Origin of the sequence: Streptomyces phaeofaciens, assembly GCF_014648915.1 — a bacterium.
Classification (GTDB): Bacteria; Actinomycetota; Actinomycetes; order Streptomycetales; family Streptomycetaceae; genus Streptomyces; species Streptomyces phaeofaciens.
Genome location: NZ_BMSA01000018.1, coordinates 1 through 225,765, shown reverse-complemented (window position 1 = coordinate 225,765; position 225,765 = coordinate 1). Strand labels below are relative to the sequence as shown.

At 70.5% G+C, this 225,765-nt stretch carries 199 protein-coding genes and 9 pseudogenes; 115 read left to right on the top strand and 93 right to left on the bottom strand.

Features of this window, described 5'->3' with window-relative positions; all coding sequences use genetic code 11:
- Positions 1-157: 157 nt before the first annotated feature.
- Positions 158-505: a hypothetical protein gene (locus IE275_RS28225; protein WP_189714239.1), complete on the top strand. Its 348-nt coding sequence runs from the start codon at positions 158-160 to the stop codon at positions 503-505.
- A 412-nt stretch (positions 506-917) separates the two neighbouring features.
- Here the strand turns inward: IE275_RS28225 and IE275_RS28220 are convergent, their stop codons facing one another.
- Positions 918-1,280, bottom strand: a complete 363-nt coding sequence (locus tag IE275_RS28220) for a hypothetical protein (RefSeq protein WP_189714238.1) — start codon at positions 1,278-1,280, stop codon at positions 918-920.
- A 737-nt stretch (positions 1,281-2,017) separates the two neighbouring features.
- Positions 2,018-2,689 (bottom strand): NAD(P)-dependent oxidoreductase, encoded by a 672-nt coding sequence (locus IE275_RS28215; protein ID WP_189714237.1) that lies wholly within the window; start codon positions 2,687-2,689, stop codon positions 2,018-2,020.
- Positions 2,690-2,831: 142 nt separating this feature from the next.
- Between IE275_RS28215 and IE275_RS28210 the strand changes: the two genes are divergently transcribed.
- Positions 2,832-3,341: a MarR family winged helix-turn-helix transcriptional regulator gene (locus IE275_RS28210; protein WP_189714236.1), complete on the top strand. Its 510-nt coding sequence runs from the start codon at positions 2,832-2,834 to the stop codon at positions 3,339-3,341.
- 458 nt (positions 3,342-3,799) lie between these two features.
- Here IE275_RS28210 and IE275_RS28205 read toward each other — a convergent pair.
- From IE275_RS28205 to IE275_RS28170, 8 genes and pseudogenes are all read right to left on the bottom strand, one after another.
- Positions 3,800-4,017 (bottom strand): annotated as a pseudogene (locus IE275_RS28205) (LexA family protein); the annotation flags it as partial.
- A gap of 92 nt (positions 4,018-4,109) precedes the next feature.
- A complete protein-coding gene (locus IE275_RS28200; RefSeq protein ID WP_189714235.1) occupies positions 4,110-4,610 on the bottom strand; it encodes a hypothetical protein in 501 nt (166 codons plus the stop codon).
- Positions 4,607-5,056 (bottom strand): hypothetical protein, encoded by a 450-nt coding sequence (locus IE275_RS28195; protein ID WP_189714234.1) that lies wholly within the window; start codon positions 5,054-5,056, stop codon positions 4,607-4,609. The genes IE275_RS28200 and IE275_RS28195 overlap by 4 nt, the downstream gene beginning before the upstream one ends.
- A 540-nt stretch (positions 5,057-5,596) precedes the next feature.
- Positions 5,597-5,917: a trypsin-like peptidase domain-containing protein gene (locus IE275_RS46180; protein WP_229870647.1), complete on the bottom strand. Its 321-nt coding sequence runs from the start codon at positions 5,915-5,917 to the stop codon at positions 5,597-5,599.
- A gap of 334 nt (positions 5,918-6,251) precedes the next feature.
- Positions 6,252-8,105, bottom strand: coding sequence for a peroxidase family protein (locus tag IE275_RS28185; RefSeq protein WP_189714233.1), 1,854 nt, complete (start codon positions 8,103-8,105; stop codon positions 6,252-6,254).
- Positions 8,102-8,236: a GMC oxidoreductase gene (locus tag IE275_RS28180; protein WP_229870646.1), complete on the bottom strand. Its 135-nt coding sequence runs from the start codon at positions 8,234-8,236 to the stop codon at positions 8,102-8,104. The genes IE275_RS28185 and IE275_RS28180 overlap by 4 nt, the downstream gene beginning before the upstream one ends.
- 164 nt (positions 8,237-8,400) lie before the next feature.
- Positions 8,401-9,084: a peptidoglycan DD-metalloendopeptidase family protein gene (locus IE275_RS28175; RefSeq protein ID WP_189714231.1), complete on the bottom strand. Its 684-nt coding sequence runs from the start codon at positions 9,082-9,084 to the stop codon at positions 8,401-8,403.
- Between the two features lie 27 nt (positions 9,085-9,111).
- Positions 9,112-10,425, bottom strand: a complete 1,314-nt coding sequence (locus IE275_RS28170; RefSeq protein ID WP_189714230.1) for a peptidoglycan-binding protein — start codon at positions 10,423-10,425, stop codon at positions 9,112-9,114.
- A 982-nt stretch (positions 10,426-11,407) separates the two neighbouring features.
- Between IE275_RS28170 and IE275_RS28165 the strand changes: the two genes are divergently transcribed.
- From IE275_RS28165 to IE275_RS28140, 6 genes are all read left to right on the top strand, one after another.
- Positions 11,408-11,779 (top strand): hypothetical protein, encoded by a 372-nt coding sequence (locus tag IE275_RS28165; RefSeq protein WP_189714229.1) that lies wholly within the window; start codon positions 11,408-11,410, stop codon positions 11,777-11,779.
- A gap of 113 nt (positions 11,780-11,892) precedes the next feature.
- Positions 11,893-15,606, top strand: a complete 3,714-nt coding sequence (locus IE275_RS28160; protein ID WP_189714228.1) for a WD40 repeat domain-containing protein — start codon at positions 11,893-11,895, stop codon at positions 15,604-15,606.
- Between the two features lie 1,141 nt (positions 15,607-16,747).
- Complete coding sequence (locus IE275_RS28155; RefSeq protein ID WP_189714227.1) at positions 16,748-17,332, top strand: hypothetical protein; 585 nt, start codon at positions 16,748-16,750, stop codon at positions 17,330-17,332.
- 729 nt (positions 17,333-18,061) lie between these two features.
- A complete protein-coding gene (locus IE275_RS28150) occupies positions 18,062-18,940 on the top strand; it encodes a CPBP family intramembrane glutamic endopeptidase (RefSeq protein ID WP_189714226.1) in 879 nt (292 codons plus the stop codon).
- A gap of 25 nt (positions 18,941-18,965) precedes the next feature.
- Positions 18,966-20,198: a sensor histidine kinase gene (locus IE275_RS28145; protein WP_189714225.1), complete on the top strand. Its 1,233-nt coding sequence runs from the start codon at positions 18,966-18,968 to the stop codon at positions 20,196-20,198.
- 4 nt (positions 20,199-20,202) lie between these two features.
- Complete coding sequence (locus IE275_RS28140; protein WP_189714224.1) at positions 20,203-20,898, top strand: response regulator; 696 nt, start codon at positions 20,203-20,205, stop codon at positions 20,896-20,898.
- 158 nt (positions 20,899-21,056) lie between these two features.
- On the opposite strand, the gene IE275_RS28135 is transcribed toward IE275_RS28140, so the two are convergent.
- Complete coding sequence (locus IE275_RS28135; RefSeq protein ID WP_189714223.1) at positions 21,057-22,052, bottom strand: GlxA family transcriptional regulator; 996 nt, start codon at positions 22,050-22,052, stop codon at positions 21,057-21,059.
- A 70-nt stretch (positions 22,053-22,122) separates the two neighbouring features.
- Here IE275_RS28135 and IE275_RS28130 point away from each other — a divergent pair, with 70 nt between their 5' ends.
- The 5 genes and pseudogenes from IE275_RS28130 (at position 22,123) to IE275_RS28110 (ending at position 27,259) form a co-directional block, all read left to right on the top strand.
- Positions 22,123-23,076, top strand: coding sequence for an NADP-dependent oxidoreductase (locus tag IE275_RS28130; RefSeq protein WP_229870645.1), 954 nt, complete (start codon positions 22,123-22,125; stop codon positions 23,074-23,076).
- A 283-nt stretch (positions 23,077-23,359) separates the two neighbouring features.
- Positions 23,360-24,214, top strand: coding sequence for an alpha/beta fold hydrolase (locus tag IE275_RS28125; RefSeq protein ID WP_189714222.1), 855 nt, complete (start codon positions 23,360-23,362; stop codon positions 24,212-24,214).
- Between the two features lie 335 nt (positions 24,215-24,549).
- A pseudogene (locus IE275_RS28120) lies at positions 24,550-25,127 on the top strand (IS607 family transposase).
- Entirely contained in the window at positions 25,124-26,581 is a 1,458-nt protein-coding gene (gene tnpB, locus IE275_RS28115) for an IS607 family element RNA-guided endonuclease TnpB (protein WP_189714221.1), read from the top strand. The pseudogene IE275_RS28120 and the gene tnpB overlap by 4 nt, the downstream one beginning before the upstream one ends.
- Before the next feature lie 120 nt (positions 26,582-26,701).
- Positions 26,702-27,259 carry an NADP-dependent oxidoreductase gene (locus tag IE275_RS28110; protein WP_308435703.1) on the top strand — a complete coding sequence of 186 codons (558 nt, stop codon included), beginning with the start codon at positions 26,702-26,704 and terminating at the stop codon, positions 27,257-27,259.
- Between the two features lie 203 nt (positions 27,260-27,462).
- Here IE275_RS28110 and IE275_RS28105 read toward each other — a convergent pair whose 3' ends face one another.
- The 3 genes and pseudogenes from IE275_RS28105 to IE275_RS28100 form a co-directional block, all read right to left on the bottom strand.
- Positions 27,463-27,828, bottom strand: a complete 366-nt coding sequence (locus IE275_RS28105) for a hypothetical protein (RefSeq protein WP_189714220.1) — start codon at positions 27,826-27,828, stop codon at positions 27,463-27,465.
- A gap of 465 nt (positions 27,829-28,293) precedes the next feature.
- Positions 28,294-28,398 (bottom strand): annotated as a pseudogene (locus IE275_RS47115) (Mobile element protein); the annotation flags it as partial.
- Entirely contained in the window at positions 28,385-28,801 is a 417-nt protein-coding gene (locus IE275_RS28100; RefSeq protein WP_189714219.1) for a winged helix-turn-helix transcriptional regulator, read from the bottom strand. The pseudogene IE275_RS47115 and the gene IE275_RS28100, both read right to left, overlap by 14 nt.
- A gap of 77 nt (positions 28,802-28,878) precedes the next feature.
- Between IE275_RS28100 and IE275_RS28095 the strand changes: the two genes are divergently transcribed.
- The 4 genes from IE275_RS28095 to IE275_RS28080 all read left to right on the top strand — a co-directional run bounded on the left by IE275_RS28095 (position 28,879) and on the right by IE275_RS28080 (position 33,174).
- Positions 28,879-29,289: a RidA family protein gene (locus IE275_RS28095; RefSeq protein ID WP_189714218.1), complete on the top strand. Its 411-nt coding sequence runs from the start codon at positions 28,879-28,881 to the stop codon at positions 29,287-29,289.
- Positions 29,290-29,780: 491 nt separating this feature from the next.
- Positions 29,781-30,245 carry an SRPBCC family protein gene (locus tag IE275_RS28090; protein WP_189714217.1) on the top strand — a complete coding sequence of 155 codons (465 nt, stop codon included), beginning with the start codon at positions 29,781-29,783 and terminating at the stop codon, positions 30,243-30,245.
- Positions 30,238-31,830, top strand: coding sequence for a phytoene desaturase family protein (locus tag IE275_RS28085; RefSeq protein ID WP_189714216.1), 1,593 nt, complete (start codon positions 30,238-30,240; stop codon positions 31,828-31,830). The genes IE275_RS28090 and IE275_RS28085 overlap by 8 nt, the downstream gene beginning before the upstream one ends.
- A gap of 492 nt (positions 31,831-32,322) precedes the next feature.
- Positions 32,323-33,174 (top strand): NAD(P)H-binding protein, encoded by an 852-nt coding sequence (locus tag IE275_RS28080; RefSeq protein WP_189714215.1) that lies wholly within the window; start codon positions 32,323-32,325, stop codon positions 33,172-33,174.
- Positions 33,175-33,404: 230 nt separating this feature from the next.
- On the opposite strand, the pseudogene IE275_RS47275 reads toward IE275_RS28080, so the two are convergent.
- Positions 33,405-33,503 (bottom strand): annotated as a pseudogene (locus IE275_RS47275) (IS5/IS1182 family transposase); the annotation flags it as partial.
- Between the two features lie 182 nt (positions 33,504-33,685).
- Here IE275_RS47275 and IE275_RS28075 point away from each other — a divergent pair.
- The 3 genes from IE275_RS28075 (at position 33,686) to IE275_RS28065 (ending at position 36,203) form a co-directional block, all read left to right on the top strand.
- Positions 33,686-34,225, top strand: a complete 540-nt coding sequence (locus IE275_RS28075; RefSeq protein WP_189714214.1) for an ArsR/SmtB family transcription factor — start codon at positions 33,686-33,688, stop codon at positions 34,223-34,225.
- Positions 34,222-35,508 (top strand): MFS transporter, encoded by a 1,287-nt coding sequence (locus IE275_RS28070; protein ID WP_189714213.1) that lies wholly within the window; start codon positions 34,222-34,224, stop codon positions 35,506-35,508. Before IE275_RS28075 ends, IE275_RS28070 begins: the two co-directional genes overlap by 4 nt.
- 242 nt (positions 35,509-35,750) lie before the next feature.
- A complete protein-coding gene (locus tag IE275_RS28065; RefSeq protein WP_189714212.1) occupies positions 35,751-36,203 on the top strand; it encodes a hypothetical protein in 453 nt (150 codons plus the stop codon).
- Positions 36,204-36,520: 317 nt separating this feature from the next.
- On the opposite strand, the gene IE275_RS28060 is transcribed toward IE275_RS28065, so the two are convergent.
- Entirely contained in the window at positions 36,521-37,351 is an 831-nt protein-coding gene (locus IE275_RS28060; RefSeq protein ID WP_189714211.1) for a class I SAM-dependent methyltransferase, read from the bottom strand.
- Positions 37,352-37,423: 72 nt separating this feature from the next.
- Here IE275_RS28060 and IE275_RS28055 point away from each other — a divergent pair, with 72 nt between their 5' ends.
- Complete coding sequence (locus IE275_RS28055) at positions 37,424-38,053, top strand: TetR/AcrR family transcriptional regulator (protein WP_189714253.1); 630 nt, start codon at positions 37,424-37,426, stop codon at positions 38,051-38,053.
- Between the two features lie 278 nt (positions 38,054-38,331).
- Here IE275_RS28055 and IE275_RS28050 read toward each other — a convergent pair whose 3' ends face one another.
- Both IE275_RS28050 and IE275_RS28045 read right to left on the bottom strand, forming a co-directional pair.
- Entirely contained in the window at positions 38,332-41,145 is a 2,814-nt protein-coding gene (locus IE275_RS28050; protein WP_189714210.1) for a tetratricopeptide repeat protein, read from the bottom strand.
- 56 nt (positions 41,146-41,201) lie between these two features.
- Positions 41,202-41,654: a chromosome partitioning protein gene (locus tag IE275_RS28045; protein WP_189714209.1), complete on the bottom strand. Its 453-nt coding sequence runs from the start codon at positions 41,652-41,654 to the stop codon at positions 41,202-41,204.
- A 194-nt stretch (positions 41,655-41,848) separates the two neighbouring features.
- On the opposite strand from IE275_RS28045, the gene IE275_RS28040 reads away from it, so the two are divergent.
- On the top strand, positions 41,849-42,493 hold the full coding sequence (locus IE275_RS28040) for a cupin domain-containing protein (protein ID WP_229870644.1): 645 nt from the start codon (positions 41,849-41,851) through the stop codon (positions 42,491-42,493).
- A gap of 235 nt (positions 42,494-42,728) precedes the next feature.
- On the opposite strand, the gene IE275_RS28035 is transcribed toward IE275_RS28040, so the two are convergent.
- Entirely contained in the window at positions 42,729-43,337 is a 609-nt protein-coding gene (locus IE275_RS28035) for a cyclase (RefSeq protein ID WP_229870643.1), read from the bottom strand.
- A 352-nt stretch (positions 43,338-43,689) separates the two neighbouring features.
- On the opposite strand from IE275_RS28035, the gene IE275_RS28030 reads away from it, so the two are divergent.
- Entirely contained in the window at positions 43,690-44,163 is a 474-nt protein-coding gene (locus IE275_RS28030) for a GNAT family N-acetyltransferase (protein WP_189714206.1), read from the top strand.
- Positions 44,164-44,426: 263 nt separating this feature from the next.
- Here the strand turns inward: IE275_RS28030 and IE275_RS28025 are convergent, their stop codons facing one another.
- The 4 genes from IE275_RS28025 to IE275_RS28010 all read right to left on the bottom strand — a co-directional run bounded on the left by IE275_RS28025 (position 44,427) and on the right by IE275_RS28010 (position 49,311).
- Positions 44,427-46,928 carry an NACHT domain-containing protein gene (locus IE275_RS28025; protein ID WP_189714205.1) on the bottom strand — a complete coding sequence of 834 codons (2,502 nt, stop codon included), beginning with the start codon at positions 46,926-46,928 and terminating at the stop codon, positions 44,427-44,429.
- Complete coding sequence (locus tag IE275_RS28020; RefSeq protein ID WP_189714204.1) at positions 46,925-47,281, bottom strand: trypco2 family protein; 357 nt, start codon at positions 47,279-47,281, stop codon at positions 46,925-46,927. The genes IE275_RS28025 and IE275_RS28020 overlap by 4 nt, the downstream gene beginning before the upstream one ends.
- A 387-nt stretch (positions 47,282-47,668) precedes the next feature.
- Positions 47,669-48,610, bottom strand: coding sequence for a pyridoxamine 5'-phosphate oxidase family protein (locus tag IE275_RS28015; protein WP_189714203.1), 942 nt, complete (start codon positions 48,608-48,610; stop codon positions 47,669-47,671).
- Positions 48,607-49,311, bottom strand: a complete 705-nt coding sequence (locus IE275_RS28010) for a hemerythrin domain-containing protein (protein ID WP_229870642.1) — start codon at positions 49,309-49,311, stop codon at positions 48,607-48,609. The genes IE275_RS28015 and IE275_RS28010 overlap by 4 nt, the downstream gene beginning before the upstream one ends.
- Before the next feature lie 208 nt (positions 49,312-49,519).
- On the opposite strand from IE275_RS28010, the gene IE275_RS28005 reads away from it, so the two are divergent.
- Complete coding sequence (locus IE275_RS28005; RefSeq protein ID WP_189714251.1) at positions 49,520-53,101, top strand: ATP-binding protein; 3,582 nt, start codon at positions 49,520-49,522, stop codon at positions 53,099-53,101.
- Between the two features lie 69 nt (positions 53,102-53,170).
- Here the strand turns inward: IE275_RS28005 and IE275_RS28000 are convergent, their stop codons facing one another.
- Complete coding sequence (locus tag IE275_RS28000; protein ID WP_189714202.1) at positions 53,171-53,950, bottom strand: hypothetical protein; 780 nt, start codon at positions 53,948-53,950, stop codon at positions 53,171-53,173.
- Between the two features lie 313 nt (positions 53,951-54,263).
- On the opposite strand from IE275_RS28000, the gene IE275_RS27995 reads away from it, so the two are divergent.
- Together IE275_RS27995 and thpR are read left to right on the top strand one after the other, a co-directional pair.
- A complete protein-coding gene (locus tag IE275_RS27995; RefSeq protein ID WP_229870640.1) occupies positions 54,264-54,941 on the top strand; it encodes an alpha/beta fold hydrolase in 678 nt (225 codons plus the stop codon).
- Between the two features lie 563 nt (positions 54,942-55,504).
- Positions 55,505-56,089: an RNA 2',3'-cyclic phosphodiesterase gene (thpR, locus tag IE275_RS27985; protein WP_229870638.1), complete on the top strand. Its 585-nt coding sequence runs from the start codon at positions 55,505-55,507 to the stop codon at positions 56,087-56,089.
- A gap of 115 nt (positions 56,090-56,204) precedes the next feature.
- Here thpR and IE275_RS47270 read toward each other — a convergent pair whose 3' ends face one another.
- Positions 56,205-56,411, bottom strand: a complete 207-nt coding sequence (locus tag IE275_RS47270; RefSeq protein ID WP_189714200.1) for a DUF2180 family protein — start codon at positions 56,409-56,411, stop codon at positions 56,205-56,207.
- 578 nt (positions 56,412-56,989) lie between these two features.
- On the opposite strand from IE275_RS47270, the gene IE275_RS27975 reads away from it, so the two are divergent.
- From IE275_RS27975 to IE275_RS27960, 4 genes are all read left to right on the top strand, one after another.
- A complete protein-coding gene (locus IE275_RS27975) occupies positions 56,990-57,442 on the top strand; it encodes a hypothetical protein (protein WP_189714199.1) in 453 nt (150 codons plus the stop codon).
- Between the two features lie 333 nt (positions 57,443-57,775).
- Entirely contained in the window at positions 57,776-58,114 is a 339-nt protein-coding gene (locus IE275_RS27970) for a thioredoxin family protein (RefSeq protein ID WP_189714198.1), read from the top strand.
- 461 nt (positions 58,115-58,575) lie between these two features.
- A complete protein-coding gene (locus IE275_RS27965) occupies positions 58,576-58,923 on the top strand; it encodes a hypothetical protein (RefSeq protein ID WP_308435701.1) in 348 nt (115 codons plus the stop codon).
- Between the two features lie 692 nt (positions 58,924-59,615).
- Complete coding sequence (locus IE275_RS27960; protein ID WP_229870635.1) at positions 59,616-60,386, top strand: methyltransferase domain-containing protein; 771 nt, start codon at positions 59,616-59,618, stop codon at positions 60,384-60,386.
- Between the two features lie 126 nt (positions 60,387-60,512).
- Here the strand turns inward: IE275_RS27960 and IE275_RS47265 are convergent.
- The 8 genes and pseudogenes from IE275_RS47265 to IE275_RS27925 form a co-directional block, all read right to left on the bottom strand.
- Positions 60,513-60,703, bottom strand: a pseudogene (locus IE275_RS47265) (hypothetical protein); the annotation flags it as partial.
- 29 nt (positions 60,704-60,732) lie between these two features.
- A complete protein-coding gene (locus IE275_RS27955; protein WP_229870633.1) occupies positions 60,733-62,166 on the bottom strand; it encodes an aminobutyraldehyde dehydrogenase in 1,434 nt (477 codons plus the stop codon).
- The gene (locus IE275_RS27950; RefSeq protein WP_189714195.1) at positions 62,159-63,478 is read right to left on the bottom strand and encodes a flavin monoamine oxidase family protein; all 1,320 of its coding nucleotides are present in this window, start codon (positions 63,476-63,478) and stop codon (positions 62,159-62,161) included. Before IE275_RS27950 ends, IE275_RS27955 begins: the two co-directional genes overlap by 8 nt.
- Positions 63,479-63,507: 29 nt before the next feature.
- Positions 63,508-64,578: an ABC transporter ATP-binding protein gene (locus IE275_RS27945; RefSeq protein ID WP_189714194.1), complete on the bottom strand. Its 1,071-nt coding sequence runs from the start codon at positions 64,576-64,578 to the stop codon at positions 63,508-63,510.
- Between the two features lie 2 nt (positions 64,579-64,580).
- Positions 64,581-65,468, bottom strand: coding sequence for an ABC transporter permease (locus tag IE275_RS27940; protein WP_229870632.1), 888 nt, complete (start codon positions 65,466-65,468; stop codon positions 64,581-64,583).
- The gene (locus IE275_RS27935; protein ID WP_189714193.1) at positions 65,465-66,364 is read right to left on the bottom strand and encodes an ABC transporter permease; all 900 of its coding nucleotides are present in this window, start codon (positions 66,362-66,364) and stop codon (positions 65,465-65,467) included. Before IE275_RS27935 ends, IE275_RS27940 begins: the two co-directional genes overlap by 4 nt.
- 3 nt (positions 66,365-66,367) lie before the next feature.
- On the bottom strand, positions 66,368-67,492 hold the full coding sequence (locus IE275_RS27930; RefSeq protein WP_189714192.1) for a polyamine ABC transporter substrate-binding protein: 1,125 nt from the start codon (positions 67,490-67,492) through the stop codon (positions 66,368-66,370).
- A 293-nt stretch (positions 67,493-67,785) separates the two neighbouring features.
- On the bottom strand, positions 67,786-68,961 hold the full coding sequence (locus tag IE275_RS27925) for an aromatic ring-hydroxylating oxygenase subunit alpha (RefSeq protein ID WP_189714191.1): 1,176 nt from the start codon (positions 68,959-68,961) through the stop codon (positions 67,786-67,788).
- A gap of 410 nt (positions 68,962-69,371) precedes the next feature.
- Between IE275_RS27925 and IE275_RS27920 the strand changes: the two genes are divergently transcribed.
- The 8 genes from IE275_RS27920 (at position 69,372) to IE275_RS27885 (ending at position 77,474) form a co-directional block, all read left to right on the top strand.
- A complete protein-coding gene (locus IE275_RS27920) occupies positions 69,372-69,779 on the top strand; it encodes a hypothetical protein (RefSeq protein ID WP_189714190.1) in 408 nt (135 codons plus the stop codon).
- Positions 69,776-71,023: an NADH-ubiquinone oxidoreductase-F iron-sulfur binding region domain-containing protein gene (locus IE275_RS27915; RefSeq protein WP_189714189.1), complete on the top strand. Its 1,248-nt coding sequence runs from the start codon at positions 69,776-69,778 to the stop codon at positions 71,021-71,023. The genes IE275_RS27920 and IE275_RS27915 overlap by 4 nt, the downstream gene beginning before the upstream one ends.
- A gap of 44 nt (positions 71,024-71,067) precedes the next feature.
- Positions 71,068-71,259: a ferredoxin gene (locus tag IE275_RS27910; RefSeq protein ID WP_189714188.1), complete on the top strand. Its 192-nt coding sequence runs from the start codon at positions 71,068-71,070 to the stop codon at positions 71,257-71,259.
- A gap of 1 nt (position 71,260) precedes the next feature.
- Positions 71,261-73,315, top strand: a complete 2,055-nt coding sequence (locus IE275_RS27905; RefSeq protein WP_189714187.1) for an acetate--CoA ligase family protein — start codon at positions 71,261-71,263, stop codon at positions 73,313-73,315.
- A 95-nt stretch (positions 73,316-73,410) separates the two neighbouring features.
- Positions 73,411-74,583: an acyl-CoA dehydrogenase family protein gene (locus IE275_RS27900; protein ID WP_189714186.1), complete on the top strand. Its 1,173-nt coding sequence runs from the start codon at positions 73,411-73,413 to the stop codon at positions 74,581-74,583.
- A gap of 55 nt (positions 74,584-74,638) precedes the next feature.
- The gene (locus IE275_RS27895) at positions 74,639-75,814 is read left to right on the top strand and encodes an acyl-CoA dehydrogenase family protein (RefSeq protein WP_189714185.1); all 1,176 of its coding nucleotides are present in this window, start codon (positions 74,639-74,641) and stop codon (positions 75,812-75,814) included.
- 98 nt (positions 75,815-75,912) lie between these two features.
- Positions 75,913-76,815 carry a 3-hydroxybutyryl-CoA dehydrogenase gene (locus IE275_RS27890; RefSeq protein WP_189714184.1) on the top strand — a complete coding sequence of 301 codons (903 nt, stop codon included), beginning with the start codon at positions 75,913-75,915 and terminating at the stop codon, positions 76,813-76,815.
- Between the two features lie 47 nt (positions 76,816-76,862).
- Positions 76,863-77,474, top strand: coding sequence for a TetR/AcrR family transcriptional regulator (locus IE275_RS27885; RefSeq protein WP_189714183.1), 612 nt, complete (start codon positions 76,863-76,865; stop codon positions 77,472-77,474).
- Between the two features lie 61 nt (positions 77,475-77,535).
- On the opposite strand, the gene IE275_RS27880 is transcribed toward IE275_RS27885, so the two are convergent.
- From IE275_RS27880 to IE275_RS27855, 6 genes are all read right to left on the bottom strand, one after another.
- Positions 77,536-79,998 (bottom strand): hypothetical protein, encoded by a 2,463-nt coding sequence (locus IE275_RS27880; RefSeq protein WP_189714182.1) that lies wholly within the window; start codon positions 79,996-79,998, stop codon positions 77,536-77,538.
- A gap of 1 nt (position 79,999) precedes the next feature.
- The gene (locus IE275_RS27875) at positions 80,000-80,623 is read right to left on the bottom strand and encodes a hypothetical protein (RefSeq protein WP_189714181.1); all 624 of its coding nucleotides are present in this window, start codon (positions 80,621-80,623) and stop codon (positions 80,000-80,002) included.
- Positions 80,620-80,970: a hypothetical protein gene (locus IE275_RS27870; RefSeq protein ID WP_189714180.1), complete on the bottom strand. Its 351-nt coding sequence runs from the start codon at positions 80,968-80,970 to the stop codon at positions 80,620-80,622. The genes IE275_RS27875 and IE275_RS27870 overlap by 4 nt, the downstream gene beginning before the upstream one ends.
- A 16-nt stretch (positions 80,971-80,986) precedes the next feature.
- Entirely contained in the window at positions 80,987-82,237 is a 1,251-nt protein-coding gene (locus IE275_RS27865) for a CHAT domain-containing protein (RefSeq protein WP_189714179.1), read from the bottom strand.
- A 308-nt stretch (positions 82,238-82,545) separates the two neighbouring features.
- On the bottom strand, positions 82,546-83,805 hold the full coding sequence (locus IE275_RS27860) for a peptidoglycan-binding domain-containing protein (protein ID WP_189714178.1): 1,260 nt from the start codon (positions 83,803-83,805) through the stop codon (positions 82,546-82,548).
- 485 nt (positions 83,806-84,290) lie between these two features.
- Positions 84,291-85,211: a LysR substrate-binding domain-containing protein gene (locus IE275_RS27855; RefSeq protein ID WP_189714177.1), complete on the bottom strand. Its 921-nt coding sequence runs from the start codon at positions 85,209-85,211 to the stop codon at positions 84,291-84,293.
- A 177-nt stretch (positions 85,212-85,388) separates the two neighbouring features.
- Between IE275_RS27855 and IE275_RS27850 the strand changes: the two genes are divergently transcribed.
- On the top strand, positions 85,389-86,477 hold the full coding sequence (locus IE275_RS27850) for a diaminopropionate ammonia-lyase (protein ID WP_189714248.1): 1,089 nt from the start codon (positions 85,389-85,391) through the stop codon (positions 86,475-86,477).
- The gene (locus IE275_RS27845) at positions 86,471-87,091 is read left to right on the top strand and encodes a LysE family translocator (protein ID WP_189714176.1); all 621 of its coding nucleotides are present in this window, start codon (positions 86,471-86,473) and stop codon (positions 87,089-87,091) included. Before IE275_RS27850 ends, IE275_RS27845 begins: the two co-directional genes overlap by 7 nt.
- A 63-nt stretch (positions 87,092-87,154) precedes the next feature.
- On the opposite strand, the pseudogene IE275_RS46175 reads toward IE275_RS27845, so the two are convergent.
- Positions 87,155-87,312: pseudogene (locus IE275_RS46175) on the bottom strand (MerR family DNA-binding transcriptional regulator); the annotation flags it as partial.
- A 117-nt stretch (positions 87,313-87,429) separates the two neighbouring features.
- On the opposite strand from IE275_RS46175, the gene IE275_RS27840 reads away from it, so the two are divergent.
- Positions 87,430-87,981 (top strand): cysteine hydrolase family protein, encoded by a 552-nt coding sequence (locus IE275_RS27840; protein ID WP_189714175.1) that lies wholly within the window; start codon positions 87,430-87,432, stop codon positions 87,979-87,981.
- On the top strand, positions 87,978-88,937 hold the full coding sequence (locus tag IE275_RS27835) for a GlxA family transcriptional regulator (protein WP_189714174.1): 960 nt from the start codon (positions 87,978-87,980) through the stop codon (positions 88,935-88,937). The genes IE275_RS27840 and IE275_RS27835 overlap by 4 nt, the downstream gene beginning before the upstream one ends.
- A 164-nt stretch (positions 88,938-89,101) precedes the next feature.
- On the opposite strand, the gene IE275_RS27830 is transcribed toward IE275_RS27835, so the two are convergent.
- Both IE275_RS27830 and IE275_RS27825 read right to left on the bottom strand, forming a co-directional pair.
- The gene (locus IE275_RS27830; protein WP_229870630.1) at positions 89,102-91,363 is read right to left on the bottom strand and encodes an ATP-binding protein; all 2,262 of its coding nucleotides are present in this window, start codon (positions 91,361-91,363) and stop codon (positions 89,102-89,104) included.
- Positions 91,364-91,679: 316 nt separating this feature from the next.
- Positions 91,680-92,477, bottom strand: a complete 798-nt coding sequence (locus IE275_RS27825) for an intradiol ring-cleavage dioxygenase (protein ID WP_189714172.1) — start codon at positions 92,475-92,477, stop codon at positions 91,680-91,682.
- A 264-nt stretch (positions 92,478-92,741) separates the two neighbouring features.
- Here IE275_RS27825 and IE275_RS27820 point away from each other — a divergent pair, with 264 nt between their 5' ends.
- Positions 92,742-94,160, top strand: coding sequence for an MFS transporter (locus tag IE275_RS27820; RefSeq protein ID WP_189714171.1), 1,419 nt, complete (start codon positions 92,742-92,744; stop codon positions 94,158-94,160).
- Positions 94,161-94,247: 87 nt separating this feature from the next.
- Here the strand turns inward: IE275_RS27820 and IE275_RS27815 are convergent, their stop codons facing one another.
- Positions 94,248-97,055 carry a glycoside hydrolase family 2 protein gene (locus IE275_RS27815; protein ID WP_373299295.1) on the bottom strand — a complete coding sequence of 936 codons (2,808 nt, stop codon included), beginning with the start codon at positions 97,053-97,055 and terminating at the stop codon, positions 94,248-94,250.
- 361 nt (positions 97,056-97,416) lie between these two features.
- Between IE275_RS27815 and IE275_RS27810 the strand changes: the two genes are divergently transcribed.
- Positions 97,417-98,529 (top strand): PP2C family protein-serine/threonine phosphatase, encoded by a 1,113-nt coding sequence (locus IE275_RS27810; RefSeq protein WP_189714169.1) that lies wholly within the window; start codon positions 97,417-97,419, stop codon positions 98,527-98,529.
- A 15-nt stretch (positions 98,530-98,544) separates the two neighbouring features.
- On the opposite strand, the pseudogene IE275_RS46170 reads toward IE275_RS27810, so the two are convergent.
- From IE275_RS46170 to IE275_RS27795, 4 genes and pseudogenes are all read right to left on the bottom strand, one after another.
- Positions 98,545-98,742, bottom strand: a pseudogene (locus tag IE275_RS46170) (IS5/IS1182 family transposase); the annotation flags it as partial.
- A gap of 138 nt (positions 98,743-98,880) precedes the next feature.
- The gene (locus IE275_RS27805) at positions 98,881-99,174 is read right to left on the bottom strand and encodes a DUF1330 domain-containing protein (RefSeq protein WP_189714168.1); all 294 of its coding nucleotides are present in this window, start codon (positions 99,172-99,174) and stop codon (positions 98,881-98,883) included.
- Positions 99,175-99,207: 33 nt separating this feature from the next.
- A complete protein-coding gene (locus tag IE275_RS27800; RefSeq protein WP_189714167.1) occupies positions 99,208-100,641 on the bottom strand; it encodes an MFS transporter in 1,434 nt (477 codons plus the stop codon).
- Positions 100,638-101,000 carry a MarR family winged helix-turn-helix transcriptional regulator gene (locus IE275_RS27795; RefSeq protein WP_189714247.1) on the bottom strand — a complete coding sequence of 121 codons (363 nt, stop codon included), beginning with the start codon at positions 100,998-101,000 and terminating at the stop codon, positions 100,638-100,640. The genes IE275_RS27800 and IE275_RS27795 overlap by 4 nt, the downstream gene beginning before the upstream one ends.
- A gap of 129 nt (positions 101,001-101,129) precedes the next feature.
- Between IE275_RS27795 and IE275_RS27790 the strand changes: the two genes are divergently transcribed.
- Together IE275_RS27790 and merB are read left to right on the top strand one after the other, a co-directional pair.
- Positions 101,130-101,384, top strand: a complete 255-nt coding sequence (locus tag IE275_RS27790) for a hypothetical protein (protein WP_189714166.1) — start codon at positions 101,130-101,132, stop codon at positions 101,382-101,384.
- Positions 101,385-101,714: 330 nt separating this feature from the next.
- A complete protein-coding gene (gene merB, locus IE275_RS27785) occupies positions 101,715-101,996 on the top strand; it encodes an organomercurial lyase (protein WP_229870627.1) in 282 nt (93 codons plus the stop codon).
- Positions 101,997-102,379: 383 nt separating this feature from the next.
- On the opposite strand, the gene IE275_RS27775 is transcribed toward merB, so the two are convergent.
- Positions 102,380-103,303, bottom strand: a complete 924-nt coding sequence (locus tag IE275_RS27775) for a LysR family transcriptional regulator (protein ID WP_189714165.1) — start codon at positions 103,301-103,303, stop codon at positions 102,380-102,382.
- Positions 103,304-103,433: 130 nt separating this feature from the next.
- Here IE275_RS27775 and IE275_RS27770 point away from each other — a divergent pair, with 130 nt between their 5' ends.
- Together IE275_RS27770 and IE275_RS27765 are read left to right on the top strand one after the other, a co-directional pair.
- Positions 103,434-104,267, top strand: coding sequence for an inositol monophosphatase family protein (locus IE275_RS27770; RefSeq protein ID WP_189714164.1), 834 nt, complete (start codon positions 103,434-103,436; stop codon positions 104,265-104,267).
- Positions 104,268-104,307: 40 nt separating this feature from the next.
- Positions 104,308-104,904, top strand: coding sequence for an NADPH-dependent F420 reductase (locus IE275_RS27765; protein ID WP_189714163.1), 597 nt, complete (start codon positions 104,308-104,310; stop codon positions 104,902-104,904).
- 134 nt (positions 104,905-105,038) lie between these two features.
- Here the strand turns inward: IE275_RS27765 and IE275_RS27760 are convergent, their stop codons facing one another.
- From IE275_RS27760 to IE275_RS46165, 3 genes and pseudogenes are all read right to left on the bottom strand, one after another.
- A complete protein-coding gene (locus IE275_RS27760) occupies positions 105,039-105,728 on the bottom strand; it encodes a type 1 glutamine amidotransferase domain-containing protein (RefSeq protein ID WP_189714162.1) in 690 nt (229 codons plus the stop codon).
- A gap of 92 nt (positions 105,729-105,820) precedes the next feature.
- Positions 105,821-106,417, bottom strand: a complete 597-nt coding sequence (locus IE275_RS27755) for a TetR/AcrR family transcriptional regulator (RefSeq protein ID WP_189714161.1) — start codon at positions 106,415-106,417, stop codon at positions 105,821-105,823.
- Between the two features lie 60 nt (positions 106,418-106,477).
- A pseudogene (locus IE275_RS46165) lies at positions 106,478-106,775 on the bottom strand (transcriptional regulator); the annotation flags it as partial.
- Between the two features lie 239 nt (positions 106,776-107,014).
- On the opposite strand from IE275_RS46165, the gene IE275_RS27750 reads away from it, so the two are divergent.
- The 8 genes from IE275_RS27750 to IE275_RS27715 all read left to right on the top strand — a co-directional run bounded on the left by IE275_RS27750 (position 107,015) and on the right by IE275_RS27715 (position 115,297).
- Entirely contained in the window at positions 107,015-107,608 is a 594-nt protein-coding gene (locus tag IE275_RS27750) for an RNA polymerase sigma factor (protein ID WP_189714160.1), read from the top strand.
- Positions 107,605-107,985: a hypothetical protein gene (locus IE275_RS27745; protein WP_189714159.1), complete on the top strand. Its 381-nt coding sequence runs from the start codon at positions 107,605-107,607 to the stop codon at positions 107,983-107,985. Before IE275_RS27750 ends, IE275_RS27745 begins: the two co-directional genes overlap by 4 nt.
- A gap of 19 nt (positions 107,986-108,004) precedes the next feature.
- On the top strand, positions 108,005-108,142 hold the full coding sequence (locus tag IE275_RS27740) for a hypothetical protein (RefSeq protein WP_189714158.1): 138 nt from the start codon (positions 108,005-108,007) through the stop codon (positions 108,140-108,142).
- Positions 108,143-108,671: 529 nt separating this feature from the next.
- Complete coding sequence (locus tag IE275_RS27735) at positions 108,672-110,366, top strand: right-handed parallel beta-helix repeat-containing protein (RefSeq protein WP_189714157.1); 1,695 nt, start codon at positions 108,672-108,674, stop codon at positions 110,364-110,366.
- 308 nt (positions 110,367-110,674) lie between these two features.
- Positions 110,675-111,160 carry a VOC family protein gene (locus IE275_RS27730; protein ID WP_189714156.1) on the top strand — a complete coding sequence of 162 codons (486 nt, stop codon included), beginning with the start codon at positions 110,675-110,677 and terminating at the stop codon, positions 111,158-111,160.
- Between the two features lie 162 nt (positions 111,161-111,322).
- Positions 111,323-112,795: an amino acid adenylation domain-containing protein gene (locus IE275_RS27725; RefSeq protein ID WP_189714155.1), complete on the top strand. Its 1,473-nt coding sequence runs from the start codon at positions 111,323-111,325 to the stop codon at positions 112,793-112,795.
- 600 nt (positions 112,796-113,395) lie between these two features.
- Positions 113,396-113,884: a hypothetical protein gene (locus tag IE275_RS27720; RefSeq protein ID WP_189714154.1), complete on the top strand. Its 489-nt coding sequence runs from the start codon at positions 113,396-113,398 to the stop codon at positions 113,882-113,884.
- 330 nt (positions 113,885-114,214) lie between these two features.
- Positions 114,215-115,297, top strand: a complete 1,083-nt coding sequence (locus tag IE275_RS27715) for an amidohydrolase family protein (protein ID WP_189714153.1) — start codon at positions 114,215-114,217, stop codon at positions 115,295-115,297.
- Between the two features lie 123 nt (positions 115,298-115,420).
- Here the strand turns inward: IE275_RS27715 and IE275_RS27710 are convergent, their stop codons facing one another.
- The 6 genes from IE275_RS27710 to IE275_RS27685 all read right to left on the bottom strand — a co-directional run bounded on the left by IE275_RS27710 (position 115,421) and on the right by IE275_RS27685 (position 118,935).
- A complete protein-coding gene (locus IE275_RS27710) occupies positions 115,421-116,188 on the bottom strand; it encodes a polysaccharide deacetylase family protein (protein WP_189714152.1) in 768 nt (255 codons plus the stop codon).
- Between the two features lie 31 nt (positions 116,189-116,219).
- Positions 116,220-117,311 (bottom strand): acyltransferase family protein, encoded by a 1,092-nt coding sequence (locus tag IE275_RS27705; protein ID WP_229870626.1) that lies wholly within the window; start codon positions 117,309-117,311, stop codon positions 116,220-116,222.
- Between the two features lie 85 nt (positions 117,312-117,396).
- Complete coding sequence (locus tag IE275_RS27700) at positions 117,397-118,200, bottom strand: class I SAM-dependent methyltransferase (RefSeq protein ID WP_189714150.1); 804 nt, start codon at positions 118,198-118,200, stop codon at positions 117,397-117,399.
- 125 nt (positions 118,201-118,325) lie between these two features.
- Positions 118,326-118,526: a hypothetical protein gene (locus tag IE275_RS27695; protein WP_189714149.1), complete on the bottom strand. Its 201-nt coding sequence runs from the start codon at positions 118,524-118,526 to the stop codon at positions 118,326-118,328.
- Positions 118,481-118,678, bottom strand: coding sequence for a P-loop NTPase family protein (locus IE275_RS27690; RefSeq protein ID WP_189714148.1), 198 nt, complete (start codon positions 118,676-118,678; stop codon positions 118,481-118,483). The genes IE275_RS27695 and IE275_RS27690 overlap by 46 nt, the downstream gene beginning before the upstream one ends.
- Positions 118,675-118,935, bottom strand: a complete 261-nt coding sequence (locus tag IE275_RS27685; protein ID WP_189714147.1) for a hypothetical protein — start codon at positions 118,933-118,935, stop codon at positions 118,675-118,677. Before IE275_RS27685 ends, IE275_RS27690 begins: the two co-directional genes overlap by 4 nt.
- 551 nt (positions 118,936-119,486) lie before the next feature.
- On the opposite strand from IE275_RS27685, the gene IE275_RS27680 reads away from it, so the two are divergent.
- The 14 genes from IE275_RS27680 to IE275_RS27615 all read left to right on the top strand — a co-directional run bounded on the left by IE275_RS27680 (position 119,487) and on the right by IE275_RS27615 (position 134,513).
- On the top strand, positions 119,487-119,906 hold the full coding sequence (locus IE275_RS27680) for a hypothetical protein (RefSeq protein ID WP_189714146.1): 420 nt from the start codon (positions 119,487-119,489) through the stop codon (positions 119,904-119,906).
- 93 nt (positions 119,907-119,999) lie between these two features.
- A complete protein-coding gene (locus IE275_RS27675; protein ID WP_189714145.1) occupies positions 120,000-120,434 on the top strand; it encodes a hypothetical protein in 435 nt (144 codons plus the stop codon).
- Between the two features lie 228 nt (positions 120,435-120,662).
- Positions 120,663-121,160: a hypothetical protein gene (locus IE275_RS27670; protein WP_189714144.1), complete on the top strand. Its 498-nt coding sequence runs from the start codon at positions 120,663-120,665 to the stop codon at positions 121,158-121,160.
- Between the two features lie 545 nt (positions 121,161-121,705).
- The gene (locus tag IE275_RS27665) at positions 121,706-122,176 is read left to right on the top strand and encodes a hypothetical protein (RefSeq protein WP_189714143.1); all 471 of its coding nucleotides are present in this window, start codon (positions 121,706-121,708) and stop codon (positions 122,174-122,176) included.
- Positions 122,177-122,395: 219 nt separating this feature from the next.
- Complete coding sequence (locus tag IE275_RS27660) at positions 122,396-123,805, top strand: cellulase family glycosylhydrolase (RefSeq protein ID WP_189714142.1); 1,410 nt, start codon at positions 122,396-122,398, stop codon at positions 123,803-123,805.
- Positions 123,806-124,183: 378 nt separating this feature from the next.
- Entirely contained in the window at positions 124,184-125,404 is a 1,221-nt protein-coding gene (locus IE275_RS27655) for a metallophosphoesterase (protein ID WP_189714141.1), read from the top strand.
- Between the two features lie 159 nt (positions 125,405-125,563).
- Entirely contained in the window at positions 125,564-126,541 is a 978-nt protein-coding gene (locus IE275_RS27650) for an NADPH:quinone reductase (protein ID WP_189714140.1), read from the top strand.
- A 154-nt stretch (positions 126,542-126,695) separates the two neighbouring features.
- Positions 126,696-129,158 (top strand): MMPL family transporter, encoded by a 2,463-nt coding sequence (locus IE275_RS27645; RefSeq protein WP_189714139.1) that lies wholly within the window; start codon positions 126,696-126,698, stop codon positions 129,156-129,158.
- Positions 129,159-129,302: 144 nt separating this feature from the next.
- The gene (locus IE275_RS27640) at positions 129,303-130,610 is read left to right on the top strand and encodes a sensor histidine kinase (protein WP_229870624.1); all 1,308 of its coding nucleotides are present in this window, start codon (positions 129,303-129,305) and stop codon (positions 130,608-130,610) included.
- Positions 130,607-131,263: a response regulator gene (locus tag IE275_RS27635; protein WP_189714138.1), complete on the top strand. Its 657-nt coding sequence runs from the start codon at positions 130,607-130,609 to the stop codon at positions 131,261-131,263. Before IE275_RS27640 ends, IE275_RS27635 begins: the two co-directional genes overlap by 4 nt.
- A gap of 578 nt (positions 131,264-131,841) precedes the next feature.
- Positions 131,842-132,258 carry a hypothetical protein gene (locus IE275_RS27630; protein ID WP_189714137.1) on the top strand — a complete coding sequence of 139 codons (417 nt, stop codon included), beginning with the start codon at positions 131,842-131,844 and terminating at the stop codon, positions 132,256-132,258.
- A gap of 318 nt (positions 132,259-132,576) precedes the next feature.
- Positions 132,577-133,257 carry a M23 family metallopeptidase gene (locus IE275_RS47110; protein WP_189714136.1) on the top strand — a complete coding sequence of 227 codons (681 nt, stop codon included), beginning with the start codon at positions 132,577-132,579 and terminating at the stop codon, positions 133,255-133,257.
- A gap of 20 nt (positions 133,258-133,277) precedes the next feature.
- A complete protein-coding gene (locus IE275_RS27620) occupies positions 133,278-133,970 on the top strand; it encodes a hypothetical protein (RefSeq protein ID WP_189714135.1) in 693 nt (230 codons plus the stop codon).
- A 33-nt stretch (positions 133,971-134,003) separates the two neighbouring features.
- On the top strand, positions 134,004-134,513 hold the full coding sequence (locus IE275_RS27615; RefSeq protein WP_189714134.1) for an LGFP repeat-containing protein: 510 nt from the start codon (positions 134,004-134,006) through the stop codon (positions 134,511-134,513).
- Positions 134,514-134,606: 93 nt separating this feature from the next.
- Here IE275_RS27615 and IE275_RS27610 read toward each other — a convergent pair whose 3' ends face one another.
- The 4 genes from IE275_RS27610 to IE275_RS27595 all read right to left on the bottom strand — a co-directional run bounded on the left by IE275_RS27610 (position 134,607) and on the right by IE275_RS27595 (position 141,997).
- Positions 134,607-135,497 carry an RICIN domain-containing protein gene (locus tag IE275_RS27610; protein ID WP_189714133.1) on the bottom strand — a complete coding sequence of 297 codons (891 nt, stop codon included), beginning with the start codon at positions 135,495-135,497 and terminating at the stop codon, positions 134,607-134,609.
- A gap of 116 nt (positions 135,498-135,613) precedes the next feature.
- A complete protein-coding gene (locus IE275_RS27605; RefSeq protein WP_189714132.1) occupies positions 135,614-137,881 on the bottom strand; it encodes a hypothetical protein in 2,268 nt (755 codons plus the stop codon).
- 31 nt (positions 137,882-137,912) lie between these two features.
- Positions 137,913-140,237 (bottom strand): hypothetical protein, encoded by a 2,325-nt coding sequence (locus IE275_RS27600; RefSeq protein WP_189714131.1) that lies wholly within the window; start codon positions 140,235-140,237, stop codon positions 137,913-137,915.
- 20 nt (positions 140,238-140,257) lie between these two features.
- Positions 140,258-141,997 (bottom strand): hypothetical protein, encoded by a 1,740-nt coding sequence (locus IE275_RS27595; RefSeq protein WP_189714130.1) that lies wholly within the window; start codon positions 141,995-141,997, stop codon positions 140,258-140,260.
- A 463-nt stretch (positions 141,998-142,460) separates the two neighbouring features.
- On the opposite strand from IE275_RS27595, the gene IE275_RS27590 reads away from it, so the two are divergent.
- From IE275_RS27590 to IE275_RS27565, 6 genes are all read left to right on the top strand, one after another.
- Complete coding sequence (locus IE275_RS27590; RefSeq protein ID WP_189714129.1) at positions 142,461-143,450, top strand: hypothetical protein; 990 nt, start codon at positions 142,461-142,463, stop codon at positions 143,448-143,450.
- Positions 143,451-143,492: 42 nt separating this feature from the next.
- Positions 143,493-145,646 (top strand): hypothetical protein, encoded by a 2,154-nt coding sequence (locus IE275_RS27585; protein ID WP_189714128.1) that lies wholly within the window; start codon positions 143,493-143,495, stop codon positions 145,644-145,646.
- A 9-nt stretch (positions 145,647-145,655) separates the two neighbouring features.
- Complete coding sequence (locus IE275_RS27580) at positions 145,656-147,902, top strand: hypothetical protein (protein ID WP_189714127.1); 2,247 nt, start codon at positions 145,656-145,658, stop codon at positions 147,900-147,902.
- 24 nt (positions 147,903-147,926) lie between these two features.
- On the top strand, positions 147,927-150,320 hold the full coding sequence (locus IE275_RS27575) for a hypothetical protein (protein ID WP_189714126.1): 2,394 nt from the start codon (positions 147,927-147,929) through the stop codon (positions 150,318-150,320).
- Positions 150,321-150,368: 48 nt separating this feature from the next.
- Positions 150,369-151,280, top strand: coding sequence for a hypothetical protein (locus IE275_RS27570; protein WP_189714125.1), 912 nt, complete (start codon positions 150,369-150,371; stop codon positions 151,278-151,280).
- 244 nt (positions 151,281-151,524) lie between these two features.
- Positions 151,525-152,064: a hypothetical protein gene (locus IE275_RS27565; protein WP_189714124.1), complete on the top strand. Its 540-nt coding sequence runs from the start codon at positions 151,525-151,527 to the stop codon at positions 152,062-152,064.
- 541 nt (positions 152,065-152,605) lie between these two features.
- Here IE275_RS27565 and IE275_RS27560 read toward each other — a convergent pair.
- From IE275_RS27560 to IE275_RS27550, 3 genes are all read right to left on the bottom strand, one after another.
- A complete protein-coding gene (locus IE275_RS27560) occupies positions 152,606-153,457 on the bottom strand; it encodes an aldo/keto reductase (protein ID WP_189714123.1) in 852 nt (283 codons plus the stop codon).
- A 38-nt stretch (positions 153,458-153,495) separates the two neighbouring features.
- A complete protein-coding gene (locus IE275_RS27555; protein WP_189714122.1) occupies positions 153,496-154,524 on the bottom strand; it encodes a zinc-binding dehydrogenase in 1,029 nt (342 codons plus the stop codon).
- Between the two features lie 61 nt (positions 154,525-154,585).
- Entirely contained in the window at positions 154,586-155,563 is a 978-nt protein-coding gene (locus IE275_RS27550; RefSeq protein ID WP_189714121.1) for an aldo/keto reductase, read from the bottom strand.
- Between the two features lie 226 nt (positions 155,564-155,789).
- Here IE275_RS27550 and IE275_RS27545 point away from each other — a divergent pair, with 226 nt between their 5' ends.
- A complete protein-coding gene (locus IE275_RS27545) occupies positions 155,790-156,686 on the top strand; it encodes a helix-turn-helix transcriptional regulator (protein ID WP_189714120.1) in 897 nt (298 codons plus the stop codon).
- A 166-nt stretch (positions 156,687-156,852) separates the two neighbouring features.
- On the top strand, positions 156,853-157,533 hold the full coding sequence (locus tag IE275_RS27540) for a class I SAM-dependent methyltransferase (RefSeq protein WP_189714119.1): 681 nt from the start codon (positions 156,853-156,855) through the stop codon (positions 157,531-157,533).
- A gap of 371 nt (positions 157,534-157,904) precedes the next feature.
- On the opposite strand, the gene IE275_RS27535 is transcribed toward IE275_RS27540, so the two are convergent.
- Entirely contained in the window at positions 157,905-158,351 is a 447-nt protein-coding gene (locus tag IE275_RS27535; RefSeq protein WP_189714118.1) for a hypothetical protein, read from the bottom strand.
- A 29-nt stretch (positions 158,352-158,380) separates the two neighbouring features.
- Positions 158,381-158,545 carry a hypothetical protein gene (locus IE275_RS27530; protein ID WP_189714256.1) on the bottom strand — a complete coding sequence of 55 codons (165 nt, stop codon included), beginning with the start codon at positions 158,543-158,545 and terminating at the stop codon, positions 158,381-158,383.
- Between the two features lie 140 nt (positions 158,546-158,685).
- On the opposite strand from IE275_RS27530, the gene IE275_RS46140 reads away from it, so the two are divergent.
- A complete protein-coding gene (locus IE275_RS46140) occupies positions 158,686-159,357 on the top strand; it encodes a type 2 periplasmic-binding domain-containing protein (protein WP_229870623.1) in 672 nt (223 codons plus the stop codon).
- Between the two features lie 191 nt (positions 159,358-159,548).
- Here IE275_RS46140 and IE275_RS27520 read toward each other — a convergent pair whose 3' ends face one another.
- Positions 159,549-160,049, bottom strand: a complete 501-nt coding sequence (locus IE275_RS27520; RefSeq protein ID WP_189714117.1) for an SRPBCC family protein — start codon at positions 160,047-160,049, stop codon at positions 159,549-159,551.
- A gap of 142 nt (positions 160,050-160,191) precedes the next feature.
- On the opposite strand from IE275_RS27520, the gene IE275_RS27515 reads away from it, so the two are divergent.
- Positions 160,192-161,094: a helix-turn-helix domain-containing protein gene (locus IE275_RS27515; RefSeq protein ID WP_189714116.1), complete on the top strand. Its 903-nt coding sequence runs from the start codon at positions 160,192-160,194 to the stop codon at positions 161,092-161,094.
- A gap of 174 nt (positions 161,095-161,268) precedes the next feature.
- Positions 161,269-162,240: an SMP-30/gluconolactonase/LRE family protein gene (locus IE275_RS27510; protein WP_189714115.1), complete on the top strand. Its 972-nt coding sequence runs from the start codon at positions 161,269-161,271 to the stop codon at positions 162,238-162,240.
- A 130-nt stretch (positions 162,241-162,370) separates the two neighbouring features.
- Here the strand turns inward: IE275_RS27510 and IE275_RS27505 are convergent, their stop codons facing one another.
- Positions 162,371-163,360: an aldo/keto reductase gene (locus IE275_RS27505; RefSeq protein ID WP_189714114.1), complete on the bottom strand. Its 990-nt coding sequence runs from the start codon at positions 163,358-163,360 to the stop codon at positions 162,371-162,373.
- Between the two features lie 359 nt (positions 163,361-163,719).
- Here IE275_RS27505 and IE275_RS27500 point away from each other — a divergent pair, with 359 nt between their 5' ends.
- The 4 genes from IE275_RS27500 to IE275_RS27485 are packed head-to-tail and all read left to right on the top strand — an operon-like array spanning position 163,720 to position 167,555.
- Positions 163,720-164,187, top strand: a complete 468-nt coding sequence (locus tag IE275_RS27500; RefSeq protein ID WP_189714113.1) for a hypothetical protein — start codon at positions 163,720-163,722, stop codon at positions 164,185-164,187.
- Positions 164,184-165,110: a hypothetical protein gene (locus IE275_RS27495; protein WP_189714112.1), complete on the top strand. Its 927-nt coding sequence runs from the start codon at positions 164,184-164,186 to the stop codon at positions 165,108-165,110. Before IE275_RS27500 ends, IE275_RS27495 begins: the two co-directional genes overlap by 4 nt.
- A gap of 50 nt (positions 165,111-165,160) precedes the next feature.
- Complete coding sequence (locus IE275_RS27490; RefSeq protein WP_189714111.1) at positions 165,161-166,513, top strand: hypothetical protein; 1,353 nt, start codon at positions 165,161-165,163, stop codon at positions 166,511-166,513.
- Between the two features lie 46 nt (positions 166,514-166,559).
- Positions 166,560-167,555 carry an RCC1 domain-containing protein gene (locus IE275_RS27485; protein ID WP_189714110.1) on the top strand — a complete coding sequence of 332 codons (996 nt, stop codon included), beginning with the start codon at positions 166,560-166,562 and terminating at the stop codon, positions 167,553-167,555.
- 343 nt (positions 167,556-167,898) lie between these two features.
- On the opposite strand, the gene IE275_RS27480 is transcribed toward IE275_RS27485, so the two are convergent.
- The gene (locus IE275_RS27480) at positions 167,899-168,681 is read right to left on the bottom strand and encodes a TIGR03084 family metal-binding protein (protein WP_229870617.1); all 783 of its coding nucleotides are present in this window, start codon (positions 168,679-168,681) and stop codon (positions 167,899-167,901) included.
- 159 nt (positions 168,682-168,840) lie between these two features.
- Here IE275_RS27480 and IE275_RS27475 point away from each other — a divergent pair, with 159 nt between their 5' ends.
- On the top strand, positions 168,841-169,425 hold the full coding sequence (locus IE275_RS27475; RefSeq protein WP_189714109.1) for an RNA polymerase sigma factor: 585 nt from the start codon (positions 168,841-168,843) through the stop codon (positions 169,423-169,425).
- A complete protein-coding gene (locus tag IE275_RS27470) occupies positions 169,422-170,015 on the top strand; it encodes a hypothetical protein (RefSeq protein WP_189714108.1) in 594 nt (197 codons plus the stop codon). Before IE275_RS27475 ends, IE275_RS27470 begins: the two co-directional genes overlap by 4 nt.
- A 172-nt stretch (positions 170,016-170,187) precedes the next feature.
- Here IE275_RS27470 and IE275_RS27465 read toward each other — a convergent pair whose 3' ends face one another.
- Positions 170,188-170,694, bottom strand: coding sequence for a cupin domain-containing protein (locus tag IE275_RS27465; RefSeq protein WP_189714107.1), 507 nt, complete (start codon positions 170,692-170,694; stop codon positions 170,188-170,190).
- Positions 170,695-170,832: 138 nt separating this feature from the next.
- Between IE275_RS27465 and IE275_RS27460 the strand changes: the two genes are divergently transcribed.
- From IE275_RS27460 to IE275_RS27405, 12 genes are all read left to right on the top strand, one after another.
- The gene (locus IE275_RS27460) at positions 170,833-171,264 is read left to right on the top strand and encodes an RrF2 family transcriptional regulator (protein WP_189714106.1); all 432 of its coding nucleotides are present in this window, start codon (positions 170,833-170,835) and stop codon (positions 171,262-171,264) included.
- Positions 171,261-172,178, top strand: coding sequence for a DsbA family oxidoreductase (locus IE275_RS27455; RefSeq protein WP_189714105.1), 918 nt, complete (start codon positions 171,261-171,263; stop codon positions 172,176-172,178). The genes IE275_RS27460 and IE275_RS27455 overlap by 4 nt, the downstream gene beginning before the upstream one ends.
- A gap of 504 nt (positions 172,179-172,682) precedes the next feature.
- Positions 172,683-174,254 carry an ABC transporter substrate-binding protein gene (locus tag IE275_RS27450; RefSeq protein ID WP_189714104.1) on the top strand — a complete coding sequence of 524 codons (1,572 nt, stop codon included), beginning with the start codon at positions 172,683-172,685 and terminating at the stop codon, positions 174,252-174,254.
- A 52-nt stretch (positions 174,255-174,306) separates the two neighbouring features.
- Positions 174,307-175,335, top strand: coding sequence for an ABC transporter permease (locus IE275_RS27445; RefSeq protein ID WP_189714103.1), 1,029 nt, complete (start codon positions 174,307-174,309; stop codon positions 175,333-175,335).
- A gap of 3 nt (positions 175,336-175,338) precedes the next feature.
- Entirely contained in the window at positions 175,339-176,229 is an 891-nt protein-coding gene (locus tag IE275_RS27440) for an ABC transporter permease (protein ID WP_189714102.1), read from the top strand.
- A gap of 194 nt (positions 176,230-176,423) precedes the next feature.
- Complete coding sequence (locus IE275_RS27435) at positions 176,424-177,230, top strand: ABC transporter ATP-binding protein (protein WP_189714243.1); 807 nt, start codon at positions 176,424-176,426, stop codon at positions 177,228-177,230.
- The gene (locus tag IE275_RS27430; protein WP_189714101.1) at positions 177,227-178,081 is read left to right on the top strand and encodes an ABC transporter ATP-binding protein; all 855 of its coding nucleotides are present in this window, start codon (positions 177,227-177,229) and stop codon (positions 178,079-178,081) included. Before IE275_RS27435 ends, IE275_RS27430 begins: the two co-directional genes overlap by 4 nt.
- A gap of 67 nt (positions 178,082-178,148) precedes the next feature.
- Positions 178,149-179,489 carry an LLM class flavin-dependent oxidoreductase gene (locus tag IE275_RS27425; RefSeq protein ID WP_189714100.1) on the top strand — a complete coding sequence of 447 codons (1,341 nt, stop codon included), beginning with the start codon at positions 178,149-178,151 and terminating at the stop codon, positions 179,487-179,489.
- Positions 179,490-179,499: 10 nt separating this feature from the next.
- Complete coding sequence (locus tag IE275_RS27420; RefSeq protein WP_189714099.1) at positions 179,500-181,266, top strand: FAD-dependent oxidoreductase; 1,767 nt, start codon at positions 179,500-179,502, stop codon at positions 181,264-181,266.
- A gap of 1 nt (position 181,267) precedes the next feature.
- A complete protein-coding gene (locus IE275_RS27415; RefSeq protein ID WP_189714098.1) occupies positions 181,268-182,038 on the top strand; it encodes an alpha/beta hydrolase in 771 nt (256 codons plus the stop codon).
- An 87-nt stretch (positions 182,039-182,125) separates the two neighbouring features.
- The gene (gene ssuE, locus IE275_RS27410; protein ID WP_189714097.1) at positions 182,126-182,689 is read left to right on the top strand and encodes an NADPH-dependent FMN reductase; all 564 of its coding nucleotides are present in this window, start codon (positions 182,126-182,128) and stop codon (positions 182,687-182,689) included.
- Positions 182,690-182,826: 137 nt separating this feature from the next.
- A complete protein-coding gene (locus tag IE275_RS27405) occupies positions 182,827-184,260 on the top strand; it encodes an MFS transporter (protein ID WP_189714096.1) in 1,434 nt (477 codons plus the stop codon).
- Positions 184,261-184,350: 90 nt separating this feature from the next.
- Here IE275_RS27405 and IE275_RS27400 read toward each other — a convergent pair whose 3' ends face one another.
- Positions 184,351-185,241, bottom strand: a complete 891-nt coding sequence (locus IE275_RS27400) for an NADP-dependent oxidoreductase (RefSeq protein WP_189714095.1) — start codon at positions 185,239-185,241, stop codon at positions 184,351-184,353.
- Positions 185,242-185,363: 122 nt separating this feature from the next.
- Between IE275_RS27400 and IE275_RS27395 the strand changes: the two genes are divergently transcribed.
- Positions 185,364-185,777 (top strand): winged helix-turn-helix transcriptional regulator, encoded by a 414-nt coding sequence (locus IE275_RS27395; protein WP_189714094.1) that lies wholly within the window; start codon positions 185,364-185,366, stop codon positions 185,775-185,777.
- Here IE275_RS27395 and IE275_RS27390 read toward each other — a convergent pair.
- From IE275_RS27390 to IE275_RS27370, 5 genes are all read right to left on the bottom strand, one after another.
- Positions 185,750-186,247 (bottom strand): MarR family winged helix-turn-helix transcriptional regulator, encoded by a 498-nt coding sequence (locus tag IE275_RS27390; protein ID WP_189714093.1) that lies wholly within the window; start codon positions 186,245-186,247, stop codon positions 185,750-185,752. The two genes, IE275_RS27395 and IE275_RS27390, sit on opposite strands and share 28 nt — an antisense overlap.
- Positions 186,248-186,313: 66 nt before the next feature.
- On the bottom strand, positions 186,314-186,709 hold the full coding sequence (locus tag IE275_RS27385; RefSeq protein WP_189714092.1) for a hypothetical protein: 396 nt from the start codon (positions 186,707-186,709) through the stop codon (positions 186,314-186,316).
- 247 nt (positions 186,710-186,956) lie between these two features.
- Complete coding sequence (locus IE275_RS27380; protein ID WP_229870615.1) at positions 186,957-188,564, bottom strand: phospholipase D-like domain-containing protein; 1,608 nt, start codon at positions 188,562-188,564, stop codon at positions 186,957-186,959.
- Between the two features lie 385 nt (positions 188,565-188,949).
- Entirely contained in the window at positions 188,950-190,470 is a 1,521-nt protein-coding gene (gene glpK, locus IE275_RS27375) for a glycerol kinase GlpK (RefSeq protein ID WP_189714091.1), read from the bottom strand.
- A 46-nt stretch (positions 190,471-190,516) separates the two neighbouring features.
- Positions 190,517-191,284, bottom strand: a complete 768-nt coding sequence (locus tag IE275_RS27370; RefSeq protein WP_189714090.1) for an IclR family transcriptional regulator — start codon at positions 191,282-191,284, stop codon at positions 190,517-190,519.
- Positions 191,285-191,455: 171 nt separating this feature from the next.
- On the opposite strand from IE275_RS27370, the gene IE275_RS27365 reads away from it, so the two are divergent.
- Positions 191,456-191,902: an ATP-binding protein gene (locus tag IE275_RS27365; protein ID WP_189714089.1), complete on the top strand. Its 447-nt coding sequence runs from the start codon at positions 191,456-191,458 to the stop codon at positions 191,900-191,902.
- A gap of 64 nt (positions 191,903-191,966) precedes the next feature.
- Here the strand turns inward: IE275_RS27365 and IE275_RS27360 are convergent, their stop codons facing one another.
- The gene (locus IE275_RS27360; RefSeq protein WP_189714088.1) at positions 191,967-192,860 is read right to left on the bottom strand and encodes an aminoglycoside phosphotransferase family protein; all 894 of its coding nucleotides are present in this window, start codon (positions 192,858-192,860) and stop codon (positions 191,967-191,969) included.
- A 239-nt stretch (positions 192,861-193,099) separates the two neighbouring features.
- Here IE275_RS27360 and IE275_RS27355 point away from each other — a divergent pair, with 239 nt between their 5' ends.
- Together IE275_RS27355 and IE275_RS27350 are read left to right on the top strand one after the other, a co-directional pair.
- Complete coding sequence (locus IE275_RS27355) at positions 193,100-193,942, top strand: NAD(P)H-binding protein (RefSeq protein ID WP_189714087.1); 843 nt, start codon at positions 193,100-193,102, stop codon at positions 193,940-193,942.
- A gap of 162 nt (positions 193,943-194,104) precedes the next feature.
- Positions 194,105-194,380, top strand: a complete 276-nt coding sequence (locus IE275_RS27350; RefSeq protein WP_189714086.1) for a hypothetical protein — start codon at positions 194,105-194,107, stop codon at positions 194,378-194,380.
- 100 nt (positions 194,381-194,480) lie between these two features.
- Here IE275_RS27350 and IE275_RS27345 read toward each other — a convergent pair whose 3' ends face one another.
- Together IE275_RS27345 and IE275_RS27340 are read right to left on the bottom strand one after the other, a co-directional pair.
- Positions 194,481-195,311, bottom strand: a complete 831-nt coding sequence (locus IE275_RS27345) for an endonuclease/exonuclease/phosphatase family protein (protein ID WP_189714085.1) — start codon at positions 195,309-195,311, stop codon at positions 194,481-194,483.
- A gap of 106 nt (positions 195,312-195,417) precedes the next feature.
- Complete coding sequence (locus tag IE275_RS27340) at positions 195,418-196,926, bottom strand: DUF4246 domain-containing protein (RefSeq protein ID WP_189714084.1); 1,509 nt, start codon at positions 196,924-196,926, stop codon at positions 195,418-195,420.
- Between the two features lie 514 nt (positions 196,927-197,440).
- Between IE275_RS27340 and IE275_RS27335 the strand changes: the two genes are divergently transcribed.
- The 3 genes from IE275_RS27335 to IE275_RS27325 all read left to right on the top strand — a co-directional run bounded on the left by IE275_RS27335 (position 197,441) and on the right by IE275_RS27325 (position 199,812).
- Positions 197,441-197,941, top strand: a complete 501-nt coding sequence (locus IE275_RS27335) for a winged helix-turn-helix domain-containing protein (protein ID WP_189714083.1) — start codon at positions 197,441-197,443, stop codon at positions 197,939-197,941.
- 12 nt (positions 197,942-197,953) lie between these two features.
- Positions 197,954-199,183 (top strand): acyl-CoA dehydrogenase family protein, encoded by a 1,230-nt coding sequence (locus IE275_RS27330; protein ID WP_189714082.1) that lies wholly within the window; start codon positions 197,954-197,956, stop codon positions 199,181-199,183.
- 170 nt (positions 199,184-199,353) lie between these two features.
- On the top strand, positions 199,354-199,812 hold the full coding sequence (locus tag IE275_RS27325) for an RrF2 family transcriptional regulator (RefSeq protein WP_189714081.1): 459 nt from the start codon (positions 199,354-199,356) through the stop codon (positions 199,810-199,812).
- 100 nt (positions 199,813-199,912) lie between these two features.
- On the opposite strand, the gene IE275_RS27320 is transcribed toward IE275_RS27325, so the two are convergent.
- The 7 genes from IE275_RS27320 to IE275_RS27290 form a co-directional block, all read right to left on the bottom strand.
- The gene (locus tag IE275_RS27320) at positions 199,913-202,537 is read right to left on the bottom strand and encodes a DUF6185 family protein (RefSeq protein ID WP_229870649.1); all 2,625 of its coding nucleotides are present in this window, start codon (positions 202,535-202,537) and stop codon (positions 199,913-199,915) included.
- Positions 202,538-202,759: 222 nt separating this feature from the next.
- The gene (locus tag IE275_RS27315) at positions 202,760-203,062 is read right to left on the bottom strand and encodes an antibiotic biosynthesis monooxygenase (protein ID WP_189714079.1); all 303 of its coding nucleotides are present in this window, start codon (positions 203,060-203,062) and stop codon (positions 202,760-202,762) included.
- Positions 203,063-203,313: 251 nt separating this feature from the next.
- Positions 203,314-204,345, bottom strand: a complete 1,032-nt coding sequence (locus IE275_RS27310) for an aminotransferase class I/II-fold pyridoxal phosphate-dependent enzyme (RefSeq protein WP_189714078.1) — start codon at positions 204,343-204,345, stop codon at positions 203,314-203,316.
- A complete protein-coding gene (locus IE275_RS27305) occupies positions 204,342-205,682 on the bottom strand; it encodes a radical SAM family protein (RefSeq protein ID WP_229870613.1) in 1,341 nt (446 codons plus the stop codon). Before IE275_RS27305 ends, IE275_RS27310 begins: the two co-directional genes overlap by 4 nt.
- A 183-nt stretch (positions 205,683-205,865) precedes the next feature.
- Positions 205,866-206,603: a hypothetical protein gene (locus tag IE275_RS27300; RefSeq protein WP_189714076.1), complete on the bottom strand. Its 738-nt coding sequence runs from the start codon at positions 206,601-206,603 to the stop codon at positions 205,866-205,868.
- Positions 206,593-206,973 carry a hypothetical protein gene (locus IE275_RS27295; RefSeq protein WP_189714075.1) on the bottom strand — a complete coding sequence of 127 codons (381 nt, stop codon included), beginning with the start codon at positions 206,971-206,973 and terminating at the stop codon, positions 206,593-206,595. Before IE275_RS27295 ends, IE275_RS27300 begins: the two co-directional genes overlap by 11 nt.
- 102 nt (positions 206,974-207,075) lie before the next feature.
- A complete protein-coding gene (locus IE275_RS27290; RefSeq protein WP_189714074.1) occupies positions 207,076-209,736 on the bottom strand; it encodes a serine/threonine-protein kinase in 2,661 nt (886 codons plus the stop codon).
- A 469-nt stretch (positions 209,737-210,205) separates the two neighbouring features.
- Between IE275_RS27290 and IE275_RS27285 the strand changes: the two genes are divergently transcribed.
- On the top strand, positions 210,206-211,591 hold the full coding sequence (locus IE275_RS27285; protein WP_189714073.1) for a DUF5685 family protein: 1,386 nt from the start codon (positions 210,206-210,208) through the stop codon (positions 211,589-211,591).
- A 380-nt stretch (positions 211,592-211,971) separates the two neighbouring features.
- Here the strand turns inward: IE275_RS27285 and IE275_RS27280 are convergent, their stop codons facing one another.
- Complete coding sequence (locus IE275_RS27280; RefSeq protein ID WP_189714072.1) at positions 211,972-212,784, bottom strand: universal stress protein; 813 nt, start codon at positions 212,782-212,784, stop codon at positions 211,972-211,974.
- 291 nt (positions 212,785-213,075) lie between these two features.
- Here IE275_RS27280 and IE275_RS27275 point away from each other — a divergent pair, with 291 nt between their 5' ends.
- Positions 213,076-214,638 (top strand): serine/threonine-protein kinase, encoded by a 1,563-nt coding sequence (locus IE275_RS27275; protein WP_189714071.1) that lies wholly within the window; start codon positions 213,076-213,078, stop codon positions 214,636-214,638.
- Positions 214,639-214,828: 190 nt separating this feature from the next.
- Here the strand turns inward: IE275_RS27275 and IE275_RS27270 are convergent, their stop codons facing one another.
- A complete protein-coding gene (locus IE275_RS27270) occupies positions 214,829-216,418 on the bottom strand; it encodes a hypothetical protein (RefSeq protein ID WP_189714070.1) in 1,590 nt (529 codons plus the stop codon).
- 225 nt (positions 216,419-216,643) lie between these two features.
- Entirely contained in the window at positions 216,644-216,994 is a 351-nt protein-coding gene (locus IE275_RS27265) for a VOC family protein (RefSeq protein WP_189714069.1), read from the bottom strand.
- Between the two features lie 243 nt (positions 216,995-217,237).
- Here IE275_RS27265 and IE275_RS27260 point away from each other — a divergent pair, with 243 nt between their 5' ends.
- The gene (locus IE275_RS27260) at positions 217,238-217,762 is read left to right on the top strand and encodes a GNAT family N-acetyltransferase (protein WP_189714068.1); all 525 of its coding nucleotides are present in this window, start codon (positions 217,238-217,240) and stop codon (positions 217,760-217,762) included.
- Between the two features lie 191 nt (positions 217,763-217,953).
- Here the strand turns inward: IE275_RS27260 and IE275_RS27255 are convergent, their stop codons facing one another.
- Entirely contained in the window at positions 217,954-218,616 is a 663-nt protein-coding gene (locus IE275_RS27255; protein WP_189714067.1) for an MSMEG_1061 family FMN-dependent PPOX-type flavoprotein, read from the bottom strand.
- Between the two features lie 133 nt (positions 218,617-218,749).
- On the opposite strand from IE275_RS27255, the gene IE275_RS27250 reads away from it, so the two are divergent.
- The 3 genes and pseudogenes from IE275_RS27250 to IE275_RS27240 all read left to right on the top strand — a co-directional run.
- Positions 218,750-219,394, top strand: coding sequence for a hypothetical protein (locus IE275_RS27250; RefSeq protein ID WP_189714066.1), 645 nt, complete (start codon positions 218,750-218,752; stop codon positions 219,392-219,394).
- An 89-nt stretch (positions 219,395-219,483) separates the two neighbouring features.
- Positions 219,484-219,948 (top strand): hypothetical protein, encoded by a 465-nt coding sequence (locus IE275_RS27245; protein ID WP_229870612.1) that lies wholly within the window; start codon positions 219,484-219,486, stop codon positions 219,946-219,948.
- Positions 219,949-220,021: 73 nt separating this feature from the next.
- Positions 220,022-220,869 (top strand): annotated as a pseudogene (locus IE275_RS27240) (transposase); the annotation flags it as partial.
- A 117-nt stretch (positions 220,870-220,986) separates the two neighbouring features.
- Here the strand turns inward: IE275_RS27240 and IE275_RS27235 are convergent.
- The 3 genes from IE275_RS27235 to IE275_RS27225 all read right to left on the bottom strand — a co-directional run bounded on the left by IE275_RS27235 (position 220,987) and on the right by IE275_RS27225 (position 223,416).
- Positions 220,987-221,565 carry a suppressor of fused domain protein gene (locus IE275_RS27235; RefSeq protein ID WP_189714240.1) on the bottom strand — a complete coding sequence of 193 codons (579 nt, stop codon included), beginning with the start codon at positions 221,563-221,565 and terminating at the stop codon, positions 220,987-220,989.
- A 171-nt stretch (positions 221,566-221,736) separates the two neighbouring features.
- Positions 221,737-222,741, bottom strand: coding sequence for a MerR family transcriptional regulator (locus IE275_RS27230; RefSeq protein ID WP_189714065.1), 1,005 nt, complete (start codon positions 222,739-222,741; stop codon positions 221,737-221,739).
- Between the two features lie 3 nt (positions 222,742-222,744).
- Positions 222,745-223,416, bottom strand: a complete 672-nt coding sequence (locus tag IE275_RS27225) for a HEAT repeat domain-containing protein (protein ID WP_189714064.1) — start codon at positions 223,414-223,416, stop codon at positions 222,745-222,747.
- Positions 223,417-223,621: 205 nt separating this feature from the next.
- Between IE275_RS27225 and IE275_RS27220 the strand changes: the two genes are divergently transcribed.
- The 3 genes from IE275_RS27220 (at position 223,622) to IE275_RS27210 (ending at position 225,720) form a co-directional block, all read left to right on the top strand.
- Complete coding sequence (locus IE275_RS27220) at positions 223,622-224,431, top strand: hypothetical protein (protein ID WP_189714063.1); 810 nt, start codon at positions 223,622-223,624, stop codon at positions 224,429-224,431.
- A 150-nt stretch (positions 224,432-224,581) separates the two neighbouring features.
- A complete protein-coding gene (locus tag IE275_RS27215; protein WP_189714062.1) occupies positions 224,582-225,040 on the top strand; it encodes a GNAT family N-acetyltransferase in 459 nt (152 codons plus the stop codon).
- A 41-nt stretch (positions 225,041-225,081) separates the two neighbouring features.
- Positions 225,082-225,720 (top strand): hypothetical protein, encoded by a 639-nt coding sequence (locus IE275_RS27210; protein ID WP_189714061.1) that lies wholly within the window; start codon positions 225,082-225,084, stop codon positions 225,718-225,720.
- Positions 225,721-225,765 lie beyond the last annotated feature (45 nt).

Genomic DNA, 225,765 nt, shown 5'->3' with positions numbered 1-225,765 from the left:
TGCCGCGGATCCGCAGTGAATCCCCGGCCTTCGACCTGCACCACCCCGAGATCGCGCAAGCCGAGTACGAGGCCCAGCTCGGCGGACTGGGCCCAAGGGAAGTGCCGGGATCCGAAAGCGGCCGGCCTTGACACCGTCCAGCCGTCGAGGAGCCCCGATGGACCGGCAGGAGGCCGCATTCGCCAACGAGGTCGAGGGCTACCTGCTGCTGCAAGCAGAGCGCGAGCGGGCACAGCACGAGGCCGCCGCGCTCTGCGCGCGCTTGCCCTGGCTCACGAGCGGTCAGGCGGAAGACCTCACCCGTCACTACACCGAGCAACGCCTCGGCCTCACCCGGCAGGCGTTCCAGGCCACCGCCGAACGGGCCAAGCGTCTGCGCGACGAGTACGAGGCCCGCTACGCCGCGTTGCGTCGCATTCTCCTCAGACGACACGCGGCCTGCGCCTGCCTGCTGTTGGCGTGCTCGGCAGTGGCCGGTACGGGAAGTGCTCTGCTGGCCCGCTGATCAGGCAGGGGCATGAGGCCCGGTTTGTACGGGGCAGGGCGCGATCCTCGGCCTAGAGCACCTAACACAAAGCCTGGTCGTAGCCATATCCCCTTCCCCATGGCTCGTTGAACGAGTCATGTTGAACGAGTCATGGGGAAGGGGAACGGTCCTCCGTGGATGGTGCCGGATGACCTGTGGGGGCGGATCGAGCCGTTGCGACCAGGCGGGCGTCCGCAGACCGCCGCCAGGACGCTTGCCGCGCCCGGACGCAGGCTGGTCAAGGCCCCCGGGGTCACATCTCGTCGGGGAGCATCAAGGCCATGATGGGCTCGCCCGAATCGCCGGGCTCTGTCATGGCTATGTGCCGGTCAACCCCAGTGGACCCCTGACGAACACGTGGCGCCGGACGCACGTCCGACGAGACGCCCCGTCAAGCCGTTGCGTTCGCGCAGATGGTGTAGAACTCGCCACTCACCGGTCCACCTGTGGCGGCCACACCCATCCGCCAGCCCGTCCCGTCGGCAGTGGGGCCGGTCTGCGTCACGCTGAGGAAATTCGGGTTACCACTGGTCACGATGTAGCCGCCGCTCAACACGCGCTTCCCTGCAGGGCAGGACATGACCGCGGTAGTGAAGGTGCCGGGCTCGAAGAAGGTGAAGCTGCCTTGACTGACGACCTCGTAGCCCGTGATCCCGCCTGCGGGTGGTGGGGTCGTCGTAGCGGCCTGCTCGCACGTCGCCCGCTGGTTGATCTGGTTGTTGTTGCCGTTGACGTTGTTCTGCAGCCCACACACCAGCGGTGACAGAAGGCCAGACAGCGGGCCGTCCCCCGCGCCTCGGCACTGCCGACGCCTGCTCCTGCCAGAGCAAGCGCCCCGGCCAATGCGACGGCGAATCGCACCATCTTCCGCATGCTGATCTCCTAGATTCGGTGCCGCTCACAGCAGAGCTTGAAAGGAACCCGGAAGTCCCTCATCACCACTCACCGAACCGACATGCTCGATCGGCCGATCGGCCGACAAGAAAATGAACCGGCCGAGAATCACGAGGCACTGGCGGCAGGAAGCAGGGACAACAGCTGACGGATGTGAACCGCGTGGACGGCCGCGCCCAGAGCAACGGCGTTCGCCAGGGGCCCCGATCGCGAACCTGTGCAGAGGGGGGCCGTCGGCGCTGCCCTGGTCGGCGGCCTGCCGGAGGAAGCGCTCCCCTCTTCCCCGTACCCGGCCTCTCCCACATCACGGCCAAGTGGTGCAGGGCGTCCGTGCTGCCGTGGTCGGCGGCACGATGGAGGAGGTGGTGGCCCCATTGCAGGCGGCGGAGGTTCCCGGCTGCCCGGGCGAGGTTGTTCAGGTCGTCGGGGTGCCTTCGCTGCGGACACCGCCCTACCGAAGGGCCTGAGTGCGGAAACCGCCGACCTAGTGGGATACCTGCACAATTCGCACGGCATCACGTCGGCTGCCGAGTGTGTGTCGTGGACAGATTCGGATCTCCTGAACCGATCCCGCCCACGCTCTGCCGCAGTCCGATCTCAAGCCGCCGGGTGCCCCTGCGGCTTCCACCCCTTCTCCGTCGTGACCAACACCCGCTGCCCGGCGAGGGCGCGGTCGCCGGCGATCTCGACAAGGGCGCGCGCCACGTTCGCGAAGGGGAGGGTGGGCAGGCCGGGAACCTTGGCGACCTGATCGAGGCGCTTGATTGCGACGGCGGGGACGGCGGGGGCCTCCTTGAGGTTGACCGGGTGGACGATCGTCCAGTTCAGGCCGCTCGCGGGCAGGCTCTGTTCCGAGAGCTCCTTGTCCTTGAAGATCGCGGCGACGACCGTCTTGTAGACCAGCCGCCCGAGGAACGACGCCTTCGCGGCCGTGTCCCCGACACCGAACGCGGAGACGAGGACGAACCGCTCGACACCGGCGTCCTGCGCGGCGGCGGTGATGACCGGCAGGGTGCGCTGCATCAGGTCGATGGGCTTCTTCGCGCGCAGGGCGACCCCGATGGCCGAGATCACAGCGTCGCTGCCGGCGAAGGCCTTGGCCAGTGCGGCAGGGTCATCGAGGGAGCCCTGCACGACGGTCAGCCCGGCCCGCCGCTGTACCGCGTCGGGGTTGCGGACGTAGGCGACGACCTCGTGCCCTTGGGACAGCGCCTCCTTCACGACGTGTGAGCCGATGTTGCCGGTGGCACCCAGTACGACGATCTTCATGATTCTTCTCCTCCTCCGGGGTCCGCGCAGACCCACTCGGGACTATTTACTTCGAATTCGAAGCGTCGGGGGAAAGTGCTTCGAATTCGAAGCGCATACTTGACGGTAGCATACTTCGAACTCGAAGCAAGGACGGTGGACCATGGAGCCGACCCCCCGACACATCGCGGCCTACTTCGCCCTCATGGAGGCCGGAGCCCTGCTGCAACAACTGGTCGAGAAGCAGCTGCGCGACGAGGGCAACCTCAGCTACATCCAGTTCCGCGTGCTGGCACAGCTCGCCGAGGCTCCCGACCAGAGCGTGCGCATGACCGATCTCGCCGACGGCGTCGTCTACAGCCGCAGCGGACTCACCTACCAGGCCGACCGCTTGGAGCAGAACGGCCTGATCGTCCGCACCCCGTCGCCCGACGACGAGCGCTCGGTGACCGTGACGATCACCGAGGCCGGCCGGGAGGCCCTGGCACACGTACTCCCTGGCCACATCGACCTCGTCGCGCGAGAGCTCTTCGGCCCGTTGAGCGAGGAGGACGTCACGGCGATGGCGGACGTGCTCACCCGAGTCCGCGACAACCTGCGCAACGCCCCACGCCGCCGGGCACCCCGCCGACGGCCCGCTGCGGGAGGAGATGACGGGCGGCCGTCCCGTTGACTGGCCTGCCTACGTCACCCGCGTCGGCGGGCCGCTGGCATCCGCACTCGCCCATGCCCATGAGAAGAAGATCGAGCACCGAGATCTGAAGCCGGGCAGTCTTCTGCCGATGTACGGCTGCGGATGTACGCAGATCTGCGGCAGGTCCTCGAGGAGACCTCTTCGCCGGAGCCGTCGGCCACGTAGAGGGGCGCGCTTTGCCGCCACGGGGGAGTGACGAACCGGGCCTGCGTCCAAGGTGCCGCACCCGTCCCCCGGTGCACGCAACCTGGAGGTGAAGCCGCCGCAGAAGAAGGCGACTTCGTCCGAATGGAGCGGTGTCAGGTGCGGGCCCGCAGCAGCGCGCGGACGGCGGTCGCGTAGGCGCGGGATCGGTCCCAGACGGCGAAGTGGTCGGTGTGCAGCTGGCCGAACTCTTCGTCCCGGCCGGGCTGGACAGGCTGGGATGTTCCGAGGAGGCGCAGGACGCCGACGACCTTGCCGAGAATCTGCGCCTGGTCGCCGGGGATCGGCTGATAGGCGGAGTTGCGAGGCACCGGCCACACCTGACCGTCCTGTCGGCGCAGGACCTTGATGGTGGCCTCGTCGTCCAGGGCGCGGCGACGATGGCACCGCGAGCGGCGCTGTCCTGGCGTCGTACGGTCACGGCGTCGCCGTCGCAGATCGCCGCATCGATCGTCCGGGCCACCGGACTCTGATACCGGACGACGTCCGCCGGCCGCGAGTCCCGAGCACGTCCGGTGCTTCGGCGGTGAGGCGCCTGGTTCGTCAGAACTCGGAGCTTGTGACGGCCATCCACAGCTCCATGTTGGATTGGATCAGCCGGCCCGGCCGCTGTGTGCCGGTGTCCGGGACGACCGCCCGGACCACGGGCTGCTCGCCCTTCTCGACGGTCACTTTCGTGCCGTCGAAGGTCGGCGCGTCGTCGGCCACGACGGAGCGCAACTTTGCCGCGGCACGGTCGGCGGTTGCCTCGTCCTTGGCCACGAGGCACAGGATCTCGGTGTTCTTGGCGGTGGTGGCGACCCGCTGGCCGAGGGCGGACAGGTGTACCGGTTTGGCGGGGGTGAGGGGAAGGAAGTCGGCGCGGTAGACGTCACCCAGACACTCGGCAACGCGCTGGTATTCCTTCTTGTCGGCCAGTGAGGTGCCGTTCTTCGGGCGGACGGCCGCCAGGGAGGTGTCGCCCTTGGCGTTGTAGGAGATCTCCCTGTAAGCCAGGACCGGCTGGGCGACCGTCCGGGTCGGGCAGCCACTGGCGGCCCTCACGCACACACCAAGGCCGACCAGTCCGATGGTGTCGGGTCGCCTAGCGCACGGACTCGGAAACACTGCAGTTCACGGGGCGGCAGGGGCCAGTCATAAAATTCCCTGTTCGGTCCCACTCGACGAGTTTGATCGGGCGTGGCGATGTTCTGGATCTCGTAGCCCTTTTCGTCGGCACTCGTGTCACCCCAGGTTATGTGAACCTGACGCAGGCCGCTCAGTCGATCGACCTGTCTGGTAGCGGTCACAGTCGTGGGTTCCGTGGGCGCTCCGAAGTCGTGAGTCACGGAAAAATTCGCATGGGCGCTGTCGTCGCTGGTCTCCTGGTTTTCCGCCGTGAGGAGATACCGCACTTCTCCGCCGTTGTCGATCCGTCGGGGAGCGGGAGTGGCTACATCTTCGAGATCGGTGCGATCGCACTCCTCCCACTCGTACAGGGAGAGCTTCACAGTGGAGGTAACCTGTTCACCTCTGAGTCGCAGCCGGATGCTCAAATCGCCCCTGGTCTCATGGTCAGCACATACCGAGATCAACCACGAGGTTCCAGGTCTAGCGTGCGTAAGTTCGAACGTCCTGTCGAGATTACGGGTCTTGGTTTCCCCGGATGCAAAAAGTCCGGCCTCGTCATGGACTCGCAGAAATCCCTTGACGGTAACGCGGTGGAGCGTGGCCGCCTCGGCCGGCTCCACCAACCCAATGAAGGCAGTGGGGGTCAAGAGAGCCGCAGCCACCAAACAACGCCCAAGCCTCATCGCACACCTCTCCCTTGAAGTCACAGTTGGGCTCGATGCGGACTGGAGGGGGTGGAGTGCCGCCCAGTGGGGGCTACTTCCACTCCAAACAGAATCCCACTGGCGCGATTCCGGCGCATCTCCGGCAGTTGAGCGGTCCGAAGGGCGCGTCGGCCCTCCAGCATGCTGGTCAACGCGTCTGCGCGCTGGGGAGATCGGTCGGATCGGTGGAAGAGGCGAGCCAGATTGGAAGGCACGTCATGGCCGAACCTGAGGCAGGCGCTGAGCCGGTTCCAGCCGAACGTCTCCCCCGCAGCCCGCAGCCCGCAGGTCCGGGCCGGGGGCGACGCGCACCAGGGCGAAGTCGAGGCGTTGGTCCGCCGCGAAAAACCCGTCCGGGTCGAGCTCCAACCGCGCCGGCAACTGGGGTCTGTTGTCGACGGTGACCTGGGCGTCGAAGGCCACGAAGCTCTGCCGGGCGGCCTCTGCGTCGGGGAGCACGTGATGGTTGGTCAGCAGCAGGTTCGGCGACGCCAGGAAGCCGGTGCCGACATGCGGCTCACGGCCGTTCTCCCGCACCGAGATCCGGGCGACCGTACGGGTCGCCCTGGTCCGCGCGGCAGAAAGCTCCAGGCGTGCAGGTCCCTGGACACCCCGAGGGTGCGTTCATTCGCGGCGGTCGCCTCCAGCGGTTCCGCCCGGACCGCCTCCCCCACCATGGAGGCGGGAACCGCCTGACGGTCCAGCAGCCGGGCCGCACTCCGCGAGTGCCTCCTCCGAGTCCGGGAAGGCGACCCCGGCGTCCTGCTGCCGCTCAACGGTCCGCCGCTCGTCGCCGGTCCTGCCGTACCGTGCCGCTGCCTCCGCGACCTGGCGATCCCATTCGTCGTGGGACCTGTCCGTGGCCGCCATGTCAAGTCATCGTCCTTCCGGCTGTGTTCCACGGCACGAAGGCGTTCGTCAGCCCCGCCAGAGCCGTACGCAGCTCCGGGTGGTGGCGCAGCAGCACCGTGATCATGGAGTTGTCGTCGATCCAGGCCATACCGGCCTTGGAGTACACCTCGGGGGTGTAGTACTCGGTGAAGAAGCGGTCGCTGTTCAGCCGCCGCGAGGCCATCAGGATGAAGATGCGGAACGCCGTGTCGCTGAAGGCGAATCCGGCCGGCAGTTTCTCCGCGTACAGCCCGACCATGAGGTCGACCTTCTCGATGTCGCCGTCGTAGAGCCACTGGATCTGCTCGGCCCACTCCCGGTTCTCGGTCAGTTCCAGGAAGTCCGCGGCGGGCCTGAGGCGCAGCAGTCGGCGGAACTCGTTGTAGCGGGGGACGCCCAGCTCCCGGCAGCGGAGGATGTCGGTGGCTGCGAGGTCCTGCAGCTGTCCGTCGGGGCGCTCGAACTCCTGAAGGAACTTGGGGAAGTTGTGCAGGGTGACCAGTCCGGGGTGGAGTGTGCCGAAGCTGTAGAGCAGGTCGGGCATTCCGGTGGTCTCCAGGACCTTCAGCGCCCCGGGGCCCGAGATGTCGCGGAGAGTGCAGTGGCGCAGGCTCGCGTCGTCGGCGGCGGAGCGCAGATGCCACTCGTCGCGGATGAGCGGGTGCATGCGGTAGACAGCCACGAACTCCTCGGTGAGGGAGTACGGGACGCCGTAGTGGTCCGTTTCGGCGCCGGGGATGCCGCTGACGACCTCGCTGTCGCTGATCCGGCCGAAGAGGTTGTGGACACGCTCGCCCGCGACGCCCCACCAGTTGGCGCGCAGTGCCTTGACGGTGGTGGGGTGGCTGATCACGGCCGGTGTCCACTCCACGGTGTGGATCTTGGCGAGGAGCGCGGCATTGACGAGCCGGGCCCGCTGGAAGAGCTCCTCGTCGTTCCAGGACGGGTACGCGCCGTGCAGGTGGTCGCAGATCGCATTGTGCTCACGGGCGAACAGGTCGTGCATCATGGCCAGGCCCAGCCAGAAGCCGGGGATGTGCGAAGGGTCCCGGGAGGGATCCGAGGGGATCGGGGACTGCTCGTCATCCCACAGATGCAGCTTGCCCAGCTCACCGGTGCGCATCAGACGCTGCGCTGTCTCGTTCGTCCCGTAGATCTGCGAGGCGTCCCACCAGTGGGAGGACACGTTGACGCGGGTGTCGGGCGTTCCGGGGGGTGCCTGCGGGTCGCGGGTCGGGTCGCCCGGTGTCCGCATGATCCGCATGGGGTGTTCCGGCCATGGGTCGTCGTCCATGAGGGGTACTTCCCAGGGCCGTTCCGTGGGACTGGTCCCGTGGCTGAACCAGTCTCGGACCATGAACTGAAGCCAGGCGGCGACCAGGGAGTTGACCGATTCGGCGGGGGTGAGCTCGTCGCGGCTGAGCAGGGCGCGGCTGACCTCGCGCGGGCTGGGCGCGGACAGTACGTCCTCGGGTGTGGCCGGGGCGATCCGGTCCAGCGGGATGTTCCGGCCGAAGCGGGTGCCCGCCATGCCCATACGCGGCTCGTCGAGGTCGTTGTGGCTGCCGTCGGGGGTCCGGTTGACCTTGTGGGTCTCGGAGGGGGGCGCGGGATCGGGTAGGTTGACCGAGGGCAGCCGGCCGGTGTCGTGGAGATTCTTCTGCCGCAATGTGACGCGCAGTCCGAGGAACGTCAGCAGGCCCGGTATGACGGGCAGTCTGTCCCAACCGAGGCGCCGGTCCACGTATTCGGCGCCGGCGGTGACGACCCGCCAGGGCAGTGACGTGCGGTGTCCGTCCGCAGAACGTCGAGCGGTGCGTCGCTGCTTGCTCATCGCAATTCTCCTTGCGCGGTTGCGAGGGTCACGTCGCTCGCCTTCTCGCTGATCACGTAGATGGGGGTGGCGATGAAGATTCCGGGCATGCGGGGGAAGACCGAGGCATCGACGATGCGCAGGCGGTCCACTCCGCGCTCCAGGCTCGACGGCACCGGACACGTACCGGCTGACGGCGCAGAAGATCCTCACACCGCCACGGCCCGAGGAGCGCCGAAACTGAGGGGACGCCGCCCGAACAGCGGGCGGCCCTCGGCGGCATGTGAATCGCCGGTGACCGTTTCCCGTGGGCTGTTCACCACGATGGCTTGCGGCACTGGGCGTAGACGAACGGGCCCGCCGGGTGGTCCTCGAAGTGGAGGTGTGGGCCGGTGACGTTGCCGGTACTGCTGGTCCTGCCTACTTTGCCGACCTTCTGGCCCGCTTTGACCGACTGGCCCGGGTGGACGCCTCGCTGCGAGAGGTGGCAGTAGACGTAGACCCGGCCGTTGTCGGCTTGAAGACCGATCCAGTTGCCGTACGCGCCCCCATTGCCGTTCGACCACTGGATCGTACCGTTGCGGACGGCGACCACAGTGGTCCCCTCCAGCGCGGCATAATCGTCCCCGGTGTGGTAGCCGGCGATGTAGCGCGGGTTCTTGATCCCGAAGCGGTAGGTGACGTGGTGCTCGGGTACCGGGGAAGTCGCCCGACCACCCGAAGGGCCAGGTGGCTGGTGGCCGTTGAGGCTGACCCTGAAGTCGAAGCGGTCGCCGAGCTTCTTGAGCGATACCTCTCCCGGGATTCCGTCCGCCTGTGCGCCTGAGAAGCCGAGGTGACGCTGCCATTTGGCATACGCATCCTGGGTGAGTCTGCCGAAGACTCCGGGACCCGAGCTGAAGTCGAGCCCCACGGCTGCCGCCAGGGCCTTTTGGACGACCAGAACGCTGTCGTTGTGTGCACCGGGTTTGACCTGAGACAGGATTACGACCTTGGACATGAGGAACATTCCTTCGGCGGCTGGTAATCAGTACCCGCGGGGTCGGCGGGTGGGGTCGAACTGACGGACACGGCCTGCAAGATTCGATCCGTCGAGATAGACGCCGTAGCGGACCATCACGTAATGCATGGCGGCGCAGATGTTGGCGACGCCGTCGTAGATCTCGTTCGAGGTACCAGGGTGGTGGTACGCAGCGAACGTCGGCGGGATCACCTGGAGGACGCCACGCGAGCAGTTGAGCGGGTGGCCGTCGCTCTGCGTGGGGCCGTTGGCGTTGCTGTCCCAGGCGTTGACCGCGTTGAAGTTGTAGGACGACTCACGCTTGGCCGCAACGAGGATGCCCGGCACCCAGTGGGTCTGCGGCACGCCGAGGATTCGACATGCCTCCTTGGCAGCGGCCGTGGTGCTGCCATCCGTTACATGACCGAAGGCCACAGCCTTGAGCGGGATTGCGGTGTAGCCCTTGACACTCCGTGCCTCCGAAGCCTCTGCGTCATCGTCCGGCTGATGCCGGCCGTCGAAGAAGTCCAGCCCGCGGACGACGAAGCTCTGCCGACGGCCCAGTTCGGTGAGCGAGTAGCGGCCGAACACCCCGTCCGCATCGGCGCCGGTCAGGCCCAGCTTGCGTTGGAACGCCGCGACTGCCGCCTTCGTACGCGGTCCGAACGTCCCAGGCGCGGCGGCGTAGTCGAGCCCGACCTCCTTTGCCAGGGCGCCCTGGACGGTCCGCACCGAAGTATTGCGCGCCCCGAACACCACGTCTGAGGCGGCCACCGCGCTCTCCTCAGCAGGCAGTGCTGTCCCGGGCCAGAGCCAGGATTCCATGGCTGTGCCGCCCCGGTGGTCGTCCGGGTCAGCCGTGGGAGGACAGCTGTCCTCGAACCTGGGCGCGAAGTAGCCGACGACCTTGGAGCTCCTGCGCTCGGTCCGGTGTGAGTAGACACCGTTTCCCTGACCGGCATCCACCGCATCCGCGGCCACGGTGTTGCCGCCTTTGGTGTGGACGTGTGTCGCGTCGAAGCCGACCACGAGTTCGGTGTGTCTGCCTTCGGAGAGGTTGGCCCACGCCCCGATCGAGGGGTACTCGGACCATTGACCGCGAACGCGCGCCCATTCGCTGAAGGCGGTGACGTTGTTGGTCTTGGGCACGAGGTGCTCAAGACTCACGTCCGCGTACATGTCCCAGTCGAACATGACGCACCACGGCTGCCCGTCTTCGCCGAATTGCCTTCCGAACTGGGTCCGGTTGTTGTAGCCGGTCCCGGGCAGATTTGTCTCATAGATGCCCTCAGGGACACTCTGGACATGATCGACGAGTTTTCGCCACTGAGACACTGCCATCGTCGTCCCACCTTCCGAAATCAGCAGCCAGCATCAGCGATGCCCGGCGGCTGTAAAAGTTTCGAGAGAATGTGGGTACTCATGAGTCCTTAATCCAGCACAGCATCCGAAACCCTTGATCACCACTCGGGCGATGGCCCTGCTGTGCATGTTCGCTATAGGTCGGCTTGACGCTTTCCAGGTCCCCAATGACGCCCCGCTCGCGCCCCCGCGAGCGCCTGCGCCTGCAGTGCGAAACGACGCCGAAGACCACATCCGGAGGCCGAGCACGGCCGGGCCAGCGGCGCGCCCCGCCTTCACCTCGGCAGCCCGCACCCGGCAACGCACTGCGTGCGGACACAGGAAAACTCCTGTGGCAGGGTCGGTCGACTTCGCTGCTTTAGGCACCCACTCTGTCACGAACCTCAAAGATCACAGCCCAAGATCGAGCACTATTGGGCAGGCTCACACGCCCGCCCCGATCCGGGATCCAACAGAATGAGGCGTGATCACGCACGCCAAATCCCCTCGACCCCAAATCCACTACCCCTTGCTGTCGCTTCACCCAGATCCGATGCCGACCGAAGAGGCAGACCATGATTCTCAATTCAATAATTCCATGGCTCGAATGTGGCAACCCAAACAATGCCAGGTTCTGGTGGGAGTGGTGGAATCCCAGCACGTGCAGGAACTCGTGGCGCACCGCGCCCTCTCACTGGACGGGCCTGTTCACCGCGTACTCCCACTCCGCTTCGCCGGGGAGCCGGAACGGCAGCGTCCCGAGCAGGCCGTCTTCGAGCCGGGCCGTGCTCGTATCCGAGTCGGTGTCGGGCCTGACAGTGACGCACACGGCCCCACTTCCGGAACAGCTCACGTCTTTCACGCTTCAACGAAATGGCCCTGAAAATGCCCGACTTGATACATTGGTAGCACACAGGACATAGCGGGGTTGATGACGATGGACGCGATCGTATCGTCGGCAGCCACTGCCTTGGTGGGCGCTATGACCACCGAAACGTGGCAACAGGCTCGGACAGCCCTCGTCGCCTGGTGGCGTCGGATCCGCCCGCAGCAGGCGAGCCGGGTGGACGCGGCACTGGTGGAATGCCGAAACCGCGTACAGACGGCCCGCCGAGCCGGGGACGAGAACGCGGAATCGCAGCTCGTCGCAGCCTGGCGGTCCCGTCTGAACGCACTTCTGCGAGACGATCCCTCGCTGGTGGACGAACTGCGGCGGCTGATCGACGAGGAGATCACCCCTCTCCTGCGCCACGGGGACGGCTCCCGCACCGGATCTCACGAGTTCCGCGCCGAGGCATCCGGACACGGCCGGGTGTTCCAGGCCGGGCATGACCAGCACATCCACGAGTCATGAGTCCCGCCGACAGACTGCCCCCGCGCGGAGAAGAAGTTCTGTTGGAGGCGCACGCATCGGAACGAGCCAGGATCTACCAGGCGCGGCGCGATCTATACATGTCAGAACGGGACATGCATCTGCACTACGAGGACGGTGTGCGCACGGCCCGCCGTGTGCACACCGCAGCAGTCTCTGAGCAATGCCCTTATCCAGGCCTCTCAGCATTCAGCGCCGAACAAGCGCAGTGGTTCTTCGGCAGGGACGCGCTGGTAGCCAAACTGCTCGTCCGGCTGGACGCCTGCCTTGCGGTGGGCGGGGCACTGGTTGTCGTCGCGCCCTCCGGAGCCGGGAAGTCCTCGGTGCTCAGCGCTGGGCTCCTGGCCGAGATCGCTCGAGGCGCCCTGCCGGGCTCGGCCTGCTGGCCTCGCAAATGGCTGACCCCGACCGCGCATCCGATGGCGGCCCTCGGTACCTGCCTGGCAGAGGTGACATCCTGGAGTCAAGGGGCGCCCGGCGACGGTTCGGACGCTCCTGTGTGGCGGCCGGACGTGCTGCGCCGAGCGCTCGCGGCGGACGGTGCCGAAGCCGGCCGGGAACGGCGCTTGGTACTGGTCGTGGACCAGTTGGAGGAACTGTTCACGCTGTGCACCGACCAGCGGGAGCGGCGGGACTTCCTGGACGCCGCCGTGAGCCTGGCGGACATGAGCCCTGACGGCGAACCACCCGTCAGCCTTGTCATTTTTGGCCTGCGCTCGGACTTCTACACCCAGTGCGCCGCCCACCCAGCACTACTGCACGCGGTGGAACGCAACCAAGTGATCGTCGGGCCGCTGTCCCGAACCGGAGTGCGGGAGGCAATCCTCCATCCCGCCCGTGCAGTCGGGCTGGACGTCGAACCGGGTCTGGTCCCGGTCCTGCTGCGCGACCTCGGCGTGCAGGAACAGAGCAAGGATCTCGAGGGAACGGACGACGCCTACGAAATCGGTCGGCTGCCGCTGCTCGCCCACGCGCTGCGGGCCACTTGGCTGCGCCGGGCAGGCCACGTCCTCACCGTGGACGGGTACGAATCGACCGGCGGCATCGCGCACAGCTTGACGACGGAAGCAGACCGCTGCTTCGACCGGCTGGCCCCCCAGGCACAGCAGACGGCGCAGTCGGTATTCCTGCGGCTGGTGAAATTCGGTGACGCCACCCAGGACACACGCCGCCCGGCCCGATATACCGAGTTGCTGGGCCACGGCGGGCACGCCGACGAAGCGGCCGAGGTGATCGAAACGTTCACCCGGGGGCGGCTTCTGACCCGGGAGCAGGACACCGTCACCATCACCCACGAGGTGCTGCTGCGTGCCTGGCCACAACTGCGGGAGTGGATCGAGGCCCACCGTGCCCGGTATATGGCCCGCCAGCGGCTGGACGAAGCAGCCGACGCCTGGCAGGAAGCCGATCGCGACCCCGGGCTGCTGTATCGCGGCCACAGACTTGACGAAGCCCGCGCGCTGGCCGACGACCGGGGCACCGGCGAACTCGGCCCGGTCGTCTCGGCGTTTCTGACCGCATCGGTACGTCAGCGCCACCGTGCGCGCCGAATCCGCCAGGGTGTCGTCGCTGGCCTGACCGTGCTTGCCGTGCTTGCCGCGCTCTCGGCTGCCATTGCCTTCCAGCAACGTGACACGGCGCAGCACGAACGCAACATCGCGATCCTCGGCCAAATCAGGGCTGAAGCCGACCAAGTGCGCGCGACCGACGCATCGCTGGCCGCCCAGCTGGATCTGGTTGCACACCGGATGTCAGCAGCCGCGTCGACAGAAACCCACCTGCTCAGCGCCCAGAACGTGCCGCTGGCCACCGTGCTGACCGGCCACACGGACCGGGTGAACGCCGTTGACTTCAGCCCCGACGGACGGGTGCTGGCCAGCGCTGGCGACGACGGCACGATCCGACTTTGGAACACCGCCCCTGCGGACCACCCGGCCCCACTGGGTCCCGCACTGCGCGGTCCCGAGGGCTCGGTACGGGCCCTCGCCTTCAGCCCCGACGGACACCTTCTGGCCGGCACCGGCGAGGACGGCACCGTACGTCTCTGGGACGTCCGCGATCCCAGTCACCCGGACCGCTCGGGCGTCGCCTCCGCCGACGGTTCCGGCGCTGTCAAAGCGCTCGCCTTCAGTCCGGACGGACACACCCTGGCCATCGCGGGACAGGACGGCCTGGTCCGTCTGTGGAACACCACCGACCCCGGGCACCTCCGCCCCCTCGTCAAGCCGTTCCGCGGCTCTGCGGGCGAGGTGAACGGCGTGGCCTTCAGCCCGGACGGCAAGCTGCTGGCGTCCGGCGGAAGCGACGCAACAGTGCGGCTGTGGAAGGTGGCAGACCGACGACAACCATCGGCCACCGGCCGGACGGCCGACATCTCCTTCAAGGCCGGCCTCCCGGGCTCCGCCCAGGCGGTCTCCTTCAGCCCGGACGGCCGCACCCTCGCCGCCGCCGGAAGCGATCAGACCGCCCATCTATGGGATGTCACGAACCCCTCCAAGCCGACCGCGCTGTACAGCCCGCGCAGCAACAACGTCGTCAACACCGTGGCCTTCTCCCGCAGTGGCAACCTCATGGCCTACGGCGGAGACGACAACATCATCTGGCTCGAGAACGTGACGTCTCCGGACGACTCCTGGAATCTCACGCCGGCGTTGAGCGGCCACACCGGGCACGTACTGGGTCTGGCCCTCGACCCGACAGGCACCATGCTCGCCAGTGCGAGCGCCGACCACACCGTCCGCCTGTGGACGATCCCACGCACGATCCTCACCGGACACACCAGCTACGTCAACACCGTGGACGTCAGCCCCGATGGAGACCTGCTCGCCTCGGGCTCCGAGGACAACACCGTCCGTCTCTGGGACGTCACGGACCCGCTCGCCCCCAGACCGGTCAGCGCATCCATCCGAGGCAGCGCACGGTACGTCAACTGGGTCGCCTTCAGTCCCAGCGGCAAGAACCTGGCCGTCGCGGCCGGACCCGACATCAGGCTCTGGGACGTCACAGAACCAGCCAGGCCCAAGCCGCTGAGCGAGCCGCTCCACAATCCTCGGGCAAACTTCCTTTCCGTCGAGTTCACCCCGGACGGGCGCACCCTGGCAGGTGCCAACGGCGACGGCACGGTCGGGCTGTGGGACGTCTCCGATCCCGTACACCCCACGTCCCTCGGGCCACCCTTGGACACCCAGGCAGGCGAGATCGACCGTCTGGCGATCAGCCCGGACGGCCGCACACTTGCCACCGCGGCGCAGAACGGCACTCTCCGCCTGTGGAACATCGCCATGCCCACCCGCCCGGCAGCCCTGGGTACGCCCTTGCGTGCCAGTGCGGACCCGCTCCAGACAGTCGTCCTCAGCCCGGACGGCCGTACCCTCGCGGCCTCCGGCAACGACGGCACCATCCGCCTGTGGAATGTCACCGACCCCACGCACCCCAGACAGGTGGGTCCGGCGCTCACCGGCCACAAGGACACCGTCTACACCCTGGCCTTCAGTCCAGACGGACACACTCTGGTCAGCGGCAGTTTCGACGGCGCGATCCGGCTATGGGACATCGACGAGCAGGGCCTCGCGCGGGCCCACGGACTGCCGGTGACGGGCGTCGTCGACTACGTGAACGCGGTGACGTTCTCACCGAACGGGCGCTTCCTCTTCATCGGCGACGGTGAGAAGACCGTACGCATCCTGCCGCTGTCCACCCAAGCCTCCGTCGACTATGTGTGCCGAGCCACCGGGAACCTGCTGACACCGGCCCTGTGGCACAAGTACATCCCGCAACTCGATTACGAGCCGCCCTGCGCCGAGAAGTGACACAGCGGACCGGCGAACCGCCGCCTCGTCTTCGTGGTTGGGTGATCTCTTGTCCCACCTCGAGGTCTGCGTCGATGTCCTGTTGGATCGCCGGGTCGTACCGCGGTTCGAGGAAGACGTTTTGCCAGGTCGGTCGAGGTGCCAGCGGTTGCCGACAGGTTCGCCCGGGAGTGGTGGGGCGTGTGCCCGGGGCCTGTTGGGGCCGAGGGGCTGGCTGGGCGGGTGACACTGCGTCTCCTCGTCGTGGCATCGCCAGTGGGCCGCAGACGGCATCGGCGGTCAGAGGGGATGGCGGTGCCCCGGCTCACAAGCCGGGACACCGCTTGCACGTGTGCGGTGAGCCGCCGTCGCGGGCCTCGCGCATGCGGATGGCCGAGGGTGACGGCTGCTCTGTGCTGCCGTGGCGTACTCGGCCAGGACTTGTCCGGCCGATCATGTCGGGCTGCTGCCGGTTCCGTCCTGCGGGAGCAGCCGGAAAGCCGGGCCAACCACACGGCACTGGCCCGGCTTTCTTCCGCTACGTTGTCGAGCGCACGATCGCCAGGCCTGAACGTCCTTCTCACGATCGAGACGGACCGTCTCCCGGCCGGCACAGTGACACCAGGCGTTCGCAACCTTGCCGTTCAGCCGCCGTCACGGGCGCGGGTGCGAGGCGGTGAATCACGCGCGGGGCACGGTGTTCCGCCCGGCGAGCAGCCCCGGGCGGCTGGTCCTGATGAAGTTCTTCGAAAATGGCTCTGGCCGCGATTGCGTAAATGATCTTGTGTCGACTTGGAGTGCATCGTGCCGCCCGGCCGGAGTACAAGCGCGGCTGGCCCGTGTTTCGCAGACTCGGCAGGATTCGAACCGGCGCGCCCCGACAAGCGGCCGGGAGCTCTGGCCAACTGAGCTTACGAGCCAACCACCCCGCTCGAGGCTGCCGCCCTGGCCAGCCAAAGCCAACTGCGATCCGGGCAGAGCCATTTTCAAAGAGCTTCAACAGCCCGGGGCTGACGGCGTGCGCTGCGGCTGCTCCGGTGATGTGCTGGAGCGTGTCCCGTGTCGCTCGCCGTTCTCCTGCTGCGGGATGGGAATCGGGCTGGTTCTCGGTCACTGTGGACGCACTCGGTTGAGGGGAAGCCCTGCAGGGGGAGGACGGCCGATGCCGCAGCCCGGTCTGTTCGAGCTGGAAACTGTCGTGGTGGCGCAGCCGAAGCGTTCCCGGTGGCGCAGATACGGGGGACCTGTGCTGACCCTGTCCACCGTGGAAGGAGAGCGGCTCGCCCATGTCACGCACATCGACGACTCACACTGGCTGATCACGAAAACGTCCGGCGAGTTCATCGCCGGCATCACCAAGCGGTCCCGCTTCGGGCCGTTCGGAGCGGTGCGGTTCCACTTCACCGGCACAGGAAACGAGCAGGTCGGCACCGCCGCTGCCCAAGGACTCGTCAAAACCCGGCAGCTGAGCCTGCAGACCGGGCAGAAACGCCCCCTGCTCCTGATCCGCCGGGGCGGCCTGTCCAGCGAATGGCACCTTGCGCGGACCGATCCGCAACGCGGCCCGGAACGGGAGATTCTCGCCCGGGTCACGGTGAGCACCATCGACGCCTGGCTCGGGTTGCAGCAGTACGCCCTCGACATGGCCCCCCGCCTGGAAGCCTGCGAACGGCGGGCCGTCGTCGCCTCGGTCGTCTGTCTGCACCTGCTCCGCCGGCCTCCGGCCGGCAACGCCACGCCCGCGTGACGGGCACCCCGGCCCTGCGAACGGCTCGACCTGAACAAAGCCACCCGGACCGCGGCGGCGCCGCTTGAGGCGGAGGCTTCGCGAAGAAGACCGCCCCCGTGCGCGTGCCGGCTCCAGGCTGCCGCCCGGGGGGTGCCCAGCAGGCCGGGCGCTGTCCGTCGGGGCGATGGAGGTCCGGCGGGGGGGGCGGGCAGAACGCAGGCTGCAGCCAAAGATGCGGACGGCAGGCCAAGTCAGGGCGGGGTACTGGTCCTTGGGCTACAGGCCGGAGCGTGGAAGCGCCCGTCCCGGCCGAGAAGGCGACGAGGCGGGCAGAATTCGGACGGCGCGGCCGGAACGGGAGTCAGGCGTGGTGGGCGGAAACGGTGACGTAGAGGGGGTCGAGCAGCTCGTTCTCGTACCCGATGACGAGGGCATCGCGCGGGTAGCTCGGAACAGGGGCTGTACCTGCCAATCGGCAGGTACAAGCCCGATGAAATGCCTTTCGTCGTACCTCAGTTGCACCAGCGTCATGCGGGATGCGCTACCGGATCCGCTCCATGGCGCGGAACGGTCCGCCAGATCGACCACGCCCTCGGTACCTGCCTCGGACGGGCGGGCGGGAGTCGCACATCCCCCTTGAGAGCTACAGGGATTGTCCATGTGGGGGTGACTCCCGGACGTCGGCGGATCCCTAGCGTGGCGGTCAGGTCGCCACCGGTGCGACCACCACCACAGGAGGAGACCACGATGGGCACGACATCCACGGCACCGCACGGCGCAGGATCCGGCCCGGGCGACGAGGGCGACGGCCGGGGCGGCCGTTTCGGCCGGATCGTTCGCTCTCCACTCGGCTGGATGCTGACGGGCATGGTCGGTGTCGGTCTCGTCTCGGGCCTGACCGCGACGGGCCCCGGTCCGGTGCCGGCGCTGGGAGCGGCTGCCGCGGTGGCCGTGTACTGGGCGGTCATGCGCTTCGTCGCACGACGCCCCACGCCGGAGATCGCCCGGCGTGGGGCCGGCCGGGAGGTATTGCTCGGCGGCGGGATCGGTCTGGGCTTCATCCTCGTCTCCGCACTCCTGATCACGGCTCTCGGGGGCTACTCGTTCTCCTGGGCGGGCAACGGCTTCGTGTCGGTCGTGTGGTCCGCGGTCATGGTGCAGATCGGTGCCGCGGTCACCGAGGAGCTGCTGTTCCGCGGTCTCGCCCTACAGGCTCTGGAGCAGTTGTGGGGCAGCCGGGCCGCCGTCGCGATCACCGGGCTGTTCTTCGGCGTCGCCCACCTGGGGGCTCCGGAAGCCAGTGGGTGGAGCGCGGTGGCGATCGCTCTCGAGGCGGGCGCCATGCTCGGTGCCGCGTTCCTGTGGCGGCGTAATATCTGGTTCGTCGCGGGTCTGCACTTCGCCTGGAACACTGTCGAGCAGCTGCTCGGCATCCCGGTCTCCGGACACACCCCCGAAGGTCTGTATACCGTCGACGTCCATGGTTCCGCCCTGCTGACCGGTGGCGGCTTCGGCTTGGAGACGTCGATCGTGCCCGTCGTCATCAGCGTACTGATCACTGTCTCGATGGCCGTCCTCGCCCACCGGAGCGGCGGTCTGCGGCCCCGGCGGCGGGCCGGGCACTGAGACAGGCAGACTGGAGGAAACGGAAGTGAAGTCCCGTCAGGCGCCCTGGCGTCCCCCGCTGCTCCGGGCACCACGTGACTGGTGGAGCGAGCGGGATGCCTCCGTCAAGGACGGCGTCCTTGCTCTGGTGCTCACCCTGCTGGCATTCGTGCCGACCCTGGCGAACATCGGAGGGCAGATCGGCGATCTGCCCGAACGGCCCGCGAACGCGCTGAGCGTCGGGCTGACCCTGGCTCAGACCCTGCCGCTGGCGGCCCGCCGCCGGTGGCCCGCCGCCTGTCTGGCCGTCGTGGCAGGCGCGTTCGCCGTGCACCAGGCTTTGGGCTTCGCGACGACGTTCGCGAGTGTGGGGCTGTATCTCGCCCTGTACTCCGCCGGGGCGAATCAGGTCGGCCTGCGCCGCGCCGTGACCGTCGCCGCGAGTGCGGCCTACGCCGTACTGGCCGTCGTCCTGCATCACCTCGGCTCACCGCAGGAGATCCCGGAATATCTCGCGTTCTATCTGACTCTGGCCGCGATCTGGCTGGTGGGGAGTGCCGTGCGGGTGCGGCGTGCGGAAGAGGTGGAGCGGCGGCGGCTGGCCGCCGAGGTGGCCACGGCCGCCGAGCGGGCACGGATCGCCCGCGAACTGCACGACGTGGTCACACACCACGTGACGGCCATGGTGGTCCAGTCCGACGCGGCGCAGTTCCTGCTCACGTCCTCGCCGGAACGGGCCGGGGAGGGACTGACGGCCGTCAGCGACACCGGCCGTCGGGCCCTGACGGAGCTGCGGTACCTGCTCGGCGTGCTGGAGGCGACCGGTGAGTCCGCGGTCGCCGATCCGGCGCGTGCGACCCGGGCTCCGACCCTGGGCCGGGTGGTGGACCTGGTCGAACAGGCCCGCAGGTCGGGCCGGCCGGTCGAGTTCAGTGAGCAGGGCGAGCGGCGGGCACGGTCCGTGGACGAGGAGCTGGCCGCGTACCGCGTGGTGCAGGAGGCGCTCACCAACGCGATGAAGCACGCGTCCGGGCAGATGACACACGTCCTGGTCCACCACCGCGAGGAGCACGTCGAGATCAAGGTGACGACCGACGCACCCGCCGCCTCCCCGGTGACCCTACCGGTCACGCAAAGGCGTGGCCCGGCGGGCGGACGAGGCCTGGCAGGGCTGCGTGCACGGGTGTCGATGCTCGATGGTGAACTGGACGCCGGCCCCCGGCCCGAGGGCGGGTTCGAGGTCCGCGCAACGATTCCGTCCAAGCCCGTTCAGGAGTGACCCCGTGAGCGATGCGCCGCAACCCATCCGTGTTCTCGTCTGCGACGACCAGGCACTGGTGCGGACCGGCTACGTCACCATCTTCTCCGCGCAGCCCGACATCGAGGTCGTCGGGGAGGCCGAGAACGGGCACGAGGCGGTGGAAGCCGCACGCCGGCTGCGGCCCGACGTGGTGGTGATGGACATCCGGATGCCCCTGCTCGACGGCATCCAGGCGACCCGGCAACTGGCCGGTCCCGATGCCGGGGTCCCGCCGAAGGTGCTGGTCGTCACCACGTTCAACGTCGATGCCTACGTCTACGACGCGCTGCGGGCCGGAGCCAGCGGCTTCCTCCTCAAGGACGCGCCTCCCGCGGAGCTGGTGAACGGGATTCGGACGGTCGCCCGGGGCGAGGCTCTGCTGGCGCCCGCCGTCACCCGCCACCTCATAGGTCACTTCGCCGAACACCTGCGGCCGGCCGGCACCTCCCGGTCGGCAGCCAGGGAAGAAGTCGTGCGCGCGCTGGCCCCCCGCGAGCTGGACGTGCTCCGGCAGATCGCCGAGGGGCTCTCGAACGCGGAGATCGCCGCGGCGCTGTTCATCACCCCCGAGACGGTCAAGACCTACGTTTCGCGGATCCTGGCCAAACTCGGCCTGCGCGACCGGGTCCAGGCGGTCGTCCTCGCCTACCGGGTCGGGCTGACGTCAGCGGCCGACTGACCGGACCGACCCTGCTGGGCCGGGCCCGGGACAGGCCTCAGTGGGTCGAAGCCGGGCGCCATACGGGCCGCGCCCTCACGATCAATGCGCTGAGCTGCTCCAATGTCGGCAAAGTTCACCGCCGAACATGGCGCCGTCGCGAGCGAGGCCCGCCCGGATCACGCCACGTCGTCGAGGCCTCCCTGCCCCTGGAAGGTGCGCCGGTAGGCAAGCGGTGAGACGCCGAGTTCGGTGTTGAGGTGATGGCGCAGGGAGGCGGAGGTGGCGAAGCCGACGTCGGCGGCGATCTGATCGACCGACAGGTCGCTGGATTCGAGCAAGTGGCGGGCGCGGTCGAGGCGTTGCTTGATGAGCCACTGCCGCGGGGGCAGTCCGGCTTCATCGCGGAAGCGGCGGGCGAAGGTGCGTGTGCTCATGTGCGCGTGAGCGGCGAGTCGGGGCAGGGTGAGCGGCTCGTCGAGGTGTTCCAGGGCCCACTGGCGGGTGGCGGCCGTGGAGGAGGCGGGGTCCTCGGGGACGGGGCGCTCGATGTATTGGGCCTGGCCGCCGTCGCGATAGGGCGGGACGACGCAGCGGCGAGCGGCGCGATTGGCGAGTTCGATGCCGTGGTCGCGGCGGATGAGGTGCAGGCACAGGTCGATGCCGGAGGCGGCGCCGGCGGAGGTGAGGATGTCGCCGTCGTCGACGAACAGGACGCCTTCGTCGAGGCGGATGTGCGGGTACCAGCTGCGGAAGAGCGGTGCGCATTCCCAGTGCGTGGTGGCGGGCCGCCGGTCGAGGAGTCCGGCCGCGGCGAGGACGAAGCCGCCGGTGCAGATGGACGCGATGCGGGTGCCGGGCCGGATGCGGGCCAGGGCTGCGGCGACGCCGTCGGGCAGGTCGCGGGTGAGGCGGTACGGGTCGACGGGGGCGATGATCACCGTGTCCGCGGCCTCCAGCGCCTCGGGGCCCTGGTGCGGGGCGACGGTGAAACCCGCGTTCGTCTCGACGGGACGGCCGTCCACGGAGGCGACCACGACCTCGTAGTGCGCGTCGGCGGCGCCCATGATCCGGGCCGGGATGCCCAGCTCGAAGGGGTACGCGCCGTCCAGGGCAAGGACGGCGACCCGGTGCGGCACGCTCTCGGCGGTTCGAGGCGACTGGGTGGAGAACATGGCACGATTCTAGCGTCTATTGGCTTTTGGGCCATGGTCGAGCGTGCCTGCCCCGCGGATGCTGGGACACATGCACAACACCACGCACACCACCGCGACCATGCAGGCCATCAGCCAGGACGAGCTCGGCGGCCCCGATGTCCTCAAGCCCGTCACCGTTCCCCGCCCCGCACCCGGCATGGGCGAGATCCTCGTCCGCGTGCGCGCCGCGAGCGTCAACCCCGTCGACGCCATGAACAGGCAGTCCGGCGTCTTCGTCGGCGAGCCGCCGTTCGTGCTCGGCTGGGACGTGTCCGGCACGGTCGAGGCCGTCGGCCCCGGCGTCACCGTCCACCGGGTCGGCGACGAGGTCTTCGGCATGCTGCCCTTCCCGCACGGTCACGGCGCCTACGCCCAGTACACGGTCGGCCCGGCCCGCGGCTTCCTGCCCAAGCCCGAGCGCCTGACCCACATCCAGGCGGCCGCGCTGCCGATGGCCGGCCTGACTGCCTGGCAGGCTCTGGTCGAGACGGCCGGGATCGGCGAGGGCAGCCGCGTCCTGATCAATGGCGCGCCCGGCGGGGTCGGGCACGTCGCGATCCAGATCGCCAAGTCGCGTGGCGCACATGTCATCGCCGTCGCGGACGGTACGCAGGACGCCTTCGTGCGCTCGCTGGGCGCCGACGAGGTCATCGACTACACCACCACCGACATCACCGAGGCCACCGTTGACCTGGATGCGGTCCTGGAGACCATCGGCGGCGACTACCCGGCGAAGGCCGTGACGCTCCTCAAGCCCGGCGGCACCCTCGTCTCCACCCTCCCGCCGACCCTCGCGCCCGCCGCCGCGGCAGCCCACGAACGTGGGGTGCGGCTCGCGGGGATCTTCGTCGAGGCCGACCGGCACGGCCTGCGCGCCGTCGCCGACCTGGCCGCCACCGGCCACCTCACCCCGACCGTCGCGGCCACCTTCCCCCTGGAGCAGGCCGCCGCCGCCCACGCCGAGCGGCCCGCCTACGGCAAGACCGTCCTCACGATCGCCTGACACGGGTCCCCGCCCGCCCCTGGGCCACCCACTGCGCGCTCGCGGTCACGCACCCCAGAAAGCCGCTGAGGGCTGCGCCCAGTTGTGGGCAGCGGGGCCTTTCCGGCCTGGTCGGCGGCATCCGGTACGGCGCCCAGGCCCCGCTCGGCCCGCCCCGTCCACGGCCCCCTGCCCCGCAGGCCGGCGCGCCCCCACGCCCTCGTACGGGAGGGGGCAAGCACCCGCACGCGCGCTTCCCCTTCCCTCGCCTCCACCCCTCACCCTCCTGAAAGGCGCATGCCACATGTCTGCGCACAGCCAGATCACCACCCCGAACCTGCATGTCGAGGCCGCCAACGGCGTCACCTACCGCTACCGCCGCTTCGGCACGCCCAACAAGAGCAACCTGCCGTTGGTCCTGCTCGTGCACTACCGCGCCAACCTCGACAACTGGGACCCGCACTTCGTCGACGCCCTCGCCGCCGAGCGTGAGGTCGTCCTCGTCGACAACGCGGGCGTCTCCGGTTCCACCGGTAGCACCCCGAACTCGGTGCAGGAGATGGCCCGCGACGTCCTCGCGTTCGTCGACGCCCTGCGTCTGCGCCGCTACGACCTGCTCGGCTTCTCCCTCGGCGGCTTCATCGCCCAGGAGATCGCCCTGTACCGGCCGTGGCAGGTACGCAGGCTCGTCCTGGCCGGCACCGGCCCACAAGGCGGCGTCGACATGCACCTGTTCATCCCCAAGGTCCTGGACATCGCGCTGGCCGACGACCCGACGCCCGAGGCACTCCTCACCCTGTTCTTCGAGCAGTCCGCCACCAGCCGAGCCGCCGGTGTCGAGTTCATCGAGCGGCTGGGCCTGCGCACCGCCGAACGCGACGAGTACGCGGATCTCACCACCCGCGACGCCCAACTGACCGCGATCTCCACCTGGGGCATCCCCGACGAGACCCGGCTCAAGCGCTTGGCAGGCATCCGGATCCCGACCCTGGTGGCCAACGGCGACAACGACATCATGGTCCCGACCAGGAACAGCTACCTGCTGGCCGAGCACATCCCCAACGCCGCCCTGAGCATCTACCCGGACTCCGGCCACGGCTTCCTCTTCCAGTACCCGGTCGAGTTCGCCACCGAGGTCAACACCTTCCTCGGTTCCTGACCACCCGCCCGCACCCTGCGGCGACAGAAGCCTTCAATCGCCCTCTACTCACCGAAAACCCTGAACAGGCCAGAGCGCCTCGTCCGTGTTCGGACGCGAAACGGAGACCACGATGAGGGCCTTCACGATCGACCGCTACAAGGAGCAGGACGGCGGGCACTTCGCCGAAGTGCCGGACCCCGAGGTGGGGGCCGGCCGAGGACATCCTGATCCGGGTGAGTGCGGCGAGCGTCAACCCGATCGACCTCAAGATTGCAGAGGGGGGTGAAAGCTGCTAGAGATTTCCTAGTCTTTCATAGTCATTTCTAGTCGGATGCCTCACATATCTTGGTTCTGTGAGGCTTTCGGAGTGGGCGCATCAGCAGGGCGTGAGCTACCAGACCGCCTGGCGGTGGGTGAAGGACGGGAAGATGCCCGTCCCTGTTTGCCAGGCGCCGTCCGGGACGTGGCTGGTCGACGAGGTCGCCGTCCAGCCGTCCAGACGTGTGGTGGCGTACTGCCGCGTGTCGTCCGCCGACCAGAAGACCGACCTTGAGCGGCAGGTGGCCCGGGTGGTGGCCGGTGCGAACGGGCTGGGCCTGGCTGTTGCCGAGGTTGTCACCGAGGTCGGCTCGGGGCTGGGCAGCGCCGCAAGCTGCATCGGCTGCTGTGCGACCCGCAGGCGGCTGTGACCGTGGTCGAGCACCGGGACCGGCTGGCGCGGTTCGGTGTCGAGCACCTGGAGGCCGTCCTGTCGGCGTCCAGGCGGCGCCTGGTCGTCCTCGACCCCGCCGAGACTGCCGACGACCTGGTGCGGGACATCACCGAGGTGCTGACGTCGATGTGTGCGCGCTTGTACGGGCGGCGGGCGGCGAAGAACCGGGCCGCCCGTGCGGTGGCCGTGGCGACCGGCAAAGACGAGGCCGGCAGGTGAAGAAGTTCCACCCGCAGCCCGGGTTCGTGGTGCAGGCGTACCGCTTCGCGCTGGACCCGAATGCCTCCCAGGAGGCCGCGCTGCGCTCGCACTGCGGTGCCGCCAGGGCCGCGTACAACTGGGCTGTCGGGTGGGTGACCGCCTCGTGGTGGCAGCGCAAGGCCGAGGAGTCCTACGGTGTCCCGCAGGACGCACTGACGCAGTGGCGGCCGTGGTCGCTGCCGTCGCTGCGGAAGGCGTTCAACGCCGCCAAGCACACCGACCCCCGGTTCGCCGCCTGGTGGGAGGAGAACTCCAAGGAGGCGTACTCCACCGGCCTGGCGAACGCGGCGGCCGCCTTCGACAACTACGCCAGGTCGAAGAACGGCAAGCGGCGCGGCAAGCGGATGGGTGCGCCGCGGTTCAAGTCGAAGCGGAAGGCACGCCTTGCCTGCCGGTTCACCACCGGCACGATCCGCGTCGACACCGACGGCCGGCACGTCACGCTGCCCCGCCTGGGCACGCTGCGCACCCACGAGCCCACTGGCAAGCTCCTGGCCCGCGTGCAGGCCGGGACCGCCCGGATCCTGTCTGCGACCGTGCGGCACGAACGCGGCCGCTGGTTCGTCGCCTTCCAGGCCGAGGTGAAGCAGGACATCCGGCGCGTGGCACGCCCCGGCGTGGCGGTCGGGATCGACCTCGGGATCAAGGCCCTCGCGGTCCTGGCCGACAGCACCGGCGAGATCCGCACCGTCGACAACCCCCGGCACTACGAACGGGCACGCAAGCAGCTGCGCCGCGCGTCCCGCGTCGTGTCCCGCCGCCGGGGCCCCGACCGGCGGACCGGACAGAAGCCGTCCCGCCGGTGGGAGAAGGCCAACGCCCAGCGGAACAAGGTGCACCACCGGGTGGCGAACCTCCGCGAGGACGCACTGCACAAACTCACCACCGCCGTGGCCGCCGAGTACGGCACGATCGTGGTCGAAGACCTCAACGTCGCCGGGATGCTCCGCAACCGGCGCCTCGCCCGCCGCATCGCCGACGCCGGATTCGGGGAGATCCGCCGCCGGCTCGCCTACAAGGCCCAGCGCAACGCCACCCGCCTCGTGGCCGCCGACCGCTGGTTCCCCTCCTCCAAGACCTGTTCCGGGTGCGGCGTGGTGAAAGCCAAGCTGCCGCTGCACGTCCGGACCTACGCATGCGACGCCTGCCACCTGGTCATCGACCGGGACGACAATGCCGCACTCAACCTCGCCGCGCTCGCGGCAGCCGCAGTACCTGGTACCGGAGTGGCCGCAGACCAGGACGCCGCCCCGGCGGTGTCGAAGCCTCGTGGAGCCGACCGCAAGACCCGCACCACCCGCCCCCGCCGCAAGGCGGAGGCGGGGCGGGCAGGTGGCGCAACCCTGCCGCACCAGCGGCAGACAGAAACGAGAGACCGTCCTCAAGCCGAGCCCCTGACGCTCTGGCGATGAGACGGACCTTCCGGGCCGAAATGCCCGGAATGCTGAGACCTGACTACGGTCTCAGCAACGGCATTCAAAGCGATCCTGCCGTACAAGTTCCCGCTCATCCTGGGCAACGACCTCGCCGGGGTGGTGGAAGAGGTCGGCCGCGTCGGCAGCATCGCCGTCCAGCTGGCCAAGCATCTCGGCGCGCACGTCGCCACGACCGTGAGCACCGCGAAGGTCGACCTCGTCCGGGAGTTGGGCGCGGACGAGATCGTCGACTACCGCACCCAGGACTTCGAGACGGTCCTGCACGACTACGACGTCGTCCTGGACACCCTTGGCGGCGCATCACTGGCCAAGTCCCTGCGCGTGGTCAGGCCCGGCGGAAGAGTCATCAGCATCGCGGGCCCGCCCACCCCGGATTTCGCCCGCGAACTCGGTGCCCACGCGCTCGTGCGCATGGCGATGGGCGCGCTCAGTCTCAGGACTCGCCGCCGGGCCAAGTCCCGCGGTGTCCGTTACGAGTTCCTGTTCATGAAGGCCGACGGCGACCAGCTGCGGGAACTCACCACGCTCATCGACGCCGGAAAGCTCTGCCCGGTCATCGACCACGTCTTCCCGTTCGGCGAGACGCGCGAGGCGCTGGACTACGTCGCCAAGGGCCGCGCGAAGGCCGGGAAAGTCGTCATCTCGATGGTCTGACCGGGATCGGTGGCCGAGGGCACGTGCCGCTGATCTTGTTGCACCGCCGACGGCATCGGGCCAGTGCGGGAGGGCGTGCGCGATGCCGTAGTCGTGGGCGGAGCGGTCGGGACGCTCGACGAGCCCTCGTAAGCGCAGCACTCACGAGGGCTTCCACCATGCGCGGTCAGCCGCTGACTCGAGTGCCCGCACCCGCGGTCGAGCTACTCGCCATTGGCCTCCTCCGTGGGGAAGCCAGACACCGACGCCAGGAACCGCGCTGACGTGAAGTAGGGATTGTTCGCGCCGCCGAGCACCTCGACGAGGATCGCTTCCCCGTCGCACTCCATGACCCGGTACTGGTCACCTGCCCGGAGCGCGAGGCCCTTGCCGTCCTCTCCGTGGGACACGACGTCGAAGACCTGGCCCTTCGCCGAGCACGGGGCGTTCCGCTTCCTGGCCGCAGCCTTGGCCTTCCTGAATACGTCCTTCCCGCCGGCTTCAACACCCCGGCCGATGACCCACCCGCTCACGGCAGTGACAACGGCCAGCGCCACGGGGCCGCCCACCTTCTTGGCCAGCATCGTCATCGTCTGGTATCCCCCCCAGATTGCCCACCCATGCCTCCTCGTCGGCCGCGCCTCGGGGTCAATCCTATGGAGGGTGGCCATCGGCAGGCGGGCCAGGCTCCGACTGCTGCGCAACCGGGAGGACCTCACCGAGAAGCAGTCACGAAGAGGCGGAACGCGCTGATGGACGCCAGCCAGATCGGCATGACGCTGCTGACCGCGTGGATCGCGAAGGAGCGGCTGCGGGACCGGCTCGCCCCTCGCCCGCACCGGAGCCGACCGCGAACGCGTCGGCCACCTGCACCGGAAGTCCCTCACCTGGGGCGCGGACTCCGAGGCCCCCGAGGTCCTCCAGCTCGCGGTGGCGGCACCCGCACGCACAGGAACCATGACGACTTCAGAGGTCGTGGCGGCGTCTGGCCTTTTGGTCAACTCGGGGAATGCAACCGGGCCTTCGGACGGAGGCGGAGCCGTCGAGCGCACCGGGTTGAGCGGCCCGAACTCGTCCATGAAGAAGAGGATTTCGGGCTCGCCGTTCTCCGGTATGACCTCGCCGACGGCGATCGCGTAGAGATGCTCAACGCGGGCCTTCGTCCACCGCCTGTTGAAGGATCTGGTCGGCGCGGGCCTCGTCTTCTTCCCGCGTGTCGAATGCTTCGCGTGCGCGTTCGATGGCGGGCATGTTCTGTGCGGCCCACACCAGCAGCACGTCGACGGGGTGCCGCAGAGTCTTGCCGAGGGGGGTGATCCGATATCGGACCGCCACGGGGCGGGTGGAGGCGACCTCGCGCTCGATCACGCCGTTGCGTTCGAGGCGTCGCAGCGTCGTTGTCAGCGACTTCTGCGTGACCTGGGGAATGGCCCGGCGTAGCTCGTTGAAGCGGCACGGACGCTCGCAGAGCTCGTTGAGGACGCTGAGCGACCACTTGTCGAGGACCTGGTCGAGCAGTTCTCGGTGGGGGGCCGCGATGCGGAGTTCGTCGTCGGTATCCATGGCGAAACCTGGTATCGTTGAAGTGTCCTTCTTCCACTAGGTAGCTTACGGATACCTACTTCGGAGGAGAGAAAAACATGACTGTTCAGCACTTCACTCCGGAAGGCATGCTGCAGCCGGTCCCGTACCATCACGTCGCCGTGGGCACCGGGACGACGCACGTCCACGTCAGCGGCCAGGTCGCGCGCCAGGCCGACGGGACCCCGGTAGCGCCCGGTGATCTGGCCGGCCAGGTCGCCCAGGCGCTGCGCAACACCGCCGTCGGGCTGGAGGGCGCGGGGGCGTCGTTCGCGGACGTGCTGCGCCTGACCTTCTACGTGACCCGGTGGAACCCGGAGAAGATCGGCGACTTGATGGCCGGCGTAGAGGCCGTAGCCGAGGAGATCGGCCTCCGGCTTCCCATGCCTCCGGCCTCCCTCATCGGCGTCGAGTACCTCTTCGAACCGGATGTCCTCGTCGAGGTCGAGGCGACCGCGCTCCTGGACTGATCCCTTCGAGAGGGGCTCTCCGGCCGCCCCGGCACAACCGCGTGAAGAGGGCTTCGGCGGCCGCCCGCCGAAGGGGCCTTGGGGTCAGGTCCTCTTGGAGAAGGTACTAGGCACCGCTCCCCGGCCGTCTCCCGGCCGCAGGCGATGTGGCTTCGGCCGATGGCGTACGCCGGGTTCCTCGGCAGGATCGGCGACGACGGCGCCTTCGGTCAGCCGCCGCCCATGGCGTCGTCGAGCGGGCCGTTCTGCGGCTGCCGCGGTCCGGCGCCGGGTGACACCGGGCGGCGGTCCGCCGCACGAGCGATAGTGGAAGCCTGGGCACCGGCAGCAGCGTACGGATCGCCGTGGTGGAGGTGCCGGCGGACCGACCGGGGCCCCTGGCGTCCCAGCCGGTGTGCCCGGTCCGGTGCTCGAGAGGTGCGGCCGGGAGCGAGATGGCGCACAGTGCGTCCGCGCCCTCAGTCACCGACCGACTCGGAGGAGGACTCCTCATGGCCGTCCGTCATCAGCTGATCCGGCGCCCCCCGTCCGCGGTGTGGGCCGTACTCGCGGATCCGACGCGGTACGGCGAGTGGGTGGTGGGGCCGTCGCAGTCCGAACCCCTCGACGGGACCTGGCCCGAGGTCGGATCACAGATCCGGTACACCGTACGGCTGGGCCCCTGGGCCGCCGACGGGACCACGACCGTTCGCCACCAGGAGGTGGGCCGGGAGCTGGAGTTGGAGGCCGCGTTCAACCCTCTCGGCACCGCCAGGATCTTTCTCCAGCTGCGCCCGTGGGGCGAGGAGACGCTCGTGGTCTGCGACGAGCACCCCCTGCGCGGCCTTGGCGGAACTCTGCACAACCCTTTCAGCGAGGCAGCGCTCCAGCTCAGGCACCGGGGCATGCTGGCCCGCCTGGCCAGGGTCGTCGCGCAGAGCCCCGCGCCGTACCGCACCGGGACCAGCCATGCCTGACGCGGTGGTGATCGGAGCCGGCCCCAACGGGCTCGTCGCAGCGAACCTGCTGGTCGACGCGGGATGGAGCGTGGAAGTACTGGAAGCCCAGGACGAGCCCGGAGGCGCCGTGCGCAGCGACCACGGCGTCCACCCGGACTACATCTCTGACCTTTTCAGCGCCTTCTACCCCCTCGCGGCCGCCTCCCCCGTCCTCGCCCGCCTCGACCTCGCCTCGGAGGGCCTGCGCTGGAGCCACGCCCCACGGGTACTGGCCCACCCCCTGTTGGACGGCCGGTGCGCCGTCCTCGAACGCCGGGTGCGGGACACCTCCGCGGGACTGGCAGAATTCGCGGCCTCCGACGCCGATGCCTGGCACCGTATGTACGAAACCTGGAGCGGCATCGGGCCGGATCTGGTGCGGGCCCTGTTCACCCCCTTCCCGCCAGTGCGGGCCGGGCTCAGCCTGGCCCGCAAGCTCCGCGCTGCCGGCGGGCTCAGGCTCGCCCGGAAGCTGGCCCTGCCCGTGCGGCGCCTGGGTGAGGAAGAGTTCGCCGGAGAGGGCGGCCGGCTTCTGCTTGCAGGCAACGCCCTGCACGCCGACCTCGCTCCGGAGGCCGCGGGCAGTGGCGGTTTCGGCTGGCTGATGTCGATGCTCGGCCAGAGCCACGGGTTCCCCGTGCCCGTCGGCGGCTCCGGCGCGCTCACCGCAGCGCTCGTGAACCGCCTACACCACCGCGGGGGCGTCCTGCGCTGCGGTGAACGTGTCACATCCGTCGTCGTGCGCGGCGGCGTCGCAGTCGGCGTCAGGACTACCGGCGGGGAACCAGTCGACGCCGAGCGCGCCGTACTGGCCGACACCTCAGCCCCGGCCCTCTACCGTGACCTCGTCGGCGAGGAACACCTGCCCTCCCGTCTCGTTCGGGACCTGGAGCGCTTCCAGTGGGACTTCGCGACCTTCAAGGTCGACTGGGCGCTGAGGGGCCCGGTCCCGTGGACCGCACAAGGAGCGGTCGGGGCAGGCACGGTCCATCTGGCCGACGGCGTCGACGGCCTGACACGGTTCACCGCTCAGATCGCCACTGGCCGTGTTCCCGACGAACCCTTCTGCCTCTTCGGCCAGATGACCACGGCGGACCCCAGCCGCTCGCCCGCAGGCACGGAGTCCGCATGGGCCTACACACACCTCCCGCAACGCATCACCGACGACGCCGGGGGACCCGACCACATCACCGGCCGCTGGGACTCCCGGGAGCAGGAGGCCATGGCCGCGCGCCTGGAAGCGCAGGTGGAACGCTTCGCACCCGGTTTCCGCACACTGATCGCAGCCCGCCGCATCCTGGCTCCCCCGTCCCTCCAGGCCATGGACGAGAACCTCCACAACGGCGCCATCAACAACGGCACCACCGCCCTGCATCAACAGGCGATCTTCCGCCCCACCCCGGGCACCGGCCGGCCGGAGACCCCCGTCAAAAGGCTCTACCTGGCCTCCGCCGCCGCCCACCCCGGGGGCGGCGTCCATGGCGCGCCGGGTGCGAACGCTGCCCGGGCCGCCCTGCGCGCCCACGGCCTCCACACCCTTCTCCACCGCGCCCAGCGCATGTGAACGTCATACGGGCCACGTGACACCACGCACGAGTGACGTCAGACTGGCGCACACGCGCCTGCCGCCGTGTCGACAACACGGCCTCCTGGGAGTCGATGACGGCCATGAACGGCGTCACCGGTTCCGCGCGGTATGTGCCCTGAGCAGCTACGTCATGGAGAACGGCGACGAAGCGACCTGGCCCCTCCCGGCGACAGGCAACGCCACGGAGATCGAGGCCGTACTGCGCCGCCACCTGGCCGCGGCCGGAGCCGAGTGACCAGCGAGACCCGCCGATCATGCCGCTTCGCGTCTCTCGAGCGCTCGCGCCGTCGGCGTACTCCTCGTGCGACTGACGGTCTCGCTGAAGCTGGGCCGGTCTCGGTCCATCCCAGCCCTGTAACGTGTGTCTCAGTCAACCTCGGCCATCTGCTGTTCCGTCTCGTTCGTTCTGAGCCGCTGCCGCGCTTGACTGCGTACGGTCGTACGACTGGTGACAAGGCGATGGGGGCAATGATGCGCATCGCGGTGACGGGGGCGGCGGGCAGCCTGGGCGGGCGGGTGGTGCAGTTGCTCGGGGACCGGGCCGACGTGGACGTCGTAGCGATGACCAGGAGAAAGCTGCCTGCCGAGGCGTTTCCGCCGCAGGTGGAGGTCGCCGTGGCCAACTACGCCGATCCGCCCGCTCTGCGTGCGGCGCTGAAGGGCGTGGATACTCTGGTCCTCGTCTCCAGTGACGGGCCCGATGCACAGGTCCTGCTGCACCATCGCAACGTTGTCGCCGCCGCGACAGCTGAGGGCGTCGGCCATGTCGCGGCGCTGAGCAGCGTCGACGCCGACGTGGCGTCCCCGTTCTGCTATGCCGTGGTCAACCGGCTCACCGAGGATCTGCTTCTGTCGTCCGGCGTCCCGTGCTCGTTCGCCAGGGCTTCGCTGTACGTCGAGTTCTTCCAAGCCTGGCTCATCGAAGCGCGCACGACCGGGCTGCTGAGGCTCCCGGCAGCGGATGGCCGGATCTCCCTGGTGGCGCGCGACGACGTGGCCCGTTCACTCGCCGCACTCGCGGTGGGTGAGCCGACGGGCCGTCACCATGACATCACGGGACCCGAGTCGGTGGACCTGGCGGGCATCGCGTCGATCACCACGGAGGCGTGGGGAACGCCTGTCGCCTACGTGGACATCCCAGATGCCGTCTACTGTGCCGAGACGGCGGCGAGCGGCCTGGATCCCTGGTGGCTCTACGCCTTTTCGTCCATGTTCGCCTCGGTGCGCGAGCAACGCTGGGATCGAGTCCGCGACGACTACGCCCAGTTGACCGGCCACTCCCCTGTTGCTCTGCGTGACGCCCTGTCGGCACACGGGTGAGAGCCGGACACCACCGGGCGGGCAACGACGACGCTCAGCGGGGCCGCCTCGAGCACTCGGTCACAGGCCAGTTCCTGACACCCGCGGCTCTGCCTGCCGTACCCGGCGCACGCGGATTCCAGCAGGCGCCACCAGCAGGTCACCGTCGACCGGCGCCTCGGCAGGATGCGCTCTCTCGCCTTCATGTCCGCACGTGAACCGGATGTCGCTCACTCGGCAACAACGGAGAGGCCTCGCCCTCTCGTTTTCGTGACACCGGGCAACTGTTTCATCCGCAGCCCGGTGGACGTCTCCACCCACAACGGATCAGCCCTCAACACCCCACGCATACAAGGGAATGCTCAGATCACGGCCTTGCACAACACGCTTCGGGCCAGGAGTTGTCGATCTTGGCGTGGTGCAGGTCGAGGCGCGCGGGTTCGGAGGCGCGGGTGGCCATCCATCAGCCGATTTCGGAAGCCTGAGCAAAATCCCCTTGCCTAATGGTCAAGAAGTGTTGACCATTAGTCCTATGCCTACCGATGATCTGCCTGAGACGTTCCACGTCACCACTGACGAGCAGCTACGCGCCGTCTCCAGCCTCACGCGTCACCGGATCATGGCCGTGCTCCGCTTCGAGCCCGCGACGATCACGCAGATCGCCGAGCGGGTGGGCCTGGCGAAGGGGAGTTCCAGCTACCACGTACGGCTGTTGGAGCGGGCCGGTCTGGTGAAGGTGGTACGGACGCGGAAGGTCCGGGGGGTCACCGAGCGGTACTACGCGATGGCCGCGCGGGCGATCGTGCTGCCGGATCCGGGTGAGGGAGGGCCGGATGTGCTGATGCGGCACGCGGTGGCGGATCTGGAGGCGTCGCCGGTGGGGGGCGAGCGGCATGTACGGATGGCGCATCTGCGGCTCACCGAGGAGCAGTTCGCGCAGCTGGGGGCACGGCTGCAGGCACTGGCGGACGAGTACCGCGAGCTGTCCGATCCGTCGCTGCCGGACGCGTCACTCGTGTTCGCGCTGTTCCACCCGGCACCGCGCGAGCAGGCCGAGGGGGACGCCAAGTGACCTCGGAAGCCAGGAAGTTGCCGGCCGGGTTCGGACGGTTGTGGACAGCGCAGACGGTGTCCTCGCTCGGCGACGGGGTGACGCATGCCGCGCTGCCGCTGCTCGCGTTGACGTTGACGCGGGATCCGATGGCGCTCGCTGTCGTCACTGCGGCCGGAACGCTGCCATGGCTGCTCTTCGGGGTGCTCGGCGGTGCGCTGGTGGACCGCTGGGACCGCCGGCGCACGATGTGGGTCGCGGACGCGGCGCGTGCGGTGCTGCTCGCGATACCGGCGGCAGCGGCCGCGCTCGACGTGCTGAGCATTGCCCTGCTCGCGGCCGTCGCCTTCCTGCTCGGCCTCGGCGGGCTCTTCTTCGACACGGCCGCCACGGCCTATCTGCCGGATCTGCTCGGCCGCGAGCCGGCACTCCTGGAGCGCGCCAACTCCCGCCTGCGCGGCGCCCAGACCGCCGCGTCCGGCTTCGCGGGACCGCCCGCCGGCAGTGCCCTGCTCACGCTCGGGCGGGCGGTTCCGCTGCTCGCCGACGCGGTGTCGTTCGCACTCTCCGCGCTGCTCGTACGGTCGCTGCCCGCCGTGCCCCAACCCGCGACCGAGGCCCGTGAGTCGCTGCTGCGACAGGCGCGGGCCGGCGCCGCCTACGTCTTCCGGGACCGACTGCTGCTCGGGCTCGCACTGCGGCCGGCGGTCGGAAACATCGCCTTCCTCGCCGTGGAGACCGTACTCGCCCTCTTCGCGCACGAGCGTCTCGGCATCGACACCTACGGCTTCGGCCTGCTCCTGACGGCGGAGGCCACCGGAGGTCTGCTCGGCGCGGGCATCGCCTCCCTCCTCGGCCGACGCCTCGGCACCGGCACCGCGCTGACCTGCACGGCCGCAGTCGAGGGACTCGCCATTCTGGGCCTTGCCGCCGCACCGAACCCGTACGCCGCCGGCCTCGCCCTCGCCGTCTGCGGAGCGGGCATGGGCGCCACGATGGTGCTCGGCCCCTCCCTCCGGCAGGCGATCGTCCCGGCCCACCTGATGGGCCGGGTCGCCTCCACCTCCCGCATGCTCGCCATGTGCGCCGCCCCGTTCGGCGCCTTCCTCGGCGGCTGGCTGGCCACCACCTACGACGTACGCACGCCGCTCTACACCGCCGCCGGCCTCCTCCTCACCATGACCGCCGTCACGGCGACCATGACCAGCAACCGCCGGGTCGACGCGGCTCTACGTGCCACCACCCCGGCCGATGATCAAGATCACCCGGAATCGCGGGATCCTGTTCAGGAGGGTGCCGTTTAGTGCTGGACTCTTTCAGAACGTAGGCACAGCGGCGTCGCGATCGTCGGGCCGGTGGTGACGGTCTGCCCCATGTCCAGGGTCGGGCGCGGGTGTCGGGCTGGGCTGTTGCCGGGTGCGCGGCTTGTTCGATCTCGGGTGGTCCGGCGAAGGACTGACCGGCGAGGTGTAACCGGTCGGGATGGATGTCATCTGGTCGCAACGCTGTCACCGGCACTTGTGCGGCGGGCTGCCATCATGCCGAAGTGGCCTACGACATCATCTTCTTCCTTGCTCCCGACGACGAGACTGCCGCTGCGACGCGCCTGCGCGGACCAGGTCGGGCCTTTGAGTCTGTGACCTGCCGTTTCATCGAGCCCGACAGTGCAATCGCCGAGTGGGACATGTACTTCGAGAGGCCCTCGGCCGAGGTCCCGCCGGTTGAGCAGCTCCTTGGGTGGTCGTGGCCGGAGTGGGTCACCGCCCCGTTGAACGATGGCGTTGAGGTGTTCGCACTACCGCAGCGGTTGACCCTCGCGTTGGCCAACGCCGGCTCCACCGAGCTGAAGGAGCTTGCACATCGCTGGACCACGAGGCTCAGAGCCGCTGACGGGGACGACATGACCGACGACGATCTCCTGGCCGTCCTGCAGGGAGTTGCCCGTCTCGCGGCGTCGGCGGTGAGCACCGGTGGCGGCCTCTACAGCTGGAGCTACTGACCGTCCGATGGAACCCCTTGGAGTGGGGACTTCGCCGTCGGCTCGGAAGGCAACCGGGCGCCATCGTGCGCCAGGCGGGAGGCGTGGCGCAGCGGGCTCCGACGAACGCGCAGCGGCTGCTTCTGGCCATGCCGGATGCGGAGCCGGCCGAGATGCGCGTCGCGGCGACCGCGGTCGGCGCCGTTGCTGCTGATGGCACCGGCCCAGGGTAAGGAGCCGGAAACCCTCCCTGCCCGCAACCTCTTCCCTGCCTTGCCGGGGACGTTGCCGTGCCGGCCATCGTGCTCGCGCCCGGCGACACCCCATGCGTGCGGCGGTCAGGCTGTACGGGAGCGGGTCGAGGTGATCACGACGGATGTGTAGGGCATGACGGCGTGGCCGCCGAGCTCGTCGATCGCCGTACCAGCGCTGTCCAGGACCTCCGCCATTTTGTCTGCGGGGAGCTGGGTGAGGCCGCCGAAGGTGGGAAGTTGGTCCAGCCACTCCTCTCGGGAGTAGGTGCGCTCCCAGGCGAAGCGCCACTGTTCAGGCTCGCTGAAGCTGCCGGTCTGCCGGATCCCGTCGGCGATTCTCGCGAACAGGGGCTGGTATGCGTCCACGGCCGATCCCTTCAGCAGGCCGGGGTTGAACGGGGAATCGGGGGCGACCCGTTGGAGAGCTTCGGCGAGGGCGTCGATCACCTCGGCCGGGAGCTGGGGCACGTGGTGGAAGGGAGCGAGTCGGCCGCCGGGCCGGAGCGCCTGGGCCGCCTTGGCCGCGCCGGCCACGGGGTCCACCCAGTGCCAGGCGGTGCCGGCGATGACCGCATCGAACTGCCGCCCGGCCTGCTGCCAGTCCTCGAACCTGGCGACCTCGACCTCGACACGGCTGCGCCGCGCGAAGGCGGCCATCCTCTCGTCGGGCTCGACACCGAGCACCGTGCATCCGGCCGCCTGGAACTGCCGGGCCTCGATGCCGGTCCCGGCTCCCACGTCGAGGACGTGCCGACCGGGGCTTGCCGCGACGATCCTGTCCACCAGGGCCTTGGGATACGGCGGTCGGGCGCGGTCATAGCGTGCGGGATCCACGCCGAACGACTCGGCCGTCCGCCGGTGGCGGTGGGGCTCAGGGCCGGGCGTGTCAGGCTGTCCCTGCGATAAAATGGGCATGCGCCCACGCTAATGGGCGGACGCCCACTTGTTAAGGCGGGCGGCACGGAAAGGAAGACAATGCCGTCAGGGGTGCACATCCACAACGTGCGCGGCCAGTTGTTCGAAGCCGCCGAGCGCGTCCTGCTTCGGGACGGGCCCGACGCGTTGACCAGCCGGGCGGTCACGGAGGAGGCGAACTGTGCCAAAGGTGTGCTGCACCGGCACTTCACCGACTTCGACGCCTTCCTGGCGGAGCTGGTCCTCGACCGCGTCCGCGGCATCGAGGACCGAACCACGACGCTGCGCGCGGCAGCCGGCACAGGAACCGTGGTGGACAACCTCGCCGACGCACTACAGGACCTGTTCGGAACGGTCACGGTGGCAATCGTCGCGCTCATCACCTTCCGCGACGGCCTCCGCGCCCGGCTGCGCGAGGTCGGTCTGACCGGCATCCCCCTGGCCGTGCAAGGCACCGCCATGGTCGCCGCATACCTCACCGCCGAGCGGGAGTTGGGACGCCTGGCCGGTGACGCGGACATCGACACGCTCGCGCCCGCCCTCGTCGGGGCCGGACACCTGCTGTTCGCCGACCGGGCAAGCGCCCCACCGCAGACCGCCGCAATCCGCAAGATGGTGGCCACCGTCACGGCCGGCGCCTTGCGGCGCTCAACTTCGCTGTCACAGGACACGGGTGACTCGACTGGATCACGACAGGACTAGACTCAAACGTGTGAACGAAACACCGTCAGGGCTGGAGCTTCTGCCGCTCGCGCGCCCTGTGGTCGTGCATCGGACGACTGCCTCGCTCATACAGCTGGACTGGTGGATCGAGGAGCTCCGAGAGCGGCATCGCCGCCTCGGCAAGGAGAACGCGCCGCCGAGGCCGTAGCCTCCCAGGGCGGCGTGAAGCCGGCACTGGTTCGGCTCCCAAGCGGGAAGCCGAACCAGTGTTGCGAGCGGCTGGTCATGCCAATGTCGCATACCCCAGCCGGACCACGTCAGCTGCCAAATTCGCGCCACCGAGCGAGCTCACGTCGGACCTCAAGGGTGGCTCGGTGCTCCGGCCCCAGCACCCGCTCCCGCACCGGCAACAGCTCCGCGAACGCGGCCGCAGCACCGGCCGCATCCCCCGCCCTACCTTGCCAGTAGGCCAGCTCGTGCCGGGTGATGAGGGTGTGAGGGTGTTCCGGTCCCAGCACCCGCTCCCGCACCGGCAACAGCTCCGCCAACGCGGCCGCAGCACCGGCCGCGTCCCCCGCCCTACCTTGCCAGTAGGCCAGCTCGTGCCGGGTGATGAGGGTGTGAGGGTGTTCCAGTCCCAGCACCCGCTCCCGCACCGGCAACAGCTCCGCCAACGCGCCCGCAGCGCCGGCCGCAGCGTCGGCTGCGTCCCCCGCTTCCCCCCGCCAGCAGGCCAGGTTATGCCGGGCGGTGAGGGTGTCAGGGTGCTCCGGCTGCAGCACTCGCTGGTATACAGCCAGCAGCTCTGCAAAGGCGGCCGCGGCACCGGCCGCGTCCCCCGCTTCACCCCGCCACCGCGCCAGGTTGCTTCGGGTGATGAGGGTGTGGGGGTGCTCGGGCCCCAGCACCCGCTCCCGCACCGGCAACAGCTCCGCCATGGCGACCACGGCCCCGGCCGCGTCACCCGCCTCCCCCCGCCAGTAGGCCAGGTTATGCCGGGCGATGAGGTACTCAGGGTGCTCAGGACCCAGCACCCGCTCGTACACAACCGTCAGCTCCGCGAAGGCGACCACGGCGCCACCCACGTCCCCCGCCTTGCCCCGCCAGTAGGCCAGTTCGTGCCGGGCGGTGAGGGCGTCAGGGTGCTCAGGACCCAGCACCCGCTGATACACAACCAGCAGCTCCGCGAAGGCGACCACGGCCCCGGCCGCGTCCCCCGCCTCACCCCGCCACCGCGCCAACTCATGCCGGGTGGCGAGGGTGTCAGGGTGCTCAAACCCCAGCACCCGCTCCCGCACCGGCAACAGCTCCGCCATGGCGACCACGGCCCCGGCCGCATCCCCCGCCTCACCCCGCCACCGCGCCAACTCATGCCGGGTGATGAGGGCGTCAGGGTGCTCAAACCCCAGCACCCGCTCCCGCACCGGCAACAGCTCCGCCATGGCGACCACGGCCCCGGCCGCATCCCCCGCCTCACCCCGCCACCGCGCCAACTCATGCCGGGTGGCGAGGGCGTCAGGGTGCTCAAACCCCAGCACCCGCTCCCGCACCGGCAACAGCTCCGCCAACGCGGCCGCAGCACCAGCCACGGCCCCTGCCGCGTCCCCCGCAGCCCCCCGCCACCGCGCGAGCTCGTGGCGAGCGGCGAGGGAGTGAGGGTGCTCAGGACCCAGGTGCTGGGTAGTGGCGGCACTGAGGCGATGAAAGTAGTCGAGAGCGGCAATGAGCTGGCCGCTCCCGCCAAGGCTGTTGCCTGCCCGGTACACGACCGGGTGGGCGTCAGGCTGGTACAACGCGTCTCTGGCACAGTCGGCCAGGACGGCGGTGTTGGCGCGCAGGGCCTGGGCCAGGTCGGTGTCGCGTTCCACATCGGGCCAGACGGCAGCAAGGGCGTCGGCGGCGGAGCGGGCGAGTCGCTGGTACTGGTCGGGGGTGAAGGTATCCCGGACAGCGCGCTGGATCAGCTGGTGAACGCGGACCGCCTGGTGGGGGGTGCCGGGGGTGTGATCGATCAGGCTGAGCCGCTGCAGCGCCCCCAGGGCGAGGACCACTCGTTCTGGTGTGACCCGCCCGGCATGGGGGCCGGTGGTCGCGGCGTGGTGGGCGGTGAGGTAGGTGAGAGCGGGCGGGCTGGTCAGGACGGCAGTGGGGATGCCATTGGGGTCCAGGAATGCCGCGAGGTTGAGCACGGGCCGGGCCAGGCCGGGCGGGCGCAAGGTGTCGGCGTGGTCGATGGACAGGCTCCAGGCGGCGGCCACGCTGTGGAGCTGGTCATCGGGCAGATGGTCGGGGGCGGCTTCGCCCAGCGAGTGGGTGCGGTCGGCGAGCAGGGCCCGGTAGTCCTGGCAGCCGGCGCCGGTGTCGATGAGATAGGCGACGGCCTGGGACAGTGCCAGCGGCAGGTGTCCGAGGTCGTCGGCGAGGGCGCCACGTTCCTCGTCGGGTTCGGTGCGGCCGTGCCCGGACAGGGCATCGGCAAGGTAGGTCAGGGCCTGGTCTTTGGTGAACAAGCCAACCTCGATCAGACGCCGACCGCCTGCGATCAGGGCGGCGTCCTTGCGGCGGGTGGTAGCCACGGTACGGCCGCACGGGCTGGCGGGCGGCCACCATCCGCGAAGGTCGCCCGGGTCGGCAACGTCATCCAGCACCACCAGCCACCGGCACCGCTGCTCTTGCGGCTTGGGCTCCAGCCACGCCAGGAACCCGCGTGCCGCCACCTCAGGATCCGCCAGATCCGCGCCCAGCAGTTCAACAGCGGCCTGAGCGTAGCCGCTCACGACAGCCGTGCGGCTGCCTGCGGTGACCCACACCAGCACGTCCAGTTCGCCGGCCTGCCAGGCGTTACGGGCGTACTGGGCGGCGAGCTGGGTCTTGCCGACTCCGCCCATCCCAGCCAGCACCCCGCCGGCCGGCGTCCGCTGCGCGGACTCGACGACTGCGGTCCCGCCGCCGGCCAACATGTGGGCCAGCCGACTGGTCTCGGTGCGGTCCTGGAACCATTCCGCGCGCGGCGGGATCGCCCCGACCTGGTGTGGCCAGCCGACGGGCTGGCGCGGCGCGGCATGGATGTGCCGGTGGTACTGATCGATGCTCCCGGCAGCGAAGCCGCCTTGTGCGGCGGTGACGGTCATGCCGGGCGCGGGGTGCAGGCCAGGCTGTGGACTGGTGGCAGTGGTGCCAGGTGCGGTCAGCCCTTCTCCGCTCCCGGCTGCTGAGGGTTTGCCGGGATCCCGACGGTGACCGGTCCGTCGATCCGTACCGCCGCCACCGAGCCGCCAGCGGCGTGGATCTCCGCGTCCCCGCCGATGGCGATACCGTCACCACCTGCCGATGCCCCACCCGCCGCCCGAGCGGCGGCCTGCACGGCTTCCACCGCAACCATCAGCGCCTTCGCGAACTCCTCGTCCTTCTTGGCCGCATTGTTGATGGTCAGCGCCAGCCACTGCCGGGTGTCGACGGCCAGCTCGTCCTGGCCGTCGCGGGCCTCCTCGGCCGCCTGCTGCAGCGCCGGATCATCCGCACCGAGCCTGTCGCTGACCAGCGTGTGGAGGCGGTCGATCCCCGTGTCCAACGCCTGGTCGACCTGGCGGTCCGCCGCAGTCCCGAGCTTGCGCACAGCCCACGCGAACAGGTACCCCACTGCGATCTCTACGCCCGGAAACACCGCGCCCCCTCAAACCGATCGAACGACAGACCTCTGACCGTACCGAGCGCCGGACGTTTTCCGTCGACATCTACAGATGATGACAAAACCGTTACCTCTGTCCGGAATTGGCCGGTGCGAGTAGTCGAGGGAGACCCACGTCAGGGCTACCACAGAGACGAAGTGAAGGCTTGTGGGTTCGACTCCCCCGTTGGGGCGTCGAACCCACAAGCCCGCTGCGAGGCCCCGCCCCGGCTTCAGCGCAGTGCAATCCACCAGATCTGCTGGAGGACACCTTCGGGTCCGGCGCCGCCACCGGCGCCCACCACCACGGCGACCAGGAGACCGTCCTGTACGTCATCAGCGGCACCGCCCGCTACCGCTGGAGCGACAAGCTGGAGAACGTCGCGGAGGCCGGCCCCGGCAAGTTCGTATTCATCCCCGCACAGGTCGTCCACCAGGAGATCAATGCCTCCTCGGAGTCCGAGGCGGCCCGGGCCGTCGTGCGCTCCGGCGTCGACCCGTCGTCGTCGACCTGCCCACTCGACGAGTACGCCGAACCCGCGGTACTGCTGGGCGTGCCCGGCCGCGTTCGGCGGCAGCGTGGGGCCGCGAGCAGCCGCCGGGTGATCGCCACCGCCTCCCGCGCGGACGGCACCACGCTTTGGCCTGTCCCGCTGCCGCCTGGCGCGGCGCCGTCGTCCCTCTCCCCCGCGCGGCTCGGCTCCATCACCGGGGAGAGCCGCCGACCGGATACCGGCCGGAATGCCGACGGCGGCTCATCGTGCTGGGCTGCGGGGTGGAAGGTGCCTGGTCGAAGTGATGGGGCATCTTGACCGTGTCCGGTGTCTGGCCGTAGAAGATGATGTCGTTGCTGGTGCACCACAGGTCGCCGGTGCCGGGCGCCCAGTTCCAGGTCAGGCCGGTGCCCCACCCGCAGACCGACAGCACGAGCTTGCGGCCGGTGGCGGCGCCGGCGGCCTCGTGGGCGGCGCCGTGGCTCGTTCCACGGCATGTCAGGGCTGACGCCGGGCCCGTGGTGTCACCTTCGTGCCCTGCCGAACCGCCGGGTCAGCTGATGGTCGTGGAGGTCAGCACCGGGTTCGGGGAGGGGAAGCAGGATGTCGGCACGCTGACGGTGGTGAAGAGGATCGGGACGCTGGCGGTGAACGTCAGGCCGGGACTGCTGTAGCTGGTGCCCGAAAGCCGTGTCTCGATGACACCGCCGGAGGCTGCGGCCGTCAGGTTCAGGGTCAGCGTCGGCAGGGTGAACGATTGCCCGCCGTTTATCGGGCCGGGCACCGTCATGACTATCTCCCCGCCGCTGACCGTGACGGTGGGGGTCCCCGAGCCCGTACCGGAACCGCCGGAGAGGCTGGTGCCGGTCAGCGTCGCGTTGGCGGGGACCGGGGCCCTGAGGGTGATGTTCTTGATCGATTTGATCGTGTAGCCGCTCACCGATCCGGGCACGGTCATCGGCTGGGTGGCGAGCGTCGCCGTGAAGGAGCTGCCGGCTGTGACGGTGTCCGGTGCGGTGCCGTCGACACCGGCGGCAAGGGTGAGCGTCTGGGCGCTGCCGATAGGCGGTTTGGCCTGGCAGTCCAGATTGAGGGGGGTGTCGGCCGCCGACGCGGGGCCCACGATCAGACAGGTGAGCGCCAGAGCCGCAGCTGCGGCCATCGGCAGACGTAAGCGGGCTGATCCCGGATTCATGACCGTCCTCCTGGAGGGTGGGGGAACGACGCGAGCGGCGCGCTGGACGCTCCGCGTACCGCGTCTTCAACGGAGACAGAAATGTCGCGAGCATGACAGCACTTGCGGTGAAGGAAGTACAGAAGCGCGCACGCATAGTCGCGCAGGACCGAGTTGGCAGAGCCGGAACGAGCCACGCGACCGAAGCAAGACCACGGCGGAACTGCGACGCCGGGGAGCGCCGCCGCCCGCCGGGAGGGCCCGATGCCCCGCAGGGCGCAAGGGCGTCCGGCCGGAAGGCCGCGAAATCGACGCCCCTCAGCCGGACAAGGCGCCTGCCATGATCCGTGTCATGCACACACAGATCACATCGGCCGGAACGACCGACCTCCACCAGGTTCTCGCTGATCACCACCGGTACTGGGGAGACCGCGACCTTCGATCCCTGCATCTCTTGGCACTGGTACAGGAGTTCGGTGAAACCTGTCTGATCGCCCGAGCCGAGGACGGAATCCACGGGTACATCATCGGGTTCGTCACCCCGACCGGCACCGGGTACGTACACCTGATCGCCACTCGGGACGACACCCGCGGCACCGGCCTCGGGCGCCGTCTGTATACGGCGTTCGCCGACGCCGCACATCGCCACGGCGCGCTGCGTCTGAAGGCGATCACATCACTCGGAAACACCGGCTCGATCGCCTTCCATCGCCGCCTCGGTTTCGACGCGAAGACCGTCGACGACTACAACGGCCCCGGCCAAGCCATGGTCGTCTTCCAACGAGCTCTGCCGTTCGACGCCATGCAGCCCTGAACCACGAGTTCCGCCGGTGCCCTCAGCGGCAATCGCTCCCCAACCGCTGCGTCCGCGGACTCCGCGCCGCCCGCCGGGCCCGGGCGTGCTGCGCCACACGTCCAGCCACCGTGCCCGGGCGGTCCGCCCGCCGCAGCCCTGGGCCCGCAGACCCGCGCTCCGTACGGCCCGACCCACACCCCGCGGTGTCCGGCGGGCAGGGCGCCTCGTCCGGCAGGCAGGCAGGCAGGCAGGCAGGCAGGCAGGCACGGCGTACCGTCGCCTCAGGCCGGGACGCCCGCGGGGTCGGTCGTGTCCGTCGCCGGGCGGCCCAGTCGGTCGTACGCCCAGCGCACCCGCTCGCTCACCGCAGGATCGTCGTGTCCTTCGAAGCGCCGCACGACGGCCGTCGCTCCGGGGCCGCCGATCTTGGAGGCGGTGAGGACGACGGCCCCGGCCTCGTCGGCGGTGAGGCCGTCCGGTCCCGGTAACAGGTCGAGGACGGCGGTCCCCGCCTCGGCCAGCACGTCGGCCGCGGCGTCGTCGCGGGGCGGGATCAGCGCCCCGGCCCGGCGCAGCACCCGCGCGCGCACCCCCGGGTCGACGCGTTCGGCGTACTGCAAGGAGGCCGTGGCCAGCAGATGGAGCCAGGTACGGTGCGCGGGTTCGCGGTCACCCCGCTCCACCAGGTCCACGAGCAGCCGTGCGGCGTCCCGCGTGTCGCACAGGCCCAGGGTCATGTGGACGACATCGGCGTACTGCGGGTCGTGCGCCTGCTTGACCAGGAAGCCGACATGGCCCGCGGCCACGATCGCCTGGGCGGCGAAGTAGTCGCGGAACGTGCTGTGTTCGAAGGCGACCCGCCCGGAGGACGTCCTGCACAGCGCTCCGGCACGGATCATCAGATGGTCCAGCACCAGCCGGGCGACGTGCGGCGGAGTCAGCCGGCCCAGGGCCGGGGGCTGGTTCGCCATCTCCAGGATCGGACCCTGGCGGTCCTGTTCGATGACGGCGCAGGCGCGGGCGTACGACATGTCGGCCGCCCCGTTGACGACCAGCCAGAGCGCGAGACACCTCAGGAACGCCTTCTGCTGCGCCAGGTCCAGGTGGATGCCCTCGGTGAAGCCGATGTCGCGGCCCATGTCGCGCCCGGCCAGCCGCAGGTCGGCGGCGGCGCTGCGCATCCGCAGGTCCAGGGTGGCGGACTGCAGCCACAGCGGCCCGTCCGGGAGGGCGTCCGCGGACCTGTCGTACCCCTGCTCCAGCCACAGCGCGCACAGCAGCGCGCACAGCCGGGGGCTCGCCGCCAGCTCGCTCAGCGACGGCCGGGCGACCACTGTCGTGCGGAGCGTGCGGGCCAGGTCGTCGAAGTGGTCGCGCCCGTGCCAGAACCGGTCGTCGCTGTGCCGCGTGGCGGCGAACCAACGGTCGATGAACGTGCCGACGTCCGCGGGGCTCATGGGCAGCACGCTGAAGGCGGAGAAGCCGTTCCCGGCGAGCCAGTCCTGGCGTACGGCGGACGGGCGGGTCGTCACCACCACGGCGGTGGACGGGTGGGCGGCGAGCAGGTTCTCCAGCCAGTTGCGCACATGGGGGCGCCGATCGCGGCGGACCTCGTCGATGCCGTCGATCAGAAGCAGGACGCGGCCCTGCTTCAGCAGCCGGGACGGCCACCCGTCGGCTTCGCCGCCCCCGTCCGGGTAGCACAGCTCCTCCAGGAGGCGGTCGAAGCGGGGTATCGCCCGGGAGGCGTCGAGGGTGCGCAGCGGTACGACGAAGGGGACCCTGCCCTGGAGATGGTCGAGTTCGGAGGGCAGATCGCTCTGGGCGGTCCGGACCGCGAGCCAGTGCATGAGCGTGGTCTTGCCCGAGCCGGCCGTGCCCTGGAGCAGGACCCGGTTGCGGCCCCCGAGTGCCGCGTGGAAGCGTTTGCCGGGCGCGGTGTCGAGGGCGGGACGGCCGTTGCGGGGCGTCGTCTCGGCGAGTTCGAGAGCCAGGAACGCCGAGTCCAGGGGCCAGACGATCCTGGCGGCATCGGGATGGTGGCCCAGCGTCTCCAGGCGTCCGTAGCGGTTGGCGACATAGCGCCGGTAGGACACCTCCACCTCATGGTCCCGGCGTTCGTCGGGGGTCAGTTCGTCCAGCGCGGTGACCGTGACATCCGCGCCGCCATGACGGGCGAGCGCCGCCCGGAACGAGGGGTCGTCGGCGATCACCCGGACCGGTACCGCCTCCACCCGCCCGTGGTTCCAGCCGACGGGGGCCGTGACGACCACGCCGATCAGCGTGCCCTGGCAGAACAGTCCGGCCCCCGACAGACCCGACCAGGGGGAACCGTCGCCCGGTGACTGGGGTGGCGGCCCGTCGCTCTCCAGCACGTAGCGGCCCCTCAGCACCGACGAGCCCGGTTTGACCCGTCCGGTCAGCTGCTCGCTGTCGAGATTGCCCCGCTCGTCGCGCTGGACCAGGGGGAAGCCGATGGCCTGGCAGTCCTCCTGGGTGTCGAGGCGGACCAGTTCGCCCCAGCGCAGCGGGGTGAACGCGGCGGACTCCGTTGCCGGCACCAGGTCGGACTCGGCCACCAGCAGGGCCGCGTCGCAGGTGACGTCGTGGCGCCGCCAGACCACCTGGCAGGGCACCTTGCCCACGCCGCCGACCACGATCGCCTCGGCCCGGTCCGCCTGCACGACGTGCCCGGCGGTCAGGACCAGCCGCGGGCCGAGCAGGTAGCCGCTGCCCTGGCTGGAGCCGAACACGGCGGCGACGCGCGAGCCGTGGGGGTTCACGATCCGGAGCCCTCGGCCGGCGTCGACCGCGTGAAGCCCTCCGTCCCGCCGGGATCGGTGTGGCCGATCTCCAGGGGACGGCCCGTCACGGCGTCCTTGGGGCTCAGTGTGAGCTTGACCCGCTGGGTGTCCGCCCGGCCGCGTGTCATGTCGGCTCCGGCCGTGATCACCCAGGCCTTGACGCCTGCCCTGCCGGTGATGTCCTTGCGCAGTTCGACCGTGAACTCCAGCTCGATGGAGTCCACCGCGAACCGGACCGCCCCACCGGCCCCCTGCGCCGCGGCCTCGAGCAGTTCGTCGCGCAACGACTGCACGGCCGCCGCCAGTTCCACGCCTTCGAGATCGTCGCCCATCGTTCCCCCGTACGCCTCGCCGCGCGGCGGCACGAGCGGAGCGCCACCAGCGGGGCACCGAGCGTAGCGCGTGGCACGGCACACCGTCAGAGGTTCGACGCGGCCCGGAGAACCCGGAGAGCCCGAAGAGCCCGGCCGGCCCGGAGAGCCAAACGAGCCCGGCCGGCCCGGACGCCCGGAACGGCCAGGAGCGCCCGTGCCGTCGTCAGTGGTGCGGAGATCGCATCACCGACCGCCCAGGGTCCGTTCCGGCGGTTTCTGCCGGATGCGACCGCTGCTCCGGGGCGCGTGCGGGGTCCGAGCCGGCCCTGTCGCGTGCGGACCACTGGACGATCCGGCATCCCGCCGCGAGGACGGCGGTCACGACGACGGAGATGATCAGCGCGCTCACCGGGGCCCGCGCGCCTTCACGGGTGCGGCGAGCGCCCGGAACGCCTCCCACTGGACCCGGGGCCGGGGCAGATCACGCCGTTCCAGATACCGGGTGGTGGCCCGCTTCGTCGCACGGAGCACCTTGAGGGCGTCGCCGGCGCGCCCGGTGCCCATCGGCTCGACCACCGACGTGGGCAGCAGCAGCCAGCCGTCGTCGGCCCGCCGCAGCCGGCCACGGACCAGCGCGTTCCGCATGTGGTTGAGCCGCTCGTCGTGCTCGTGCACCAGGAGGGAGGCGGGGCCCGCGGTCACGGGGCGGTCGGCGGGAACCGTCAGTGCGAAGCCGTCGCCCGCGGGCACCGGACGGGTCCGCGCCAGAACGGGTGCGCCGCTCGCGTCCCGGGCCGCCAGTACGGCGCTCGGGTAGCGGGCGAGCTGCTCCGCCCCGGGCAGGGCGCTGCCGTCAGCGCTGCCGACGGCCGGTGACGTCGGCGGCGCGAGATCCGCCGACGGGCCGCGTACGACGACCTGTTCGGGTGTGACGGTGATCAGGAGCCGCAGGTAGTACCAGTCCATCAGCCGCCGCATCGGAGCCGAGAGATAGGCCCGGCTGTGCGGCTGCCGCTCGAACAGCATCCGCCAGTAGTCCTCGGCGCCTTCCGGGCCCGTCATGACCACGTCGGGGCACACCGCCCGGCCGCCGACGAAGATCTGCGGGGCGTGCGCGAGGCCGCTGCCGGTGGGATCGGAGAACAGCAGGGCGACACGCCCGTCCCGGCGCACGTTCAGCGCCTTCTGCGCGAACGCCAGCGACGTGCTCAGCAGCAGCGTCCCGTCCTCCTTGCGCCGCACCGCCGTCGGCCAGGCCAACGGCGTTCCGTCCCGGCCGAGCGTGACGAACTCGCAGGTCCGGTAGGCGTCCAGGACGTCGAAGGGGGCCGAGTCGAGCACGGTCACCGTCCCTCCACCACGTGCAGCGGACCCCGTACGGCACGGCAGGCGGCGGCGTACTGACGCCGGCCCAGGGTGTGCCAGAGCAGGCGACCCAGCAGCGGGGCCTTGCCGAGGAAGTACGCGCGCTCCTGCGGCGTGGCGTCCTCGAGAATCGCGCCGAGGGCGATCAGGACCTTGTCCTTCGGGAGTTCTTCCAGCCCGCGGCGCCCGACCAGTTCCCACTCGGCGACGGTCAGGTGCTCGGCCACGAGCGGGAGGACCAGCCGCTCCTCGTCGTCGAGGTGGACGAGCAGCGCCGAGCGGTGTTCGACCAGGGCCAGGGCCAGTTCCTCCCGGGCGATGAGGTCCGCCTCCCGCCGCCACGCCGGCGCCCATTGGCCGACGACGGCCAGGGTGCGGTCGATCTCCGCGTGCTGCTCCTCCATGCGGGCGACCAACTCGCCGTCCCCGGCCCGCTCCCGCAGCAGCGGCCAGATCAACTCGTCCTCACCGGTGTGGTGATGGTGCAGACCCATCAAGTAGTCGTCCAAGTGGACGGCGATCCGCGCCGCACGGTCCGTGTCACCGTCCGGAACGGCGCGTACCAGGCGGGGCAGGAGTGCCGACTCCCGCCGGAAGACCCGGTGGACCACCACCATCTCGTGCGTATGGGGGCGTTGGTCGGCGGAAGGCTCTACGGCCGTACGACGGAGGGACACGCTCACTTGCTCCAACAACTCGGTTTCGGACAACGACGACCACCGTGCCGCCCACCGCTTGGCGCGCACTTGGCGACGGCTTGGCGTGCCGGCGTCCCCCGCCGCGCCGCCGGTGCGCGACCCGGCAGCACATGAACGGCCACCTGGCCTGGCGTTTAGCGTCTGTTGACGGCCCGCGCGCGGCGCTCGGGTAGATTCCCGCGGCGTGCTGCGTATGCGAATCCTGGGACCTCTGGGCGCCGATGTCAGGGGAATTCCGGTCGAACTGGGAGCCCCACGACAGCGGGCCGTCCTCGCGCTGCTGATCGCCGCCCGCCAGGGCGTCGTCCCCGTCGACCGCATGGCGCAGGAACTGTGGCGCGGCGCGCCCCCGGCCAAGGTCGGCGCCTCCCTTCAGGCCTACGTCTCGAATCTGCGGCGCCTGCTGGAACCGGACCGGCCCCCGCGTACACCCGCCGCCGTCCTGGTCACCTCCCCTCCGGGATACGCCCTGCGGCTGCCGCGCGAGGCGGTGGACGCGTGGCGGTTCGAGACGTGGGTCGATCGCGCCCGCCGTGCGCCCGCCGAGCAGGCCCGCGAGCTGCTGGCCGAGGCGCTCGGCTGGTGGCAGGGACCGCCGTTCCTGGAACACACGGACGAGGCGTGGGCCGCGCCGGAGGTGGCCCGGCTCTCCGAACTGTGCGCCCAGGCACGCGAACTGGCAGTGGCGGCCGATCTGCGCACCGGTCACGCGGCCGAGGCCGCCCTCGCGGCAGAGGCACTCGTCCGGCAGAACCCGTTGCGGGAGGAGGGATGGCGCCTGCTCGCCCTCGCCCACTGGAGCTGCGGCAGGCAGGCCGACGCCCTGTCCTGTCTGCGCCGCGCCACGGCGGTGCTCCGCGAAGAACTCGGCTGCGACCCCGGACCGGCCCTGGCCGAACTGGAACGCGCGGTCCTCGCCCAGCGGTTGGACGTCCTGCGGGCGGCCGCGCCGGATCATGTTCCGGCGGACGGCACGGCGCCGAGGCCTGGCGGGGCGGGTGCGGCGAAGCCCGCCGTCGTGCAGACCGCGACAACTGTCGACGACGGAACGGCGGCTGGACCTGCCGAAGCAGTTACGACGAAGCCCGCCACCCCCCAAACCGCGACAACTGTCGACGACGCGACGGCGGCTGGACCTGCCGAAGCGGGTACGGCGAAGCCCGCCACCCTCCTCCAGACCGTGATCGCTGTCGATCCGGCGCCGGCCGTCATACCGTCCCCGGTTCCCGTCGAGACCCCGCGCGCCGGCCACGGCCTCTTCGTCGGCCGGAGTGCCGAACTTGACGCCGCGGACGCGGCTGCGCGGGCGGCCCGGCGGGCGGGTGGCGTACTGCTGGTGACCGGCGAGGCGGGTGCGGGCAAGTCCGCGCTCCTGGAACGGTTCGCCGGCCGGCTGGCGGAGGCGGGCTGGAGAGTGGTGACCGGGCGCTGTCCGCAGGACGAGGGAGCGCCGCCCGCCTGGGCCTGGGGGGAGGCGCTGGGGGCCCTCGCCCGCGCCGTGCCGCCGCCACGCCCCGACGAGCTGGCCGTCCTGCTGCACGAGCCCGGGAACGCGGTCGCCATGTCACGCGACGAGGCGACCGCGGGACGCTTCCGTATGCACCGCGCCCTCTCCTCCTGGCTGCGGACCGCTGCCACCGGGCAGCCCCTCGCCGTCCTCCTGGAGGACCTGCACCACGCCGACAGCGAGACGCTCGCCCTGCTGGAAGCCGCCGCCCAGGTCACCGGCGTACCCCTGCTCACCGTCGCCGGCTACCGCCCGGCCGAGGTGGGAGAGCACCTCCTCAAGACCCTGGCCCAGCTCGCCCCCGGTGCCCCGCACCGGATCCGGCTCCGGGGCCTGCCGCCACGGGACGTCGCCACGGTCGTCGAGGCGGTCTGCGGCGCGCCCGTCGACGCGACCACGCAGGCCGCGCTCGCCGCCCGCACCGGCGGCAACCCGTTCTACGTCCTGGAGAGCGCGCGCCTGCTGGCCAGCGAGGGCGCCCTGGTCGCCGTGTCCGAAGTGCCCCAGGGGGTCCGGGACGTGCTGCGCAGGCGTCTGGCCCTGCTGTCGGCCGCGGGCCGTGCCGCCGTACGACTGGCGGCCGTCGCCGGACTGGAGTCCGAGGTGGCCCTCCTCGTCGATGCCGCCGACTCCGACGAGGACACCGTGCTGGAGGGGCTCGATGCGGCCATCACCGCGGACCTGCTCACCGAGCCCGGCCCCGGCCGCGTCCGCTTCGTGCACGCGCTGGTCCGCGACACCGTCTACACCGACCTGTCCGGCGTACGGCGGGCCCGACTGCACGACCGCATCGCGCGGGAGCTGCGCCGCCACCGCCCCGACGACCTCGCCGCCCTGGCCCACCACTTCGCCCGTTCGGGGCGCACCGCCAACGCGCCCCTGGCCGTCGACTACGCGCTGCGGGCGGCCGAACTCGCCGAGCGCCGCTACGCCCACGACGTGGCCGTGGAGCTGATCCAGCAGGCACTCCAGGCGCACACCACGGCCGTCACCGACCCCGGCGCCCTGCCGGAACGGACGGTGGAACTGCTCGTACGGCTACTGAGCGCGCAGGTGCGGGCCGGGGCGACGGACGCCGCCCGGCACACCCGCCAGCGCGCGGTCGACCTGGCCGTACGCGCCGACCGGGACGACCTGGTCGCGACGGTCTACGGGGCCTGGACCGAGCCGACGCCGTGGCGCAGCCGGCTGGAGGGCCTCTTCGACCGGACCGCCCTGGCCCGTCTGGAACGGCTCGCACGCGATCAGGGCCTGGACGATGTGACACGCGCCCGCGTGCTCCAGGCCCTCGTCGACGCCGTTGCCGCGGAGGACGCTCCGCGCGCCCGGGAGGCGGCGCACACGCAACTGTCGCTGGCCCGGGCCGGCGGCGAGCCACGGCTGCTGGCCTCGGCGTTGATGACGTCCGCCAAGCTGCTGCCGCACGAGGAGCACGGGGAGGCCCGGGGCCCGTTGGTCGCCGAACTGCGCAGGCTGGCACGCGAGCACGATCTGCCCGCCTACCGCTGGATGTGCGAGCACCTCGACGCCATGTCCGCGGCCACCCGCAACGACCCGGACGGACTGCGCCGGCACACCGCGGCCGGTCTGGACCTCGCCCGTGGCTACCGGATGGTGTGGGCGCGGGGCATCGCGGCCGCCACCTCCGCGATGCTGGCCAAGGTCGAGGGCCGGTTCGCCGAGGCGGAGGCCGGTTACGCAGAGGCCGACGGTCTGCTGAGGCGTGCCGGAGCGCACTACGCCACGGGTCCGCGTCTCCTGGGGCAGATCACCCTCCTGCTCACGCAGCAGCGGACGGCCGAACTGGAGCCGGTCGTGCGCGGCCTGCACGAGGACGTGGGCGCCCCGGTCGCCGTGGCGCACGCCCTCGTCCTGGCCCGTCTGGGCAGGCTGGACGAGGCACGCGCGGTCTCCTTCCCGCCGCGGCCGGTGACGGACCACCTCTACGGCCTGGAGCTGGACTACCGCAGCGAACTGGCCGTCCTGCTCGGGGACACCGACACCGCCACCGCACTGATCGCCGACCTGCTGCCCGTACGCGAACAACTCGCCGGTGCGGCGGGCGCGGCCTACGCGACCCGCCCGCTCGCCCATGCCCTCGCCGACCTGTACCGGCTCGTCGGCGAGGAGCGGGCCGCTGCCGAGCACTACGCACTGGCCGAGCGGGTCGCGCTCGCCTGGGACTCGCCCTATCTGGCCTCCGCGGCAAGCCGGGCCTCCGCAGAACTGTCCGCGGCCCGCTCACGACAGCGGACGTTCGCGACCTGAGGGTCCGGGCCGGGCAGCCGGTTGCCGGCGGCCGGCAGCGCAAAGGTCGGCGATGTCGGTCGCACCCGCTCAGCCGCCCCAAGTGTTCCGTGTCGCCTCGCGTGCCTCGGTGAGGGCTCGCTGCCTGAGGTTGCCGCCGAACAACTGAATCGTGGTGGCGGCCAGGACGTCATCCGTGCCGATGGTCCGCCCGTCTCCCCTGCGGGCGGACAGGGCCGGAAGGGAATCCTTGAGCAACGGGGGTGGGGCCGGTTCGCCCGACATCACCAGGGTGACCGTGCCGAAACGCTGGACCCCGCCCTCGCGGACGACCATGGCCGCGTCCCGGGCGAGGTCCGTCAGGAACACGCTCGCGATTCCGTCCAGATCGCGGACCATCGCCGGGACGGCCGTCGCCCCCTGGCTCCTCAGCAGCTTCTTGACCCCGGCCTCGAACCTGTGGGCGCCGACCACGGCACTCGGCCTGCGCGACCTGCTGCGCTTACGAGAAGGCACGATGACACCCTCGGCGTCGTACAGGACGCCGGTCAGGCCTCGAAACGTCGGGCTGTGGTCGTACCACTTGGCCCCCACCTCGAGCTCGACGTTGCGGTCGATCGCCGAGAGAAGGTCCCCGGGTATCAGCTTCTTCCGGGCCTCTTCCGCCGCCGCTCTCCTCGCGCCGTCGATGATCTCCGTCAGCACTGTCCGCGTCACCGACGCGGCGGCCCACGCGGCCGACCGAGAGACGTGCATCGGGGTCACGTCCCTGAACACCGCTTTGACGAGAGGAGGCTTGAACGGCGAGACATCCATGACCGAGGCGGTCTCGGAACCGCTGCGCTCAGGACGTGCGGGCTGTGCGGTCATCGGAAGAAACGCTCCCTGCTGTCGGAGTTGTCAGAGGCCCACACTTCACCACGCAGACCCGGTCATCACCGCTCTGCCAATCACCCGGCACCGCTTCCACGGAAACTGGGACTACACCCTGCACCCCGCGGACCAGCAGCCGCGTCAAGGCAGTCCCCAGCGCCATCGGCTGCCGACCGGTGGCACTCACTCACCACCGTGCGCACAAGATCCTGCGACGAGCTCCTACGGTTCGCCGCTGCCAGCCCGAGCGTTGCCGAAGCGAGTGATCGCCAGCTGCCCTCATCGGGTTCTGCTGACCTACGATGACGCGGTGAAGTTCGTTATGGTACCGGGCGGTTGGCAAGGCGGTTGGGTGTTCGACTCGGTGGCTGCCGAACTGCACCGAGACGGTCACCACGTCGAGGCGGTGACCCTGTCGGGGCTGGAGTCGGACGGCCCAGCCGATGTGGACCGCCCGCCGAACCTCGACACCCATATTGCCCAGGTAGCCGAGATCATCGACCGTGGCGACGGAACGCCCGTCGCGCTGTGCGGGCACAGCTACGGCGGGATGGTGATCGCCGGTGTCGCGGATCTGCTTGGCGACCGCCTCGATCAGCTCGTCTTCATCGACGCCTACGTCCCGGACGACGGGGATTCGTGTTGGTCTTTGACCAGCGACCGCTTCCGGGAGTTGTTCATGGCCGGCGCCCGCGCCGACGGTCGATGGGTCGCAGTCCCCGAAGGACTCGACCCTCGCGCGCGACCTCACCCGCTGGCGAGCTTCGTCCAGTCGATCAGGCTGGGAGACAACCCCAGCCGCCCGCTCGGCCGAACGTTCATCAGTGGTGGCGCGTGGCCGGGTAGCCCGTTCGTGACCCTGACCGAACGGTTGCGCACCGACGCAGGCTGGCGGGTCCACGAGATCCCCGTCGGCCACAACATCGCCCGCCGCGACCCGCACAGCCTCGCCGCCGTGCTCGGCGCACTGCCGGGTGTACGTGGTTGAGGTGCAGGAAATCCCGGTGAGAACGATCTTGCCGGGATTCATCCGCCTCGTACGAGCTTCGAGCCGACAGGGACGGCGCGGCGCGCCGTTCACATAGGTCGGGGATGTGGCTGTAGGGGGTGCCCGGGGAGACCGGCTGGCCGGCTAGCGCCCGCGCGGCGGCGAGATCCTCGAAGCCCACCCGGGCGACACGATCTGGACCCCGGCCGGTGAGGAGCACTGGCACGGCGCCGCCCCGGACCGCTTCATGACCCACATCGCCCTGTGGGAGACCGACGAGGTCGACTGGCTGGAGCACGTCACCGATGTCGAATACGGCGGCCAGCGCACCAGCACCCGCCGCTGACCCGAGGCCCGCCCCGTCGGCATCGTCGAGGAGGTCGGCGCCGACGTCACCACGATCAAGCCGGGCGAGTTCGACATCGGCTCGTCTTCGCCTCCGACAACACCTGTCCGAAAGGCCTGTCAGCGGACAAGACACCAGGGAGTGGGGCGGCGACGCAGCTCAGCGGCATACTGCCCTGGTTCGTTCCGGGCTCGCCGGATGGTGTACGAAGTCCTGTGTGAACGAAGAGTCCGATGCCTCCACCGTCCGAGTGTTCATAGCGCTGGCCCCGCCCGACGACGCGAAGGAGGAGCTGGAGCGAGAGCTGCGGCCCTCCTACGAGACCCATCCTCGGATGCGGTGGAACCGCGTCGAGGACTGGCACATCACTCTGGCGTTCCTCGGCGAGCTCCCGGTGACGGTCGTGCCGCTCCTGCGGCGGCCGCTCGCGGACCTCGCGGCGCGGCGCGGCCCCGTGAAACTGGCGCTGCGCGGCAGCGGCCACTTCGACGAACGAGTGCTGTGGACCGGGATCGACGGGGACCTGACCGGGCTCCACACGCTTGCCACCGAGGTCCGCAGGCTGGTCAGGGAGTGCGGGGTTGCCTTGGAGGAACGCCCCCTGCGGCCGCACCTGACACTTGCCCGGGCTCGCCGCGACGATCCCCTCAGCGTGCTGGAGGTCGCCACCGGGCTCGCCACGTTCACCGGCCGCAGCTGGCGCGCCGACCGCCTCCACCTGGTCGGCAGCAACTACGGTCGCGGCCCGGGCCCGATCCGCTACCGCGACATCGAGGCGTGGAGCTTCGACGGCGCACAGTGATCAGGTCGGCCGTCGGATCCTCATGACCCCTCGCCTCGTCCCGGCCACGTCGCCGCGCCACGGGCGAGAAGGCCCGGAGCGCTGGGGATCATCGGGAAGTCGAGCCCTGCCTCGGTCACGGCGACACCTCCGCCGCTCGGCACACCGGGCAGGTCAGCTGGCGGGCCGCCCGGTCATGTGTGACCTTGCCCGGGCTCGCGGGGCTGTTCAGTACTTTTCCCTCCGTGCGTACATGATCGGTGCACACAGCCGCCCCGCATACCCGGCACACAGCGATCGCGACCCGTTCACGCCCTTGCTGAGCGCATTCGTAGCAGTCCACGGCAGAGCCTTTCGACCACGAGACCCGGGCGCCTTCGCGACTCCCTCGTGGCCCCCAGACTTCCCCTCAGTCTTCGCAGGCGCAACCAGGCCGCTCGTCCTCACGGAGTACCGGGCTCGCGATCCACCGCCATCGTCACCGGCAACGCGAAGGACGCCCAGGCCGGAGCCTGTGCCGAAAGGAGTCCGTCACCACCGCCATAGCGCGTAGCGACGGCGCCCCTCTCCTACCTGCGAATCGTTACGCTGGTCGGGCCAATGCCCCGCCAGTCAAACAGAGGTCTACGGAGGCACGTCCTCATGCGGTCCGAGGCGAACCGCAGGCAAGGCCCGGGGCTATAGTCTGCGGCGACGAACGGGGGCGCGAAAGATCGCGTCGGGAGTGGGGGACTCGTGACCTTCGACTACGCGCGGCCCGCGGCCACCACCGCACTGGCATTCGTAGCCTGTTTGGGCCTGGCGGCCTGCAACGACGGTTCCGACTCGGCAGCGAGTGCGAGCGCCGCGGCTACGGCTGCCCGCAGTGCCTCGGGATCCGCGACGTCCTCGGCCTCGCCCACACGGGCGGACTCGCAGGCGGTGACCGCATCCGACACCGCGACCGCGGTGGCGGGCACCCAGGACCCCACCGCCAAAGCGATGGCCGGCGCCTCCCGCCCGACGGCGACGCCGAGCGCCGCCGCTGCCGTCCCTGTTGCGTGCAAGAATCTGGCGGTCCACGCCGACGTGAAGTCCGCAGTGACCCAAACCTGGGAGCACGCCAAGAGGGTCGGCCACATCCAGCCGAAGCCCGGCAACTTCTACTACGGCAGCTGCGGCACCACGCTGTACGCAGCCGTCCGCTTCGAAGCTGGTGCCGGCGCGACAGGCGACGACCGGGTCCAGCTCCAGGACGAGGGCTCGGTCCTTCAGTTCTTCCAGTTCACCTCCAGCACCAGGTGGTCGTACGTCGGCTCCGACACCTATCCAGCCACCAATGATTGCTCGCGGTTCGCGCCCGTCACCCTGGCACACCAGTGGAACTGCTCCTGAGCAAAGCCTCACCCGTCGGCCGGGTAGTGCGACTCTGGCGGGACGCAGTTCAGCTTGACGGAGTCAGCCCAGGCGATCGCGACCTCGGGATGATGGGGACGGAGCCGGAGCAGCGGTCGGCGCTCGCGCGCCGAACCGGTCCCGTCCCCGTACAGGGCATGGAGCGCAGGGACCGCATGGAAGGCAACGCCCCCACGGGCCGAATCGCAACCGCCACGCTCCCTCACGCGCCCACCGGCCGGCCAGACGACCGACCGGACTCGGTCTGCCGCACCCCGTCGGCCGCCGGGGGAGGATGGGGACGCAATGACGAACGCAAGGTCTGGAGCTTCCATGGCGAAGTGGGTTCACCAACCCCGTGAGGACGCGGAGTTCGATTTCATCCTCGGGATGAGCGCGGTCCCGGTGCTCGCCTACTTCACCGGGACATGGCCCAAGGCAATCGAGCCCTGCCGGGCGATGGACATCGTCGTGGGTGACATCGCAGACGAGTACACGGGCCGCCTGACGGCCGTCCGCACCGACATGACGCGCTGTCCGTCCGCAACCAAGCGCTACGGAATCACCGGAGCCGCGTCCTACGTCCTGCTGAAGGAGGGAAAAGTGGTGGCGCACGGCACAGGGCCTATGATCACCGCCGAGGTACGGGAATTTCTCGACAGCCACCTCTGAGCGGTCGCCCCCGCCGCGGGGTGGGATACGTCTCCGCGGCCGCCCGCGTATCCCGGCGAACGGCCGGGCTGATGACCGGCATGGCCACTGCCGGCGAGCGCCCCAACCGCCCCAGAACTACGGCATCGAAGCCCTCCGCTTGGGAAGCAGCAATCATTTGCAGGCGGGTTGGACACTGACCTGGACGAACCGCTGTGATGCAGCTTCGTCGGGCCCGGTTGGCTTCACCGTGGTTCCCCCTCTTTCCCGCTGGATCCGGTGCGCTTGTGGGGCGGCCGTGGGGGTACAACACGGCCGCAACCTTTTGGTCCGTGGCTCTAGCTGGATCGGCCAAAGACGGCCATACCGGCCCCCTGCGCGGGCCCGGAGGGACGCCCCGTGCGGGGGGGGGGAGGTTGCCGGGGTTGCGGTCCAGGGTGCCGTACCGCAAGATCCCAACGGGGGTGACCATGGAACGGCATGTGCTGGAATCGCTGTTGACCGGTGATGACGAGGCGTCCCTGAAAGCTCTGGCCACCCTCCGCAGCGGCGCCACCTACTGGGTGGGAGACCGGGCACAACCCGCAGGCCAGCATGCCGGAGTCTTCAACCGCCGTCTTCAGCGCATGCGAATGCGCGGACTCGAACCTCTTGGGCTGGAACGAGCAGTGCAACTCATCCGCGAACACGGCCGGCCCGTGCGCACAGGGCTGATCGATTCTGCCGATCGGACATGGACCACCCTGCTCTTTCTCACCGAGGACGGCAGTGCACTACTGGCCTGCGCCGGCTGGCCGCTGCCGCTGGTCATCAGCGAGCCTCCGCTTTAGGAGTTCGATCCGCCCCCGGCGACTGAGCTCCGCTTCGGGGACGAGGGACTGCTGCTGCGCCGCCTCGACGCCGAGCTGCGAATCCCGTTCGCGGCGATCGCCCGAGTGCACGCCGAAAGGCGCGCCGTGACCGTCGAGTTGACGAGCCTGACGAGGGGGCGAGACGAATGCGGGACGAGGCGCTCCGGACAGAGCAGGACCAGGGGCGCTACGCCCCCCACGTACGTCCGGTCAACCGTGAACCACCCGACAGCAACGTCCCCACCGGGCACGGAATCTACGTGGTGATCCGCACGGACACCTCGCCTAGCTCGAGACTGCCGGCATCCCACCTCCGACGCGGTGGAGCATGAGCACGAGACAGGTGCGCCTGCGGCGGCCAAGAGCTGATCGCTCAGTAAGAGGTCGCGCGCAGCCGTCGACTTGAGGGAGTTCCGGGAAGCACCGGTGAACGGAGCCCGGACAGACGACGACAGAGGGTCCGTCAGGTAGCCGGCGATGGCACCCTCGGCCTGCCGTTCGGCGGGCGGGAACGGGGCCGAGCGTCCTGGAGTCGTGCGCGGCCGTCGGGCATCGGCCCCCGGAACCGTGGGCCAGGCCTTCGACAGGTGCACAGCGAATTCACCGCTTCACAGCTTGTAAGCAACCATATGATGATATTGAGGATGGACACGACTTGGGGGGCATGTCCGATGAAGGCAGCGAGCAAGGGAACGTCAGCATGGAAGTCGGGAATCAAGCGGCTCGTGGGGCGTACAGGATTCGACATCGTGCGCAGCACCGAGAATCGGGGTGGCGTCGACGACTTCCTCCCGTTCGAGGCAACGATGCGGGCTGCGCGGGCGGCCGGCCTGTCGGTCGGTGACCACATCGACGAGGTCATGAACGGGACGCCGGGCGCCACCCAGTCCACCATCGATGAACTGAGCGCTGTCGGTGTCTTCGCCGCCGACCCGCAGGCGGTGCTGGAGATCGGTCCCGGCTCCGGACGGTACCTGGAGAAGACGCTGAAGGAGTGCTCACCGGACCGCTACGAGATCTACGAGACGGCAGCGCCCTGGGCCGACTACCTGGTGAACACGTTCGGCGTGGTCGCCCGGCCGACCGCGGGAAGCAGTCTCGCCCCGACACCCGACGGCAGCATCGATCTGGTGCAGGCCCACAAGGTCTTCAACACCGTGACCTTCCTCTGCGCCTCCCGCTACTTCTTCGAGATGGCGCGTGTCACGCGACCCGGTGGCCGGATCGTCTTCGACGTGATGACCGAGACCTGCCTGGAGCCGGCTGTGGTTCGCGCCTGGGCGATGCAGGGTGGCGCGGGGCACGACTCCTATCCGGCCGCCATGCCCCGCCGGACATGTGTGGACCTCTTCGCCACCCTCGGCTGCAGCCTGGAGGCCAGCTTCCTGGCACCCATGGGCGTCGCCTCCACCGAGGTGCTCGTCTTCAGAAGGGAGGCTTGACCCTCAGATTCCTCGCGCTGCTCGTGGTCCGCGATGCCCGCGTGCCACGGCGAGGAGGCCCACGGTGGCAGCGCTGCCGGATGTGCGCATCAGGGGTGGACGCAGGTCGCGTCCGCCGCGGGTTCCACCGACGCAGCTGATGCTGTCCGTTTCTAGGTGCTTGAGCGCGTCGATGGCGGCTGCGCCGGCAGCGCTCCTTCGCTGCCGTCGCAGCCGCCGTCGACGGCGGCTGCGACGGCGAGCAGCCGGGGACCGGCGTAGGCGGTGTCCTGGTTGCTCTCGCGAACGAGGCCTTTGCCTGAAAGGGCGGCGTAACGGGTTCTCCCACTTCATGGCCGTCGGCGAGTCACAGCATGACGTGCTTGACCTGGGTGTAGTCGAGCAGCCCGGTGAGGGAGAGATCGCTGCCGTGGCCGGAGTGCCGTACGCCCCCGTGGGGCATCTCCGACACCGTGGTGCCGTGGGTGTTGACCCAGACGATGCCGGTGCGCAGGGCACGGCTCGCGCGCATGGCCCGGTCGTGGTCGCGGGTCCAGACGCTCGCGGCGAGCCCCTGCGGGACCCCGTTGGCCAGCTCGTACGCCTCGTGCTCGTCCGTGAAGGGCTGCACGGTGACGACCGGGCCGAACACCTCGCTCTGGACGATCTCGTCGTCCTGCCGGACCCCGGCGACCACCGTGGCCCGGTGGAAGAAGCCGGGGCGGTCCAGCGGGCCGCCTCCGGTGACGACCTCGGCGTGCTCCGGCAGGGTCTCCAGCAGGCGGCGTACGGAGGCGAGCTGGGCGGCGTTGTTGAGCGGGCCGAAGTCGGCGGCCGGGTCGTCGGGGCCGCCGGGGACCCGCTTCGCGGCGCGCTCGGCGAAGGCGTCGAGGAAGGCGTCGTGGATCCGGTGGTGGACCAGGATCCTGGTGGCGGCGGTGCAGTCCTGGCCCGCGTTGTAGAAGGCCAGTGAGGACAGTTGCTCCACCGTCTCGTCGAGGTCGGCGTCGTCGTGGATCAGCACGGGGGCGTTGCCGCCGAGTTCGAGGTGGAGTCGTTTGAGATCGGCCGCCGCGGCCGCGGCGATCTGCTGTCCGGCCCGGACGCTGCCGGTGAGGGCGACGAGCCGGACGGCGGGGTGGGTGACGAGCAGACGGCCGGTGTCACGGTCGCCGCAGACGACGTTGAGCACCCCGGGCGGCAGGTGCTCGGCGGCCAGCCGGGCCAGGAGCGTGGCGGAGGAGGGTGTGCTGTCGGACGGTTTGAGGACGACGGTGTTGCCGGCGGCGAGCGCGGGGGCGGTCTTCCACACGGCCATCATCAGCGGGTAGTTCCAGGGGGTGATCTGCGCGCAGACGCCTATGGGTTCCCGGCGCAGCACGGAGGTACGGCCGGGGGTGTACTCGGCGGCCGCGGCGCCCGGCAGGTTGCGGGCGGCGCCGGCGAAGTAGCGCACCACGTCGACGATCGCGGGCAGTTCGTCGGCGAGGAAGCGGGCGCGGGGTTTGCCGGTGTCGGCGACCTCGGCGCTCGCCAGGGCGTCGGCGTGCCGCTCCAGCGCGTCGGCGATGCGCAGGAGTGCGGTCTGTCGCTGTTGCGGGGTGGTGTTCGACCAGGCGTGCCGGGCGTTGTCGGCCGCCCGGCAGGCGGCGTCGACGTCGTCGGTGCCGGACAGGGGCGCGGTGCCGTGGACACGTCCGGTGGCCGGGTCGACCAGGCGCAGGGTGGCGCCGGACGCGGCGGGTGTCTCCGTGCCGCCGATGTGGTTGAGGACGGTTGCCAGGCGGGCGTGGTCAGCCACGGCGCAGTGCCTCCTTCGCTGCGGCGCGGCCGGTGCGGACGGCGCCTTCCATGTATCCGGCGACCCACTGGTCGGATCCGCAGACGTAGAACGGGGGTTCGTGGGTGCCGTGGAGCGGGCCGACGGCCATCACCTCACCCGGCGGCCACTGGGTGACGTAGCCCTGGGTCCAGGGGTCGCTGCCCCACAGCCGCAGGTGGCAGGCGAGCGGGCGGCGGGCCTCGTCGCCGTACAGGGCGGCGATCTCGGCGAGCAGTTCGGGGGTGCGCAGGTGGGGCGGGGTGCCCAGCAGGACGCCGTAGCGTTCGGGCGGGATCAGCGCGGACAGGACGCCCTCGTTCTGGGGCCAGGTGCTGCCGAGGACGCCCTCGGACTCGGAGAGGCCGTTCAGGTCGTCCGCGCGCCAGAAGGGGCGGTCGTAGACGGCGGCGAACTTGGCGGCCGTCGCGTGGCGTTGCCGGTGCAGGGAGGCGAGGCGGGCCTCGCTCACGCCGGTGACGGCGACGGACCGCAGCGGTCCCACGGGCAGGGCGCTCACCACGGCCCCGGCGGTGAGGACCTCGCCGCCGGCCAGGCGGACGGTACAGCGGCCGGGGCGGATGTCCAGGGCCGCGACGGGGGCGCCGAGGCGGACGCGCGCGCCGAGTTCGCGGCCCATCACCTCGGCCAGGGTCGCCGAGCCCTCGGCGAGCCGCAGCCCTTCCCAGTCGTCGTAGTCGTAGTCGCCCGGTCCGGAGGCGGGGACGGCCGCGCTCTTGCGCAGGGCGGCCAGCAGGGAGATCCGCTCGTAGGAGCCTCCGGCGAGTGCCAGCTGGCCGATCTCCCACAGGCGGACGACGGCGGGTGTGGCGTGCCGGGAACGCAGCCAGGCGCCCACGGACAGCCGGTCCAGGGCGGCCGCGTCCGGGTGCGACCAGGGGTCGTCGGGGTCGACGGTGGCGGCCAGGGCCGTGAACTGCGCGCCGAGCCGCTCGTGCAGGGCCGCGTCGCCGTCGCCGAACCAGTGCGGGGGTTCGCCGGCCGAGGTGCCCTCGGGTGTGGCGCGGACCATCCGGCCGGGCTCGGCGACATAGCTGGGCACGGTCTTCAGCCCCAGTTCCCCGGCGAGGCCGAGGTAGGCGGTGTGGGCGCGGCCGACCACCTCTCCGCCGAGCTGGACGGTGCGGCCGTCGGGGAGCCTGGCCTGCTCGACCCGGCCGCCGACCCGGTCCCTGGCCTCCAGGACGAGGACGTCGGCGCCGGCGGCCGCCAGGTCCCGGGCGGCGGCGAGCCCGGCCAGCCCGGCGCCGAGAACGATCACGTCGTGATGCATCGGTTTCGCTTTCGATCGGGTGGCGGCGGTCAGGCGAGGACGAGGCAGTGCTCGGGCCGCCAGCCGAACTCGACCGTCTCGCCGCCGCTCCAGCGGTCCTCCATACGGGCGCGGGCCGTGTTCTGCTCCAGCACGGACAGCGTGACGCCGGGCGCGAGTTCGATCAGATAGGTGGTGGTGGGGCCGCTGTAGACGGTCTCGCGGATCACTCCGCGCTGCATCGACATGCCCGGTTCGAAGTCGGACAGCCAGACCTTCTCGGGGCGTACGGACACACTGACGGCGGTGCCGTCCGCGATGGCGGTGCGGGGGCCGACCGGCAGCGCGGGTCCCTGGTCGAGGGTGACCGTGCCGTCGCGGTAGGTGCCGGTCATGAGGTTGGAGGTGCCCATGAAGGAGGCGACGAAGCGGCTGGCGGGGTGCTCGTAGACGTCCTCGGGGGTGCCGCACTGTTCGACGCGGCCCTCGTTCATGACACAGATGCGGTCCGACATGGTCAGTGCCTCGTCCTGGTCGTGGGTGACGAAGACGAAGGTGATGCCGACCTCGCGCTGGATCTGCTTCAGTTCCACCTGCATCTGCCGGCGCAGCTTCAGGTCCAGGGCCGCCAGCGGTTCGTCGAGCAGGAGGACGGCGGGCCGGTTGACCAGGGCGCGGGCGAGGGCGACGCGCTGGCGCTGGCCACCGGAGAGGGTGCGGGGCCTGCGTGCGGCGAATCCGTCGAGCTGGACCAGTTCCAGCATCTCGCCGACGCGGCGCCGGATCTCCGCCTTCTGCACCCCCTTGCGTTTGAGGCCGAAGGCGACGTTGTCGGCGATGCTCAGGTGGTCGAAGAGGGCGTAGCTCTGGAAGACGGTGTTGACGTTGCGCTTGTCGGGCGGCAGCGCGGTCACGTCCTCGCCCGCGAGCAGCACCGATCCTTCCGTCGGGTCGGTGAAGCCGCCGATCATGCGCAGTGAGGTGGTCTTGCCGCAGCCGGAGGGCCCGAGCAGGGAGAAGAAGCGGCCGGCCTCGATGTCGAGGTTCAGGTCGTGGACGGCGTAGGAGTCCGCGAAGCGCTTGGAGACTCCGTCGAGGCGGACGGCGTGGGTCGCGTCCATGGTCAGCTCCCGGAGAGGATGTCGAGGCCGCCGCGGCGGCCGAACAGGCGCGGAATGAACAGGGCCAGGGCGATCAGGCCGATGGATCCGGCGAGCATCAGCGTGCCGACGGCGTTGATGGTGGGCTGCACCCCGAAGCGGATCGCCGAGTAGATCCGCACCGACAGCGGCTGGGGGTCGACGCCGGTGGTGAAGTAGGCGAGGACGAAGTCGTCGAAGACGAGCGCGAAGATCAGTACGGCACTGGCGAGCACGGCGGGCAGCAGGGCCGGCAGGGTGACCAGGCGGACCGCCTGCCAGCGGGTGGCTCCGAGGTCCATCGCGGCCTCCTCCACCTCGGGATTCAGGGCGGCGACCCGGGAACGGAGGATGACGGTGACGTAGGAGAGGGAGAAGGTGATCTCCGAGAGCATCACCGTGCCGGTGGACAGGGTCACGCCCAGGCCCTTGAACAGGAGCATCGACGCGACGCCGGTGACGATCTCGGGGGTGATCAGCGGGACCAGCATGATCAGGCCGGCCAGTGAGCCGAGCCGGGTGCGGCTGCGCACCAGTCCGAGCGCCAGCGCCCCGCCGAGGACGACCGAGCCGGCCGTCGCCACCAGGGAGATCCGCAGGCTGGTGCCCAGCGAGGAGATCAGGACGTCGTCGTGGACGAAGGCGCGGTACCAGCGCAGGCTGAACCCGTCGAAGACGGTGAGGGACTTCTGGGAGTTGAAGGAGAACAGCGTCACCACGGCGATGGGCAGGTAGAGCAGTGCGAAGAAGAGCGCGGTGACGGCGACGAGGACGCGGGGTCTGCGGCCGGCGCGGCCGCGCCGGGTACGGGTGCGCTCGACCGGACGGTCGGGGGCGGGGGCCGTGGTGGTGGTCGGGCTGAGCTGGGTCATCGGCGGGCCTCCGCCTCGTCCTTGCGGGTGCGCCTGAGGTAGCCGAGCATCCCGACCAGCAGGACGAGCATCAGCAGCATGGTGAGCGCGGATCCGAGCGGCCAGTTCTGGCCCTGGAAGAACTTGTCCTGGATGAGGTTGCCGATCATGATCTGGTCCGGGCCGCCCATCAGCTGTGCGCTGACGAAGTCGCCCATGGCGGGCAGGAAAACCAGGACCAGTCCGGCCGCCGCGCCCTGCCGGGTGGCGGGCAGGGTGACGAACAGGAAGGTCCGCACGGGGCCGCCGTAGAGGTCGCGGCCGGCCTCGATCAGGGAGACGTCCAGCCGTTCCAGGGCCGCGTACAGCGGGATGATCATGAAGACGACGAATCCGTAGACGAGTCCCGCGATCACACCGAAACCGGTGTTGAGGATCTTCGTGCCCTCGTCGGCCAGTCCGACGGCGCGCAGGGCGCGCAGCAGCGGTCCGTCGTCGGACAGGACCACCGACCAGCCGTACATGCGGACCAGGTAGTTGGCGAAGAACGGCACGACGATCGCGGCGATGAGCGCGTGCTTCCAGCGGCCGCCGTACAGGGCGATGGTGTACGCCACCGGGTAGGCGATCAGCAGGCAGATCACGCAGGTCAGCAGGGCGTAGCCGAGGGAGCGTGCCAGGACCTCGGTGTAGGCGGGGTCGGCCAGGGCGCGGACGCCGGCGAGGTCGAACCCGAAGCGGGGGTTGCCGAGTTCGTCCGTGGTGCCGACGGTGAGGACGGCGACCAGCGCCAGGGAGGCGATCAGGAACGCGGCCATCCACAGGGTGCCGGGGAGCATGAACCAGGTCCAGATGCGGGCGCCGGAGGCGTCCGGGCCGCGGCGGCGGGAGCGCGCGGGGTGACGCGGCGGTGTCATGTCTCAGCCCGCCTTCACATGGGTCCACGCGGTGTCACGCGCGTCCTCCGCGGCGCGACCGCCGTTGCGGAAGAACAGGTCGGCCTTGAGGTCGGCCTCGGTGACCAGGCACTCGGGGAAGGGTTCGACGAGTGCGGCGTAGACCTTCTCGGAGCCGGCCACCGGCATGGGGTAGCCGATGTACTCGATGTTCTTCTTCACGTTCTCCGGCCGGAGCATGTAGTCGATGAACAGCATCGCGGTGCCGGGGTGGGGGGCGTTCCAGGGGATGGCGTAGCAGTCGGAGTTGATCGGGGTCCCCTCCTTGGGGGCCTGGAAGCCGAACACGGAGGGGTCCTCGGCCTGGTTGAGCATGGCGGCCATGTCACCGCTCCAGGCCTGGGTGATCACGGCGTTCCCGTTGAGCAGGTTGTTGTAGCTGTCGCTGGAGAAGCCGCGCAGCCGGGGGCGCAGGGTGCCCAGCAGATCGGTGATGCGGTCGAGGTCGCCGGCGTCGCCGGTGGAGACGTCGAGGCCGAGTTGCACGGCACCCATGCCGAGGACCTCGTCCCGGTCGTCCAGCAGGAAGACCTTGCCGGCGGCCCGGTCGTTCCACAGGTCCTTCCAGGAGCCGCTCAGCTCGCCGATCCGGTCGCGCCGCCAGCCGATGCCGGTCTTGTAGGCGGTGAAGGGGACGGTGTGCGCGGAGCCGGGGTCGTACCAGGGGTCGGCGAAGTAGGAGTAGGTGCCGAACACGTCCTCGGCGTGGGTGAGCTGCGTGGGGTCGATCCGGCGCAGCCGGCCGCCGCGGGCCAGGCGCTGCGCCCATTTGGCGCTGGGGAAGATGATGTCGTAGCGGTTGCCGGCGTTGAGCTTGGCGGCCATGCCTTCCATCGAGTCGAAGTTCGACTGGATGACCTTGACGCCGTACTCCTTCTCGAAACCCTTGAAGACGGACGGGTCGACATAGTCGGCCCAGTTGAAGTAGACGAGATCGCCGTCGACGCGGGCGCGGACCGGGGCGAGATCCTTGTCGTCGGGCGTTTTCGCGGGCATGAACCCGCAGCCTCCGACCGCGGCGCCCAGCAGGCCGCCGGCGCCCGCCCGCAGCAGGGCGCGTCGGGTCGGGGGTGGTACCTCGGGGGACATGGAGCGTCCTCTCCGTCGAGGAACGGCACAACAGTCCAGGGCGGGACCGGCTGGTCGGCTCACGGAGGCCCTGTGACTCCGTAGTGAAGACCGGTCTGGGGAAGGTACGGACGTGCGTCAGCGGGTCCGGGGTAAGCCGGTCCACGGGAGCGCGGCGCGCCGAGGGGACCCGGCCGGACGACGAGTGGCGCGCCGGTGGGACCCGGCCGCGAGGAGTACGGCGCCGGCCGGGAGACGCGCGGCGCGCCGAGGGGACCCGGCCGGGTGGGGGCCGGCCGTGGGGCGGCGGGGTGTCACCGGTCCTCCCCCTCCAGGTCCTGGCGGATCCTGCGGGCGAACCAGCCGACGGCGGCCTCGCGCTGCGAGAGGGGGCCCGGCTCGAACCCGGGCGTGGACAGGCCGGCCTGTACGCGCTCGACCAGCTCGGCGTCCTCGTCGTTGGTGAGCCAGCCGATGTGGATGTTCAGTCGCCGGGCGATCCTGGTGCGCAGGCTCTCGCCGCGCCGGGTGTAGAAGGCGCCCGGGATCGCCGCCCGGTCCTGGGCGGTCGGCAGGGCGGTCCACGCGAGCACGTGGTCAGGGTAGAAGTCGATGAGCGTGTTCGGGTAGATCACGGCGTAGCGCCAGACCCGCCGGTCGGCCTCGATCAGCCCCGGCATGGGGGTGGCGAGCCGCTGGTAGAGCCGCTCCGTCCAGTTGGAGGAGGGCTTGTCCCGCAGCGGTGACTCGAACAGGACGTAGTGCTCCCGCACGTCCACCGTGTACGCCTGGTAGTCGAGCAGCCGCATCAGCGCGGGGTGGGCGACGGGGACGTGGTAGCCCTCCAGGTAGTTGTCGACGATCACCTTCCAGTTGGCCTTCTGCTGTTCACCGCCGGTGACGTCGTGGATGCGGTGTTTGCCGACCGGGGTGAGGCCGGGTCCGGCGTAGCGGCCGACGGCCTCGGCGAGCCCGGCGCAGGTCTCGGCGAGCGGGGCGGCCTCGAGGTCGAGGTTGACGAAGACGAAGCCGAGGAACGACTCCACGTTGACCGGGTGCAGTCCGAGCCGGGGCTTGTCGAGGCAGGGGATCCGGCGGGCCTCGGGGGCACCGACGAGGCGTCCGTCGAGCTTGTAGGTCCATCCGTGGTACGGGCAGCGGATCGCCTTGCCCTCCGGCTCCGGGCCGGTGACCAGGCGGGTTCCGCGGTGGCGACAGACGTTGAGGTGGGCGGCGAGGCCGCCGTCCTCGGTGCGGACGACCAGGACCTCGCGCCCGGCGGCGGTGGCGGTCAGCCGGGCGCCCGGGCCGGGGAGGTCCGACTCGTGGCAGACGAGCTGCCAGGACTTGGCGAAGACCCGTTCGGTCTCCGCGGCCGCGACGGCCGGATCCGTGTAGTAGCGGGCGGCCAGGGCCGTGCCGGGGTGATCGGGGTTCTCGCTCGGCGGGCCGGGCGGCGCGGTCGCCGCCTGGGTGGTCGAGGGGTTCATGGGGTCCTCCTCCGCGCCGCGCGGGGCGGCGATGGGCGGTGAGGCTGTGGCCGGGATGGGCCGCGGGTTTCCCTTCCGGGCCTGCGGAATCCGGCTGACTGATTGGTTAGTCAGACTGGGACCGGAGCCGGGACAAGTCAAGGCTTGTGGGCTGACTAATTAGTTAGTTAGTCTCGTTGCAGGCGGACGGGCCGACCCCGCGAGGACAGCGGCCGGCCGCCCGAGGACCACTGGTCCGCGCAGCCCGGCCGTCCCGATCCGGACAGCCGCACGTCACGCGCCGCACGGCCCCGGCCGGTGCCCGCACGGCTCCCCGCCCCGCACAGCGGGCGGAGGAGCATCCCCCTCTCGCCATCGCCGCGCCACCTCGCTCCCTCGCCGGGAGCGGGAGCGCCCACGGAGGCACGTACATGAGCGCTCGCCGCAATCTGGCATGGCTCGGTCTCACACCGGAGCCCGAACAGGAGCTGCCCTCCGCCGTGGCCGCCCTGCGGGCCCCGGCGGCCGACGGTCCGCCCCCGGTCCTCGTGGCCGCCGAGCGGCGCCATGTCGAACGGCTGGTGCTGCGCGGCACGCAGCGCGGCTGGCTGCGCTACCTGGGCGAGGTCACCGATCTGGTGGTGGCGGCCGCCGAGGAGCCGATACCGGCCGATGCGGGCCCCGCGCTGCTGGCCGGCGAGGTGGTCCTCGACCACCACCGGATGCTGATCGGCCTGCCCGGCCCCGGCTACGAGCGGGCGACGGCCCAGCGGCAGGCCCTGGAACGGGCGGTGGCCCGCCTGAGAACCCGACGCGGCGAGCACAGGAGCACCGTATGACCGGCGTACTCTCCCTCCTCCCCGAAGGACGGCACGGCCTCCTCACCCGGCCGCCCGGCGGCGGCCCCGTCCCGTACGAGGACGCCTCCCGCTATCTCGCCGCCGGCGGATACACCCCGGCGCCCGCGCCCGACGCCCTGCTCGAACGGATCGACGCCGTGGGACTGCGCGGCCGCGGGGGTGCCGGATTCCCCGCGGCGCTCAAGCTGCGCGCCGTCCGGGACGCTCCCGGCACGCCCGTCGTCGTGGCCAACGGCGAGGAGGGCGAGCCGGGCTCCGTGAAGGACCGCTGGCTGCTGCGCCACCGGCCGCATCTGGTGCTGGACGGCCTGCGCCTGGCGGCCGCCATGACCGGCGCCGGCCGCGGCTGCGTCTACCTCTCCGACGCCCGCGCCGAGCGGGCCGTCCTGCGGGCCCTCGCCGAGCGGCCGGCCGGCCCGCCGGTGGACGTCGTCCGCACGCTCCACTCGTATGTCGCCGGGGAGGAGAGCGCGGCCGTACGGCGTATCGACGGCGGTCCGGCGCTGCCGACCGCCAAACCCCCGCGCCCCTTCGAACGAGGGGTCGGCGGCGCACCCACCCTGGTCGCCAACGTGGAGACCCTGGCCCGGATCGCCCTGCTGCACACCTGGCCCGAGGCCGCGCCCGGGATCGCCGACGCCCATCTGGTCACCCTGTCCGGGTCCGGCGGCCGTCCGGCTCTGGCCGAGGTGGCCGCCGGCACCCGCCTCGACGACCTGGCCGGCTCCTGCGGGCACGAAAAGGCCGAGGCCGTCCTGCTGGGGGGACTGTTCGGCGGTCTGTACGGAACCGGCTGGGCGGACCTCCCGCTCGACCAGGACGGGCTGCGCACCGCCGGTGGCGCGCTGGGCTGCGGAGCGCTGTACTTCCTGCGCCCCGAGGACTGCCCGGTCGCCGTGGCGACCGAGGCCACCGCCTATCTCGCCGCCCAGAGCGCCCGGCAGTGCGGCGTGTGCGTCTCCGGCACCGGGGCGCTCGCCGGCGCTCTGGCGGCCGTGGTCCGCGGCACGGCCGAGCCCGGCACGCCGGACAAGCTGCGGCGCTGGTCCCGGCAACTGCCCGGCCGCGGGGCCTGCGGACTCCTGGACGCGGCCGCGCGGATCGCCGCCAGCCTCCTCACCCACTTCCCCGACCGTGTCGACGCACACCGGTATCCGGGCTGCCCCGGCTGCGCCGGCCCGTCCGCCGAGGACGGACGCCGGTTCCTGGTGGCCGTGCCCTGACACCTCCCCTCCCCCTCGCTCCGCCCCCCAGAAAGGGCCGCACCATGAAACTGCTGCTGGACTCCACTCTCTGCCAGGGCTACGGCCTGTGCCGCGAACCGGCGCCCGAGCTGATCGACCTCGACGACTTCGGTTACGCGCGGCTGCTGGAGACGTCCGTGCCGCCGGCCGGCGAGGACGCCGCCAGGGCCGCCGTCGCCGCCTGCCCCAACTCCGCCCTGCGACTGGGGAAGTGACATGGGACGTGACCTCTCGGCCCTCTTCGACCCGGTCTCCGTCGCCGTGGTCGGCGCCAGCGACGACCCCGCGAAGTACGGCCACGCCATCGCCGCCCAGGCCGTCCGCGCCGACGGCCGCCGTCCCGTCCATCTGGTCAACCGGCGCGGCGGAACGGTGCTCGGCCGCACCGCCGCCCCCACTCTGAGCGCGATCGGCGAACCGGTCGGCCTGGCGGTGGTCTGTGTGCCCGCCGCCGGGTTCGAATCGGCCGTCGACGAGGCCCTGGAGTGCGGGGCACGCGCGATCGTCGCGATCACCGCCGGCTTCGCGGAGACCGGCGACGCCGGCCGGGAACGCCAGCAGGCCGTCGCCGAACGGGTGCGGGCCGCGGGCGCCGTCATGGTCGGCCCCAACTGCCTGGGCATCGCCGACAACACCACCGACCTGTTCCTGGCCTCCGACACCTTCACACCCGGCGGCATCGCGCTGCTGAGCCAGAGCGGCAACCTCGCCCTCGAGCTCCAGCTGCGCTTCGCCCCGCACGGACTCGGCTTCTCCCGGTTCGTGTCGCTCGGCAACCAGGCCGACGTCACCCTCGTCGACCTGCTCGCGGACTGCGCCCGCCACGAGGACACCCGGGCGATCGCGGTCTACGCCGAGGACTTCGCGGACGGACGAGCCTTCGCCGAGGCCGCGGCCGTGGCCGGGAAGCCGGTGGTGCTGCTCACCGCGGGACGCGGCGACGCCTCCGCGCGCAGCGCGCAGTCGCACACCGGGGCGCTGACCACCTCCTCCGACGTGGTGACGGCGGCCTGCCGCGACGCCGGTGTGCAACTCGTCGCCACCCCACGCGAACTCACCGTCGTCCTGGCCGCGTCGACCGGCCCGCGCCGCAGCGCCGGCCGCCGGGTCGCCGTACTCACCGACGGCGGGGGCCATGGCGTGATCGCCGCCGACGCCGTCGAGGCGGCCGGGCTGTCGGTCCCGGAGATCGGCGCGCCGGCCCGGGAGCGGCTGCGCGAGGCGCTGTGGGAGCAGTCGGCCGTCGCCAACCCCGTGGACCTGGCGGGCATGGGCGAGCAGGACCCCGCGTCGTACGCCACGACCGTCGCCGAACTCCTCGCCGCCGAGGAGGTCGACGCCGTACTGATGACCGGCTACTTCGGCGGCTACGCGGCCTCCGGGGGCGGCCTCGGCGGAGGCGGGACGGCACTGGCGGACGGTGAGCGGGAGGCCGCGCGGCTCATCGCGGCCCGGCAGCACGCCATCGCCAAACCGCTGGTGGTGCAGTCGATGTATCCCGACTCCCCCAGCTGCCGCACGCTCGCGGCCGCCGGCATCCCCGTCTTCGACGCCACCGAGGACGCTGCCCGCGCCCTCGCCGCCACGGCGGCCGACGGGCCCGCGCCCGGCATCGCTCCCCTCCCCCGGCCCGCGTCGCCGCTGGACGAGACCGGGTACACCCGGATCCGCGCGGCCCTCGCGGCGGCCGGGCTGGCCTTCCCCGCCGCCCGGGAGGTCCACGACGAGTCCCACCTGCTCGCCGCCGTCGCCGAGTTCCCCGGCCCGTACGTGCTCAAGGCGCTGCATCTGCTGCACAAGTCCGACGCGGGCGGAGTGGCGCTGGGTCTGGCCGGGCCCGACGAGGTCCTCGCCGCCTTCCGCGAGATGCGCGCCCGGCTCGGCGCGGGGGCGTACTCCGTGGAGGCCATGGCGGACCTGTCCGACGGGATCGAGCTGATCGTCGGCGTCAACCGCGATCCGCGGTTCGGCCCGGTCGCCATGGTCGGCCTGGGCGGAGTGCTGGCCGAGTCGCTGCGCGACGTCGCCTTCACGCTGGCGCCGGTGCCCGCCGGCCGTGCCCTGCGCCTGCTGCGCTCCTTGCGTACCGCCGCGCTGCTCGACGGGGTACGCGGACGGCCTCCCGTCGATGTGGCCGCGGCCGCCGCGGCGGTCGAGACGATCACCGCGTTCGCCGCGGCCCACCCCGAGATCGCCGAGCTGGAGGTGAACCCGCTCCTCGTCGGCCCCCGCGGTGCGCTCGCCCTGGACGCACGCGCCGTACTCGGCTGAGCGGTCCCTCCCCCGCCGCCGCCCCTGTCCCCTGCCCCCTGCCCCCTGAGCGACCCGTTCCCCCTCGCCCTCCCCCGACCGAAGAGGTGGTCCCCATGGACATGCGCTACACCCCCGAACAGTCCGACCTGAAGCGGCGCGCGGCCGACTACGCCCGGCTGCTGATGCGGTACGAGGACCAGTCCGAGCAGGCCGGCGGTCCCCTGCCGCAGGAACTCGTCAGCGAGCTGACCCGGGCCGCGATGGACGCCGGCGTCTACGCCATCAACATGCCCGCCGCATGGGGCGGCGCCGGGCTCAGCCTGCTCGACCAGGTCATCGTCGAGGAGGAGTTCGGCAAGGCCACCAACTGCCTGTGGGACATTCCCTGGCGGCCCGCGAACGTGCTGGCCCAGGGCGACGAGCGGCAGCGCGAGAAGTACCTGCTGCCCGTGATCCGCGGGGAGCGGTTCGACGCGTTCGCCGTCACCGAGCCGGGTGCCGGATCCGATCCCTCCTCCGGCACGTCCACGGCCACGCGCACCGACGGCGGCTGGCTGCTCAACGGCGAGAAGTGGTTCGTCACCTGTGGTGACATCGCCGACTTCCTGCTGGTGCAGGCGGACGCGGGTCCCGAGCGGCTGCCCACGCTGTTCTTCGTCGACAAGGCCGCGACCGGCGTCGAGATGACCCGGGTGCCGCGCTTCATGCACTCCGCCGTCAACGGGCACCCCGAGTTCACCTTCACCGACGTCTTCGTGGGCGACGAGGACGTGCTCGGCGGTGTCGGCAACGGCTACGAGCTGACGAAGGAATGGTTCACCGACGAGCGCCTGATGATCGCGGCCCGCACCGTCGGCGCTGCCGAGCGAGCGCTGCAACTGGCCCGCGACTGGGCCGTGGAGCGCGAGCAGTTCGGCGCCCCCATCGCCGGCTACCAGCTGATCCAGGGCATGCTCGCGGACTGCGCCGTGGACATCGCCGTCAACCGCGCCTACACCCACCAGGTCGCCTGGGAGGCGGACCAGCCGCACACCGACCGCAAGACCCTGCACGCCAAGGCGTCCACCGCCAAGCTCGCCGCCAGCGAGGCGGCCGGCCGGGTCGCCGACCGGTGTCTGCAGATCTTCGGCGGCCGCGGCTACGACCGCTCCTACCCCGTCGAGCGCATCTACCGCGAGCTGCGCGTCGACCGGATCTGGGAGGGCACCTCCGAGATCCAGCGGCTGATCATCGCCAACGAACTCATCAAGCGCGGCACGGGCGCGCTGGCCCTGCCCACGCACTGACCCCGCCCGCGCCCTGCCCCGCCCCCCTTCCGACCACCACACAGCGAGGACTTCCATGGACTTCCGCCTCACCCCGCGCCAGGCACAGCTCAAGGCCGACGCGCGCGCCCTCACCGACTTCATCGCCGCCTACGAGACGCGGTGCGAGGAGGACAACGGGCTGCCCGCGAGCGCGCACGCCGAGATCCGCGACGCGGTCCTGGACGCGGGCCTCCAGGCCGTCAACATGCCGGCCGAATGGGGCGGCGCCGGCCTCACCATCGCCGAACAGGTCACCGTGCAGGAGGAGTTGGGGCGGCTGACGGGCGCCCTGTGGGACATGGTGTGGCGGCCCGCCAACGCGCTGCGGTTCTGCACCCCGGAGCAGCGCGAACGCTTCCTGGTCCCGGTCATCAAGGGCGAGCGCCGGGACTGCTACGCGGTCACCGAGCGCGGCGCCGGGTCGGACCCGCAGAACATCGCCACCACGGCGACGAAGAACGACCGGGGGTGGGTGCTCGACGGGGAGAAGTGGTTCGTGACGGTCGGCGACCACGCCGACTTCATGATCGTCCTCGCCGCGGCGGGTCCGGAGCGCGCCCCGACACTGTTCCTCGTCGACAAGGACACCCCGGGCATCGAGATGACGCGCGTGCCGCGCTTCATGCACACCTTCGTCTACGAGCACCCCGAGTTCACGTTCACCGAGGTCCAGGTGGACGAGGACGCCGTGCTGGGCGGAATCGGCGAGGGGTACGACATCACCCGCTCCTGGTTCACCGAGGAGCGCCTGATGATCGCGGCCCGGACCACCGGGGCGGCCGAGCGGGCGCTGGAGCTGTCCCGTGACTGGGCGGTGGAGCGCGAGCAGTTCGGCGCCCCGATCGCCACGTACCAGCTGGTCCAGGGCATGCTCGCGGACTGCGCCGTGGACATCGCCGTCAACCGCGCCTACACCCACCAGGTGGCCTGGGAGGTGGACCAGGCCGGTCCGGGGGACCGCAAGACCCTGCACGCCAAGGCGTCCATCGCCAAGCTCGCGGCGAGCGAGGCCTCGGGCCGGGTGATCGACCGGTGCCTCCAGATCCACGGCGGGCGGGGCTACGACCGTGCGTACGCGGTGGAGCGGCTCTACCGGGAGCTGCGCGTGGACCGGATCTGGGAGGGCACCTCCGAGATCCAGCGGCTGATCATCGCCAACGAGCTGATCAAGCGGGGCCCGGGGGTGCTGGACCTGCCCGCCGCCCGCTGACACCCGCCGGGGCGGTCACCCGCCCCGGCGCTCACCGACCCCTGGGTCCCGGGAACGCCGAGGACCTCGCCGTAGAGAGGGAGAGAGGACGACGACGGATGACCGACATCGAACGCGTGGGAGTCGTCGGCTGCGGCCTGATGGGGGCCGGTATCGCCGAGGTCTGCGCACGTGCCGGCCTGCCGGTGACGGTCGTGGAACGCGACGCCGACGCGGTCCGCGCGGGCCTGCGGCGCATCGGCGCCTCCCTGGACAAGGCCGTCGCGCACGGCAGGCTCACCGCCGAACGGCGCGAGACGGCCGTCGCGCTGATCACCGTGGTCGACCAGGTCGAGGCGCTGCACGACCGCGATCTGGTGATCGAGGCGGTGGCGGAGGACGAGCGGCTCAAGCTCGACGTCTTCACCCGGCTCGACGCGGTCGTCACGGGCGCGCGTGCCGTCCTCGCGACCAACACCTCGTCGATCCCCGTCGTCCAGCTGGCCGCGGCGACGGGCCGGCCCGAGCGGGTCCTCGGCGTCCACTTCTTCAACCCGGTGCCGGTGCTGCGGCTGGTCGAACTCGTCCCGTCGCTGCTCACCTCGGCCGAGACCGCGGACCGGGCCGAGGCCTTCGTGTCCGGCACACTCGGCAAGGAGGTCATCCGCACCCGGGACCGGGCGGGCTTCGTGGTGAACGCGCTGCTCGTGCCGTATCTGCTGGCCGCGATCCGCATGGTCGAGTCGGGTGTCGCGAGCGTCGAGGACGTCGACCGCGGCATGGTCCTCGGCTGTGCGCACCCGCTGGGGCCGCTGGCGCTGACGGACCTCATCGGCCTGGACACCACCCGTGCCATCGCCGAGTCGCTCTACGCCGAGTTCCGGGACCCCTCGTACTCCCCGCCGCCGCTGCTGTCCCGGATGGTCGAGGCCGGGCTGCTCGGCCGCAAGTCGGGCCGGGGCTTCCACACCTACGCGGCGCCGCCACCGCGTGAGGCGGCGGCGCGGGCGGAACGCGCGTGAGGGACAATGACGGCGGTGAACGACCGCCGGACGAGGGGAGTCGCAGGGTGCCCACCAAGGTGCGCACGGCGGACACGCGCGAGCGCATCCTGACCGCGGCGTGCGAAGCCATCGCCGAGATCGGCTTCGAGAAGATCCGGATGCGGATGGTCGCGGAGCGGGCCGGTGTGTCGACCGCGCTGCTGCACTACCACTTCGACACCCGAGAGAAGCTGTTCACGGAGGCGATGGCCCATTCCTTCGCCAACACGGCGGTCGACGTGGAGCGCGACGCCGGGACGGCACCGGCGGCGGTCATCCTGGCCCGGATCCTGCGCAGCCTGCTGCCGACCGACGCCGTCCTGCACCAGGACTGGCGGCTGTGGCAGGAACTATGGGTCCGCGCGCTGCGCGACGAGTCCACCCGGGTGTTCGCCGTGGACCTGTACGCCGAGCTGCACGCGTGGGTGAGCGGCGCGGTGCGGCGGGGCATCGAGTCCGGCGAGTTCACCCCGACCGACGTGGACGAACTCGCCACCCTCGTCCTGTCCTTGAGCGACGGCTACGGCATCCGCCTGATGCTCCGCGATCCCATGGTCACCCTGGACAAGGCGCTCGCGTCGATCTGGCGCCACATCGCCGGCGCACTCGGCCTGCCGGAGACCGTCCCGGCCGACTGACCACCCCGACCGCGCCGGCACCCCGGTGCGCGCTGACTGCGTGACGCCGGCGAAAGCCCGGCTACCCGGGGCTGTCCGGCTGGTCGACGAGCCAGCCCGGTGCGGCGATCTCCACGACCGGCCTGTCCAGTTCCTGCCGTAGAGCATCGAGGCGGTCGGCCAGTTCGGGTGCCGCCGCGCGCAGGGCGGCGAAGTCCGTGCGCAGCTGGAGGGCCTGCGTCCACTGGACGGCTCGGCCGTGCTCGAGAAGATCGATGCTCCGGTCGGGCCGGCCGGCCAGCAGGGCGGTCGCGGCGGCGGCGCCGGCCAGGCCGGTCGAACGGGTCAGGAGGTTTTCCCGGTCGCCGCGTTCCAGTCCGTGCCAGGCGACCACCGGCAACAGGTCCACGGCCGCCGCGTGGCCGTCGGCGGCGAGCACCTCCTGGCCGGGCAGCGACGCGGCCAGCTCCGCCCAGTTCCTCGCCGCCTCGAAGCGCTGGGCCGCGCTCGCGGTCGGCAAGCCGGCTGCCGTACGCCAGGCCGCCACCGCCCGCATCGCGTCGTCCTCGGCGCTGTCGCGCTCCCGCATGAGTGTCCGGAACACATGCCCCAGGTTCGACAGGACGGCGAAGCGCCGCGGGTCGTTCGAGGGCGCGTGGTCGGCGGCCTCCGCGATGAGGGCGGCCGCCCGTTCGAGGTCACCGGGGTCACGGGACGACGCGAACCTGATGCGATGGCAGTCGCCGAGGTTGCTCAGCAGGTAGCCACGGGTCGGATCATCCTGGCCGAACAGCGTGAGCGCCAGGTCCATGTGCTCGATGGCGGCGGTCAGATCGGCCTGCCGCCCCGTGGCGTGGAAGCGGACCGACAACGCCGCCCCGAGGTTGGCCACCAGCCCGGCCTCCACGTCGGGTGCCCGTTCCACGGCGGTCCGGAGGCAGTCGACGGCCTCGTCGAGATCCGCGGCATGGTCGTCGGGCGCGTCCGTGTACCTCGCCCGCGACATCAGCGCGTTGCCGAGACAGGTGAGCAGGCCGGAGGTGGCGCCGTCCTGACCGGCCGACGTCACGGCATCGCGCGCGAGTTCGATCGCGAGATCGATGTCGGCGGCCCGGCGGTGCAGCTCGAACCGGGCGCGCAGCGCGGTGCTGAGTCCGCCGACGGCGACCTCCCAGGCCATGTGCCCCTCGGTGAGCAGCGCGACCGCCGATCGCAGCGCCCGGATCGCGCCGTCCAGGTCGGCGGCGTCCCCCGTGCGGCTGAACCTGTCCTCGTACGCGTTGCCCAGGTTGCTCAGCACGGGGATACGGACGGCGGCTGTCCCCGCGGCGGCCTCCGCGTCGAGCAGCGCGTCGATCGCCCTGCTCAGATCGTCGATACGGCCGCGCCTGCCGTACCGCAGGCGCAGCGCGCCCGCGAGGTTGGACAGGGCCCCGCTGCGGACCCGGGCGCCACCGGCGTGGTCGACCGCGCGCCGCGCCGCGTCGATGGCGTCGTCGATGTCGGCGGCGTCCTGCGACGAGGAGAAGAAGCCCAGCAGCGCGGCGCTCAGGTTCGACTGGACGATCGCGTCCCGCGGCGCCAGCTCGACCGCCGCGCGGGAGAATCGCACGGCCTCGGCCATCGTGGCCGCGTCACGGTCCTTTTCGGCCAGGGCCCGCAGGGCGACGCTCAGAAGCGACAGGCAGCCGGCCCGCTCGGGGTCGTCGGGTGCGACCGCCTCGACCGCGGCCCGGCCGAACCCCACGGCCCTGACCAGCGCGGAGCGATCACCGGTCCATTCGAAGCGGATGCGCAACAGGTCGCACAGCCCGGACACCGTCTTGACCCGGTCGGTGCCTCCGGCGGCGGCCAGTTCCTCGGTGGCGGCGATCGCCGCGTCGAGATCGGGCAGGCTCGTGGTCGCCTCGGCCAGCACGGCCAACGTGTCGGTGTACCTGGCCGACACGTCGTCGGGCCGCGGGAAGTGCTCGGGCAGCGGCATCGCGGCGGCATCGCGGAACGACTCGGCCGCCGAGCGCAGCAGCTCCGGGTCGCCGTCCCGGCCGAACGCCATGCGCTGGGCGGTGCCGAGGTTGAACAGGGCGACGGCCCGGAGGGGATCGTTCGGGGCATAGCTGGGAACGGCCTGCCGCAGCAGGGAGATCGCGAGCGCGAGCGCGTCCGGATCACCGGTGGAACTCAGGCCCTCCAGGAGCCGCATCGCCTCCTGGGACTGGCGCAGGTGTGGCAGACGGGCGGCCAGGAGCGGGGTGACCTCGTACGGAACGGTCTGGGGCGCGGCCCGGTGGAGAGCGGCGAACAAGTCCGTCGCGATGCGCAGATCCTCGTCGTCGTGGCCGGGCCGCGCCTGGTGCCGCAGCCAGTACAGCTTGGCGACGACGAACACGACCTCCAGCGGAACGCCGCCGCTGGGGCCCTGATGGTCCGCCCAGAGCCGCTTGGCGTCGGCGACCGCCTGGGGATCCAGCACGGCGGAGGGATCGCCGTGGAGCTGAAACGCGTCGAGTCGTCGTGCGAAGACCGTCAGTTGCTCGTCGAACATCTCAGCCTCCGCATGTCTCGACCGCTTGTACGGCCGACGCCGTGGTCAGGTCCGTCGCGATCTCTCCGTCCGCCGTCCTGAGCACGAGGGTGCCGCGGTCCACGCGGACGACCGAACCGCACACGGTGCCGGCGGGCGTGGTGATCCGCAGCGCGGGTCGGTGGCGCGCCGGGCCGTACCAGGTGGTGGCGACCGCAGCGACCAGGAACGCCGTGCAGAGGAGGGTCAGCGTGATGCCCCGCCGGAGCATCGTCGCCGCGGCGAGCGCCTCCATGTGGTCGGCCGCCCGGCCCGGCAGGACCGTGTCGGCCGACGCGATCCGGGGCCGGCCGTGGGCCGCGCGGATGAGCAGCAGAGCACCGACGGCGCCGGCGATCAGCGCCGCCAGCAGCGCCACTCCTACCCCGACGGCCCAGCCCTGGCTCAGCTGACCGATGTCGGCGCGGCCCTTGATCAGGCTGAACCCGATGAGTGCGGCGAGCAGAGCGCCGAGACCGTTGCGCCAGGCCACGGCCGCCTCGCGCACGCGGGTCAGCTCGGTGCGCAGCAAGTGGTCGCGGTCCCGGGCCCTGAGCAGGTCGGCCGGGGTCGCCGGGAGGGGCCCGGGCCGCAGTGAGCCGCTCACGAGGTCCGCGCCGGAATGACGACCGTCCAGTAGGCGCCGCACCCGTAGTGGCCGTTCGGCCGGTTGGGGTGATCGTCCTCGCAGGTGCACATCATCGGCTCGACCTGGTCCGCCGCCCGCGGACGGTGGACCCGCCGCAGGTGACGGCCGAAGGAGCGGTGGTGGACGATCGTGCTGACGACGGGAATCTCCAGCGAGGCCCGGCAGCGCGGGCAGGGGCCGCGCAGGATCAGCGTGCCGGAGTGAACCTCCTCGACGGTGAACTCGTCCGCGGCGCGCCGTCCGTAGTCCTCGTCGGTGATCTCGACGTAGGGCAGCGGTTCACGGGGCGTGGTGCCGGCGGCCATGGATGCTCCTGTCGGGTCAGGGACCGGTGTGCGTGAAGGGGGTCCACGCGCTCGGCGGAAGCCGGTGGACGTCCCGCAGCTCGCGGATCGCGCGGTGCAGGGCGTCGGCGGACCGCTCGGGCTCGAACCGCCCGGTCGCGGTGAGGTCGGCGTACACCGTGGCCGCGACGTCGGCGGCCGTGTCGTCGTACACCGACCAGAGCGTTCCGATCACCCGCCGGTAGCCGGTGTAGTGCAGTGCGGCGGCCAGCGTGATCGCCTCATCGGGCAGGACGACCCCGCCGGTCGCCGTCATGCAGGCCGACAGGAACGCGAACTCCCCGTGGTGGCGCCGCGCACTGATCTCGGCGATGCCCAGGGTGCGGTCGCGCAGCAGCAGGCCGCCCCGGGAGGGGTCGGTGAGGTCCTGGCCGCCGTGGCAGCAGAAGTGGGCCCAGCGGTGCCGGGACATCTCGGTGAGCACCGCGTCGGCGTTCGCGGCACCGCCCTCCAGCAGCGTGTGGCGGTCGGCGAACACCGAGGTCAGCAGGTCGCGTTCGCGTACGACATCGGTGAGCGGGACCGCGTCGGGGGCGTCCGGCACCGCGACGATCAGCATGCGTTCGTCGTCGGGCGCCGGGTCGAGCTGCCGCCGTGCCTCCAGCAGGGCCCGCAGGGTCGGTGTGTAGGACGACACGACCCGGTCCAGGACGGCCCGCCCGGTCCCGTCGTGGTGTCCGGCGGCGTGCAGCGGCAGCAGAGTCAGCGGTCCGGTCGGGCACCACCACAGGCGGGGCCACGGCTGCCCGGGCACGGGCGGGTCGACCAGGCCGACCGCGGTGAGCACGGGGCCGGCGATCTCGTCCCACAGCCACGCCAACGTCGCGTCGAGCGTGCGGTCCCGTTCGTCGACGGCGCGCTGGTACGCCAGCTTCGCCCCGGTGTACTCCCGGATCGCGGCCGGCGCGTGATCACCGTCCTGGTAGCGCTGCCACGTCGCTTGCACCTCGTGGGCGGCGAGGTCCACGTTCCGCAGCACCACCAGGTACTCGAGGGTCCGGTCGACGACGGTCTCGATGGTCAGACCGGGAAGTTCCACCACCCGCACACCACCGGTGTCGACGACCAATGCGTCGCAGCGCAGGTGGCTGAGGTTGACGACGGCGATGGGGCCGTGGGCCGCCGCCGGCAGCAGCGCTTCCAGGCGTGGCGGCCGGAGAAAGTCGGCGAAGCCGTCCAACGCGCGGATCTGCTCGACGAGGCTGTCCCACTCCCGGGCCGACGCCATCCGTCGGTCCACGGCACGGGAAAGGTCGATCCTGGCATCGGACGACACGTCACCTCACCCATCCGCACTCCGCCGGGGCCGTAGCGCCGTCAGGGTATGCGGTTCCCGCACCAAAGGGACACGGATCACGGAAGTCCGCCCTGACCCCTCACGAACCCGGCTTCTCCACGACGCATCGCGCGCCCACGGTGGCCGCCGACCGCCTGGCCGTGACGCCTTCTCGGCCGAAGACACAGGTCGCGCCGAGCACCCCCGCGATCCACGCGATCCGCGCGATGCGGGCGATGCGGGCCTCGGGCGGCGCCGACCTACTCGGGGAGGACGAAGTCCCTGGTCAGCGGGCTCAATCCGTCCGCCGGCGGGCGGACGGGGGGCGGTTGCGCGGAGTGTTGTTCGGCGACCTGCGCCGCGTCGCCGAACAAGGTGCGGGTGCGCACGTCCTCTTCCTTGTCGTCACTGAACTCCATCTCCTGGCAGCGCCGGAGCCACAGGGCGATCTGGAGCAACGTCGCCGACTCGCCCTGGGCGAGGATCCCGGGGACATAGCCGTTGCCGTGGAACAGCCTGGTCTCCTCGACATAGAACCGCACCGCCTCCACGAACGGCTCCGGCTGGAGAAAGCGTGGCGCCGTCGCATTGCCCAGCGTCTCCTGGACCGCGATCCACTCCATGTGCCGGGCGGACATCTCCTCGACGAACCCCGCCATGACCGCGACGGTCGGTCCGCCGAGCGCGGAACTCGCCTGTGCGAGGGCCGTGTCGACGTACGTGCCGCTGTCGGTGTCGGGGGTTCGGCGGAGTGCTTGCCCGTTGATGGTGTTGCGCACGTGGTTCAACTCGTGGAACAGGTCCGCCCGCAGGGTGCTCGGGGCGCGCCCGACACCCGGCCTGAGCACGGTCGCCCAACCGAGGACGACTTGGTCCCCCAGCAGGATGAGGCTGGATGTCGAGCCCTCGACGGTCTCGAAGTTCAGGGTGACCGCCGAAGCGTCGCCGAGGGTCGCGGCCGTGTCGTCGAAGAGCTGTTCCGCGCTCTGCCCGCCCTGCACCGGTGCGGCGACAGTGACGTAGGCGTCGCGCAGGTCGCCGCTGCGGCTCCTCGCCACGATGCCCAGCAGTTCGTCCGAATCGAGCTTTCCCAGCGTGAAGCGTCCGACCATGTGCCGCCACGAATCGAGTGGGCTGCCGATGAGTGTGGCGAGTTCGAGCCCCACGAACGGCTCGGCCCTTCGGCTCGCCACGGCCGGAGCGAACTCCTTGAAGGCCGGGTCCAGCGTCGGCGGATCGACGAACAGATCGGCGTCCAGCGCCGAGATGGTTCCTGTCCCGACGACCGGATCCGTGGGCTGGAGACCGGAGTCGGCCTTGTAGGCGGAGACTGCGGCTCCCGTGAATTGGCCGAACTTGCCGTCGGCCCCGTCCGATCCGACCGAACGGCCGAGTGCCACCAGTCCTTCCTGGACCCGCTTGACCGCCAGACCCTGCTCGGGCTGGTGCATCCTGTGCGTGCCCGCCTGGCAGGCCTCCAGCGTCGGATCACCGCTGAAGCGGGGAGAGCGGAGTGCCATGGCCACCCCTCCTTCACTGGGCGCCGCGGGCATTCGAGATCGCGGCTTCATCGCACGGCACGGAGGCAGTTCGGCGTCCGTGGGTCCTCGGTGGCCCGGACGCCCTCCCTTCCCATTCTGCTCCTTTCGGGATGCCGCCGCAGTGGAAGTGGTGACCGGCCGGGCAGCCCCGGCCGGGCTCCGGCACCGCGGCCGTGCCGGGGGCGCCTCTGGTGGTCCCGGACGGCATTGTGCTGAGTGTTCGCGGGGAGTTCCAGCTCGTCGAGGAGGGCCGGCTCGGCGGAGAGGGGTGTCCGACTGTTCGGCCACCACGCGGTCGACGTCGTCGCCGAGCACTTCGGCGAAGGCCGTCGCGGAAGTGGTGTGGTCCTCGAACCACTCCACCCGGAGCGAACAGGCGACGGCCGAGGTCGGCGCACATGGGCCGGTGTCCGCCGTGTGGAAGTGGCCGACGAGGTGGTCCGGCCCGCGGCCGGTGCGGCGTCCTACGTCTCGTCGGTGCGCTGGGCTGCCGCCCGTCGGAGGGCGTCCCGGCACGCCAGGACGGTGGGGTGCCGGCCGCGGCCGCGGCGTACGGCGGTGAAGACCCGGCGTGTGCGCCGGCCGCGGGGCAGCCGCCGCAGTGCGACGGTCGGGGGCCGCCCGCTCCAGACGAGGTCGGGGAGGAAGGCCGCGGCATGGTCCTGCTCGACGAGGCGGAGGTGGAGCAGGAGGTCGGTGGTCTCGAACCGTACGTCGGGTTCGAAGCCGGCGTCCCGGCACAGGGACATGGCCCAGTGCCGTGCGGGCGTGCCCGCGGGTTCCATCACCCAGGGGTGGTCGGCGAGCGAGCGGAGCGCGGCCGTCGGGCCGTCGGTGCCGGGGCTGTCGGCACTTCGGGGCAGCGCGAGGTGCAGGGGGTCGTCGAGCAGGTCTTCCTGTTCGAGTTCGGCGGGTCGCGGGTTGGGGTTGTGCGGGTACTCCTCGGCGAGGACGACGTCGAAGTCGCGCGCCTGGAGCGCGGGCAGGGCCTGTTCCGGTTCCAACTGGGTGACGTGGACGCGCAGATGGGGGTGCAGGTCACGCAGCAGGCCGAGCGCCGTCGGTACGAGCGCCAGGGCGGCCGTCTGGAAGGAGGCGATGCGCAGGGTGCCGGTCAGGTCGGTCAGGGAGGCGGCGATGTCCGCCTCCGCGCGTTCCAGGCGTTCGAGGACCGCTTCGGTATGGGCGACGAGGATCTCCGCCTGCTCGGTGAGCCGCACCCGCCGCCCCACCGGTTCCAGCAGTGGTACGCCGACCTCGGCTTCGAGCTGGGAGAGCTGCTGGGAGACGGAGGAGGGGGCGTACGACAGGGCCGCGGCGACGGCTGCGAGCGTGCCGCGGTGCTTGAGTTCGCGCAGCAGGCGCAGTCGGTGCAGATCGAACATGGTCGGCCCGCTCTCTCCACCGTCCCGGACAGACGGCCGAATCATCGGATTCCTCGATGAGTATAGGTCGGAAACATTCGCTGGACCGATCTCAGGAACGGGTCGGATCCTGGTCGGGTGACTGACACCGCTTCCTCTCTCCGTCCGCCGCCGTGGTTCGCGCGGCCCGGCGCCCGCATGTGGCGGTGTGCGCCCGCACCCGCCGAGGTGCGTGGCTTTCACGCCGCGCTGCCCGACTACGCACCCACCCCGTTGATCGAACTCCCTCGGTTGGCGGCGGAGTCGGCGGTCGGTCGGGTCTTCGTCAAGGACGAGTCGTGCCGTCTGGGGCTGCCCGCGTTCAAGGCGCTGGGTGCATCCTGGGCGGTCCACCGAACCCTCGCCGAGCGGACCGCGAACGGTGACGCACCCGGCCCGGTCACGCTGGTGACCGCCACCGACGGCAACCACGGCCGTGCCGTGGCCCGCGTGGCACGTCTGCTCGGGCAGCATGCCCACGTCTTCGTTCCGCAGGGCGTGCACCCGCGGGCCGTGGAGGCCATCGCCGCCGAGCGGGCGCAGGTCACCGAGGTCGCCGGGCCGTACGACGAGGCCGTGCGTCTGGCGGCCGCGGCGGCTGCGGGGCCGGACGCGGTCCTGGTCCAGGACACCGCCTGGGCGGGCTATGAGCGGATTCCCGGGTGGATCGTCGAGGGCTATTCCACGCTGTGCGCCGAGATCGACGAGCAACTGGCGGCCGAAGGTGTCGCCGAAGGCCCGGATCTCGTCTCCGTGCCCGCGGGCGTCGGGTCTCTGGCCCAGGCCGTGGTCACGCACTACCGCAGCCGCCCGTCCGAACGTGCCGCGGGGCTGCTGGCGGTGGAACCGGTGGCGGCGGCCTGCGTCCTGGCGAGCCTCACCGTCGGCGAACCGGTCAGTGTCACCACCGGCGAGACGAGCATGGCCGGGCTGAACTGCGGGACGCCGTCCAGCATCGCCTGGCCCCATCTGCACGGCGGGCTGGACGCCGCCATCGCCGTCGCCGACACCGACAGCGCCCGCGCGGCCGGTGATCTCGCGGCCCTCGGTGTCTCCTCGGGCCCCTGCGGGGCCGCGGCGCTCGCCGGGCTGCGCGCGGCGCTCACCGGCGTGGGCGCGGAGGATCGCCGTACGGCCCTGGGGCTCGGGCCGTCGTCGGTGGTCGTGCTGCTGAACACCGAGGGCACGGCGGCCAACCCGCACTCCGGCACCGGTCACGGATCGACCGCGAGGTCGTCGGCGTGCTGACCCACTTCGTCGTCGCGTTCGGTGTCCTCGGCCTGCTGACCATCGCGCCCGGCCCGGACATGGCGGTGGTGACCGGACGCGCCCTCGCGGCCGGCGCCGGGGACGCGCTGCGGACCGTGGGCGGGATCGCGACCGGGCTACTGCTGTGGGGCGCGCTGACCGTGGCCGGGCTCACGGCCGTGCTCGCCGCATCACCCGCCGCCCATCTGTCCGTCAAGCTCCTCGGCGCCGGCTATCTGGTGTTCCTGGGCGGGCAGGCGCTGTGGCACAACCGCAGCGCCGCACACCCCGGCCACACGGATACCGGTCCCGCCGCCTCGGGGAGCCCATGGCGGACGGGCCTGGTCACCAACGTCCTCAACCCGAAGATCGCCGTCTTCTACACCGGACTGCTCCCCACGCTGGCCCCTCCCGGGCTGTCCTCCGCCTGGGCCATGACACTCCTCGTCCTCCTCCACGCCACGCTCACCCTGGCCTGGCTGGGCAGCTACGTCCTCCTGCTGTCCAGGGCCGGACCGGTCCTCCACAAGCCCCGGATCCGTCGTGCGCTCGGGCGGACCACGGGCGTCGCGCTGATCGGCTTCGGCCTCGCGGTCGCCACGGCTTCCGGCTGAGACCGGCAGCCACCACCCACCACCACCGTGTCCGACACCTCTCGGGAGACAAGGTGTTCGGCGCAGTCGGGCCTGGTCCAGCTGTTCCGGTGCGTACGGGCGGTAGCCGGCAACCGGGTCGACGCGGACGGGGGCAGCAGGCCGAGCTCGTCGAAAAGACGCAGGGCCTTCGGCGACAGCCGGGACGCCTTCGCGACCGCCCCGATGGTCAGCAACCCCATGCTCGTTCCTCCTCGTGCCGAGCGCATCGCCCGGCCCTGCATGCTGACCGGATCGTTCCGGTGCCGGCCCGGATCGGGTCTACGATTCGGGCATCTCCGCAGGTCATCATCGATGGCATGAGCAGAGCGCTGATCGTCATCGATGTCCAGGAGTCCTTCCGGGCTCGCCCGCTGTGGAAGCAGATCGCCGATCCGGAGATCGCCGAACCGGTCAACCGGCTGGTAGCCCTCGCCCGCGCGGCCGGCGACCTCGTCGTCTGGGTCCTGCACTCGGAGCCGGGCAGCGGCGACGTGTTCGATCCCGCCCAGGGGCACGTCCGTCTGCTGGAGGAGCTGGCTCAGCCGGAGCCGGGCGAGCCCGTCCTGCACAAGACCTCCCACAACGCCTTCACCACCACCAACCTGCAACAGCTGCTGACCGAGGCGGGCGTGCGCGAGCTCGTGGTCTGCGGAATCCGCACCGAGCAGTGCGTGGAGACCACGACCCGGGTCGGCAGCGACCTCGGGTACCGGATGGTCTTCGTCACCGACGCCACGACGACCAACCCCATCGGCGACCTCTCCGCCGAGGCGATCATCGAACGCACCGAAGCGGTCCTGCGCGACCGGTTCGCCCGGATCACCACAGTGGCAGAACTGGAGGCGGAGCTGGCACCCTCGCAGACGTGAGCCTCGTCGTCTTCGTCCTGCTGCCCGGCGTCCACCTCCTCGACCTGGCCGGACCGGCACAGGTCTTCAGCACCGCGGCGGACTTCGGGCAGCCCTACCGCATCGCGTACGTCGCCGAGCACGAGCAGGTGCTCAGCGCCCAGGGCCTGCCGCTGATCGCGCGGACCCGGTGGCCGCAGCTGAACGGCGACGACCTCATCGTGGTGCCGGGCTGGCGGACACGGACGCTGGGCGGCGGGCCCGCGCTGAGCGATGCCGGGTCGGCGTGGCTGCGCGAGCACCATGCCGCCGGCGGCACCGTCGCCAGCGTGTGCGCCGGGGCCGAGGCGCTGGGCCGGGCCGGACTGCTGGACGGGCGCAGGTGCACCACGCACCACGACCACCAGGACGAACTGGCCGCCCGTCATCCCCACGCCCTCCTGGTCCGGGACGTGCTGTTCACGACCGACGACCGGGTCGTGACCTCGGCGGGCATCGCCAGCGGCATCGACCTGGCACTGCACCTGCTGGCCGTCCGCCACGGCCCCGCACTGGCCGCCCAGGTGGCCCGGGACATGGTCGTGTACGCCCGCCGCAACGGCCACGAGCCGCAGGACAGCGCCATGCTGCGGCACCGGTCCCACCTGGACGACGCCGTCCACCGCGTCCAGGACCTCATCGACGCGCGCTTCACCGAACCGCTGCCGCTCGCACACCTGGCCGCGGGCGCGGGCGTCAGCGAACGCACCCTGACCCGGCTCTTCCACCGCGCCACCGGCGGTCTCACCCCGCTGCGCTACCAGCAGACACTCCGGGTCGAACACGCCGAGCATCTGATCGACCATGGCGCCACGGTGGAATCAGCGGCCCGGCAGGTGGGCTTCGAGGACGCCCGGATGCTGCGCCGCCTGCGCTCCCGGACCCCGCACACGACCGTCCGCGAGCCGTCCGGACACGGACCGCGGACCGACGGCTGACCGGCAAGGGCCGTACCCCCGTCGGCCGCCGGGGAACCACGAAGGCCACGGTGTGTGATGTGGAGCCTGACCATCTCCACCGCACCGGACCGGGGTCTTCGCCATGATCAAGGCCGGTCGGCGTCGACAACGCTCATGCTCATTACGCCTGGCGCCTCGTGTCGTCAGGAACCCTCCCTGGACCGAGTGGCCGCCCACAGGGCGATCCGGGTGCGTGATCGCAGCCCCAGCTTGTCCCGGACTTTGTCCAGATGGGTGGCGACGGTACGCGGCGACAGGCCGAGCCGCTCCGCGATCTGGCGATTGGTCAGTCCCTCGGCGACGAGTTCGACGACCATGGACTCCCGTCCTGTGAGAAGGGACCGCTCCGCGGCTGCTGCGGCGGTGTCCGTCGCGGTACGGAGGTTGCCCGGTCTCGTCCGCAGGGCGTATGCGACGAGCCGGTCCCCGCGCAGCCGGCGCCCCCCGCTGAGGGCTGCGTCCCGAGCGGCTGCCGGCAGCAGGGTTCGCGCGCGAACCGCGGCTTGTTCCACACGCCGTCGCCATGGCGCCTCCGGCTCGGTGTCCAGCTGACGGCGTGCCTGTGCGCTCGCCTCGTACAGGCGTAGGGTTCGGCGCATGTCGCCGCTCTCGGCGGCCACGAGCGCCAGGCCCTCAACGGGGTACAGCGCGTGGAAACTCCCCTTCGGGACGATCCCCAGGACTTCGGCGAACAGATCCTCGGCATTCTGCAGACGGCCGAGGGCCAGGCGCACAGCTCCCGCGGTGTGCAGGGCGGCCGCCGCCCGGCTCCAATGCGCGTGTTCCCTCAAGACCGGCAGGCAGCGGTCCATCAACCCGTCGGCCTCGGCTTCCCCGCCCGCCTGGAGCAGGGCCCAGGCCAGGTGATGGGTGCACCAAGCGGTGTCGTGGGGTCTGCCGAGCGCCTCGACGAGGTTCAGGCACTCGCGCAGGTCGGCGACGGCCGCGGCGAACTCACCGCGGCACAGCCGTGCCGCCGCCCTTGCGTCCAGGGCGTTGGCAAGTCCAGCGGGGTGACCGTGCGTGCGTTCCAGGTGCACCGCACGCTCGCCGAGGAGCAGCGCTTGTGCCAAGTCCGACTGCTGGCAGGCCACGCGCGTGGCGAGTGCGGCCACCGCGCCGCCGAGAGCCGGCTCGTCGGTCTCCCGGAGCAGTCCGTCCAGCAGCGAACGGGCAGCCGAGGGCTGCTCCTGCTGGTAGTGCACGCGGGCCAGTTCCAACGACAGCCGCCTGTACCGTGCTGAGTCGCGGTCGGCTGTGTCGGCGAGGGCCACCGCGAGATTGTCGCGTTCGGCGAGGAACAGACCGCCGGTCTGGTCGGCGAACACCTCGTTGCCGACCAGGTCCGCGAGGCCGTTCAGCCACTCGATGGTCTGCTGCTGGACGGCGTGGAGCTCGCCGGACACGACCAGGCGTTCCCGTGCGTAGGCGCGGATGGCACTCAGCTGGTGGAACCGCGCCGGCTCGGTGTCTCCCGGCAGCCGCGCGATCAGTGACTTGGCCTCAAGAGCGCCCAGAATGCGGAAGACGCGGCCGGGAGCGACACCGCCGCCGGCGCAGATCGCCTGGGCCGCCCGCGCGTCGAAGCCGCCGACGAGCACTGCCAGACGCCGGAAGACCGCCTGTTCCTCCGGATCGAGGAGACGATGGCTCCAGTCGATCGCCGCGGCCAGCCCGTCGTGGCGGTGGGGGCCGATCCGGTTGTCGTCGGTAAGGAGCGACAACGGAAACAGGTGGTTGTCCAGTCCCGCGAGGATGTCGCCGAGCGGAAGGGTGCCGACGCGACGCGCCGCGAGTTCGACGGCGAGCGTCAGCCCGTCCAGGCGGCGGCATATCTCGGCGACGGCCGCGCCGTTGTCGCGCCCGAGTGTGAAGCCCGGTGCGCGGCTTGCGGCACGTTCGACGAACAGCCGGACCGCGTCGGACCGCAGAAGGGCGGTGGGATCGCTCCCGGTACCGTCCGGTGGTACGGACAGTTCGCCGACCCGGAACACGGTCTCGCCGGGTACCCGCAGGGCTTCCCTGCTGGTGGCCAGGATCCGTAGCCCGGGGCAGCGGCTCAGCAAGGTTGTGGCGAGCCGGGCACACGACTCCGCCAGATGCTCGCAGTTGTCCATGATCAGCAGCCGGCGGGAGCCGCCGATCGCACGGACGAGCACGTCGGTGCCGGACTGCCCCGCCCGCTCACCCAAGCCCAGTGCGGTGGCAACGGATCGCGCGAGCGGGGCACTGTCGCGCAGCGAATCGAGTGCGACCAGGTCCACCCGTGCGTGACGCTCGGGCAACCCCTTGGCGAACTCCAGAGCCAGCCGCGTCTTGCCGACGCCGCCGGCTCCAGTCAGCGTGAGCAGGCGCGATGTCCTCAGCAGGGTGCGCAGCTGGGCCAGCTCCTGCCGTCGCCCCACGAAGGAGTCGAGCCCTTGCGGCAGCCCACGGCCCGGAACCGGTAAGGACGCATCCGGTAAGGACGTATCCGGTGAGGACGCATCCGGTGCGACGGAGCGTTCCCTCTCGGCACGTCGGTGCGTCGAACGCAGTCTGAACGCCCGTTGCCGGCATGCGTTGGAGCAGTACCGGGCCGGCCGGCCGCCGTGTGGTGCGGCGGTCAGCGGGGTTCCGCACGCCTCACATGTTCGATGCCGGGTCATCCCCGATTCCTGGCCGCGGGCTTCTGGGGCGAAACCTTCCGGACCCGCCCGCCCGGCCGCCGTCGTGAGGTGGTCAGGGCGTTGCGGCGGGATCGACACCGAGTACGACGGTGCCCGTCACTCCCTTGCCGAGGTCGCTGCCGACCTGGGTGACGGTCAGCAGGGTCGAGGACCCGCCGTTGCGGTATATGCCGTCCCTCGCGTTGAGGGTTCGGGTGGCCGTGTTGCCGCGGTAGGGGGTCAGGGCCGCGATCCTGGTGTTGTAGGTCTCGGGGAAGTAGAGCTGGCCCGTGTGGGAGACATGGCCTCCGTGGTAGGTCCCGTTGGACACGGTCCCGCCGGTGTGCGTCTTGATGTGGATGTGGAGCGCACGGCCGACGTACCAGCCGGGGTAGACGGTGGTGAACTCCGCGACGCCGGTGGAGTCGGTCAGCTGCACCCCTCGCAGGAAGGTGGTGTCCGGGGTGGAGCCGCCCGCGACATAGCCGGAGTAGACGCCCAGCGCGTCGCAGTGCCAGATGTCGACCGCCGTGTTGGGCAACGGGAAGCAGGTCGCGACATCGACGACCGTCACACGCAGGGTGAGCGGTACGCCTGCCTTGCCTTCGGTGATGTTCTTGCGGACCGTCTCCAGGTCCAGGTAGTAGGGGCCTTCGGTCTGCTCGGGCGTCAGGACACAGGCCGCGTCCAGTTCGGCGGCGGCTCGGGGCGTGCTGCCTCGATCCTCGGCTGCCGCCTGCGAGGCTCCTGCCTGCGACGCCGCGAATCCGAGGGCGGTCACGCCGAGGGCCGCGCCGCCCAGGGTGGCGATGACGGACCTGCGGGTGGCGCCGGCCTGCTCCACGGAGTCGTCGTGGGGGGAATCAGTCATGCCGTCACGATGGAGCGCGCGGCGGCCGACGGCATCGGTCGAACGACCGACGAATCGGGTGCGTTACGAAACCCTCCGCTGAGCGGGGCGTCGTCGGGCCCACCTTGGCCAAGACCCGCCGGCCGCCCTCCGGGGCGAGCGCGGTGGCCCGCCGGTGGTCGAAGCCGTCGGCAACGTGTGCACCCTGCTTCCGGCTGCGCGAAGCATATGTTGCTTACTGTGGCTTTCATCCTGGTACTTCCGCAGCGGGATGGAGCTGAGGTCATGGCGTCCGCCGAGCCGACCGGCGGCAGTGAATCCACGCCTTCTCCCGAGGCGGCCCCGAAGCCCGAGCGGCCGCCCTGGGCACCGCTGCTGGCGGTCTGCTCCGGATACTTCATGGTGATCCTGGATGTCACGGCCATCAACGTCGCGGTGCCGGTGATCGGCCGGCAACTGTCGACCTCGCTCACCGGCATCCAGTGGATCACCGACGGGTACACACTGGTCTTCGCCGGGTTCCTGCTGACCGGTGGCGCCTTGGGCGACCGGCTCGGCAACCGTCGGGTCTTCTGTTCAGGGGTGGCGGTGTTCACCGCGTCCTCGGCAGCGTGCGCGCTCGCACCGAGTCCTCCGTTCCTCATTGCCGCCCGGCTGGTGGAGGGGCTCGGCGCGGCACTGATCGTGCCCGGTTCCCTGGCCCTGCTCCAGCAGGCCTACCCGGCGCCGGCCGCGCGCTCGCGGGCCTTCGGGCTGTGGGGTTCGATGGCGGGCATCGCGGCCTCTGCCGGTCCGCTGCTGGGCGGCGTCCTTGTGTCCACCGTGGGGTGGCGCTGGGTGTTCCTCATCAACCTGCCCGTCGGCGCGGCGTGCATGGTGCTGACGCTGCGGCATGTGGCGCGCTCGCCCCGGCGCACCGACCGGGCCCTGGACTGGCCGGCGCAGTGCGCGATCGTGGCGACGGTGGCACTGCTGACCACGGCGCTCAACGAGGCCGGCCGGCGGGGCTGGTCCGATCCGGCCGTCCTCGGCGGCGTGGCCCTGGCCGTGCTGGCCGCCGCGGCGTTCGCGGTGCGCGAGCGCCTGGCACGGTCCCCCGTCCTCCCGCTGGACCTGCTCCGCTCTCGCGCGATGAGCGGCGGAGCCGTGATCGGCCTGCTGTTCAACTTCGGCTTCTACGGCATGGTGTTCACCGCCAGCCTGCAATTCCAGCACCAGCGCGGCTTCACCGCCCTCGGCACCGGGCTGGCCTTGTTCCCGGCGGTGGCGATGACCATGTTCGCCTCCGCCCTGTCCGGGCGGCTGAGCGGCCGCACCGGCGACCGCCCGCTGGTGATCTCCGGCACGCTCCTGGCGGGCCTCGGTCTGGCCGGCTGGGCCGCGATGGGAGCCGACCCCTTCTACCCGTTGCTGGTGGCCCCGATGATGGCCGCGGGATTCGGTACCTCCTTCGCCCTCACCGGCTCGACCTCCACCGTGATGGGTGCCGCGCCCCCGGAGTACGCAGGGGCCGCATCCGCCCTGTTCAACACCACCCGCCAGATCGGCAGCGCCGTCGGTGTGGCGCTCGGCGGGAGCCTGCTCGCCGCAGCCACCGACTACGCCACCGGACTGCGCACCAGTATGGCCATCGGCGCGCTCGCCTACCTGACCGCCGCCGGCCTCGCATGGCTGTGCGTGCCGGCGAAGTCCACAGGGAAGTAGCGCGTCTTGAGGACGCCGTGCGTACGCTGCCTCGTCCTGGCCCGGCCCATGGACTCGGCCCACGGCCCCACCCCGAGCGTGCGGTCGTCACTCCTCGCGGATCGGAACGCGGCCCGAATTGCCGATCGAAGCATTCCAGCCACTGATGAGGACGTGGCGCTCCGCGCGGCCGGCCCGACGGAAGTGTGCCTGGACGGTCCTGGTCTCACCGGGCAGGAGGGTGAGGTAGTTGTCCGTCAGGAACAGGGGGGTGACCCGCTTGCCGTCGCCCGCGTCGACGAGCTGGATCCGGACCTGGAAGGCGATGACGTCACCGCGGTTGCGCAGAACGATCTCGACGGAGTCCTCGCCGCCGCGCCGGCTTCTCGTGGCGTGTGCGCTGACGGGGGTCGGGGCGAGGTTCCGCAGGGGGGCGTAGGCGAGGTCGGGCTGAGGGCCGGGGGCGTTGTGGAGCCAGTCCGTGTTGTCCGCGACGAGGCGGCCACGGCCGTCCCGCAGCTGCAGTTTGACGAGCTGGAAGGAGTCGGGGGCGAGGACGGCGGCCAGGCTGGTGACGACCTGCCGGTCGACGGCTGGAACGGAGCCGATGTCGAGCCGCCGGGTCCTGCTCTCGTCGACGCGGCCGTCCGGGCCGATGACGGTGATGGTCAGGTGGGCGGGATCGCTGGCACGACGGGTGTTGTTGACGACGGCGACGTCGAGGTTGCTCAGGTCGAGCTGGGGATGGAGCGGCTCTCCGGCCTTGCGGACACCCCAGTAGCCACCCGTCTGTTCGAGGTACCAGTCGTAGAGTTGCCCTCGAAGGCCCGTCCAGCCAGGCGCGGAGCGCCAGATGACACCGCCGGTGTACCAGCGCCACATGGCGGCGTTGCGGCCCTCGAGCATGGCCTTGTACTGCTGGTACTGGGCCGCCTGAGCCTGTTCGCAGAATTCGTCGAGGGTGGTCGGCTGCTTGTAGAGGACCAGTTGGTCCTTGGTGATGTCGTCACCGTTGAAGAACGGGATCCACAGGTGGAAGTTCCACGCTTTGTTGGGCGGCCAGGTGGCTTGTGTGACCTGGGGAAAGTCCTCGGCGTCGGCCTTGCTCATGATCGCGCGGATCGTCTCCGCGACGGGCGTGCCGACCGAGCCGGTCTCCGGCGTGAACGGCTGAGGCGCTCCGGTGCTCGTCCGGTGGGTGGTCCAGGTGCCGTCGAAGAACTGGGAGGGGTAGAGGATTCCGTAGGGGCCGTCCGAGAACTGGCCGTCGGTTCCCAGCCCGGCGTCAGGATCTGTGGAGAAGGAGACGTAGGGGCGTGTGCCGTCCTCGTCCTGCACGATCGCGGCGAGTCGACCGTCGAGGTCGCCCGGGGGCGGTCCCTCGTTTCCGCCGACCCACAGGCACAGGCTCGGATGGTTGCGCAGCATACGTACGGCGTCCCTGGCGCTGTCCAGGAACAGCTGGGGGTCGGCCGGGTTGCTCGCACCGGAATTGCAGTCCGCCGTGATCCAGAACTCCTGCCAGACCAGCACACCGTACTTGTCGCATGCCTGGTAGAACTCGGGTCGCTCGGTGATGCTGCCGCCCCAGACCCGGATGAGGTTCAGGTTGGCCTGCTGATGCAGCCTGACCTGGTCGTCGTAGTTCTCGGGGGACAGTCTGAGCAGAGCGTCCGCCGCTACCCACGCGCCGCCGCGGATGAAGATCGGTGTCTTGTTGACGGTGAATCTTCGCCCGAGAGTGGCTTGATCGACGGCGGAGGACACCTCCCGGATGCCGATGTCCGTCCGGTACGCCTGTGACTTCCGGCCTTCGCTCACGAGGTCGACGGTCACCGGGTACAGATGCGGTGCGCCGTAGCCGTGAGGCCACCACAGCCGGGGGTCGTCCAAGGTCACCGCGGCGGTCAGTACCTCCGTCCTCCCGGGCTCCACCGTGACCGGGTCGCCCTTCACGGTCCTTTCGCCGATGCGCACCTTCAGTCGAGCACCAAGGGTCATGGCCGTCGTGTTGCGCACGGACGCGGTGACGGAGAGGGTGGCTCGTGCCGCGAGGCTTCCCTGCCAGGTGATCTCGGTGGTGATCTTCGGATCGGACGCGAAGACGAGCGGCCCGGTGAGACTCAGGCCGACTCTGTCCCACAGGCCGGTATTGCGGTCTCGGACGGGCTGCCAGAAGTCCCACCCGGCGGTCACCTGGGCCGTGACGTTGCTTCCGATGAGCCGGTCTCCGCCCTGGCAGCTCGTCCCCGCCGGCTCGAACTCACCGACTCCCGAGCGAGGATCACCCGGCGGGTCGGGCGGCGTGACCAGAACAGCCAGCACGTTCTCCTTCCCCGGCCGGACGGCGTCCGTCACGTCCAGCCGACGACGGAGGAACATACCCACCAAGGGTTCCGTGTTGATCCTGGCCCCGTTCAGGTACACGTCGGCCCTGTAGTTCAGGCCGCGCAGCTCCAGGAAGACCCGGCCACTGCCCTCGCCGGCCCTTTTCGGCAGGTCGAGACGGGTGCGGAACCAGTACGTGTACTCGCCGACACCCACCTCGCCGGCATCCGGGATCCGCAGGTTGTTCAGCCCGTAGTACGGGTCGGGCACCCGGCCTGCGGCCACCAGCGTCGCCAGCACCGTCCCGGGAACCCTCGCCCGAATCCATCCTTCGCCCGAGAAACCGCCGCCGGGGCTGCTGAAGCGTTCACCCTCGTCTCCGGCAGTGAACCGTCTGGCCAACCAGCCTTCCCCGACAGGCACGCTCCGGGGGCCCGGCCAGCTGACGTCCGGTGACGCCCCGGGCGGCACGGCGGCGGCGCCCGCACCCGGGGCTCCTGCCGTGAGTCCCGCCGCCGTGACCGACACCGCACCGGCGGTCTTCAACACCGACCGCCGATCGACGCCGCAGCCAGCACGTTCCGACATCCGGGAACTCCTCTCGCCTGCACCACGTGAGCCTTCACCCGCGCCTTTCGATCGTTGCGCCCGTGCCTGGCAACAGCCTCGGCCGACACCACCGGTACACGCGCATGGAGCAGCGCGGCGCCCGTGGCAGGGGTCGAGCAAAGGGGACTCGGGAGATCTTTCGGGGTGTCGCCCCCCTGGCCCGGCTCCCCTGTGGTTCGGCGATGCGCCCGGAGTGGACTGCGGCTGCCCTCGCGCGCCCGGCCGGCATGGGCGCCGGCCCATCGCCCGGCAGTCAGCGACACGGCGCCAGGCCGACGACCGCCGATCGGAGAGTGGCGGACCCCTTTGGTGACCACTTCATCCCGATAAGATCTACATTATGACCAGGTCAGCACGGCACAGACGCCGCCACCGTCCCTACGGCGGTCAGCGGCAGGCCGTACTGCTGTCACCGGTGTTCGTCACCGTCCTCGTCACCGGCCTGGCCTTCGCCACTCCGAGAGAGATCGCCTTCAGCCGCCTCCTGCCCGCGGCACCCGCCCTCGCAGCCGCACTGTGGCCCGTGCTCCCGACGGTCCTGCTGGGGGCATTCTGCTTTCTGGCCATGATCGGCATCAGCTTCGTCCACTCCGATCTGGGAACGCCGTACACGGCTGCCGCGATCGCCGCGGTCACCCTCGCGGCCGCCTACGCGAGCCATCTCCGGCTCCAGCGCGAGGAGACGCTCTTCCAGGTCCGGCTCGTCGCCGACGCGGCGCAAAAGGTGCTGCTCCGTCCGCTGCCGCACCGTATCCAGGGCACCGAGATCGAGTCGCTGTACCGGGCGGCCCAGGAGCAGGCCCGGATCGGAGGCGACTTCTACGAGGCGGCCGACACGCCGTACGGAGTCCGCCTGCTCATCGGCGACGTACGCGGCAAAGGCCTGTCGGCGGTGGGGGCGGCCGCGGCAGTGATCAATTGCTTCAGAGAGAACGCGTACGACCAGCCCGACCTGAGGAGTCTGATCCATCGACTGCAGATCACCATGACCCGCTACAGCGCCTCGATCCCCGCTGACGACCAGCAAGAGCACTTCGCCACCGCTCTGATCGCCGAGATCCCCCACGGCGGCGACCACATCAAGGTCCTCAACTGCGGTCACCCACCACCGGTGTTCGTTCAGAGCGACGAAGTCCACGTTCTCGAGCCCACCCGCCCCTCCACCCCCCTCAATCTCGCGGCACTTCTCGGAGAGCACTACCACGTCGACACCGTCGCCTTCGTCCCCGGCGATCAGATGCTGCTCTACACCGACGGCGTCACGGAGACCCGCGACCACGACGGCACGTTCTTCCCGCTGCCGGACTGGATGCGCAGCCACCGGGAGACCCCGCCCCGTGAGCTGCTGGACCAGCTGAACAGGGACTTGCTCCGCTACAGCGGCGGACGGCTCGACGACGACGTCGCGGCTCTCGCCGTACGCCGTCCGCACTTCCCGATTCAGGAGCACTAGGCCGTTTCTCTTGGATCACGGCGCTGACCGGATGAGGACGACCGCGACGTGGAGTCCGGCCAGGTAGATCGTGGCGGCCTTCTCGTAGCGGGTGGCGATGCCGCGCCGCTGTTCGAGGCGGTTGATGCATCACTCGACAGTGTTGCGCTGTTTGTACGACTCGCGGTCGAAGGCGGGTGGCCGGCCGCCGTAGCTGCCTCGACGGAGCCGGTGGCCATGCGTCCACCTCGGCGAGGAGTCCGGTCCGGCAGCAGAGGCTCGATCCTGGCCCACTGGGCATCGGTCAACATGCCCAGAACAACGACAGGCGGCCGGCGCCGCAGCGGCTCAGAACCGGGTTACGGACTTCGGTCAGTCGATGCCTTCGACGATGCGGAAGTCGCGCTCGACGCCGTCGGAGAGGGCGACCAGCGCCTCCTGGTAGGCCGCACTCCCGTGCGCCGCGACGGCCTGCTCGAAGCTGTCGAACTCGATCAGGACGGTGCGCTCGGCGATTCCGGCGTCATGCGCCACGACCCGACCGCCACGGACGAGGACCCGGCCGCCCCCGGCCTTGACGGCCGGAGCGGCCAGATTGTTGTAAGCCGCCAGCTTCTCAGGGTCCGAAATGGTGCGGTAGACGCTGACCCAGTAGCCCTTGGGCATGGAACCTCCAGTGTGGGGATGAGTGCATCTGACTTACGGGTTGGTCGCGGACGCGCGTCGGCGGGCGAGAGCGAGGCTTGTCAGCGCCGTGATCGCCATGGCGCCGATGCCGACCAGCGCCGCGGTGGTGTAGGCGCTGTCGTCGGGGAAGAGGTGGCCGGGGCCGGTGCCCGCGGCGAGGATCAGGCCGCCGATGGCGCTGCCCAGGGAGTACCCGACGCTGCGGACGACGTAGTTGAAGCTCATTGCGCTCGACGTCTCGCTCTTGGGGGTGACGGCCAGGATGACGCCGGGCATCGCGGCCGAGAAGCCGCCGACGCCGAAGCCGAGCACGCCCATCGCCGCGAACAGTTCGGCCAGGTCCGACCGGGCCGCCGCGAACAGGGCGAACCCGCCGCCGACCACGACGGCGCTGCCGGCCAGGAGCAGGGGGTCGGCGATCCGTGTCCGGACCGTCGGCGTGAGCTTGCCGGCGACGAACCCCAGCACCGAGAACGGGATGAGGACCAGCCCGGCGACGAAGGTCGTCAGCCCGAAGCCGTAGCCGGCGCCGTGCGGCGTCTGCGCGTACCGGGTGATGAGCGTGAGCAGGAGGTACATGCCGATCCCGCCGACGAACATGGCGAGGTTCGCCCCGGCGACCGCCGGGTGCCGCACCGCCCGCACATCGACCAGGGGCGTCGTGCTGCGCAGCTCGATGACCGCCCAGACGCAGAGCAGCACCACCGCGACGACGGCGAGGCCCGCCGCCACGGCGAGGTGCCGGCTCCACAGACTCCGTTCGCCGGCGAGGAACAGCACCAGGAGCAGCGCGGCGGCCAGGACGACCGCGCCTGCCACGTCCACGTGGGCGGAGCGGCCTTCGGGGGCTTCGGGCATGGAGCGCCACGCGGTCAGGAGGGCGGCGGCGGTGACGACCAGGCCGAGGCCGTAGGCGGCCCGTACCCCGCCGAGCTCGGCGAGCAGTGCCGCCAGCGGGTAGCCGACGCCGGCCCCGATGATCGAGACCACCGAGATCAGGGCGATCACGGCCGCGCTGCGCTCCTCGGGGAGGTGGTCCCGGGCCACGCCCATCATCAGCGCCGTCAGCCCGAGCCCAACGCCCTGGGCCGCCCGGCCGGCCAGCAGCCATGCGAACGGCAGCGGCAGCACGGTGAGCGCGCTGCCGGCGACGACGACCGCCAGCGTGGCGAGGATCGTGGCCCGCCGGTACGGGCCGGCTCCGAGCCGGCCCAGGACCGGCGTGGCGACGGCGCCGCTGAGCAGCGCGACGGTCAGCGTCCACTGCGCGCTGCCGAGCGAGACGTGGAACGAGGTCGCCACGCTGGTGATGAGCGGCGTCCCGAGGCTGGCGACCGCCGCCACGACCAGAGCGATGAACATCAGGGCGGGGACCAGCAGCCGCGCCTCGGTACGCGCCACCGGGAACGCCTTCACCGCGACCCCGTCGTCCGGCTGCCCGGTCACTGCTTCGGCCTTTCGCGGTCCTGGCTTTCGAGCTCTGCCAGATGCTTCAGCGCCGGAAGGGCCGCCACCAGCGCCTCGACCTCGTCGTCGGTGAGCTCGCCGATCAACCGCTCGAACGCGTGGACGCCCGCTTGGCGCCGCGTCCGGACATAGGAGGCGCCGGCCTCGGTCAGGCACACCAGCGTGACCCGCTTGTCGGACGCGTCGCCCCGCCGCTCGACCAGGCCGGACTCCTCCATCACCCGTACCAGGGCGGTCATCGCGGGCTGAGTGACGCCCTCGACCGCGGCCAGATCGGTGATGCGCCGCGGGCCGGTCCGGTCCAGGGTGGCCAGGGTGGCGGCGGACGTCAGGCTCATGTCCCGGGGCAGGCGCCTCGCGGCCCTGGTGGCCAGGCCGTAGAGGGCTGCCCCGACGGCGGCGGACGCGCCAGGAGCGGTGTCTTGACGACTCATGCTCGAAGCATAGCGTTTTTATATTCATAGCTTATGGAAATGGTCGACTGGCGCGGGCGGCCTCGACCACTGGGAGGCGGTGACATCGCGGTGCGCTGCCGCATCGACTTCAAGTACGCCCGCGGCCTGGAGCTGGTGACCGAGGCGGTCCGCGCCGTCTTGGAGGCCATGGCCCACCACGCGCCGGAAGTGCTGGACGAGCCGGTTACCGCCAAGTGGGCGGAGCGCTCTGGGCGGCCGGTGCCCCTGTGTTCCCAGCCCAGCCATTGCACCTGCGCGCGAGTCTGAGCGTGTCCGGTCCCGGTGTGCTGTTCGCGGCGTTGATCTCCCCTCCGTCACCCTGGCCCCGGTGGTGAACCCCGGCTACGAGGCGTTGACCCGGGCCCGGCTCGCGCACGTCGACCAGTACTACCCGCGCGCAGACACCATCGCCGCTCAAGCACCGCAACCTGAACCTGCTCGGCCGCTGCAGCTTCACCGCCGGCGTCCAAAACTCGTTCGCCCTGCCCCACCTGCTCAAGGACGAGCCCGACGTCCTGGTCGCCACCCGCTGCCCGGCCTGCGATACCCCGCACGCCTGGGTCGTCGGCCGGGAGGCGCCCCCCGAAGGGCGACCAGGTGGCCCACTTCCTCACCCCCATGAGCCGGGCCTGGGACGACGTCGTGCACACCTGCGGCAACCAGCGCCTGTTCTGCTCCACCGACTGCGTCGACGCCTGGCTGCACAGGACGGGGCACGAGCGCGGCTACGTCATGGATCTGCCCACGCTGTGGCGCTTCGCCGGCGACTGGTACACCGGGCGCCTGGACGCGGGCCATGTTCGCCGTGACCCTGCCGCCGCGGCCTCCTACTTCGCCGAAGTCGGCCTGCACGGTTCGTTCTGGGGCCTGCCCGACTGAGACCGGTACGCCGCTCGGCGCGGAGCCAAGCCGGCCCTCGACCGCACGCCTGTCGTCAAACGATCGAATGACGACAGGCGCCATGCGCGCCCCATGAACCCGGACAATCGCGGCGCCTCGCGACGGCACGGATCCCATCAGAACCGATGACGGCTGATGACAGGGTTTGATGAGAGCCAGGGGTCTGATGGGTCCACAGGAACGGGGCATGGCCAACCTCGTCCACCAGCGGGTGTCGACCGACCAGCAGTCGACCGACCGTCAGAACCTCGTCCTCGCCGAGGCCGGGATCGAGGACCCGGTGACCTTGGAATGAGTGCCGGACCCCGCAACCCGTGAACGGAGCCGGATCGGCGCGGGCTGCGGCCAGGCGGCCGGAGTTGTCAAGGCGTTGACTGGTTCCCGCCTCCGGTCGGACCGGCCAACGCAGTCCGCGCCAGGTCACGTAGCCACACATGCGCGGGGTCGGTGTCATAGCGCTGATGCCAAGACAGGTACACCGGGGCCGGGGGCAGTTCGAACGGCAGCGGAAGCAGGACCAGCCCGAGATCCGCGACCGCTGAGTGTGTCGTGGATTCGGGGGCCGTGACCAGGAGGTCGGACTCGCGCACGAACTCGAATCCGGCCCCTTCGGTGGGCACGGTCGCCACGACACGTCGGGTGAGGCCGAGCCGCGCCAGCGTCTCGTCGAGGGCGTTGTCGAACCTTCCGCGCCGCGAGATCGTGACGTGCTCGGCCTCGGCGTATCGCGCGGCGGTGACGGCTTCGGCGCGGGCGAGCGGGTGCCCTCGCCGCATGACGATGACCTGGCGGGTCTCGGCCACCCGATCGGATCGGATTTCGGGCTGGGTCGGGCGGTTCGCGTTCGCCTCGAGGTCGACTTCGCCGCGACGCAGCCCGGGGGTGTCGATGCTCGATTCCGCGATGAAGCGCAACCGCACGCCTGGCGCCTGCCTGCGCACTTCCGCGAGAAGCGCGGGGCCGCCAAGGACGACGAGAGAATCATGCCAGCGGAGCGTGAAGGTGCGCTCGAGTGTCGTGAGATCGAGTTCACGGCTTGGCGCCAGCACGCCTTGGACCTGCTGCAGCAGGTCATGGACCTGTTCCCGAACGGCGATCGCGTACGGCGTCGGGGTCATGGTGCGCCCGGTCCGCACCAGGATCTGATCCCCCGTCGTTCTCCGGATCCGGCCGAGGCTTCGGCTCATCGCCGGGGCGGTCACGTGCAGGCGCGCGGCCGCGCCGGCCACGCTCCCTTCCTCGAGGAGTGCGTCGAGCGCGGCGAGCAGGTTCAAATCCAATTGCATGTGAGTCACTCTAGCCATGCTTTACATGCACTTGAGGTTAATGCTTCGTGCTCATACCTTCGAGGTGCGGGCGCAAAGATCGAAGATTTCGCCCTCGCCTTAGCCCCCCTGCCGAGATGGGAGTACCGCCATGCCCGAATCCATTCAGAACGCTGGTAGTGCCACAGTCACCGCTGCCGCGTCCGACGCCGACCTGCTCGCGCAGACCGCGATCGCCGTAAGCGCGGCGGGATCGGCACTGCGCGAGCGGTTCGGCGGCGTGGTCCGGTACCGGACGCGCGAAGAGCTGATGCGCGCGCTCGCCGCCAACGACGGCGCGGTCCTCGATGTCCTGCGGCCACGCCTCGCACTCCTGCGGCCGAAAGCCGGCTGGGTGGAGGCAGAGCTCGAGGGCGGGGCCCTGCCTCCCGGCGAATGGTGGGTCGTGGATCCGGCCGAAGGCAACGTCAATCACCTGCACGGCCTCCAGGAGTGGGCGGTGACGGCCACGCTCGTGCGCGAGAACCGGCCGGTGCTCACCGCGGTCCACCTGCCGTTGACCGGTGACACCTACACCGCGCTCGCGGGCGGCGGCGCCTACCTCGACGGCCGGCCGCTGCGCGTTTCCGAGGCCACGGACCTCGGACTGAGCCTCGTGGCCACGAGTCAGGCCAGGCCGGACGAAGACGAAGCGATCGTACGGCGCATCGGCTCCTCGATCACCGCCATGCTGCTCGACGCCCTGGTGGTGCGGACGTCCGTGCCCGCGACCCTGCACCTGCTGAACGTGGCCGCCGGTCGGATCGACGCCTTTTGGCAGTTCGCCGGGGCTCGGGCGGACCTGCTGCCCGGCGCACTGCTCGTCGCCGAGGCCGGCGGACGCATCTCCGACGCCGAGGGCCGCCCCTGGACACCGGAGAGCGCGAGCTTGCTGGCCGCCGCGCCCGGTGTGCACGCCGATGCCGTCGCGACGCTCTCGCGCTGACCACCGCAAGAACGACAAGCACCGGAAGGCCCAGATCAACATGACCATGATCGCCGTACTCGGAAACGGCCGCGTCGGCGGCAGCCTGTTCGCAGCCCTCACCCGGGCCGGGCATCAGGTGACCGTGGCGGACCGCTCGCCAGGCGCTGCCACCGACGCCGCCCGGGCAGGGCAGATCGTCATCAACGCCACGCCGGGCGCCGGCTCGCTGGAACGGCTCCTCGCGCTGCGCGGGGAGCTGGAGGGCAAGATCCTCGTGGACGTCTCCAACGCCACCGTCGACGGACCGGACGGACTGCCCGCCAACCTGCTCTACCCCGGCTCAAGCCTCGGGGAGCAACTCCAAGCAGCGCTCCCGGGCACGCGCGTCGTCAAGACGCTCAACACCATGCTCTACACGGTGATGACGGCGCCCGCCGCACTCGCCCAGTCGCCCACCGCCTTCCTCTCAGGCGAGGACGCGGAGGCCAAGCAGGTCGTCCACGGGCTTCTCGAAGACCTCGGCTGGCACCGGGAGTGGATCACGGACCTCGGCGGGATCGAGACCGCACAGGCCGCCGAGGCCGCAGTCCTGTTCGTCCCTCATGTGATCCGGTCCAGGGGGTTCGCGCCCTTCGCCGTCTCGATCACCCGCTGACGCGCATCATGCCCGGATGGATGTGGCCGCCGACCGGGTTGCGCTGCGATACGGGGGCCGTCCGGACCGGATCGGCACAGCGGCCACCCGGCCCGAACGGATGCGGAGACGACCGGTGCAGGGCGGTGAGCCGTTCAGGCGCCGACTGCGTTGGTCAGCTTGATGAGGGCCTCGGCTGCCGGGCCCGAGGATGCCGGGTTCTGGCCGGTGATCAGGAGGCCGTCCGCCACGACGTAGGGCTGCCAGTCGCCGATCTTGGAGTAGACGGCGCCGAGGTGCTTGAGTTCGTCCTCGACGAGGAAGGGGACGATCTCGGTGAGTGCGACTCCTTCCTCCTCCGAGTTGGTGAATCCGGTGACCTTCCGGCCCTTCACCAGCGGCGTGCCGTCCTCGTTGACCGTGTGGCGCAGGACGCCGGGAGCGTGGCAGACCAGCGCGAGCGGCTTGCCCGAGCGCAGGGTCGTCTCGATCAGACGAGCGGAGTCGGCGTCCTCGGCCAGGTCCCACAGCGGGCCGTGGCCGCCGGGGTAGAAGACGGTGTCGAAGTCCGCCGCCGAGACGGAGTCCAGGCGCACGGTGTTCGCCAGCGCCGCGGTCGCCTCCGCGTCGGACTCGAACCGGCGGGTCTGCTCGGTCTGGAAAGCGGTCTCGTTGCTCTTGGGATCCAGCGGCGGCCGGCCGCCCTTGGGGGAAGCGAGGGTGATCTCCCAGCCGGCCTCCTTGAAGTGGTAGTAGGGCGCCGCCAGTTCCTCCAGCCAGAAGCCGGTCTTGCGGCCGGTGTCGCCGAGCTCGTCGTGTGAGGTGAGGACGATCAGGACCTTCATGCGGTTCTCCTATGAGTAGACCGGTCGACTAGTGACCGGCGGGAAAATGCCCCTGATCCGGCGGTTCCCGGATCAGGGGGCGTTGACCGCCCCTACAGGTGCAGGAGCCGGCGGGTCATCGCCGTGGTGGCGTCGAGGGGTTCGAGACTACGGTGGATCTTGGCCATGACGCTGGCACCGAGCCACATGTCGTAGAGGATCTGGGCCGTTTCGCGCGGCGCGCCGTCGATCACGATCGATCCGTCCGTGAGACCGCCGGTGATGGTCCGCTCGAGCCGGTCGACGATCGCGCCCGTCCCCTCCTTGAGTGCCAGCCGCATGGGCTCGGACAGGTCGGAGACCTCGGCTCCGAGCTTCACGGCGAGGCACTTGCCCTGACACTCGTCGAAGCTCTGCGTTTCCCGCCACAGCTGCCAGTAGGCCATCAGGCGCTCGGCGGCGCACCGGCCGGGCTGCGCGAGTACGCGGTCCATGTCGGCGAGGTACTCGTCGAAGTAGCTCTTCAGCAGGGCTTCGCCGAAGGCGTCCTTGGAGGCGAAATAGTGGTAGAAGGAGCCCTTCGGCACGCCAGCCTCCGCAAGCACCTCGTTGAGGCCGACCGCGGAGTAGCCCTTGTGGGCCATGATCCGCCGGGCGGCGTCGAGGATGTTCCGACGGGTGTCGGTGCTGCGTGCTGTGCTGGCTGGCATGCCTCCGACCGTACTCCCCGAATAGACCAGTCGTCTAGTTGGCGGAGCGCTTCCGCAGCCGCCGTTCCCTTCCAGCGCGGCCAACAGGTCTCCCTGCCCCGGTCCGGCCAGCTCCGTGCCGAGCTCGTGGGCCTTTCGGTGCAGGACCGCTCGGGCCGGTTCACCGGTGGCCTCGGATTCCTCCAGCGCTTGGGCGAGGAGCCGTCCGGCCAGCTCGTAGTGCCGCTCGGGCAGGCTGACGGTGACCTGCTTGCTGGAGCGCGGCCTCGGCGGCCTCGTCGCGGCTGACCGGTCCCGGCCGGCGCACGACGTGGTCGTAGAGCCTCCTGCGGGTCGGCTCGTCGAGTGCGGCGACGGCTCAGACGCCGGGGCGGGGTGCTTTCTGCGAGGTGAATCCTTTTCGGACCTCCCCGCCTCTTGTCTGTGTACCGGCCGAACGGGCCGGCGGAACCGGGAGGAAACACCCATGATGGTCACTGGCCTCGTAGTGATCGGCGCCCTGCTCGTGGGCGCGTGCAGCTGGCACCTGATGCGGCGTTACAAGGGCCGAAGCTGACCGGCGCCCGGGCACGGAACGCCTCCCTGTATGAGTAGCAGATGAACCAACGCTTCCCCTGGCCGGACGAGCGGCTGATCAAGGCCGCTCAGGACGGCGACGTCAGGTCGCTCACCACCGTCGTCATGGAATCGCAGCCGCACGTGCGCAAGTTCGCCCTGTCGCTGTGCGCCTCACCGCAGGACGCGGAGGACGCGGCGCAGGAGGCGCTGATCATCCTCTACCGGAAGATCGGCACCCTGCGGGCCACTGGCGCGCTTGCCTCATGGATGTTCCGGATCGTGCGCAACGAATGCCTGCGGCAGGTACGACTGCTCGTCTCGCGGAGCGACGAGGCGTCGGCCGAACCGGACGCGTCCGCGGAACCGTCCGCCGAGGACGCGGTGCTGCACAGGCTGGAGGCGGAGCGGATCGCGGCCGCGGTCAGTGCTCTGCCCCGTGACCAACGGCAGGTCCTGATCATGCGGGACGTCCAGGGCCTGCCCGGCAGAACCGTCGCCCATGCGCTCGGCCTGAGCAACGCCGCGATGAAGTCGCGGCTGCACAGAGCACGCGCGACACTGCGTCACTCGCTGACGGTGAGCGACCAGGTACCCGATCAAGCCATCGGCCAACCAGTCGAAGGAGACTCATGACCGTGCACACCGTGGAGCCCCGGCAGGGGGCGAAAACCCGGGCCGTCGCACAGTCCGCGGCGCCCGAGGTGAACTTCGCCAGCAAGTCCGTCCCGCGCCATCTGGCGCGCGGCGCCATCGGCTTCGGGCTGATCATCGGCTCGATCGCCCTGATGCCGGTCGCCGGCCCGGCCACCCTGCTGGCCGCCCCGCTGGCCCTGATCGCCTTCCGCGGCTGCCCCACCTGCTGGATGGTAGGCCTGGCGCAGACCATCTCCCGCGGCCGTCTGGAGCGCCAGTGTGTGGACGGCGTCTGCACCCTCACCAAGGCGCACACGGCAGCGAAGGCCGCGGAGGAACCGACGTCCGACATCACCGTCCCGACCGCTCTCCGGTGACCATGCCACGGCCTGCCCCGTGGACCGCGAGCCCACGAACGCCCCCGTCGACTTCAACCGGCTCCGCGCGGCGGGCCACGCGAACATCGCGGCCGGCCTGGAGGGGATCTCCTACGAACCCCCTACGAACCCGTCCGCCGCCGGCTCGACCTCCTGAACCTCATCTGAACGGCAGCCCGCACGCGATCGACCGGTCGTTCCTCGATCGGTCGTTCCCGCGCTGCGCCGCCGACTCGGCTTCTACGGTGCTGGGCTCGGCCGGCATGACGTCGTCCCCGCGCCACCGGGGACGGATTCAGCGAACGACGCGGGTGTGCGAACACGGCGAAGCGGCGGCCCTGATGATCGGGGCCGCCGCTTTCAGGCGTGTTGCGGGGTGTGCGGGGACCAGCCGTTGGCCTGCCGGTGGTTCGGAGCGCTTACGAAGCACCGGCCACCGAACATGGAGCCTTGGTTCGAACGTGTGACCTTTCCGGGCGTTCGAGTAGCTCTGCCGCATCCCTGATTCCGTCGCGCGAAAAGTCGGCATGATCCTCACCGGGTCGGCAGCCCCCAACACAGGCGGCGAACCGCTTTGCCATCATGGCTGCCTTTTCCGGTCTGCCGCGAGGACCAAACAGGTGAGGAATTGAGAAACAGGTGAGGAAATGAGAAAGGCATACGCCTTCTTGCCGGTGGTCGCAGCAATGGCCGCAGCGCTGCCGGCCGCCCCCAGCTACGCCGCTTCCACGCTCATCGTTTCCGCCGGCGGACCGACGGCGACCTGCCCGAACGCCACCTACACGACGATCGGGGCCGCCGTGACCGCGGCAGTGGCCGGTGACACGATCCATGTCTGCCCCGGCACCTACAACGAGATCGTCGAGGTCACCAAACCGGATCTCACACTGGAAGGCGAGACCACTCTCCCGCAGAACTGCGACCAGTTCGTGGCGCCGGACCCGACGGTCGACTCCATCATCGATTTCACGAGCGCCACCGGCGAGGGGCTCGTGAACCTCCGGGAAGACAACATCCAGTTCCGGGGTTTCACGGTCCAGAACAACCAGGGCTCCAACCTCGGCGGCTACGGCATCAACACCTCCGTGGCCCACTCCGGCTACCTGATCACGAACAACGTGATCCAGGGCAACCCGGCGGGAATGTACTACAACGCGAGCGGCGCGACGCAGTCCGAGGTCGCGCGCAACTGCATCCGCCTGAACAACACAGGATTCCAGGTCCAGCCTGCGGCCGGCAACGGTATCTACTCCGACCAGGGCCTGGACAACGCGCTGATCGACAACAACGCCTTCTTCCAGAACAAGAACGGCGCGATCACCCTCGACAAGTACCAGAACACCGTGCGCGTCAACATCCATCACAACGTCTCGCACCAGGACGAATCGCTACTGAACATCTTCCGCTCGAACGACAGCCTGGTGACCGACAACCAGGCCGTCGGCAACACGGGGCCCGCCATCTTCATCGGAGACGACAACCACGTACTCCAGGTTCTGCGGAACAACATCCAGGGCGGCTACCACGGAATTCGCTCGGACACGTTCGTGCCTCTGCCGAGCGATCAGGTCCAGATCAGCAACAACACCATCCAGAACGTCACGCGCGACGGCATTTCCGTGGGCCCGAATTCGCTGACGAATTCCACCATCTCGGACAACAGCGTGAGCAGCAGCGGGCACGACGGCGTCCTCATCGAGAACAACGGTGGCAACGGCGGCAACACGGTCACCCGCAACGTGCTGCAGAACAGCACCCTGTACGACTGCGAGGACCTCACCACCGGCACCGGTACCGCCGGGACTGCGAACACCTGGACGGCCAACCAGGCCGCGACGAGCAACCCGGCCGGCCTGTGCCCCCGGAGACCGTCCCTGACGATCAAGAAGACGCACGTGGGGGACTTCACCGGAGGCCAGAACGGCACGTACACCATCACGGTCGGCAACGCCGGGCCCGGCTCCACGGACGGCAGCACGGTCACCGTCCATGACGTCCTCCCCCAGGGGCTGACCGCCGCGAGTCTCTCGGGCACCGGATGGATCTGCTCCGTGGCCACGCTGACCTGCACGCGCAGCGACGCCCTGGCCGCCGGGGCCAGCTACCCGGCGATCACACTCACCGTCGACGTGCCCTGCAACTGCGAGGTGGGTCAGGGGATCAACACGGTGACGGTCACCGGGGGCGGCGACAGCACCACGCACACCGCCACGGACCCCACCACCATCAAGCACGGCAAGCTCTGCGGGTTGCACAAGCCTCACACTCACCACTGGTTCCCCATGCTCCCCACCCCCTTCATCCCCTCCGTGCTCCCCAACCCCTTCATGCCCTCCATGCCCGCCATGCCCTCCATGCCTCCCCTGCCCGTCCGTCACTGACGCCGGCAGCCGTGGGTGGGCATCCACGGTCCGGAGCGCCGATGCGGCCGGCATGGTCGGACCTCGCAACTGGAGTCCGACCATGCTGCTGCTGCCACCACGCGCCCGCCTCGGCCCGAGCCGTCTGGAGGGCCACTTCGGCCGGTGAGCGGCACGGGACCGCGCCGCCGTCCCGGTTGCGCAGTGGCGCACGTGACCGGGTCCGCCCAAGGCATGGGCATCGGCGCTTGACCTCAATCGAACTCGAGCTTCTAGGTTCCTCCCAGAGCCGCGGGAGCCGACCGGCGGCGCCTTCAAGGGGGTTCGCCATGCCCGAAGACACCACCGAGATCGAGATCCCCGACCGCTACCGCTATGCGGTGATCCCGCACATCATGGTCGACGACGCTGCCGCGGCGATCGACTTCTACCAGCGCGCGTTCGGCGCCCGTGAAGACTTCAGGATCGACGCTCCGGGCGGCGGGATCCTGCACGCCGAGATCACCATCGGACGATCGGTCCTGATGCTGGGCGACGCCGGTGCGGGCGAGGCGGAGGCCGCCTCCTTCGCCGCGCCGACGTCACTCGGCGGACGTACGTCCGTCACGCTGCACGTCTTCGTGCCGGACGTCGACGCCCTGGCGGAACGCGCGGAAGCCGCCGGTGCCGAGATCGTCCAGCCGCCGACGGACATGTTCCACGGTGACCGCACCGTCATCCTCAAGGATCCTTCCGGTCACCTATGGGTATTCCTGACCCACATGGAAGACATCTCGCAGGAGGAGCTCCGGCGGCGCCTGGCCGCCGCCGGATGACCGACCCTCACATACGACATCGGCCCGATCGTCCGGGCGCTGTGAGACGGGCCGGGCGGTGAGACGGTCGGTCCCGGGCTCTGATTGCGACGTCGGCCCGGTGATCGGTGCCGGCCGCGGCCCGGCGGCGTCGCGTCGGAGCCCGCCTGACATCCTGGCCGCATGGACGACGACGACCTCGCTCCGATGCATCTCAACGAGGTGATGGACGGGCTGGCGGCAAATCCCGCCCTGCCCGCTCCCCTGGTCCGGCGACTGTTGGGATGGCGGCGGGGGATGGGGACGGTGGCGAGGCGCCCGGACCTCACCGAGGACATGCTCGTCGACATCATCGCGATCGACGACCCCTGGCTCCTTCACAGCCTGGCGCTCAACGACCGGCTGCCGGACCGGTTCCGCATCCGTCTGGCCGCCCATCGGGACAAGGCGGTGCGCGCCGCGCTCGTCATCTGCGCGGCGACCGCGCCGCGGGAGATGCTGGAACGGCTCATCGACGATCCCGAGCCACAGGTCCGCGAGTACCTGGCCCGGAATCGTCACACGCCGCCCGACCTCCGAGCCCGCCTCGCCACCGACCCCGCCCCCGCGATCCGGGCCGCGCTGGCGAGGCACTGGACCCAGGCGCCGGAAGCCGTCCGCCGGATCCTGCTCACCGATCCCGAGGCCGAGGTCCGCGCCGCCGCCTGTTCGACCTACTTCGCGCACACGCCTCATCCGGTACCGCCCTCTGACCTGCTGCCGGCACTGCTGGCGGACCCCGTGACCCGGGCGGGCGCAGTGATGCACGCCGTTCTCGACACGGAGGCCATCCGGCGGCTCGCCGCTGATCCGCACAGCGAGGTGCGCGCCGAACTCGCCCGGCATCCCGACCTGCCGCCGTCGGTCCGCGAGGTCCTCGCCGTCGACCCGGCCCTGAATGTCCGGGTGAAGGTCTTCGCCCGGCCCGACACGCCGGAGAACCTGCGGGCGGAGATCCACACCTCGGTCCACGAGCTTTCGCGTTCGACGGCCGACCCGAGCCCCGACGCCGACGACGCAGCAGTCCTGCAGTGGTATCAAAATGTCGCCGCACGCACGGAGTTGAGGATCCTGCGCCTGCCATGGGTCACGGCCGATCCACTGCCGCACGTCGACTCGCCCTACGTCAGTTTCCGGGTCTCGGCGGCCGCCAGCGAGGCCCTTCCCGCCGACGCGGTGGCGGGACTGCTCGACGACGAGGAGGAGATCGTCCGCCTCACCATGGCGCACACCGCCCCGCACCTGGTCGATCCCGTGACCGCCGAGAACATCGAGCGCCGGTACCGCCGACGGGACAAGTTCACGTTCTGGTGGGACAAGGAGGAGGTCCTGACGTTCCCCCCGGAGGCCCTGCGCCGCTTCGCCACCGACCCTGAGCCCCGGCTCCGCTCCTTCGCGCCCCGTGATCCGAACCTGCCGCCGGAACTCGCCGAGAAGCTGGCCTCCGACCCCGAAGGCCGCGTCCGCCGCGCGGTCGCGCCCCACCGCGGTCTGCCGCTCCCCTCCCTGCTCCGACTCCTCGCCGACCCCTCGGAGCAAGTCGCGGAGGCCGCCGCCGCTTCGCCGTTCCTTCCCGTCGAGCACATGGAGCGGCTGCTGACCCGGGCGGGCCTGTAGCCGTTGGTGCCGCCCGGCTCCGTCGGGCTTCGCACGCCTCGGTTGTTCTCCGAGGCGCTGGTGCCTGGTGTTGGCGTCGGCAGGGCACCTGTGGGTCAACGGGGGCCCGACTCTTGGCCGTTGGGCGTGGGCCGTGAGATCGTCCGCAGGTGACCGACGCCGCTGGGGAACCGCTCTCGACACGACCCGACGACCGCGTCGCGTCCGTTCTGCGCTTCGCGGTGGAACTCGTGGCCTGGGTGGCGACCCCTTGGGCGCTGGCCGGCCACTCGTGGCTGCTCGCCGCCCTGTCGGTGGTGCTCCTGATCGGCCTTCCCACGTGCTTCTCCACCCCGGGTGACAAGACGAACGTGATCATCGCGGTGCCGGGCTGGGTCACGATCCTCCTGGTGCTCCTCCAACTCGCCGCGGCCGTTGCCGCCTCCTGGCTGGCCTGGCCCGCGTGGGCGGCGGGCCCGGTGACCCTGATGGCCGTCATCACCCTCGTCACGGAGCGCCGGCGCTGGCGTGGCTGGCCTCTGAGAGCCGGCCCGCCGGCTGAAGCAACCCGCAACGGAAATCGGCTGGTCAGGACATCCCATCACGCTCCACGATGGGCGTATGGACCGGTTGTGGCACAGCGCTTGGCAGTACGTGGCGGACGTAGTCCCTCCCGAGGAACTCCCGATGCTCGCCGCGCATGCGCTTGTCGACGGGCGGGACTCCCCCGCCCTGCGCGAACTGGCCGGCCTGTCGCGCAGGAGCGTCGCGACCGACATCCGTGAGCTGTACGTCCAGGCCCTGCACGAACTCGGCATACCGCTGCCCGACGAGGAGACCGCGGGCCGATGTCTCCTGGTGAGCCTGGCGTTCGGCCTCACGAAGGGCGAACTGAGTCCCCAGGGCGTGGCCGACCGGCTGTCGATGACTGTTGCGGCCCGCACTCGGGAGGAGACACGGTTCCTCTCCGTCGCAGCGGACTACAGCGAATGGATCGGACCCGACGAACTCCCCGCGTGGGAGGACGAGCTGAGGACCGCAGCCCGCTCGTTGAGCACGTCCACCGACTTCGGCCCCGACCTCGGCGTGCCCGGCCGGCGACGCGACTGACCGATCCCAACGCCGCTGAGGTCCCCTTCTGGGGCGAGTGTGCCGGACCCCGCGGCACCGGAAGGCTCCGCAAGACCCTCCGGAGTGCTGACGGCTTCGACGACGTCTCCGGCGACCGGGCCAGGGGCGGGCTGCGGTTGTCGGACGCCGGTGTGCCGCCGACTGCTCCATACGACGGAATTCATCCCTCCGACGGCGCCGCCCGCCGAGGCCGAGCCACTGCGGGTGAGGAACCGTGGCGAGCAGAGGATGGCGCTGCGGAGGGAAGTTCGAATGTCGCGTTCGAGTCGGCCCCTGAGTCGGCGTGGTCTGCTCATGGCCGGCGGAGCCATGGCGTCCACGGTCGGCACCACTCAGAAGCCCCACGCTCTGGCCGGGGAACGGGACGGTTCGAGTGGCATCGAGGGAGGTGACGACGCCCGGCGGGCGAAGATCGACGTGCACCACCACTTCACCGCACCGCAATGGGTGGACTGGGCGGAGCGCGAAGGGGTCGTGCGACGGGAGGAACTGCTGTGGTGGGCGCGCTGGGATGTGGACTCCGCACTCGCGCTCATGGACCGGGTGGGGATCGCGACCGCCGTTCTGAACCCCACCATGCAGGACCGGTATCGCTCCGCGGCGCAGGCCAGGGACGGGCTGTCCGTCGTCTTCGAGGCAGTGACCGGCTTGATGCAGGAACACCCGGGCCGTTTCGCGTTCCTCTGCCCCGCCCTCCTGGATCACCCCGAAGTCACCACGTGGGCGCTCCGACGGGCCTTCGACGAATTCGGTGCCGTCGGAGTCGGTGTGAAGGCGAGCTACAACGGCGTGTACCTGGGGGATCCCTCGTACGACCACTTCCTCGCCGAGGTCGACGAACGTTCCGGGGTTCTCGTCACCCACCCACTCGATCTTCCGGGGAAACCACCGGGGGTGCCCACCGTTCCCGGCATCCCGAACTTCATGTGTGACTTCCTGCTGGACACCACGCGTGCCGCTGTCAACATGATCCGCACGAGAACGCTCGACCGGTATCCGCGTCTGTCCGTCGTCCTGCCGCACGCCGGCGGATTCCTTCCTCAGATCGCCACCCGTCTCGAGGCCTTCGGTGACTTCTGCACCCCGCCTCTCGAGGCAGCCCGTGTGCGGGAAGCCCTCCGCCGTTTCCACTACGACACGGCGGGCCCGCTCGCTCCGGCGTGCACTCTGGTGGAGACGGCCGGTGCCGACCGGATCCTCTTCGGCACGGACTGGCCGGCCGCCTCCGCCGAGGTCATCACCGGCTTCACGGTGCCTGCCGTCGAGGCCGACCGTGCGTTCACCGAGCGCCAGCGTCGCGGCATCTACCGCGACAACGCGCGGCGGCTCATGCCCGCGTTGGAGGGGGCCGCCCCCACCGGTCCCCGGGACAGGGACGGACGAAGCGTTTGACAACGGACAAGCAGCTCGGGGAACGCGCCCGACTCTCACCGCGGGCCGTGAAATGGCGCCTCTACCGGCTCTTCCCGCAAATCGGTTTCGCCTCCCCCGCGGCATTCAGGGACCCGCGCTCGCTCAGGGCCGGTAGACCATGCCCGGACGGAGTTTGGCAGGGGCGAGCAGTTGCGACACCGTGACGAGGGTGTAGCCGCGCTGTTCGAGCGCCTTGATGATCCCCGGGACGGCGGGCACGGTCCCCTTGTGCAGGTCGTGCAGGAGGATGATGCCGTCGCGGTGGGTCTGGTCGAGCACCCGCTCGGTGATGAGCGCCGAGTCGGTCGTCTCGTAGTCCTTGGCCGTGACGCTCCACAGGATCTGCGCCAGCCCCAGGTCCCGGCAGATCCTGGCCACGCCGCGGTCGGTGCGGCCCTCCGGCGGACGCATCAGGACGGGCGTGTTGCCGGTGATCTTCTTGATGGCGTTCTGCGTCCGGGCCAGCTCCTGACGGGCGTCGGCCTCGTCGAGGTCCGTCAACCTCTGGTGATTCCAGGTGTGGTTGCCGATTTCGTGCCCCTCGGCCGAGATGCGGCGCAGGATGTCCGGGTACTTCGCGATGTGGCCCTTGCCCTGCACGAAGAACGTGGCGTGCAAGCCGTTCTGTTCGAGGATGTCCAGCAGTTCGGGTGTCGTCGGGCTGGGGCCGCCGTCGAAGCTGAGGGCGACGCACTTCGCCCTGCGGCAGTCGACGTCTCCGGTCACCGATCCCGATGCCTCGTCCCGGGCGGCGCGCGGTGAGGTGTGATCGTATGTGGTGACGGTCAGCGCGACGGTCAGGGCGGCGGCCGCCGTTGTCGCGGCCGCGAAGAGTATGCGCGAGCGTCTTGTCCGCGTGCTGGAGGGCATACGTGACCTTTCTGCGGAGGGAGTTCAGGGGCTAGCGCGTGCGGGCGAGAGCCGGCTTCGAGGCGACGTCCCGCACCCGCAGGTCGAGGGACAGACGGTGCCTCAGCAGGCGTCCGAGCCGTCGCTCCACCGTGGTGTGGATGAGCAGGGACAGCCCCAGTACGCAGATGACGGACACCGCCATCGACGGCAGCGGCCCCAGCCTCGGCCAAGCCCGGAGCAAGCCTTTGGCCAAGGGAATTCCGATGCTCTGATGGACGAGGTAGAAGGGGTAGGTGAGGCCCCCGGCGGTGACCAGCCAACGCTGTCGCAGCCGCGTCAGCGGCCCGATGCCGGCCAGTGCCAACAACCCGAGGCAGCAGGTGAGTACGGCCGCGCACACGGCCCAGGAGGGTGGGCTCTCGCCCGGGGGCGTGGTCACGTGGTCGGCCACCCGTAGTTCGAGCACGGTGAGTTCGTAGGACCAGGCGAAGCCCAGCAACAGCCACAGCAGGAGGCTCTGTCCGAAGCGGTGCATGAGATGGAGCACGATCCCGGCGACGAAGAGACCGGTGTACCGGGTGAGAACGAATTCGTCGAGCAGGGGTGAGTGGAGTTCGAGCGCGATGACACCGGCCAGGAGCCAGGCCGCGCAGAAGGTCACCGTGCGGCGGTAGGACAGCCCGAGGACGAGGAGCACGGCCATCAGCAGGTAGAAGCGGGCCTCCACCCAGAGCGTCCAGCTGACTCCGGCGACCAGGTCGAGGCCCAGTGGTCCCGGAGCCATCGTCAGGTTGCCCAGGACGGTACGAGGGTCGATGCGGGTGCCGGCGGGCCAGTGGCCCAGCCGTGAGGCGAGGACGAGCGCGACGACCAGGAGCACGGCGCACCAGTAGGCGGGGAAGAGCCGTGCGATGCGGGAGACGGTGAACTGTGCGGGGGTGCGCCCCCAGCAGCTCATGCAGATGACGAATCCGCTGAGGGCGAAGAAGAACTCGACGCCGAGCCAGCCGTAGCGGCTGATCTCGTGCAGGAGGGGCGCGAAATCGCGGAGCTCGGTCGTTCCCCAGAAGTGCGGGGTTGGTGTGCCGAGGAAGTGGTACGCGGCGACCATGACCGCTGCCACCAGGCGGAGCCCGTCCATCGCGGCCAGGCGCGTCGGTCCGCTCCGCGGTTCCGGTGACGGTATGCCGGACGGCTTCTCGGACGACATGTCGACCAGACCCGTCTCAGGCGGTGGGCAGGGGTGAGCGGCTGACGCGGATCTTCGACTGGCCGTGTGGGCGCTGCTCCCAGTCCTCCATGAAGCGCGCGTGCAGGCCGTGCCCCCGTGCCAGGGTCAGGAGGGTCTCGGTGCGGTAGTAGAAGTCCTCGCGCAGCACCTGGTGTTCGGTGCCCTCGGTGCGGTCGAAGGTGAAGTCGAAGAAGCCGGTGTCGGTCAGGACTCGGCCGACGTGCGCGAGGCATTCGTCGATGACGTTCAGCGGCGAGTGGGAGAAGACGCTGTGGGCGTGGACGACGTCGAAGTGGTCGTCGGGCAGGAAGTCCAGGGTGAGGTCGCCGGTGATGGTCAGGTGCGGCAGCTTGTCCTGGAGCCGGCGCTCGGTGAGCGTCTTCTTCGCCGCCATCAGGATGTCGGGCGAGATGTCGACGCCGTAGTAGTTGCCGGGGTCGAGGTGGCTGATGAAGCGCCAGCCGCCGCGCAGGTTTCCGCAGCCGATGTCGAGCATGCGGTGTTCGGGGCGGAGCCCGTGTTCGACGAGGTAGTCGAACTGCATCTGCCCGAGCGCCAGCCAGCGGTCGTGGGTCTGGCTGCCGACCGCGGCTTCCGGGTTGCGGAGGGTGTCCGAGGCCATCACGGCCCGGTAGTAGCCGACGTGGTCGGGGTGCTTCAGACGCAGCCAGGTGTCCCGGCCGGCCCGGCGGAGGTACGGGGTGACGCGGCCGGGGTGGCGCAGGGCGTAGCCGATCTTGTGGGTGAGGGCGGCGCGGTTGTTGCGCAGTTTCTTCGGTGACTTGGCGTCGGCGGGCATGGTGAAGCGACCTCCGTGCGACAGGGGATCCCCGGTGGGGGACGTAAGAGTGAAGAAGGACAGAGGTAAGGGAAGAGGAGGGGGCCGGGAGTGCGGCGGATGTGCCCCGGTTGTCGTCGCCGCGGTCAGACGCGGCGGCGCAGGAGCAGCGCGGTGGCGACCGTGAGCAGGACGGGCAGGCCGGTGTCGGACCGCGTGCCATACAGCGGACCGGTGTCGCGGCCGTCGAACAGACCGCTGTGCAGGGCGTCCAGCATGCCCGAGCAGTAGTACGCGGCGATCACCGCAGCGGCGACCAGGGCGGCCGCGCCGGTGCCGGCCGACACTCGCGGCCGGCGCCGTCGTGTCCGACGATGGCGGTGACACGGCCGCCGGGCACGGTGAACTTCCAGTCCCGCAGGGCCGGGCCGCCCCGCTTCGGGTGATGGAAGCCGAGTCCTGTGGCGCACAGCGCGGCCGGCACGTCAGGCCTGGTCATGTGTCCTCCTTTCGTTCCCGGGCGACCGGGGCCTTGGTTTCGTGCTCGTTGTCGTAGGCGTCCAGGGCGGCCGTGACGAGGGCGAGGACGTCGGCATGCTCCAGCCCCGCGTGCCCCCGTCCCGGCGGTGAGCTCGGCGCGCAGGGGGAGTCGTCCTCGACCGTCAACGCGCCTGTTCGAAGCGCCCGTTCGGCCTGCTCGGCGATCGGGACGTAGGCCGGTACGGCGCTGTCACGGTCGATCCGGTACTCGATCACATCGCCTCCCCTGTTTCACCATGCTTGTATTAATGAATTAATGGAAGCATGGTGGATGTGCGGCCGTGCTGTCAAACACCGAGGAGAGAGCAACCAGGTGGTCCGCGGACGAGGCCTCCGAGATCGGAGCGCAAGGCCGCCCAGGGCCTCGTGGTGTGTTCGAGGCGGAGTCAGATCTCTCCGGGCGCCGTGGCGGTGAGGCAGGTGGCGGCCTCGGCGCATTGGTCGTCGGCGGAAGCCGAGTTGGGCGGGCGCCGTCGTCCTTGACCACGTGGACGCGGCCCGGTAGTGGGCTGCTCTTGGGGGGCAGGGTCGAGCGGCGGGGCGAGCCGCTGCCACGTGCCGGCGCCGGCCCGCACGAGAATGGCGAGGGCGGCTCGGCCGATGCGGAGGCGCTCCTCCCGCTGTTCCTCTCGGCGCCCGCCGTGCACGAGGTGCTGGTGCCGGTCCTCGCCCGCCACGGCGGACCGGCGGCTGGCCGCGCGCCTGCTGGAGGCGACGGTCGACGGTGGCCGACTGCGTGACGGCGTACCGTCCGGGGTACTCCAGCCTTGGGCCGCCTGGGACACACCCCGGCCGCGTCCCTGCTGTGGGAACACGTCGACGACTCGTACTACGTGTCGAAGGACGCATGCCTCGGCCTGCTGCACCTGCCGTGCGAGGATCTGCGGGGCGCGATCGCCGAGACGCTGGAGAAGCACGAAGGGTCCGCCCTTTTCCCCGAGTTCCTGCCTGTCCTCGCCCCCAAGACCAAAGACCCGGCATGGCTGGACCGGCTCGTCGCATGGGGCGAGAACCGCGCCTCGGTCGACTGCAACGGCGGCCTGATCCTGGGCATCTCCCTGCACGGCGACCATGCGCGCACCGCTTTCACCCGCCTGTTGTGGGACGCCCGCCGGGAGGCCTGCGGTACCTCCGGGGCGTGGAAGACCGTCGAAGCTGTCGTGTGCGGCGTTCAGCCAGTGCTGTGACCGCATACGTTCACCGGGTGGGTGATCCATGACGCCAGGGGCTGAGCATCTAGGGTGAGGGGTCACAGCTCAACGGCGGGGTGGGGAGGGCGTATGGCGGGGCTCGAGGTTCCTGGGCCGGATTCGGACTGGGAACGCGCGCCGCAGTACCAGGGCGGCAAGCGAAACCCGGCCTTCCAGTCCAGCATGTGGGAGTACGCGGCGAGCTCCTTCCGGCTGGTTGCCGGCCTGTCGCCGTCGCTGGACGTTCTGGCCGCGCGGCTGCGGTTGACCATCGAACGGGGCTGGGAGGACCTGGGCCCGGTGGATGCGGCGATGTTCCGCATCCAGAAGATCGACTTTGCGCTCAGCCGACTGGAGGGCAGCCCGCGCCCCGATGTCTTCGTCTGGGTCGGCCGCGCCCAGGCTGACGTCGACACGGCCTTGAGCCTCCTGCTCGATGCCCTCGGTATCGGCGAAGAAGCCCTCACCTTCCGCGGCGACATCGAAACCGGCTTCGTGGACCTGCCGAGCGAACCTCAGACCTGAGACCTGAAGCCACGCTGCTTCACCGACGATGCGGATCACGCGACAGTGGACCTCCCGCAGGTAGGCGGCGAGTTCGCGGATGGACCAGCGGGTGAAGGGCTGGCCGAGCTTGGCCGGGCGGGTGGTGGCCGTCTGAGCAACGAAGTCATCGAAGTCCCTTGGACCGAGCCGCTTTGGGAGGCATTCTCCGGGCTTTCCACGATGACGGGCACGGCCCATGATGGCGGCATGGCTGCCGACGAAGACCTGCTCTGGGACGCGGACGACAAGACCATGCAGATGGTTCCGCGGCTCCGGCGCGTCGGGGTGACGGCCGGCTGCCTCGGCTTCCTCGGCCTACTGCAGCGGACGGACTCGAACGCCGCATGGGTCCTCTACGTAGGCGCCCTCCATCTCCTCGGGGAGATCGCGTACTGGGCGTGGGACCGACGGCGTCTGATCGAGGCACGCATCGTCCCGGGCGAAGCCGACGGCCCTGCCAGACTCCGCCTCCGCCGCGTCGGCGGTCAGATCACCGAACACGACCCCTACCACGTAGCGCGCGTCCTCATCATCCACGACAACGTTCACGACCTGGCAAGACTCCGCCTGATCCTGCACAGCAGGCAGCTCCTCTTCGGACGCGCGGGCCGCCCCCCGGCCCTCACGACATGGCGCCGTACATGCCCGAAAGCCGAAGTCGGCGACAGAGCAGCCCATTGGGGCATGCCAGGAATCCCTGACTAGCCGGGACCTGTCCGGCCGATCATGCCGCAGACGCGGGGTCTGGCACGCACGCACTCCTCCGGAGGGGGACTTCCAGCCGCGTGGTCGTCGGTCGCCGACCCTCCGCGTCGACTCCATCCGCGGACGAGGTTCTGGACGACGTGCGGGACTACGTCCGGAGTGTCTGCGACCCGAAGACTCCGTCGACCTCGAGGGCCAGCGCGTTCCCCCCTGACCGCTGTAGAACGCGTTGACTGCGAGCTGGACGCACGTCACGGCAGGGCCGGTGTCGCCGTAGCGGACATAGGGCGCGCCCACCTTCGCGTTCGCCGACGAGGCACCCGCCATGGTGACCATCAGCGTCGCTCAGGCGGCGACGGATACCGCCCAGGCCATGGCGCGCGCGGTGCCGGGCACCTTTGCCGGGCCCGGTCCCGGCATCCGGTCGGGCGGCGGCACCTGAGCCTGTGCGTCGACGATCCGGGCCGGTCGCCCGCACGTCGAGGACCTCCACCGCGAAGGGAACTCCGCCGTGTGCTGCGGGACCTCTCGCTATCCTTCCCGGCATGCCTCCGTGCTTCGACGCGTACGTCTGGGTTCGACGCGATGACCGCGCCGTGCTCCTGTCCAGGTTCATCGAGAAATACGTGGACCGTGCCGACCCCGGGGACCCGCGCTTCGACTCGTTCGTCCGTACGTTCGTGGCGGAGGAGCCCTCTCCCGGTGACGCCGAGGCGCTGGCCGACCTGGGCCGGGGCGAAGGCGGCACGGGCGCCTTCTCGCTGTACGTGAAGGCGCGAGGCTTCTACGGGGCGATCATCACCCTCACCGAAGAGGGCGCCGTCGTACTCGGGTTGTCGCTCGACGATCCCGCCGGCGATCCTGAAGTCGAGTGTCAGGCAGCCGAGGTGCTCACTTCGATGCTCGCCGAATTCCAGGCCACGGCTGGGATCGCCGGTGTGGAACTGGCACCTCCGCAGTCCCTCGCGGAATGGAGAGACGAAGGCCTCGTCCTGCACCGGACCGGAAGCATCTGAAGCACCGGCCGTGCGACGGCGGCGTCCAGAGAGCGGGTGTCCACAGCACCGCGGCAGTGAGCACCAGGCCGAGTGCACCGTCTCCGGCGTGGGAGGTCGGCCCCCGGACGGTTTGCCCTGTTCTCGCCTTAGCCGAAGGCCGGTCGACCTGGTTGGCTGCGCTGGCAGTTGAGTACTTCTCCACTCGGCGCGATCACGCGCCCTGGGCCGGAGGTGTTGATGCGCAGGTGCGTGGCCGTCGCTGCGGGGGCACTGATACTGATTGCTTCCGCGCTGCTTCCCGGTCCCGCCCACGCGGATGCCGTGGAGCCGGTGCCCAGGAGTCGGCTGACCGATGACCGGGGCAGGGCGCTCACCCTGCGGGGCTGGAACGTAGGGGACAAGGTTCATCACGGGGCCGACGCGCTGTCCGCGATCACCGAGCGGCACTTCCGTGACATGTCGGCCCAGGGCTTCGACTTCGCTCGACTGCTGCTCTTCTGGGACGACTTGGAGCCGGAACCCGGCCACTACAGCCGCCGGTATCTCGGCAAGATCGACCGGATCCTGGACTGGGCCCAGCGGTACCGGATCCATGTGGTGATCGATGCCCACCAGGACGTGTTCGGCCCCCGGTTCGGACACCGGGGAATCCCCGAGTGGGCGACACGCACGGACGGGCTGCCGTTCACGCCTCACCCGGACGACTGGTTCTCCGAGTACTTCGAGCCGGCTGTGCAGGCCGCGTTCCAGCATCTCTACGAGGACACCGATCTGAGGAGGGCGCAGGCACGCATGTGGCGGCTGCTCGCCGCGAGGTTCGGCGAACACCCCGCCGTCCTCGGCTATGACCTGATCAACGAGCCGATGGGCCGCCTCGACCCCGGCGAGGACCTGCCGACCGCCGCGAAACGGATCGAGTCCCGGCAGCTCACCCCGATGTACAACCGCATCGCCGACGCCGTTCGCCACGTCGATCCGGACAACTGGCTGTTCGTGGAGCCGACACCGATCGTGGGCGAAGGCGTGCCGACCGGCCTGGGCCGCATCGACGACCCCAAGGTGGTGTACGCCCCGCACCTCTACAACGCGGTGATGGAGGCGGGCGGAGACTACGACCCGGCCGGTGGCTGGCTGGAGGCGTACGAGGCCGCCGTGGTCGACTATCCACGCACGTACGGCCTCCCGGTCGTTGTCGGTGAGTGGGGGCCACTGAACGGCCAGCTGCCCCACATGGGCCGGTTCTACGACGATGCCCTGACCTCCATGGACCGGTACAGCGGCGGATGGGCGGGGTGGGAATGGTGCTACGGCGGCGGGTACTGCGCGATGGACGCGAACGGTCAACTGCGCCCCAACAAGGAGCGAACCGTACGCCCGTACGCTCGGGCTGTCGCGGGCGAGATCCACGTCGACAGCTACACCCCGGCCACACGCACCTACCGGCTCAGCTACGCGCCGCGCCACGGCGGCACGACCGAACTGTCCTTGCCGCCCGCACCGGTGGGCTGGCACATCGCGGTCGACGGGCCGGCCACTGCCCGGCCCTCAGCGGTACCCGCTGGAACAGCCGCCACGGTCCGGGTCACCCCGAGAGGTGCCGCCAAGTCCGGCGTGACGGTGATCATCACGCCCGCACGGCTGCATTGACCCCTCGGGAAGTCCTCGGCTTGTGGGTGGCGAGGCCACGGCTGAATGTGAAGGGCGGGCTGCCCACACCACGGTGGAAGCAGCCCGACGGGACCCATGCAATGAGTTCGATCAACGTCGTAGAAACAGCGGCCGCGCTGCCGGCCGCCTGAAACTCCCACTCCCTGGCAGAGGTAGGCACGGCCCGGGTGAAAGTCCTGCGCATGGACAGCGGCCCAGTCCAGGAAGCGGCCCACGGGGCCGATGAGATGCTGCTGGTGCTCGACGGGCGGCTGCACCTGCTGCATGCCAAGGGGCCGCACCCATGAACGCCGGTCCGGCCGGCCTGGGTGACCGGATACAGTGCGCGAGACGGCAGCCTGGCCAGGGAGGGAAAGCGTGACCGACACCAGCAACACCCGGCCCGCCGAGGGTGAGGCGCACGCGCCGCGGCAGAGCCGACTGCACCGCCTGATGCGCTACCTCCCCCTGATCGCCCCCGTCCTGCTGTGGGCCGTGCCCTGTGGGGTGCTCCTGTACAGCGGTCAGCACTGGCCGCTGCCCGTCACGCCGGCCGGCACCGCCCTGTTCGCCCTCGGCCTCGTCGGTATGCCGCTCGCGATGGTGCGCGGCCACGGTCGGCGCCAGCAGGACCGGGCGGCGATCATCGGTGACACCCTGCTGGGCACCAGCTGGGTTCTGTTCACCTGGTCCGTTCTGCTCGGCGTCCTCCTGCGGCTCGCCCTGACCGTGGCAGGCGTCGGCGAGAGCCAGGACCGGGCCCGGATCGTCACGTGGGCCGTTCTCGGCGTCACCGCCGCCCTCCTCGCCTGGGGGTACGCCGAGGCCCGCCGCGTGCCACGCGTGCGCCGACTCGACGTGCAACTCCCGCGGCTGGGTGCCGGGTTGGACGGTCTCCGCGTCGCCCTCATCACCGACACCCACTACGGCCCACTCGATCGCGCTCGCTGGTCGGCACGGGTCTGCGAGACGGTGAACACTCTGGAAGCCGACCTGGTCTGCCACACGGGCGACATCGCTGACGGCACCGCCGGGCGCCGCCGCGCCCAGGCCGTCCCCCTCGGTACGGTGCGGGCCACCAAGGCCCGTGTCTACGTCACCGGCAACCACGAGTACTACAGCGAGGCCCAGGGCTGGGTCGACCTGATGGACGAGCTGGGCTGGGAGCCGCTGCGCAACCGCCATCTCCTGCTGGAACGCGGCGGCGACACCCTCGTGGTCGCCGGCGTGGACGACGTCACCGCCGAGTCCTCCGGCCTGGCGGGCCACCGCGCCCACCTCGCCGGAGCCCTGAACGGCGCCGACCCCGACCTGCCGGTCCTGCTCCTGGCACACCAGCCCCAGTTCGTCGACCGGGCGGCAGCCGCAGGCATCGACCTGCAACTCTCCGGCCACACCCACGGCGGCCAGATCTGGCCCTTCCACCATCTGGTCCGCCTCGACCAGCCCGCCCTCGCCGGCCTCAGCCACCACGGCCCCCGCACCCTCCTCTACACCAGCCGCGGCACCGGCTTCTGGGGCCCGCCGTTCCGCGTCTTCGCCCCCAGCGAGATCACCCTGCTCGTACTCCGCTCCCCGCACCTGCCCACCTCACCGTAGGACAAGCCAGGGCCTTGGAAGGATCTACGAACGGCTCCGATGGTGGTCGGGCGACGACACCTGGAAACGGGTTCCCGGGAAGTAGCCGCTCGAGAACGGCCCCGCCCCTGCGGCGATTCCGCCCCGACCCAGCGCCCGAACGACTACGGGAGATTCCGCATGATCGCGTCCTGGTACGACGAACAGGGCCCCGCCGCCGATGTCCTGCACGTCGGCGAACTGCCCGACCCCCTGCCCGGTCCCGGCGAGGTCCGTGTCCGTGTGACCGTGTCCGGCGTCAACCCCGGCGACACCAAGAAGCGACGCGGCTGGCTCGGCTCTTCGATGCCCTACCCGCGCGTGATCCCGCACAGTGACGCCGCCGGCGTGGTCGACGCGGTCGGGAACGGGGTCGACGCCCGCCGCGTCGGACAGCGGGTGTGGGTGTACGGCGCCCAGTCCTACCGGGCCTTCGGCACCGCCGCCCAGTACACCGTCGTACCCGAGCATCAAGCCGTCCCCCTGCCCGACCACCTCGGCGACGGACTGGGCGCGAGTCTCGGCATCCCCGGCATCACCGCGCACCGGGCCGTGTTCGCCGACGGCCCGGTCGACGGGAAGATCGTGCTGGTGCACGGCGCGCTCGGGGGTGTCGGTTCCCTGGCCGCGCAGCTCGCGCGCTGGGGCGGCGCGACCGTCATCGGCACCGTGCGGCGCGGCGGCGACCTGGAGCGCGTCGACCCGGCGGTCGTCTCCCACGCCGTCGCCCTGGACTCCGACGACCCGGCAGCGGCGATCCGCTCCCACGCGCCCGACGGCGTGCACCGCATCATCGAGGTGTCCCTGTCGGCCAACGCCGACCTCGACAACGCGGTCACCGCGCTCGACGCCGTCATCGCCGCCTACGGAACCCACGACGACCGCACCGAACTCCCCTTCTGGCCGCTGCTGTTCAACAACGTGACCCTGCGCCTGCTCGGCAGCGACGACTTCCCCCTCGCGGCCAAGCGGCAGGCCGCCCGCGACCTCACCGCCGCGGCCGCTGTCGGCGCCCTCACCGTCGACGTCGGCGACCGCTTCCCGCTCGTGGACATCGCCAAGGCCCACGACCGGGTCGACGCCGGCGGGCGCGGCCGGGTGCTGGTCACCGTGCCGTGAGGCGGAGGGGCACTAGTACCGCAGTACTAGTCGCCCTGCGCCGATTCGGTTCCACAGGAGGCAGGGGGCGGGAAATCCCGCCCCTAGCTTGAGATCACGGGTCGATCAGGCCCCGCTCACGCACATGATCTCTTCTTCCGGTGGGAGTAACTCCGTGGCCACCTTCCTCTATCGACTGGGACGATCCGCCTTCCGGCGACGACGCCTCGTCCTCATGTTGTGGATCGCCGTCCTGGCCGCCGTCGGTATCGGTGCCATAAGTTCCACCGGCTCCACCTCCGACAGCTTCGCCCTGCCCGGCACCCAGTCCCAGAAGGCCATCGACCTGCTGGGCGAGGAGTTTCCGCAGGCCTCCGCGGGCGGGGCTTCCGCCCGGGTCGTTTTCGAAGCCTCCGAAGGGCAGAAGCTCACCTCCACGGCCAACAAGGCCGCGGTCGAGTCCCTGGTGGCGAAGCTGGAGCAGTCGCCGCAGGTGTCCAGCGTCTCCGACCCCTTCACCAGCGGTCAGGTCAGCAAGTCCGGCACCATCGGCTTCGCCGGGGTCACGTACACGGTCCCCGAGGCCGAAGTCGGTGACGCCGCGCACGACGTGCAGACCACCGTCGTCGAGGAGGGCGAGAAGGCCGGGCTGACGGTCAGCATGGGCGGTGACGCCGTCGCGGACGAGGCAGCGAGCAAGGCGGCCGAACTCATCGGCCTCGGCGTCGCCGCCGTCGTCCTCCTGATCACCTTCGGCTCGATGATCGCCGCAGGGCTGCCTCTGCTCACCGCGGTCCTCGGCGTGGGCGCGGCCATTCTGTCGATCACTCTCGCCACCCAGTTCTTCGACATCGCCTCCCAGGCCTCCACCCTGGCGCTGATGCTGGGCCTGGCCGTCGCCATCGACTACGCCCTGTTCATCGTCTCCCGCTACCGCAACGAGATCCGAGACGGCCACGACCCCGAGGAAGCCTGCGGACGGGCCCTGGGCACGGCCGGCTCCGCGGTCGTCTTCGCGGGCCTCACCGTGATCATCGCGCTGGCCGGCCTCAGCGTCATCGGCATCCAGATGCTCACCTCCATGGGCCTGGGCTCGGCCTTCGCCGTCGCCGTCGCCGTGGTGATCGCGCTGACCCTGCTGCCGGCCCTGCTCGGTTTCGTCGGCCCCCGGATCATGAAGGCCAAGCTGCTGTCCCGTCGTATGCAGGCGCTGGAGCGCGGCGTGGGCGTGTCCATGGGCGTGCGCTGGGCGACGTTCGTCACCCGTAATCCGGTCAAGGTCCTCGCCGTCTCGGTGATCGGCCTCGGGCTGCTGGCCGTCCCCGCCATGTCGTTGCGCCTGACGCTGCCCGACGACTCCATGAAGCCCCCCGCCAGCACGCAGCGCCTCGCCTACGACACCCTCAGCGAAGGCTTCGGGCCGGGCTTCAACGGCCCGCTGACCGTGGTCGTCGACGCGCGGGGCAGTGACGACGCCGAGGGCGCCGCCGCTGACGCCACCGCGGTGATGCGCACGCTGGACGACGTCGCGTCGGTCCGTGACGCGGCCTTCAACGAAGCCGGCGATGTCGCCATCATCGGAGTCGTCCCCGGGAGCGCTCCGACCAGTCAGGCCACCAAGGACCTGGTCGCCGACATCCGCGACCACAGCGCCGGCCTGCACGCCGCCACCGGCGCCGACCTGATGGTCACCGGCACGACCGCGGTCAACATCGACGTGTCCGCCAAGCTCGCCCGAGCCCTCATCCCCTACCTGGCCATCGTGGTCGGCCTCGCCCTGATCCTGCTTCTGCTGGTCTTCCGCTCGATCCTGATCCCGCTGAAGGCCGCCGTCGGCTTCCTGCTCACCATCGCCTCCACGCTCGGTGTCCTGGTGGCCGTCTTCCAGTGGGGCTGGCTCGCGGATGTCTTCGGCGTCGACCAGACCGCACCCATCGTCAGCGTGCTGCCCATCCTGCTGATCGGCGTCGTCTTCGGCCTCGCCATGGACTACGAGGTCTTCCTCGTCACCCGGATGCGCGAGGAGTACGTCCACGGCGCCGCCCCGACGAAGGCCGTCGTCGAGGGGTTCCGGCACAGCGGCCGGGTGGTCACCGCCGCCGCGGTCATCATGATCTCCGTCTTCTCCGGCTTCCTCCTCGACGACGCGGCGCTGATCAAGTCGGTCGGCCTGGGACTCGCCTCGGCGGTGTTCTTCGACGCCTTCGTCGTTCGTATGACCGTCGTCCCGGCGGTGCTGGCCCTGCTCGGGCACCGCGCCTGGGCCCTGCCCAAGTGGCTCGACCGTGCCCTGCCCGACGTGGACGTCGAGGGTGAGAAGCTGCGCCGGACGCCGGCGGCCGGCAGCACGAGCACCGCTCCGGAACCCGTACTCGCAGGCGTGACCGCCGAGATCGGCCCGGACTCGGACCGCTCCCCCGGCCCGCGTGCGTTCACCGGCGGCTCCGGTGCCGACACCTCGGACACGGTCTCGCGGACGTCGCCGCTTCACCGGCACCACCACGGCAGGACCCGGGGACTGTCCGGGCTCATACAGCGTTCCACGAGTGCCGACGACGACACCCGGCCCGCCGACACGAGCACGTCGAAGGCGACAGCGACGGGCGGGATACGGAGGAAGATGTTCCGTAAGCGCTGACGGGAACGCGTCGCAGCGGCGGCTGCCGACAACGGCCCGATCGGCCACCGGAACGGCCGCCGCCCACCGGCCCTCTCCCCCGCCCCGCCCGCCGGTCCGACTCCCCCGGACCGGCGGGCGGCCCCCGACCCGCGAAGGACCCCCGTGACCGCACCGAGCGCACCGGCGCAGGACCCCCGCCCGGACGACGACCGGATGCTGGAGACCCTGACCAGTGATTCCGAGCAGCGCGTGATCGCCTCGGTCATCTTTCGGATCGCCGCCTTGCGGCGGGCCGACCGGGCCCACCCCAGGATCCGGCGCTGGGGGGTGCCGGCCTTCTGCGCCGCGCTCGGCGTCACCTCCTACCTCAACCCCTACAACACCGGCGACGCCCCGGCACAGCTGGCGCTCCTCCTCGCCTTCACCGTGCCGCTCCTGTGGCGGGAGCGCCACCCCCTGCTGGTCTTCGCCCTCACCACCGCCGTGTCGGTGGCGGCGCTTCCCCTGGGGGTGATGACCGGTGCCGACTCCGCGAGGGTCGTGGCCCTGTTCAACGTCGGCCGCTACTGCACCCCGCGCCAACTGGCCCTCGCCATCGGTGTCACCACCGCGCAGCTCGTGGCGTGGGCGACCGTCTTCTGGAGGGGCGGCCAGCTGGAGCACGCCACCCGGCCTGAGGTCGTGACCCTGCTGGCGATGACCGCGATGGCCGCGTTCGCCGCACTCGGTCTTCTCAGCCGACTGGCCGGCGCCTACATCGACGCCTTGAAGAAGGAACGCGACCAGCGGGCCCGCCTCGCCACCGCGCAGGAACGCGCCCGCGTTTCCCGGGAGATGCACGACATCCTCGGCCACACCCTCTCCGTCATCGTCGGCCTGGCCGACGGTGCCGCCGCGCTCGCCGCGACCAAGCCGGAACGCGGCGCCCAGACGCTCCGCATCATCAGTGACAGCGGCCGTGACGCCCTGGCCGAGCTACGCCGGCTGCTCGCCGTCGTCGGCGAGGACAACGACCGGCCGCATCACGCCCCGCTCGCGCCGCAGCCCGGCCTGACCGACCTCGAAGCCCTCCTCGAACGCGTCCGCGCGGCCGGCCCCGCCGTCACCCTGAACACCCACGGCAACCTCACCGACCTGCCCCCGGGCCTCCAGCTGTCCCTCTACCGCATCGTCCAGGAAGCCCTGACCAATACGGTCAGGTACGCGGCCTCCGGCACCTCGGTCAGCGTGTCTCTTGCGGCCACCCCCGACGCCGTCCACGTCACCGTCGAGGACACGGGCCCGTCCCGCGCCGCCGCACACCGTCCCCGTGCGAGCGGCGGCGGCCGTGGCCTGGTAGGCATGCGTGAACGAGCAGCCCTCTACCAAGGAAGCGTCACCGCAGGCCCCAACGCTCAGGGCGGCTGGACCGTCCGCGCGCTCCTCGTCCCCGATCCGCCGACCGTTTCCCCGGAGAAGCACCCCTCATGACCACCGTCCTCATCGTCGACGACCAAGCACTGCAACGCATGGGCTTCAGCATGCTGCTGGAGGCCCAGTCCGACGTCACCGTCGTCGGCGAGGCCACCAACGGCAGCGAAGCGGTCCGCATGACCGCCGAACTCCGTCCGGACGTCGTCCTGATGGACGTCCGTATGCCCGGCATGGACGGCATCGAGGCCACCCGTCGCATCGTCGGGTCCGGCGGCCGCTCCCGCATCCTCGTCCTCACCACCTTCGACCTCGACGAGTACGCCTACGACGCCCTGCGCGCCGGAGCCAGCGGCTTCCTGCTCAAGGACGCCCTGCCCGAAGAACTCGTCGCGGGAGTACGGGCGGTGGCCGCGGGCGACGCCGTCATCTCCCCCGGCCTCACCCGAAAACTCATCGACAACTTCAGCGACCGCCTCCCCGGCCACTCCCCCCAACAGCAGAGCCGGCTCGCGGACCTCACCCCGCGCGAACGCGAAGTCCTCACCGCCATGGCCACCGGCTGGACGAACGGAGAGATCGCCGAGCGGCTTCATCTGGCGGAGTCCACCGTCAAATCCCACATCGGCCGGATCCTCACCAAGATCGACGCCCGCGACCGCGTGCAGGCCGTGATCTTCGCCTACGACACCGGCCTCGTACGGCCCGCCTGACCCGACCCGGCCGTCGCCCGGCCGTCCCCCTCTCCCCCACGTCCTCGCCCGTGTCCACCGCTCCGTCCCCGACGCCCGACCGCCTCGACGGCACCGCATTCGCGCACACACCTTGCCTCCACGGAGGTGTCCCCCGCCTCGCCGCGCCCGCGCTGAACAACAGCCGGCCGCGAGCGGGCCAGAACGCGTACGGCCTCGTGAGCGGCGTCGGCCACCGACAAAAGACCCCGTGCACCGACCGGCTCGTGCCGTCGACCGTGCTCCACCGGACGCTGTCGTTTCGTCGCGCAACCAACCGACCGGCGGAACCCCCCTGCGTCGCCCTCCAGTTGCGGCACATGGATGACCGGCGTTGACTGGAATTACCCCGATGACTAGCGAGAGTCGGATGTGAATTTCGCCGCCCGCTCCTCAGCGCGTCGTCGTCAACCCTCCCGCGCTGCGCTAGTCGTGCCTGCCACCAAGCGGCAAGACCAGTCGGACGTGTCGTGCGACCACGAAACGCTCATGCTGGTACCCGCCATCGGAGGTTCGCCATGACACATGTCTCGTTTGTCCGCAGCCCCCTGTCCAGGGTCATGGCCCTGCTCATCACGGCCGCCCTGACACTCTCCCTGTCGGTCACTTTCACACTCGTCTCGGCGAAACAGGCAGCAGCCTGCCTCACCACAAGTCAGCTTCCCGGCAAGTGGTATTCAAGCAATGACAGGCTGAGCCGCATCGACGTGACGGTTTCAGAAAGCTGCGGCCTCTACGTCAGGGCCTATTCCACGTGCGACTACGACGCGACGAAGGACTGTGCCTGGGACAAGGGCCGCACGAAGAAACTGTCCCCCAGCAGGTACGTCGCGGGTGCCCAGTACGCCAAGTACACATGGAACAACGCGACCGAGCAGCTGCGCCTGACCCGGGACTCGGCCTACTTGTCGGTTCAGGACTACATCAAATGGAATTCCGGCGAGACGGAGAACTTCACCGTGCGCATGCACAGGTGATCGCCTAAGGCGGCCCGGCGGGAAATGGCGAACGCGACTCCTGATGATCACGGTTCTCGAAGCCGAAGATCATGAAACAGGGGTCGCGTTCTCATGCCGTCTTCCCTGGGCGACGTCTTCCACCGGGTGAGGACGTCGACCTCCCGTCGATGACGTCAGATTGACGCCGCACTGACATCGATTCCGTACCCTCGAATGACGACGCACGAAGTCGGATCGGACGCCATGGCCTCCAGAGCGATCGTCTCGGAGGGGAATTCCGTGGAAAACCGGGGCTCGGCCACGGCTCCGTGCCCGCACCATTGAGAAGGCCTTGTCATGGTTGCTCTGTCCAACGTCCAGTTCGGCAAGCGGAACGAGGACGTACGCACCGTACAGAAGGCCCTGATCAAACGGGGCCGCAAGATCTCCGACGGCGCCACCGGCCTCTTCGGAGACCAGACCAAGGCCGCCTACCGCGCCGAACAGCTCGCCCAGGGCTTCACGGGTCCCGACGCCGACGGCGTACCGGGCCCCACCTCCCTGGCCACCCTGGGCCGCCTCAGCGGCCTCTTCCGCGTCGAGGACAGGGGCGCGCCGACCCCTGCGAGGCGTCCCGGCAGGGTGCCCTCCCCCGTGCCCGGCCACAAAGTCAGCTTCGAATTCTACGAGCGCGGCCCGTACGCCTGGAAGCCCGACGGTGTCGGCCGACACACCGGCCAGGACTACGCCGCCGGCTCCGGGGTCCCCGTGGTCGCCGTACGCAGCGGAACGATCACCTGGTCCAACGAGCGGGGCAAAGAGTACGGCCAGTGGATCGGGCTCGCCGCAGACAACGGATATGTCTACACGTACTGCCACCTCTCACAGCGGCAGGTGAACGCCGGCCAGCACGTCGCTGCCGGACAGCAACTCGGCAAGGTCGGCACGACGGGCAACTCCACAGGACCGCATCTGCACTTCGAGATGTCGAAGGGCCCCGCCTGGTCCTACGGCAACGTCGCCAAGCCCACCTGGTGAGCGGGAGCGAGGAGCCGGTCATGACCCATCACAACCCCTACCCGGTCCCCGAGGACCCGGACGTGTTCGTGCCGGCCGAGTTCAGGGGCTGGCAGCACGGCTACGAAGCCGGGATCAGCTCACCGCCGCACGTTCCCAGGACGCTGCCCTCCCGGCACCACGGGTACACGAAGGCCCGGGAGCAGGGCGCGCACGCGGGCAACGCCGACGGGCAGGCCGAGGGCTGGAGGTGGGCGTACTTCGACGAAGCCGCCGCCCTGCCGCGGCCCGGGAACACGGGAACGTACGGGCCGCGGGAGAGCGGTGAGCCGGACGACGGCGGGGACTTCTCGGAGAGCTGGCCGTGCGTGGGCGAGGCCCCTCTGCGGGTGATGCTGGCGCTGTTCGCCCCGGGTGACGAGGCCGACGACGGACTGACCGGCCGCACCCTGGCCCGGGCCTGCGCGGACAAGGGAGTCGCCAGGCTCTATCTGCCCCTCCTCACATCGTCCCCGGGACCCACGGCGGAGCCGACCGGTGACGCCCTCCGCGACGCGGGCTACCGGCACGGCTCCGTGTGCGAGTCGCTGGCCGAGGCCGCCCCCCAGGCACGTCCGCGGACACTGACGCGCGTACCTCACTACGGTGCTGTCGTACGGTACGAGCCCGCGGGCGAGCACCACTTCTTCGACCTTCTGCCACTCAACGGCATCCTGGCCAGGGAGCCGTTCTGACGGGCGTTTCCCAGGCGAACCCGGAGATCGGTCATGACTGCCATCGACGACAAGTGGAACCAGATCACGTGGATCGGCCCGCCGTTCGACGCGGGTGCCGGAAGCGGTGAAGGGCCGAACCCCGATGGGCGCGGCACGTCGCGGGACTACACGGAAGGTTCCATCTACTGGTCCCCCGGGACCGGCGCGCACGAGGTCCACGGGGACATCCGCGTCAAGTACGCCCAGCTCGGCGGATCGAGGGGCTTTCTCGGCTATCCGGTGACGGACGAACTGGGCTGCCCCGACGGCGTGGGACGCTTCAACCATTTCGAGGGCGGCTCGATCTACTGGACCGTGCAGACCGGCCCGCACGAGGTGCACGGCGCGATCCGTGACCAGTGGGCGAACATGGGCTGGGAGAACTGCTACCTCCGCTACCCGACCTCCGACGAGCGAGGCGAGGGCAACGGCCGCTACAGCCAGTTCCAGGGCGGGTACATCCGTTGGTCACCGGAACAGGGGGCGACCGCCCAGCAGGCCACTCGGTACGACGACAGCTGACCGGCCGCTCTCGCGGGGAATCGCACAGAGGTCTCCGAGGGGCTCTGCCCTCGGAGACCTCTGTGCGATTCGGGCGCTGAACGTCACTCCACGTCACTCCGTGGACGCGGGCGCGACGCGCCAGGACTGGTTCTTCCCGCCGAGGCAGTCCCACTGCTCCAGATACGCTCCCGCGGACGGTGCTGTCAGCGTCGGGTTGTGCGCCGTCAGGCACTTGCCGCTGTGACGTACGCGCAGGTCCCAGGAACCGTCACGTCGGCCGGCCAGCGACCAGATCTGGTTGGCGTCGCCCTTGCACGAACTCGCGACCACCTTGGTTCCGTTCCCCTTGCCGAATTCCGCAACGGTCAGACAGCCTCCCTGCGAACCGTCCACGATCTGGAAGGCGTTGGACAGGGCCGCTCCGCCGCCCCACCGCTGGAATTCGAACCGCTGACTCGGTGTGCCTTGATCGTTCGCGACCGTCGTTCCGGTTCCGCTCTCCGTCGCCGCGCCTTCGGCGTCGACCACGAGCACGGACAGTTCCTCCGCGCCGCGTCCCGCGGGCAGGATGGTGATCGCGTACGACGCGGCAGCGTAGAGGAACGGGTAGGCGTTCGACCCGTCCGCACGCACCGTGGCCTTCCAGCGGTTCGGCGCCTCGGCGTTCTCCTGCGCGGTTGTGGTACGGACCTCGGGCACGACGCACACGAGGTCCTCCGGGGTCGCCTCCCGCCAGACGTAACCCTCCAAGCAGGTCGCCGGTCCGTACGGTCCGCCCTCGGGATTGCGCCGCGCCTCCTCCTGGCTGTTGTCGGCCGCAGCCTGGTCCTGGACCGCCTGAGGCACACAGACATGGTCATCGGGCGACGTCAGCCTCCAGACGTAGCCCTCGACACAGGCATCGGGTTCGTCCGAGGCCGGCACCGGTGCCGCGGGGGTGAGGCCGAGGCCGGTCACGCCCGCTGTCAGCGCGGCGATGAGCAGAGCTGATGTCCTGGTCACGGCACCCTCCTGGGGGACGTCACGCCTCGGTCATGCCGGTGTCGGGCCACCTGGGCGCGAGCCGGCCGGCGTGGAACTCGCATGGTGTCTCGCCTCGCTCTCGCTTTCTCGTGCGTTCAGGTGACCGGGGTGACGTGCAGGCTCTTGCCCACGACGGATTCCCAGGCCGAGTACGGGCCCGTCCCCTTGGTCGCCACGTTTCGCCGCCGGTACTCGAACTTCGGCTGGTCCGGGCGCACGCCGGCCACCAGGTCGGAGAACCCGAAGGGGATGTCGAGACTCGCCTCCGGCACGTCGCGGTTGAGGCTCACCGTCACGGCGTCGGCGGAGCCACGTCTCACCTCCACGTCGATGCCGAACACGTCGGCCAGTTCGGGCGGCAGGCTCTCCGGATGCTTGAGCTGGTAGCTGCTGACCTCCACCCGGGCCACCAGGCCGGTGGAGGTGCCGAGTTGGTGGACCCGTTCCAGCGTCACCGCGGGATCCAGATGCACGGTCACTCCGGTGAAGTCGAGCGCCAGGGAGCTCACCAGGCGGGGGTCGACGGGGATGCGCTCGCTCTGGGTCAGTCTCAGCAGCACCTCCCCGTTACCCACCGGCGGATTGGCCGGCGGCTGGAACGCGGGAGGTGCCCCGGCCGGGGCCGCTTCGGGCGGCGGCTGCACGGGGGGAGCATCCGGCAGGCCGACAGGGAAGGCCGCGGGCGTCGCTGCCGCGGCGGCGTGGTCCACGGGCACGCCGGTCAACGGATCCAGCACGAGCAGGGCCGCCGTCACCCCGGCGACATCCGCCCGTACGGCGCCGGCGCTTCGCACCTTGGCGTAGAAGGGCGGTGTCCATCCCGTCGGCCAGGTCGCGGGATCGGGGAACGGGGCCGTGATCTGCTCCGTCGTGAGGAATCCGTCGTCCGGGCGGTCCAGTCGGATGCGGACCGGAATCTCCCTGCGCGCCGGCGGCGCCTCCTCGTCCGGCGAGCTCTTCAGGTCGAGCAGCACGCGTCCCTCGACGCCGGTGGCGGCTCCCGCGGGCGGTGCGAGGAGCTGGGCGAGCAGTGTGTAGAACTCCATCGAGCAGTCGAGCACCAACTCGAACCCGCGGGCGTCCACTTGCGTGGTCTCGCTGTCCGCACTCAGTTCCCTGCCGCCCAGGTCCTTCAGCCAGGACGACTGATCGAACGTGGCTTTGGCGTATCCGCCCATCACCAGCTGCGGATAGGACACCCCTTCCAGCTCGGCGATCACCGCGCGAAGCTTCTCGGTCTCGCGGGGGTCGAGCCAGGGCACCACCTTGAACCGGACGCGGACCTTCCATGTCTGGGTGGCGGCGTCCGCCCCGGCTTCCCGGACGAGCAGCACGCTCATGGCGGGCGTGCCCCGCTCGACGTCGAAGGCGAGCCGGTACTCGTGCGGGATCACGAAGTACTGGTTGGGCAGAGGCGACACCTGCCACATGCCGGCTCCGCTCTCGATCCACACGTTGTCCGGGTCGAGCCCCTCCTGGGAGTCCGCGCCGCTCTTGAAGTTCCAGTGGTAGTAGATCGGGCGGTTGGGCTTGTCGGACGGCGGCAGGTAGAGCAGGACCCCTCCCCCGCCCGGCCCGAGGAGCATCGAGGCGTTGTCGACATGGAGCAGCTCCAGCGTCGATGCCTGGATCTGCTCGTCCAGGGTCTGGGCGAGCCGGTAGGCCTGTTCGTCCGAGCCGCCGTCCGCCCGGAACTGGTCGAGGGTCTCGCGCCGGGACAACTGCGCGACCTGGAACTGCTCCTCTTCCTCGGGGGTGGGTGAGGCGCTGTTCTGGTCGCGGTAGTACACCGTTCCGCTCACGACGATGGCCGCGTTCATGTCGGTGCGCAGGGTGTCCGCCATGACGGCCGGGTCCACTGCGACGGCGAGTGCCAGACGGCGCACCACGCCCTCGGGCGGTGGCAGGTCGCTCACCGAGGTGAAATCGGCCCCGGTCTCCGGTGCCGTGGCGGTGAGGACAGCCGCAATGTCGCTCAACGGCAGCGCCTGCGCCTCGGGAGGAGCGCCGTCCGGCCGGACCAGGTCGATCCACACCAGCAGGCTCCATCTGCCGGCGTCGTCCTCCTCCAGGAACACGGCGGGCGTCTTGGACCTCTTCGAGCGGGTCGGCAGGACGGCGACGGGTACGAAGCACACGGTCCCGTCGCCGCTCCTGAGCACCTCCCCGGACTCCGTCGGCGCGGTCTCCAGTACGGGGATCCGGTCGGCCGGGAGCTCCGCCTGGTGGGCGATCACGTCGCCCAGGAGACCCGGCTGGAAGGTGTCTCCCGCCATGGTCATGTTCGGTCCGGTCGCCGCGTCCGTCAGACCGGAGTCCAGATCCAGTGCCTGCAGGTGGGAGACGTCGAGCTCGTCGGTCATGACATCGCTCCTTCAGCGCCCGCTGCCTTCGTCAGAGCTCGAGAACGAGCAGTTCGTCGCTGGTGGAGGTGGCGGGCACGGACTTGCGTGTGCCGTCGGTGCCGTAGCCTTCGACCTCGTACGTGTAGCTCTGGGCGGCGGGGTCCTTCAGCGTCACCTTCCAGGACGGGATCTGACCGGCGTTGGCGGAGGTCAGCTGGAACGTCTCGTCCTGCACCTCGTGCGTGACGGGGTCCTCGTAGCGCAGTTTCACCACCACGAGCTTCCACTTGGTCATGTCCAGCGCCGCCGCGGTCACGGCCACCTCCATCAGCGAGCTCTTGACCTCACCGATGAGGACGGTGCCCTCCTGGCCGACCTGCCACTGGCCGGGTGCCGTCGTCCCGTCGGCGTAGGTGATGTCGGCCTTGTACTGGAACTCGCGGTTCTTCGTGTCGGGCAGGTCGACCTCCCAGCGCCAGGACTCGATGTTGTTCGCGAACACGTGGGTGCCCTCGGTGTGGTATTTGGCCGCTTCGTCGCTGTACTTGGTGGACAGCACGATCGACTGCAGGGGCGGGAAGAGGCCCTGGGGTACGAACGTCACCGCCATGCGGTCCTCGAAGGGCGCGTCGATCAGCAGCCGGGCCGTGGAGGTGCGGTCGGGGCCCGTGACGAGCCTGCTGCCGTTCTTGAGGAGGAACTCGCAGGAATACTCGTACTCCTGCGATGTCTGCCCACCCGTGTAGCTGAACCAGCCCCCCTCCTGCGCCGCCTCGGTGAGCACGAGGGTCTGCGCCGCGGACGGCAGGTTCACCCCGGGCAGCTTCAGGTCGACCTGGATCGACTGCACCGCCGCCCACGGCACGGTGCCCGCGACCACCTTGACGTCGACGCAGCCGAGGCGGTCGTAGCCGATGATGAGGCTCTTCTCGCGGGTGGTCTGCGCGGCGATGTCCGTGGACTGCTGGGCCGCCTTGTAATGCAGTCTGCTGGAGTAGCTGTAGGTGTCCTTCGGCGCTCCCTGCGCGTCCTTGGCGAGGGTGGTGCGGAAGTAGTACGTCTCGTCGCCCTTCACGAAGTCGTACGTCTGCGAGGCCGCCTTGACCTCGCCGGTACGGTCGTCGGTCTGGCGGTAGTCCAGCGTCACCTGGATACCGGCGATGGGGTCGTTGGCGAAGTCGGCGGTCACGCGCACCGGGACCTGGAGCGTGTGGAAGATGGGAGTGTTGAGGTCCGCTTCCGTGAAGGCCTTTTCCAGCTGGGGCTTGGTGACCATGGCGACCAGCGCCGCGTTGGGGTGCGCCGAGAACGGCCTGGCGATGCTGCCGTGGAAGGTCATGCCGAAGTCCCGTATGTCGGACTGCTCGAACTCCTTCAGCCACAGCTGGTTTCCTCCGACGGGGGGCGCATCGGGCTTCTTGAAGTTCTGCATCGGGTCCGTGCCGAGCTTCTCCTTGTTGAGCTGTCCGTTGATGACGGGCTGGGCGAAGATGTTCTTCAGGTACGCCTGCGTGATGTCGAGGACGAAAGCCTCCAGTTGCTCACGCAGCTTGTCCTCGCCGGTGGCGAAGTCGAATCTCGTGTAGTCCACCTGGAGGCTGCCCGAGATGTTCTTGAGCTCCTTCAGGCTGGACACCTGCGGATAGGTCCGGACGGCAACACCGTCCGAGGTCTCCACGACGGTGGTGTGATCCTTGAGTTCTTGGTAGACGTTGTTCGCGTTGCCCGACACGGTGACAGTGATGGCGGGCACCCTCGCCATGAACTGCAGGGTGTACGCCACATGCGCGGTGAGCTTGCCCGACTTGGCCCCTTCACGGAACAGCCGGATGCCTTCCTGTCCGAGGGCGATGGTGAAGCTCGCCACGTTCGACCCGGCGAGGGAGGGCTTCGCCTTGCTGTCGTCCCCCTTGACGAAGGTGGGACCGAGGGCCGACGGAAGGCAGAACTGCGCGTCTCCCTCGAGCCAGGTCGGATAGCCGAGTTTCGGGTCGCCCTGCGTGGCCCCGCGCGGCTCCGTCACCACTTTGCTCCCGTCCCAGACGGGGCGTAGGGAGCCCAGTGCGCCGGACAGCACCTGGCTGCGCAGATACTCGACGATCTTTCGCTGGTCCTCGTCCCCCACGGTGGACTCGACACTCATGCTCAGAATTCCGCCCTCGGTCTCACCGGCGGGCAGCGGCTTGTCGATCCCGGCCAGGAGGCTCATGTCCCGAGCGAAGGCGTATATCGACAGGGCGGGTTGCCCGTCGGGGCCGGTCGACAGGCGGACGGGCTGGGGAACCATCCAGAACTGCAGCGGGTCGTCGTCATCCTGGTAGATGTCCACCCCCTTCACGTCCGGGACCACGAACTTGTTCAGCAGGTTGAGCATGACGTCTCCTTGAGGGTCGGTCACACGGGAGGGGGTTGGAGAACGATCACCGGATCGGATCCGGGTGTCACGGGCGTGCTGCGATGCCCACCGCCGCGCAGGTAGTACGTGGAGGTGACGGTGTAGCGGTGCTGCGGCTGGGCCCCCGTGTCGTCCTTGTCCGGCAGCGGCAGACGCAGCTCGACGGTGGTGGGCTGTCCGGGCGCGAACATCAGCTCGCGGGTGTCGGTCTCCCCCGCCGGCCCCGTGTGGCTCAGCGTGGTCTTCACGAGCTTCACCACGGCGAAGTCGACGAGGTCGGCCACCACGGTGACGCCGAGAACGGCGGCCGGCGCAGTTCCGATGTCGAGCCGCTGGATGCGGGGGGCCTCCTGCCAGGGGCCGACGGTGGAGTGGCCGTCGGCGAAGACGGTCGTGACGCGGTACTTGAGGGTCGCGGCGGCCGTGTCGTCGGACCCGGTCCGCCAGTTAGCGGAGTCCGCCTCCGGGGTCAGGCGCACGGTGGTGCTCGATGTGTGGCCGGAGCCGTCGTCGCTCTCCAGGTCGACGAGGAAGGCCGCGACGCCGTCGAAGCGTCCGGCCGCGCTGAGCCGTATCGTGCGCCACGTGTCCGACGGCGGCGGGATGAGCACGGTCCGGTCGGTGCCGGGTGTCCAGTCGACGTCGGCGGTCCGGCCGTCGGCCAGGTCGTACGACAGGTGCATCTCGTACGGCTTGGTCACCGGCGCGTAGACAGCGCGTTCGTAGTGCTGGGCCGTGCGGGAGGCGTCGAACTTCAGGAAGTCCTCGACGAGTCCGACCCCGTGGTCGTCGTCCTGGTAGCGGAGCCCGACCTCCACGTGGCGGACCGTCGCCCAGTCGAGCGCGGCGGCGCTGAAGTCGATGGTCAGCCAGCCGTCGGTGTCGACACTGATGAGCACGTTCTCCGCGTCGGTGCGGATCTCGGGCAGTTCCATCACGGTGCTCGAAGCGGTGAAGGACACCACCGGCCGGATCGTGACCGTGCGTCCGAGGGCGGGGTCGACGGTGCACACGAACCGGTCGGCCGTTTCGTTGCCGGTGAACACGGCCGAGTGGTGGTGGTCCCCGTAGTCGACATGAGCCATGACCGCCGCGAGCCGGCCCGAGGAGAAGTCTGCGTTGCACCGTGTCACCAGGTGCCGCTGCTGGAAGATCGGATCGGACAGATCGACCGCCAGGAAGCATCCCTCGTCCCGGGGCAGCTCCAACGCGTCCAGGCTGCCCGCGACCTCGAAGGGCCATGGCAGTCCCGCGGAGCCGGTGAACTCCGCGTCGATGTCGGAACCCGGCGGTGTGCCGTTGGGCGGCAGCCAGGGCGCGAGCCAGTCCCATCCCCAGTCGATGAACGTCTGCAGCAGTTCGGGATCGCCGTTCGCGGGCCAGTCCAGGACCTCGACGCCGGCGGCTGAGGCCTCGACGAGTGCGCCCCGCACGTCGGGGGCCGCGGCGAGCCGGTCCCACAGCGCGGTGACATCGGGGCCGCGGGCGTAGGCATGGACCCGGCCGTTCGGGATGCGGGCCATGGCGTGCATCCGGTAGGAGGCCTGAAGCGCGGGCTTCCCCTCGTGCAGTGCCTCCCATTGGATCGTGGCCGCCTCGGGCGTCAGCGCCGCCTGGAACGCGGCCGGGCAACTTCCCGACAGCGACGGCTGCGCGCTCACCGGCCCCTCACCGCCGCCAACCGTGGAGCCGAGAAGGGAGAGCGTCGCCTTTCCGTCCAGCCAGAGCGGATCATCCATGCGGGGCTCCACCGTCCCCGCACGGCTCGCCCGGGCAGCTGCGACCGCCTCCGCCTGCTCCTCCGGCCGCAGCGACAAATCCGTTTGCAATTCAATAATTCCGCCACTGGTGCCACCGGGTGCGGAGCGATACCGAATAAATGACAGCACAGTGACGCCATCGGAATCCCGGCTGAGCCGGGGCAGCGACGCGATCGCGTAGAAGACCTGATCGAGCTCGTCGTCGGCGAAAAGAGACCAGGTGGGTCGGGCGATGAGAGCCGGGAGGAGGAGCACTTGCGCCCACCTCTTCTCCTGCACTTGGGCGGAATGCGCTCTAAACTCAATATGAGCACAATCACCCACAAGGGGCAAAATGTTCCCCGATTCTCAAGCGCGAATCGTCGTGACGCGGCTCGACCCTCCGACGGTCCAACTCCTCCCCGGCAGCCCCGCTTTGGACGTCTCCGCTCAGGGGGTGCCCATGGCGACGGTGGTGGGGACCGACACCTCCGCATCCGTGCAGATCAGCGCGCACTGGTGGCCGGACGGCAAGGAGACCGCGGCCCTGGTGGCGCGCGCCGCCACGGAGTTGGACGTGCCACCGTCCACCGTGATCGTCACCCCCGGCCCCGTGACAGTACGTCACGTCACCCTGGTGGCCCGAGGTGACGGTGAAGAGGAGGCCGTTCTCGCATCGTCGACCTCCTCCGGAATGCCTCCGTACACCGCGCTCCTGGCAGGACCTCTGCCACCGGCTCTGCTTCCCCTCGCCCGGGAGGCGCTCCAGGGCCGGCGAGGGCGGCTGCTCGTCCGGTTCGACGGAGCCGTCGGAGCCGACGAGGTGGTCCGCGAACTCGATGTCGGCGAGGCGATGAGCGATGCTCCGTCAGGCGAGAAGCACATCTTCCTGACCGCCACGGCGACCGAAGCGCCCGTCACCGACCCGGCAGCTCCTGGTGCGTCGCTGCCGCTGCGCATCACGGTGGCGACGGGCTCCGTCCCGGTCCGCGCGGTCGATCTCACCGGCGCCGACGCCGCGGGCACCCCCTGGACGGTGACGTACCCGTCCGACGACCCGCTCCCGGAACAACTTCCGGCCGCGGAGAGCCTCGACCTCGTGGTCCACGGCGAGAGCGGCAAGCCCTACCGGCGCACCCTTCGGCCCGGCGCCTCCGGCTGGGTCATCGACGAGGCCGCCCTGGGGCTGGTGACGGTCACGTGCCAGGCACCGGGTCGCACCGACGGGGCCGTGGTCGCCCTGGAGGTCTGGTACGAGCCGGCCGGCGATGGGCTCCCCGATCACCGCAGCGTCACCCTGGACGCCCCGGAATGGACGGCGTCGTGGCTGGTGGCCAGCGCCCAGGAGGACCTCGGCGGAGAACTCGTGATCGACGTGACGGAGACCGGAGCCGACGGCGTCGCCGTCCCCAAGCACACCGTCCATTCCATCAGTCCCCAGGTCCGGGTCTGAGAGCCGCCCGGCACTGACGGGCCCGGCCGAAGCGAGGACAGCATGCTCCAGATCGACAAAGCCCAGATGATCTCCGGCGTCCAGGTCTACGGCGACCACTCCGATCCGGCGCTGTTCTACGCGGTGCCGCAGATGCCGTCCTTCCGCTGCGACCCCGAGGGCCAGCCCATCTTCATGTATCTGAAGTACCGCCAGCCCAGGCCGGGCCCCCTGGGCCAGACCGGGGGCGGCTTCACGACCTTCGACACCCAGTTCGCCCTGGACGACGCCACGCGCCAGGTGATCCTGGAGCAGCTGCGCCAGCAGGTGGGCACCGGTCTCGCCGACCAGGTCAGGCTCGGATCCATCACCTGGGCCAACGGCACGGCCCACATCAACCTCTCCGACGTGAGCGACAAGCTCGTCACCAAGGTCTGGAACCCGGTGAGTCCCTCGCTGTACGGCGACAACGTCACCCCCTTCACGGTGGAGGTCCCCGACTTCGGCGCCACCCTCTTCGCCGAGGCCATGCAGGGCAAGGGCGGCATCGTGCAGGTCGCCTACGGCATGAACGGCTGGGTGAAACTGCCCGCCGTCACGGGCTGGGGTACGTTCCACGGCTTCCAGTTCCGCAGCTTCGTCCAGGAGGCCAAGGACGACGGCGGCTATGGCGCCGACGCGTTCTCGGACAAGATCACCGAGCTGGCGATCAACTCCGATGTGATCAAGACCCACGTGGACGCGGGTGTCGGTGCCGACCCCCAGATGGTCGCCAAGATCGAGGAGAGCATCCGGCGCACGGTGCTGGACATGGCCACCAAGCGGATGGCGGAGCAGATACCGGGCTACACCGGTGACCGGAGCGTCCTGGAGGACTACGAGAGCATCCACCGCGAGTTCACCAACATACGCATCGACGATTTCCGCATCGACATCAGCCAGCAGACCGCGGTGCTCTGGCCGTTCAATCCCCAGGGCACCCTGCCGAACATCACCACCCTGGTGGACAAGAAGGGCCAGCCGATCCAGTGGGCCGACCACTACCGCGAGATCGCCCTGGACGACCCCTTCTTCCGCTCGTTCACCGCCCCGGTGCGGGTCAACGCGGACTTCAAGGACGGGCTGGTCCACAGTGTGGACCTGCACATCGAGTACCAGGCGGACAAGCTGGTCACGAGCGACTACCACTTCGAGACACCCAACCAGGTGGAATCGTTCTCCTCCTACACCGACGGCGGTACGGAGGAGTACCAGTACGCCTTCAAGGTCAACTACAAAGGGACCTCCTCCGTCTACAGCGCGCCTGCGGCTCCGAACAAGGGTCCGCTGACCCTCAACGTCGACGATCTCGGCGTCCTGGAGGTGGAGGTTCAACCGGGCAACCTGGACTTCGCGACCGTAGCCGCGGCCACCGTCACTCTCGAGTACACGCCGTCCTCGGGGAGCCCGATCGGCGACCAGGTCGTATTCACCAAGGAGCAGAACGCGGAGCAGACCCTGCGCTATGTGATCACGGAGAAGCGCGACCGTCCGATCCGGTACCGCGTCGACTACCGGATGCCGAGCGGCCAGGTGATCGAACGCGACTGGACGGACGCGACCGGCCAGCGCATCTGGGTGAGGTCACCCTTCACGAACGTGCGCAAGATCAGGGTTTTCGGCGTCGGGGACCTCACCAACAAGATCGACTCGATCGTGTGCGACGTGCGCTACGAGGATCCCGGGAGCGGCTACGAATGGAGCGAGAACCAGGTCCTCAAAGGCGGCGACGCGTACAAGGAATGGCCGGTCCCCGTCCTCGACGAGGATGCCGGCACGGTCACCTACAGCGCCATCGTGCGGTACAAGGACGGCAGCATCCGCGAGATCCCCGACACGGTGTCCGAGGACTCCACGATCACCGTCGGCGACCCGGTGGCCGCGGTGGTGGCGGTCACCATCACGCCCGACCTCGTCGACTGGAACACGCACGCCCTGGTGAAGGCCGTCCTGACCTGCGACGGCGGTGACCCGGCCCAGCGGCAGACCCAGAGCGTCGTCGTCCGCAAGGACGGCCAGCTGACGCCGGTGGTGTTCTACCTCACCGACGCCGCCGCGAAGAAGGAGTTCACCTGGACCGCCACCTACTACCGCGCCGACGGCACGAGCGCCGACACGGCGCCGGTCACCACCGCCGACACCAACCTTCTGCTGCCGCGTCAGGCCGTGGCGCCCTGAGGTGACGTCATGCTCTCCTTGACTCCACCGTTCCTGTCGGTGAACGGCTTCAGCCTCTTCCCCGACCATGCCGATCCCCTTCAGTGGTACTACCTCCCGATGGGGCCGTCGATCGCGGTGCGCAGCGAGGGCGGCTCTCCCGTCCCTGTCTTCTCGCTCCTCCAGTTCCGCGGCACGACGAAGGACGTCACCGGAGGCCTGCTGAACTTCGACGTGGTGCTGGGCCCCCACGCCGAGGTGCTCGACCAGATGCTCGACGACGTGGCGGGGCAGATCCAGTCGCAGCTGAACCTCCCCGACCGGCCGCGCCGGCCCGTGCCGGTGCCCATCGAGGACGGATCGGTCAAACTCGTCCTGCTGGACAGCCAGACCGACGACGAGCCCGGTGCCCAGGGCTTCGTCGAGCGCATCATCCACTATGCCAAGCCCAGCCTGTACGGGGTCAACCAGGCCGCCTTCTCGGCCCGCCTCGACGCCGACGGGGCGAAGCTGATGGACGCCTGCCTGGACGGTGCAGCCGTGCCGATCGGGGTCGTCTACTCGCTCCAGTTCCTGGCACTGCGCCCCGCGTACACGGTGACCCTGAACGTCCGGTGGAAGCAGCTGAAGGAACGGCTCGACAAGGCCTTCGGTGTCGACGGTGTGTTCCTCTCCAGTCAGGTCACCGAGGAACTCGACCGGCTCCGGGACGAGCGGATCATCGACGTCCAGGACGACTTCTTCGTCCCGGAGGGCGAGGCCGGCAAGAGCGTGATCGCGGACCACAGCCGGGCGGTCTCGGCCGTCTACGACATGATCACCGACGCCCTGTTCGAGGTCAGCCTCCCCCCACGGCCGGCACCGGACGGCTGGGACAAGGCCGCCGGGCTCGCCACCGAGTTCGGCAGGGTGGCGGTGACCGGCGGGCTCTCCCTGCTGGGCTCGTACACCTACCGGCGCGACAGGTCCGTCCAGGACGTGGAGAAGACGCTGAACGTGCAGATGAGCCAGCGCACCGCCGTCCGCCGGACGGTCCACCCGCAGGGGCATCTCAGCGGCATCGCCGACCTCATCACCGCGTCCGGGCGCCCGCGGAGCGACTTCGTCCGAGGCGTGTCGCTCGACGACCCGTGGTTCAAGCAGCGCCAGGTCGCGGTCGTCTCCCGGGTGCAGTTCCCCAGCAACTACATCGCCTCCGTCGCGGTGGACCTGCGCTACGGAGGCGAGACCAGCACGGTCCTGCTCGACGAGGCGCACAACGAAGGCACGGCACAGTGGTTCAGCCAGGTCGAGGACGGGCACATGGTGACGCCGGTGCAGATGGACGTCACGTACCACCTGAAGAACACCGAGAACTACACGCTGCCGAACGAGATCAGCGCGAGCAGCGTCGTGGACGGCGAGAAGGCCGAGATCCGCCCCGACGACGTCTTCCGTCTGACCAAGGTCCTGATACGGGCCGAAGACCTCACCTGGGCCCACTGGAACGGTGTCACCGTCGAACTGCGCTACGAGGACAAGACGCTGGGCGCCTCCGGCCAGTACGTGATCGATATGACGGACCAGGCCCCCGCATGGAACTGGTACCTGTTCCTCTCGGACTCCGCCCCGGAGGTCTTCTCGTACCGTCTCACCTACCGGGGACGGGATCGGCAGGACGTCGTGCGTGAGTGGGCGGAGCACGAAGGGACCGACCTTCGGATCGACGACCCCTTCCCCGACGTGCACCGGGTCACCGTGCGGCCCCTGGCGGACTGGAGCGCCGTCAGCGCCCTGCTCGTCGACCTGCTGTACGAGGATCCGGCCCACCAGGTGCGCCAAGAGGCGTCCATGGAGTTCGGCGCCGACAACGCGGGTTCACAGCTCTTCGAGGTCCCCCTGCGGGATCCGACGCTGCTGCGCGTGTCCTACCGGGTGACGACGCTGTTCACCGACGGCCACCAGAGCACGGTGCCGGAGTCCTCCACCGGCCAAAGTCGCCTCATCGTCAGCCCCGACATGCCGGTCACCCAGGCCGTGGTGGTACGGGTGGACACCTCGGCCGGTGCCGCGGACGGTGTGCGGGAGGTGCTGGTCGAATTCGCCGCGCCCGGCACGGACACCGTCACCGCGAACTACCCGTTCACACTCCACGCCGGGGCTGTCGTCCACGAGTACACGATGACGGGAACGCCGGGGTACCGGTACCGCGTCACCTACCACCACGACAACGGCATGAGCCGCGAAGGCTCGTGGACCGACACGAACCTGCCCGTGCTCGATGTTCCCGGTGCGTGACAGCGGGACTGGAGGGTCTTCGTCATGCTGCAGATCGGCACCACGTCCGTACTCGTCGAGGGCGTCGAGGTGTTTCCCGACCACGCCGACCCGAACCAGTTCTGGTATCTGCCCGCCCCGGTCAGGCTCGCCCAAGGGGAACAGGGGCCGGCCTTCACGCTGATCACGTACCGGCCCGCCGCCGTCGAAGCGGGGGCGGAAGGCGGCGGCTTCCTGATGTTCGAGACCGCCCTGACCCTCGACCCGGGAACCGAGGCGATCATCAAGAGCAAACTGGCCGAACGTGCTCCGGGCGCCGTCCGCCTGTCCCCCGTCCCCTTCGACGAGGGAGACGTGCAATGTGTCGCCCTCGACGCCCAGGGACCCGGAGGCACCGTCGCGCAGCTCCCCGAGGGGGCCTTCCGCGCCGTGGAGACGATTCTCGGCACGGCGGTTCCCTCGTTGTTCGGCGAGAACACGGCGATGTTCAGCCTCACGCTCTCCGCGGAGGGCGCGACGCTACTCAAAGAGGTCTTCCGCTCGGGAGGAAGCCCCGTCGGTGTCATCTACCGGCTGAAGTTCACGGCACTGCGCCCCGCCCTGTCGGTGACGATCACCGCGAACCTGCACCGGGTGTACAAGGAGCTGGCCATGGGCCTGGACGCCCAGATCTACTGGGCTCATGTGGGGCTCGAAACGGCGTTCCAGAAGCTGCATCAGGCTCAGGTCATCAAGATAAAGATCACCGAGTTCACCACCGACCAGGACAACGAGGAGAAGATCCAGCGGGCACTGGACCTGTTCATGAAGCACATCCTCGGCCAGTGGTTCGAGCCCAGCCTGAGCCCGCGTGACCTGCCCTCGGCCAGCGGCCCCAGACCCGCCAACACGCCCCCGACCGGAACGCCCGCACCGGCGCGAACCCAAGCAGTGACCACCCCGACGGTGCAGCCGAGCAAGGGCGTCTCCGGGCCGGCGACGCCGGGTCCTGTGTCTGCGGCCCCCCTTGCCAAGCCCGCGCCCCGGCCCGCGACGCCCGTGGCCCCGCAGCCTGTCGCGAGCGGGGGCGCCGGTGGCGGGGCAGTGCCGGCCGTGCCCGGCCATCCCGGGGCGGTTGGAGCTCCCGGTTCCGCATCGGCTTCTCCCGTGGCACCCGCTTCGCCGGTGGCACCCGCTTCGCCTGTGGCACCAGCTCCGACCCCGGCCGCACCCGCTTCACCCGTGGCACCAGCTCCGGCTCCGGCTCCGGCTCCCCCTGTACCGGCACCGGCCCCCGCCGTTCCTCACGCACCGGCCCCGCCCGCGCCGCCGGCTCCCCCGGCGATCCCGGGACGCCCTGCGGGATCGCCGCCTGCCGCTGCCGGCGGTGTGAATCCGTCGATCGTGTCGTTCAAGCTGCGCTACGGCCTCCAGATCGAGGACAAAGAAGTGTCGTTCACCTATGACCGGGCCGAGGCGGTGCAGCGCACCTACGCGCCCCAGGGCTTCTTCACGGCGCTCGCGGCAGATCTGGACGGACCGCCGCATGTCATCGACGTCGACCTGAGCGACGACTTCTTCAAGACGGTCACGGTGGAACTGCTCGGCGCGGTGGACTTCGCGGCGATCGGTCTGACCAGCATCGCCGTGACGATCCGTTACGGCGGTCCCGAGGACGAGGAGGGCGTCCAGACCTTCGACCGGCTCATCGACGCGGGCAACCCGGCGCCCGAGCCCGTCAAGTTCTTCATGAACCGCTCGATGGACACGACCTACGCCTACCGCGTGGAGTACCACTTCGCGGCCGAGTCCGGCTGGGAGGGCCAGAGCCTGACCTATGTGCGCGAGGGCACGAGCGAGAACCACACGCTCTCCATCGACCCTCATCAGTTCCTCGGCTTCCTCCAGGTCGAGGTCGCTCCGCACGACATCGACGCGGACGTGGTGCACGAGACCAGGGTCGAACTCACCCGTCAGGAGCCCGACGGCTCGATGCTGCGTGACATACGCACCGTCCGCCCGGGCGACGGCGCCACATCCTGGAAGGTGCGGACGGCTGAGCCGCACGACCTCACGTACACCTACCAGCTGGTGCACACCATGACCGACGGGTCCGTCATCACCAGCGAGCCCATCGCCACCGGCGCCACCCAGCTGGCCGTCAACGACCCCTACCCCAGCCAGCTCGACATCGATCTCGTGCCCGCCTGGAACCCTTCCGGGCTGAGATCGGTCTTCGTCGACCTCCGTTACGCCGACCCGGAGGCCGGCTACCACCGTGACAAGCGCATAGAACTCGATCCCGCTCGGACCACGACCCAGCGCACCTGGATCGCGCTTCCCGATCGGGACAAACGCGAGTTCTCCTACCGGTTCACGTTCGTGCACGCGGACGGAACCTCCTCTCAGACCGACTACACGCCCACGAGCGACTCGCTCGTGCCCGTGCGCGGGCAGTGACACGCGATGTCCTCCGTCACGGCCTCCTGTTCCGCGCTTCCGCCCGAAGTGAGCCGAATTCTTCCGGTACTGCATCCCGGGGCCCGGCACTGGCTGCCAAGACTCCTGGCGCCCGTCACCCGCAGCACCCGTGCGGACCGCTGGTGCGCGAGCCGTCTGACGCCCCTGGGGTTCCCCGTCGACCTCAGCGTGGCCACGTCCACCCCCTGGACGACGCGGTACGCGACCGAGTTCGTCTCTCCGGAACAGGCACCCGCCGACCGCCTCGCCGTAGGACTGGACCGCCTGCGCTCACTGGGGATTCCGTCGCCCGACGAGGGCCTGACGGCGCTCCTTCTGCGCGCCCACCGACAGCACACGGTGATGTGGGGGGCGTGGCTGAGTGGGCGGCACGACGACGCGGGCGACCGCTTCAAGCTTTACGTGGAAGTACCCAAGGGGGCGGCGATCCCGGTCGAACGGGAGATCACCGCGCTTCTCGGCATCCTGCCGTTCCCTCTGCCGGAGGGCAGACTACGTCTCGTCGGCCTCGACACGGCGTCACGTCGCGCCGAACGCTACTACCAGGTCGGCAGGCTCACGATGTCGGACATACGAGGCATCGCCCCTCTACACCTCCGTGCCCGTGCGAACACCCTGCACGCAGCGCTCGGTGATCTCCTCGGCCGGTCTCTCGGCGAGGAGCTCTACGGGGTGAACGCCAACATCACACTGACCCCCGGAGCCCTGACGATCTGCGGTCCGGCAGTCAGCTGGCTGGGTCCGGACCACGTGGCCCGCGACCGACTCGTCGCCTTCGCCGCACGCTCAGGTCTGGATCTGGGCCAGTACGCCGCATTGACCTCTGGGTGCACCGCGCACCAGCACGGTCACCACGGGATCGTCTCTCTCACCCTCGGCCCCGATCCCGACATATGCCTGAGCATCGTTTTCTCGCCGTTCGCGGTCAACTCGCCGTAAGACCCGCCGCGTTGTTATGATGGTATAGGCAATTGCACACGAAAACCCTGATGATCACCTATGGCAATTCGTGCACGGCGGAGATCGCCTCCCAAGGTCGGTCTCGGTTCCAGCAAGCCGCTCCTCGCCAAGTGACGTGTCTCAAGGGCCACGCAGTCGGTCGACAAGCACGCAGCCGGCCGAAGAGCCGGGAGCGACAAACCCTGCGATCTCAAGCTGTCGTACGCCGGAATGACCCCTCGGCGTGACCGGCACCTCGACGCTGACCCGCGAAGGCGAGAAGGAGTTAGACATGGGTGAGGTAGCGGACATCATCAAGGCGGCCCACGACATCTTCGACAATGGCGATGTGCCGATCACCGTGGACGAACGCAGTCTCGGCATGGCGTACGCGATTCCCCGTGGCATGGAAGGCACGGTGGTGGACACCTACTCACCTTGGCACGAAGTCGAGATGAAGCAGGTGTTCTACCGGGAGTCGAGCGTTTTCGGGGAGCCGTTGGCCGAGATTCAACTGCTCATGAACTGGAAGTATTCAGAGGCTCAGCAGTACATCATCGAAGCCTATCTGATGAAGAACCTTCTGATACTCGACCCCACGGTCAGTATCAAGATCGGCGTGCGCTTCGACAACCCGCAACTCTACGACCAGGCACTCGAAGCATATGAAATCCCGTTCACCGTGACGGTGAACTACGATGCCGTCGGGGCCACCAACACCGGCCTCTATCGCGGCCTGATCCGCGCCGACGGGGCAGGGGCCTTCCCGCCGGAAGGCGAATGAATGTCGGTCCCCGCCATAGTCGTGTCCGGGCTGCCCGTGGTCCCGTACCGGGCAGCCCGACGACGCGCCGGGCACCCGGACGCCTTTCCCGGCTGCCTCACGATCGGTTCATGACGACCCAGCGAAAGGCCGGTGCCGCGTAGACGGCCCGGCGCCCTGCGCGCCCGACGCTTCAAGCCCCGCCGGCCGCACACCGCGCCCGCGCGTGAGTGGGAGTACGAGGTCTTGAACGAGGACATCGGCCGCCTGTCCCCGCTGCGCCACGCGAACCTCAACTGCCCGGGCCGCTGCGGCATCCGCGCCGCCGCTCCCGCCGACGGCGGTCCGTGTCCGCTGCGGGACGGGCCACCGGCGATGCGGACGGAGGAAGCGCAACGTCCGCGAGCAGGACGCGGTAGGTGTCGCAGCTGATGCGGCTGCCGATCTTGTCGGCCAGCACCTCGGTGTTGCCGACCTTCAGGTCGACAGGGCCGCCGTTGTAGGGTCGGGCGGGTGCCCCTACGGTGGCGTCAGAGCACCCGCGGCCGGCAAGAGGCGCCGTTCAGCTGTCCAGACGGCGCTTGGCGAGCCAGGTGACCATCTCGGGGTCGCGGTGGTCGAAGAACAGGGAACTGCCGGTGTCGAGAGTCGCGATCCGGGCCATCTGCTCGTCGGTGAGCCGGAAGTCGAAGACCTCGAGGTTCTCGGCCATGCGCTCGGCGCGCACCGACTTGGGGATGGCGATGACGCCGCGCTGGGTCAGCCAGCGCAGCACGACCTGCGCGACCGACTTGCCGTACTCCTTGCCGATCCCGGCGAGCAGCGGGTTGGTGAACAGGTCGTTCCTGCCCTCGGCGAAGCCGCCCCAGGACTGGATCTGCACGCCGTGTTCGCGCATGAGGTCCTGGTAGTCGGCGCGCTGGAAGAACGGGTGCGTCTCGATCTGGTTGACGGCCGGGGTGATCTCGTTGTTGACGATCAGGTCGATCAGCCGGTCGGGGTAGAAGTTGGCGGTGCCGATCGCCTTGGCCGCGCCCTCGCGGTTGAGCGCCTCCATGGCGCGCCACTGGCCGTAGACGTCGCCGAAGGGCTGGTGCATCAGGTACAGGTCGAGGTGGTCCAGGCCCAGCTTGTGCAGGGACGTCTCGAACGCGCGGCGGGTGTTGTCCTCGGCGGGGGCGTCCTGGACCCACAGCTTGGTGGTGACGAACAGGTCCTCGCGCGGGATGCCGCTGGACTTGATGGCGCGGCCGACGGCTTCCTCGTTGCCGTAGGCGGCGGCGGTGTCGAGCAGGCGGTAGCCGGCGGCCAGGGCCTCTGAGACGGCGCGCTCGGTGTCCTCGGCGGGGATCTGGTAGACGCCGAAGCCGAGGAGCGGCATCTCGACGCCGTTGTTGAGGGTGACGGTCTGCATGAGCGGGATGTCCTTCGCTGGAGGGTGGGGACGGGTGGTCAGGGGCGGACGAGGGCCTTGAGGACCTGGCGGTCGGCCATCGCCCGGTAGGCGTCCGGTGTCCGGTCGAGGGCGAATTCCTGGTCGAAGACGCGGCCGGGGGCGATCGTCCCGTCCAGGACGTCGGGCAGCAGTTGCTCGATGTAGGCGCGGGCAGGGCTGGCGCCGCCGGTCAGGGTGAGGTTGCGCATGAACTCGGCAGGACCGATCGGTCCCTGCTCGTACTGGGGGACGCCGAGCCGGCTGATGGTGCCGCCGTCCGACACCGCACCGAGCGCGATGTCGAGGGCCGGGCGGGTGCCGACGGCCTCGATCACCTTGTCCACGCCGCCGGTCAGCTCGCGGATGCGGGCGATGCCCTCCTCGCCGCGCTCGGCGACCACGTCGGTGGCGCCGAACTCACGGCCCAGGGCGGTGCGGGCTTCGTGGCGGCCGGCGAGCACGATCCGGTCGGCGCCGAGCCGCTTGGCGGCGATCACCGCGCACAGGCCGACCGCGCCGTCTCCGACCACGAGCACCGTGTCGCTGCGGGTGACGCCGGCGGTGACGGCGCCGTGGTGGCCGGTGGTCATCACGTCGGAGAGCGCCAGCAGCGACGGGAGCAGCGCGGAGTCGGCGGCCGCCGGCAGCTTCACCAGGGTGCCGTCGGCGTGCGGGACACGGACGGCTTCGCCCTGTCCGCCGTCCACGCCGTCGAAGCCGTACCGGCCGCCGTTGCGGCACGAGATGTGCAGGCCCTTGGCGCAGTAGTCGCAGGTGTTGTCGCTGTAGGTGAACGGGGCGACGACCAGGTCACCGGCTTTCAGACCGGTCACGTCCGCGCCGGTCTCCTCGATGACGCCGAGGAACTCGTGGCCCATGGGGCGGCCGGTGTCGGTGGCGGGCATCGACCGGTAGGGCCACAGGTCGCTGCCGCACACACAGGACACGACGACGCGCACCACGGCGTCGGTGGGCTGGACGATCTTCGGATCGGGCCGGTCCTCGACGCGCACGTCACCGGCTCCGTACATCACTGCTGCACGCATGAGAGGTGTTACTCCAAACGAAGGACGGGGTGCCGCGCGAAACGCGGCGTTCGGGGCGGGATCAGCGTTCGAGCATCTGCGCCTGGGCCTCGGTGTGGGTGTCGCCGGAGGCAGGCGGCAGGCTGCTGAGCTTGTCGAGCTGCTCGGCGGTCAGGGTGACGGCGTCGGCGGCGGTGTTCTCCTCGACGCGAGTGACGCGCTTGGTGCCGGGGATCGGGGCGATGTCGTCGCCCTGGGCGAGCAGCCAGGCCAGTGCGACCTGCGCGGGCGTGGCGCCGACCTCGGTGGCCAGGGCCTTGACCTCGTCGGCGAGCGCCAGGTTGCGCTGGAAGTTCTCGCCCGTGAAGCGCGGGTTGTCGCGCCGGAAGTCGCCTTCGTCGAACTGGTCGGTGGAGCGGACCGTGCCGGTCAGGAAGCCGCGTCCGAGCGGGGAGAACGGCACGAGGCCGATGTTCAGCTCCCGCAGGAGGGGCAGGACACGCTCCTCGATACCACGGGTCCACAGGGAGTACTCCGACTGCACCGCGGTGACCGGCTGGACGGCATGCGCGCGACGGATCGTGTCCGGACCCGCCTCGGAGAGCCCGAAGGCGCGGACCTTGCCCTCCGCGATCAGCTCGCCCACGGCGCCGGCGGTCTCCTCGATCGGCGTGTTCGGGTCCACCCGGTGCTGGTAGTACAGGTCGATGTGGTCGGTGCCCAGCCTCTTGAGAGAGCCCTCGACCGCGGTGCGGATGTTGGCCGGGCCGGAGTCCAGGTTCCACGCGCCGTCGCCGGCGTGGGAGACCAGGCCGAACTTGGTGGCCAGCACCGCCTTGTCCCGGCGGCCCTTCAGTGCCCGCCCGAGCAGTTCCTCGTTGACGTAGGGGCCGTAGATCTCGGCGGTGTCGATGAGTGTGACGCCCAGCTCCAGTGCCCGGTGCACGGTCCGGACGGACTCCGCGTCGTCGGTGCCCGAGCCGGTGTAGCCGTGGGACATGCCCATGGCGCCCAGCCCGATCCGGGAAACCTCCAGGTCACGCAGCTTGATGTACCGCATCTCGCCCTCTTCCGATCATGGGTGTCGCCTGGCCTCTCACTCTTGCCCGGCCCGGCGGGTTCGTGCCGGTCGAAGCCCGGGGGCGGCGAACGGGTCCGGCGCCTTCCTGCTTCCTGATTCACCTTCGCCCGTATCGCTCGGGTGTGGCAGGGCGGGCTCTTCGGGGGTAATGACAGGGCCCCCCTCCCGGCCGCGGAGCGGGTGCCCGGCGGGTGAGACTGGAGTCATGGCATCCGAGAGCGCGCACAGCGAGGGCGCCGAGCTGGGCCGCTTCCTGCGCGCCCGCCGCACCCAGACCAGCCCCGCACACGTCGGCCTCACCGTCGGCGCCGGCATCCGCCGCACCCCGGGGCTCCGCCGCGAGGAGCTGGCCACCCTCGCCGGCATCAGCATCGACTACTACGTACGTCTGGAACGCGGCAAGGAGACCCGCCCCAGCCCCGCCGTCCTCGATTCCCTGGCCCGCGCCCTGCGCATGGACGACCAGGAACACCAGCATCTGCGCGAGCTCGCCGCTCGCGCCGCCCGCTACGCGCCCGAGCCGCCGCCGGCCCCGAGCCGCACCGTGCGCCCCCACCTGAAGCTGCTGCTGGAGTCGCTGCGGCCGAACCCGGCCTACGTCATCAGCCGCAGCATGGACGTACTGGCCTGGAACCCAAGCGGCCTCGCCCTGTACGCGGGCCTGGAGGACTGGCCGACCAAGCATCGCAACCTGGCCCGCTATCTCTTCCTCCATCCGGCCGCGCAGAGCCTGTTCCCGGACTGGGACCGCCAGATCACCGGCTGTGTCGCCCGGCTACGCGCTGTCGCCGGCACCGCCCCCGATGCCCCCGACCTGGCCAACCTCGTCGGCGAACTCCTTCTCAAGAGCCCCGACTTCGCCCGCCTGTGGGAACGCTACGAGGTCACCGGCCGCAAGCCCGCCCAGAAGACCTTCCAGCACCCCCGCGTCGGCACGGTCACGCTCACATCCCAGTCCATGCATCTGGAAGGCACCCCCGGCCAGCGCATCGGGGTCTACACCGCCGAACCCGGCACCTCCGACTATGACGCCATGGTGCTGCTCGACATGACGGCGCCCGTGGCCGCGCCCGGCCAGGAGATCCCGCACACGTCGCCCTGAGCGTTGTACTCACCGGGCAGCTGGAGCCGAAGCCGTCGGTGACGGTCCAGCGAGAGACCATGGCAAGGCTGCCCTGCGGGCGTCCGGTGCGACGCGCTTGGCACGCCGTTTTGCCGAACCGGCAAAGAGAATGGCAGACCGGGACGCGGTGGGCGACGGTGGTCCCGTGACCGACAACATCGCAACAGGATCGCCCGCGTCCGACATCCCCTCGCCTGCCGACGGATACGTCGGAGACCCCGCGGTGCGGGCGGAGTGGGACAACCGGTACGCCGACCGGGAGCAACTGTGGAGCGGCCGGCCGAACGGTGCGCTCGTGGCCGAGGTCGCAGGGCTCGTACCCGGGCGGGTGCTCGACGTCGGCTGCGGCGAGGGCGCGGACGCCGTCTGGCTCGCGCACGGCGGCTGGGACGTGACCGCGCTCGAGGTCTCGGGCGTGGCGCTGGCACGAGCGGCCGGGCACGCACGGGACGCGGGCCTCATCGTTCAGTGGGTACACGCCGAACTCACCGAGGCAGCGCTCCCGCCGGCCTCCTTCGACCTGGTCTCCGCGCAGTACCCGGCCTTGCTGCGCACCGCTGACGCCGCGGCCGAGCGCGCACTCCTCGCGGCCGTCGCGCCCGGCGGTGTGCTGCTGCTCGTTCACCACGCGGGGATGGACACCCAGCCGGCGCACGAAAGCGGCTTCGACCCGGCTGACTACGTCTGGCCCTCGATGGTCACCGAACTGCTGGACGACGACTGGGAGATCGAGGTGGACGAGCAACGGCCACGCGTGGCACCCGACGGTGGCGCCGGCGCGCACCACACCGACGATGTCGTGCTGCGCGTGCGCCGACTGCGCTGAGATCGCCTCGGCTCGCCCCAGATCTGACGTACGGCACATCTGTCCTCCGCCACGGGCTCGCCCACCTGCTGTGCGTCGGCCATGGCCCGAGCGGCACCGGCCAGCAGGGCAGGGCCGCAGGATGCCAGGTCCGTCGCGGCCCGCCCCTGACTCTCCTCGATCGCGAACGGCGTCGAGAAGGCCCGGAGCAGGGTGAGCAGGTCTTCGCTGCCCTCGGCCGTCATGCCCGGGCCCGGCACCAGCAGGGTCGCACCGGCCCCCACATCGTTGCCGACGCTCGGGATCAGCTTGGCCACCGGTCCGGGAACAACTGCCCCCAGTGTCCCCAAGGTCAGACCATTGTTGCCGGTTTTCGTCCGCGCAGGCCCGCGTCACGCCGTGTCGTACGGCACGATCGCTGCCGAGTCGTCGTCGGCGGGCGAGATGTCCAGGCGGCCGCGGGCGAAGTGGAAGGCGAACTCGACGGCGCTGCCTTCGAGTACCAGCGTGGTGACGGCCTCAGTGGCGTACGGCGGCGTGTCCGGACCGATGCGGTAGGCGGTGCGGATCACCTCGTCGTCGGGGTCCGTGCTGTCCACGGTGGCGAAGCCCGAGGTCTTCGTGTCCCAGGTGCCGCTGATCCGCAGCCCGTAACGGATCTCCAGCAGGCCCGGCCCGGGGCAGCTCCAGCGGAAGCGGCCGATGCTGACGACCGAGGTGATGCTGTCGAAGCGGCTCCACCCCCGCCCGTCGGGGAGGAAGTCCAACTCGCTGGTCTCCATGGCCCCCACATCGAAGGGGCTGCTGTACCAGTGGCCGAACAGACGCTCGTCGATCATTCGTGTCACCTGCCGATTGTCCCCCGCGCTCAGGGCGTGAACGCCCACCCGGTGATGGTCGCCGCGGTGTCGATCATGTCCCAGCCGATCGAGAGTTCGTCGAGCTTCCAGTGGCAGACCTCCACCTGGATACCGTCGAAGTCCGGCACCACCGGGCAGTCGGCGAACCAGTCCCCGTCTTCGACGAACCGCACCAGCGCGAACCCCGTCAGTCGCCTACCGGCGAGCCTCGCCAAGCGTCGGCCGCCGGTTCGACGCGCGCCGACGCGGCGTTGGCAGCGGCCGCACCGTCCGGCTGTCGAATCCCGTATCGGCCGCTTCTACAGTGATCCGCATGCCGACACCCGTCCATGCCCTCGCCCACCGGCCCTTGACCGCTTCGGCAGTCGCCGAGCTCGTCGCACTGCCCACCACACTTGACGTCCCCGAAGATGACGACGCTGTCGATGCGGAGATGCGGCGCCGCGGATGGAGTTGGGAACCCTCACTGGTCTGCGACTCGTTCTGCACCGCATCCGGACACGTCCTGTGCACCGACGGGATCAGTCCGTTCGGACAGCCAGATGCCCGGCACTTCTTGGTCTTCGGTCAGCTCTACCCCGTCGACCCCGAAGACGACGACATGGCCAACGGACCATGGCTGTACGGCCTCATGGACCACTGGGAGCGGCAGCCGGGCTGGAGTGGCCACCGACCGGGCACCGACCAGGACTGCGAGACCGTACTCGCACAAGCGGCGCAGGCAGTGACCGAGCACCTCGGCACCGCCCCGGAGCGGACGGTTCCGTCCTCCGAAGCGATGGTCGCCGGGCCCGCGCTGACGCAGCGCATCTGGCGCACCGCCACCCACGCCCTGGTACTCGGACCAGCGGCCGACCATGGCCCCTACGGCTACCTCAGCCACCTCCAGTTGTCCTACACACCACTCACCTGCGGTCCTGACCTGCCGCCCCCGGACGACGAGGACAGCCTGACCAGATGGATCACCGCGCACGTCGACTGGTGAGCCGACCCTCGTCACGACGCACAGATCACTGCACGGGCGAGAACACCTGCACCCTCGGGTGACCGAAATCTCTGCGGGCTTCGAGTGGGTACCGGTAAGTCAGCGAAGAGCGGCGTCTCGTGGGCGGGCGGTAGAGGGTCCAGGCGCGTCGCTCGCGCCTGGCGCCATCGACGTAGCCGCACCGGGGAATCTCACTCTCCGGCGATCCATTGGGCGAGGGAGATCAGGGTGGCTTCGACGCTGTTCGTCATGTAGTCGCGGAGTGCGTCGAGGTCGCCGCGGGTGGTGCCCAGTACCGGGTCGAGGCGCAGGAGTTGCCAGGACTGTTCGACGACGGTTCCGCGTCCCTGGGGGTGGAAGGACCAGCTCCAACGCACGATGCCTTCTTCCGCGCCGCCGACCACGAAGGTGAAGGCGGCGCCGGGGTCGGCTCGTACGACCTGGGAGCGGGTGGTCCATTGCCTGCCGTCCTTGTGATTGCGGCCGCTGAACCAGGCACCGACCCGAGGACCGGCGCCCCGCTCGAACGTGGCGTCGGTCGCGTTGGGGCTCCAGCGGCCGATCGCGGACACGTCACTGACCAGGTCGTAGACCCGGGCGGGTTCGGCAGCGACCCATGCCCGTCTGGTGAAGGCGAAGTCCGATGCGTCAAGGGTCTCGAAGAGATCGTGTTCGCCGGTGGTGGCGCTCAAGGTGTCCTCCTGGTTGCGTGCGGGGTGATGCCGGGTCGGCGAAGCCCACCTCATCACCGGTCCTGCCGGGGAGCCAGACCCGTTGGTGCCTATCCACGGCCGGGGCAGGCTGTGCGTTGCGAGTCGGCCCATACTCGGATCCATGACCGGAAAATCGCAGCTCGGGGACTTCCTGAAAGCGCGGCGCTCCCAGCTGCGCCCCGAGGATGTCGGGGTGCCCACCTACGGGGAGCGTCGGCGTGTGCCGGGGCTTCGGCGGGAGGAGTTGGCGCTGCTGGCGGGTGTGAGCGCCTCCTACTACACCCGGCTGGAGCAGGGGCAGTCACTGAGCGCGTCGTCCGAGGTGCTGGACGCGATCGCCGGGGCTCTGCGGCTGGACGAGTCCGAGCGGCGGTACCTGCGCGACCTGGCGAGCGCGGACAGGCATCGCCCTCGGGGCCGGCGGCCCGCGCCGGAGCGCGTGACGGAGGCTGCGTCTCAGTTGATGGATGTGCTGGGGGACGTTCCCGCGATCGTGCTGGGCCTCCGCAGTGACGTGCTGGCATGGAATCGGCTGGGGCACGCGCTGTTCGCCGGGCACCTGGACCCTGGTGCCCCGGACCTGCCTGCGCAGCGTCCCAACATGGCCAGACTGGTGTTCCTCGACTGTCATACCCGCGACCTGTACGCGGACTGGCCGAGCAAGGCCCGCGCGGTGGTGGGGAATCTGCGCCTGGTGGCGGCCCGGCATCCGCAGGACCCGGCATTGCACGCGCTCCTGGGTGAACTGAGCGCCATGAGCAGTGAGTTCGCCTTGATGTGGGCCGACCACCGGGTCAAGGCGTGCACCGTCGCCGCCTACGAGATGCGGCACCCGCTGGTCGGCCCGCTGACCGTCGTTCAGCAGACCCTGAGTCACGGGCCGGGCCCCACCATCGTGGTCGCCACCACGGAGGCGGGCTCGACCTCGCGGGAGGCGCTGGCCCTGCTCGCGCAGGCCGTCACCCAGGACACCGACCCGGCTGACCACCCGGTGCGGCCGGCGCCACGGTCCGCCGCCGGCTGACCTCGCACAACGCCACGGTCCGCTCAGCACCGACACGTGCGAGAACCAAGACACGGTCGAGGAGCAGCCGCCGGCGTCAGCCCCGGAAAGCCGCATACCCCCGAGCGAAATCCACCTGCCCCACGCGTGCGTCGGCGTGCCGCTGCCGTATGCCCGAAAACCGATGGAGGAACCATGTTCAAGAAGCTCTCCGCATCCGCCGTGTCGGCGGCGGTCCTTGTCGCGGCCGCTGCCGCAGCCCTCAGCCCGGTAACGGCTTCGGCATCGGCCCGATCCGCCCCGCTGAGCGGCGCGCGGATCGCCGTGCCCTTCGACCTGGCCGAGGGCCAGACGCCGGAGAACATCGCCCTGGCACCGGGCGGCGGCGCGTACATCACCTTCGCCAAGGGCCGCCAGGTCGCCGAGGTCTCCCGCAAAGGCACCACCCGGATCCTGGCCACCCTGCCCGAGCCCGCCGACGGCGGTGTCCACACCCCGGTCCTGGGCTTCCCGTTGACCGTCGGCATCGTCCGTTCCCACGACGGCACCCTGTACTTCCTGTACGCCACCGGTACCCCCGACCTCACCGGCGTGTGGCGCCTGCGCCCCGGCGGCCGACCGCAGCGCATCGCCGCGCTTCCCGCGGACGGCCTGCCCAACGGCCTGGCCCTGAACCCGCGCACCCGCACCCTCTACGTCACCGACTCCGTGCTGGGCACCGTCTGGAGCCTGCCCACCACCGGCGGCACCCCCAGCGTCTGGTCCACCGCCCCCGAACTGGCCTCCACCGGCTTCCTCGGCGCCAACGGCCTGAAGATCCACAACGGGGCGGTCTGGGCCAGCAACCTCGACAAGGGCACCGTTCTGCGCATCCCCATCCTCCCCAACGGGCGCGCCGGTTCGGTCCGGACCGAGGCCACCGGCCTGCCGGGGATCGACGACTTCGCGTTCACCGGCCACGGCGACCAGCTGCTGGCCACGCTCAACGGCTCCAGCGAGGTCGCGCTCGTCCGGCCCGACGGCAGCCACTCCATCGTGCTGACCCACGACGACGGCCTGGAGAACCCCACGTCCATCGCCCTGCGCGGCAACACCGTCCACGTACTGAGCGCCGCCTACGTCACCGCCGAGAACCCCAACCTTCTCCTCGCCCACCTCGACGAATAGCACCGCTTCGGCCGAAGCACACACCCGGGCGGGCACGCCGGGGCGGCGCGGACTCCGCGTTCGCCGGCGGTCCTGCCTGGCGCCGAAGGCAGAACCTGGCAGCTGCTGCCGGCGCTGTCCGCGCGGCCGGCTAGCGATCGACGGCTCGCATTCCCGCCTCGTCATAGCGCTCACCCGCCGCCTCGGGCAGCTCCGCGTCGATGCGGGCCAGGTCGTCCTCGGTCAGGGCGATGTCGACCGCGCCCGCGTTCTGTTCCAGGTAGGTGCGGCGCTTGGTGCCGGGGATCGGCACCACATGCTCGCCCTGGGCCAGCACCCAGGCGATGGCCAGCTGGGCCGGGGGCACGTCCTTCTCGGCGGCGATCTCCTTCACCTTTGCCGCGAGCAGCAGGTTCACCTCCAGGTTGGCGTCCTGGAAACGTGGGTTCTCGCGGCGCCAGTCGTTCGCGTCCAGGTCGTCCGGCGAGGTGAAGCGCCCGGCAAGGAAGCCGCGGCCCAGCGGCGAGTACGGCACGAAGCCGATGCCCAGCTCACGGCAGGCGGGCAGCACCTCGGCCTCCACGTCCCGTGACCACAGCGAGTACTCGCTCTGCACCGCGGTGATCGGGTGCACGGCGTGGGCGCGCCGGATGGTCTCCGCGCTCGCCTCGCTCAGGCCGATGCACCGCACCTTGCCCTCGGCGACCAGTTCGCCCAGCGCTCCGACCGTCTCCTCGATGGGTACGTTCGGGTCGACCCGGTGCTGGTAGTACAGGTCGATGTGGTCGGTCCCCAGACGCTCCAGGGAACCGTGGACCGAGCTCCGGACGTGCTCGGCCGAGCCGTCCTGGCGGCCGACCGTGCTCATGTCGCCGGGTACGGCCTTGTCCATCCGGTAGTTGAACTTCGTCGCGATCACGTACTCCTCGCGATGCCCCCGGATCGCCTCGCCGATGAGCGACTCGTTGGTGAGCGGCCCGTACACCTGCGCGGTGTCGAGGAAGTTCACCCCGAGGTCGAGGGCGCGCCGGATGGTCGCGACGCCCTCCTCCTGGTCGACCGATCCGTAGAAGGCGGACATGCCCATGCACCCCAGGCCGATGGCCGATACCTGGAGGTCCCGCAGACTGCGCTTCTGCATGTCGTGTCCCATGCCTTTCTCTGCACACTCGTTCGTCGGACGGTAGGAAGCCCTTCATCCATCTAGCGACGGTTTCCCTCGCCCGGCATCCCGTGAGAGGTGCCGGGCGGCTGGGGCTTCGAGCGCCTCGGTGTCGGCGACGCTACGACTTGGAGCGCACTCCAGCGCAAGTCAACCGTTCACGCCCCTCCCGGCACCTCGAACGGGCCGCTCGGGCAGTCGGACGAATTCGCTCATATGACCCGGTCATATGACCGGCGCGGCGCGTTGAGTTCCGTGAAGTTATGCATACCTTTGCGACTGTTTGCCCGATACATGAACATGCGTTTGCCGTGTGTTCGGAAAGGTTCGTGCCTCACATGTCACGCATCCGCGTATCCCGCAGAATCGCCGCGTTCGTGGTGGCCGTCGCCACCGTGTCCGCCCCCACCGCCGTCGCCGTCCTCACGGCCCCTCCGGCCGTCGCCGCCGTCCACGCGTTCGACGACCCGCCTTCCAGCGGCGAGGTCGACGGACAGAAGGACCAGGTGGGCAAGGACACCGCCCAGGCCAAGGAGGACATGGCCGCCGCCAAGGGGCAGGCCACCAAGTGTCCGCCCACGTCGAAGGAGTGCATGAGCGACCTCGCCGGGGAGGGCAAGGAGCAGAAGGAGGGCATGGCCAAGACCCAGCAGGCGCTGAACGACACCCACCCCGCCCCCGAGGACAACGCGTCGGCGGTCATGGACAGCACCTGCGACGACTTCGCCGCCCAGCTGCCCGCCGTGCTCACCTCCTCGGGCGACTCCGCCGAGCTGACCGGTGTCTGCGAGCTGATGAACCCGTGACGACCATGAACCGCAGGGCCCTCGCCATCGGCGCCGCCGTCGTCGTCGCGCTGACCGTGCCGGCCGCCTCCGCCGTCGCCGACCCCGAGCAGAGCATGCCCGCCGCGCAGGCGTTCAACGGCGACACACCGCTGACCTCGATCAAGGACGTGAGCGACTACTGCGCCGCGCACGCCGGAGACTGCCGGTTCAAGATCGACCGCGCGGCCTCCAGTGAGTACCACACGGCCGTGAAGTCCCTCGGCAACGCGGTCGTCAACTGCACCAAGGCGGACATCAAGGTGACCCGGCAGGTCTCCCTCCAGGTGTCCAGCTCCGACAATCTCGGCGGCGAGATCACCGGTCGGATCACGCTCGAGGGACAGCTCAACGCTTCGGGATCGGTCACCGCAGGGGTGAGCGGCGAGGCCGGCGGCAACTTCAAGACACCGGACCAGTCGAAGGGCCCCAGCGCCGAGGTGAACGCGAAGGGATCGGCCAACGGCAGTGGCACGATCGGCGGTTCGGCCACGCTCAGGGCCGCCTTCGAGGGCGCGTTCAAGCTGTCGTACTCCAAGACATGGAGCACGCAGCAGACCGAGTCCACCAGTTACGAGCTCGTCGTCAAGCCGGGTGACGCCCTGGTGTTCGGGGCGAGTGCCGCGATGCAGCGGGTCGCCGGGAGCATCTCCACCGGCGGCGGGCTCGGCGTGCGGAACGTGTTCGTCGACGGTCCCTCCAGCGTCAACACCAGCACGTTCGTCGCCGACACCTTCACGGTCCCCGGCAACACCTGCCAGAAGCTGCGGCCCGGTGGCAAGACCGGCGTCGAGGACACCACCCCCAAGCCCCCCACCAGGTCGGCCGCCCTGCCGAGCGCCCCGGAACTGCCCGAAGGGTCCCGGCTGAAGGAGCGCGTCGAACTCGGGGGTGAGCTGTCGTGACCGCCCGTGCGCCGAAGTCCCCGCGTGCCCTTGCCCCGGAGAGGACGAACGTGAGAAGACGACCCGCCACATTCCGCCGCCCCGCCGTCGCCGCGCTCTGCCTCGGACTGGTGGCCCTGCCGGCCGGTCCCGCGTTCGCCGAGCGGGTCCCGCAGGAGCCGGTCGAGGTGATCAACGGGGATCTGGCGCTGCCCGCGTTCACCGGCACCGCCTACAACAACGCCGGCGTCACCGGCTGGTCGGTCGGCTCGACCTCGGCGAACAACGGCGCCGGCACGGCCGGCGGTGTGTGGCGCTACTCGGGCGACGCCTCCGGACACCCGGACAAGCAGGTCGCGTCGATGCTGCGCGAGAACGGCGCCGCCTACAAGTTCAAGCAGCGCCTGCGCGGTGTCCGCCCCGGCGCCAAGGTCACCGTCACCTTCGACGACAGCCCGGGCGTCAGCCTCAGCTGCGCCCCTCGCACGGTCGAACAGGGCCAGACGTACACGGTCCAGGGCTCCGGCGGCACCGTCCAGGAAGAGCTGACCGAGCCCGACCCGGACAAGGAGTGGAACGTCCTCGGCTCCGGAGTCTGGCGTACGGGACGGACGTACACCTTCACCGCCGACGAGTACGAACCGCTGCTCACCTTCGCCTCCACCGTCCCGGTCAAGCCGAACGGCGGTGCCGCCGGGACCGGCACCAACGGCGGCTACTGCGGCCCGATGATCGCCGGCATCAAGGCGGTCCAGATCCCGCCCCCGCTCGACAAGACGATCCGCGGCGACGAACTGCCCCCGTCCGTCGCCTTCAAGGGCAACGACAAGCGCACGGTCGCCGATGCCGTCACCGAGTGCAACAAGGGCACCGCCCAATGCGCGTTCACCCCCGATGACGACTACTCGTTCGCCTACTACGAGCCCGCCCGGGTGGCCGGCGAGAACTACGTCAACTGCACCCGCGCCACCCTCGACCGCGAGCGCCCGCTGAAGTACTCCGCCCGTACGATCAGCGACCTGCCGGCCGGCGCCGGGCTCCCGCCCGCCAACTCGACCGCCGCGCCCTCGAACATGAACGGGCAGTTCACCGGAGGCACCGGCACCACCCCCGCCTGGAGCCCCACCGCCGAACGCACCGTCAAGGAGATCATCAGCCCCGGAGAGGTCTCCTGGATCGAGACCCAGACCGGACGCCGGCGCACCGAGGGCTGGTTCACGTCCCACCCGACGCCCGACGACCCGAACCAGGACTGGCGTCTGTACACCGTCCTGGACTACCCCTCCCCGCAGCTCGCCGACCGCTTCTACCAGCGCACCGGCCCGATGACCGCGGCCGAGCTGTCCCGCTGCCGTTCCGACCGGCCCTCCGCCGAGACCCCCAACGACGCGGGCTCCCCGGCGGCCGGAGCCGACCGTGGCTGACGCGACCCCCGCGCACCCGTGCGCCGAGCGAAACGGACACCACCCCATGCCGACGAACCGTCGACCGGGCCGGCGCCGCTGGGCGCGACCGGCCGCGCTGACCGCCCTGGCCGCGATCTGCGGAGTGCTGACCCTCCCCCACCCCGCCACCGCCGTACCCCGGCCGTCCCTCCAACGGCTCGCGGCGACCGACTGGGACACCCTCTCCTGGGGCGACGACACCTACGGCCAGCGGACCGTCCCCGAGGCGGCGCTGACGGGAGCGAGTGACGTCTCGGCCGGCGACTTCCACTCGCTGGGCATCAAGGACGGCGCCGTCATCGCCTGGGGCAGCAACCTCTACCGGCAGACCGAGGTCCCCGCCTCGCTCTCCTCGGGCGTCACCGCGGTCTCCGGCGGCTATCTGCACTCCCTCGCCCTGAAGAACGAGTCGGTCGTCGCCTGGGGCAGCGACCGCTACGACTCCACGGTCGTCCCTTCCGCCGCGAAGACCGACGTCAGCGCCATCGCCGCAGGCCAGTTCTTCTCCCTGGCGCTCAAGAACGGAGCGGTGATCGGCTGGGGCGACAACCGGCACGGCCAGACCGACGTGCCCGACACGGCCCACTCCGGCATCACCGCGATCGCCGCCGGCTCCTACCACGCCCTCGCTCTCACCGACGAGGGCAAGGTCATCGCCTGGGGCGACAACCGCAACAAGCAGACGGACATCCCCACGCAGGTCAGGAACGGCACCGTCACCGCCATCGCCGCCCGCAAGGACCTCTCCGTCGCCGTCGTCGGCGGCCGGGTCTACGCCTGGGGCTCCAAGGTGGCCAACCAGTCCGTGCCGTCCCTCGCCCAGTCCAAAGTCACCTCGGTCGCCGCCGGATACGGCCACATCGTCGCTCTGCTCGACAGCGGCCGGGCCATCGAGTGGAAGGCGAACAGCACGGGCCTGAACACGCTCCCCACCACGGCCAACACCAAGGTCCAGGCCGTCACGGCGGGCGCCCACCACTCCCTCGCCCTGCGCGGAGATCCCCCACCGGCCGCGCGGTGACCGCCTGACTCCAGCGGCTCCGGCGCAAGCGCGGCAGGCCCGCGCACCGGCTGCCCGCATGCGGGCCGTCTGTCCGGACAGCCCGTTCACCGCCGGGTCCTTGCCGGGCCTCGGCGGTGAGCGGCAACAGCGGCCCGATCCGGAAGGTCCGAGGCCGGGCCAGGACGAGGGTTCGGCCCTTCGAGAGGCCCACCACCACGGCGTCTGGCAGGCTCACAGCGTGCCCGCAGGCGGGTGGGCCACGGCGCGCGGGTACCGGTGACGTCGCCGTCTCGGGAGCCGTCACCGGAGGGCAGACCGCGACCGTCACGCGTCTCGCATGTCCCTGCGCCCCGACACGCTTTCAGAGGAAGACGCGGGCCAACTCCAGCCACTTCTGGGCGTCCTCGCCGGTCGCCGTCATGTCGGTCTCGGACCAGGGGCGACGCCGGGTGACACACAGGCAGAAGTCGATCGCGCCGCCCCGTACCCGTTGCGCGGCAGCCTCGGGGCCCCACGCCCAGGTCCGTCCGTCAGGTGCTGTCAGCTCGACGCGGAAGGGATCCGCCGGCTCCGGCAGTCCGACGGCGGCGAAGGACAGCGCCCGTCCCAGCACCCCCAGCGACGCCACGTGCCGCAGTCGATCCGTCGGGCGGTGCGCCACGCCCACGGCATCGAAGACGTCCTGCCCGTGTGCCCAGGTCTCCATCAGGCGAAGGGGCGTCATCAAGGCGGGGGTCACCTTCGACATGTACCAGGGGAATGCGTGGTTCCATGGCGTGTCGCGCAGTGCCGCCGCCAGTTCCGCTCGACCGGCCCGCCACTCGTCCAGGAGTGCCGACCGCGGTTTGGCCGCACCCGCGGCCGCGGCCTTGTCCGCGTACCCGCTGCCTTCGGCTTCCGCCCGCCCGAGCTCGGCGCCGAACGCGTCCGGAGTGCGTAAGGCGCTGAGCACGTTCGCGTCCGCCCACGTGAGGTGGGCTATCTGGTGGGCGACCGTCCAGCTCGGTGCCGGTGTCGGTAGGGACCAGTCGTCCACTGCCCTGACCAGGACGTCGAGTTCGTCGCCCTCGGCCACCAGCGCGGACAGGACACCGGCGTCGTCTACATCGGGGACTGCCAGGTTGTAGTTCAACATGTGCGCCATGCTGCCATTCCTGGTCGTACGAGACGCGTGACGTTTGCGGTTCGGGGGCGACCTCGCCGGTGGCGCATCCTTCCACCGGCAGGTGATGATCAGGCGATCATTGCTTCCCCTCCTTGAAGGAACGTGAAAGAAGGGGCCAGGACGCGGACAGGTAGGCGTGTGGAGTCCATTCAGAATCAGGAGCCTGCCCGCTGCCGGGAGAGGCGCTATGAAGCGCTGGCCCGCGTGGTGGCGCAGCCACTGCACCGGTATCTGGTGCGGCGGGCCGATGCCGGCCAGGTCGATGACGTTCTCGCCGAGACCATGCTCGTCCTCTGGCGCCGCCTGGACGATGTGCCGGGCCTGCCGAAGGACGCTGCGCCGGCTGCCGACGACGTGCTGCCGTGGTGCTACGGCGTCGCGCGAGGCTGTCTGGCCAACGCCCGTCGAGCGGACCGGCGTCGGCTGCGGCTGGTGGAACGGCTGCTGCACGTCGCGTCCCCGCCCCAGCCGAGTCCGCACACGACCGATCACGAGGAGCTGCACACGGCACTGGGCGCACTGGGCGAAGTCGACCGGGAAGTGGTGCTGCTGTGGGCGTGGGAGGAACTCACTCCCCGCGCCATAGCCGAGGTGACCGGGCTGAGCCCCAACGCGGTGAGCATCAGGTTGCACCGGGCCAAGAAGAAGCTCGCCGCGATTCTCGAACGAAAGATCGGCACGCCCGCCGGACAGGCGACAGGTGAAGGAAGGAGCAACTGGTGAACGAGGACGAACTGCTGGCTCGGCTCCAGGCCGCTGACTTGGCACGGGTTCCCACGGCTCCTCCCGACATCGACCGGCTCTTGGAGGCTGCCATGACCACTACTACTACTCGCGCTCCCGTCGACACCGGTAAGCCGCGGAGGAACCTGCGGCCGCGACTGCTGTCCGCAGCCGCGGCCGCCGTCCTGGCCGGAGGAGGGTTCATCGCCTGGCAGACCACTCAGGCCCCTGCCTCTGCCCCGTCGGCCGCACCGCTCGTCCTGACCGTGCAGGGAACTGCCGGCTCCGCGAAGTGCGCCGCACCCACGGTCGGCATCCTGCGCAAGAACTCCACCGCGTTCGAGGGCACGGCCACGTCCGTCACCGGCGACCGGGTCACCTTCCATGTGAAGCACTGGTACCGCGGTGACGCCGGCGTCTCCACCGTGACGCTGGAGCACATTCAGGGCCTCGAGTCCGTGACCTTCACCGCTGGTGACCGCTACCTCGTCACGGCCAGGGACGGCGAGGTCGGCATGTGCGGCGGCACCGTCTGGGCCGAGCCGCAGATGCGCGACCTGTACCGTCGGGCCTTCCCGTCGGAGCGATGACCGCGGCATCAGAGGCACACCAGGCCGGGTGCCCGATGGTGGTCATGTACGCCACCGGGTTCCCGGCCCGCGGACGTGGGGCAGGTTCCCACTGTGGCAAGCCTGTTGCATCTCGGAGGGGCGGTCCGACCGACCTGGGCCGGTGCTGGATGCGGAGCGGCCTGTTCCGTCGTCAGGTGTCCTCGGCCGGAAGCGCGTACAGCCCGGGCAGGTTGACCACGATCGCCTCCTGGGTGCTGCGGGCGATGACGACCACCGCCTCCTCGGAGAGGTCGGGGTTCTCCTCGCGGTGGGGGACGAACGGCGGGACGAAGATGTAGTCGCCCGGGGAGGTGCGCAGCCGGACCTCCTCGGGGTGTTCGCCGGAGTCGTCGAGAAAGACGAACTCCGGGTGCCCGGCGACCACGTAGATGGCGGTCTCGGACTCGCCGTGGTGGTGGTCGGAGGACGACGTCGCGGGAGCGACATGGGTCTGGCCCATCCACAGTTTCTCGGAGCCCACGGTCCGCCCGCTGATCGCGGCGAACCGGCGCATGCCGCCGGTCTGGGCCGTGCCGCCGTCGAGGGCGTCGGCGCGGATGTGGTGCAGACGGGCGCGCAGGGGCGCCGTCGACGGCCCGGGGGCGTCGTGCAGATGGGGGTGGAAGCCTTCACCGGGGGTTGTCAGCGGCTCGCTCATGAGCCGGACGCTAAAGGCGCCCCGAAAAGGATGTCAAGAGGTGTCTATTACGGTTCACCTGCGGCAATGTTGCCGCAACGTTCGGCGGGAACGGCCTGAAGCCGCTCCCGCGGACGGCCTGTCGGGCATGATGTGCGCATGCATATCTCCGCGAAGGCGGACTACGCCACGCGGGCCCTGTTGGAGCTCGCCTGCGAACCTTCCCGCCCGCTCACCTGTGAGGCCATCGCCTCCGCACAGCAGATCCCGTTCCGGTTTCTGAAGTCCGTCGTGGGCGAGTTGCGCAGGGCCGGTCTCGTCCGCAGCCAGCGCGGCTGCGAGGGCGGGTACTGGCTCGGGCGGCCCGCCGATGACATCACCCTGCTGGAAGTCGCCCGCGCCGTCGACGGCGACCTGATCACCCTGCGCGGCGAGCCGCTGGACGGTCTGGCCTATCCGGGCCCGGCGACCGGTCTGCCCGGGGTGTGGCGCCGGGTCGAGGCGGACGCGGCGGCGGTCCTGGGCGGGGTGACCATCGCCTCGCTGCTGCCCGTGGGCAGTGTGCCGTTGAACGGGCAGGGGGCCGCGTGACGGCCGGCCGCCCGGAAGGGGCGGCCGTGGAGGTGGTGGAGTACACCGATCCGCTGTGCCCCTGGGCCTGGGGTTCCGAGCCCGTGTTCCGCCGGCTGCGGGCGGCGCTGGACGGCCGGGTCCGCTGGCGCCGCGTGTGCTGCATCCTGTTCGACCACGACGACGACCCACCGCCCGATCCCGCGGCCGAGACGGCCTGGTACACGCGGTACGTCGAGGAGATCACCGCGCACACCGGGGCTCCGCGCCCGGCGCGCCTGGACCGGGTGGCCGCGAGTTCCTGGCCCGCCTCCCTGCTCGCCAAGGCCGCCGAACGCCAGGGCGCCGAGGTGGGCGACCGGGTGCTGCGCAGGCTGCGCGAGACCGTGTTCGTCCTGGGCGATCCCGCCGACACCCCCGCTCTGGCGCTGGCGGCAGTTCACGGGGTGCCGGGGCTCGACCGGGCGCGGCTGGCGGCCGACGCGGCGTCACCCGCCGTACGGGCGCTGGTGGGCGCGGACCGTGCCGAGGCCCGGCGTCCCGTGCCCGAGGTGCTGACGGCGCAGAGCGGGTCGCCGCACCCCGGGACGGCCAAGGAGACCGACGACGGGTACCGCTACGCCCTGCCGACCCTGGTGGTGCGGGCCCCCGGCGCGCATCTCGCGGTGCCCGGCTGGCGGGCGTACGAGGAGTACGCGGCGGCCGTCGACGCGCTGTGCCCGGGGCTGATCCGTGTGCCGCGGCCGCTCACGCCGGAGGAGGCGCTGGCCCGTTACCGGAGCCTGACCGGACCGGAGCACCGGCTGCTGACGACAGGCGCGTGGCCCCCCTCCGGCGCGCTCCGGGTGGAGACCGGCAACGGCCCGCTGTGGCTGCACCCGGACGAGGCCGCGGTGCACCCCGCCGCCTCGCACTGCCGTCCTGCCGCGCCCTGACCCGGCTCTGACCTGGCGTTAGTCACCGTCCCACCGAATGAGACACCTTTTGGTGTCCATTGACAGCCGGTCACGGCTGCCCCCAGGATGTGCAGCATGCTCACGACGCACCCCGGCGTGGTGTGCCGCTACGTGGACCTGCGGCGCACTTCCAGCGCTCTCTGTCGCTGACCGCCCGCCGCCCACGGCCCGCAGGCGCCTGACCTCACGGTCGGCACCGGCCGCCGGCCTTCGCGCCGCGCCCGCTGCCCCGCCTCCCCTCGGATACCGCGTACACGTCGTACCCGCCGTGCGCCGGTACCCCGTGCCACCTCTGCCGCACACCGGTCCGTCTCCCGTCGCCTTCACCGACGTCCCCTGCCCCGACCCGGCATGCCGAGCCGCCCACGCGCCGTACCGGCATGTCCTGACGGGCCCGGACGGCGGTGTACGGCGTGCCGACGGACCCTCCCCGCCGCCGTTCCCCCGCCCGACCCGGGCGGGAGCGCTCGAAGAGAGAACGAGATGCCCGGACGACTCACGCCCCGCCGCACCGGAACGACCCCGCGAACCGCCCGCGCCCGCCGCCTGCGCACCGCGGCCCTGAGCACCGGCCTCGCCACCGCGCTGGTCGCCGGCTTGAGCGCCTGCGGTGGTGGCGCCTCCGCCTCCGCCGGCAACTCCACGCTGAAGTGGACCTCCTCCTACTTCCCCGCCCACTGGGACCCGGTCGTCTCGGGCAGCGGCGCGCAGTTCCGTGAACTGGCCCTGGTCTACGCATCGTTGACCCGGACCGACAAGGACGGCAACGCGGTCCCGGACCTGGCCGAGAGCTGGGAGTACAACGACAAGGGCGACCAGGTCACCTTCCATCTGCGCTCCGGCCTGAAGTTCAGCGACGGGGAGCCGGTCGACGCCACCGCGGTCAAGGCCGCCGTCGAACGGGCGCAGAAGCAGAAGAACTCCGCGCTCTTCGGCGACCTGACGTCCATCAAGTCCGTGGAGGCGAACGGCCTGGACGCGGTGGTCCACCTCACCCAGGTCGACTACCAGATCCCTCAGCTGCTCGGCCAGCGCGTCCTGCAGATCGCCAGCCCCAAGGCGGCGAAGTCACCCACCGAGCTGGACCGGAACCCGGTCGGCGCGGGCCCGTTCATCGTCACCCAGCTCGTCCCGGGCACCAAGGCCGTCCTGAAGAAGAACCCGGACTACTGGGACGCCGAGAACATCCACATCGACGACGTGGAACTCACCTCGGCACCCGACGCCTCCACGGTCGTCTCCGGCCTCCAGACCGGCGTCTACAACTTCGCCGACATCGACCCCAGCCAGGCGGACGCCGCCAAGAAGGCCGGCCTCGACGTCTTCGTCCAGCCCGGCTTCAACGCCTCGAACATCAGCCTGAACATCAACAAGGCGCCGTTCGACGACGACCGGGTCGTCGACGCCGTCCGCCACGCGATCAACCGTCAGGAGTTCGTCGACAAGCTGACGTTCGGCTACGGCGAGACGACCGACCAGCCGTTCCCCGAGGGGTACGTGGCCTACGACCCGCAGTCGGCCGACGCCTACCCCTACGACCCGGCGAAGGCGAAGAAGCTGCTCGCCGAGGCGGGTCACCCGTCCGGCGACATCAAGCTGGACCTGGTGATCCCGGCGGAGGACCCGCAGGCCGAGATCGTCCAGTCGCAGCTGGCGAAGGTCGGCATCACCGTCACCATCAAGATCGACAAGAACTGGGCCACCCCGTTCTTCGCCAAGGACCTCACCTTCTCGCTCTACGGCACCACGGGCCGTGACTCCGCCCTCCAGACCCTCACCGCCCACTTCGGCCCGAACGGACCGCTGAACCTCAGCTCGCCGTACGAGCCCGAGGGCTTCGAGGCGGCGGTCGCCAAGGTCCGCCGGACCCCGCTGGACGCACCGGACTACGCGCAGGTGCTCCAGTCCGCGACCCGGGCCGGCCTGGAGAGCAAGGCGCTCGTCTTCACGTACTCCTCGCCCAACCTCATCGCCAAGAGCAAGGCGATCTCCGGCCTGCCGAAGAACCCGGCCCACATCGACTGGACCGGCGTGACCATCGGCGCCGGCAGCTGACCCCCGTTCCCCCGACCCAGAACCGACCACCACCCACAGACAAGGGGCAACCATGACGACGACCGAGGCACAGGCCGGGCCTGCCCTCCGTCGCGGGGTCGTGGCGGCCAGGACGCGGCACACGCTGGGCCGCGTCCTGGTCACCCTGACCCGATCCGTCGCCATCTTCGTACCGGTGTTCCTGGTCGCGACGTTCGTGACGTTCGCGCTGCGGTCCCTGAGCGGGCTCAGCCCGGCACGGATCCAGCTCGGCGAGGACGCGACCCCCGAGGCCGTCGCGAGGATCGAGGCCGAATGGGGCCTCGACCGGCCCTTCCTCGTCCAGTACGGGGACTGGTTCTCCGGTGTCCTGCACGGGCAGCTCGGCACGAGCTGGACCAACGGCGCCGACATCTCCACCCTCATCGGCCTCGGCCTGGGCGTGAGCCTCTCGGTCGCGACCTTCGCGCTGGTCATCGGGGTGGTCACGGGATTCGCCCTCGGCGCGGTGGCCGGTCTGCGGCGCACCACCTGGGTCGACCGCGCGATCACCGGATTCGTGACCGTGATCTCGGTGATGCCGGCGTTCGTGGTCGGCATCGTGCTGGTCGCCGTGTTCGCCGTCGGACTGGGCCTGTTCCCGTCGGCCGGATACGTCCCCGCCGAGCAGGGGTTCGGGCCGTGGCTCGCCCACATCACCCTTCCCGCGATCGCCCTGAGCTTCGACGTCGTCGCCGACGTCGCCCGGCAACTGCGCTCCGGCCTGGTCGCTGCCTACCGGGAGAACTACGTGACGGGCGCCGTCGTACGGGGCCTCAGTCCCCGGCGGATCTTCTTCGGGCACGTGCTGCGCAACGCGCTCGGGCCGACCCTGGCCACCCTCGGGCTGAAGTTCCCCTCCCTGGTCGGCGCCTCCGTGGTCACCGAGTGGATCTTCGGCCTCCAGGGCTTCGGGCGGTTCGCCAACGACGCCGCCCAGGCCGGTGACGTCCCCGCCGTCCAGGGCGTCCTGGTCGTGTCGATCGTCCTGGTCGTCTCCTTCAACCTGATCGTCAACCTGGTGCTGGCGCGCGTCACGCCTGCGGCCCAGCGAGGAGTGTGAACCATGGTGCGCCGCGTCCTGTCCCTCACCTCCGGCCGGATCGCGGTGGCGGTCCTCGCCGTCATCGCCCTCCTCGCCCTGTTCGGTCCGCTGCTCGCGCCCCAGGACCCGCTGGCCACGAGCGAGAGCACCCTCGCCCCCGTCTCCGGCGCCCACTGGCTGGGCACCGACTACCTGGGCCGGGACGTGCTCAGCCGGCTCCTCGACGGCTCCCGCGTCAGTGTGCTCGGCGCGCTCGAAGTGGCGCTGACCGCACTGGTCGTGGGGGCCGTCCCCGGCATCCTCTCCGTCTGTCTCGGCCGGGCCTTCGAGTGGTTCACCCTCCGTCTGGCGGACACCCTGGTCGCCCTGCCGTTCCTGCTGTTCGCCGTCGCCGTGATCGCGCTGCTCGGCAACGGGCTCACCCAGGCCATGCTGGTCACCGGCGTCCTGGTCTCACCGTTGTTCTACCGGGTGGCCCGCGCCGCCGGACTGTCCGTGGCCCGCTCCCCCTACGTCGAGGCGGCGCTGATCTCCGGCGCCTCCATCGGCTGGATCGTGCGCCGGCACGTCTGGGCCAAGGTCCTGCCGCCGCTCGCCGTCGCGCTCGCCCAGACCATCGGCGTCGGCTTCGTGATCGTCTCGAGCCTGACCTTCCTCGGGATCGGCGTCCAGCCGCCCGCGCCCACCTGGGGCGGACTGCTCGCCTCCGACCTCGGATACCTCAGCCACCGCCCCTGGGCACCGCTCGCCCCCGCGGTGCTGATCATGGCCACGGTCTGGGCCGCCAACCTGCTGGCGGACGCCGTGCGTGACGTCTCCGGCGAGGCGGGACGCGCCCTCGTCGACGGGCGCAGGGCCCGCGCCCACCGTCCCGGGCCGGCCGGCCCCGCTCCCCTCGGAGGTGCCTCGTGACACCCCTGCCCTCGAAGACCGCCCGCACGGCACCGCCCGACGCGGACTCCCACGACGCGGACTCCCACGACCCGCGCTCCCCCGCGCCGGACGACCCGCAAGCCCCGCACGCGCCCCACTCCCCGGCGCCGGACGGCCCTGCCACGACGCACGCCTCGCACGCCGCGGCCGGCGCCACCGCTGCGACCCGGCCGGTGCTGTCCGTACGCGATGTCCGCATCGGCCATCCGGCGGGCGACCGCGAGATCGTCCACGGGGTGAGCTTCGACCTCACCCCGGGCAAGGCGCTCGGCATCGTCGGCGAGTCCGGCAGCGGAAAGACCCTCACCTGCCGTGCCGCCCTGGGCATCCTGCCGCCCCCCTTCGAGGTGACCGCCGGCACCGTCGAGATCGACGGCACCCCGATCGCGGAACTCACCCCCCGCCAGTGGACGGAGCTGCGCGGCACCACCATCAGCGCCGTCTTCCAGGATCCGGCCTCCTACCTCAACCCGTCCCTGCGCGTCGGCGCCCAGATCGCCGAGGTCCTGCGGGTGAAGAAGGGCCTCACCCGGCGCGAGGCCCGCGCACGCTCCGTGGAACTGCTGCGGTCCGTGCGTCTGCGCGACCCCGAACTGGTCCACGGCCAGTACCCGTACGAGCTGTCCGGCGGCATGCTCCAGCGCGTCCTGATCGCCGCCGCCATCGCCGCCGGACCCCGGATCCTCATCGCCGACGAGGCCACCACCGCTCTCGACGTCACCGTCCAGGCCGAGATCCTGGACCTCCTGGAGGATCTGCGCGAGCGCACGGGCCTCGCGCTCGTGGTCGTCTCCCACGACCTCGCCGTGGTCGCCCAGCTCTGCGACGAGGTGCTCGTCATGCGCGGGGGCGAGGTCGTCGAGCAGGGCCCGACCTCCCAGGTGCTGCACAACCCGCAACACCCCTACACCCGGCTGCTGATCGCCGAGCACGAGCAGTACGGCCTGGACAGGTTCCTCGCCCCCGAGGAGGCCGCGTGACCACCACACAGCACCCGCACACCCCCGGCGGCCCCCCGACCGCCGGTCCCGTCCTCGACATCACCGGCCTCGACGTGCGCTACGGCCGCCGCACCGCACTGCGGGGCGTGTCCCTCGCCGTCGCACCGGGAGAGACCGTCGGGGTGATCGGCGAGACCGGCTCCGGCAAGTCCACCCTGGCCCGCGCCGCGCTCGGTCTGGTGAGCCCGTCGGCCGGCTCGATCGTCGTCGGCGGCCACGACGTCACCGGCTACGGCCGGCGGCAGTGGCGCGACCTGCGCCGCGAGGGCGTCGTCCAGTACGTCTTCCAGGACCCGCTGCGCAGTCTCGACCCCGACCTCACCATCGAGGACTCCCTGACCGAACCCCTGCTGGTCCAGGGGGTGCCGCGCGAGGAGGCGGCGGCCCGCGCCCGGGCCTTCCTCTCCCGCGTCCGGCTCACCGAGGACCTGCTCGGCCGGCTGCCCGGCGAACTCTCCGGCGGTCAGCGTCAGCGTGTCGCCGTCGCCCGCGCCCTGGTCACCGACCCGCGGCTGGTCATCCTCGACGAACCGGTCAGCGCCCTGGACTCCGCCAACCGCGTCCAGATCCTGGAGATCCTCAAGGAACTCCGCAGCGCCGGGGTCGCCCTGGTCTTCATCTCCCACGACCTGGGCTCCGTCGCCGGCGTCGCCGACCGCATCGCCGTGCTCTACCGGGGCGAACTGGTCGAGGACGGCGCCGCCGCCGACGTCGTGGGCCGGCCCCGGCACCCGTACACACGCCTGCTCCTGCGCTCGGCCCCCACCCTGCGCAGCGCACCGGCCGACCGCGCCGAACGCGAGGCCCTGCGCGCCCTGCTGCACAACTGATCCTCCCGCCGGCCCCAAGCGCGACACCAGCCCCGCGGGCCCCGGCCCACGACAGACAGGAACAGCCATGTCCCGCACCATCCACCTCGCACTCCACCCCTACGGCGTCGGCGGCCCCGGCCAGCACGGCCTGTGGAAGGACCCCCGGGTCGCGAAGAACGCCAGCATCGACATCAACTACTACATCCGCCTCGCCCAGGCCGCCGAACACGCCCTGTTCGACGCCCTGTTCATCGTGGACAGCCAGTTCATCAACGCCACCTACCCGGCGCACTACCTCAACCGGCTGGAGCCGCTCACCCTGCTGTCCGCGGTCGCCACCCACACCCGGCACATCGGCCTGGTGGGCACCGCAAGTTCGACGTACAACTCGCCCTTCAACCTCGCCCGGCGGTTCGCGTCCCTCGACCACATCAGCGGCGGCCGCGCCGGCTGGAACGTGGTGACCAGCTTCGACACCGGCACCTCCAGGAACTTCGGCCTGGACGAACACCTCGACTACGCCACCCGCTACGGTCGCGCCCTGGAGTTCGTCCAGGTCGCCCGCGGGCTGTGGGACTCCTACGAGGACGACGCCTTCCCCTCCGACGTCACCCGCGGCGTCTTCCTCGACCCCGACAAGCTCCACGAACTCGACCACCGGGGTGAGCACTTCAAGGTCGCCGGCCCCCTGAACCTCTCCCGTTCCCCGCAGGGCCAGCCGGTGATCTTCCAGGCCGGCGTGTCCGAGGAGGGCCGCGACCTCGCCGCCCGGGTGGCCGAGGGCATCTACGCGCCGGGCGGCACTCTGGAGCAGGCTCAGGCGTACTACGCCGACATCAAGCGGCGCACCGCCGCCTACGGCCGCGACCCCGACCACATCAAGATCTTCATCCACGGCGGCCCCGTCGTCGCCGCCACGGACGAGAAGGCCCGACTGCGTGAGCGGGAGATCTTCGAGGAGGACAACGACTTCGACCGCAACCTCGCCCTCCTCGGCCGCTCCTTCGGCGCCTACGACTTCAGCGCGCACGACCTGGACGCGCCCTTCCCGGACGTCGCCCACCTCGCGGAGAAGGGCGGCCGCACCGGCGCCGGCCAGCTCATCGCCCGGGCCCGCGAGGAGAACCTGACACTGCGCCAAGTGGCGGAGAGCGTCAACCAGTTCCGCGAGTCTCCGTTCGTCGGGGCACCGCAGACCGTCGCCGACACCGTCGAGCGGTGGTTCGAGGCCGGCACCTTCGACGGCATCAACCTCGCGTTCCGCACCGAGGAGGAACTGGCGTACTTCGTCGACGGCGTCGTACCGCTCCTGCAAAAGCGCGGCCTGTACCGCACCGAGTACGCCGCCGACACCCTCCGCGGCAACCTCGGGCTGCCCGTGCCCGCCAACCGTCACACCCGCCGGCCGCAGCTCGTGAACGACTGAGGACCACGCCATGACCGAACCGTCCCCGACGGGCGGACGAGACGTCCACACCGTCCGCTTCCCCACCACCGAACCGCCCGCGGCCGTCGATGTGCTGATCGTCGGCGCCGGGCCCGTGGGCCTGGCCGCGGCCGTGGAACTCACCGCCAGGGGCGTACGCACGGCCGTCGTCGACCGCGCCCACGCCGCCACCCTGGTGCGCGCCGGGGCCATGGGGCACACCCCGCGCGTCGTCGAGCACCTGCGTCGCTGGCAGCTGCTCCAGCGGGTCCGTGACGCCTGGACCTACCCGCCCGAATGGAACCGGGGCACCCGGCTGGTCACCTCCCTGGCCGGCCACGAGCTGGTACCCCAGCCCCGCCCCACGTTCACCGCCTGGCCCGACGGAGGCGACCGGCACAGCGTCGGCGAGGCCCTGCGCCGCCCGCAGACGGTGTTCCAGCGGGTGTTCCTGGACCGTCTCGCCGAGCTGGGCGTCCCCGTGGGCGGCGGCCGGGAACTGACGGCTCTGCGCGAGGGCCCCGACGGCGTCGACGCCGAGATCACGGACGTCCTCTCCGGTGCCTCCCGGACCGTTCGCGCCGCCTACGCCCTGGGCACCGACGGCGGCTCCAGCACCACCCGCCGCCTGGCGGGCATCGCCCGGCACGGCGAGCACGCCACGGAGAAGCGGCTGCGCCTGATCGTGCGCACCGGCGACATCTCCGCACGTGTGGGCGCGGCGCCGAGCGCCACCAACATCGTGTTCAACCACCGGGCGTCCGGCTTCCTGGCCGCCGTCAGCACCCGCGAGTGGCGGGTGTACGCGGGGCCGTACCCGCTCGGCCACGAGCCCGGCGAGAAGGAGCTGCTGGACGTCGCCCGGGCCGCCTTCGGGTTCGATCTCGACCTCGAACTGGTCTCCGCGACGACCTTCTACCACGCCACCCGGATCGCCGAGACCTTCCGCCGCGGCCGGGTGCTCCTCGCCGGCGACGCCGCTCACGTCCGCACGCCCGGAGGCAACCTGGGCGAGGGCATCGGGGATGTCGTCAACCTGGGCTGGAAGCTCGCCGCGGTCCTCGCCGGCCAGGCCCCCGACACCCTCCTCGACTCCTACGACGAGGAGCGCCGCCCGCACAACCGGCGGGTCGCCGACCACGCCCTGGAGCGGTCGCGGCGCGCCGAGGACACCCTCGCCGAGATCCGCGCGGGCGGTATCCCCGACGACACGGACCTGGGCCCCGAGGCGGCCCTGCGGCGCGCCGAGATCGGCGACCGGCTGGGCCGGGACCGCCTCGGCGGGGCGGGTGTCGCCCTCGACGAGCGCTACGACGCCTCGTCGGTGATCTGGTACGAGCCCGGCCAGTCCGGCTCCGAACGGCCTTGGCGCGCGGACGTCTACGAGGACGACCCGCGTCCCGGCCACCGCGCGCCCGACGGCCCGGTGGACCCGGCCGGCGGCACCTTGTACGACCGGCTCGGCCACTCCTTCGGGCTGCTCGTCCTCAGCGAGGACAGGACCGTCGAGCGGGCGCTCACCGAAGAGGCGGCCGCCCGTTCCCTGCCCTTCACGGTCGTCCATCTGACCGACCCCGCGGCCCGTGCCGTCTACGACAGCCCCAACGTACTGATCCGCCCTGACCAGCACGTCGCCTGGCGCGGGGCCCGGCTCCCCGAGGAGGGGGCCGGCGCCCTGCTCGACCATCTCCTCGGACAGGGGGCCGGGACCTCGACGGCCGCCGCCCGGCGCACCGCCCCTTCGTCCGCACCCGCACCGTCTTCGGCAGGAGTCTGACATGAGCGAGTACACCGACCACCACGGGCCCGAGGGCCTTCTCGTACGGGGCACGGTCGTCGTGGTGCCGGGCCGGGGCGAGACCCGGGCGACGTACCGGCGTCTGGGCAGCCGGCTCGCCGCCGACGCCTACCGGGTCCGGGTCGTGGACGCCCCCGACCTGGACGGCGATGACCCGGACAGCGTGCTGGACCGTTTCGCCGCACGGCTCGACGCGGCGGTGGAGGGCACCGCGGGCGAGAACGGGGTCGCCGAGCCCGTCGTGCTGGTGGGCGCGGACGCGGGCGCCGTGGCCGTCGCCGCGCTGCTGGCGCACCCGCAGGTCTCCCCCGCCCGTCCGCCGCACGCCGTGGTCCTCGCGGGCCTGCCCGGCCACGGAACCGTCCTCGGCGGGGGCGGCTGGGACGACGAACTCGACGCCCGCACGTCCTGCCCCACCCACCGGGGCACGCTCTCCCAGGACATCGAGGTGCGGCGCGGCCTGCTCGACGATCCCCTGCCCGAGGCGCTGTTGACGGCGGCGTACGGCGGCGGCGTCCCGGTGCCCGCCCTGCTGCTGGTCGGTGACGACGATCCGCTCGCGGACCGCGCCGCCCTGGGCCGGCTGGCGAAGGCGCTGCCCCAGGCCCGTCTCTCCGTGGTGCACGGTGCCCATCACGACGTCCTCAACGACCTTCAGCACCGCTCGGTGGCGGCGGAGGTGGTGACGTTCCTGGAGACCCTGCGCAACGATCTGCGGCCCCTGGTCGCGGTGGAGACGAGCGCGTGGTGAACCCTGCGCCCGCACATCCCTGACGGATCGTCATTGACGTCCCCCGACCTCCCTTCACCCGCCCTCCCCGATCCCGAAGGATCTGTCATGCCGTCCATCCTGTCCGTGTCCGGAAGTCCGTCCGCCACCTCGCGCACCACCGGCCTGCTGCGTCACCTCGACGACCGGTTCCGGCTCCAGGGCCACGACGTGACCGCCCTCGACGTGCGGACGCTCCCCGCCGACGCGCTGCTCGGGGCCGACTTCTCGCATCCGGCGATCGTCCGGGCGGCAGCCCTGTTCGAAGCGGCCGACGGGGTGGTGATCGGCACCCCGGTGTACAAGGCCGCGTACTCGGGTGTGCTGAAGGCGCTGCTCGACCTGCTCCCGCAGTACGCCCTGACCGGCAAGACGGTGCTGCCGCTGGCCACCGGCGGCAGCACCGCGCACGTCCTGGCCATCGACTACGCCCTGCGTCCGGTGCTGAGTTCGATGGGCGCCGCGCACATCGTGCCGGGCTGGTTCGTCCTCGACAAGGACATCTCCGTGGGCCCGGACGGTAGGGCGGTGGTGGCTCCGGCCTCGGCGGAGGCGCTGACGGGGGTCACGGACGCCTTCTCCGCCGCGCTGTCCGGCCGGCGGCGTACGGCCGCCCTCGCCTCGACCGCGTGACCCGGCTGCCGTCCCCGTCGTGACGCGTTCCGGTGTCCCGTCTCCTGTTGTGGCACGCGGTGGCGGGTGAGCCCTCTGAGGGACCGTGGCCTCAAATCACTTGACCGGCCCCCGGCCCATGCCCGACATTTATCTGCGTGACGCAGATATTGTATGACACAGATGAAACGAAGCGCTCGCCCGCCCATCCGCCCGCCCGCACCCGCTGGGCGATCCTCGGCGTCGTCCTCGCCGCCGATGTGCTGGACCTCCTCGACGGCACCATCACGAACATCGCGGCCCCGACCATCACCCGCGACCTCGGCGGTGGTCCCGCCCTCCTCCAGTGGCTCGGCGCGTCCTACGCCCTCGCGCTCGGCGTCCTGCTCGTCCTCGGCGGGCGGCTCGGCGACAAGTACGGCCGCCGCCGGCTCTTCCTGACCGGCCTCACCGGCTTCACCGCGGCCTCGGTCGCCTGCGGCCTCGCGCCGACGCCGGAAGTCCTCGTCGCCGCCCGCCTCGCCCAGGGCGCTTTCGGCGCGCTGGTCATTCCGCAGGGCTTCGGGATCCTCGGCGCGACCTGGCCACGGAACGAGATCGGCAAGGCGTACAGCCTGTTCGGGCCGGTGATGGGCCTGTCCGCCGTCGGCGGCCCGATCCTCGCCGGGCTCCTCATCGACGCCGACCCGGCAGGCCTCGGCTGGCGCGCGATGTTCCTCATCAACATCGTGCTCGGCGGCGCCGCGCTGCTCGCCGCCGCCCGGTTGCTCCCCCGCGACACCGGCGACCGTACGACCACCGTCGACGTTCCCGGTTCCGCCCTCCTCGGCGCCACCATGCTCGCCGCGCTCGCCGGCCTCATCGAGGGCGCGGCCCACGGCTGGACCGCGCTCCCTGTCCTTCTGCTGGTCGCCGGCCTCGCGCTCTTCGGGGCGTTCTGCCACCGTCAGCGCACCGCGTCCAGCCCCCTGATCCGGCCCTCTCTCCTGCACAACCGCGGCTTCACGTCGGGACTGCTCCTCGGCATCGTCTTCTTCGCGGCGGTGGCCGGACTCCTCTACGTCATCTCCCTCTTCCTCCAGCTGGGCCTCGGACGCTCCCCCGCGGGTGCCGCGACCGCCCTGATGCCCCTGTCGGCGGGCATCGTCATCGCCTCGATCGCCGGCTACCGCCTGATCGCCCGCCTGGGCCGCCGCCTCGTCCTCGTCGGCTTCCTCGTCACGCTCGCGGGGACCGCCCACCTCCTGACCCTGGTCGCCGTCTCCGGCACGGACACCGGAAGCTGGGCCCTGGTCCCCCCGCTCCTCGTCATCGGCCTGGGCATGGGTGCCTGTTTCGGCTCGCTCTACGACGTCACCGTCGGCGACATCGCACCCGAGGAGGCCGGCAGCGCGGGCGGCTCGCTCGGCGCGGTCCAGCAGCTCGCCAACGCGATCGGGGCCGCCGCCGTCACCGCCGTGTACTTCAGGACCGACGGCGGCGCGGACCGCGCCACCGTCGTGAGCCTCACCGTCGTCGCGGCCATCACGCTCCTGTGCTGCCCCCTCGTACGCCTGCTGCCGCTCAAGGCGCCGGAGGAGCAGCACCACTGAGACCTGTCCGGTCGATCACGGCGCGGCCGCGGGGGTGTGGTACCGACCCGGCACCCTCGGCCCGCTCCACCGTGACCGACCGGCCAGGCCCTACGGAACGAGGACGAGCCGGCCCCGCAGCCCGCCCTCCGCGAGCCGCGCGTGCGCCTTGACGACCTCGTCGAGCGCGTACGTCTCGGCGACCCGGGTCGTGAGCGCCCCTTCGTCGACCAGCGCCACCAGCTCCGAGAGCCGGGCGCCGTCGGCAGCGACCTCCACGGCACCGGTCCGCACGCCGCGCACGGACACCGGGTTGGCTCCCGGGATCACTCCCATGAAGGCACCCCCGTCCCGCACCCACTCCAGCGCGTCCTCGCCCAGGATCGCCGCGTCCAGCACCGCGTCCACGCTCACCGGAGCCACCCCGCCCGACACGAACCGGTCGGCACCCAGGGATCGTACGAGTTCCTCGTCCCCCTCCCGGGCCAGCGCGGTCACGTGCACGCCGAGCCGGGCGGCAAGCTGCACGGCGTATCCGCCGACCGCCCCCGCCGCCCCGGTGACCAGCAGACTCCGGCCCGGCTCCAGGCCCAGACCGTCCAGGGCCTGGGCCGCGGTCAGGGCGTTCAGCGGCAGGCTCGCCGCGTGCACCGCGTCGACCGAGCGGGGGGCCACGGCCACCGCACCGGCGTCGACCACCACCTGATCGGCATGCGTACCGAGAGGCTTGGCCGTCCCGTAGGCCAGTGCCACCACCTCGTCGCCCACACTCCACCCCGAGGCGACCCCGACGGCGTCCACGACCCCGGCCACGTCCCAGCCGAGCCCCAGCCGCTTCCCCGCGCCCCCGAACCCACCCGCGCGCACCCCGGCGTCCACGGGATTGAGCCCCGCGGCCGACACCTTGATCCGCACCTGCCGCGCCCCCGGCTCCGGCGACGCGACCTCGACGATCTCGACGGCTTCCGGACCACCGAACGACGACACAACCGCTGCACGCATCCCAGCTCACCCCATCAGTAGGTCATCCACGGGACTCTTTCCCGTTGCAACAACCCTAGGAAGAGTTACTATCCATGGGTAAGTAGGCACCTGAAGGTGCGTACCTCACCCGGAGGTGAGTCATGGCGACCACGACAGCGGCCCAACGGCGCCAACAGGCCCGTGTCGAGTACGACGCGTTCATCAAGAGCTGCCCCACCAACCAGCTCCTGGACCGCATCAGCGACAAGTGGGTCAGCCTGATCGTGAGCGCGCTCGCCGAGGCGGACGGACCGATGCGCTACAGCGACCTCGGCCGCAAGATCGCTGGCGTCAGCCCCAAGATGCTGACGCAGACACTGCGTTCACTGGAACGCGACGGCATCGTCTCCCGCACGGTGACCCCGTCCGTCCCGGTGCGCGTCGACTACGAACTCACTCGGCTGGGCGACAATCTCAGCTGCCTGCTCACCGCCGTCAAGGACTGGGCGGAGCACCACATCGAGGAGGTCGTCGAGGCACGCGAGCGCTACGACACCTCGTCCGAGGCCTCTTGAAAGTCCCCGGACCGCAACCGAGCGACCTGCTCGGCACTGAAGTCGACCGTGCGCCGCATGTGGCCGATGATCAGGGCGACCTCAGCGTCGTCGAGCCCCTCGAACAGGGCGTACCAGCCGCCGCCCAGTTGCTCCCACATCCGGCCGAACCCGGCGATCTTCTCCGGTACGGTCGCCACCAGCACCCGGCGCCGGTCGACCCGGTCGCGCTCCCGCACGACGTAGCCCGCCTTCTCCAGCCGGTCCACCAGCCGTGTCGCCGACCCGGTCGTCAGCCCCGTCATCTCGGCGATCCGCCCGATGGTCACCGGCCCCTTCTCCAGGCTGAGCAGATTCACGCACTGCACATCCGTCGGATGCAGCCCGACATGGTCGGCCAGTGCCTGGTTGAACAGCGCGTACGAGGCCATGTACCGCCGCGACACGACGGCCAGCTCCCCCAGCAGCCGCTCCCGCGCTTCCCCAGCCATACCGGTCCCTTCCCCTGCTCCCGCGCACATCGTACGTGCCACCGAAGCGAGGGCCCCGACGCCTGATCAGGCGGAGGCGAACGTCTCCTCGGGGGCGTCGTCGAGGACGAATCCGTTGTCGAGCCGGACGCGGACCGTGACGCGGAGCATCTGTCGCTGGTAGGCGACCCACTGCTCTTCCAAGGCCCCCACTTGCTCCTCCAGTTGCTTTCGGCTCGCCGGCGGCATCTGGTGGCCGAAGTCGTCGAGGAGCGACTTGAGGCGCAGGTACTCGCGGACCTCCCGGCTCTGCTGCCGGTGATGCTCGTCCACACGCTCGACGGTGCCCTCGACGCCTGCCGCCAGGGCCAGAGAGGCGGCGAAGACGCCCGTCTCCTGCGCGGGCTCCCCGGCCGGGATCACCGACCCGGCCAACCGGAGATCCGCCGCCAGCCGCACCCGTTGGCCCACGTTCAGCGTCATCGATCCTTCGTCTTCCTCGTCGGTCACCGGCGGTCCGGCACACAGGGCGTCGCCAGGCGTACCGGAGAGAACAGGATCATCCCACCCTCACGCCCGCGGTCCCGACACGTACGACGCCCTCGCCGACCCTCAAGGTCTCCAGCCCGAGTATGGGCACCAACCCGCACCGGGCCGTTTCGCCCTGCCGCTCCCCGCGACAAGCGCCCCGCCCCAGCAGGGCGGGGCGAGGTGGGGCGGGGCGGGGCCGTCAGCCCTGGCAGAGGCCGCGGGCGTAGTCGTACGTCGCGGTGGCCTGGGAGTACCGCCACTGCGGGTCCAGCAGGTCGCTCTTCAGCTGTCCGGCCGCGGCCGGGCTCTCGACGACGTACCCGAAGTCCTGCAGCCAGGACGGGTACAGATTCTTGGAGCCGATGTAGAAGGCCGATCCGTCGACCGAGACCAGCTTGTGGTGCTGGGCGTACGGCTTGCCGTCCGCCCATGTCGGCTGGTCGGAAGCGCGGAACGTGGCCAGCTGGAGGTTCTCGCACAGGGCGGTGCGCGCCCGGCCCGCGTCACCGGTCAGCGCCGTCACCCGGCCGCGCAGGGCGTCACTCACCTCGGAGAGCGACTTGATCTGCGAATAGCCGCCGCTGCCGATCGTGCCGCGGTTCGCCGGGTCGCTCACGACGATGCGGACCTTCACACCGGACACGAGCTTCGCGGCGAGGGCGTCGTAGAGGCGTACGTCGTAGCGGGGCAGTGGCGGGCAGGTGGCGTGGACGTCCTGCTGGGAGATCTCGATGTGCGAGGTCGCGCTGGAGACCAGGGCGCGCAGGGCGCTCTCCTCCGGGTTGACGGTGTCGTAGTCCCGGTCGGCGTTGGTGTGGTCGTGCACGCCGATCCCGCACTTGGTGTCGCCGGCCGTGGGCAGGACCGGGCGGAAGGACGAGGTGGGGTCGTTCTGGCGGATGCCCACACCGAGGCCGCCGACGGCGATCGCGGGCACGTCGCCCCCACCGTCCGGGGAGGCGGGGCGGGGCAGGGTGGGCATGCAGTCCGCTCCGGGCGAGGCGGCGAACCAGACCGAGCTCCAGTTGCTCTTGTTGCGACAGGTCCAGTCCCACAGGGAGTCCAGGTAGCGGCCCGCGGAGCCCGCGGCCGGCCCGGACAGCGCAAGGTCGACGTCGCTCACCGGGTGGGAGGTGTCGAGGTAGTCGTCCTTCCAGGAGTTGATGCCGCCGGTGATCACCGAACTGCCGTCCACCACGACGAGCTTGGAGTGGTTCCAGGAGAACGCGGTCTTCGAGGTGGTCATCGAGGCCACGTTGAGGGTGATGTTGCCCGCGGCGGCCGGGCCCAGCTTCGCGAGCAGCTCGTCGCGGTAGGACGACGGGATCACCGTGGAGTGGTAGATCGGCGCGGCGCCCACCATGACGCGCACCTTGAGCCGGTTGCCCTTCTGGGCGGATTCCTTGAGGCCGGCGACGATCGCCTCCTGGTAGCCGCCGTTGGGGAAGGGCGCCAGCGTCGATATGTCCACCGTTTGGCGGGCGCCGGCGATGTCCTGGCGCATCTTCTCCAGGAGACGGCGCGATCCGGGCCGGTCGGCGCACGTGGCGTCGCCCCAGCAGCCGGGGGTCTGGAGCAGCCAGTCGGCGCCGCCGGGCTCGGAGGAGCCGAGCCGGTTGCCGGAGGTGCGTTCCCAGACCGAGCCCTCCAGGCCGGGCGAGACCTGACGCAGGGTCTGCTCGACCACGTCCAGGTGCGGCGTGGGCGCATCCGCGGCGGACGCGGGGGCGGGGGCGGCGATGAGGGAGAAGCCGAGTGCGAGGGCCGAGGTGGAGACGAGGGCCGTCGTACGGACGGTGCGTGCCAATGTGGTTCCTTGACTGGGGGGTGGCTCCGGCCGGGGCGTGGTCGGTCACGCCTCCGATCTTGTTCAACACCCGCAAGTTACCAGCGCGTAACTATCTGTTCGCCCAGCGTGGGCGACTTCCGGCCACACGAGCCGAACTCCGCCGGCGGATACCGGAGCCGGTGCGCGATGACTGGAGGAGGTGGATCCGCGGTGACGCGTGGGCCCGCACTCCCTCCTGCGGTGCGCAATTGCGGGAAGCGCTCGCCCTGGAGCGGTGGGCGTGGACGCCTCCCACCGCCCGCACGGGTCGACGACCACGATCCCGCGCACCCCGGACCCCCGCCGCATCCCCGGCATCAATCAAGCCGTTGACCTGGAGAAATGTAGAATTCCGGCCGGAACGCTAGGGGCCGTTCGACGGTCTGATCCAGCCCAAGGACCGTTCGACGGCCCGTTGCCAGTTCTCGTACTCCGATGCCCGTCGCGTGGGGTCCATGTCCGGCAGCCATTGGGCCGCCCGGTGCCAGTTGCCGCGCAGCACCTCCAGGTCCGCCCAGTAGCCGGCGGCCAGCCCTGCGGCGTAGGCGGCGCCCAGGGAGACGGTCTCGGCCGCCATGGGCCGCACCACCGGCACGTCGAGGACGTCGGCCAGGATCTGCATGAGGAGGTTGTCGGACGTCATGCCACCGTCGACCTTCAGCTCTCGCAGAGTGAGCGAGGAGTCGGCGTTCATGGCGTCGACGACCTCCTTCGTCTGCCAGCCGGTGGATTCCAGCGCCGCCCTGGCCAGGTGCCCCTTGGTGATGTAAGAGGTCAGGCCGACGATGACACCGCGTGCGTCGCTGCGCCAGTGGGGTGCGAAGAGACCGGAGAACGCCGGGACGATGTAGCAGCCGCCGTTGTCCTCGACGGTCCGCGCGAGGGTCTCGATGCCCGGTGCACTGCTGATGAGTTCCAGCCGGTCGCGGAACCACTGGACCAGGGCGCCGGTGACGGCGATCGGGCCTTCCAGCGCGTAGACCGCGGGCTGCTCGTCGAGCTTGTAGGCGACGGTGGTGAGCAGTCCATTGCTGGACCGGACGACGTCGGTGCCGGTGTTGAGCAGCAGGAAGCTGCCGGTTCCGTAGGTGCACTTCGCCTCGCCCGGGGAGAAGCAGGTCTGCCCGAAGAGCGCGGCCTGCTGATCACCGAGGGCGGCCGTGATGGGCCTGCCGGGGAGCACCGAGCGGTCCTCGCCGTACCACTCCGCCGAGGACCGGATCTCGGGCAGGATCGCGTGCGGAATCCCGAAGAACCCCAGCAGTTCCTCGTCCCATGCGAGCGTGGCCATGTTCATGAGCATCGTGCGGCTGGCGTTGGTCACGTCGGTGATGTGGCGGCCTCCCGCCGTCCCCCCGGTGAGGTTCCAGATCAGCCAGGACTCCATGGTGCCGAACAGGATGTCGCCGTTCGCGGCCCGCTGTGTCAGTCCGGGCGTGTGGTCGAAGAGCCAGCGGATCCGTGGTGCGGAGAAGTAGGTCGAGGGCGCCAGGCCGCAGCGTTCCAGGAAGAACGCGTCGCCCGGGTCGCTGCGCAGGTCCTCGACGAGCGGGGCCGTCCGGGTGTCCTGCCAGACGATCGCCCTGCTCAGCGGGGTGCCGGTCCGGCGGTCCCAGAGGACGGTCGTCTCCCGCTGGTTCGCGATGCCCAGGGCGGAGACGGCCTCGGCGGCGACGCCGTCGCCCGCGCCGGACAGGGCCTCGGGCACGATGCGTCGCAGATTGCGCCAGATCTCCAGGGCGTCGTGCTCGACCCAGCCGGGCTTCGGGAAGAACTGCTGGTGCTCGCGCTGGGCCACGGACACCAGTCGCCCGCGGTGGTCGAAGAGGATGCACCGGGTGGAGGTGGTGCCCTGGTCGATGGACATCACATACCGTTCGACCATGATCCGGACCGCCTTCCGATGCGTGGAGATGCGCTGCCCGTGGGACCTACCAGCGGGCGGCTCCCAGGTTTCGTGAGATCGCCCGGGCGGTCTCACGGAGCAGGGTGAGCAGCTTGAGTTCCGGCCGGCCCCTGGCGTCGCAGATCCGCTCGACCGGGCCGGACACGCCGATGGCGCCCACCGCGAGGCCGCCGTGCCCCCTGATGGGCGCGGCGACGCCGGCTTCCCCCATGCTCATCTCCTGTACTTCGGCGCCCCAGCCGTTCTCCCGGATCTCGGCGAGGGCATGGGTCAGCTCGTCCGCACTGGCCAGGGTGTGCCGGGTGTACGCCTCCAGCCCGGCATCGACCGCCGAATCGAGGTTCGCGGTGCCGAACGCCAGCAGCACCTTTCCGAGCGAGGACGCGTGCAGGGGCAGCAGTGCACCCACGTCCAGGGTCTGGAGGGTGTCGTCCGGCCGGAAGACGTGGTGGATGACGAGCACTCTGCCTTCCAGGGGAGTGCCCAGGCGGACCGCTTCGCCGCTGCGGGCGGCCAGGGCGTCGGCCCAGTTGATCGAGTGCGATCGCAGTTCGTTCACATCGAGGTAGCTGGTGCCCAGATGCAGGAGGGCCGCCCCGAGCTGGTATTTTCCGGTCGCCGCGTCCTGCTCGACGAAATCCACGTGCTGGAGGGTGCGCAGGATGCCGTGGGTCGTCCCCTTCGCCAGCCCCAGCGAGACGGCCACTTCCCCGAGCCCGAGCCGACGGGGGCCCGCGGCGAGCAGGCGGAGGATTGCCGCCGCCCGTTCGATGGACTGGACGGGACCGGCCATACCGCGATTCTAGATCCGGCTTCCCCGTCCCACAGCGGCCATGGCAGGGCGGTTTCTCCCGATCTCGACTTGCGTTCGGTAATGCCGACCGACGTTTATTGACCGGTTACGTTCCACTTCATAGCGTGCGTCACGTCGGCACCCGCCGGCACCGTTCGTCGAGGAGGGCAGATGGCCGCCCAGCTCAACATCGTCGGCCCCAAGGCAGTCGATCGCCTCGGCGTCGACGCTGTCGATCATGTGTGCCCCGTGCCTCACGCCCCCGGGGCCGTTCCCGCCGTCCGCGGGCGGGTCCGCAACATACTCGCCGACTGGGGCCTGTCTCCCGACGCCGTCATGGACGCGCTCCTGGTGGTCTCGGAGCTCCTGACCAACGCACTGGTCCACGCCCTGCCACCGGCGACGCTGCGGTTGTCGTGGGTCCGCGTCGACGGACGTGGGGCCCTGCGCGTGGAAGTGACCGACGCCGGACCCGTTCTCGCCGGTGACGGGTGGGGAGCCTCGGACCCGGACGAACACGGCCGCGGCATCGACATCGTCACCGCGTTGGCTGCCCGCTGCGGCGTACGCGTAGGCACCGAGGGGATCACACGCTGGGCCGACCTTCCGGCGGTCTAGGGGGCGTCTCTTCGATCTTCGAGGGCTCGCCATGCCCGGCGGTCCCGTATCCCTCGGCTCGCACTCACTCCCGCCCCAGCAGCACCCTCGCCACGCGCGTCTGCTCCGCCGCCAGCCCGGGTTCACCGTCCTCCAGGTCCCAGAGGGAGTTCTGGAGCACCCGGGCGAGCGTCCAGGCGCGGGCGCGTTCCCGGTCGAGCCCGAGGGCGTCGGTGAGCAGGTCGAACCTCCACCGGATCTCGGCGGCGGCGGGGTCGAAGCGGTTGTCGAGCGCGGGCATCAGATCGAAGCCGGGGTCTCCGGCCAGCGGCTTGGGGTCGATGGCGAGCCAGGGCTCGCGGTCGCCGGCCAGCACGTTCTCGTAGTGCAGGTCCCAGTGGAGGAGCCGGTCCCCGGGCTCGCCGGCGACCTCCCGCACAGCCGCCGCACAGTCCGCGAGGAGCCGACGCTCGTCCTCGTCGCCGAGCAGTGGCAGGGCGTCCGGCACCTCGGCGAGCATGTCCGCCGCGACGTCCCCGAGCCCGCGCAGCCCCGCGGGCGCGGGCAGCGCGGTGAGCCGGGCCAGCAGTCCGGCGAGGAGCCGGACCGCCTCCCGCGGGTCCTCGACGGACGTCAGGTCGCGCGCCGGGTCCAAGCGCTCCAGCAGGATGGTGTTGGTGGCGGGGTCGTGCCGCAGAAGCCGTACGGCACCGGCGCCGTCCCAGGCCCGGAGAGCGACCGGTTCGCCCACGGTCTCCTCGTCGAGGACCTGGAGCTTGAGCACGGATTCCGCACCGTCCGGGCCGGTGACGGGCAGCGCGAGGGCGCTCCAGCCGTGCATCGGGGGGCCGCCGGGGGTCAGCTCCCAGCGGTCCAGGAATTCTCCGGCGAGGTCGGGAAGGGCCGTGGCGAAGGCCCTGCCGGCCTCCCCACCGTGCCGGGCGAGACGGTCGGCGAGTGCGTGCGGAACCTCGATCATGTCGACGAGCGTAGGCCCGGAGGGCTCGGCGGATTCCGTCACCGTCGTGGAGGCGACGTTCTGCCAGTACGTTCTGCCAGTACGGGGCCTCGGACGGCAGACGGCAGACGGCAGACGGCAGACGGCGTGGGACACGGCGGAGCGCGGGCCGGTCCCGGTGGAAAAGGGTTTGACGCCTCGTTCGCTGTTCGCAGATGGTGAGCCGGACGTTCGGAGCGGGCGGCATAAGGGAGTTGTGCATGATTGTCGTGTCGGCCGCCTCGGGGGCTTTCGGTCGGCTGGTCATCGACCGGCTGCTGGATCGGTGTCCCGTCGGCCGTGTCACAGCCGCGGTGCGCGATCCCGGCGGGGCCGCGGACCTCGCCGCCCGTGGGGTGACGGTCCGTCCCGGTGACTACGACGCGCCTCAGACGCTCCGTACGGCGTTCGAGGGAGCCGACCGGCTGCTGCTGATCTCCTCCCCCGAGCTGGACCCCTCCCGACGCGCCGCCCAGCACCGGGCAGCCGTCGACGCAGCCCTCGACGCCGGAGTCGGCTCGATCGTCTACACCAGTTTCCTGGGGGCCGACACCCAGGCCGACGGGGTCACCGCCGCTCACCACGCCACCGAGCGCACCCTGACGGCGAGCGGGCTGCCCCACACGCTGCTGCGCCACCCCTTCTACAGCGAGGCGTTCATCAACCCCGGTCTGCGCGACGCCGTCGCCTCGGGCGAGCTGACCGACGGCACGGGCGGGCGCGGTATCAATACCGCCCTGCGCAGCGATCTCGCCGAGGCCGCGGCCCGCGTCCTGACCGAGGACGGCCACCTCGGCCGCGCCTACGACTTCACCGGCGATCTGTGGACCTACGACCAGCTCGCCGACACGCTCAGCCGTCTCTACGGCAGACCCGTCGTGCGCCGGGACCGGTCCGGCCGGGCGCCCGGCGCCCAGGGCTGGTTGGAGGAGCAGGTCCGTGGTGGCGCGCTGGAGCGACAGACCGGCGATCTGCGGCGCGTCCTCGGTCACCCGGCCACCACCCTCGACGAGGCCGTCGCCGCCGTCCTCGCCCCGCACCTCTCGCCTGCCCCGCCTTCGTAAGGGCCGGCGTAGGCGCGGAACAGGAGTTCGGTGTCCCGGAGCACCGGGAGCACCGGGAGCACCGGGAGCACCAGGAGCCTCCCCCGGCGGTGCATCCAAGGCGTCGCAGCCGGCCGACCGCAGACGCCTATGGGCCCATCGGCTCAGCAAGGAGAAGAAGCCATGTTCGACCACTTCAGCGGACTACGCCCCGAGCAGGCCGCACGCTGGGTCGCCCTGGTCGAGCAGTGCCGGCCCGTCCTCGAGAATGACGGGATGGAGGCCGTTCAGGCCTTCCTGGCCGAGCGCGGTACGGGCACCATCGAAGCCATCGCCATCACCCGTGCGTTGCTCGGCAACGCGGAGACACCGCTTCGAGTCGCCATCGACATCGTCGCCACGAGTGCAGCTCGGCAACAAGTTCAGGGAAATGACCAGGCCGAGGTTGATGGCGCCTGATCAGACGGGCCGGGGCATGGCGTGACCTTCGGCAGGCCAGGTGCATGGCCGGTGCGCAAACCGTGGTGGGCATCAGCACGCGCATCTGGGATGGTTCGGTTCACTCCGACCGGATCAGCTGTGCCTGCACGCCGTAGTGGTCGGACAGGTAGGCCTGACGGCCGTCGTCCAGTGTCACCGTGTCCTGGAACACGAAGTCGGCGCCGCCGGTCAGTGTCTCGCCGGCTGCGGCCCGGACCAGTACGTGGTCCAGGGCGGGCGGCGACGGCCATCGAGGTGTGGGCCGGTAGGTCGGACGCGTGTCACCGGCGAGGATGTCGCGCAGCCCCGCCGTGGCGACGAAGTCGGCGAGGGCCTCCGAGTCGCGCGGGAGGTTCAGGTCACCGACCACGGCGACGGGCAGGGACGGGCCGATGTCCGCGATCAGTTCGGTGAGCCGGGCCAGTTCGGCCCGCGCGATCCGCGTGTACCGGTTCGTGGGTGACCAGTCGTCGTCGCGGTTGGCCGACAAGTGGGTGTTCACGACGACCAGTTCACCGTCCGGGGTGGTGACGGACGCCATCTGGGCACCCTTGCGCATGAGGAGTTCACCGCGCACCGGGCCCGTCATCGGGTACGGCACGAACCGCCACCGGCCGATCGGCCACCGGGACAACAGCACCAGGCCGCCCTTGAGCAGGCCCCTTCCCGAGTAGGCGAAGTGCCGGTATGCGGGAGCGGCACGGCGGATCAGCCGGGCGTTGCGGCGGAGCATGACTTCCTGGAGGCAGACGATGTCGTAGTCGGACTGCTGGAGCGCCGCGCCGAGGGCACGCAGCCGAGCCTGGACATCGCCGGTGAAGAGGGTGTTCATGGTCAGCAGTCGCAGGGCCTGCACGAACTTCTCACCTTCCGTCCGGTGGCCTGGCGGGCCGTGCGGAGAGCCGCTCACGGCGTTGATCGTAGTGCCATGCCCGCTGAAGGGCCCGAAGCCGTGGACGGACACTGCCGCGAGAGACCCTTGGCAGTCATGCGGGCGACAGGCTCCTGCCAGAAGTTCAGTGCTCGCAGAGGGAGAACTCTCGTTCATAGAGCTGCTCGTTGTGTTCGTCGACGAAGAACTTGCGTTCCTGCATGAGTTGTTCGCGGTAGTCCTTGGCCTGTTCAAGCGTCATGGTCGAGGTGTCGGACCATGGTTGCTGCGGTGGCACATCGGATGTCGAGACGATCTTCTCCGACGGGTCTACCAGGAAGAACGCGAGAATTTTGCGATGTCCCGGGCGGGTTTCGTCCATGAGACGGAATGGGCCGACGCGGTGCTGGAGGATGTTGGGGAACGCCAGACAGCGGCCCGCTGGGGTCGCTGCCGATCCCAGGATCTGATTCAGCGCGTCTTCGTCCTCCAGGCCGTAGACCTCACGCATGCCGTTGTCGTCACTCTGTTCGTACCGCGGGTCGTCGAGTGCCGCCCGGAAGCTCAGTCGGCTTTCGGTGATGTTCTCGCTGTCCCAGTAGTAGATGCCGGTCGAGACGATCCGCTCGTTCAACATCCCTTCGACATGCCAGGAACCGCCGGAGTACTCGGGCTTGTCCGGGGTGAGATGAATGGTGGCGAGCTTGACGATGACCTGGAGACGGCGACCGCGCAGGTCGACTCGGGCCGATTCATCGGGCAATTCCGGCGAGGTGAAGACCGGGGCGTCCGGGATGACCGGGCGGCGGTTCTCCCACCAGTCGTCCTGGGCCTCTTCCCAAGCACGGACGGCCTCCGCGTAGGCTCCGTCATCACCGTGGGAAGCTTTGTCCGGATACTCCGGCTCCGAGTCGTACCACCCGTAAGGATCGGCCTCGATCCGCAGGGGTCGCGGATGGCGCAGGTCGGTGAGCACGTTCTCCAGCAGCGGGCGGAATCGCGCGAACAAGTCCGGCAGGACGGAGGCCAGTTCGCGATGAGTCTCGGGGTGGACGTTGTTGACGTATGAACGGAAGACGACATCGCCGTCGTCACTGACGTCGACGTCCGTGGGCAGCCACTGGAATTTCTCCGAGAATTCGTACTTCGAGTAGCGGTCTGTCGGGTTCTGCCAGGCCCGCTCGGGCGCACCGCTCACCTCTCTCACCAGGCAGAAGAGTGAGGGATGAACCAGGTCCAGTACCTGGCCGTCGGATCCGGGATGCCAGTCCTGCTCCGCTTCGGGGACCTGTTCCAGAACCCGAACCGCTTCGCGCAGCCGGGATCGGAGCTTGTCGTCGACCAGTGTGTCCGACTGCCACACCCCGTCGACGGCGGACACCTCGACGCCGGTTCGTCCGTCCCGCAGCGCGACGTAATGCACGAGTTCGTCAAGTACGTAGCGAACTTGCGCCTCGGTGAGGCCCTGGGCGACCGCTTCCTGCATCCACCTGGCGACGATGTCGGCATCGTTCACCTTGTCGAACCATCCCGGCTTCGCTCGAATGTGTGAGCTGCACTGCATCATCTGAAGTTCCCTCAGCGTTCGCGGTGTCGCGAACGCTATGGAACGGGAAGCATGGAAGGGCAGCGGGAAAGCAAGCAGGCCAGTCAATTCTCTCGGTCCTCCCAGTCGGTGCGCGGTGGCGGGAAGCGTACTTCAGCACACTGACACCGCAGCCGCGCCCCTGTCGTCGCCGGTCCGGGAGCCAGGGCTTCGACAGCGCCGCCAGCAGCACGGCAGCACGGCACGGCACTGTGGGCGATCAGCGTGCAGTCGCCGGGCGTCGAGGCCCACGGCGCGGGTGCTGACGCCGAGCGGTCGACCGTGGCCTCGGGCCCACCCACGACACCGTTTCCCTAGTTTTCCTATCGAATTACTAGGAAAGCATTGACGGCCCGCCCGCCGGCCGCGCAGGATGATGTTCATGTCCCCCACGCAGCAACGACTCGTTCGTCGTCGGCATGTCGACTTTGGTCACGTCGTCAGCGCCGCCTGCTGTCGCGGATAGGGCACGCGGCGCACCACGTTGCGCGTGCCGCTCCGCTCCTTCTCTTCTCACCCAGGTGGTCAGGCGAACCCGCCCAGGGCGCCTGACGGCCCGAAGCATCCCTGAAGGACGACCGCGATGACCACGGCACCACCGGCCCAGGCCACTCCATCGGCTTCGCCGCTCCCCGACGTGCACGGTCCGCGCCTCGTGGGCGACACCGCGCAGGACGGCGACGAGGGAGACGGTCACGTACCCCTCGTCGGCCGGCTCGTGCGTGTCCCCGAGGGCACCAACCCTGCACGGCGGACGGGCGGCGGTGCCATCCGCATCGATTCCGCGCGGCATGCCGCGAAAGTCGACGGACACGAACTCGATCTCACCTACCTGGAGTTCGGGCTGCTGGCCCATCTCGTTCTGCATCCCCACCAGGTGCATTCGCGCGAGCGGCTGATGGCCGCCGTCTGGGGCTACGACCACATCGGCGACGGCCGCACCGTCGATGTCCACATCTCGCGGCTGCGCCACAAGCTGGGCAGGGCACACCGGACCCGGATCGTCACCGTACGACGGGTGGGCTACAAGTACGTGCCCGACCAGCAGGAGAACCTCACCACCCCGCCGTGCCGCCGACCTTGAGGAGTCACCGCCATGGACGTTGCCATCGCGCCGTCCGGACCCGCCGCGGAATCCGCCCTGCACGGGCCCGGCCATGCGCACTGGCTGCGCGTGGCCCGCGAGACGGCGGACGATCTGGCGACCGACGCCGCGGCCAGGGAGCAGGCGGGCAAGGTCCCGTTCGACGAGGTGTCCCGACTGCGTGAGGCGGGACTGCTGACGCTCCTCGTACCGGCCGGCCTCGGGGGAGGCGGCGCGGACTGGCCCACGGCCTACTCCGTCGTCCGGAAGATCGCCGCCGCCGACGGGGCGATCGGTCAACTGCTCGGCTGTCACTACTTCCTGTCGTGGAGCGCCCGGTTCCTGAGCAAGCCCGCCCTCGCCACTCAGGTCGAGCGGAGGTCCGCGGCGGAGCAGTGGTGCTGGGGCGGTGGTTTCGCGCACCAGGAACTGCCCCTGGCCCTGTCCAGGAAGACCAGGGGCTATGTCCTCGACGGCCGGCAGAGCTACACCACCGGGGTCCTGGTCGCCGACCGCCTCGCCGTGCGGGCCCGGCGGGCCGACACCGGTGAACCATTCGCCGTCACCGTCGATCCCACCCATCACGGCGTGCGGATCGAGGGCGATGCCGACACCTTCGGCCAGCGGCTCGCGGCCGGTGGCAGCGTGGAGTTCGACTCCGTGCCGGTCGCCGCCCGCGACATACTCGGCTCCCTCTCCGCGGACGAGGACGTCCTGTCGCCCCTGGCCGCTCTCACCTCGCCGGTCGGCCGTCTCCTCTCCGTCCAGATCCTTCTCGGCATGACCGAGGGAGTGCTCGCCGAAGCCCGCGAGTACAGCCGGGCGGGGCACTCGCCCCGGCACACCGCCTGGCCGGCCGGCTCTCCCCAGGACCCGCAGATGCTGACCGCCTACGGAGAACTCACCGTCCTCGCCCGCTCCGCCTCCGCGCTCACCGGGCAGGCGCTGGAAGCCGTGCACGGCGGACTGTCCCGCGGCGAAGACCTCGCCTACGACGAGTACGCGGAGATCTCGGTCCTGGTGACCATGGCCGAAGCCGCCGCCTCGAAGGCCGCGACGGAATCGACCACCCGCGCCCTCGACATCCTCGGCCCCCGCTCCGCGTCCTCGCGGCTGGGCTTCGACCGCTTCTGGCGCAACGCCCGGACCCATAGCCTGTACGAGCCCGTCGCCCACCGGCTCCGCGACGTCGGGGACTACTTCCTCAACGGCGCGCACCCTCCGTTCGTCCTGCCCGTCTGACCGGATGCCGCAGGAACACCGGATCAGCGAGCACCGTCCCCACGAGCGTCGACGGCACACCCAGCCACGTCGTCGAGGGCGACGACGCCCCCTGAACGCCCGCCGCGACCGGGGCGCTTCGACCGCCCGGCGGGGACACCCCGACCGAAGCAGTACGGGATAATGCGCACATGCGGATCTCAGCCAGGGCCGACTACGCGGTACGTGCCGCGCTACTGCTCGCCGCGTCACGGGACGACGGGCCGTTGAAGGCCGAGGCCATCGCCGACGCCCAGGACATCCCCCACAAATTCCTCGAAAGCATTCTGAACGACATGCGCCGGGGCGGTCTCGTCCTCAGCCAGCGCGGAGGCAACGGCGGCTACCGGCTGGCCAAGCCCGCCGAGTCCATCAGCATCGCCGACGTCATACGCACCGTGGACGGGCCGCTCGTCTCGGTGCGCGGGGTCCGCCCCCCGGACCTGTCCTACACCGGCCCCGCCGAATCGCTGCTCCCCCTGTGGATCGCACTGCGGTCCAACGTGCGCGAGATTCTCGAGGGCTCGTCGCTGGCCGACGTGGCGTCGGCCCAACTACCCCCTGACGTGGCCGCGTTGACCAACGCTCCGAGCGCCTGGGTGAACCCCTGACACACCGGGCCGCTCACCACGTCATGCTGCCCCTGCTGGGGGCGGGTGCGCTGGGATCGCTTCGGCGAGTGGCCTGAAAGTCTCCCCGCCGAAGGCTCGTTCACTTGCCCACCGAGCCGCCCCCGGACGGCGGGGAGTCGGCCCCGGTGAAGAACTGCCACAGGGCGATCCCCGCGACGATCTGCGCCAGGATCCAGGCGATCTGCAAGGAGAAGAACCGCAGCTGGTACACGGACAGCAGCAAGGGGATCCGCGACGGCCAGAACGCACGCTCCGCGCGGAAGGTGTCGAGGTCCATCGCGAGGCCCGTGAGGGTGAGGACGAACAGGACCGCCGCCGAGGCGAGCGCGAGGACGTCCTGTTCCTCGCCGAGCAGATGGTTGCCGACGGCGAAGAGGCCGACCGGCGCGGCGTACGCGACGGCGAGCGGCAGCGCCTTGACCGGGCCGCGCCGGCCGGGGAGCCGGCGCCACAGCGCGCCGAGGAGGAAGCCCGCCGAGGCGAAGGCGAACACCCAGGAGGCGGCGGACCACACCACGTCGGGGAAGCCGAACGGATCGTAGAGCGTACCGTTGAGCGCATCGCCGCGCAGTGTCTGCGCCCAGGTCAGGAGCCCGGCGAAGGGTGTGGAGACCAGTGCGGCGTACCGGGCGGCCCGGACCCCGTTGCCCCACCAGGTGTCCTGGGGGCCGAGCGCGAGGACCGCGTCCACGACCGTGACCCCCGGCGGGAGTTCACGCCCCTGCACCGCCCCGCCCGGCCCGCCCGGCCCGCTCGTCCACCGGCGGAGGTTTCCCAGCTCCGTCTCGATGTCCTCGCGCCTGACCGCCGCGTCGTCGGACTGCCCGTGCTCGAGCCGGCGGAGCTTGGCGAGGTTCTCCCTGTGCGTGCGTGCCGCCGTGAGCAGCACGGCGCGGTCCGCCGGGGTCACCAGATCGCCGAGCCGCGGCCCCCCGACTCCGACACGTCGGTGCAGCACGGCCTGCCCGGCTCCCCAGCGCAGGCACACGGCCAGGGCGGCCACGTCCAGGAAGAACCAGAGCAGCGTGGGCGCGCTGTTCGCCGCGTAGATCCCGAGGAAGAGCACGACGACGGCCGGAAAGGACACCAGCAGCAACCACCGTTCCGCGGACCCCGGTTCGCCGCGAAGCACCGGGAGCCGCTCAGCAGGTGCCGAGAAGTCGGTACGCCTGCGGGATGCCGCGTGCAGGAACGCGAGCAGGGCCAGCGCCGTCAGGATCCACAGCTTGCCCGTCCACCAGTCCTGGAACTGGTCGACGGACCACACCAGCCCGCTGCGCAACTCGGCCCGATGCCAGGCCCCGTACCCCACCTGCCGGGTGAGCGTGCCGTCAGGCCACCGGACAACGTACGTCGGGTTGACGAAGGCGCTCGGCCAGCTGCCCCGTAGCCAGTCGCGCTCCTTCGCGACGGCCTGGCACACGCAGATCACGAGCACACCGCCGGCGGAGAGCGCGAGCGCCCTGCGGAGGGGGAAGTCCGCACCGGGATCGCGCAGGAGCCTGCCGTCGTGCAACAGCCGCCAGGCGGCGGCCCATGTGCCCAGCACCAGGAGCGTGAACGACGCGACGGCGGCCGCGGCGACCGTCGCCATGGTGTACCAGGCATGGCCGTCCACCTCGGGGCGGACGAACGTCGGGGCGTGCAGCCCGACCGCGCCCGGCAGAACCCCGGGCACGGCCGCCACCGCCGCGAGCACGATGCCGACGACACGCACACGGCGTCCGGCACCGGCGAACAGCAGCAGGACCACCCCCGCCAGCGCCGTCAGCCACCACGCGTGCACGGCGAAACGAGCGTGCTGGGCCCACTCCTCGGGGTCCTCGAACACGCCCGCGGCGACATACACCACCCTGTCCGTGTTGGCGAGCAGAGACAGACAGAACAGGGCCGCGCCCCATTTGCTCAGGTTGGCCGTGACCCGCCGCTCGACCGGGTCGAGCGTCCGGTGCCGGCGGCGGTAGAGGACCGCACCCCGCCACAGTGCCCCGGCGACCAGGAGGTCCCAGAGCAGGTACCCGGCCGCGTCGACCACTCCGAAGGGCGCGTTGTCGTCCTGCGCGGACCAGCGCCGGGGCCAGGACGGCTCGATGCCTACGGTGATGGGCCGCCCCGGCACCACGGAGGTCCAGGCCAGCCCGTGGGCGCCGTCACCCCGGGTGGGACGCGGCGTCGCCCTGAAGGCTCCCGGCCGGCCGGGGTCCACGACCACATCCTGCCAGCGCACGGCATCGAAGATCTTCGGGGGCGTGAACCGCACCTCCCACCACGCCGACCGGACGTCGACGGTCCACGGTCCGACGAGGAGCTCGCGCCGCTCGTCCACCCAGGCGTACGTCCGGATCTCCACGGTCACCGTCGTGGCGCCGGGCGTCACGACGGGTTCGTACGGGCGCCACTCCTCCCAGCGCGTGCCGAACGGCAGGTCGCCCCGGACCAGACACCGCATCGCCAGCAGGTATCCCTCGCTCCGCGGTCCGAACAGCAACTTGTCGGCATGCGTCCAGGACATCGGAACGGTGACGGTCAGATCGCTGGTCACCTTCGTGTACGTCCGGCCCTCGTGGTCGAACGTGACCCGGGCGTGCCCGGTCGCCCCCTTGAACTCCCGCTCGGCGCAGTCCGCTGCCGAGGTCAGCCCTTCGGCCCGCCCCACGGTGGGCCACAGGAGCACCTGCCCGACGAGAACACCGCACAGGAGCACCCACAGCAATCCGGCCCCCCGACACCTCCGCACCTGGTCAACCGCCCCCTCCGCCAGCCCGACCGGTTCACCGCGCGGCGCCGTACGCACGCCCACGGCCGTCCCCCACGGCCCGTCCGCCGACGGACCGGGCGCACGGTCGGAGCGGACGCGCCGCCTTGGAGGCTTCCCTGCTCAACGACCTTTCATGGCAGACGTTGCGCGGGCGGTCGACCGTTGGGCTCAGTTCAGAGGCGCGAGCGTGAAGTGCCGTACCTGAAGCGGCGCGAGGAGGTACTCGTCCTCGCCCGGCAGAACCACGGGCTGGTCGCGCCATTGCTCGCCGGCGTAGGCGACCAGATCCCGCTCGCTGCGCCAGCGGCTGACGTACAGCAGCGAGTCGGGCGGCGCGAGCAGTACTTCGTGGTCCACCAGACCCGGGTAGCGGCCGGGGAACTCGCGTACCGCGGAGACGATCATGTCGTGGAACGCCTCGAACCGTTCAGGACGGACGCGTGCCTCACTCACCCTGATGATCACGGTCATCAGGGTGTCACGCGAGCGTCCGCGGCGCCACGGCCTTGACCGTCCCGGCCGACCCTGGCCCCGAGGCCGAGGCCGACGCCGACGCCGACGCCGTCGAGGAAGCCCGTTCCAGCGCCCGCATCCCGCCCGCGGCAGCCCATCCGTTGCGGCACGTGCTGTGGCACCACCGGCGAGTGGATGTCAGGAGCCGGCGACGGCGTCAGGCCGAGTGGACAGTCGTCGGAAACGTCTACGGCCAAGCCTTCGTGGCGTCATCGAGCCGTAGGCGTCGGCGTCGGCGTCGGCGTCGGGCCGAAGGCCTCACCAAGGCTGGTCAGGACGGAGCCGGTCCAGCTGCTCTCCCCGAACACGCCGGCCGGCAGGGCGAGCACGCCGTACTCGCGCTGGAGCGTCTCCGCCGGGATTCCCACCGGGAAGAAGTAGTTGCCGGGACAAGTCCGGCTCGCCGTGGGAATCGCCCCGAGCACGTCGTCCGGCAACCGTTCGAACAGCCGCTCGGCCCGTGCGGCCAGTTCGTCGACGACCTGCCGGGGCACGTCGCTGTGCTCGGTCAGCAGACGGTCCGCGAGCCTCAGCTGTGCCGATGTCGGCGGATCCGCCCGGAACGCCTCGGCCAGTTCGGCCTGCCCCGGCCCCAGCAGGACCACGCCGAACGTGCGGGGCCACAGCCATCCCTTGGTGACCGAATGCAGCAGGACCGCACAGCCGGTGTCCAGCAAGCGCCGTGTGCCGGCGGCGAACGGGGCTCCCAGGTCGTAGACGCTGTCGATCAGCAGACGGCGGTGTGGTGATTCGCGCAACCACGAGATCACCGCGTCGCACTCGGCATCGGTCAGGTATCTGCCGAGCGGCTTGCTGGGGTTGGCGAGCAGCAGGTATTCGGGCCGGTGGTCCGCCGGCGACCTCGGCAGGGCCGGCGTCGGCAACGTCGGGTAGGACGCCGGCTCCAGGCCCGCGGCGCGGGCCAGCTCGAAGTAGACCGGGTACACGTCGCTGGGCAGCCACAACCGCGCTTGCTCGGCGTGCAGCCGGTGGAACACCACACCGAGCCCGTGCCGGACCCCTCGACAGACCATCGCCTGGCCGGACCACTCCTGCGGCAGCTCGAAGCGCCGCAGCCAGGCACGGGCGAGATCGCACCGGTGCACGGTACGCATGTCGGTCGGCTGTTCCGGTCGCATCGGAGCAAGCGCGCGGTACACGTTGGTCTCGGCGGCGTCCAGCAGCGACGAGGAAGCACCGAGTTGCCGCTGCCGGAATTCCTGGAACTCGTCGAACCTCATGCCGTTGCACCTTCCGGCACGATCTCGCTGGCCCGGTCCTCCAGGGAGGCGTAGCAGCGTCCGTCGGCCATGACGTTCCAGCTGCGTGCGATGCCATGGGTGCGTTCCCAGAGCAGGCTGGGTTCGGTGTAGGCGGCGATCCGCATCGGCCGTCCGTCCCAGCTGGCGTGGTACACCGGCGCGCCCCAGGGCAGGCGGCTCGCCGGTTCGAAGCCGTGCTGCTCGGCGAACCGGGTGACGACGGACAGCGAAACCTGGTGCTCTCGGCTCCAGACGTTGGCGGTGCGGTCGAAGTAGAGCGACTCGGTGCTGGTGGATACGTAGAGCTCCTTGAAGCAGACTTCCTCGACACCGAGAGCCGCGGCCCACGAAAGGTAGTCGGCGACCCCGGCGGCGTCGGCGACGCCGCCGTGCTGGAGCACGCAGATCAGCCTCATCCGCAACCCCGGCCAGCGGTCACGTCCCCCGCGCCAGGTGTCGATCACCGAGCTCACCGGCGTGCGCAGCATCATCAGCCGCTCGCTGGCGTCGTCGTCGTGGTGATGCCGGGAGACCGCCAGCACGCTCAGACCTGCGGCGCTCAGGGCTGCGAGGCGGTCGGCCCGGTCAGCGTGCCGGCCCTTCGCCAGGGTGTGCGCGTTGGTGATCAGCACGACCTTCGGGAAGGCCGCCGAGCAGGCGGACACCAGCCGCAGCTGCTGTTCGAACGGTATGAGCGTGGGCTCCCCGCCGCCGGTGATCACCGCCCGCTCGGCACCCGCCGCACGGGCGCGCTCCAGCCAGTGGGCGACCGCGTCCCACGGGACCCGTGCCGGCGCCTGGTCGCTGGAGATCGAAGCCGAGGAGAAGCAGAACGAACACCGGGCCTGGCAGGCGGAGGCCACCGGCAGAACCGAAACCGAGCGCGGTCGTGTGTCGACGTAGCGACGCAGCGCCGATCCCTGCAGTTGCAGGGAGGCCGCCATCGCATCCTCGACGGTGGTCGGGCGCAGAGCGAACTCGTCGCCTCCTTCGTCGAGTTCGTGGACCGCCGACAACCGGATGCGAGCCTCGTGCAGTTCCCTGCCGAGGCCGGTCGACACGTTGGGCACCAACGTGTCCGGGTCCACCATGGTCTCCAGCACCAGCAGCCGGTCGCCCGGTATCGCCAGACGGTCCAGCAGGCGTCGCGCCTTGCCGATGCCGATTCCCAACTCCGCACGGGTCAGCAGGTGGAACCGGTCGGGAAAGGTACTCTCCGGAATCCCCGCCTTCCCGTAGGCGAACGCGTACTTGTCGAAGCCCTTCGCGAAGTTCGACAGTACGATGACGTGGAAGCGCTCATCGGTGTGGTTCATCCCGTCATCATGCATGAACGGGCCCCTGACGACATGGGCCGAACTGCTGGTGGAGCGTCCGGTGGTGCGGGGGCTCCGAGGATCACCACCGTCTGGAGGGCTGACTCGGCCGGGGCCGCGCGGCGCGGTTGCCCTTTGCCGTGGGCTCGGAAAGGCGGCGGCCGCGGCTCGCGGGAAACAGAGCTACGTGTCCGGGTCGACGGCCGCACGGAGGAACACTCTGATGCCCCGTTCCAGCAGTGCCTCCTGCCAGGCCGCCCTCGCCCGAGCGACTTCCTCCGAAGTCGACGCCGCCGATGCGTCCGCATTGCGCAACGCCGTCAGTAGCAGGCCGACAGAAGCAATCACGATACTGACAGCGGTGAGGGCACCGAATATCCAACCGCCTGTGATCAGGAGGTCCGAGACACTCCAGGAACTGACGAGACGCAGGACGTATCCCGAGACGAGGAGCAGCACGGACAAGGCACCTGCGAGCACGGGAAACAGAACCGCGACTATGGCTGCGGCGCCCGCGCCGGCCGTTTCCTCCGACAGTTCGGCTCTGCCCTGCGCCACGCGTTCCCTTTCACGCAGTGTCACGTACGCCCTGTACTCCGTCGCCGCCGGAGCGGTGATCAACGCGGTGGCGTTCATCGCCATCGTACGCAATTGTTCGGGGGAGAGCGGGCAGTTGCGCGCCTCCATCATGGCGTGCAGTTCGGGGTCGTTGAGCGCGAGGTCGACGGTGCGCTCGTAGTCGGCATGGTCCTCGGTCATGAGCGACCGCGCTTTGGCCATTCCCGTGGCTTCCGGTGTGCGTGCCACCGCGGACCGGAGATGATCCGACGCACCCGAGGATGCGGGGCTGTCGCCGTCGACGCCTGGCGTGGTGCGGGCGATCGCGGCCCACAGGCGTCGCGGAAGGGACTCAGTCGGCATCAGCACCCCCTGTGTCCCGGCCAGCCTGCTCCCGGCGTACCGCCGTTCGCGGATCGCCACCGGGCGGTTGGCCCTGCTCGATCGGGGGAAGTCCCTGCCGCGCGATCTGCTCAAGGATCTTCGGGGCGGCGATACCGACAGCCACCACCCCGACCGGGCCTCCGGCCTGTCCGGAGGCGCCGAAGGCGGCAGCCACACCGACACCGAGCCCCAGTCTCAGAATGACGGACAGAAGATAGGGGCCGAGGGGAGTATGCCCCTTCTCACGCCAGGGATAGCCCTGAACTCTGCGAATGGCGCCGTACAGATCAAGAGCCTCGACCGCTCCGGCTCCCAGAACACCCCATAAGCAGGCCTCCCATACTGTCATCGTCCCCCTCCTCCCCCGCCTGAACGCGTGACCGAGTCTCCCACCAGCCGCTGCCCCTGGGCCATACACAAAAGCCAAAGCCATTTCCGCGCCGAGCAGTGATCAGTATCCATCCGAGGCATCACGCGAGCCGGCGCCCGCCCACGCTGTGGCAATTGCCGACCACGCCTGGTCCTGATTGTGGTGTTCGAGCGTTCCGATGAGGCGTTGCGCGGCGGCGGGGTCCTTCCGTGCCACCACTTCCACCAGCTCGACCGGCATCCTGCGCCTCCCCCATCCGTCCGGCTCCGCGGCGTCCAACTGTTCCGCGAGATCAGTGACGAATCGGACAGCGGCGCCGGGGTCGACAACCGCCAGGTGCTGGGCAATGGCCGTCCAAGCCTGTTCCTGATGGCGATGCTCGTCGATCTGCTCCGCCAGGTGTCTGGCCGCGGCCGGATCCACTGCTGCAATGGCCCGGACAGCGTTCACCAGCGCCGCGGCACACCGGTACGAGGGTCGTTGTGTCCGAGCGATGCGTACTGCGGCGACGGGGTCGACCTTGGCAACTGCGACGACGACGCGTTCCACCCGCCATCCTTCCGCCTTCTTCCCCGCCTTGCGGACCAGCCGTTCGGCGGCACCCGCATCGAACGCGGTGAGTTCCTCGGCGACTTCCAGAAGGGCCGTGCCTCGATCGACGAAAGCGTCCCTCACCTTGCGCGCGCGGGCCAGCCGTTCGGCCTCCTTGAACAGCACTGCGGCCTGCCGCCGGTCGTACGATGCCAAGGCCGCGGCGAAACGAGCCAGCCCACCTGCCGACGAGATGCTTCGGGCGCAGGCCGACGCCTGCCGTACGGCGTCCTCCACCAGCCCGGCACCACGGACCGGATCGTCGCGGGCGACGATGGTGCCGATCGTCAACAGGGCTTCAGCACGATCGAACGAGCCGGACATGCGGCGTGCGATGCGTTCGACGAGGTCGGTGGCCACCGTGGCCAGGACACGGCAGATCCGTAGTTGTACAGGTGTGTCGTAACGCTCGAAGTCGGCGGAGGAGAGGAGTCGGGCGGCTGCGTGCGGATCGGCTGTGAGCACCGCCAGGGCGACGGCGTCGCGGGCTCGGGCACGCTGGTCGGAATCGATGATGGCCACGATGCGCTCAGCGTCCACCGCGTCGTGCGTCGCGATGTGGCAAGCGACCGCTGTCAATGCTCTGGCACGCTCCTGCGGGTCACTCACCGCGGCAGCGAACCGCTCGGCCGCCGACGGATTCCTCCTGGCCAGGGCTTCCGCCATTTCGGTGAACGGCGGCCCGTACGGCGGGTCGATCCTGTCGGCCACCCGCTGTGCGGCGTCGAGGTCCGTGGCGGCCAGGACCACAGCGATCCGCGCCAAGTCGACGTGCCGCGAGCCGGCGAGGAGGCCGGCGAGACGCTCGGCGGTGTCCGGCTGTGTCTTGGCGACCTTGAGTGCGATGGCGCAAGCCGTGTGGGCTCGGTGATCGGCGTGAGAGATACCGCGCACGAGTTCGACGGCCGTGTCCGGGTTCGTCGTCGCCCATGCCTGGGCGAGATCTTGCAGTTCCCAGGCCGTAGGGGAGGCCAAGTCATGGGACTCGCCTTCGACCCGCCTGTGTGCGTTCGCCCGCTCGCGCAGTCGGCGCTCGGCCTCGTTCAGCAGGCCGGCCGCGTGCCGGGGGTCGTACCGCGCCCAAATGCGGGCGATGGCCCCCGCGGCCCCGGAGTCGAAGTAGCGGTCGCCGGTCAAGGCCTCCTCCGCCGTCGCCAGCACCGTCCGTGCTCTGCTCGGGTCACGCTCGGTCAGCGTCCCGGCGATCACGGCCAGAGTTCGCGCGCGGCTGCCCCCGGCCTCGATCCGGTCAGCTGCCTCCAGTGCCGCCTCCAGATTGGTGAACCGATCGCCACCCGGGCGGGGAACCGCGGCCACCGGCTCGCGCAGCCGGGCCGCGGTGTCGGCGGCCACCGGGCGTAGGTGCGGCTTCTTGGCCAGAAGGGCGTCGATGAGCGCTTCGAGAGCGAAGGACGTGTCCGCACGCAGGGAGCCGACTCGGGGGGCCGGTACCGTGCTGTGCGTGAGGCGCAGTTCGAGGAAGTCCCGTGCGGTGAACGGCAGACGCCCGGTCATCAGGTGAAAGAGGGTGGCGCCCAGGGCGTACATGTCCGCCGCCGGGTCGACGGGCCCGCCCTCGAACTGCTCCGGCGGCATGTACGCCGGGGTGCCGATCACCATGCCCGTGTGTGTCAACTGTGGCTCTGACGAGCTCTGAAGACGGGCGATGCCGAAGTCGCAGACCTTGACCGTCTCGTCGGGCATCAGCATGAGGTTGGCGGGTTTGATGTCACGGTGCACAATGCCGACGGCGTGCGCCACGGCCAGCGCCTCGGCGATCTGGGCACCGTATTCCAGCACTCGCTCCAGAGGCATGCCGTCGGGAAAGTCACGCGTCAGCACTGTCCTCAGGTCATGCCCCCGCAACAACTCGAACACCAGGTACGGCATGTCCAGGTGCCTTCCCACGTCGTACACCGCTGCGATGTTGCGGTGCGTGAGCCGTGCTGTCGCACGTCCCTCCCGCTCGAATCTGCCCAGGCTGTGGCGATCTTGCTTGCTGCCGCCCAGCAGTTCGACATGCAGCAGCTTGACTGCCACGGGCCGGTGCAGTTCGAGATCGACCGCCCGCCAGACCTGACCCGTGCTCCCTCTGCCGAGGAGCGCCTCCAGTCGGTACCGACCCGCCAGGGTCGTGTCTGTCCACTCCATGCTCGCAACCTTCACCGCGCCAAGGACGATTCATGCGAAGGACGAGGCGTGGACCCGGGCCGGTTCACCGGCATCGGTGAGAACTCCGCAGCGGCCTCGTGCGGGCGGTCGATTCAGCCTCGGGTGCCTCGACTGCCACACACCGGGCTGGCGGTCCGGGAGAGCACGACGGCCGGGGTGTTGCCGTAGCCGCCGTGCACGCCCCGGCCGGTGCGGGCCCGGCCGGACATGTTGCCGGCGGCAAGGCCTCAAGCCGGACCCACCACCGATGTGGGCGCGGTGACGGCCTGGACCCCACTTCGTGAAGGTACCGTCGCCAAACCGCAGCTCACGCGCTTGTGCGGGCAGGCCTTAGCATGTCGCCCGTTGAGTGACGGGGGACGGCGTCCCGCGCGGTCGTGCCTCATGTGCGACGCTGCCGCCCGTCCGGCTGCGCCCTGGCAGCCGTGTCTACGGGGGGAGAACTTCGATGTTCGGAATCATCAGGCCGTGCCGTCATCGCCTGGGCGAGGGCATGCGTACCGAGTGGATGGCGCATCTGTGCGGACTGTGCCTGGCGCTGCGCGGCGAGTACGGGCAGTTCGCACGCGTGGCCACCAACTACGACGGCCTGATCGTCTCGGTGCTGACCGAGGCGCAGTCGGAGCGCACCGGCGACTGGCGGCGAGGCGCCGGTCCGTGTCCGCTGCGCGGGATGCGGTCGGCGGACGTGGCACAGGGTGAGGGTGCCCGGCTCGCGGCGACGGTGTCGCTGGTGCTGGCCGCGGCGAAAGTACGTGACCACGTGGATGACGGCGACGGCCTGTTGGGGCGCCGCCCGGTCACGCTGGCGGCGCGCCGGATCGCCCGCGGCTGGACCCGTGCGGGTGCCGCGGGCGGCGAACGGCTCGGCTTCGACACCGCGGTGCTGCTCGGTGCGGTCGAACGGCAGTCGGAGATCGAACGACTGACCGGCCCCGGTGGCTCGCTGCTGTCGGTCACGGAACCTACGGAGACGGCGACCGCCGCCGCATTCGCGCACACCGCGGTGCTCGCCGACCGCCCGGGAAACGCCGAGCCGCTGGCGGAGGCCGGCCGGCTGTTCGGTCGGCTGGCGCATCTGCTCGACGCGGTGGAGGATCTGGACACGGACGAGGCGACCGGCGCGTGGAACCCGATCACCGTGACCGGCGCCCGCCGCGCAGAGGTGCGTCGGCTCTGCGACGACGCGGTCCATGGGATCCGACTTGCTCTGTCCGACGCCGAGTTCGTCGACGGGCGGCTGGCACGGGCGCTGCTGGGCGGCGAGTTGGAGCGCGCTGTCGACCGCGTCTTCGACCCCCGGCATCGTCACCACCACCGCCACCAGGCACGGGGCCCGCGCACGCTCCCCTGGCTGGGACGCCGTACGGCGACGGAGACGCTCTCGGGGACCGGCACGGGCACGGAATGCGGCGTCGGAGCACTCGCGGGCACGGCCCCGGAGGGGACGTCGATGGCGTCGGGCCAACCCTCGGAGGGACAGTGTCGGCGGTGTGGCCAGTGGCGCCGGTTGTGCCGCGATTGCAGGCTGTGCCCCAACTGCTGCACCTGCAGCGAGGATGACGGCCCGGACGACGCGGAGCCCTGGCAGTTCGGCGACGGCAACGGCAACTCCCGCCAGGGCGGCTCCGACCGGGACGGTTCCGGGGGCGACGGCTGGTTCGGCGGGCACGGCGGCGGCAACTCTGGTGGTTCTTCCGGCGGTTCCGGCGGGGGCGGTCGCGGGTCGGGCGGTTCCGGTGGTGACTCAGGTGACGGCTGCTGCGGTGGCGGGGGCTGCGGTGGCGGGGGCTGCTGCAACCCGTGCAAGTGCTGCTGCGACTGCTGCGACTGAACGACGGCTGAGCCGGGGGCCGCCCCCGCCCCGCGAGCGGGCTGCGGCTGGACAGCAACTCGGATCAGCCGATCGGCTCCGGTCCGCGGCCGTCGGCAGCTGCACCGCCCCGTCGCCCTCATCGCGTGGGAGTTCCTGGCTCCGCCGTCGCCGTCATCGTGGTGCTCGCGGCCTTGCGCCGGGCCGGCCACCGCTGGTGCGGGTGATCTTCTTCGCCGTCGTCGTCGGAGGCGGGTACGGGGAGGGTACGGGGAAGGCCTGTTGGATGTCGCAGCTCGGGAGCAGGACCCGTACCGAGATCCAGCTGGGGCCGCCCTCTCCGGTGGGCTCTGGCCCAGGTTCTGTGGAGTGACTCCGGAGAGTCGGACGTTCCGGGCCGCTCACGTCGTTCTGCGAACGGTGACGACGGGGCAGTGCGCGTGGGTCATCAGGCCCTGGCTCACCGAGCCAAGGAGCAGTCCGGCAATGCCGCCGCGCCCTCGGGCGCCGACAACCAGCAGCTGAGCGGCCTTGCTCGCCTCGAGCAGGACCTCGCCCGCTTTGCCGCCTGCCAGGTCGAGTCTCACGGTGATGTCCGGATAGGTGTCGGTGCGGCCGGCGATCGCCTGGGCCAGCAATTGCTCTGCGGACTCGGGGGCTGCGCCGGGCGAGTCCTTGTCCGGCTGCCATGCGTGAAGAGCCACGAGCTCGGCCTGGCGCTGCGCGGCCTCCGCGAAGGCGACGTCGACGGCCATGTCACAGTCCGGGGAGCCGTCGACTCCCAACACCACAGGCCCCGCGTCAGCGGGTGGCCGGTGACTTTCGCGGACCGTCATCACCGGGCAATGGCTGTGGGCGGCCAACGACACCGGTGTGGATCCCAGCAGCAGACCGATGATGCCCCCCACACCTCTGGAGCCGACGACGATCAGGTCCGCGGCCTGCGACTCGGCTTCCAGCACGTGCACCACATCACCCGTCACCACGGACGTGGTCACCACGACGTCAGGCGCCACCTCAAGGGCATGGGCCGCCGCTTCGTGGACCAGCATCCTGGAAGCCGGGTCCGGCACCTCGAGCCTCGGCTTGACCGGAACTTCAGCATGCACCACACGCAACGCCGCACCGCGCCGTGCCGCCGCCGTGGCGGCTGCCTCCACGGCGGTGAGACTCATGGCCGAGCCATCCACCCCCACAACGACCAGACTGCCCATAGTCGGCTGCTCCACTTCAGAGCTGTGGACTCTCAGCGTCACCCCATCGGCATGTCCCTGCAATTCTGGCGCGCCCCACCGGAGCCTGGCGCGTCCGCAATCACGAGACTCGGGTACTTTTTCCCACCTCGTACCTACCCGGCGCGAAGTAGACTGACATGAATTGATCACACATACGATCAGCCCGTTGGCACCTCGGGCGGTCGCCGGCATCCGCTTACGGCCCTCATGTGGCCCGGGTATTACTCGGAGAGGTTCATGAGGAGTCTGGATCCGACTGATCCGTCAGCCATGGGCGGCTATCCCCTGCTGGCACAGCTGGGTGCCGGGGGCATGGGGCAGGTGTTCCTCTCCCGTACGGCGTCCGGCAGGCCGCTGGCACTGAAGACCGTGCGGAGCGAGTTCGGCGCCGATCCAGGGTTCGAGGAACGGTTCGCCCGCGAGATCGCCAGCAGTGAGCAGGTGCGCTCCGCGTGGACGGTGGCCGTCGTCGACTACAGCCCCGCCGGACACAGGCCGCAGTGGCTGGCCACGGAGTACGTCCCCGCCCCCTCCCTCGCGGACTGGGTGGAGCGTCACGGCCCGCTGCCCGAGCCCACGGTCCGCGCCCTGGTGGCGGAACTCGCGGAGGCTCTGCGGGCGGTGCACCGAACGGGCCTGTCGCATCGCGACCTGAAGCCCTCCAATGTGCTGCTCGCCCGCCGCCACCCCCTGCTCATCGACTTCGGCATCGCCCGCGCCGTCGACGACACCCGGCACACCCGGACCGGCGGGGTCATCGGCTCACCCGGATACATGGCACCGGAGCAGGTGACCGGAGGAGTCTCGGCGGAGCCCGGTGACCTCTTCGCCCTGGGCGCCGTACTGGTGTACGCGGCCACCGGAAAGAGTCCCTTCCTGCGCCCGGGCGAGGATCCGTCGGCGGCACAGCTCCTCTACCGGATCGTGCACGAGGAACCGGTGCTGGACGGCGTACCACCCACCCTGAGGCCGCTCGCGGCCGCATGCCTGCACAAGTCTCCCCAGGCCCGACCCACGACGGACGAACTACTGAAGCGACTCGGCGGCGACCAGGACACCTGGGCCGGGGCGCTGCCATCGGGCCTGGAGACGGAGATCGCCGCGAAGGAGGCCGAGCTGCGCTCAGCACTGGACCGGTCGGCGTTCCCCTCCCCTGCCGCCTCCCCGTACCCGCCCTCCCCGACGGGATTCGGACCGCCCCCCGCCCACTTCCACCCTCCGACCCTGCCGCCAGGCCCCGTGCCGGGGCCGGCCTCCATCCCTCCCGGCACGGTGTCCGGCCCCGCACCCGGTCGACGATCGATGTACGTCCGTACGGCCGCCGTCCTCGCGGGCATAGCGGCGACCACGGCTGTCGTCGCGGCGATCGACTGGCCGGACGACGACAAAGGCGCGTCCCCGTCCCCTTCCGCATCCGCATCCGCGACGTCGGATGCCTTGCCCGCGTCATGGGTGGGAACGTGGCAGGGCACCGGCCCCGGCAGCTCCTCCGGTGACGGCATCGTCAACGCCCGCACGACCGAGGTGGCCGTCACCGTCAAGTTCCACGCGGCGGACCGAGGCCAGATCGTGGGCCGACAGGTCAGCAACGTGATCGATGCCGCCAGCGGCCGGGACATCGGGTGCACCGAGACTCTGCGCCTTCAGGAGTCCCACGGAACAACCATGGTCTTCGAGGCGGCCACGAGCACCCCCACCGACCCCTCCACCGGCGCACTCTGCACACCCGGAAACATCTACACCCTGACGAAATCCGGCACCGACTCCCTGACCCTGGAGGACGAGGGCAGCCAGACCGCGGGAGCACCGTCCCGACTCACTCGGTCCTCCTGAGACACACGGCCGCGAACGAGGGGGCACAGCGTGGGGGCGGAGCGCTGTTTCGTCGCCCGCGAACGCGGCATCATCGACGCCGTCACCGCATCCGACATCAAGTGCTGGGAAGCCAACGGCTGTCGAGGCGCCGGCGGCACAGTCCGCACCCCCTGCTGGGGACGGCGGGAGACCCGATCCACCGCCCCGGTCAACCCGAGACCGAGCAGTCCACGATCCGCCCGTCCACCGTCCCCACGAGCAGGCGCTGTTGCTCCGCCCGGTACGCGGCGGACACCGGCGTGACCGGGTGGCCGTGCGCGCGCAGGGTGTGGCGGGCTCGCACCTCGCCCGTCGCCGTGTCCAGGATCTCCACCTCACCGGTGAGATACACGACGTACACCCTTCGCTCGTCGCCGTCGAGATCGGCGAGCGGCTTGTCGGTGACGTACACCCAGCACGCCTCTCCGTCCGCCAGCCAGCGGCTCACGACGTACGTGCCCTCACGGGCTTCCCCGTAGGTGGCGCCCTGTTCGTACGACCGGCCCGCGTGGACGAGGGTGTCGGTCAGCTCGACGGCGGGGCCGTACCAGGGCTGGAGTGCGGACGACTGGTCCCAGCGCAGGGGGAAGAGGGCGCGCACGGTGGCGGGGCCGTGGGCGCTCGGAGGGTCGATCGTGTGGATCCACGGCGCTTCGTCGTCCGGGCCGGGGCCGTCCACATACAGCCGACGGGCGCTGTGTCTGACGCGCAGCGCCGGGGAGTTGGAGCGGCTGGGGGCGAGGCCGACGTGTGCCGCCTCCTGGTGCGTGGGGGCGAGCAGCAGCGTGTCGTGTGGGTCGCGCCCTCGCGGGCGCAGGGCGAGCCAGCCTTCGTCCGTGGCGCACAGTGCGGGGACCGACGGTACGTCCACGCGGTCCGCCGCGCCGCCGTCTACGGTCGATATCCGACGAACCGTGGTCGCGCGGTCGACCGGGCGACCCGTCACCTCGTCGCGCCGATAGCCCTGGTACGTCACCCATGCCGACTCGTCGTCCGGGGCTGCCTCGACCCGGACGCTCCCCTCCCCGTCCGCGGGAAGAGCCCACGTCAGCGCTCCCGACGGATCCCAGCATTCGAGGTCTGTGTGCCGGCCGGTGGCGAGCACCCGGCCGTCGGCCAGCACCGCCATGTCCCGCACCTGTGCCCGCCGCCGCCATCGGCCCTCCGTCAGCCGCGCGAGGGTGTCCTCCACACGCGGGTCGTACAGGAGTCCGCTCTCGACCATCGGGTGGTGTGCGTCGTCGGGGTCGACCACACCGGCCGGAGCGGACAGCCAGTCGTCCACCGCGACGGCCAGCTCGAAGCCTTTGCGGAAGCCGCCGTCCTTGTCCTCGGGCGAGAGCAGCATCGCGAGCCTGCCGTCCTCGAGCCAGCGCAGGTGGCGCACTTGGCGGCTCTTGCTCAGCAGGTTCGTCACGCGCCCGGTCTCCAGGTGCAGCAGGAGCAGCTGTCCCTGAAAGTCCCACGAGCCGTCGTAGCGGCCGGTGCCGACGGCGACGAGCGGCAGCTCGGGGTGAGGCTCGATGGCGCATACGGGGTGGCGGGAGGCGAGGACGTGGCGCGGGCGGAGGGTGCCGGCCTCGTACACGCCGATCCGGTGGCCGAGCCAGTGACCCGTACCGCGCCACATGACGTGCCCGAGGTCACCGGCCGCGACGACACAGCGGTGACGCGCGTCGGCCACCACCCATACGGGCCGGCCGATCTCGGCGAACGGCTGGTCCCCGAGTATCCGGCGGACGGTGAGCTCATCCGGCACGACAGTCTCCCCCCAGGTGGCGCACAGTCTGCCAGGCCCGGCACTTGGCTGCGGTCTTCCGACGGAATCGACTCGTCCATGCACGCGATCGGACCCACCAGGCACGCGTACCGAGGCGAGCCAGGTCGCAGACTCACGAGGAGCCGGCGCTGTGTCTGGGCCTCGACCGGGCCAGGGCCCTTCCGGCTTACCGGGGCAACGCTCCAGGGACCACTCCCGGTTGCCTCAGAGGTCGGTGGCTCGCTCATGGCGGGGTTCGTACAGGCCCACCTCGCCGCCACCCGGCAGACGGAACCTGGTCAGCCGTCCCCAGCGCGCATCAGTGATCGGCTGCGTGAACTCGACGCCCTTCGCAGCCAGGTTCGTCACGGTCGCGTCGACGTCGTCGCACATCAGATAGAGCTCCTGCGTCTCGGGTCCCTCCGTGGGATGCACGGCGACCTCGGCCGGCGGAAGCTTGAAGATCAGCCAGCCGCCTCCCGCGTCAACGTGCGGATACTCCAGCACATCCCTGAAGAAGGCCCGGTCCGCTTCCGCATCACGGCTGTAGATGATGACGTGCCCACCATTGATCACGCGGCCAGGGTAAGTCCCCCTTGGGGCGACACGGTGTTTTCACGTTCTACGGAGCGTTGCGGACCGATCACCGGTCAACCATCTGAGCTGAGCCACTGGAGGCCGGCCGTGGACCGGAGGCTCCCAGGACGAGCCACGGGAGGCCGAGGCCGCGTAGGAACGGTTCGTGATCGCCCGTGAGGCGGTGGCCGAGGTCCTGCGGGCGGCCGCTGCACGGGCGAACTCCCGTGCGAAGATCACGGCGTGAACGATCTACGTTTCCGTCTCGCTGACGACGCCGACCTCACCGCTGTCGTCCGTCTGCGTGACGACGCTGCCCGCTGGATGATCGCCCAGGGCGTCACTGGTCAGTGGCGGCCCGGTGAGCTGGGTGGAGACCACTTCCGCCGGATCATGAAGAGCGGGGAAGTCTGGCTCGCGGAGGCCGCCGATCGTGTGGTCGGGGCCTGGGAGCTGTGGTGGGAGGACGAGGACGCCTGGGGGCCGCAGCCCCCGACGGCCGGCTACGTGCACCGGCTGATGGTGGACCACAGCAGTGTTCCGCCCGGTACCGGGCGGCAACTTCTGCGAGTCGCGGAGCGCCGCGTGGCCGAGGCGGGCCGACCGCTCGTACGTCTGGACTGCCTGGCCGGCAACGCACGCCTGGAGGCGTACTACCTCAACGTCGGCTACCAGGTCGTCGGGCGCAAGGAGGGCAAGCCTCAGCCGGGCGGTCCGCCCAAGTCGTTCACGCTCCTCGAAAAGTCCGTACGGGACGGCGGGGACTAGGAATCGCCGATACCGAGGCCGCCGTGTCCGCCCTGGCCCGCCTGGCTCTCGGCTTCGAGATCCTCGGCCTGCCGGAGGTTGTTGCGTCGACGACCGTCGACAACCTTTCGTGTCCCGACCCGGCTGACCAGCCCTGAGTGTGCTGTCCGGGGCTTCGGCCGGCCGGTGATCGAGCGTCGCAGGTCGGCCTGTTACTCGTACCGGTACTTCAGCGAGTCCGCCTCCGCCTGCTCGATGTCGGCGATCGTCAGCTCCGGCATCCGCAGCTGGGCCAGCGTCACCTCGGCCGAGGTCGGCTGCGCGTCCGCCGGCAGCCACTGCTCCGGCTTCCAGGCCCCACTGCGCAGCAGCGCCTTGGGGCAGTGTGGGTACACCTCCTCGATCCCCACCACCAGCGCACTGGCCGGCGGCTTGCCCACGGCGGTCAGTTGCGACAGCAGCTCCGGACGGGTGGAGACGCAGGCCCGGCCGTTCACCCTGAGCGTCGTGGTGCGCCCCGGGATGACGAACAGCAGCCCGGCCCGCCCGGTGGCGACGACGTTCTGGAGAGTGTCCAGCCGCTTGTTGCCTGTCGCGTCCGGTATCGCCACCGTCTTCGCGTCCAGGACGGCGACGAACCCGGCGGGGCCGCCGCGCGGCGAGACGTCACAGGTGCCCTCGGCGTCCGCGCTGGCGACCAGCACCAGCGAGGAGCAGCCGATCAACCGTCGTGTCTGCTCGGTCAGTTCGGTCATCTGCTTGCGCACGGCCGCGTCGCCGGGGAGTTCGTACACCCGGCGCAACGCCTCTTGGTCCGACACGGCGTCGAGGCGGAGCAAGTCGAAGGCACTGCCGGCAATTGGTGTCGTCGTCATGCCTTTGACCCTAACGAGTCGACCTGCCGCCTATCTTGGCCGGTGGGGCGAGGACACGGAGACTGCACGCGCTGGGCGGCTGTGGGGCGGTGGCGTCGGTCATCGTGCAGTCTCCTCCCCCTATGCTCAGCTCGTGCAGCCGACATCCGACAACACCGCTTCGTTGATCACGGCGTTCCCGGTCGAGCTTGCGGGCGATGCTGAGGCGGTGCTGGCGATCATGCCTGCGTCTCGCCTGCGGCCGGCTGCTCCGTTCTCCGTCGTTGTGCAGGGCCGGCGGGTCTGCATCCCTGGGCGCCTCTACAACGAAGAGCCGCAGGCTGATGCGGTGGCGACGCTTTCACGGCGCCGGCAACAACTGCTGCACTGCTTGTACTCAAGGCACTCCGACGGGTGGGTCAGGCAGCGTCACCTGTCGGAGATCGTGGACTCGGAGGACCCGTGGGTCATCCCGTTCGTCGTGCAGCTGGTGGGCGAGTACGTCGTGGAGATCCTGGTAGACATCTGCGAGGGGCTGCGTGATCTCGGAACGCAGGGCACCCGCGCTCACCTCGCCTACGGGCAGTTCCTCGTGGACAACCCCGCCTTCTTCGCGCGGACTCAGCGGCGGGTCGTGAGCTACTGGAGCTGTTACTACCGATCCGCCTATGCGAGTTTCTCGGGCTACCTGGGCTGCACCCTGCTCGACCTCCTGCGGTCCGCCGCCTCCGACAGGACGGGGCGTCCCTGGCCGAGTCTCGCTCCAGCTGTCGGTACCAGGGTGGATGGCCACTGCTAGGGCGCGTATTTGGTTGTGATCGATAGGTGTTCCGGGCGAGGTGCTCGAGCCGGATAGGGTGTCCCCGAAGTCGGCCATGGGGGGTCTCTTTGGAGCGACGGAAGCTGATCGGGATCGGGGTGGGGCTGGCGGTGCTGCCCGCCTGGTGGGCCCTGCGCCAGGTGACGAGTGGGGCCGGGGAGGACTGGCACACCGACACCGCGCCGTTAGAGCGGGCGTTCCCGCTGCTGGGCCCGCTCACCGACGCCAAGTGGGTGAGCAGCCGGGACAACGACCGGGGCGTACCGTCGCCGGAGTTGGTGATATCGGGCTTGGCCCGCCTGACACCGGGGAAACTTGCCGAGCTGACGGCGGCCCACGCCTTCGTCTCCGAGGGGCCGGTCATTGACTTCTCCTCATGGTTCGAGAAGCCGCTCAAGGGCGAGGGGCCGGAGAACCCCCAGTGGATCCGGTCGGACGAACTCGACCGCGACGGCAGCGGCTACTCCACCAAACTGTGGTTCGACCGTCGCAGCGACACCGTCCGCTTCTCGGCGCTCAACCCGTACGGCTAGGGCGTGTATTGAGTTGTGATCAATCCGCGGGATTCGATCTCGCGGTGGGGTCTGGTCCGGTAGTCCTTCGTGCGTGACGCGAGGACAACTGACGGACGCAGAGTGGGAGTTCATCGGGCCATACCTGCCAGTCGGCGAGTACGGCCCGTACCCCGAGCGGCTGCGGCAGCAGTTCGAGGGTGTGATCTGGCGGTTCAGGACCAGCGGGCTGTGGCGGGAGATGCCACAGGAGTTCGGCGCCTGGTCGACCGTGCACAACCGCTTCCGGCAGTGGCGTGACGCCGGCGTCTTCGAGGCCCTTCTCGAGGGACTGATCGCGGAAGCGGCGAAGCGGGGCGAGGTGGACCTGTCCCTGGTCAGTATCGACTCCACCACCGTGCGGGGACACCACGATGCCGCCGGGATGCACCTGGGCGAGGACGTCGTCACTGCCCTGGAGAAGGCGGCCGCCGAGGAGGAGAAGGCCAGGTCGAAGAGGGCACCCTCGAAGAACGAAGCGGGCAGGAAGTCGATCCCGGGCGACAGGAGCGGCGACGCGTCCGGCGTCGGCGAAGAGTCCGCCTGAAGACCGCTCTCCTGGGACGTTCCAGGGGCGGGCAGACCAGCAAGGTCCATCTGGCCGCCGACCGCAAGTGCCGCCCGCTGGCGTTCGTGCTGACCGCGGGCCAGGCCGCGGACAGTCCGCAGTTCATCCCGGTGCTCAGGAAGTTACGGGTCCGCGGCCCCGCCGGCCGCCCCCGCACCCGGCCGGACGCGGTTGCTGGGGACAAGGCCTACTCGTCCCGCGGCAACCGGGCCCACCTGCGTGAATGGGGCATCAAGGCAGTGATCCCGGAAAAGAGGGACCAGGCCACCCACCGGAAGGAAAAGGGCTCCAGGGGCGGTCGGCCCGTCAGCCACGACGCCGCCCTCCACAAGGAGGGACCCCGCAGGGCACGGCTGCCGTTCCTGCCCGGGCGCCCACTACGGGCGCGTGATTCTCTTCCTGACCGCCGGAACCTGATCGCCGACGACCGCCAGACCGGTACGGGCGCGAACTCACACGACAGAGGCTCTGAACGGATCGGTCGGAATGATCCCCGCTTCGTCCAGAAGTCGCTCCAACGCCTCGTGGCCGTGGTGTCGGCGGAACTCGATCTCGGCGGTCGTCACCGGCAGGGTCCACAGGATGCGGACGTGCCCCTCGGGCAAGGGGCAGTGTTCGAGGTCGGGTCCGTGGAGGTAGGGCAGGCTGATGAGCAGGTGGTCGCAGGTCGAGCCTGGCACCCACGGTTCGCCGATCGGCATGCTGTGCTCAAGGTCGAGCCGATGCCCTCCGCAGTGGTAGTACGCGATCATCGCCATGAGCTGGACGAACCGCTGGTCGCGGACGTGTGCGGTCATGACGAACTCAAGCCCATGACCGTGTTTCTCCATCGCAGCCCAGCACCCGGCGGTCACATAGGCCCAACTGTCGCTGCGGGGACCGGGCCCCACGACGAGAACACGCAGGTCGGGAATCGCCTCTCGCCGTTCCGGCCCGAGGTCGTGGTCGACGACCTCCACAGAATGTCCCTCGAAGAACGCCCGGACATGTGACTCCACGCCCTCGGCGGCCGACAGCCTTGCACTACTCACGGCGCGATCATGCCAGATGGCGTTCGACCGCTCGTGCGTACTCGTTCGCTCTGCTGCGGGCCAGGCGGCAGGACTCGGGTCCGGTGGCGATGAGGGAGATCACTCGTCTCACCCACCATCGTGACGGACCGTCGTCAGCTGAGGATCAGACCTCCCGACCGCCCTGTTCGGTCACCGTGCATCGCGCAGCTGAAGAAGGTAGGCCGCGGTCAGCGCAACGGCACGGTCCCCGTCGTACGACAGCTGAACAAGGGCACCCGAGGCCCTCGCTCCCGGGATGCCCGCCAGCGCCTGCGTCAGCCGTCCGCGTGCAGGCGCTTGCGCGCTGTCATGGGCGAGGCGGTCGACGAGTTTGCCCGCGATCAGGTCCGCCGCCTCGGTGTCACTCGCCAGCACGCTCAGCGCGTCCGCTGCGTCGGTGTCGTTCCTTCCCTCCACGATCATGTCGACGAGTTCCGGGACGGCATCGGCCACACCCCGTGTCCCGAGCGCCACCGCCGCATACCCGCGGACCACGGCGTCGCGGTGCGCGAGGGCGTCGTGCAGCTGCGCGGCAGCCTCAGCCCCGGGCATCTCGACCAGGGTCTGGGCGGCGCGTTCGCGCACCGCGGCCTCCGCTGAGCCGAGGCCCTGCGCGAGCGGTGCCGTGCCGTCCTCGCCCAGTCGCGCCAGGGCCCATCGAAGGGCCCCGGCGACGTTCGGATCCGTCTCGCTCAGCACCGCCTCGACCAGCGCCTCCACGGGCGCCGCGCCCTCGTGGGCCGAGGACAGCGCCGCGCGCTGGCGTGCACCGGCGCTCGTGGACTCGAGTGCCCGCAGGAGGGCGACGACCTGAAGGACGTCTTCCCAACCGGCGGGCTCCGCGGCGTCGATCCGGCGCAGCCGCGTGAGCAGCTCGTTCTCCGCCGCGATGCGTTCGCGTGTCCGGCGGACGAGGTCGCCGACGAGAGAGGCGGGCATGAAGCCGGGATCGTCGAGCGCACGCCCGATCTCCCGCAGCGACAGCCCCAGCGACTTGAGGCTCTCGACATGGAAGATCCGCTGGATGTCCTGACCGGAGTACTCCCGGTAGCCGGAGCCGGTACGGCCCGAAGGGCGCACCAGACCGAGCGACTCGTAATGCCGCAGCATGCGGGCACTGACCCCGGACCGTCGCGCCACCTCACCGATCAACACGTCTCATCCTCCCTCTCCGTCGGGCCCGCCGAGAGCCACCACGCGCTTCGCCTCCTCGACCTCGAACCCGAAATCGGCATCGGGGTCGCGCAGCAGCCGCTGCGTGGCGAGCGCGTGCGCGCGCACGCTCGGGTCAGGGCCTGTCGTCGCGGCACGCACCGCCGGCACCATCACCTCACCCAGCGCGACCAGCGCCCGGCTCAGACTCAGCTGCGTCTGACGTTCACCACGTCCGAGCTGCGTCGCCAGCACCGCGGCCAACGCGGACTCCTCGCCCTCCGGCACCAGCACGACCGCGGCCCGCCAGGCGCTGCGCGCCACCTCGTCCTCGGCATCGGTGAGGAGCGCGGGGGTGATCGCCGGCCAGGCCCGCCCGTCCCCGATCTTGGACAGCGTGTGCAGTGCCTGGCTGCGCGCCTGTGCCCGCTCCGAGCGGACTTCGCGGAGCAACCCGGAAAGCGTCACCTCCACCTGGTGGCGGGTGAGCGCCCAGGTCAGCATGTCCCGGACGAAGAACTCGGGCTCGACAGCGCACCGCTCGATGAGCGGGCCGACGAACCCCTCATCAGGTGCGGTGCCCGCCGCCAGAGCAGCCCGCAACCGCACCGACGCTCGGCCGTCCTCCAATCCCCGCAGCACCCGTACCGCATCCGTTTCCTGACCCGTGACCGTCATCGAAGCCACCTCCTGGGTACGCAGTGAAGACCCTGCCACGATGTCAAGGTCAAACAGCACCCCAGCGCCAACGCCCACCACTCCCCCGCGTGACCCGAGCCTGGTCACGGCAGGACACCACACCCTCCGCCGACATCGACCGCCATGTCGACGCCGTTGTCGCCCGGCTCACCTTGCCTGAACGGGCGCAGACTAAAGTGGCGCGATGCCCCTGCCTGCCGACCGGACCGCCCTGGATCTGCTGGACGTGCATCTGGAGGCGCTGTGGGACGGAACGGACCCCCCACTTCCGCGGGAACCGGTCCGCCTTGCGGCGGAACGCGAGGACGGGCTCCTCCACTGGGTCCTCGATCAGCTCCGACACATCCCCCGCGAGCCGCAGGACGCGTTTGTCCGTCAGATCGGCAGTCTGCTGACGGAGTTCCGCTCTCGACGCTGTCCCTGGAACGCGGCGGCGCTGCGGCTGCTCGACGACACCTACACTTTCGCGGCTACCGGTCCTCGGCGGCACGAGGACTGGGCGCACGACGTCCGCGCCGTGCTGTACCGGGCGGTCCCTGACCCACGGGGCTGGCTCCGCCTGGACGGGGACCGCGGCAATGACGCCCGCCACACCGTGCCCGCGTACCCCTTCGATCCCCCGGCCGCAGCAGAGTTGCCCAGCCTGCTGTACCCCTTGGAGGCGGCGGCGGCGGTCGCCGCGCTCGGCATCATGGCCGAGGAGTGGCAGTCGGAACCCGCCCCCGTCCGCTCCCGCCCCGACCGGGACGCCGTACTCGCGGACGCCCGGACCCTGCTCGACCGGTACGGGCCCACCGCCCGCTACTGGACCAACGCGACGACCGCCGCCTCCGACCCGGCCCCGGACTTCCTCGCAGCGGGCCTCCAGGGCACCGCATCCCATGGTTTCCTCACCTCCGAATACGTCAACGGCCTCGATCTCCTCGACGACCTGGGCCTGATCGCGGTATCCGACGACGAGGTGGGTGTCTTCTGGTCGTTCGGGGCGTACTGACGACGGTCGGAGCGGGCGCCTGGAGGCGGAGGGCAGCGGGACATCCGGGAGGACGGCCGCACGGCCGACAGCCACACCGCACGGGTGCCCCTGCGAGCGGCGTCATCAATCCAGATGCAACCGTGGGCCCTGCCTCATAGCCTCGGCCCCATGACTGACCATGCCTTCGTTCCCGACGACTTCGTCGTCCCCGAGGAGCTGATCACTCCACAGTTCCGTCTGGAACCTCTGGGACCCCGGCACAACGCCGCCGACCACGCCGCCTGGACCAGCAGCATCGAACACATCCGTGCGACCCCGGGCTTCCAGAACCGAGCATGGCCTCCTGCGGACGGGATGACCCTGGAGGCGAACCTCGCCGATCTGCGGCGTCACGCGGACGACTTCGCTCAGCGCCGCGGATTCACCTACACCGTCATCGAGACCGACACAGGCGAGGTGATCGGGTGCGTCTACATCTATCCCTCCCGAAGCGACGATCACGACACCGACGTCCGCTCCTGGGTCCGTGCCGACAGAGCCGAGCTGGACGCGCCCCTGCAAGTGGCCGTCACGACCTGGCTGACCACGAACTGGCCCCTCGGAACCCTCGACTACCAGCCCCGCTGACAACCATGCGGCCCCGCAACGCCCAGAACGGTTCAGGCCCCATGGCTGAGCGTGCCGGCGGGCGTCGGATCGGCGCTGTCGTCGTGTCTCTGGCCGTGCTCGGGACGGCGGTGGGGGGGCCGGTGTGGGCACAATCCCAGTCGGCGGCGGGGCATCAAGCAGCCATACGCGCCAAGGTCTCCACGGCACCCGTCACCGACAGCTTGCGGAGCCAACTGCCCCAACGGGCCCGGACCACCCGCGTGTTGTCCACCACCGCAACCCACGGCCTCCAACTGGCGCACCCTGGCACGGTCTTCCCTGCCGGTGTGTCCCAACCGTCCCCGCCTTCGGACTACATCCCTGTCACCGGAACGGTCAAGGGCAGGGTGGGTGACACCGTCGTGGTCCGGCTCGGCGTGAAGAACCTGGGTTCCGAGTCCCCCGACGGCGGAGCACCCGGAACCTTCGCGGTGGTGCCGCCACCCGGGACCACGATCACGTCCATTCCCTGGGAAGGGGACGACGACGATCGGAGATACTCATGCCGGCCGCCGCAGGACAAGGACAACCACTTCTTCCTGTGCGACGCCAACCCCTTGCCCGGATCCTCGGTCACCATCGGTTTCCACATCCGCATCGACAAGCGGATCCCCGGCGCCAAGGGCTCCATCACCGTGTACGGGCCTAACTGGCCCTAACAAAGCCTCTGGACATGGCGGTGGGTGATCAGACAGACGGCGAGG

Coding starts and splice junctions, on each gene's coding strand:
- IE275_RS28225 (WP_189714239.1), top strand. CDS start 158: ATGGACCGGCAGGAGGCCGCATTCGCCAACGAGGTCGAGGGCTACCTG.
- IE275_RS28215 (WP_189714237.1), bottom strand. CDS start 2,689: ATGAAGATCGTCGTACTGGGTGCCACCGGCAACATCGGCTCACACGTC.
- IE275_RS28210 (WP_189714236.1), top strand. CDS start 2,832: ATGGAGCCGACCCCCCGACACATCGCGGCCTACTTCGCCCTCATGGAG.
- IE275_RS28185 (WP_189714233.1), bottom strand. CDS start 8,105: ATGAGCAAGCAGCGACGCACCGCTCGACGTTCTGCGGACGGACACCGC.
- IE275_RS28175 (WP_189714231.1), bottom strand. CDS start 9,084: ATGTCCAAGGTCGTAATCCTGTCTCAGGTCAAACCCGGTGCACACAAC.
- IE275_RS28170 (WP_189714230.1), bottom strand. CDS start 10,425: ATGGCAGTGTCTCAGTGGCGAAAACTCGTCGATCATGTCCAGAGTGTC.
- IE275_RS28165 (WP_189714229.1), top strand. CDS start 11,408: ATGACCACCGAAACGTGGCAACAGGCTCGGACAGCCCTCGTCGCCTGG.
- IE275_RS28160 (WP_189714228.1), top strand. CDS start 11,893: ATGCATCTGCACTACGAGGACGGTGTGCGCACGGCCCGCCGTGTGCAC.
- IE275_RS28155 (WP_189714227.1), top strand. CDS start 16,748: ATGCCGCAGCCCGGTCTGTTCGAGCTGGAAACTGTCGTGGTGGCGCAG.
- IE275_RS28150 (WP_189714226.1), top strand. CDS start 18,062: ATGGGCACGACATCCACGGCACCGCACGGCGCAGGATCCGGCCCGGGC.
- IE275_RS28135 (WP_189714223.1), bottom strand. CDS start 22,052: ATGTTCTCCACCCAGTCGCCTCGAACCGCCGAGAGCGTGCCGCACCGG.
- IE275_RS28130 (WP_229870645.1), top strand. CDS start 22,123: ATGCACAACACCACGCACACCACCGCGACCATGCAGGCCATCAGCCAG.
- IE275_RS28125 (WP_189714222.1), top strand. CDS start 23,360: ATGTCTGCGCACAGCCAGATCACCACCCCGAACCTGCATGTCGAGGCC.
- IE275_RS28105 (WP_189714220.1), bottom strand. CDS start 27,828: ATGACGATGCTGGCCAAGAAGGTGGGCGGCCCCGTGGCGCTGGCCGTT.
- IE275_RS28100 (WP_189714219.1), bottom strand. CDS start 28,801: ATGGATACCGACGACGAACTCCGCATCGCGGCCCCCCACCGAGAACTG.
- IE275_RS28095 (WP_189714218.1), top strand. CDS start 28,879: ATGACTGTTCAGCACTTCACTCCGGAAGGCATGCTGCAGCCGGTCCCG.
- IE275_RS28090 (WP_189714217.1), top strand. CDS start 29,781: ATGGCCGTCCGTCATCAGCTGATCCGGCGCCCCCCGTCCGCGGTGTGG.
- IE275_RS28085 (WP_189714216.1), top strand. CDS start 30,238: ATGCCTGACGCGGTGGTGATCGGAGCCGGCCCCAACGGGCTCGTCGCA.
- IE275_RS28080 (WP_189714215.1), top strand. CDS start 32,323: ATGATGCGCATCGCGGTGACGGGGGCGGCGGGCAGCCTGGGCGGGCGG.
- IE275_RS28075 (WP_189714214.1), top strand. CDS start 33,686: ATGCCTACCGATGATCTGCCTGAGACGTTCCACGTCACCACTGACGAG.
- IE275_RS28060 (WP_189714211.1), bottom strand. CDS start 37,351: ATGCCCATTTTATCGCAGGGACAGCCTGACACGCCCGGCCCTGAGCCC.
- IE275_RS28050 (WP_189714210.1), bottom strand. CDS start 41,145: ATGACCGTCACCGCCGCACAAGGCGGCTTCGCTGCCGGGAGCATCGAT.
- IE275_RS28035 (WP_229870643.1), bottom strand. CDS start 43,337: ATGGCCGCAGCTGCGGCTCTGGCGCTCACCTGTCTGATCGTGGGCCCC.
- IE275_RS28030 (WP_189714206.1), top strand. CDS start 43,690: ATGATCCGTGTCATGCACACACAGATCACATCGGCCGGAACGACCGAC.
- IE275_RS28020 (WP_189714204.1), bottom strand. CDS start 47,281: ATGGGCGACGATCTCGAAGGCGTGGAACTGGCGGCGGCCGTGCAGTCG.
- IE275_RS28005 (WP_189714251.1), top strand. CDS start 49,520: ATGCGAATCCTGGGACCTCTGGGCGCCGATGTCAGGGGAATTCCGGTC.
- IE275_RS28000 (WP_189714202.1), bottom strand. CDS start 53,950: ATGACCGCACAGCCCGCACGTCCTGAGCGCAGCGGTTCCGAGACCGCC.
- IE275_RS27970 (WP_189714198.1), top strand. CDS start 57,776: ATGGCGAAGTGGGTTCACCAACCCCGTGAGGACGCGGAGTTCGATTTC.
- IE275_RS27960 (WP_229870635.1), top strand. CDS start 59,616: ATGAAGGCAGCGAGCAAGGGAACGTCAGCATGGAAGTCGGGAATCAAG.
- IE275_RS27950 (WP_189714195.1), bottom strand. CDS start 63,478: ATGCATCACGACGTGATCGTTCTCGGCGCCGGGCTGGCCGGGCTCGCC.
- IE275_RS27945 (WP_189714194.1), bottom strand. CDS start 64,578: ATGGACGCGACCCACGCCGTCCGCCTCGACGGAGTCTCCAAGCGCTTC.
- IE275_RS27940 (WP_229870632.1), bottom strand. CDS start 65,468: ATGACCCAGCTCAGCCCGACCACCACCACGGCCCCCGCCCCCGACCGT.
- IE275_RS27935 (WP_189714193.1), bottom strand. CDS start 66,364: ATGACACCGCCGCGTCACCCCGCGCGCTCCCGCCGCCGCGGCCCGGAC.
- IE275_RS27930 (WP_189714192.1), bottom strand. CDS start 67,492: ATGTCCCCCGAGGTACCACCCCCGACCCGACGCGCCCTGCTGCGGGCG.
- IE275_RS27925 (WP_189714191.1), bottom strand. CDS start 68,961: ATGAACCCCTCGACCACCCAGGCGGCGACCGCGCCGCCCGGCCCGCCG.
- IE275_RS27920 (WP_189714190.1), top strand. CDS start 69,372: ATGAGCGCTCGCCGCAATCTGGCATGGCTCGGTCTCACACCGGAGCCC.
- IE275_RS27915 (WP_189714189.1), top strand. CDS start 69,776: ATGACCGGCGTACTCTCCCTCCTCCCCGAAGGACGGCACGGCCTCCTC.
- IE275_RS27910 (WP_189714188.1), top strand. CDS start 71,068: ATGAAACTGCTGCTGGACTCCACTCTCTGCCAGGGCTACGGCCTGTGC.
- IE275_RS27905 (WP_189714187.1), top strand. CDS start 71,261: ATGGGACGTGACCTCTCGGCCCTCTTCGACCCGGTCTCCGTCGCCGTG.
- IE275_RS27900 (WP_189714186.1), top strand. CDS start 73,411: ATGGACATGCGCTACACCCCCGAACAGTCCGACCTGAAGCGGCGCGCG.
- IE275_RS27895 (WP_189714185.1), top strand. CDS start 74,639: ATGGACTTCCGCCTCACCCCGCGCCAGGCACAGCTCAAGGCCGACGCG.
- IE275_RS27890 (WP_189714184.1), top strand. CDS start 75,913: ATGACCGACATCGAACGCGTGGGAGTCGTCGGCTGCGGCCTGATGGGG.
- IE275_RS27880 (WP_189714182.1), bottom strand. CDS start 79,998: ATGTTCGACGAGCAACTGACGGTCTTCGCACGACGACTCGACGCGTTT.
- IE275_RS27870 (WP_189714180.1), bottom strand. CDS start 80,970: ATGGCCGCCGGCACCACGCCCCGTGAACCGCTGCCCTACGTCGAGATC.
- IE275_RS27865 (WP_189714179.1), bottom strand. CDS start 82,237: ATGGCGTCGGCCCGGGAGTGGGACAGCCTCGTCGAGCAGATCCGCGCG.
- IE275_RS27860 (WP_189714178.1), bottom strand. CDS start 83,805: ATGGCACTCCGCTCTCCCCGCTTCAGCGGTGATCCGACGCTGGAGGCC.
- IE275_RS27855 (WP_189714177.1), bottom strand. CDS start 85,211: ATGTTCGATCTGCACCGACTGCGCCTGCTGCGCGAACTCAAGCACCGC.
- IE275_RS27850 (WP_189714248.1), top strand. CDS start 85,389: ATGTGGCGGTGTGCGCCCGCACCCGCCGAGGTGCGTGGCTTTCACGCC.
- IE275_RS27840 (WP_189714175.1), top strand. CDS start 87,430: ATGAGCAGAGCGCTGATCGTCATCGATGTCCAGGAGTCCTTCCGGGCT.
- IE275_RS27825 (WP_189714172.1), bottom strand. CDS start 92,477: ATGACTGATTCCCCCCACGACGACTCCGTGGAGCAGGCCGGCGCCACC.
- IE275_RS27820 (WP_189714171.1), top strand. CDS start 92,742: ATGGCGTCCGCCGAGCCGACCGGCGGCAGTGAATCCACGCCTTCTCCC.
- IE275_RS27815 (WP_373299295.1), bottom strand. CDS start 97,055: ATGTCGGAACGTGCTGGCTGCGGCGTCGATCGGCGGTCGGTGTTGAAG.
- IE275_RS27810 (WP_189714169.1), top strand. CDS start 97,417: ATGACCAGGTCAGCACGGCACAGACGCCGCCACCGTCCCTACGGCGGT.
- IE275_RS27805 (WP_189714168.1), bottom strand. CDS start 99,174: ATGCCCAAGGGCTACTGGGTCAGCGTCTACCGCACCATTTCGGACCCT.
- IE275_RS27795 (WP_189714247.1), bottom strand. CDS start 101,000: ATGAGCCTGACGTCCGCCGCCACCCTGGCCACCCTGGACCGGACCGGC.
- IE275_RS27790 (WP_189714166.1), top strand. CDS start 101,130: ATGGAAATGGTCGACTGGCGCGGGCGGCCTCGACCACTGGGAGGCGGT.
- IE275_RS27775 (WP_189714165.1), bottom strand. CDS start 103,303: ATGCAATTGGATTTGAACCTGCTCGCCGCGCTCGACGCACTCCTCGAG.
- IE275_RS27770 (WP_189714164.1), top strand. CDS start 103,434: ATGCCCGAATCCATTCAGAACGCTGGTAGTGCCACAGTCACCGCTGCC.
- IE275_RS27765 (WP_189714163.1), top strand. CDS start 104,308: ATGACCATGATCGCCGTACTCGGAAACGGCCGCGTCGGCGGCAGCCTG.
- IE275_RS27760 (WP_189714162.1), bottom strand. CDS start 105,728: ATGAAGGTCCTGATCGTCCTCACCTCACACGACGAGCTCGGCGACACC.
- IE275_RS27755 (WP_189714161.1), bottom strand. CDS start 106,417: ATGCCAGCCAGCACAGCACGCAGCACCGACACCCGTCGGAACATCCTC.
- IE275_RS27750 (WP_189714160.1), top strand. CDS start 107,015: ATGAACCAACGCTTCCCCTGGCCGGACGAGCGGCTGATCAAGGCCGCT.
- IE275_RS27745 (WP_189714159.1), top strand. CDS start 107,605: ATGACCGTGCACACCGTGGAGCCCCGGCAGGGGGCGAAAACCCGGGCC.
- IE275_RS27735 (WP_189714157.1), top strand. CDS start 108,672: ATGGCCGCAGCGCTGCCGGCCGCCCCCAGCTACGCCGCTTCCACGCTC.
- IE275_RS27730 (WP_189714156.1), top strand. CDS start 110,675: ATGCCCGAAGACACCACCGAGATCGAGATCCCCGACCGCTACCGCTAT.
- IE275_RS27725 (WP_189714155.1), top strand. CDS start 111,323: ATGGACGACGACGACCTCGCTCCGATGCATCTCAACGAGGTGATGGAC.
- IE275_RS27720 (WP_189714154.1), top strand. CDS start 113,396: ATGGACCGGTTGTGGCACAGCGCTTGGCAGTACGTGGCGGACGTAGTC.
- IE275_RS27715 (WP_189714153.1), top strand. CDS start 114,215: ATGGCGTCCACGGTCGGCACCACTCAGAAGCCCCACGCTCTGGCCGGG.
- IE275_RS27710 (WP_189714152.1), bottom strand. CDS start 116,188: ATGCCCTCCAGCACGCGGACAAGACGCTCGCGCATACTCTTCGCGGCC.
- IE275_RS27705 (WP_229870626.1), bottom strand. CDS start 117,311: ATGGACGGGCTCCGCCTGGTGGCAGCGGTCATGGTCGCCGCGTACCAC.
- IE275_RS27700 (WP_189714150.1), bottom strand. CDS start 118,200: ATGCCCGCCGACGCCAAGTCACCGAAGAAACTGCGCAACAACCGCGCC.
- IE275_RS27690 (WP_189714148.1), bottom strand. CDS start 118,678: ATGACCAGGCCTGACGTGCCGGCCGCGCTGTGCGCCACAGGACTCGGC.
- IE275_RS27675 (WP_189714145.1), top strand. CDS start 120,000: ATGGCGGGGCTCGAGGTTCCTGGGCCGGATTCGGACTGGGAACGCGCG.
- IE275_RS27670 (WP_189714144.1), top strand. CDS start 120,663: ATGGCTGCCGACGAAGACCTGCTCTGGGACGCGGACGACAAGACCATG.
- IE275_RS27665 (WP_189714143.1), top strand. CDS start 121,706: ATGCCTCCGTGCTTCGACGCGTACGTCTGGGTTCGACGCGATGACCGC.
- IE275_RS27660 (WP_189714142.1), top strand. CDS start 122,396: ATGCGCAGGTGCGTGGCCGTCGCTGCGGGGGCACTGATACTGATTGCT.
- IE275_RS27650 (WP_189714140.1), top strand. CDS start 125,564: ATGATCGCGTCCTGGTACGACGAACAGGGCCCCGCCGCCGATGTCCTG.
- IE275_RS27635 (WP_189714138.1), top strand. CDS start 130,607: ATGACCACCGTCCTCATCGTCGACGACCAAGCACTGCAACGCATGGGC.
- IE275_RS27630 (WP_189714137.1), top strand. CDS start 131,842: ATGGCCCTGCTCATCACGGCCGCCCTGACACTCTCCCTGTCGGTCACT.
- IE275_RS47110 (WP_189714136.1), top strand. CDS start 132,577: ATGGTTGCTCTGTCCAACGTCCAGTTCGGCAAGCGGAACGAGGACGTA.
- IE275_RS27620 (WP_189714135.1), top strand. CDS start 133,278: ATGACCCATCACAACCCCTACCCGGTCCCCGAGGACCCGGACGTGTTC.
- IE275_RS27615 (WP_189714134.1), top strand. CDS start 134,004: ATGACTGCCATCGACGACAAGTGGAACCAGATCACGTGGATCGGCCCG.
- IE275_RS27605 (WP_189714132.1), bottom strand. CDS start 137,881: ATGACCGACGAGCTCGACGTCTCCCACCTGCAGGCACTGGATCTGGAC.
- IE275_RS27600 (WP_189714131.1), bottom strand. CDS start 140,237: ATGCTCAACCTGCTGAACAAGTTCGTGGTCCCGGACGTGAAGGGGGTG.
- IE275_RS27595 (WP_189714130.1), bottom strand. CDS start 141,997: ATGGATGATCCGCTCTGGCTGGACGGAAAGGCGACGCTCTCCCTTCTC.
- IE275_RS27590 (WP_189714129.1), top strand. CDS start 142,461: ATGGCGACGGTGGTGGGGACCGACACCTCCGCATCCGTGCAGATCAGC.
- IE275_RS27585 (WP_189714128.1), top strand. CDS start 143,493: ATGCTCCAGATCGACAAAGCCCAGATGATCTCCGGCGTCCAGGTCTAC.
- IE275_RS27580 (WP_189714127.1), top strand. CDS start 145,656: ATGCTCTCCTTGACTCCACCGTTCCTGTCGGTGAACGGCTTCAGCCTC.
- IE275_RS27575 (WP_189714126.1), top strand. CDS start 147,927: ATGCTGCAGATCGGCACCACGTCCGTACTCGTCGAGGGCGTCGAGGTG.
- IE275_RS27560 (WP_189714123.1), bottom strand. CDS start 153,457: ATGCAGACCGTCACCCTCAACAACGGCGTCGAGATGCCGCTCCTCGGC.
- IE275_RS27555 (WP_189714122.1), bottom strand. CDS start 154,524: ATGCGTGCAGCAGTGATGTACGGAGCCGGTGACGTGCGCGTCGAGGAC.
- IE275_RS27550 (WP_189714121.1), bottom strand. CDS start 155,563: ATGCGGTACATCAAGCTGCGTGACCTGGAGGTTTCCCGGATCGGGCTG.
- IE275_RS27545 (WP_189714120.1), top strand. CDS start 155,790: ATGGCATCCGAGAGCGCGCACAGCGAGGGCGCCGAGCTGGGCCGCTTC.
- IE275_RS27535 (WP_189714118.1), bottom strand. CDS start 158,351: ATGATCGACGAGCGTCTGTTCGGCCACTGGTACAGCAGCCCCTTCGAT.
- IE275_RS46140 (WP_229870623.1), top strand. CDS start 158,686: ATGCCGACACCCGTCCATGCCCTCGCCCACCGGCCCTTGACCGCTTCG.
- IE275_RS27515 (WP_189714116.1), top strand. CDS start 160,192: ATGACCGGAAAATCGCAGCTCGGGGACTTCCTGAAAGCGCGGCGCTCC.
- IE275_RS27510 (WP_189714115.1), top strand. CDS start 161,269: ATGTTCAAGAAGCTCTCCGCATCCGCCGTGTCGGCGGCGGTCCTTGTC.
- IE275_RS27505 (WP_189714114.1), bottom strand. CDS start 163,360: ATGCAGAAGCGCAGTCTGCGGGACCTCCAGGTATCGGCCATCGGCCTG.
- IE275_RS27500 (WP_189714113.1), top strand. CDS start 163,720: ATGTCACGCATCCGCGTATCCCGCAGAATCGCCGCGTTCGTGGTGGCC.
- IE275_RS27485 (WP_189714110.1), top strand. CDS start 166,560: ATGCCGACGAACCGTCGACCGGGCCGGCGCCGCTGGGCGCGACCGGCC.
- IE275_RS27480 (WP_229870617.1), bottom strand. CDS start 168,681: ATGGCGCACATGTTGAACTACAACCTGGCAGTCCCCGATGTAGACGAC.
- IE275_RS27465 (WP_189714107.1), bottom strand. CDS start 170,694: ATGAGCGAGCCGCTGACAACCCCCGGTGAAGGCTTCCACCCCCATCTG.
- IE275_RS27460 (WP_189714106.1), top strand. CDS start 170,833: ATGCATATCTCCGCGAAGGCGGACTACGCCACGCGGGCCCTGTTGGAG.
- IE275_RS27450 (WP_189714104.1), top strand. CDS start 172,683: ATGCCCGGACGACTCACGCCCCGCCGCACCGGAACGACCCCGCGAACC.
- IE275_RS27445 (WP_189714103.1), top strand. CDS start 174,307: ATGACGACGACCGAGGCACAGGCCGGGCCTGCCCTCCGTCGCGGGGTC.
- IE275_RS27440 (WP_189714102.1), top strand. CDS start 175,339: ATGGTGCGCCGCGTCCTGTCCCTCACCTCCGGCCGGATCGCGGTGGCG.
- IE275_RS27425 (WP_189714100.1), top strand. CDS start 178,149: ATGTCCCGCACCATCCACCTCGCACTCCACCCCTACGGCGTCGGCGGC.
- IE275_RS27420 (WP_189714099.1), top strand. CDS start 179,500: ATGACCGAACCGTCCCCGACGGGCGGACGAGACGTCCACACCGTCCGC.
- IE275_RS27415 (WP_189714098.1), top strand. CDS start 181,268: ATGAGCGAGTACACCGACCACCACGGGCCCGAGGGCCTTCTCGTACGG.
- ssuE (WP_189714097.1), top strand. CDS start 182,126: ATGCCGTCCATCCTGTCCGTGTCCGGAAGTCCGTCCGCCACCTCGCGC.
- IE275_RS27400 (WP_189714095.1), bottom strand. CDS start 185,241: ATGCGTGCAGCGGTTGTGTCGTCGTTCGGTGGTCCGGAAGCCGTCGAG.
- IE275_RS27395 (WP_189714094.1), top strand. CDS start 185,364: ATGGCGACCACGACAGCGGCCCAACGGCGCCAACAGGCCCGTGTCGAG.
- IE275_RS27390 (WP_189714093.1), bottom strand. CDS start 186,247: ATGGCTGGGGAAGCGCGGGAGCGGCTGCTGGGGGAGCTGGCCGTCGTG.
- IE275_RS27385 (WP_189714092.1), bottom strand. CDS start 186,709: ATGACGCTGAACGTGGGCCAACGGGTGCGGCTGGCGGCGGATCTCCGG.
- glpK (WP_189714091.1), bottom strand. CDS start 190,470: ATGGTCGAACGGTATGTGATGTCCATCGACCAGGGCACCACCTCCACC.
- IE275_RS27370 (WP_189714090.1), bottom strand. CDS start 191,284: ATGGCCGGTCCCGTCCAGTCCATCGAACGGGCGGCGGCAATCCTCCGC.
- IE275_RS27365 (WP_189714089.1), top strand. CDS start 191,456: ATGGCCGCCCAGCTCAACATCGTCGGCCCCAAGGCAGTCGATCGCCTC.
- IE275_RS27360 (WP_189714088.1), bottom strand. CDS start 192,860: ATGATCGAGGTTCCGCACGCACTCGCCGACCGTCTCGCCCGGCACGGT.
- IE275_RS27355 (WP_189714087.1), top strand. CDS start 193,100: ATGATTGTCGTGTCGGCCGCCTCGGGGGCTTTCGGTCGGCTGGTCATC.
- IE275_RS27350 (WP_189714086.1), top strand. CDS start 194,105: ATGTTCGACCACTTCAGCGGACTACGCCCCGAGCAGGCCGCACGCTGG.
- IE275_RS27335 (WP_189714083.1), top strand. CDS start 197,441: ATGACCACGGCACCACCGGCCCAGGCCACTCCATCGGCTTCGCCGCTC.
- IE275_RS27330 (WP_189714082.1), top strand. CDS start 197,954: ATGGACGTTGCCATCGCGCCGTCCGGACCCGCCGCGGAATCCGCCCTG.
- IE275_RS27325 (WP_189714081.1), top strand. CDS start 199,354: ATGCGGATCTCAGCCAGGGCCGACTACGCGGTACGTGCCGCGCTACTG.
- IE275_RS27315 (WP_189714079.1), bottom strand. CDS start 203,062: ATGACCGTGATCATCAGGGTGAGTGAGGCACGCGTCCGTCCTGAACGG.
- IE275_RS27310 (WP_189714078.1), bottom strand. CDS start 204,345: ATGAGGTTCGACGAGTTCCAGGAATTCCGGCAGCGGCAACTCGGTGCT.
- IE275_RS27305 (WP_229870613.1), bottom strand. CDS start 205,682: ATGAACCACACCGATGAGCGCTTCCACGTCATCGTACTGTCGAACTTC.
- IE275_RS27300 (WP_189714076.1), bottom strand. CDS start 206,603: ATGCCGACTGAGTCCCTTCCGCGACGCCTGTGGGCCGCGATCGCCCGC.
- IE275_RS27295 (WP_189714075.1), bottom strand. CDS start 206,973: ATGACAGTATGGGAGGCCTGCTTATGGGGTGTTCTGGGAGCCGGAGCG.
- IE275_RS27290 (WP_189714074.1), bottom strand. CDS start 209,736: ATGGAGTGGACAGACACGACCCTGGCGGGTCGGTACCGACTGGAGGCG.
- IE275_RS27285 (WP_189714073.1), top strand. CDS start 210,206: ATGTTCGGAATCATCAGGCCGTGCCGTCATCGCCTGGGCGAGGGCATG.
- IE275_RS27280 (WP_189714072.1), bottom strand. CDS start 212,784: ATGGGCAGTCTGGTCGTTGTGGGGGTGGATGGCTCGGCCATGAGTCTC.
- IE275_RS27275 (WP_189714071.1), top strand. CDS start 213,076: ATGGGCGGCTATCCCCTGCTGGCACAGCTGGGTGCCGGGGGCATGGGG.
- IE275_RS27255 (WP_189714067.1), bottom strand. CDS start 218,616: ATGACGACGACACCAATTGCCGGCAGTGCCTTCGACTTGCTCCGCCTC.
- IE275_RS27225 (WP_189714064.1), bottom strand. CDS start 223,416: ATGACGGTCACGGGTCAGGAAACGGATGCGGTACGGGTGCTGCGGGGA.
- IE275_RS27220 (WP_189714063.1), top strand. CDS start 223,622: ATGCCCCTGCCTGCCGACCGGACCGCCCTGGATCTGCTGGACGTGCAT.
- IE275_RS27215 (WP_189714062.1), top strand. CDS start 224,582: ATGACTGACCATGCCTTCGTTCCCGACGACTTCGTCGTCCCCGAGGAG.
- IE275_RS27210 (WP_189714061.1), top strand. CDS start 225,082: ATGGCTGAGCGTGCCGGCGGGCGTCGGATCGGCGCTGTCGTCGTGTCT.